Origin of the sequence: Mesorhizobium sp. B2-3-5 (assembly GCF_006442395.1) — a bacterium.
GTDB lineage: Bacteria > Pseudomonadota > Alphaproteobacteria > Rhizobiales > Rhizobiaceae > Mesorhizobium.
Genome location: NZ_VFVX01000001.1, coordinates 1 through 222,335 on the forward strand (window position 1 = coordinate 1; position 222,335 = coordinate 222,335).

Below are 222,335 nucleotides of genomic sequence, written 5' to 3' on the forward strand. Positions count from 1 at the left end.
CGGCGTGCCCTTCGCCAGCCCCAATGGCCTCTACAACCTGTCCAGGCTCTCCGTCTGGTGGCTGCGGCTGGGGATCGCGATCGAGCGCATCAAGCCGGGCCACCCGCAGCAGAACGGCCGCCACGAGCGCATGCACCGCACCTTGAAGCAGGAGACCACGCGGCCGCCGGGCATGAATGCTCTCCAGCAGCAGGCCCGCTTCGATGCTTTCATCAGCGAATTCAACGAGGAACGGCCCCACGAAGCCATCGACATGAAGGTGCCGGCCGAGCTCTATGGCCCCTCGTCACGGCCCTATGATGGCCTGCCGGAGCTGACCTACCCCTTCCATGACAAGGACACCATGGTCACCGCCTGCGGCCGCATCTGCATGATGAGGAAGAAGATCAACGTCTCGACCGTGCTCGCCGGTCAGAGGCTCGGCATCAAGGAAGTCGACGACGGCATTTGGCTCTTGAGCTTCATGCATTATGATCTGGGATATATCGACCTGGAGCAGAGAACCTTGCAGACCATCGACAATCCGTTCGGCACGAGATTGTCACCCATGTCTTAGGTACGCTCTGTCACCCATGTCTCCGGGCCGTACACGAAGCAGGATGGCGGAGAGGATGGGATTCGAACCCACGAGAAGCTTTTGACCTCTACTCCCTTAGCAGGGGAGCGCCTTCGACCACTCGGCCACCTCTCCGTTGCGCCGCTGGATAAAGAAAAGCGCCGGCACAATCAACAAGCCCGCGCCATTATATGGAAAAATAACAACGCGCCGGACCGCGATTCTCCGCGATGCGGCGGTTCTGCGGCAAATCCCTGGCTGGCGACTCGGGATGCTGCCATGATTCCGTCGGCCGATCGCCGGATTCGGCGGGAAATCGCCGGTTGCGGCGGACTAGATGGTTAACGAGAGCTTTCCGAGTGAGGCCAAATCGTGTCATTTGTGCAACAACGCCAGGGGATAGCAGCCGAACAGCCCTTTCGCCGGTACGATCGTTGTTGAACGCCGCCGCCTCATGGGTAATGTCGAATTCGAAGGAGCGGCGCGGTGCGCATCTTTTTCGGTAGTGGGGATGGGGCAGGGAACGCTGTCCTTCAGCAAAGAATACCCAGACCCGTTTTTTAACTTTTGACTGGAGGTCAGAAAATGAACATCAAGAGCCTTCTTCTCGGCTCCGCTGCGGCCCTGATCGCAGTTTCCGGTGCGCGCGCCGCCGACGCCGTCGTCGTCGCCGAGCCGGAACCCGCTGAATACGTCAAGATCTGCGACGTCTACGGCGCTGGCTACTTCTACATCCCCGGCACCGAAACCTGCCTGCGCATCGGCGGCTACGTCCGTTACGACATCGGCCTTGGCGACGTCGGCTCGTTCGACGGCGCGAGGTCAGTCGACCACCAGGATGGCAACATCCACAACACCTGGTTCAAGAACGCCCGCTTCACGCTGAAGACCTGGACCGGCCAGGAAACCGAGCTCGGCACGTTGAAGACCTATACCGAGACCCGCTTCAACTTCGGCAATCACAACCGCGGCGCCTCCTACACTCCGGCTAGTGGTACCGGGGCTACTTTTACTCCCGCCGTGATTAACGACAATCCGGCCGGCTTCAAGGGCGTGTCCTTGAATTTCGCCTGGATCCAGCTCGGTGGTCTCCGTGTCGGTAAGGACGAATCGGCCTTCGATACGTTCACTGGGTATGCCGGCAACGTTATCAACGACACGATCGTTCCCTATGGTGGATTCGACACCAATGTCATCCAGTACTACTTCGATGCCGGCAACGGGTTCTCGGCCGTGGTGTCGTTGGAACAGGGCTCCGACCAATCATCGGATAGCATCGATGTTCCTGACGCTACGATCGACAGCTATGTACCTAATGTCGTCGGCGGCGTTAAGTACACGCAGGGCTGGGGTTCGATCAGCGGCGTCGTCGCCTACGACAGCAACTACGAAGAGTGGGCCGGCAAGGTTCGCCTGGACGTGAACGCCACCAAGGAATTGTCGCTGTTCGTCATGGCCGGCTACGGCACGGACGACAACCTCACCGATACGACTTGGACGACCTACGGCAATGGCCGCAGCTTCTATAAGCTTTGGGGCGGCAACTGGGCAGTCTGGGGTGGCGGCACCTACCAGTTCAACGAGAAGACCTCATTCAACGCCCAGCTTTCCTATGATGAGGACAAGAACTTCGGCGTGGCGGCGAACGTCACCTACAACATTGTTCCCGGCCTCACGGTCCAGGCCGAAGTCGACTACATCAAGGAAGGCGACTCCAACTGGACGAATATTCCTGTCGGTAAGGACAGCGCCATCGGTGGTGTCGTCCGCTTCCAGCGCTCGTTCTAAGGGCGGGTTCTCCACAGGTGAAATCCAGCCCGGGCGCACAAACGCCCGGGCTGTTTTGTTTTCGTGACAGGGCGTGGGCAAATAGAAGGAAAAGGGGGTTCGGTAGCTGGATCAAGTCTTTCGAGCGATTTCGTGGAATCCGCCGTCCGCGGATGAAATCGTTTTGTCAGACTTAAACTCTTGAAAGGGCGCTTCCAAGCGGATAGGGCTGATCTATCCACTCGGGGGTGTGGACAATAATGACCAACGAAGCGATTCAAGAGGGTGTGCCCTCTGACTATTTTACGGCGTTCTCTTCTTCGAAGATCAAATACACCTACAACAAGATCAGAGAAGTAAAGTCGTATCGGGTTGGAGAGCTTTTTTCGGCGTATCGAGACATATTGTGGGATGACGGGCGGCATAAATATAATGTCAGCTCTTTCATCGGCGAAATAGACGAGATTCTCCTCGGGGAGCGTTTCAGCGCCTTCGACCAGAGTACCCTGGACAATCTTATCGGCACCTTGCGCCAGCGCGGCAACAGCAACGCAACCATCAATCGAAAGATGGCTGCCCTCAGCAAACTGCTGCGCAAGGCCTACAAGATGGGAGATATCCACAGCCTGCCCGAGTTCCGCCGCCAGAAGGAGCGGGCGGGACGGATTCGTTTCCTCGAGCGGGACGAAGAGGCCAGGCTGTTTGCCGCCATCAGGAACCGCAGCGAGGATGCTTACCGGCTTTCCGTCTTCCTGGTCGACAGCGGATGCCGTCTTGGCGAAGCGCTTGGACTGATCTGGAACGACATCCAGGAGCATCGCGTCAGTTTCTGGATCACCAAGTCCGGCCGTAGCCGCACCATTCCGATGACCGAGCGGGTCAAGGAAGTCATCAAGCTGCCCCCGACCGAAGGGCGCCGGCCCAAAGGCCCATTCACCAAATTGAGCCAGGCCCAGTACCGCGCCATCTGGAACGAGGCGAAAGCCGAAGTCGGCCTTGGTGCCGACGATCAGGTCGTGCCGCATATCTTGCGCCACACTTGCGCTTCGCGCCTTGTGCAGGGCGGCATCGACATCAGGCGCGTCCAGATGTGGCTCGGCCACCAGACGCTGTCGATGACCATGCGCTACGCGCACCTTGCCACCAATGATCTCGACGGTTGCGTCACTGTGCTGGAAACGCCTCGGAGCATCGGTGCCGATAGCGATTTGGTGGTCGCGGCGGCTCCCGCCAAGACATCTGACAAGGCACCCAAGCAGAACAAAAAGAGCGAACCGGGGGAAGAGAAATCTACTCCCAAGGCGGCACAAAGAAGTTCGAAATCCCGGTAAACCGGCCGAATGGACAGAAAGCCTGGGACCAGGATTGATCCCGGGCTTTTTGCATCAGGCCCCCTGTTTTTCCGCGCGATCGAGAAATGTCGCTATAGTGTCGGGCAGGCTGCCGGTTTCAAGGAAAGGGGCGTGCCCCTGGCCCTCGACCGTAATCGTTTCCATCGCCGGATGGCGCTCTTGCATCTGTTGCAGCGCGTCCTCGGACAGCAACCTCGAATTGGCACCGCGTATGGCGAGCAAGGGAATGGCCGCCAACGCGTCGAATTGCGGCCACAGGGCCGGCAGTGGCTGCGACAGGTCGAGACCGGCAACCGTGTCGACGAGCTTCGGGTCGAAATCCGGCAACAGGCCTTGATCCGTCTCCCGGTAGAGCGCCCCCACCATCCGCGCCCAATCGGCGTTGATGAGCATGGGGAAATCCTTGCCGTGAAAGCTGCGCTGGGTTTCCATGGCCTCCGTGAAAGTTTTCGGGCTCGGCGCGCGCTCGAGGTAGGACTGGATGTGGGCCAGGCCGGCGGGTTCGATCACCGGTCCGATGTCGTTCAGCACGATCGCTTTCAGCACGCCCGGCCGCAATGCGCCGAGCACATGGATGATCAGCCCGCCGCGCGAAGTGCCGATGAAGGCCGCCGCCTCGATGCCGAGTGCCGCCAGCCCGGCAAGAATGTCGCCGGCCTCGACGCCGACGTTGTAGTGACTGACGTCGGGATCGTAGGCTGACTGCCCGCGTCCGCGATAGTCGAAGGCGACCACCCTGCGCGGAATGGATCCCACCGAAAGGCGCAGCGCCAGCTCATGAAAATCCCGGGCGTTGCGGGTCAGGCCAGGCAGGCAGACGACCGGCCAGTGTCCGGAATTCGCTTCGCCATAGACGCGGGCATGAAGTCTCAGCCCATCAGTCGCGGCGTAGAAGAAGTCGGAGAAGCCTTCGAGATTCGACATCTGGGCACGCACTTTCCCGCAGCAAGATTAGTTCCGATTGCTACAGGGGAGGGTGGATGCGGTCAAACAGAAGAGCTGGCTACCGGTCATCAGGGAAGATCGTCAGCAAAGTTCTGATCTTGGTATCTTGAGATCCATCGTAGGAAAGGGAGCGAAGGATCGCCGCCTTTGGCTCGGTCTGCCGCGCTCCGGTCAGCTTCGTCCGTTCACGAGGTCGCCGACGATGTCGTATTTGCCGGAAATACGCATCTTGTAGACTTCGTAGTTCTCCATCACGCGCTGGACGTAACTTCTTGTTTCCGTGTAGGGAATCCGCTCGATCCAGTCCACCACCGCATCGATGTCCCTGCCGTGCGGGTCACCATATTTCGCAACCCATTGGGCCGCGCGGTTGGGACCTGCATTGTAGCCGGCGAAAGTCAGCACATAGGAACCGTTGAAACGATCGAGCTGCTCGCCCAGGAAGGCCGAGCCAAGCGTCGCATTGTAGCCGGCGTCGGTCGTCAGCCGCGCCTGTGAAAACTGCAATCCGGCCTTCTTCGCCAGCTGTTTGGCGGTTCCCGGCATCAGCTGCAACAGCCCGCGCGCGCCCGCACTTGATACGGCGCCGACATTGAATTCGCTCTCCTGCCGGGCAATCGCATAGGCAAGCGCCTTGCCCGAGCCGGAAATATTGGCCGAATCAGGGATGACGCCGAGAGGGTGCGACAGCGCGCCGACATCGATTCCGCGCGCGCCGGCGATCTTGCCGACCTTCAGCGCCATGAAATGGTTGCCCTGCTTCTCCGCAAGGACGGCGAGCAGCGCCAGTTCGCCGGGGCTCGTCAGCTGCCCGGCGAGGTCGCGATAGAGCGTTTCGGCATAGCGGTCATAGCCCGCCTCCTGCAGCCGCTTGATGGCGCTGACGTCCTCGCGGCCGGCAAAGTTCTGCCGGTCGGCGGCGCTTGGCTGGGGATAGACTATGTTGAGCGCCTGCCGGCCAACCCGTTCGGCGGCCAGCTGGCCGTAGAAACTGGTGCCATACGCAGCCGCATGCCCGAAATAGTCCGTGGCATTACCGGGACCGCCCACTTCCGCCGCGCGACCGAGCCAGTAATAGGCGCGCGACAAGGTCATCGGCCCCTGCGCAAGATCGGCGATGCGCGCGAAGTGCGTTGCGGCAAGCTTGGGATCGTTCAGGCCGCGCAACGCGTACCAGCCGGCATGGAATTCGGCTTCCGCGGCATTGGCGGCACTTTCGGCGGCATGCGTGGCGACGATCCGGTAAGCCGTCTTCATGTCGCCCTGGTCGACCAGTTCGCGCGACAGCACCCGGCGCTCGACCCACCAGGCATCAGGGTCGACCAGAGCCTCGCGGTCCGTGGGGGCCTTCATCACAATGGCGGCTGCGCCGGCAAAGTCCTCCTGCTTGCGCAAATATTCTGCCTGCGCGAAGAGATGGCCGGCCGAGTGCTGAGATCCCGGCACTGCCATCAGCAGTTTCAACGCATTCTTGTCGCCTTTGTCGGCCGCAGCCCAGGCGTCGGCCAGTTGCTGGGCACCGGCAAGGCCGGCAACGCGCAGCGCGGAGGTCACGCGGTCGGCATAGAACATCCGTTCCATGCGAAAACGGTGGTCGGCGGCAGGAATCAAACCGCCGAATTCCTTAATCAGCGCCGTCTCGTCCTTGGCTTCCAGGATCGCGGTGCGCCAGAAGGGCGAAAGGACCGAACGCGCCGCCTTGACGTTGCCCGAGGCCACATAGGCGCGGGCGAGAACCATCACGCCTTCGAATGTCTGCGGCTGGCTGCCATCGAACGCCGCAATGACGACGTTGGGAGCGGGGTTCTCGCGATAGAGCGCGCGCTCGCTATTCTTGCGCAAGGCGACGGTGCCAGGCCAGTTAGGCAGCATTTTCGCGGCCGCGGCGATATCGCCGCTCGGAACCTTGTCGCCGCCGTAAAGGGCGATCGCCCAGGCCAGTATGTGCTGGTCGAGCGATTGCGTGGGAAGCGCGTCACGTACACCGCGAGCGCCGGAAATATCGCCTGCCGCCAGTGCGTCCAGCCCGCTCTTCAACATGGCGACGCTGGGGGAGGAATCCTGTTGCGTCTTGTCCTGCGGGCTTGGCATGGGGATCGCCGAAGTGGCCCGCACATCGACGCTGCCGCTGATCGCCACGCCGGGCACCAGCACGGCGACGGCGCCGAGCAGCGCGAAGAGGTGGGGCCGATTGGCCGGCATGGTCTTACGTCTTTCCTGGTCCTGGCATTCTACCAGCACGCCGAGATGTCTCGAAGCCTAAACTTAGGTCGTGAAGAGCCCGTAAACAAAAGGTTATCGAGGCCGTCCGAATTGCGCTTGCTGGGATCATGGCAATGCTTGCCGCGCAACCATGTCGAGACTATGGTGCGCGGCTTCGCTTTCGGTTAGAAGGCGCGCACGACAAAACACCGACGCATGTCGCCCGAAAGTGGATACCGGTTTTGGGGCAACGACATGCATAAACAACGATGCATGTCGCCCAAAAGTGGGTACCGGTTTTGGGGCAACGACATGCATAAACAATAGTCCCAAGGAGTTGGACGACATGCTGAGAGGCTCGCTTACCGCGCTCGTGACACCGTTCGAAAAGAGCGGGCGTTTCGACGAGAAAGCCTTTCGTGCGTTCATTGCCTGGCAGCTCGATGAGGGCACCAGGGGCCTGGTTCCCGTTGGCACCACCGGCGAGTCGCCGACGCTATCGCATGATGAGCATCGCCACGTCGTCAAGGTCTGCATCGAGGCGGCCAAGGGCCGCGCCCCGGTCGTTGCCGGTGCTGGCTCCAACAACACCGAGGAAGCCGTTGGGCTCGTCCAATATGCCGAAAAGGCCGGCGCCGATGCCGCCCTGGTCGTCACGCCCTACTACAACAAGCCGACGCAGCGCGGCCTCTACGAGCATTTCGCCGCCGTCGCCAGGGCAACCAAGCTGCCGATCATCATCTACAACATCCCGCCGCGCTCGGTGATCGACATGTCGCCGGAGACGATGGGCCGGCTGGTGCACGACTTCAAGAACATCGTCGGCGTCAAGGATGCGACCGGCAAGGTCGAGCGGGTATCCGAGCAGCGTTTGACCTGCGGCAAGGATTTCATCCAGCTTTCCGGCGAGGATGCCTCGGCCCTAGGCTTCAACGCGCATGGCGGTGTCGGCTGCATCTCGGTGACCTCGAATGTCGCGCCGCGGCTCTGCGCCGAGTTCCAGGAAGCGACGCTGTCCGGCGACAGTGCGAAGGCGCTGGAGTTGCAGGATCGCCTCTTGCCGCTGCACAAGGCGATCTTCATCGAACCCGGCGTTTCCGGCGCCAAATACGCGCTGTCGAAGCTGGGCAAGGTCGAGAATGTGCTGCGTTCGCCGCTGGTGACGGTCGAGCCGTCGACGGCCGAAAAGATCGATGCGGCCATGAAGCACGCCGGCTTGATTAATTAGGAATGAGGCGCCACCTCTCCGCATTATGAATCAAGTCAAAAAAGCCGACCCCAACAACAAGACTGTTGCTGAAAACCGCAAGGCGCGGTTTTCCTATGAGGTGCTCGACACGATCGAGGCCGGCCTGGTGCTGACCGGCACCGAGGTCAAGTCGCTGCGCCAGGGCCAGGCCAACATCCAGGAAAGTTACGCCTCGGTGGAGGGCGGCGAGGTCTGGCTGATCAATTCCTATCTGCCGGAATATCTGCAGGCCAACCGCTTCAACCACGAGCCGCGCCGCCGCCGCAAGCTGCTGCTCAACAAGCGTGAGATGGCGAAACTCTCGCAGAGCGTCGACCGCGAAGGCATGACCCTGGTACCGCTGAAGATCTATTTCAACGACCAGGGCCGCGCCAAGCTCTTGCTGGCCGTCGGCCGCGGCAAGAAACTGCACGACAAACGCGAGACCGAAAAGCAGCGCGACTGGTCGCGTGAGAAGGGCAGGCTGTTGAAGGAACGAGGTTAGGCTGGGGCTATTCGCTTGAAGAGCCGGATTGTGCTGCTGAGTTTGGCCAGCCTGGTTCTGGTGGGCCTGGTCGCCGCGAGCGGCTATATCTATTTCAGGGCCTTTTCCCCGGACCGCGGCAAATATCCGGTCAGAGGCATCGACGTTTCCCATCATCAGGGCCAGATCGACTGGCGGCGCGTTGCCGCCGACGATGTCGCCTTCGCCATCATCAAGGCGACCGAGGGCGGCGATCATGTCGACAAAGCCTTTGCCGCCAACCTGCGTGAGGCCCGCGCCGCCGGCCTTGCCGTGGGTGCCTATCATTTCTTTACCTTCTGCCGGCCCGGCGCCGACCAGGCGAAGAATTTCATCTCGGTCGTGCCGCACGATCAGCCCATGCTGCCGCCGGTCGTCGACATCGAGTTCGGCGGCAACTGTCCGCAGCGTCCGTCGGCCGGACAGTTGAATGTCGAACTCCAGGCCTTCCTCGAACCTGTCGAGGCGGCGTTCGGCAAGCCGGCGATCGTCTATCTGACGGATGAGGCCGAGGCCGCCTATGCCGGGCAGATCGCCGCTCGCCCGCTCTGGCTTCGCTCATTGCTGGTCGAGCCGGATCGGGACGACTGGGTCTATTGGCAGTATCACAACAGGGGGCGGGTGGATGGTATTGAGGGTGACGTCGACCTGAACGTTCTTCAAGGCGGACAGGAGAAGTTGGCGGCACTGCTTGCGCCGGTGCATTGAGCCATGCCGGGGCCGGGCAAGACGGATCGATCCGGATCGGTCGAACCGGGCTCCTTCAGGAAGCCAGTTATATCGCTGGGGTCAAGAAATCCATGCCTAGGCCTTGGTCGGTGGCGTAAGCCGGGCGTACTTTTGCCGATGTGAACAGATCGCGGCTTCAGCTCTTCAAGAATTCCGCGATCTGGCTGAAAACATTCACGAACATATCCTCGGTCAGGACGCCCGTATTGGTGTTGTAGCGCGAGCAGTGATAGCTCGAAAACAGCGCGACGCCGCCGGCCTCCAACTGCCCGCCATGCTTGAAAGGATAGGCGGCGACACGCCCGCCCAGCGCGCGCACCGTCGACTGGTGCGCGATCGATCCCAGCGCCAGCACGGCGCGAAGGTTTGGGAAGCGGGCGATCGTCGGCACCAGGAACGTCCGGCAGGTGGCGATCTCGGCGCCGACCGGCTTGTTCTCCGGTGGCACGCAGCGTACCGCATTGGTGATCGCCGTGCCGACGAGCGCCAGCCCGTCATCGGCCCGCGCCTTGAACTCGCCGCGAGCGAAACCGTGCGCGATCAACGTCGAATAGAGCAGGTCGCCCGCATAGTCGCCGGTGAAGGGGCGTCCAGTGCGGTTGGCGCCGCGCAGGCCTGGCGCCAGCCCGACGATCAGAAGCTGAACGGTATCCTCGCCTTCCGGCGGCAGGAAGGTCGGCACCGGCGCGTTGAACCAGGACGGTTCGCGCTGCCGCCATTCCGCAATGAAGTCATGCAGCCGCGGGCACAGCGGGCAGTCACGGCTCGGTTCGGAAGTGGAAAGGGCGGTCAAGGCGACCGGCCTCAGTAGTCGTCCTCGTCGACTTCAGCCGGTTCGGGCCGCCGCGCAGGCCGTTCGGAGGGATCGCGGCCAACTTCGTTCTTCAGCGTCGTCAGGTCGATGAAATGATCGGCCTGGCGGCGCAGATCATCAGAGATCATCGGCGGTTGCGAGGCCATGGTCGAGACGATCGACACCTTGCGGCCACGCCGCTGCAGCGCCTCGACCAGCGTGCGGAAGTCGCCGTCGCCGGAGAAGATGACATAGTGGTCGACGACGTCGGCAAGTTCCAGCGCATCGACGGTGAGCTCGATGTCCATATTGCCCTTGATCTTGCGACGGCCGGTGGAGTCGGTGAATTCCTTGGCCGGCTTGGTCACCACCTTGAAGCCGTTGTAATCGAGCCAGTCGATCAGGGGGCGGATCGATGAGTATTCCTGATCCTCGACCAGCGCGGTGTAATAATAGGCGCGCAGCAGGTAGCCGCGCTTCTGGAAACTCGACAGCAGCTTGCGATAGTCGATGTCGAAGCCGAGCGCCCGCGATGTGGCATAGAGGTTGGCGCCGTCGATGAACAGGGCGATCTTTTCACGGGGGTCGAACATGGAAAATATCCCTTTTCGAAAATGCGGCCGTCTAAACGAAATGCGGTAGCGACTGTCGGTCAGGCTCATAATAAACCGGCTGACCTTGGCCATCCGAGATAACGCCAGTTTGGCGGCAATCCAAGGGCGTGTCGCCGCACTGCAAGCAATTGTGATCGCGAAGCCGGACATGGAAGCGGCCCGGTTTCGCCAAATTCGGTGTCTGAACACAGGATTGAGCGCCCAATCCTCCGCCAATGCCATGATGCTTGTATTTTGGCGGCGTTCAGGTTATGGACCGCGTCTGTTTTCCATCAAATCCAGGCATGAAAGGGGCAATCCATGGCCCGCGTAACCGTTGAAGACTGCATCGACAAGGTCGACAACCGCTTCGAGCTGGTGCTCCTTGCCGGCCACCGCGCTCGTCAGATCAGCCAGGGCGCGCAGATCACCGTTCCTCGCGACAACGACAAGAACCCGGTCATCGCCTTGCGCGAGATCGCCGACGAGACGCTGTCGCCCGACGATCTCAAGGAAGACCTGATCCATTCGCTGCAGAAGCATGTCGAGGTCGACGAACCCGAAGCCGATGGCGAGGCAATCGCCGATCAGACCGGCGGCGCTGTTGCGGCCGCCGAGACCGACGACGCCGAGGACAACGTCACCTTCGATCGCATGACCGAGGAAGACCTGCTGGCCGGCATCGAAGGTCTGGTACCGCCGGAAAAGAGCGACGACTACTAAGAGAGTTCTCCAGAAGCGGCTGGAACAATCGTCCGGCACTTCCGTCTCGTCAGTTTCGTGGCTATCTATGACATGCGTCGTACATCAGTGCGGCGCATGATTCATTTCATCGCCGAGAGATTGTGCCCATGATGCGTCAGTATGAGCTTGTCGAGCGCGTGCAGCGCTACAAGCCTGACGTCAACGAGGCATTGCTCAACAAGGCCTATGTCTACGCCATGCAAAAGCATGGCCATCAGAAGCGTGCTTCGGGCGACCCCTATTTTTCGCATCCGCTAGAAGTCGCCGCCATCCTCACTGAAATGCACATGGACGAGGCCACGATCGCGGTCGCCCTGCTGCACGACACCATCGAGGACACCACGGCGACGCGGGCCGAGATCGACGAGCTGTTCGGCCCCGAAATGGGCAAGCTGGTCGAGGGCCTGACCAAGCTGAAGAAGCTCGACCTCGTGTCGAAGAAGGCGGAGCAAGCGGAAAACCTGCGCAAGCTTCTGCTGGCGATTTCGGAAGATGTCCGCGTGCTTCTGGTCAAGCTCGCCGACCGCCTGCACAACATGCGCACGCTCGACCATATGCCGGAGGCCAAGCGCCTGCGCATTGCCGAGGAGACGATGGACATCTATGCGCCGCTGGCCGGCCGCATGGGCATGCAAGGCATGCGTGAAGAGCTGGAGGAGATCGCATTCCGCTATATAAATCCGGAAGCCCATCGTGCCGTCACCGCCCGGCTGGCCGAAATATTCGAGCGCAACAAGGATGTGCTGTCCGAAATCGAGAAGGCGCTTTCGGGCCTGTTCGAAAAGCACGCGATCAAGGCAGGCGTCAAAAGCCGCCAGAAGAAGCCTTGGTCGGTATTCCGCAAGATGGAGGCCAAGGCGCTGTCCTTCGAGCAGCTGTCCGACATTTTCGGCTTCCGCGTCGTCGTCGATACGGTCGAGGACTGCTATCGCGCTCTCGGCGCCATCCACACCACATGGTCAATGGTGCCTGGCCGCTTCAAGGACTACATCTCGACGCCGAAGCAGAACGACTACCGTTCGATCCACACCACCATCGTCGGCCCCTCGCGCCAGCGCGTGGAGCTGCAGATCCGCACGCGCGAGATGAACAAGATCGCCGAATACGGCGTCGCCGCCCATTCGATCTACAAGGACACCGGCGGCAAGGCGAACGGGGCCGGCCATGCGATCTCGAAAGAAACGAACGCCTACGCTTGGCTGCGCCGCACAATCGAGCAGCTCGCCGAAGGCGACAATCCCGAGGATTTCCTCGAAAACACCAAGCTCGAGCTGTTCCAGGACCAGGTATTCTGCTTCACGCCGAAAGGCATGCTGATCGCGCTGCCGCGTGGCGCCACACCCATCGACTTCGCCTATGCGGTGCATACCGACGTCGGCGACACCTGCGTCGGCGCCAAGGTCAATGGCCGCATCATGCCGCTGATGACGGAACTGAAGAATGGCGACGAGGTCGAGATCATCCGCTCCAAGGCGCAGGTGCCGCCGGCCGCGTGGGAATCCGTCGTCGTCACCGGCAAGGCGCGCGCCGCCATCCGCCGCGCTACCAAGAACGCCATCCGCAAACAGTATTCGGGCCTCGGCGCGCGCATTCTGGAGCGCGCCTTCGAACGGGCCGGCAAGACCTTCACCAAGGAAAGCCTGAAGCCGGTGCTGCACCGACTGGCGCGCAAGGATATCGAGGACGTGCTGGCCTCCGTGGGGCGTGGCGAATTGGCCTCCACCGACGTCATGAAGGCGGTCTTCCCCGACTACAAGGACGAGCGCGTCACGCCGGCGGCGCCCAAGCAGCGCGAGGAAGGCTGGTCGAAGATCCGCAACGCCGCCGGCATGCTGTTCCAGATTCCCGGCCGCGCCGCGCGCAAGGACAAGGACCAGCCGCGCGATGGCGCCGTGCCGATCCGCGGCGTGCGCGGCGACCTGCCGGTTCGGTTCGCGCCGGAGGGCGCGGTGCCTGGCGACCGCATCGTCGGCATCGTCCAGCCGGGCACCGGCATCACCATCTATCCGATCCAGTCGCCGGCGTTGCAGGCCTTCGACGACCAGCCGGAGCGCTGGATCGACGTGCGCTGGGACATCGACGAACGCACCAAGGAACGCTTTCCCGCGCGTGTCTCGGTCACAGCCATCAATGCGCCAGGGTCTCTTGCCGACATCGCCCAGGTCGTTGCCTCCAACGACGCCAACATCCATACGCTGTCGATGGTGCGCACGGCGCCCGATTTCACCGAAATGCTGATCGATCTCGAAGTCTGGGATCTGAAGCATCTCAACCGGCTGCTGTCGCAGCTCAAGGACAATTCGAGCGTCAGCGATGCACGGCGTGTGAATGGCTGACGCGGCTGATCTATGAGGGATAGGCACAGATGAATACCGATGAAGTGCTGGGCATTTTCCGCGAGGCAGGCGCTGTTCTGGAGGGGCATTTCATCCTGACGTCTGGCCTGCGCAGTCCGATCTTCCTGCAGAAAGCACGCGTGTTCATGCACGCCGACAAGACCGAGCGCTTGTGCAAGGCGCTGGCCGAGAAGATCCGCGCCGCGGTGCCAGGCAAGATCGACTATGTCGTGGGTCCGGCGATCGGCGGCCTGATACCGGCTTACGAGACCTCACGCCATCTCGGCGTGCCGGCGATCTGGGTCGAGCGAGAAGGGGGCGAGTTCCGCTTGCGGCGCTTCGAGATCGCTAGCGGTGCGCGTGTCGTCATAGTCGAGGACATCGTCACCACCGGCCTGTCGATCCGCGAAACCATCGATTGCCTGCGCGAACTTGGCACCGAGGTGGTAGCCGCCGCCTGCATCATCGACCGTTCGGCCGGCAAGACCCATGTCGGGGTGCCGCTGATCGCGCTTGCCGAGTATGAAGTTCCGGCCTATCCGCCGGACCGACTGCCGCCGGAGCTTGCCGCCATACCGGCAATCAAGCCCGGCAGCCGCAACATCTGACGGGGAGGTCGAATGATCGTCGGCATCGATCATTTCGTGCTGACGGTGGCGTCTCTCGAAGCGACGTGCGCCTTCTACCAGCGCGTGCTGGGCTTTGAGCGCGTTGACACGCCGGGCCGGCCGACGGCGCTGGCTTTTGGCTGTCAGAAGATCAATGTCCACGAGGCCGGCCGCACCTTCGAGCCCAAGGCGAAGCTGCCGACGCCTGGATCCGGCGATTTCTGCCTGGTCACCGATCGGCCGCTCAGCGAATTCCTCGCCAGCCTCGAGGCTAGAGGTGTGGTGGTGGAGCTTGGGCCGGTCGAACGGATCGGAGCGCGGGGCCCGATGATGTCCGTCTATTTCCGCGATCCGGATGACAACCTTGTCGAAGTCAGCCAGTACCTTCGGTAGTTTCGCAAGCACTCGGCCGCGACAACAAGCCGACGCTTCTTCTCAAATTCGCCGTGATTGTCCGGTGTTGGAGAGATGAACCTTACCAAAAATTATGGCGGTGCTGCGGCTGTGCAGGTGGCCTTCGGTTGTTGTCGGGGTTGCGGATGGCTATATCAAAGTCGCGATTGCCTTTCGGCGACCGCAAGGCGCAAGATGTGGCGATCGCAGCCCGGCTGGCAGCAGCCGGCACATGGGTTGCTGGTTATTGGGAATAGGAAAGAGTGCTTTTTCGTCGCCGCAAGCCTGATGGCCTTCTCGAGCGGGTGCGCACCTATCTATGGCCGCGCCGTTCGTTTTCGCGTTCGCTGCAGTATTTCTCCAAGCGCATCCTGAGGCTGAAGGCCACGCCGCACGCGGTGGCGGCCGGGGTCGCGGCCGGTGTCTTCGCTTCGTTCTTTCCCGTGGGGTTCCATTTCATCATTGCCGCCGTTCTGTGCTGGGTGATCGCCGGCAATCTGGTGGCGGCGGCGCTCGGCGCCGTTTTCTTCGGCAATCCGCTGACCTTTCCGCTGCTCTGGGGCGCGTCCTGGGAAACCGGCAAACTCATCCTGCATGATCGCCTGCCGACACATGGTCCGCCGGCGCATCTGGGCGAGATGCTGCACACGCTTTCCTTCGCGAAACTATGGCATCCGGTGCTCGAGCCGATGCTGATCGGCGCGGTGCCGCTCGGGCTGGTGTTCGGTCTGGTATTCTACGGTATCACCCGCTGGGGCATGAAGGTCTTTCGTGCGCAAAGGCGCAAGCGGCTGGCCGAGCGCGCAAGCCGCCGTGAGCAGTCGTCCCATTCTACGGGAAGCATCGGCTCCGCCGCGCGATGATCATTGGCATCGGCAGTGACCTGATCGACATCACGCGCATTGAGAAGTCGCTGGAGCGTCACGGCCAGCGTTTCATCCAGAGAATCTACACCGAGGTCGAGCAGGCGCGTTCGGAGAATCGGCGTGCTCGCGCCGCCTCCTACGCCAAGCGCTTCGCCGCCAAGGAGGCTTGCGCCAAGGCACTGGGTACTGGTCTGGCGCAAGGTGTCTTTTGGCGCGACATGGGCGTCGTCAATCTGCCCAGCGGTGCGCCGACGATGGCGCTGACCGGCGGAGCCTTGGCACGACTGGAAAAAATCCTGCCCCGAGGGCATCGGGCGGCGATCCACCTCACGATCACGGACGATTTCCCGCTTGCTCAAGCCTTTGTGATCATCGAGGCGTTGCCCGTCGAACAAGCGCCACATTGATTGCATTTGACGACCGGCATTGACGTTGCCCAGCGCGCGCCGAGACTCTATACATCCAACGCACAATCGAGGACGACATGAGCGTGGCTGAAAAATCCCAGAAGAAATCCGGCGGGCTTGGCGAAACCGTCAGCGTCATCGTCCAGGCGCTCTTGCTCGCGCTGGTTATCCGCACGCTCTTGTTTCAGCCCTTTTCGATCCCGTCGGGATCGATGCGGCCGACGCTTCTGGAAGGCGACTATCTGTTCGTCACCAAATGGTCCTACGGCTATTCGCGCTATTCGCTGCCTTTCGGGCCCGACATCTTTTCGGGCCGTATCTGGGGCTCCGAGCCCAAGCGTGGCGACGTGGTGGTGTTCAAGTTCCCGCCGGACCCGTCCGTTGACTACATCAAGCGCGTGGTCGGCTTGCCTGGTGACAAGATCCAGATGAAGGATGGGCAGCTGTTCATCAACGGCGCCGGCGTGCCGCGCGTGAAGACCGGCCAGATCGACAATCCCGACATCACGGAAAAGGATTATCCGATCGACGTCTACCGCGAGACATTGCCTAACGGCGTCAGCTACGACACGCTCGATCTGTCGCCGAACTCGATCGGCGACAACACCCGCGAATTCGACGTGCCGCCCGGCCACTATTTCATGATGGGCGACAACAGGGATAATTCCGCCGACAGCCGGTTCACCGTCGGCTACGTTCCCGCCGAGAATCTGGTTGGCCGCGCCAACCTTGTCTTCTTCTCGATCGCCGGCAAGGCAAGCCCGCTCGAAATCTGGAAATGGCCGTCGCTGATGCGCGTTTCGCGCCTGTTCCATTTCGTCAACTAGGGTCATGGCGGTAACGAAGCGGTTGACCGCCGATGCGCTCGCCGAAGCGCTTGTGGAACGCACGGGCCATGCCTTTGCAGACCGCCAGCGTCTGCAGCGCGCGCTCACCCATGCCAGTGCACGCGGCGCCAATGCCGGCACCGACTATGAGCGTTTCGAATTTCTCGGTGACCGGGTTCTCGGCCTGATCGTTGCCGACATGTTGCTGGCCGCGTTTCCCGACGCGGCGGAAGGCGAACTGTCACTGCGCCTCAATGCGCTGGTCAATGCCGAGGCGCTTTCCGAGATCGCGGAGGACATAGGGCTGCCGGACCTGATCCGTGCCGGATCGGATGTGCGCGGGCTCGAAGGGCGCAAGCGCGTCAATCTGCGGGCCGACGCCCTGGAATCGCTGATCGCCGTGCTCTACCTTGACGGTGGGCTGGAGGCGGCGCGTTCTTTCATCCACAAATACTGGCAGCCCCGTTCGCAGGCCTCGGGTGCGGCACGCCGCGACGCCAAGACCGAATTGCAGGAATGGGCGCACCAGGCGGCGAGCGCGGTTCCTGCCTATCAGATCGACAGCCGCGAGGGGCCGGACCATGATCCGCTGTTCACCATCAGCGTCAGGGTTGGCGCATTTCTGCCTGCAACCGGCACCGGCCGATCCAAGCGCGAGGCCGAGCAGGCCGCTGCCGCGGCTCTTCTGGTTCGTGAGGGTGTCTGGGTCAATGAAGGGAGCGCGGCATGACCGCCGAAGACAACGCAGTTGCTCCCGCCACGCGCTCCGGCTTCGTCGCGCTGATCGGCGCACCGAATGCGGGCAAGTCGACGCTGGTCAACCAACTGGTCGGCGCCAAGGTGTCGATCGTCACCCATAAGGTGCAGACGACACGCGCCATCGTGCGCGGCATCGCCACGCATGACAATGCACAGATCGTCTTCGTCGATACGCCTGGCATATTCAAGCCCAGGCGGCGCCTCGATACGGCGATGGTGACGACTGCCTGGGGCGGTGCCAAGGATGCCGATATCGTGCTTTTGCTGATCGATGCCGAGCGTGGCATCCGGGGCGATGCCGAAGCCATCCTCGAACGGCTGAAGGACGTGCGCCAGCCGATGGCGCTGATCCTCAACAAGGTCGATCGGGTCAAGCCAGAGGCGCTTCTGGCCCTGTCCGCGGCAGCCAACGAGAAGGTGCCGTTCCAGCGCACCTTCATGGTCTCGGCGCTGACCGGCTCCGGCTGCAAGGATCTGCTCGATTATCTGGCACAGGCGCTGCCGGCCGGCCCCTGGTACTATCCGGAAGACCAGATTTCGGACCTGCCGATGCGCCAGCTGGCGGCCGAAATCACCCGTGAAAAACTCTATCTCCGGCTGCATCAAGAGTTGCCCTATTCCTCGCATATCGAGACCGAGAAATGGGAAGAGAAAAAGGATGGCTCTGTGCGCATCGAGCAGGTCATCTATGTCGAGCGGGACAGCCAGAAAAAGATCGTGCTCGGCCACAAGGGCGAGACCATCCGCGCCATCGGCCAGGCGGCGCGCATGGAGATTTCGGGCATCCTCGAGCAGAAGGTGCACCTGTTCCTGTTCGTGAAAGTGCGCGAGAACTGGGGCGACGATCCCGAGCGCTACCGCGAGATGGGGCTGGAGTTTCCGCATTAGGGCGTGGAAAGGCGCGTCGGCCGAGACTGGCGCGCCGCCTTTGCAGCTGCCCATTTCTGTGTCACCGCCGATAGGTGTGCCGGGGGAAGGGGCATGCCTCGCATTGGTCCGTCCATGGTTGGATCGAAGGCGAGACGTCACGGCACGGGCATATCGCTAGCCTCCCGCGACTCGCGGGGCACTTGGCCGCGTTCCTGATTGCCTTGGAGCGCGTCGACGCGGTCAGTGGCGTCCGGGGCGGCACGATTTCTTCCGTTGCGGCAGACGGAATTTGACTCCCGTTCTCACCAATCAAGGGCGGGAAGCAAATACTTCCTAATGTACTTAGGTGGCGTATAATCACCAATTGAAACATATAAGATAAACATCAATAAAATAAAGTTAGACGCGAAAGAAATCGGGATTATTACATAAATGTGACGATGTGCCATTTGTGCTGCTTTTAAAATGAAGGCGCATGAATTAGTGTTATTTGTGCAACACGGATTTAATCTGTGGCAGGAATCCGGCGTATTTATGGAATTGTCATTGAAGGCTGAGGATCGGTGAGTATGTTCGCGATCGAAAAGGGGTCGCGGTGCGAGCCGTTTTCGCTGTGGGGGTGAGGCGAAATTGATCCGTCTTCCACAAATCCGAAGCTAATTTTTTTAACTTGACTGGAGAGGTCAGAAAATGAACATCAAGAGCCTCCTTCTCGGCTCAGCCGCGGCACTGATCGCGGTCTCCGGCGCACGCGCCGCGGACGCCGTCGTCGTCGCCGAACCGGAACCGGCCGAATACGTCAAGATCTGCGACGTCTACGGCGCTGGTTACTTCTACATCCCGGGCACCGAGACCTGCCTGCGCATCGGCGGCTATGTGCGTTATGACATCGGCGTCGGCGATACCGGCTCGCTCGATGGTGTCAACCACGTCCCGGATCATCAGGACGCCGGCACCACTCATTCGACCTATTACAAGAACACCCGCTTCACGCTGAAGACCTGGACCGGCCAGGAGACCGAACTCGGTACCCTGAAGACCTACACCGAGACCCGGTTCAACTACGGCAACAGCAGCGGCGACTATACCAACCAACTTCCAACCAATACGAGCAGGGACGACTGGCAGGGCCGTAACAAGTCTCTCTCGCTGCGTTTCGCCTATATCCAGCTCGGCGGCCTGCGCGTCGGTAAGGACGATACGGCTTTCGATACGTTCATCGGCTACGCCGGCAACGTCATCCAGGATACGCTGGTTCCGTATGGCGGCCAGGAGAGCAACGTCGTTCAGTACTACTTCGACGCGGGCAACGGCATCTCGGCCATGGTCTCGCTCGAAGAAGGCGCCGGCTCGGTGGGCACCATCGACAGCTACGTTCCGCATGTCGTCGGCGGCTTGAAGTACAAGGCCGACTGGGGTGCGATCACCGGTGTTGTCGCCTATGACAGCAATTACGAGGAAGTGGCCGGCAAGGTTCGTTTGGACGTCAACGTCACCAAGGAACTGTCGCTGTTCGTCATGGGCGGTTACGGTTCGGACAATAACCTCAACGACGATGCCGGTAACGTCATCGACGCTCACGGCCGTGGCTTCTACAAGCAGTGGGGCGGCAACTGGGCAGTCTGGGGCGGCGGCACCTACAAGTTCAACGCCAAGACGTCGTTCAATGCCCAGGTCTCTTATGACGACTGGAAGAACCTCGGCATCGCCGCTAACGTAGCCTATACCGTTGTGCCCGGCTTTGTGGTCACGGCTGAAGTCGATTACCTGAACGCTGGGAAGTTCGGCGACGTCGACTTCAACAATTGGACCAAGGCCAACAAGAAGAGCAGCCTCGGCGGTATCCTCCGCTTCCAGCGCTCGTTCTAAAGCACCAACTGATCTATAAGATCGCCCGCAGCATATCGCTGCGGGCGGTTTTTTATCTGTAGGTCGAGCGCTGATTCGCCAGTCACCTGGGCCGCATCTTGATTTCGCCATCCGATCGGTGAAAGCTCAGGCATGGAATGGCGCGACGAGGGAATCATTCTCGGCACCCGCAGGCATGGCGAAACCAGCGCCATTCTCGAGGTGATGACCAGAGCGCATGGCCGCCATCTCGGTCTCGTGCGTGGCGGCCGCTCGCGTAAGCAGCAACCCGTTCTCCAGCCCGGAAATCGCGTCGATCTCTGGTGGCGGGCTCGGCTCGACGAGCATCTCGGCACGTTCCAGGCCGAAGCGATCGAGATGAACGCCGCCCGGCTGATGGACAGCGCCGTTGCAGTCTACGGGCTGCAGACCATGGCCGCGCATCTGCGCCTGCTGCCGGAGCGCGACGCCCATGGCGGCCTTTACGAAGCGCTCGCCGTGATGATCGTTCATCTTGACGATGCCGATGCGGCTGGCGAACTGGTGGCACGCTTCGAACTTCTGATCCTCGATGAACTCGGCTTTGGCCTCGACCTCAGCCAATGCGCCGCCACCGGCACGCGGCAGGATCTTGCCTATGTCTCACCGAAGTCGGGCCGCGCGGTTTCGCGCGAAGCCGGCGCTCCATGGCGCGACAAGATGCTGGCGCTGCCGGCGTTCCTGCAGCGCGGCTCCGGCCTGCGTGGGGATCCGGTGGCGATCGAGGATGCCTTCCGGCTGACCGGCTTCTTCTTCACCCGCCACGTCTATGAGCCGCGCGGTATCGACGAGCCCGACGCCCGCAGCGGTTTTCTTGCCGCACTGCGCAAGCACCATGCCACACGCAAGACCATCGCCGGAGACAATGCTGCATGAGCGAAGTCGAGCTCTATCCGGGCCGAGTCTCGCCGCTCGGCCTCGGCACAATCCCGCACGCCGACATAACGAAATATACCGGCCTCGAACTTCTGCAGCGCATTATCGACGGCAAATATCCGGCACCCCCGATCTCCTATCAACTCAGCTTCGCGTTAACTGAAGTAGAGAAAGGCCGCGCCGTGTTCCGTGGCGTGCCAAGTGAGCGCCACCTCAACGTGCAGACGCTGCTCGAAAAGGGCGAGGCCTAACACGACCGCGGAATTCAAGGTGAACCTCACGCGGCCGATCACGCCCAGGACCGGCGAGGTGGTCTGCGAAGGCAAAGTGGTCCACAAGGGCCGCACGCTTGCGGTTTCGGAAGCGACGCTGAAGCATGCCAGCGGCAAGCTTCTGGCTTTCGGCACCGAGACATGTTCGGTATTTCCGGCCGCCAATCTGGCGGCACGTTGAGTTTTCCAGCCGCCTGGCCGCCGCATTTGAATGTCAGTGAGACGAAACGTCAGTGAAAACTGGCCTGGTTTGAGGGAACCGCCATGTTTGAGAACCTGATCGGCCTTGTCGCCATCATCGCCCTGTTTGTCATCATGTCGCGCCAGCAGAACCGCATCGGCCTGATCGAGCGCGAACTTGGCGCCCTGCGTAGCCTTGTGCTCTCAGGCGCTGCGCCGCCCATGGCCAAGCCGACCGAACAGACTCCGGCCGATGGCAAGTTGGACGAGGCGCCGGTGGCAGTGGCGGCCGCCGATATCGCCTCGCCGGCGGCGGGCGAGCCGATCACCGCGCAGGGGCCGGCCACGGAAGTGGAAACTCTGACCGGCGAGGTCCTGGCTGGCCCGTGGAACCCAGGCGAGGCGACACAGAAGGCAACGGAACCTGCCGCGCCGGCAGCCGCTGCGAAAGCCGCTCGCCGGTCCGACGTCGAAACGGCGCTTGGCACCCGCTGGGCCGTCTGGGTCGGTGGCATCGCGCTGGCACTGGGCGGGCTGTTCCTGATTCGCTACACCATCGAGGCCGGCATTTTCGGCCCCGGCGTGCGGCTCACCATGGCGGCGGTGCTTGGGGTGGTGCTGGTTGCCGCTGGCGAGTTCATTCGCCGCACCGGCTTCAAGGTGCCGGTGCAAGGTGCGGCCGGCGCCTACATTCCGGCGGTCCTGACGGCGGCCGGCGCCTTCATCCTGTTCGGCGCTGTCTATGCCGCTCACGGCATCTACGGCTTCATCGGGCCGGCACTTGCCTTCACGTTGCTCGGTGCCATCGGCATCGCCACCATTGCCGCCGCTCTCGTCCACGGCCAAGCGCTGGCCGGCATCGGCCTCGTCGGCGCCATTGTAACCCCAATGCTGGTTGCCTCGCAGGCGCCCAATCCCTGGGCGCTGTTCGGCTATCTCGCCATCGTGCTGGCCGCCACAGGCGTTATCGCTCGCATGCGCGACTGGAAATTGCTGATGGCGGCCGCTTTTGCCGGCACGGGCATCTGGACCGTCCTTTACATGATGGATGCGCCAGGCGCGAACCTCTCCGCCATCCTGTTCATCGACGCCGTCACGCTCGCCGTACTCGCCTTTGCCTGGCTCGGCCGCCGTGGCGGCGAAACCGAACCGGCCAAGGCATTCGACTGGCCATCCATCGTGCCTGGCTTGTTCATCGCATTCTCTGCGCTGGGCCTGTCGGTCGACCCGGTCTTTGGCGCTGCCGGCTATGCCTTGCCGGGCGCGGGGTTGCTTGCCGCGATGGTGGCCGTCGCGCTCTACCGCCCGCTGGCGCTGCCGCTGCTCTATGCCGCCGGGCTGGCGACGGTGCTGATCTATCTCGGCATCATCCCGCCGACCTCGATCACTTCCGACTTTTCGGGTGGCGTCTTGGGTGTTGATGGCTCGCCTTTGGCCATCGCCAATACGCTGACATTGCGCATTGGCCTCGCGCTGGGCCTCGTCTTCATTGTCGCCGGGCTCTGGGCGGCGCGAAGATTTGCCGCCGCAACACAGATCCGCGCCGCCTCATGGGCGGCATGGGGCGTTATCGTGCCGCTGGTCATCCTGCTGGCGCTGTGGTTCACCTTTGGCAATCTCGACCGCGACTTTGCCTATGCCGCCGTCGCAGCTCTTCTGGTTGTGGTTTTCGCCACTGGCGGCGAGTGGATCGCGCGGGCCGAGGAGGCGCCGCTCAAGGGCGGCATGGCGGTGTCGTTTGCCTTGGGTGGCGCGGCGGTCGCCGGCCTGCTGATGCTGCACATGGCTTTCGTTTCCGGCTGGACCACTGTCCTGCTGGGTGCCGCGGCCATTGTGCCCGCATTGGCGACCCGCTGGCGCTCTTATCCCGTGCTCGGCTGGATTGCGGTCGGCGCGGTGATTGCTGTGCTTGGCCGCGTCGCCTTCGATCCGACCATCGTCGGCGCGGAATTCCTTTCCAGGAAGCCGGTGTTCAACTGGCTGCTGCTTGGCTACGGCATACCCGCGCTCGCTTTCGGCTTCACCGCCTGGCAGCTCGCCCGCACCACCAATGGCCGCCCGCGCCTCGCCATGGAAGCGGCAGCGGCGCTGTTTGCGCTGCTCACCATTGCCATGTTGGTGCGTCATGCGATGCATGGCGGCATCATCAACAGCGATGCGCCAACGCTTGCCGAGCAGGCGATCTATACGCTGATCGCCATCGGCGCCGGCGCCATCCTGGTCGCCATAGACCGGCGCTCGCCAAGCTCGGTGCTGCGTTACGGCTCGATGGCCGCCGGCGTGGTTTCAGCCGCTTTCGTCATCGTCCAGCACTTCCTGGTGCTCGATCCGCTGTTAACGGACGAATCAACTGGCCGGATTCCGGTCTTCAACCTGTTGTTCCTGGCCTATCTCTTGCCGGCCGTCGCCGCCGGCGGGTTGGCGCTCTATGCCCGAGGCAAGCGGCCGAAATGGTATTCGGCGATGCTGGCGCTGGTCGCGGCTCTTCTTGCCTTCGCCTATGCCACGCTGTCGGTAAGACGCCTGTTCAAGGGCGAGTTCATCGGCCTGTGGAGCGGACTCGGTCAGCTGGAGACCTACACTTATTCGGCGTTGTGGCTGGTCATCGGCGTAGCATTGCTCACCGCCGGCGTCTTGCTGAGGTCGCAAGTGCTGCGCGTTGCCTCCGCCGTGCTGATCGCGGTCGCTGTGCTGAAGGTCTTCCTGTTCGACATGTCGGAACTGGAAGGCGTGCTCAGGGCGCTGTCCTTCATCGGCCTGGGCGCCGTGCTGATCGGCATTGGCCTGTTCTACCAGCGGCTTCTGACGCGGGCGGCGAGGGAGACGGTATCTGTAGACGAGCAATGACGGGGGAAATTCAATCCAGCCGGGAATAAACCGGCACCCGCCAGCGTTATCTCATTGCTTGGGTGACCGGGGCGGCGGACCGCTTCGCGCTGGCCGCTTGCGCCACGCCGGCAAGGCGCGTTCAATCGAGATCAACAAGGGCGACCTCAGAACCAGCGGTCATGGACGAAAAGAAAGCAGCAATCCTTGGCGAAATACCGCGCCTGCGCCGCTACGCACGCTCGCTTTTGCGCGACCGCGATGCTGCCGACGACCTCGTTCAGGACTGCCTCGAGCGCGCACTGCTGCGGCTCGACAACTGGCAGACAGGAGAAAGCCCCAGGAGGTGGCTGTTTACGATCATGCATCATTTGTTCATCGACCAGATGCGCAAGGTGAACCGCCGCGGCGAAGCGGCGATGCTGCCGCTGGAGGCGGGCGAGACGGTAGCCCAGCCTGCCGAGCAATTGGACGGCATCGCCTCACGCGAGATCATCGACGCATTGCAGGCGATCAGCCCCGATCGCCGCGCGGCCCTTGTCATGGTTGCCATTGAAGGCTTCTCCTACGCCGAAGCCGCCAACATTCTGGGCGTGCCCGCCGGTACGCTGATGTCGCGCATTGCGCGCGGGCGTGAGGAACTGCGTGGGTTGCTGGACGACACGGCACGCCGCCGCACGATAAGGATCGTCGAGAAATGATCCGCCGCGATTTTTCCGAACGTGACATCCACATGGCGCTCGACGGCGAACTGCCGCCCGATGAGCGTGTCACCTATGAAGCCTGGCTCGAGGCCAATCCTGAGATGAAGGCCAGGAGCGTCCGCTTCACCGCCGACCGGGAGGCATTGCGCGCCGCCCTTGCCGGCGTGCTGGATGAGGCCGTACCAGTGCGATTGCGCAAGGTCGTGCTCGGCGAAACGCCGGTCAAGGCAGAGGCGCCACGTTCACGCTGGTGGCTTGGCGCGGCCGCGGCCGTGCTTCTGGCTGCGGGTGGATTTGGCGGCTACGTTGCCGGCATTGACGGCATCGGACAGGAGGATCAGGCGGAAGACCGGCTGGCCGAACAGGCGATTGCCGCCCATGTCATCTACGCGGCCGAGAAGCGGCACGCGGTGGAAGTGCCCGCCAGCGACAAGGATCATTTGCAGACCTGGCTGTCCAACCGGGTCGGCCTGAAGCTGGTGGCGCCGGACCTGACCGCGAACGGTTTTCAACTGATCGGCGGCCGGCTGCTGCCGGCCGGCGAAAGCAAGGCCGCGATGCTGCTCTACGAGGACGACAAGGGAGAGCGCATATCCCTCTTCGTGACGGCGGAATCGGCGGAAAATGCCACGGGCACCTATGCTTCGGCGCAGGCGGGTCCGCAGGCCATCTACTGGCTGGACAAGGGCTATGGCTGCGCCGTCGTTGGCTCGCTGCCGCGTGAGCAATTGGCAGTGGTGGCAAAGAGCGCTTATGGCCAGCTTTTGGCAGGTCTCGCAAGCTGAGTTGGCGGCTATTTTCGCAGCCGGCGGAGCCTCAAGACAGCGATCCTATTCAAAGCAGGCCGCTTCCATGCCGTCGAGGAAACTGTCACAATTCGGCCCTAATCAAGGAGCGATAGCGCTTCATGAATACCGGCGCTTCGGCCGGTGTTTGCGACGCTTTTGACCGGGGCCGTTTCCGCAACCCAATCGAGGTTTTCTCAAGTCGCATGCCTGCCGATATCCGCACGGCCCGCGCGTCTGACGTCGATGATCTCGCCGCCATCGAGAAAGCCGTTTTCTCGAGCGATCGCATTTCGCGACGCTCTTTTCGTCTGTTCATCGAGCGTGAGACCGCCGAGACGCTGGTCGCCGAAGTCGACGGCCGCGTCGCCGGCTATGCGATCGTGCTGTTTCGCAAGGGCAGTGGCGTCGCACGGCTCTATTCCATAGCTGTCGGCCCGTTTTTCGGCGCGCTCGGCATCGGGCGCCAGCTGTTGTCGTCGGCGGAGGAGGCGGCCTTCGAGCACGATCGTATGATGCTGCGTCTCGAAGTGCGCGAAGACAACGGCCGTGCCATCCGCATCTACGAGCTTGCTGGCTACCGCAAGATTGGCCGGGAGCCTGGCTACTACGAGGACGGCGCGACCGCGCTTCGTTATGAAAAGACCTTGCGCGGCGACCTTGCGGTCGCCACCCGGGTGCCATTCTATCAACAGACCTGCGAATTCACCTGCGGCCCCTGTTGCCTGATGATGGCCATGGCCAATTTCGACCGCGGTTTCGTGCCCGATCCGGTGATGGAAATCCGCCTCTGGCGCGAGGCGACGACTGTCTTCATGATGTCTGGACCGGGCGGCTGCGAACCGTTCGGCCTGGCTGTCTCGGGGTACGAAAGCGGGCTCGCCGCGGAAATCTTTGTTTCCTTCTACGGCGCGCTGTTCCTGCAGTCGGTGCGCAGCGAGGAAAAGCGCCGGGTAATGGAACTGGCCCAGGTCGACTTTCGCCGCCGCACGGAACTTTACGGCATCCCGGTGAATTACCGCTCGTTCACCATCGATGACATCAGAACCGCGATCGCCGCGGGAAAGCTGGTGCTGGTGCTGATCAGCGGCTTCCTGATGTTCGGCAAGAAGGTGCCGCACTGGGTGCTGGCCATCGGCGATGACGGCGATCATATTCTGATCCACGATCCCTGGGTCGAGGACGAAAGGCAGGAAACCATCCTTGATGCCGCCAACATTCCCGTGCCCTACGGCATCTTCATGAACATGGCGCAGTTCGGCCGCGACGGACTGCGCGCCGCCATCACTCTGGGGAAGCGCGACACACAATGACCTGGGTCATCCTTACCGGCAGGCAGAGCGATCTCGACCAGGTGGCGACACCGCACAAGATCATCACCAATCGCGACTATCTTGCACATCCGGCGCTGTTCCGGGGCCAGCGGCCGAAGGTCATCAATCTGTCGAACAACTACGGCTACCAGAGCCGCGGCTACTATGCCTCGCTGCTGGCGAGCTCGCGCGGTCACAAGGTCATCCCGACCGTCGAGACGATGATCGACCTGTCGGAGCGCAAGCTCTATGAGCATGCGCTGCCGGAACTGGAGCTGGCGCTCAACAAATGCCGCAAGGATCTCGGCGGCGCCTTTCCGGCGAAGGTGTGCATCTTCTTCGGCATCGGGCCCTCCAAGGTGTGGGACCGTTTCGCCAAGCTGTTGTTCGACTGGTTCAGGGCGCCGGCGCTCGAGGTCCATATCAAGGACAGCGCCGAATGGGCCTCGATCCGTAAGATCGGCTTCCATCCGCTGGCGCGGATGACCGAGGAAGAAGAGGCGCACTTCATCCAGTGCCTGGAGACCTACACCAACCGCGAGTGGCGCGACACCAAGGGCCGCACGCCGGCGCGCTACACCTTCGCCACGCTCGTCGATCCGCATGAGGAATTGCCCCCGTCGGAAATCTCGTCGCTGCGCTACTGGGCCAAGATCGCCGAAAAGATGGGGGTCGAAATCGAGCCCATCACCAGGAAGGATCTCGCCAAGCTCGCGAATTACGACGCGCTGTTCATCCGCGAGACCACCTCGATCTCCAATCACACCTATCGTTTCGCCCGCCGCGCCCAGCAGGAAGGCATGCCGGTCATCGATGATCCGCTGTCGATGATCCGCTGTACCAACAAGGTCTATCTCAACGAGTTGATGTCCTACAACAAGGTGCCGGTGCCGCCGACGGTGATGATCGCCGGCGCTTCGGATCTCGAGCTTGCGGCGCAGACGCTGGGGTTCCCGCTGGTGCTGAAGATCCCGGATTCGTCCTTCTCGCGTGGCGTCAAGAAATGCGCCAGCTTCGAGGAGCTGAGGACGCTTGCAACCGAATGGCTGGAGGATTCCGACCTCCTCATCGCGCAGAAATTCATCCCGACCGAATATGACTGGCGCGTTGGCGTGCTCGGCGGTCAGCCATTGTTTGCCGTGCACTATCTGATGGCCAAGAAGCACTGGCAGATCGTCAACCACAAGGCCAATGGCAAGCCAGACCAGGGCGGCATCAAGACCTTCACGCTGAAGGAGACGCCGGCCCACGTCGTCGAGACGGCGGTGAAGGCAGCGCGCTGCATCGGCGACGGCCTCTACGGCGTCGACCTCAAGGAGACCAAGGACGGCGTCTTCGTCATCGAGGTCAACGACAATCCCAACCTCGACCATGGCTGGGAGGATTCGGGCGAGAAGGACGAGGTCTGGGTCCGGCTGACGCAATGGTTCCTTGAGCGGCTCGAGCGGCCGGGGCGATAATTCACCGAGGGGAACATGCAGTTCATCGTGATCGAGGATTTCACCGGCCGCGACCGTAAGGACATCTACCGTCGCTTCCGCGACCGGGGCCGCCTGAAGCCGGAGGAGCTTGTGGTGCACCACAGCTGGATCGCGGCGGATATGAGCCGCTGCTTCCTGCTGGTGGAGGCCGACGACGTCACGCTCCTGCAGCGTTGGGTCATCGAATGGGCGGATCTGGTCGAGTTCGAGATCGTCCCGGTGGCCACCAGCAAGGACATGGTGGCGGCGCTGAGCGGGCAACTTTGACCATCGCCCATATGTCGGGTCAACAGAGCGCCGGCGAGCCCACTGCGCGCCGGCATTCATTGATCAGCCAATCGCGAAACGCCACCACGACATCGCGCCTAGCGCTCCGCTCCGGGATCGTCAGGCAATAGGACTGGCGCAATGCAATCGCCCTTGCGGCGGGCCGCACCAACCTGCCGTCCTCCACCGCCTCGGCGCAGTAGACCCCTTGTGCCAGTGCCACGCCCAGCCCCGAAATGGCGAGGTCGAGGGCCGCGCGCGACGAGTTGGCCGACAGGCCGCGCTGCGCCGCCCGGCCTGGTTCGACGCCGGCCGCCTCGAACCAGTTGCGCCAGGACGGAAATGACGCGCCCGTCGGTCCCCAGTCGGTGTGGATCAGCGGCAGCCCGGCGAGCGCATCGCCATCCGCCTTGATCATGCCGGAAAGCTGTGGCGCGCAGACGGGATAGACGGCGTCCCGGACGATCTCTTCGGTCGGGTGCTCGCGATAATGCGGACCGTAGGAGAGCCGGATGTCGATCAACTCACGGTCGAACGGCACCGGGTCGTCATCGCCGCGAAGCGATATATCGGCGGCGCCATGGCTTGCGACGAAGCCCGCGAGACGCCGCGAAAGCCAGCCCATCGCCATGGACGGCGGCACCGAGACCACCAGACGCGGGCGGAAGGCATCGCCGCTCAGTTCGCGCGAGACACTGCCGATTTCCTGGAAGGCCATGGTCAGCCGTGGCAGCATTTCGACTCCTGCCTCGCTTAGGACAACTCTACGGTTGACCCGATGAAACAGCTTGCGGCCCATCTGCTCCTCGACGGTGCGGATAAGCTGGCTGATGGCGGCGGCCGAGACGGAAAGCTCTTCCGCCGCCGCGGCGAAGCTGCCGGTACGCGCCGCAGCCTCGAAAGCCTGAAGTCCTTTTAGGGATGGAAGTGCGACCATGATCGGCAGATAGATAAGTTAAGCTTATCAAAATTGCAGAAATCGTTGTTTTTGGAAAGGTTTTTTAGCGACTAGAGTGGGCCTTATCAAATCTCCAGCCTGGATCGAGGCCAATGGACCACCGTGACATAATTGCATCCTTGGCCCCGGAAGAGCGCAATCGCCTGACGGCCAAGTCGGATGTCGCCGGTCTCGTCCAGCTCGGCGCTCACTGGGGCGCGATTGTGGTCATTGGGTTGCTGATTGCGGCCAAGGCACCATTCTGGCCACTGCTGATGCTGCCGCAAGGCATCCTCATCGTGTTCCTGTTCACGCTGCTGCACGAGACGGTTCATCGCACGGCCTTCGAGACTCAGTGGCTGAACGATGCCGTGGCCCGGCTGTGCAGCCTGGCGCTCGCGCTGCCAGCCGACTGGTTCCGCTACTTCCACTTCGCCCATCACCGCTTCACCCAGGATCCGGAAAATGATCCGGAACTGGCCTTTCCCAAACCCGAAACGCTGCGGCAGTACCTCGTGCATGTTTCCGGAATCCCGGTGTGGTGGGGCCATCTCAAGACCCTCTATGCCAATGCGATGGGTAAATGCCGGGATAGCTACGTGCCACCGAAAGGCCGGCCCAAGGTGCGGGCCGAGGCGCGCGCCATGATTGCCTTCTACGCCGTGGTCCTTCTGCTCGCCGCGTATTTCCGGCTCACCGTGCTGCTCTATGTCTGGATCATCCCCGCTCTGCTCGGACAGCCATTCTTGCGCCTCTATCTCTTGGCCGAGCACGGCCGCTGTCCGTTCGTTGCCAACATGCTGGAAAACACCAGGACGACGCTGACCAATTGGGCGGTGCGCAAGCTGGCCTGGAACATGCCCTTTCACGCCGAGCATCATGCCTATCCCGGTGTGCCGTTTCATCAACTGCCGCGGTTCCATGCTCTGATCGAGCGGCACCTCAACGTCGTCGAGCCCGGCTATGTCAGCTTCCACGAGAAATACCTGGAAACACTGAGTTGACCTTGCACGGATGCGATCAGCCGGTTTGGCTGTGTAGCGCACGCGATTTCAGCAGACGACGGATGGCCGCCGCTTTTGCCGGCACCCCAATCAAATACCCCTGCGCCTCGACACAGCCATTCTCGCGCAGCATGTCGAGTTGCACCTCGGTCTCGACGCCCTCTGCCGTGACAACAATGCCAAGCTCGGTGCCGAGCCCGATGATGGTGCGAACGATCGCCGCCGTATCGCGGTTGCCGATGTCGCGAATGAAGGAGCGGTCGATCTTGATCTTGTCGACCGGGAAACGCCTGAGGTAGCCAAGCGAGGAATAGCCGGTGCCGAAATCATCGAGCGCGATGCGGATGCCGAGTTCGCGCAACTGCCGTAGCGTCTTCAGCATGGCTTTGCTCTCATCCATCAGCACGGTTTCGGTGATTTCCAGTTCCAACTGGCCGGCCGGCACCTCGGAAAAGGCCAGAGCCGAGATCACGCCGCGGGCAAACCCGCCGCTTTTGAGCTGCACGGCCGAGACATTGACGGCAATGCGCAAGCCGGGAGGCCAGCTTGCCGCCGCCGCACAGGCCGTCCTCAATGCCCAGTCGCCAAGCGGCACGATCAGTCCGGTTTCTTCGGCGACCGGGATGAATTGATCCGGAGCGACAGTGCCGCGCGCCGGCGAACGCCAGCGCATCAAGGCCTCCGCGCCGATGATCTCGCCGGAGGCGATGTTCATGATAGGCTGAAAGTCGAGATCGAATTCCTGGCGTGGCAGCGCGGTCTCGAGGTCGACTTCAAGCGCCCGGCGGGCTTGCACCATGGCGTCCATTCCGGGTTCGAAGAAGCGATAAAGGTTGCGCCCCTCGCTCTTCGCCCGATAGAGCGCCGTATCGGCGTTTTTCAGCAGCGTATCGGCGTCCTTGCCGTCGTTGGGGAAAACGGCGATGCCCAGGCTGATCCCGACATGCATGTCCCGGCCCTTGTCGCGAAACGGTTTTGCGATTGCCTCGACGATGCGCTTCGCCAGTTTTTCAGCATTGGCGATGTCCTTGAAGTGGAACTGCATGACGACGAATTCGTCGCCGCCGAAGCGGGCGACGATGTCTGTTTCACTGCGCAGGCAACGCTGCAGCCTCTCGGCGACGCTTTTCAGCAGCCAGTCGCCGGCAGGGTGTCCCCAGGTGTCGTTGACCGCCTTGAAGCGATCGAGATCGAGCGAGAAGATCGCCAGCGGCGTTGCCGCCACGTCTTCGAGCGCCAGGTCGAGCCGTTCGCGAAACATCGAGCGGTTGGGTAGTCCGGTCAGCGTGTCGTGATGCGCAAGATGGGTCATGCGCTCTTCGGTACGGCGGCGTTCGGTAACGTCGTCGAAGGTCGCCACCCAGCCGCCGCCGCTCATCGGCTGGCGTGTGACCAGAATCGTCCTGCCGTCGGTAAGATGCCGATAGGCCGAATGCATTTTCCCCGCCCGCCGGCAGGCTTCGGTCTTGGCGACCTCGCTGTCGACGTCGATCTTCGTGTAGATGCCGAGTTCCAGCAATCGTTCGAGCGCATCGCGATGCGTCGTTCCGAGTGGGAAATCCGCCGCGGTAACGTTGTAGAGTTCCAGGAAACGCCCGTTACGTACGATCAGCTTGCCGTCGGCATCGTACATCATCAGGCCTTGCGACATGTTGGCAAGCGCGGCGTCGAAACGGCGATGCTGCTCCTTGAGATCCTGCTCGGCGCGCCGCTGTTCGGTGATGTCCTCGTAGATCGAGACCCAGCCGCCCGGGGCCAGCGGGCGGTGCGAGATGCTGATGATGCGGCCATCCGACAGCGTCTCTTCGTAGGTCGAGGGTTTTGCCTGATCGATATAGGGCTTACGGATGGCGTAGAGTTCATCGGCACTTTGCGAGGCGACGCCGATGTCGACACTGTGCCGCAGGATGTCGATGAAACGGATGCCTGGCCGCATCACCTTGGCGTCGAGACGGAAGATGTTGATGTAGTTGCCGTTGCAGATGATCATGCGCTCATCGGCATCGAACATGCACAGGCCATGCGACATGTTCTCGACCGCGGCTGAAAAACGTTCGTTCTGTTCGCGCAGTTCGTCTTCCATGCGGCGCGAGCGCTCCACGCCTTCGGCTGCCCGCTCCGGGACGACCGAACCATCCTTGACATCCACGACGGGCATGTGGCGCGCCTGCGGTGCGTGATCGAACACCGCACTGTTATCCGTTCCGGTTAATTTAGCGTTTTCTACCCTACCGCTGATGTCGGAACCTGGTGCCGCGATCTATCGAGCGCCGAAAACCGCTTCAGGAAGGCATTCTGCGCCGAGGTCACCGAGCGGGGCGTCAAATCGAAACGCTCGGCGGAAAAACCGCGCGGGCGACCGAAGAATTCGGCTGCTTCGGCGGACGAGAAACCAGCGAGCAGTGTCGCCTCGAAATAGGCGGCGATCTGATCCGCGCGCTTGATCTCCTTGCGCAGCGCCGCTGCCGGTTCAGGAGGCAGCGAGAAGCGCAGATGGATGGCGCGCTGCAGACGCAATTCGCAGTCCTTGTAGCTGCCGCCCATCACCGATTTGAACGGTGAGATCATGTCACCGATGACGTATTCAGGCGCATCGTGCAGCAGCGCCGCCAGCCGGTCGGCGGCGGAAGCCTGGGGTATCAGTTCGGTGAACAGGGCCTCGACCAGCAGCGAATGCTGGGCGACCGAAAAGGCATGCTCCCCGCTGGTCTGGCCATTCCAGCGGGCGACACGGGCAAGCCCGTGGGCAATGTCGGAGATCTCGATATCGAGCGGCGAGGGATCGAGCAGGTCGAGCCGGCGGCCGGACAGCATGCGCTGCCAGGCGCGTGGCGGCGCGCCGGTGCGATCTGCCGCCATCAGGCTTCCTCCGCGCTGACGGCTTCCTGAGGGAAGGTGAAGTTGACCCAGCCGGGGATGGTCAGCGTCACTGGGACATCACCCGCCAGGATCGGCTGGCCGGCGTCCATCGCTGCCTTGACCCTGTCGATACGGGCGATGGCAAGCCCTGTTGTGCCGGCACTCGAGCCTAGCGCGCCGACGGGCCGTCCCTCGACGATCAGTTCGGTGCCCGCGGCCGGCAGCGGAAGCCCGGCCTGGACAACCAGCACACGCCGCCTGGCCGTGCCGCGATGTTGCATGCGCGAGACGACTTCCTGGCCTATATAGCAGCCCTTCTTGAAGCCGACGCCGCCCAGTTCGTCCAGCAGCACGTCATGCGGGAAGGCGTCGCCCAAGGCATAATCAGCGCCGCTTTCGGCAATGCCCTGGGCGGTGCGAAAGGCCTGCCATGCGGCGATGTCGCCGTTTTCCACAGTGCTGGTATAGGAACGCGTCACGCTTTCATCGCGAAAGCGCCTGTCGGCAACTGCTGTTGAATCACTTTGTGAAACGATTGACTCTTTTCCCCACGCAAGGGTGACAAACGCCTGTTCCAGCTTGGCAATTTCGACCTTGGCGCGGAGCTTGTAGAGCGTCAGGCGGCGAACGAAATCATCTGAAATGTCGGCACGGCATTCGAGCCGGAAGGCGTTTTCGCCGGCGCGCGAGATCAGGAAGTCGAACAGGATCTTGCCTTGCGGCGCCAGAAGCGCGCCGGGCTTAGCTTCGCCGTCGCCAAGCGTGTCGAGATCGGTGGTCAGGATATTTTGCAGAAAGTGTTCGGCATCCGGGCCGGAGACGGAGATGAGCGCGCGGTCTTTCAGCTGGGCAAAGGGCATGGGGCGGATAAAAGCCTGATCTTGCAAAACGGTTGGCCATTACGTAAGCCGCTGGCACTCCCCCCGCAAGAGATCGATCAGCATGGCCAACACCTACGACCTCATCCTGACAGGCGGCATCGTGGTCAACCATGACGGCGAGGGACCACGTGACATCGGCGTGAAGAATGGGCGCATCGCCGCCATCGGCGATCTCCGCCAGGCTTCGGCCGGCGAGACGATCGACTGCCGAGGCCTGCACATCCTGCCGGGTGTCGTCGACAGCCAGGTGCATTTTCGCGAGCCCGGATTGGAGCACAAGGAAGACCTGGAAACGGGCTCACGGGCGGCGGTGCTCGGCGGTGTCACCGCCGTGTTCGAAATGCCTAACACCAACCCGTTGACCACCAGCGATACAACGCTTGCCGACAAGGTCCGGCGCGGCGGTGGCCGCATGCATTGCGATTTTGCGTTTTGGGTCGGCGGCACCCGCGACAACGCCAGGGATGTCGGCGAGCTTGAGCGGCTACCGGGTGCGGCCGGAATAAAGGTCTTCATGGGGTCGTCCACCGGCGATCTGCTGGTCGAGGACGACGAAGGCGTCGCCTCGATCCTGAGGAATACCCGCCGCCGGGCCGCCTTTCATTCGGAGGACGAGTTCCGGCTGCGCGAGCGGCTGGGCTTACGCATCGAGGGCGACCCGTCTTCGCATCCGGTCTGGCGTGACGAGATCGCCGCCTTGCGCTGCACCGAACGGCTGGTGCGCATCGCGCGCAACGTTCGCGCCCGCATCCACGTCCTGCATATCTCGACCGCGGAGGAAATATTGTTCCTTGAGCAGCACAAGGACGTCGCGACCTGCGAGGCGACGCCGCACCACCTGACGCTGAGCGCCGACGACTATGCCCGGCTCGGCACTCTGATCCAGATGAACCCGCCGGTACGTGCCGCGCGCCACCGCGACGGTGTCTGGCACGGTATCGCACAAGGCATTGTCGATGTGCTCGGCTCCGACCACGCCCCGCATACGCTGGCCGAGAAGGCAAAACCCTATCCGGCCTCGCCCTCGGGAATGACCGGCGTGCAGACCCTGGTGCCGATCATGCTCGACCACGTCAATGCCGGGCGCCTGACCCTGCAGCGCTTCGTCGACGTCTCGAGCCATGGTCCGCAGCGTATCTTTGGCATGGCCAGAAAGGGACGCATCGCCGCCGGCTACGATGCCGACTTCACCATCGTGGACATGAAGCGGCGCGAGACCATCACCAATGCGCAGGCCGGTTCGAAGGCCGGCTGGACGCCTTATGACTGCAAAGAGGTCACCGGCTGGCCGGTCGGCACCATCATTCGCGGCCACCGTGTCATGTGGGAAGGCGAAATCATCACCCCAAGCCAGGGCAGAGCGGTGGAGTTTTCCGAGGCGCTGCCGGTTTAGATCAACCATCGGCAATGCGTCACGTCTTTGATTTTCAAGCGTTCCGTACTATGTTCAGTACACTGTGAATGCACATATCGCGCCTATGATTGACCCGGCCGAGTTCCCAGAGCTGCAAGCGCTGTTGTGGAGCCGTGATGCTGCACGCCCAATCCCGGCCGAGGAAGCATTTGCGTTGTATGAGCGCAATTGGCGCTTTGTCGACCAGACGCGACTTACAGCGCGTGAAGAGCTGATTATCCAGGATCTTGCCGACAAATTCGGTCATGGCATCCTTTTAACTGCCGGCTAGGATTCCGTCATCACCGAAAGAACCTGCAGGCCCGCTCAAACAATAGCGCCCACGACCTGTATGAGCGAACTGGCTCCTGAGCTTCGCACCAGTCTTCCCACAAACAAACAGGCTCAAACTCAGTCGCCGGCGACGAAGAAGGACCATTGTCCGGCGGGCGTGATGCCGACGCGGTAGAAGATATAGGCGCCGAACTGCTTCATGTCGTCGAAATCACCGGCGGTGACGATCTTGAACAGCTCGACCCGTTGCTTGGCGTCGAGCTTGTCCAGCGGCAGCGCGAAGAAGTAGGGCCAGACATAGAGTTCCTGCGGTGTCCGGGCGTCGACATGGACATAACCGGCACTGAGCACTTCCTCCAGTATGGCCAGGATCTCCTGGCCATCCGGGTCGCCCGAGAGCCCTTTCAGGAAGGCGACGGCATCGCCATCGATGTCGGTCAGCGACAGCTGCGTCATGCTGTCGCCCGTGCCGATCAGGGGCCTGAGCTTCTCGATGTCGCCGCTCTTGCAGGCTTCGATCATCAGGTTATGCATGCGCCGCACCGGCTCGGGCAGCTTGCCGAGGTCGTAGACGACCTCCGGCAGGGGCGCCTCGGGATCGACACGCGGCCTGTTAGAGCCGCTGTCGGCAGGGCGGTCGGGCTCTGCCGCGTCGGGTTCGGCCGGCTGGCTGGTCGAAGGCGTTCCCACCGGGTCGGGCATCGGAATGGCACTGCCGGGCGGTGAGACATCGTCGTCCGCCGTTCGTGTGACCGGCGAGGGGAGTTCCTCGCGCTGGATTTCGCTTAATGCAAGTGCAGGGCTGCTTGCGAGGCACATCAAAAGCGGGATCGCGGCACGGCAAGCAGCAAAGCGGATGTGGAGAACCAAGCCCTTCGGCCTGGCTGACACCGGAAAATTCACTGCCCGTATCCCCCTGCTCACGGGCATGATGCCCGAACGGAACTCCATCGTCAAAGAACCGGACGTCGGTTCAGTGCCGCAGCCGCTCGGGTTCGAAGGCGCCAGCAATCACCTTTTCACGCATGCGGTCGAGCAGGGCAAGCGCTGATGTCTCGCCGTTGGCGCGCAACATTTCACCGAATGCGGTCTCGAGCGCCGCCTCGGCAATGATCTCGGGCTCGATGCCGGCCGAAAGGCCCTCCGCCCAGGCTTCGCTGTGGCTCTCAACCGCCGTCAGGCGCTTTTCTTCCCTGACCAGCGCGTCGATATCGTTGGCAGCATGTTCCATAAGCGATGTCCACCCTTTCAAGCGGCAACCCATCAGTGTGGATCAGGCTTGATCTGTTCTGTTCATACGCGGCTCCAGTAAGTCTCTGTAAATACGACATTTTTTTGATCGTCTTTTACAGGGGCCAACTGTGTCTGGCGAAGCTGCGTTTCAACCCATATCAAACTTAGCCGATTAGGCCGGCCTGCGGGGCGAAAACCTTCAGTTTGAGTTAATTCCGCACGCAAGCGGTAACGTTTGATTAACACTGTTGCACAAGTGCAACATCAGGATTGCACCAAGACCTTGATTGGCACAAGACGGATATGCCTGTGGTCGCCGGCAGCAGCGAGAATATCTGTTGATGGACGTCCAGACTGCCTATCCACTCAAGCAGCAGCCGCAGAACCGATATCTTTGCTTCACACAGTTCCCAGATAGAATGCGTTCCAGGTCTTCCTGCCGGTGTCACTAGTTGCCATAGCGCGAGGCGATGTCGCGCGACAGCGTCTCGCCTTCCTTCATGTAGCGGCTGATGGCTTCCGTGGCTGACGTTGTACACCGTGTATAAGTGCCCCCGAAGGAGCGATAGCCGCGGTTGAAGCTGGCGATGAAGCGGGCGCGCCGCTCGGCATCCGGGTTCTCCGAATCGATCAGCTTCTGCATCTCGACACGCCATTGGTCGCCCTTCTCGCCGCACAAATTGCGCAGGAAATGCAGCGATCCCAGGATTTCGGCCAGCCGCATCAATCCGGGCTCGAACGGCGCCTCGGCACTCGACGCAGGCCGCGCCGCCAGTGTCATGCCGACGGCGAGGCACAAAGCGACGAGAAATGGAGAGCGGCTCATAAATCTATGTGACCAAACAATTTGTCGCCTGCAAGGCGTTTCCAGAACAACTCTTGAGGTTTTCAGCGACTTTCAGAGGAGCTGTCGGAACGGCCGAGCAACTCCTGCGCGACCATAAGCACCGAACCGGCGAGCGGCAGCGCCGCCATCTCGCGGAGGGTGTAGAACGCGGCTGTCTCGGCATCGTCACTAGCCACTGCCTCGCCGCCGGCATAAGCGGCGCCGAAGACCGTGAGGCGGTAATCGACCGGATGAAGGTCGTCCCTGCCGTCGATATGGATTTCCCGAAGCGGGCGAAAACCAGCGGCATGCAAACCAGTCTCCTCCATGAGTTCGCGGCGAGCCGCATCCTCCAGTGTCTCGCCGGGCTCGACCTTGCCGCCCGGAAAGGCATACAGCCCTTGGGAAGGCTGCCTTGCCCGCTTCACCAGCAGCACGGTGTCGTTGCGCACCACGGCGACCGAGACTGCCGGCAGCGTTGTTCGTATATCGTTCATGCCTGACTTTCGATTGCCCGCAGCCCGCTGTGGACGGCCGCCATGAGACAGTTTTAGCGGTTGCAGTGCGGCTGTTCCATCGCCACTTTCTGGCTGACCCGTTCGAAGGCAGGAGCTATCGATCATGTGCGGACGTTTTGCCTTGACCGCGACGCCGGACCAGACCGCTGCCTTTCTGGGGCTGGCCGAGCTGGAGGATTTCCCGGCGCGCTACAACATCGCGCCGACTCAGCCGGTCCTGATGGCGACCGCCGGCGCGCCGAGGGCGCCGGGCTCCAACCTGCCGGACCGCCACCCGATGCTGGTGCGCTGGGGGCTCATTCCCGCCTGGGTGAAGGACACCAGGGAATTTCCGCTGCTGTTCAACGCGCGTTCGGAAGGGGCAATCGAAAAGGCCTCGTTCAAGGCCGCCATGCGCCATCGCCGCGCCTTGGTGCCCGCGTCCGGCTTTTATGAATGGCGCCAAACCGGCGGCAAGAAGGGGCAGCCTTACTGGATACGGCCCCGGCATGGCGGGTTGGTCGCCTTTGCCGGTTTGATCGAAACCTATGCCGAGCCCGGTGGTTCGGAAATGGACACCGGCGCCATCCTGACCGTCAACGCCAACGCCGACATCGCCCATATTCATGACCGGATGCCGGTGGTGATCGACATCTCCGAGTTTGCCCGCTGGCTGGATTGCCGCACGCAGGAGCCGCGCGATGTCGCCGACCTGTTGCGGCCGGCGCTAACGGGCTTCTTCGAGGCGATTCCCGTGTCCGACTGCGTCAACAAGGTCGCCAACACCGGACCGGAGATTCAGGTGAGGGGCGAGATCGGGCCGGTGCCCGAGAAAGCCGGGCGCCAGAAGCCCGGCGCGGATGACAGTCAGATGACGCTGTTTTAGCGAAAGCCTGTCGAGGCTTTGTTCCAGGGCGCCTGTTCGCGCCCTCGTCGCCGGCGATTGCGCCGGCCGCACCGCTTCAGGCAGCGCGAGGCGATACGATCTTCGGAGCGGGCTTCTTCTTCTTCGCCGTGTGAAGAAGGGCGGCGACGATCGCGGCCGGGCCGATCGCGCGATAGTGGCTGGCCAGCGCCGGTTGCTTGGCGCGATTGGCGTCTTGCTTGCTTCGAGGCATGTTTCTCTTCCCAGGTAACGTTTTCGTGTTTTGCGTTTGACCGTTGAAATCCGACCAAATCGTGACGCTTGGTGATCTAGCCGGGGAATGTTTCATGACTGTGCCGACATGTTTAATAAAATGTTTCACTGCCTGATTCCGCGTGATCGAGCGACGCGATAGTCAGTCTTGGCGACGTTTTTCCTGGCATCAGCGGCTTGACGGCAACACTGGTCAAGGCGATAAAGCCGCCCATGAAAACGTCTTTCGCCATTTGTGGCATTTGCATTATTGGCTAGCCTCGCGCTGGTCCGGACGTTTTCGCCTCATCTTTCCCTAGATTGGACAAACGCCCCGGCCAGCAGGCTGGAGCCTGATTTGCGCCTTGGCGCGGGGCTGGCTCCATCCAGACAAGAAGTTTTGAACCGGGAAAGCATGGAATGTCGGACGCATTTAAGGGCCTGCGCCTCTATAACACGCTGACGCGCACGAAGACGGACTTCGTTCCGATCGATGCGCTGAACGTGCGCATGTATGTCTGCGGCCCGACCGTCTACGATTTCGCCCATATCGGCAATGCTAGGCCAGTCATCGTCTTCGACGTGCTGTTCCGTCTGCTGCGCCATGTCTACGGGCAGACACATGTCACCTATGTGCGCAACATCACCGACGTCGACGACAAGATCAACGCGCGTGCGCTGCGCGATTTCGGCGGCGAGATTGCAGCTGGAAAATTGTCGCTCAACGAAGCCATCCGGCGGGTGACTGAAAAGACCGCCGACCAGTTCCACAGGGATGTCGCCACGCTCGGCTGCCTGGAGCCGACGGTCGAACCGCGCGCCACCGAATTCGTCGAGCCCCGCGCCGACGGCAAGGCAGACATGATCACCCTGATTCAAAGCCTGATCAAACGCGGCCATGCCTATGTTGCGGCAGGCGAAGTGCTGTTCGACACGGCGTCGATGCCGGACTATGGGCAATTGTCGAAGCGCAATCTCGACGAGCAGCAGGCCGGAGCCCGCATCGCCGTCGACGCGCACAAGAAGAACCCCGGCGATTTTGTGCTGTGGAAACTGTCGAGCCCGGAAGAGCCGGGCTGGGAAAGCCCGTGGGGCAGGGGGCGACCGGGCTGGCATATCGAATGCTCGGCGATGTCGGCTGCCTATCTCGGCGAGGTCTTCGACATCCATGGCGGTGGCCTCGACCTGATCTTCCCCCATCATGAGAACGAGATCGCTCAGTCGCGCTGCGCCCACGGCACCGATGTGATGGCCAACATCTGGATGCACAATGGCTTCCTGCAGGTGGAGGGGCAGAAGATGTCGAAGAGCCTCGGCAATTTCTACTCGATCCATGAATTGCTGGAGACCGAGACCTTTGGCGGCCGCTCATGGCCGGGCGAGGTTCTGCGGCTGGCGATGCTGATGACGCATTACCGCGAGCCGATCGATTTCTCCGTGCGCAAGCTGGAAGAGGCGGAGAACACATTGCGCAAGTGGAAACGTGCCGCGGACCTGGCGCCGGCGACCGGGCAACTGCCGGCAAAGGTGTTGGAAGCACTCTCCGACGATCTGGCCACCTATGCCGCCTTCCAGCAATTGACCCAGCTAGCCGGAGAGGCCACCGAATTCGACGGCCCCGGTGAGAACGCCGCCGCCGCGTCGCTGAAGGCGGCACTTCTCTTCCTCGGCTTCGACATCGGTTCAGCCAAGGTCGACGAGGCTGATGTCGCCAGGGCAATCGCCAGGCGTCTGGAATTGATCGCCGCCAAGAACTGGGCCGAAGCCGACCGCATCCGCGACGACCTTTTGGCACAAGGTGTACAGTTGAAGGACGGCAAGGATCCGGCCACGGGCGAACGCGTAACGACATGGGAGGTCAAGCGGTGAGGGTGGCGATGCCCAGGCAGTTGGCGAAAGCGCCGATGCCAGCCAATCTCCCCCCTTGCGGGGGAGATGTCCGGCAGGACAGAGGGGGGTGGGAAGGATCGCCTGCCTCTCAATTCTTCTTCAACGATCAATCACGCATCATATCGCCACGATCAACTGAGAGGCTGGCGGGACAGCACCCCCCTCTGCCCTGCTGGGCATCTCCCCCGCAAGGGGGGAGATCGGCCGTGTTGCCCGCTTTCGCCAATCACCAAGGTAGGTGTGATTGATGGGACACGACCTTGTTCCGTCACGTCAGCGCAAGAACGCAAAATCCATGCGTCACGTCATGACCGACGCCGAGCTGAAGCTTTGGAACGAGTTGCGCGCTCATCGGCTGATGGGATTGAGCTTTCGTCGGCAGGTGCCCATGGGGCCTTACATTGTTGATTTCGCTTGTTCAGCAAAGTGCTTGATCGTCGAGGTCGATGGCAGCCAGCATGCAAATGTCGACCAGGCGGAACGCGATGAGGCGCGGTCCGCCTATCTGAAGCGCAGCGGCTGGACCATCCTGCGGTTCTGGAACGACGATGGCATTCGCGATATCGACAACGTCTGCCAGCACATTGTGATCGAAGCCGGTTTGGCCGGTGCCGAAGCGCCGGCATACGAACCGTCAAGGGAGGCATTTCCATGATCGACCATCTCGGCATCACCGTTGCCGATTTCGACGTTTCGAAGGCTTTCTACGACAAGGCAATGGCGCCGCTTGGCGCCACTCTGCTCTATATGGTGCCGTTGGAGTACACGGGTGGCGCCAGGGTCGGCGGATATGGCCGCGACCGGCCGGTGTTCTGGCTGAGCTCGGCCAGGGACAAGCCCCGGGATCGCCAGCACGTCGCCTTCACCGCGCGCAACCGTGCCGAGGTCGACGCCTTCCATGCCGCGGCGCTTGCCGCCGGCGGCAAGGATAATGGCGGGCCGGGTCTGCGTCCCCACTATCATCCGAACTACTACGGCGCCTTCGTCTTCGACCCTGACGGCAACAATGTCGAGGCGGTCTGCCATGATCCGGAGTGAGATGCGATGAGCCTCGACAACCGGCCGGTCTATACGGGCGGCTGCCAGTGCGGTGCGGTGCGCTTCCGCGTCGAGGGCGCGCTCGGCGACGCCTCGATCTGCCACTGCCGCATGTGCCAGAAGGCGAGCGGCAATTTCTACCTGCCGCTGGTCTCGGTGCGCGGCGCCAAGGTCGATTGGACGCGCGGTGAGCCCAAGCGTTTCCGCTCCTCCAACGCCGTCTGGCGCGGCTTCTGTGGCGAATGCGGCACGCCGCTGACCTTCGAGGCGCCCGACGGCATGGCGCTCGCCATCGCCACCTTCGACGATCCGGCTGATGTCGCGCCGATCATCCAATGGGGCACGGAGGCAAAGTTGCCCTATGTGGATTCCATTCCGCAATTGCCGGGCGAGGACACGATGGCTGACGTGGGGTCGGCCCCCTATCTCGCCGAGCTCGTCTCCTATCAGCATCCCGATCACGACACCGACCGATGGCCGCCGGAGGAAAGACCATGACCGAGACTGTTCGAACTGGTGGTTGCCAATGCGGCGCCGTGCGCTTCCGCATCCACGGCAAGCTCGGACGCCCGTCCATTTGCCATTGCCGCATGTGCCAGAAACAGTTCGGCAATTTCTTCGGCGCGCTGGTGACCGTGCCGAAGGACAGCGTCGAATGGACCCATGAGGAGCCGCATTACTTTCAATCCTCGGTCAATATCGACCGAGGATTCTGCGCCCGCTGCGGCACGCCGCTGACCTACCGCCAGCCCGACGGCCTGGAGATCGCCATCGGCGCCTTCGACGACCGTTCGGACCTCGCACCACAGATCCAGGTCAACTACGCCTTCAGGCTGCCCTGGGTGGAGAAGATTTTCGAGGCTCCGATCCACGACGATCCCGACTACTACGCGCGGCAGGAGCAGATCATCTCCTTCCAGCATCCCGACCACGAAACGGCCAACTGGCCGCAGCAAGGCTTGAAACTATGACAATTGCCACCGGTTCTCTGCGCACCCTCTATCCGGAAATCGAACCGTTCGATGGCGGCATGCTCGATGTCGGCGACGGCCATATGGTCTATTGGGAGCGTTCCGGCACCAAGGGTGCCAAGCCGGCCGTGTTCCTGCATGGCGGGCCAGGCGGTACCATTTCGCCAAAACATCGACGGCTGTTCGATCCAAAGCTCTACGACGTCATCCTGTTCGACCAGCGCGGCTGCGGAAAATCGACGCCGAACGCCTCGCTTGAAGCCAATACCAGCTGGCATCTCGTCGCCGACATCGAACGTCTGCGCGAAATGTCCGGCTTCGATAGATGGCTGGTGTTCGGCGGCTCCTGGGGCTCGACGCTGGCGCTCGCCTATGCCGAGACGCACCCCGATCGGGTCAGTGAACTGGTGGTGCGCGGCATCTACACGCTGACCCGGGCAGAACTCGAATGGTACTATCAGTTCGGCGTCTCCGAGATGTTTCCCGACAAGTGGGAGCGGTTCCTGGCGCCGATCCCCGAGGCCGAGCGCGGCGACATGATGGCGGCCTACCGCAAAAGGCTGGTCGGTACGGACCGCAAGGCGCGGATAGAAGCGGCTCGCGCCTGGAGCCTGTGGGAAGGCGAGACGATCACGCTGCTGCCGGAGCCCGAAACCAGCGGTCCGTTTGGGCAGGACGACTATGCCGTCGCCTTCGCCCGCATCGAAAACCACTATTTCGTCCATGCCGGCTGGCTGGAAGAGGGGCAGCTGCTGCGCGACGCGTACAAGCTCAAGGACATCCCCGGTACAATTGTCCACGGCCGCTACGACATGCCATGCCCGGCTCGCTACGCCTGGGCGCTGCACAAGGCCTGGCCCAAGGCGGATTTCCACCTCGTCGAGGGCGCCGGCCACGCCTATTCGGAGCCAGGGATACTCGATCAGTTGATCCGGGCTACGGATCGGTTTGCGGGGAAAAATTAGTCGATGTACGGCGCTCCGTCACACCCCCCTCTGCCCTGCCGGGCATCTCCCCCGCAAGGGGGGAGATTGGATGTCGCCGTCGCTTTCGCCAACCTCCGACGCTGCAGGACGAGCGCCGTCGGTAAAGCTGCCGATCTCCCCCCTTGCGGGGGAGATGTCCGGCAGGACAAAGGGGGGTGCTCAAGCGCCTTGCCATGATGAAAAAGCAAAGATTGTTCCTCTTCGACACCACACTGCGCGACGGCCAGCAGACGCCTGGCATCGACTTTTCGGTCGAGGACAAGATCGCGATCGCAAAACTGCTTGACGAATTCGGCATGGACTATGTCGAGGGCGGTTATCCCGGCGCCAATCCGACCGACACTGCATTCTTTCAGCAGAAGCGCACGGCGACGGCCAAATTCGTCGCCTTCGGCATGACCAAGCGGGCAGGGGTGTCGGCGTCCAACGACCCGGGCCTTGCCGCGCTTGTCCAGTCGAAATCGGACGCCATCTGCTTCGTTGCCAAGAGTTGGGATTATCACGTTCGCGTCGCGCTTGGCTGTACGAACCAGGAGAATCTCGACGCCATCAAGGCTTCGGTCGAGGCCGCTGTCGCTTCAGGCAAGGAAGCGATGGTCGACTGCGAGCATTTCTTCGACGGCTTCAAGGCCAATCCGGACTATGCGCTGGCCTGCGCAAGGACGGCGTATGACGCCGGCGCACGCTGGGTGGTATTGTGCGACACCAATGGCGGCACGCAGCCCTCGGAAGTGCGCGGCATCGTCGACAAGGTCATCGCGGCAGGCATACCGGGCGACCGTCTCGGCATCCATGCCCATGACGACACCGGCCAGGCCGTGGCGAATTCGCTTGCCGCCGTCGAGGCCGGCGTGCGGCAGATCCAGGGCACGCTGAACGGCATCGGCGAGCGCTGCGGTAACGCCAACCTGATCTCCATCATCCCGACGCTGGCGCTGAAGCCGGCATTCGCGGATCGCTTCGAGACGGGTATTTCGGCGGAAGCCCTGACCGGCATTTCACGTCTGTCGCGCGCCTTCGACGAATTGCTGAACCGCGCGCCGGAAGCGCAGGCGCCCTATGTCGGCGCCTCGGCCTTCGCTACCAAGGCCGGCATCCACGCTTCCGCCCTGGCCAAGGAGCCAGCGACCTATGAGCATGTAGAGCCGGAAGCCGTCGGCAACCGTCGCCGCGTCATGGTCTCCGACCAGGGCGGCAAGGCCAATTTCCTCGCCGAGCTGAAGCGGCGCGGCATCGATGTGCCGAAGGACGATCACCGGCTCGACGCGCTGATCGCCGTCGTCAAGGAGCGCGAGGCCGAAGGCTATGCTTATGAAGGTGCCGACGCCTCATTCGAGCTCCTGGCGCGCAAGATGCTGCACGGCCTGCCCGAATTCTTCAACGTCACCTCGTTTCGCTGCATGGTCGAGCGTCGCTTCGACGCCAATGGCCAGTTGAAGACGGTGTCCGAGGCGATCGTGAAAGTGCTGGTCGACGGTGAGGAGAAAATGTCGGTGGCCGAGGGCCATGGCCCGGTCAACGCGCTCGACATCGCGCTGCGCAAGGATCTCGGCAAGTACCAGAACGAGATCGTCGATCTCGAACTTGCCGACTTCAAGGTGCGTATCCTCAATGGCGGCACCGAGGCCATCACCCGTGTCCTGATCGAATCGCATGATTCCTCTGGGGCCCGCTGGTGGACGGTCGGTGTGTCGGAAAATATCATCGATGCGTCCTTCCAGGCGCTGATGGATTCGATCGTCTACAAGCTGATGAAGAATCGCGAGATGGCGGGACTTGTTGCGGCCGAGTAAGTTTGAACCATCAGCGAAAGTCCATTGATCCATCAGAACTTTGCGATGGTCTTGCCAGGGTTGCTAGGCCATAGCGTTGGCCCATGGCCACTGAAGCAATTACCCTTGACGCAGATTCAAAAGCCCGCCGCGGCTTCCTGCTGGCGCTGGGTGCCTATCTCCTGTGGGGATTGCTGCCTTTCTACATGAAGGCGGTGGCGCATCTGCCGCTTGCCGAGGTGATCGCCCATCGCGTCGTCTGGTCCGTGCCGATCGCCGCGGCGGTTCTGGTCTGGGCCGGCCGCACGGCGGACTTCAAGGCGGCAATTCGTTCGCCCCGCACCATCGCCATGGCGGCGCTGACGGCGGCACTGATCTCGATCAACTGGGGCATTTATGTCTGGGCGATCGCCGTCGACCGCACCGTCGAGACCGCGCTCGGCTACTACATCAATCCGCTGGTCAGCGTCGTCGTCGGCGCGCTGCTGCTGGGCGAGCGGCTCGACCGTTTGCAGGTCGGTGCGGTGGTGCTTGCGGCGGTTGCGGTCGCGGTGCTGACTATCGAAGGCGGCAAGTTGCCCTGGGTGTCGCTGGCATTGGCGTTTTCCTTCGCCGCCTACGGCTTCTTACGCAAGACGCTGCCGATCGGGCCAAGCCAGGGCTTTCTGCTCGAGGTGCTTCTGCTGTCCGTGCCGGCTCTCGGCTATATCGTCTACTTGATTGCGACCGGACAGGATCACATCGTATCCAGCACTGGCACCGATACGGCGTTGCTGATCGGCTGCGGTCCGATCACATCGGTGCCGCTGCTTTTGTTTGCGTTCGGCGCCAAGCTTTTGCGGCTCTCCACCATCGGCATCATGCAGTACATCGCGCCGACCATGGTGTTCCTGATCGCGGTGCTGATCTTCAACGAGCCGTTCGGCACCACGCAGGCCGTCGCCTTTGTCCTGATCTGGGCGGCACTCGCGATCTATTCCTGGTCGATGTTGACCAGCGCGCGCAGGGCGGCTCGATAGAAAGTTTCAATGCGGAGGACCTTCGCCCTTCGGCGCCAGAAGTTGCCAAGCTGCCGCTACAGCCCCCGGCCAAGGCGCCTGACAAAAAGATAGGTGGCCGCCGCGATGGCCAACGACACTGCCGTCACAATCCAGAAGCCCATTGGCGTGTCCACCAGCGGCAGCCCGCCGACATTCATGCCGAAGAGGCCTGAGATGATGGTCATCGGCAGCAGCACCGCCGTCAGCACCGAAAGAATGTAGAGCAGCTGGTTCGACTGCATCGTCAGTTTCGCCATCAGTTCGTCCTGCAATAGCCTCGTGCGCGCTTGCAACTGCTCGCCGTCGTGATAGAGGGTCTGCGCTCGGTGCGAGAGCCTGGCGGCCATGTCGTTTATGGGGTCGGGCAGCTCGTCGCGATGTGCATGGTCGAGATGCCTGAACAGATTGGTGAGCGTCGCCATCTGCCGGTGGATGACCACCAGTTGCCGGCGCGCCTCGACCAGCGCTTGCCGCTCATTGTGCCATGCATCGCGCACGACGCGGTCCTCGATACCGTCCAGCGTATCGCCGAGCTTGCCGAGTTCGCTCGCCATGCCGTCGAGCGACTGGCCCATGACGGCCTCGATCAGGTCCGACGGCGAGCGGAATTTGCGTGATCCATTTTCCACCGCCTTGCGAACGGCGTCGACAGACTCCAGCGGCTGCTTGCGGGCGCCTATCAACATTGTGTCGTTGAAGGCGAAGCGGAAATGGACGAGCCCGCGTGCCTCCGAAAAGTCGTGCTTGAGGTCCGGCAAATCGCCATAGAGCCAGCCATCCTCATAGTCGATGTGACAGCCATGGCTTGGCGCCAGGAAAGCATCGCGCGCCGGGGCCGGCAGAACCTTCTCCGCGCCGATCTCCTGGCGTGCATGCAGATCGGTGATCTGGTAGCTGCGCCAAGTCCAGTGCGCGGTGGCGGCATCCTTGCTCCGCACGCCTTCCGCGGTGAAATGATAGATGAAGAACAGCCCGTGCTCGTCGGGCAGGTAGGGCGACAGGTCGGCGCCTTCCGGGGCGAGGGCGGTATCCATGGGCATAGTGCCAGATGCAAGTTTCGGACGTGGCGCCGCGTGGCGGCTACCTCACCGCGATTTCTAGCACGCGCGGACCCGTTTCCGTGTGACGGTTTCTTGACAGTCGATCACAGTGTGTCGACGAGCAGCAATGCGGTGGCGATAGGGCAGTAGGGCAGTAGGGCAGTAGGGCAGTAGGGCAGTAGGGCAGTAGGGCAGTAGGGCAGTAGGGCAGTAGGGACTGTCTTTCCCTACTGCCTTACTGCCTATTCCCTATTCCCCTAACCTTACATTTTGTCGATCACCGATTGTACGCCCTCGGTTGGTGCGTCGACGGAGGAGCCGGCCACCATGATGGCGGCGACGATGGCCTCGGGGTCGTTGACGACTAGCGGCTTGACCCGTTGCGCGGTGTGGATGAAACCCTCTGCGGTCATGTGATCAAGCAGTGTCAGCATCGGATCCCAGAATCCGCCGACATTGCCGAACACGATCGGTTTGCGGTGGTGGCCGAGTTGCGCCCAGGTCATGATCTCGACGATCTCCTCGACCGTGCCGATGCCGCCTGGCAACGCCACAAAGGCGTCGGATTTCTCGAACATTCTATGTTTGCGCTCGTGCATGTTGTCGGTGATCAACAGCTCGTCGAGCCGGTCGAGCGCGGTTTCGGTTGCTTCCCTGTTGATCAGGAAGCGGGGAATGATGCCCGTCACCTTGCCGCCGGCCTTGAGCGCGCCTTCGGCGACGGCGCCCATGATACCCTTGGTGCCGCCGCCATAGATCAGCCTGAGGCCGGAGCGCGCGAGCGAGCGCCCGAGCAGGTGGCCGGCCTTGGCGTAAGTTTCATCGCGGCCCGGAGACGAGCCGCAATAGACGCAGACGGATCGAATCGTGTTCATACCGATGATTGGTGATTGGGTCTGAAAGCGCGGTCAAGCCCCAAGGGCCAAGAAGGGCGGGCTTTTTCTTGTCGGTCGTGGCAAAACACGCTAGACCGGCATTAGGTGGCTAAGGGGTAGCGAAATACATGGCAATCAATCCATTAAAGGCGTTCTTGTTCGCGGCGGGTGGGACCGTCGCGGCCGTGGGAACAGCCTATGTGTCGGGCGCGCTCGACCCTTATCTTCATCGTAAACCGCCGGCGGAAGTCGCGGCATTGACACCGCCAGCGGCACAGAAACCTGCGGATGCGGGCACGGAAGCACGCCTGCCGGCGCAGGCAACGACCGCTCCAGCCGCCCCCGCAACCGGTGCGGCAGCGCCCGCAACGGCCGGTCCGGTCACGCCGACTTTCGATGTCGTGCGTGTCGAGGCCAATGGCTCGATCGTCGTCGCCGGCAATGCGGCGCCCAGCTCGAAGGTCGAGATCCTCAACGGCACGCCGGTGCTCGGTTCGGCGGTGGCGGGTCCCGATGGCGCTTTTGTCATCGTGCTCGACGATCCGTTGAAGCCCGGCGACTATACAATTGCACTGCGTTCGACGACCGGCAGTATCGTGACGACCTCGGCGCAAACCGCTGTCGTCTCGGTTCCCGCGACTGCCTCCGGCCAGGTTCTGGCCATGGTCGAGGAGCCGGGCAAGCCGGCCGAACTGCTCACAGTTCCCGCGCCCGAAAAGAAACCGGAAGCACAGACAGCCGGCAACCAGGCTGTCGCAGGAGCGGCCGCCCCAGCCACCGAATCGCCGGCTGCAACCGCGCCGGCACCGGCAGCTCAGGCCGCCGTATCCGTGGGTGAACCCAAGATCGTCGTCGAGGCGGTCGAGATCGACGGCAACAAGATCTTTGTCGCCGGCCTTGCCGATCCGGGCCGCAAGGTCCGCGCCTATGCCAACGACATCCTGCTCGGTGATGCACAGACATCGCCCGACGGGCATTTCCTTGTCGAAGCGACACGGGACGTTCCGGTCGGCAGCTATACCATCCATGTCGACGGCCTCGATGCCGACGGGGTGAAGGTCGTGGCCCGTGCCGCCGTGCCGTTCGAGCGAGAGCCGGGCGAGGCGGTCGCCGCCGTGGCCCCGGATACCAAGTCCGCGGAGGCAAAACCGGCCGAAGCAAAGCCGGCCGCACCTGCCGCTGAAGCTCCGGCCGTTGTCGCTGCCGCAACGCCGCCAAGCGACGTGCCCGAGACCGTGGCGCCCAAACTCGAATATGCCGGCGGCGCCGTCATTATTCGCCGCCATGACACATTGTGGCGGATTTCGCGGCGCGTCTACGGCTATGGCATGCGCTACTCCACCATCTACCTCGCCAACCAGGATCAGATCAGGAATCCTGACCGCATCTGGCCCGGTCAGGTGTTCAAGGTGCCGGGAAAGTCCAAGGAAGGCGAAGCCGCCGACCTCAAGGCGATAGGTGAGCAGGCGACGACGGCGCCGGCGAAGACGCAGTAGGAAAAGGTCGGCAATTCAGGCGATCTACCCATCGGTCTAGCTTGCCCTGTCATCGTTCATCGTCTATCGCCGATGAACGATGACAGAATCCGTCCTTGAACCAGACCGCGCCAACGCTCTGCCCAGCTGCATCCCCGATAGCCGGGCCGTCGCGGCGCGGTTCGCTGCACTGTCGCATCCGGCGCGTATCGAGATACTGAAGCACCTCTCGGCCAGCAATTCCTGCTGCTGCCGCGAGGTCGTCGACCGTTTCGATCTGGCGCAGTCGACCGTGTCCCAGCATCTCAAAATACTGGTCGAGGCCGGCCTGGTCCGGTTCGAGCCGGATCGTCAGCGCTCCCGCTATAAGGTCGACCAAGCAGCGCTTGCCGATGTTTCGGCATCGCTGAGCGCACTCATCAATTCCTGCTGCTCCGGCCGCTGATCCTCTCACCCAAGGGCAAGAAAAGTGGCCGAAAAAACCGTCTCCGCCGACACCTCAACTCTCACGACGCTACGCAACCTCTGGCCCTATATGTGGCCGGCCGACCGTGCCGATCTCAGGGCACGGGTGACTTGGGCGACGCTGCTGCTTGTCGTTGCCAAGGTGACATTGGTCGCCGGCCCCTATTTCTTCAAATGGGCAACCGATGCGCTGGCGGGCGGCTTCAAAACGCCGCCGCCGCTGCCGTCGTTCCTGCTCGCCCCGGTGATGCTGGTCATCGCCTACAACGTGCTGAGGCTCGTTCAACTCGGCTTCAACCAGTTGCGCGATGCGCTGTTTGCCCGGGTCGGCCAGCATGCGGTGCGTCAGCTTGCCTTTCGCACCTTCGTCCACATGCATCAGCTGTCGCTGCGCTTCCACTTGGAGCGCCGCACTGGCGGCCTGTCGCGCATCATCGAGCGCGGAACCAAGGGCATCGAAACGATCGTGCGTTTCATCATGCTCAACACCGCCCCGACCATCCTCGAATTCGCGCTGACCGCCGGTATATTCGGTTTCACCTACGGCTGGAAATATGTGGCCGTGGTGGCGGTGACCGTCTGGGTCTATGTCTGGTTCACGGTGAAGGCGAGCGACTGGCGCATCTCGATCCGCCGCGACATGAACGACAGCGACACCGACGCCAACACCAAGGCGATCGATTCGCTGCTCAATTTCGAGACGGTGAAGTACTTCACCAACGAGCGAATGGAGGCCGAGCGCTTCGATCGCTCCATGGCGCGCTACGAGATCGCCGCCACCAAGACCTGGACCTCGCTCGGCTGGCTGAACTTCGGCCAGGGCTTCATCTTCGGCCTCGGCACGGTGGTCGTCATGTGCATGTCGGCGCTGGAGGTGCAGGCCCACACCCAGACCGTGGGTGATTTCGTCTTCATCAACGCCATGCTGGTGCAGCTTTCGGTGCCGCTCAACTTCATCGGCTTCATCTACCGCGAGATTCGCCAGGGCCTTACCGATATCGAGCACATGTTCGACCTGCTCGACGTGCCGCAGGAGATTGTCGACAAGCCCGATGCCAAGCCGCTGGCCGTCGGTGCCGGCAAGGTCGAGTTCCGTGACGTGCATTTCTCCTACGATCCGAACCGCAAGATCCTGAAGGGCGTCAGCTTCGAGGTTCCGGCGGGCAAGACGGTCGCCATTGTCGGACCGTCGGGCGCCGGCAAATCGACCATCTCGCGGCTGCTGTTCCGATTCTACGACGTGCAGGGTGGCCAGGTGCTGATCGACGGCCAGGACATCCGGGATGTGACGCAGGACAGCCTGCGCGCGGTGCTCGGCATGGTGCCGCAGGACACGGTGCTGTTTAACGACACCATCGCCTACAACATCCGCTATGGCCGCGTTGGTGCAAGCGAGGAGGAAGTGCGCAAGGCCGCCGAACTCGCCCAGATCGGGCCGTTTATCGAGAAGCTGCCGGACGGCTACAAGTCGATGGTCGGCGAGCGCGGGCTAAAGCTCTCCGGTGGCGAGAAGCAGCGCGTCGCGATTGCCCGCACCATCCTGAAGGCGCCGCCGATCCTGATGCTCGACGAAGCGACCTCGGCACTTGACAGCCACACCGAGCAGGAGATCCAGGCCGCGCTCGACCTCGTCAGCAAGGGGCGCACCACCATCGTGATCGCCCACCGGCTTTCGACGGTGATTTCCGCCGACGAGATCATCGTGCTGAAGGACGGCCAGATCGCCGAGCGCGGCACCCATGTCGAATTGATGCGCAAGCACGGCCTCTACGCCTCCATGTGGGATCGCCAGCGCGAGGCAACCGAAGCCGAAGAGCGGCTGCGCCGCGCCCGCGAAGGCGACGAGTTCGGCGTCATCGTTCGCCGGCGGACATCGGAGGTAAATTGATTTTTTGCGCTTGACCTCAACTTAAGTTGAGATTGTACGCCGTTCTTGGAGCCCAAAACGACATGGTTCAAGAACGGAAGAATTGAAATGAACGACATAAATCAAAATGTAAACGGCGGCAGCGTGTTCCGAGTCGACAAGTTCGTCGTGCCGGCGCGAGCGCGCGAGGAGATACTCGTCAAGGTCAGGACAACCCACGAATTGCTGCGCCAGCAGCAGGGTTTCGTGCAGGATTTCGTGCTCGAGCAATTTTCGGGGCCGGGCGAATTCAACCTGGTGACGGTCGTCGAATGGGAAAGCCAGGCGGCCGTCGACAATGTCGTGCCGATCGTCAAGGCCGCGCATGAGCGCATCGCCTTCAATCCGCAGGAGACGATCGCCAGGCTCGGAGTGCGAGCCGACATCGCCAATTATCAGCGCGTGCCGGAGGTGTAAGGGGTTATCTTAGAGCCGCGGCGCCTGGTCGATGCGGGCGTTGCTCCTCCTATTCAATAGATCAGGCAAAGGCTTTTATCTCCGACTGCTGGTGATATTGTCCTGATAGAATAATCGCCAATTTACTTCGGAGAATTTCGATGTTTGGGTTTTTCTCGCGTAAATCCAAAGAAGCCTCCGAGAAGAAAGCGCTAGCTTCGGAAGGTAAGGGAGGTAGCCTTCTGGTGCCCCTGATCGTCGTGCCTCGTTCGAAGATCGAAAAGGCTGACGAAAAGCCTTTTCAGCTTGTCATTGCCGTCATGCAATTCGCCGTGACGATGATTTCCAAAGGGCTTTATCGGTATCCAGAGATCAACCCCAAGGCGATGCAGGTATTTCACTCTGACGAGTATTCCTCGGAGGTAAAGAACGGCGGCCACAGTCAATTCATCCATAATGCAGGCGAAGAGATCGACCCAATGATTGCCAACGCCAGAGCTGCGCTCATCGCTTGCGGTGCAAAGGGCCAGTTGGCGACTTTGGAAAAAATGTCGGCATGGGTCGCCAAACATCCCGACAAAGCGGCCGAACAAACGGGCTTCGAGGGTGGCCGCGATGATTTCCTGGATACGCTCGATGACGCATTCTACGAAGCGGACGAAGCCGTGGCGATGGAGGATTTGCTTGCGCGGTGGATCACGTCCTGGCCCGATCTGCAAATTGTCGATGATGACGATTACGACGATGCCATCGACCAACTGGTGCTGGCAAACCCCCAGCGCGAAGGCAGGCTTCTTCACGAGTCGGTTAGCAGACTGGTGCGCCAGATGTTGAGCCAGCGCGAGGTCGGCGCCGGCCTCGCCTGCGCAAAAATATCACCACCGGAGATCAAGCTGGCATTCGGGATGGCAAGAATATTGGACGTCGAAGGCGAAAAGCAGCTGGTTTTCCAGCTTCGAACCAGTTCGAAAGAGCTCCGGCTGTGCGCCGAAACAAAGGCAAGCGTTGCCGTTTACGAACATATCGCGCCCGAAGATCCACCGATCGTACGCCCGAGTGAGAACTCGTTGGGAGCGAACCCACCACGAATCGGCGTGCGGCTTGGTCATGCTGAAGGATCGGAGATCAACGCGGTTATCGAATTGGCCGAGCAATTCCATGCTCCGGTCGCAGTCGACCTTTTGTTGCGCAAAGCCGGGTTCGATCCTGTGGGTGCAGTTGTTTCAGCGAACTCGATGGTGCAAACGGCGGAAGGACCAGTCGTGAATTGGGTGGTAACGGCGTCGGACCGGGCCTTCCTTTTCTTGTCCTCGCCGAACGGCGGTCTGCTCTTGCGGGGCAAGGACGACGAAAAGCTCGCAGAGGCTACCATGTCCGAACTCGACGAGCACTTTGATCGCTCCGCTGCCGCCGGATAGGCATCTGCTCGCGTTTCGGGGGATCCGCCTCCAGTGACCCGCCATCCTCCCCCCATTGTTGCGTTGCGGGCAGGGGGGCTTTCCGCTATTGAGGCCGGACCTGAAACAGGGACAGCCCCACCCCATGAGCCTTGTCGACACGGTCAAGAACGCGTTCGTACCGATCCATCGCGAAGGCTATCCCTTCATCGCGGCCTTCGGCGCGGCGACCCTTTTCCTCGGCTATTTCTCGTCGATCCTGTTTTGGATCGGCCTGATCCTGACCGCCTGGTGTGTCTACTTCTTCCGTGATCCCGAGCGCGTCACACCGGTTGACGATCGCCTGGTGGTGAGCCCCGCCGATGGCATCGTCTCGGCGGTTGGCCCGGCCGTGCCGCCGCGCGAACTTGGCCTCGGCAATGTCGAGATGACCCGCATCTCGGTTTTCATGAACGTCTTTTCCTGTCATGTGAACCGTGCCCCCGTGCGCGGCCGCATTGCCAAGATCGAACATCGGCCCGGAAAATTCCTAAACGCCGAACTGGATAAGGCCAGCACCGAGAACGAGCGCAACGGTCTCGTCATCGAGAGCCCCAACGGCACGGTGGCCGCTGTCCAGATCGCGGGCCTTGTGGCGCGGCGCATCATCTGCTGGGTCGAGGCCGGTGGCTCGATCGCCATCGGCGAGCGTTTCGGCCTGATCCGCTTCGGCTCGCGCGTCGATGTGTTCCTGCCCTTGACCGCCACGCCGCGCGTTGCCGTTGGCCAGACGGCGGTCGGCGGCGAAACCGTGCTGGCCGAATTCGGCGGTGCCACCGGCACGCCTTTGGTCAGGATTTCGTAAGCGGTGGGCGCGCCGTTCAAGAAATTCGAGGCCCATGCCAGCGGCGGTCCGCGCATCCGCGAGATCCCGATGCGCATGGTGCTGCCCAATCTGGTCACCGTGCTTGCTATCTGCGCGGGCTTGTCCGGCATCCGTTTCGCCTTCGAAGACCGCTTTGAAACCGCGGTGGTCATGGTGCTGCTGGCCGCCTTCCTCGACGGCATCGACGGGCGCCTGGCGCGCATGCTGAAGGCGACGTCCAAGTTCGGCGCGCAGATGGATTCGCTGGCCGACATCGTCAATTTCGGTGTTGCGCCGGCCCTGGTGCTTTATGCCTTCCTGCTCGACCGCGCCGGCTCGCCGGGCTGGATCGCGGCGCTTCTGTTCGCCATCGCCTGCGGGCTCAGGCTTGCTCGCTTCAATGTGCTCGACGACGAGAAGGCCGAGCGTCCCCTATGGCAGTCTGAGTATTTCGTCGGCGTGCCGGCGCCGGCGGGCGCCGTGTTGGTGATGCTGCCGCTCTATCTCTATTTCCTGCGGCTCGGGCTGGAGCCCAGCCGCCCGGCCGCCTTCACCGCCACAGCGTTCACCGTTCTGGTCGCCTTTCTTCTGGTCAGCCGTTTGCCCGTCTATTCCGGTAAAAGCGTCAAGATTCCCGGTGACCGCGTGCTGCCGGTGATCCTGGCCGTCGTGCTCTATATTCTCTTGCTGATGACCTATCCCTGGTACACGCTGACAGCCTCGGTGGCCGGCTATCTGATCTTCCTGCCGTTTTCCGTGCGCGCCTATTCCAAGCGCGCCAAGCTGGAGGGTGAGAAGGTGCCGCCTTCGGATATTGGCTAAGGGCTAAAGCGCGTCGCGCCGAAACGGAGTCACGCGACGCGCTTTAGGTCTCTGTTTTCACGCATGTCGTTCTCCCAAGACCGAGGTCACTTTGGGCGACATGCGTTAAGCCGCGATGCCGAGCCCCAGCCTGTCGATCGCCAGCTTCCTGGTCGAGACATAGTCGGTCTTGCCGGAACCGAGCACCGGGATTTCTCCCACCTTGATGATGTCGTTCGGCACCATCAATTCGGCTGCCCCGGCCTTCTTGCCGAACTGCCGCAGCTCTTCCGGATTGGCATCGTCGGCGGTGGTGACCAGCACGATGCGCTCGCCGCGCCTCTTGTCCGGCACCGCCACCGCCGCATGGCGCTCTTCCGGCCACAGCGATTGCACCAGCATCTCGACAGCGCCCAGCGACACCATCTCTCCGGCGATCTTGGCGAAGCGCTTGGCACGGCCTCGAATGGTGATGAACCCTTCACGGTCGACGGCGACGATGTCGCCAGTGTCGTGCCAGCCAGTCAGCTGCTGCAACTCGCCGGGGCGGTCCGCGGTCATGTAGCCCATCATCAGATTGGGTCCGTCGAGCCACAACTGGCCGGCGTCCGAGATGCCCTCGACCGGCTCCAGCTTCATGCGCATGGCCGGCAAGAGCCTCCCGACGGTGCCATCCCGGCCATGGATCGCGGTGTTGACGGCAACCACCGGTGCGGCTTCGGTCAGCCCGAAGCCCTCGATGATCTCGGCCTGGAACCGCTCGCGATAGACACGGCGGGTTTCCGGCTTGACCGCCTCGGCGCCGGCGACGACGAAGCGCAGGCTGGAGAAATCACCGTCCTTGGCCGTGCGCGCATAGTTGGCCAGGAACGTGTCGGTGCCGAACATGATCGTCGGCTTCACCTTGCGCGCGATCTCGGGGATGATCTTGTAGTGCAGAGGCGAGGGGTAGAGGAACAGCTTTACGCCGGTGACCACCGGCAGGATGGTGCCGCCCGTCAGGCCGAAGGAATGGAACACCGGCAGCACGTTGAGCAGGATGTCCGCCGGCGAGATGGTGACGCGCGCCTCGGCCTGCATGGCATTGGCGAGCAGGTTCTTTTGCGACAGAACAACCGCTTTTGGCGTTCCTTCCGAACCCGAGGTGAACAGGATCACCCCTGGCTTGGCCGCATCCTGCCGCTGCAGCGGTAAGCGCCACAACAAGGCAGCGGCAAGCTTGTCCAGAGTGGTAACGCTTTCGCGCAGATCTTCCAGCCACAGCAGCCTGGCGCCGCCCTTTTCGACCGCAGCGACAATATCGGCAAGATCCGCCTTCTCGACGAAGGCGCGTGAAGAGACAACGGTACGGATGACGGCTGTGCGCACGGCAGCCGTGACGCTCGCCGGCCCGGCGGTGTAGTTGATCATTGCCGCCACCCTGCCGGCCGAGAGAACACCGACCAACGACAGCACGACGCCATTGGCGTTGGGCAGCATCAGCCCGACCGCTTCGCTTGGCGCCGTCACCGCCTCGAAGCGCCTGCCCAGCACGCGTGCGCCCATGAACATCTTGCGGTAGCTCAGTGCGCCGGAGATGACGTCCTCGATGATCGGATGCGAGGCGCCGACGCGGGTCGCGGCATCGCGCATGGCCAGGAACAGGCCACGATCGAGATCCGTGCCGAAAAGCCGCGCCTCGGCGACGCGGTCGAACAGCGCATTGGTGTTCGAAGCCTGGTCCGGGTTGCGCGCCACCAGCTCGGCGATAGTCATCGGCTCCAGCGCGCTGATCGACAATTGTGGAAACCAATGCCGTGGCGCCTTGTCGGCCGGTGTCAGCGAAACAGGCAGGCTGCGCATGCCGGAGACAAAGATTGGCACGATGCGCGCGTCGGCCTGCATAGCGATACGGGTGACGGCACGAAAAAGCCGAAACGTCTTGACGTCAGGCTCGACCGCATCCGGCAGGTAGACGGCGAGGCGCCCCTTACCCTTCAGTACGCGCACCAGGCGGCGACTGACGAAGACATGCTCGGCATTGAAGGCGATGGTGCGGCCAAGTTCGCGCCAAGGCTCAAGCCAGGGCGAGCGCGCCGAGACCTCGTCGAGTATGTGCAGCGTGTCATCGGGCAACAGCGACAGCATCAGCGCGGGCTCGAAGCGCGATTGGTGCGAGATCACATAGATGACCGGAACCTGCGCCTTGCGGGCGATCCTGATGCGGTTGTCGGCGATCCGGTAGGCGAGCTTGAACGGGACATAAAGCAGCGCCTGGCTGAAGCGCAGGCCGAGGCGGAATTTCTCTACCACGCCGATCAGCAACCAGGCCAGAACAAGGCCGGCAAACAGCGCCAGTGTCAGGATCATAGAGCTTCTCTCCCAACGATCTTTATTATAGCGGCTCTTTTGCGGCTGCGTCGAGGCAGAACCTAGACGATGTGGGAGGAAGGTCAATGCGGGAAGAAGAAGCTATGCTGCCTTCAAGCGCCCGCTGTCCGGGCTCCGTGCCGACCAGGCTTGAATCTCTTCGCCACCTCTTTGCAAAGAAAAGCCGACCTTGCGGTCGGCTTGGGAGTAGGACGGGTCGAGGGGTTTGGGGGGACTTGGGGGGGTGACCCGTCGCACCATTAATGTCCGAGTCCGGTAATGGTTCCGTGACCGTGTCACTTTTTTAAGAAACATTTGACGCGACCTGCTGGGAGCGGGCCGCCAGCCAGTCGCGGCCAGCATGGGCGAACACCGCGCAGAGCACGATGGCGCCGCCGATCATGCTGGCCATCGGTGGGATCTCGGCCAGGAACAGGAAGGCAAACAGGATCGCGAACGGCACTTCCGCCGAGCCGAGCAGGCCGGATTCAGGCGCTGGGATAAGCCGCGCGCCCTCCGTCCACAGGATGGAAGCCAATGCGAAGGAAGCACCGAACGTGACAAGCAGAACGGCGTCCCTTGCAGATACGGCCAGGGGATCGCTGACAAACCAGCCGAGTATGAACAACAGGAAGGCCGAAACCGCCCCGGCCCACACCACGGGCGTGTCGCGGAAGGCGCGCACCATGATCATGTAGAGCGCGCTGCCAATCGTCATCAGCAGCGCCAACCCGTCGCCGAACAGCTTTCCAGTGCCGAACCCCGACCAGACCATCATAGCCACGCCGCATAACGAGACGGCGGCCGCGACCATCGTCTGCAGGCGGAAAGGTTCGCGCATCAGCACCCAGGCCAGCACGGCGGCAATGAAAGGCGACGTCGCATAGATGACCGCGACATTGGCGACGAAAGTGAACTTGAAGGCGGAAATGAAGGCAATGCTGGCCAGCGCGCCTTCCACCGCCAGCAGCCAGCCGCGCCAGCCAAGCCGCAGTGTTTCACGGGTGCCCGAGCGGTGACGGCGCCACAGCACATAGAGGCTGATCAGGATCGAGCCGACAAAGCCGCGCCAGCAGGTGATCGTCAGCGGATCGGCATGGATCGACTTGGTCAGCACACCGGTCAGGCCGAACACGGCAGCCGATGACGACACCAATATGATGCCAAGCGTGCGCTCGGTGGTCTCGGTCGTAGCCGCCATGTCAGTCATGCCGCCAGCCTATCCCGTCATGTCCTGCCATCATCATGTCAGCAGTGGAGGCCATCCACATCACAACCGCTTGCGGAAATGCTCGCCGCCCACGATCAGCAGGCCGGCGGCGACGATAAGGGCGGCGCCCAGGAAAACCTCGCGGCGCGGCACGTCGCCCCAGATCGCGAAGCCGAGCGCGAACGCCCACAACAGCGAGCTGTATTCGAGTGGGGCGAGGATCGATGCCGGCGTACGTTTCATGCCTTCGAAGAGAAGATATTGCGCCAGGCCGCCGAGCGCGCCGACGCTGGCGAGAAGCAGCATCTGGGGCAGGTCCGGCGCATGCCACCACAACAGCGCCGGCGCCGCCGAAAACACCAGGAAATAGAAATTGTTGAGAAGGAGCTGGACCATCGAGCGCTCGGCAAGCGCGGTCTTGCGCAGGAGTACGATGGCGATGGCCCATAGGAGAGCCGCCGCCAGCACCAGCAGCACCGGAACGGACAGACCGAGATGGGTGGGGTCGCAAGCGACGAAGACGCCGGCAAAGCCGATCAATACCGCCAGCCAGCGCAGCAACGGCACCGTTTCGCCGAGCAAGAACACCGAAAGCACGGTGACGATGATCGGGGCCGCGTAATAGACGGTGGTCAGTTCGGCGAGCTGCAGGCTGCGCGCGGCATTATAATAACAGAGCCAGGCGGCGAGCGTGAAGGCACTGCGCACCAGCATCGGCCGTACGATCGGCGAGCGCACCGTGTCGGCAAACAGCGCCCGCCCGCCGATCACCGCGCAGGCGCTGAGAACGGTGATGCTGCGGAAGAACATGATCTGCCAGACCGTCAGGCCGGTAACCAACAGCTTGATCGAGGCGTCCTGCGTCGAAAACAGCAAGTAGGCGGCGCCGGTCAAAAGGATTCCGGCGAGAACCCTTTCGCGTGTTTCGAGAATAGCGATATCGGCCATGCGGCGTCGGACTGCTTGCGTGAGGCGGTTCCTGCCCCTGTCGGCTCCGCTGTCATCAGCTATACGGGGGAAAGCCTGCGCGGCGCTATTCCAGCGCCAGGCTTGCGTTGGGGCAGGGCCAACGCGCTCACTGCGTGGCTTGATAGAGTTCCGAGGCCGCATCCTTCAGCGCCCTCCGGCCGTCCGGGCGCAAGTACATCATGTGCCCACCTTCCACAACATCGAGGCGAATGGGCTTGCTGTCGGCAAGTGAGGGCAGCTGGCTTACCAGATAGCGTGAGGCCAGATAGGGTGTGACCAGGTCGGTATAGCCGTTGACGATCACGACGCCCAGCGATGGGTTGAGCGCCCGCGCCCGCTGCAGATCGTTCATCACACCGGCATAGCCCTGCCGCGAGGTGCCGTAATCCCAATTGCGGGTGATCTCCCCGTTGAGCAGCCGATAGCTGACATCGGTGTGGAAATTCAGCTCGTCGCGGACATAGCCGACGAAAGCCGAGGTCAGCGCCGGCACGCTGCGGTCGAGCACCGGATCTGGGCCTGCAATGCGAGCACTCTCCGGCGCGATATCGGCCGTGCCGATCATGGCGTCATAGGGACTGAGCACTTTACCTCTGGCGCGGGCAAACTCCCTTGCGAACAGCTCGGTCGGGATGCGCGCAAAATTCCGCTGCACGAGATCGAGCGGCAGCCCGGTCATTTCCGCCACACGCTCGCTCGCAACTCGCCCGCCTTCCTCCAGTCCGCTTGCAATCGCGGTGAGATAGTCGCCCAATGCATATCGCTCGACCTCGGCGAGCTTGGCCCGCAGCGCCTCGCCCGTAACGCCGTCGGCATTCAGCCGTGCCGCCGCCAGCGAAGGCAGTTCGAGCGCCCAGTGCAGCGGCTCGAACTGGTCGGGCAGCACCAGCATGAATTCCAGCGCCGGCGAGATCAGCACGACGCCGCTCGGGCCGACACCGATGTCTTCCTGCAGGGTCCGTGCCATCAGCGCCGCCCGGAACCCGCCATAACTTTCCCCGGCAAGGAAGAGCGGCGATCCCGTGCGGCCGTTCTGCGCGAGATACAGCCGGATGAAAGCGCCCATCGAACTGGCATCTTGATTGACACCCCAGAAATCATGCGTGTCCTGGCCCGGTGCCTCACGGCTGTAGCCGGTTCCGACCGGATCGACGAAGACGAGGTCGGTCATGTCGAGCCAACTGTCCGGATTGTCGATCAGCTTTTGCGGCGGGGGCAGGAATTCGCCATCGGCGCCGGTTGCGATTACGCGCGGGCCGAGCGCGCCGATATGCAGATAAGCGGAAGCTGCTCCCGGGCCGCCATTGAACACGAAGGTGATGGGGCGTCTTGGCTCCTTCACCGGGCTCGCCGGCGGCTGCAGCACATAGGCGACATAGAACATCTCCGCCGTGACGTCGCCCTTGCCGGAAAGCAGCGACAGCGTGCCGGCCTTTGCCTGATAGTCGAGCTTGCGTCCGGCCAGCGTGATCGAATGATTGGTAATCTGCGGCGACGGCAGCAGCGACAGCACTCCGCCTGTTGGCACCGGCCGCTCCGCTGTTTCGGCAAGCACAGGCTGCGCAATCGCGGCAACCATCAAAGCGATGAGGGGGATCAGTTTCAGCTTGAGCGGCATGGTGCCTCCGCGAGAACGACTGCCGCATAGGTATGGCTGGGGTGGTCGAAGTCAAAGGAAACGTCGAACGCAGTGGTTCGGCATAACTACCGCCGCGTTCCTTCGCTAGGATGTCTCAGGATTTTGCGCATGCCTCGCAAGACAATGCTATCAAGGCGAAAAGACCGTCGAAAGGAATGGAAAATGGACGCCACCGCGCTCAAGGCCATGCAGGCACCGCTCAAGGAGGTCTACCGCGACGATGCTTCGCGTGCGCTGATCACGCTGAAGGCCCGGGGCAGCCTCGACGACCAGTCGATTGCTTGCAAGGTGGAAACGGGCAGGGCGCTGGCGATCGCCGGCCTGCATCCGGCAACGGGCGGCTCAGGGCTTGAGCTGTGCTCCGGCGACATGCTGCTCGAAGCCCTGGTGGCCTGCGCCGGGGTAACGCTGAAGGCGGTGGCGACGGCGCTCGAGTTCAAGCTCGGCACCGCCTGGGTGGAAGCCGAAGGCGATCTTGATTTTCGCGGCACGCTCGGTGTCGCCAAGGACGCACCGGTCGGTTTTCGTGCCATCCGGCTCAATTTCAATCTCGACACGGATGAAACGCAGGAGCGTATTGACTCACTGCTGAAACTGACCGAGCGCTATTGCGTGGTATTCCAGACCATCAATCAGAAGCCGGAACTGACGGTGACGGCCCGGCGCTGATGATCTCCCCATCGAGGAGGGAGACATCGCCAAGGGCGACAGAGGAGGCCGGTACGTCCTGACGCGACTTCCTCCTGAACAAAGGAGGCCGGCGCTTCGTGCGCGGCGAGCCTCCTCTGCCTGCCGGCCGTCTCCACCTCAAGGCGGAGATTAAGCCTTACTGGGCTGACGGCTGTTCGGCATCGCCCTCGTCGGTGAAGGGCGAGGCGCTCGGCACGCATTGAATGGACCAGCCGGTCGGTGTCGGCTGCTTCTGATACTCGGTGATGGCGGCGGTGCACTGTTCACGCTTGTCGAAGGTGCTGGGCAGCACGACCATGCCACCCTGCGGGCCGGCGATTACCAGATACCAGACCAACGCTGCGGTCGAAGCCATGGGAATTTCCTTGTTCTGCCCAGCTCGGGCGCTTGTGGTGGGAGTCGCTACGATCCTACCAACTCCGCGGAAATGACGAAAGCATGACCGCGGCGCGGCCTTTCCACCTTAAATCACAGCCGCGTGATGATCTGGCGGATTTCCGAACCGGCGTCTTGCGGCCCTAGCTTATTCCGGTTGCTTGTAAGCGACGAAGCGGTTGTGCTTGGCTTGGAAGATCAGTCCGGTCTCCTTCAACTCGGGGCTGGCCAGCGGTACGATGCGCTTGGCGATCTCTGAAGGGTGCGGCAGCGTCTCGGGATCCTCGCCGGGGACGGCCTGGGCCCGCATCGCGGTGCGGGTGGCGCCTGGATCGGCGGCGTTGACGCGCAGCGGCAGGCTTTGCGTCTCATGGGCCCAGGAGCGCATCATGGTTTCGACCGCGGCCTTGGACGCCGCGTAGGGCGCCCAGAAGGCGCGCGCCGAATGCGCGGCATTGGAAGACAGAATGATGGCCCTGCCGGCATCCGAGAGCCGCAGCAGAGGGTCGACCGAGCGGATCAGCCGCCAGGTCGAGGTCACGTTGATGGTCATCACCTTTTCGAAGGTCTTGGCCTCGACATGGCCGATCGGCGAGATAACGCCGAGCACGCCGGCATTGGCGACGAGGATGTCGAGCTTGCCCCAGCGCTCGTGGATGGCGCCGCCCAGTCGGTCGATGCCGGCCATGTCGGCGAGGTCGAGCGGCACCAGCGTTGCCTGGCCACCGCCTGCCTTGATCTGATCGTCGAGCTCTTCCAGTCCGCCAACGGTGCGCGCAACCGCAATCACGTGGGCACCGGCGGCCGCCAGTTCCCTGGCGATGAAATAGCCTATGCCGCGCGAGGCGCCGGTGACGACCGCGACGCGGCCGGTAAGGTCGAGGGTCATGCGATGGATTCCGGAAGTCTGGCTGGGCTGATGATGGTCCGGCAATCCTACCCGCTCGTCGCCAGCAGCGACAGGGTGCGCACATTGTCGTGGCCTTCGAAGTCGAGCAGGCGGGTCGGATACTGGCCGGTGAAGCAGGCGTCGCAGAATTGCGGCTGCTCATTGTCGCGGCCGGCCTCGCCGACGGCGCGGTAGAGGCCGTCGATCGACAGGAAGCCGAGCGAATCGACGCGGATGAATTCAGCCATTTCCTGCACGGACATGCGCGAAGCCAGAAGCTTCGACTTCTCCGGCGTGTCGACGCCGTAGAAGCAGGAGGCGCTGGTCGGCGGCGAGGCGATGCGCATATGCACCTCCTTGGCGCCGGCGTCACGAACCATCTGCACGATCTTTTGGCTGGTGGTGCCGCGCACGATCGAATCGTCGACCAGAACCACGCGCTTGCCCTCGATCATGCGGCGGTTGGCATTATGCTTCAGCTTGACGCCCATGTGGCGGATCGAATCGCCGGGCTGGATGAAGGTGCGGCCGACATAATGGTTGCGGATGATGCCGAGTTCGAAGGGTATGCCCGCCGCCTGGCTGAAGCCGATTGCCGCCGGTGTGCCGGAATCCGGCACCGGCACGACAATGTCGGCCTCGACAGGGTTTTCCTGCGCCAGTTCGGCGCCGATGCGCTTGCGCACCTCGTAAACGTTGCGGCCTTCGACCGAAGAGTCCGGCCGGGCGAAATAGACATATTCGAAGATGCAGAAGCGGGTCTTCTGCGGCTCGAACGGAAACAGGCTTTCAATGCCCTTGGAGGTGATGACGACCATCTCGCCGGGTTTCAGGTCGCGCACGAAGCGCGCGCCGATAATGTCGAGAGCGCAGGTTTCGGAGGCAAGAATCCAGGCGCCGTCGAGATCGCCCAGCACCAACGGGCGGATACCGAGTGGATCGCGGCAGCCGATCATCTTCTTGGCTGTCATCGCCACCAGCGAAAAAGCGCCCTCGACCTGCCGTACCGCATCGATGAAGCGCGAGTTGAGATCCCGTTCCTTGCTGGTCGCCACCAGATGCAGGAGCGTCTCGGTGTCGGAAGTGGAAGAGAAGATCGCGCCTTGCTTCTGCAGCGCGCGCTGCACCGTCATGGCATTGGTCAAATTGCCGTTATGGGCAACGGCAAAGCCGCCATCGGCGAGTTCGGCGAAGAAGGGCTGGATGTTGCGCATGCCGGCGCCGCCGGTCGTGGCGTAGCGTGTATGGCCAATGGCCCGGTTGCCTTGCAGGCTGTCGATAACGCGTTGCTTGGTGAATGTGTCGCCGATCAGGCCGACATGGCGTTCGACATGGAACTGTGTGCCGTCATAGGAAACGATACCGGCCGCCTCCTGGCCGCGATGCTGCAGCGCATGCAGGCCTAGCGTGACGATGGCCGCCGCGTCTTGCCGGCCGAAAATGCCGAACACGCCGCATTCGTCATGGAAATGGTCGTCGGCCTCGGCGGAAAGCACGTCGTCTGCGTCTGCCATCTTAAGCTCCGCTAAAATCGCCATATAAGGCGCTCGCGCGTCGAAAGCAACGCACTGCCTGCAGTCCTTCACATGGTCGCGCGTTCTGGCGCCCCGTCCGGGGTGTCAGTTCGCCGGCGCTGCCGGCGCCGGCTTGGCCGTGTTGTCCGCCGGGCCGGCGTCACTGTCGTCAGGAGCCGGCGCATTGGCGTCGTCACCTGTTGTCGGCGCATCCGCCGCTGGCGCATCCGCCGCCGGTGCATCGGGGGCAGCCGGGGTCTCGGCGCCTGTTTTCGGGCTGAACTTCTTGAGGATTGCGTTTTCGGTGTCGGCTGGCAGCAGGTTCTCGATCTTGGCGCCTATCGATTCCAGCAAGGGCCGCGATTTGGCATCCGTGACCCAGGCTGGAGCCTTGGCGCCGGCCAGCCAGTTGAAGAACAAAAGTGCCACCGCCACCACCAGGATGCCGCGCGCGGCGCCATAGAGGAAGCCAAGCGTCCGGTCGAGCGCGCCGATCCGGGAATCGATGATCCAGTCGGCGAGCTTCATGGTGATGACCGAGACGACGATCAGCGCGATGATGAAGACGACGCCGGCGGAGGCCGCCATGGCGATCTTCTCGTTTTCGATGTAGGGCTTCAGGTAGGGCAGAACCGGTTTGTAGAAGAAGAAAGCCGCCGCCGCTGCCGCCGCCCACGAGACGACCGAAAGGACCTCGCGCGAGAAGCCGCGAACCATGGCGAGCATCGCCGAGACCAGGGTGAAGCCGACGAGAATTCCGTCAAGCAGCGTAATCGGCATGTCTTTCGCCCCACTCCGATCTCTTTTTCACGGCTCCACGAGCCGTGTCACTCTTCATCGTCGGCGCGGCCGCGCCGTGAGCCGGCTATGCGCGCCACGAGGTCGGCAAGCTCGGTAGGCTGGAAAGCGCCGGCCCCGATTCCCCCAGCAAGTTCCTCGCTGCCCAAGGGCAGAACCGCGCTACCAAAACCCAGCTTTTCGGCTTCCTTGAGGCGCTGCTGCGCATGCGCAACCGGCCTCACTGCGCCCGAAAGGCTGATTTCGCCGAAATAGACGCAATCGGCGGGAAGGGCAAGACCGGTGAGCGAGGAAACCAGTGCGGCGGCGACCGCGAGATCGGCCGCCGGCTCGCTGATGCGGTAGCCGCCGGCGACATTGAGATAGACGTCGTGCTGGCCGAAGCGAACGCCGCAATGCGCCTCCAGCACCGCCAGCACCATCGACAGCCGCGCCCCGTCCCAGCCGACGACCGCCCGGCGCGGCGTGCCGAGCGAGGACGGCGCGACTAGCGCCTGGATCTCGACGAGAACGGGCCTTGTACCCTCCATGCCGGCGAAAACGGCCGCACCGGGCGATTTCGCATGCCGCTCGCCCAGGAACAGCTCCGAAGGGTTGGAGACTTCGCGCAAGCCCTTGTCCGACATTTCGAAGACGCCGATCTCGTCGGTCGGCCCGAAGCGGTTCTTCACCGTGCGCAGGATGCGGTAGTGGTGGCCGCCTTCGCCCTCGAAATAGAGCACGCCGTCGACCATGTGCTCGACCACGCGCGGGCCCGCGATCTGGCCTTCCTTGGTGACATGGCCGACGAGCACGATCGCCGCACCTGTGGATTTGGCGTAACGGATCATCGCCTGGGCGGCGGCGCGCACCTGGGTAACGGTGCCTGGCGCCGAATCGGCAAGATCGGTCCAAAGCGTCTGGATCGAATCGAGAATGACTAGGTCCGGGCGCTTGCCGTCGGCGATGGTGGCTAGGATATCCTCGACATTGGTTTCGGCCGCCAGCTCGACCGGGGTGGACGCGACGCCGAGGCGCTGCGCGCGTAGCCTGATCTGCGCGACGGCTTCTTCGCCCGAGACATAGACGATGCGGTGGCCTCTCGAGGCAAGAGCGGCGGCGGCCTGGGTGAGCAGCGTCGACTTGCCGATGCCGGGATCACCGCCGACCAGCAGCGCCGAGCCGCGCACGAAACCGCCGCCGGTGGCGCGGTCGAGTTCGCCGATGCCCGAGACGATGCGCGGCGCATCCTCGATATCGCCGGAAAGCGTCGTCAGCACCACCGCGCGGCCCTTGCGGGCATTGCGTGTGTTGGCCGGCCCCGAGCCGATACCGCCGGACGTGCCTTCCTCGACCAGCGTGTTCCACTCGCCGCAGGCATCGCATTTGCCGGCCCAGCGCTGATGCACCGATCCGCAATTCTGGCAGATGAACTGGACGCGGGATTTGGCCATCAGCGTTGCGCCACGGGCCAATCGCCGGCTGACGGCGTTCCTGCGCACCCCCCTTGCGGGGGAGATGTCCGGCAGGACAGAGGGGGGTGTGACGGAGCGCGGACGTAAGCCAAGAAGCTACTCGAACCTCTCCGCAATATGATGCTCCTCGGCGAGGTCCGAGAAGCGGGTGAATTCACCGTGGAAGGCCAGCGTGACCGTGCCCGTCGGTCCGTGACGCTGCTTGGCGACGATGACCTCGGCCTTGCCGCGCATCTCGTTCATCTCGTTTTCCCACTTGACGTATTCCTCGGTGCCAAGCTTCGGCTCGCGGTTCTTGAGATAGTATTCTTCGCGGTACACGAAGATCACGACGTCGGCGTCCTGCTCGATCGAACCGGATTCGCGCAAGTCCGAGAGCTGCGGGCGCTTGTCGTCGCGGCTTTCGACCTGACGCGACAGCTGTGAGAGCGCGATGATCGGCACGGTCAGCTCTTTTGCCAACGCCTTCAGGCCCGTGGTGATCTCGGTGATTTCCTGGACGCGGTTCTGCGATGCCTTGGCGCTGGATCCTTGCATCAGCTGGATGTAGTCGATGACGATGAGGTCGAGGCCGCGCTGGCGCTTCAGGCGGCGCGCGCGGGCAGACAATTGCGCGATCGAGATGCCGCCGGTCTGGTCGATGAAAAGGGGAATCTTCTGCATGGTCTGCGAACAGGCGACCAGCTTTTCGAAGTCCATTTCGCTGATTTCGCCGCGGCGGATCTTCGAGGAAGAGATTTCCGTCTGCTCGGAAATGATACGGGTTGCGAGCTGTTCGGACGACATTTCGAGCGAGAAGAACCCGACGACGCCGCCATTGGCCGCCTTGAAGGAGCCGTCGGCCTGTTGTGCAGGCACATAGGCCTCGGCGACGTTGAAGGCGATGTTGGTTGCGAGCGATGTCTTGCCCATGCCCGGACGGCCGGCAAGGACGATCAGGTCGGACGGTTGCAGGCCGCCCATGCGGCGGTCGAGATCGCGCATGCCGGTGGCGAGGCCCGACAGACCCCCGTCGCGCATATAGGCGGCGTTCGCCATATCGACGGCGGTCTTGACCGCGTCGGTGAAACTCTCGAAGCCGCCATCATAGCGTCCGGTTTCGGCCAGTTCGAACAGCCGGCGTTCGGCGTCCTCGATCTGCTCGGAAGGCGACATGTCGACCGGCGCGTCATAAGCGATGTTGACCATGTCCTCGCCGACGGTGATCAACGCGCGGCGCGTCGCCAGATCATAGATGGCGCGGCCATAGTCGGTGGCGTTGACGACGGTGACGGCTTCCACCGCCAGCCGCACGACATATTGCGCCACCGTCATGTCGCCGACCTTCTCGTCGGCCGGCAGAAAGGTCTTCAAGGTAATCGGCGTCGCCACCTTGCCCATGCGGATGAGCTCGGCCGCGATCTCGAAGATCCTGCGATGCAGGGGCTCGTAGAAGTGGCCTGGTTTCAGGAAGTCGGAGACACGGTAGAAGGCATCGTTGTTGACAAGAATCGCGCCAAGCAGCGCCTGCTCGGCCTCGATGTTGTTCGGCGCCTCGCGATAAAGCGGTTGCTCCGCCACACCGAATTTTCGCGCTGCCTCTGCCATGATGCCCCCGATTTCGATCCCGGCCTTTCGATATCAGAACGAGGCGAAACCGTGCTGACCTTTCTGCATCACCGCACGACCAAACAGCTTTGATGCCCGTTGTTCACAGAGACGGCAAACCGTCCACAGGACAGTGTTCCTGTGTCCCGATTCTGGTTGACTCGGCAAGCCGCGATTCTTATGCAGAACCATGGAACAAAGCAAGAACAATCAGCCGCTTATCTGCTGCCGCGTTCGAGTGCGTCGCCCCAGTCCAGTCGCCTGGCCAGCCTGAACTCTTCACCATCGCGTTTGGTGAAGAGTTTCTCACATGCGCTTCCGTCCGGTTCGCAAAGTTTCAACGACACCTTGCCGGAGCCGGATTTCGGCGGCGCGATGACCCGCGCGGCGTGCGTGGCGGCCGCCTGGCGCGAGGCGGCGACAAAGATGAACTTCTCGTCTTCCCACGGCACCTCGGCGTCCTTGGCCAGCCGGTGCAGGCGCGAGCGGGCGACGCGGCGGGAAAAGTGGCACCAGTCGGGCGGGCTGAGCGGGCAGGGTGCCTGGTGCGGACAAGGCGCCAGCAGATGTGCGCCGGCCGCGATCAATTGCGTGCGCACCTTCAGAATCCGCTGCCAGCCCGCCGGCGTGCCCGGTTCGACGATCAGCAATGTGTCTTTCGTGAGCTGCCATAGCCGGTCGACCATTTTGGGCAGGGATGCCGGCACGATCTCGTCCAGAACATAGGCGCATGTGACGAGGTCTGCCGACTCAACGTCTGCAAGGTCGATCGTGACGTCACCGGCCTGCCAGACGGTTCGGGCGGCAATCGCATCGGCGGCGAGCATCTCGCCGGCCTTGCGCACCGCGGCACTTGCTTCCAGCAGCACGGCTTGTTCGAGATCAGGCCAGAGTTCGTTTGTGGCCCAAAGCACCGTACCAGGGCCAGCGCCAACATCGAGCAAGGTTTTCGGCATGAAATCCGGCCGGGCCTCATTCAAAGCGTCAAGACTGGCGCGAACCGCGGCGTAGGTCGCCGGAAGCCGCGTCGCCAGATAGGCGTTGACCGCCATAACTTGCGCCACGTGCAGACGGCCATCGCGCAGTTCGGCCCTGTAGCGGTCCGACAGCGTTTTCGCCGCCTGCTTCAATTCCGGCAGCGGAACCCTTTCCAGGATACGATCGACACCTTGTCGAAGAGCAACTGGCAGTTCCATCCTATGCCTCTCGCGGTGCGAGCAGGATGATGGAAGCGCCGGCGATGCAGAGCGCGGCACCGGCAAAATCCCAGCGGTCGGGCCGTACGTCTTCCACCAGCCATAGCCAGGCCAACGAGGCAACGATGTAGATCCCGCCATAAGCGGCATAGGCGCGGCCCGCGGCATTGGTGTCGACCATCGCCAGAAGCCAGGCGAACAGAAGCAGCGACACGAAGCCTGGCGCCAGCCACAGCGGCGACCGTTCCAGCCGCCACCAGGCCCATACCGAAAAGCAGCCGGCGATCTCGGCCAGTGCTGCGGCGGCATAGATGAGATAGGTCATGAAAAAGGCCTCGCGACGATTCACGAGGCCTTTTTCAGGGCAGGGGCCGGGAATGGCAAGCGCCGATAGCGAACGGCGTGCCGATGGTGTGTCTACTCCGCCACCTTGCGGCGGCGGGCTGGCTTGGCGGGCTTCTCGACGGGAGCCGCTTCGCGGTGGCCCATGTCGCGCATTTCCAGCGCCTTTTCGCATTTGGCCATGTAGTCACGGGTCATCGGCAGCGTGTCGTTCTTCTTGGCGATCTGGAACTGGAATATAACCAGGTCTTGCCAGCGGAACGCGGCTTCCGAAGCGGCGAGATAAAATTCCCACATACGGCAGAAGCGTTCGTCATAGATCGCCCTGGCCTTGTCGCGGTTGGCGGCGAAGCGCTGGCCCCAGTGCTTCAGCGTATCGGCATAGTGGAGCCGCAGGATCTCGACGTCCGTGACCACGAGGCCGGACTTCTCGATCGCTGGGAGCACTTCCGACATTGCCGGTATGTAGCCGCCCGGGAAAATATACTTGCGGATGAAGGCGCTGGTCGCCCACGGCACGCCGGAGCGGCCGATCGTGTGCAGAAGCATCACGCCGTCGGGCTTCAGCAACGTTGCCGCCTTGTCGAAAAATGTCCGGAAGTGGTTGACGCCGACATGCTCGAACATGCCGACCGAAACGATGCGGTCGAAGCGTTCATTGATCTCGCGGTAGTCCTTCAGCTCGAAATGGACGTGGTTCTCCAGCCCTTGCGCGTGCGCCCGGTCGGTGGCGACGCCGTGCTGCTCGGTCGACAGCGTCACGCCCTGCACGTCGACGTCGAATGCCTTGGCGAGATAGAGGCCGAGCCCGCCCCAGCCGGAGCCGATGTCGAGCACGGTCTGGCCGGCCTTCAGCCTGAGTTTGGCGGCGATATGCCGTTTCTTGGCCGCCTGGGCCTCGTCCAGCGTCATGTCCGGCTGCTCGAAATAGGCGCAGGAATACTGCATGTCCTCGTCAAGGAAGAGCCGGTAGAGCTCGCCCGAAAGATCGTAGTGGCGCTGCACGTTGCGGCGCGAGCGCGAGGTGGTGTTGATTTGCTGCAGCCGGCGGAAGGCGTGGCGCAGGCCCTCGATGGCCTTCGACCAGGTCGCGTCGATGCCGCCGCTGCCCATGTTCTGGAAGGCAATGCGCATCAATCCAAGTACACCGCCCTCTAGAATGTCGAGCTCGCCGTCCATGTAGGATTCAGGCACCGCCAGCATCGGATCGAAAGTGATGGCGCGTTCGGCGTGCCTGGTCTTGATGTGCATGTGCACCGGCTCGCCGCTGCCGTCGCCGAAGATCACCGTCGAGCCTTTGGGCCCGGTTACCTTGAGATTGCCCGAGCGCACCAGGCGGTCGAGAATGCGCTTCAACAGAATATTCATGATCCGATGTCCCCTCACGGTCAGACAGGCTGTCCTATTCTGCATCAATATGTAGGGTTTCGAAAAGTTCCTTTTGGCACAAAAATGCCCGGGCGAGAGGCCCGGGCATTAGTCCAGAATTGACTGGAAAGCGTCAGGGTGGTCTGAGCGCCGGTCCGGCGCCCAGACTGTCCGTCAAGCGTTGTCTTCGCCGCCGTCGAACTCGGCGTTCGGATCGAAGAAGTTTTCCGGCCGCGCATTGTCGTTGATGTCGTCGCCATAGATGGCTTCGGCGGTGGTCAGCGTCTCGCCCTTGGCCTGGCGCTCGGCCTCGTCGGCCGTGCGGGCGATGTTGAGCGTGATCGTGACTTCGACTTCCGGATGCAGCGCGATCGCCACATTGGTGAGACCGATTGTCTTGATCGGCTGGTTGAGCTGGATCTGGTTGCGGTTGACCGTGAAGCCCTCCGCCGTCAGCAGATCGGCGATGTCGCGCGTCGACACCGAACCGTAGAGCTGACCGGTCTCGCCAGCCGAACGGACCGCGATGAAGCTCTTGCCGTCGAGCTTTTCAGCAACCTGGCTGGCCTCCGACTTGCGCTCGAGATTGCGGGCTTCGAGCTGGGCGCGCTGGCCTTCGAACTTCTTCTTGTTGGCTTCGTTGGCGCGCAGCGCCTTGCCCTGCGGCAACAGGAAATTACGGGCAAAACCGTCCTTGACCTTGACGGTATCGCCCATCTGGCCGAGGCGGGAAACGCGTTCGAGAAGAATGACTTCCATGGTTTTGTTCCTTTGGTTGGACGCCAATCGCCGGGATCGACGCCGAATGTCTGTGGAACAGGTCAGGAAGCTCTGGGCACGACATGGCGCCGGTGTCGCTGTCCTGCCTGTTCAGGCAGTTAGGATCTCTTTCGAAATCCAACTCGGGATTTTTGGTTCGGAACCGGTCGCGCCCGTCGCGATCGGCAGGAAAAGCGGGCGGTAAAACCGCCCGCCTGGGTAGTGGTTAACGGACCACGTAGGGCAGCAGGCCGAGGAAGCGGGCGCGCTTGATCGCCTTGGCGAGCTCACGCTGCTTCTTCTGGCTGACGGCGGTGATGCGCGACGGCACGATCTTGCCGCGCTCGGAAATGTAGCGCTGCAGGAGACGCACGTCCTTGTAGTCGATCTTGGGCGCGTTGGCGCCGGAGAACGGGCAGGTCTTGCGGCGACGATGGAACGGGCGCCGGGTCGGGATCTGGTTGATGTCGACCATTATTCTGCACCCCCTTCAAAGCCTTCGCGCGGACGGCGCGGACCACGATCGCCACCGCCATCGCGGTCACCACCGAAGCTGCGCGGCGGACGATCGCCACGATCGCGGTCGCCGAAGGAACGTGGGCCACGATCGCCACGGTCGCGGTCGCCGAAGCTGCCGCGCTCGGAGCGCTCTTCGCGCTTCTGCATCATGGCCGAAGGACCTTCCTCATGCGCCTCGACCTTGATGGTCAGGAAACGCAGGACGTCCTCGGACAGACCCATCTGGCGCTCCATCTCGTTGAGCGCGGCCGGCGGGCAGTTCAGATCCATGAGCGTGTAGTATGCCTTCCGGTTCTTGTTGACCCGGTAGGTGAGGGACTTCAGTCCCCAGTTCTCGACCCGGCCGACGGACCCGCCATTCGCTGCGATGACGCCCTTGTACTGTTCGACAAGCGCATCGACCTGCTGCTGCGAGAGGTCTTGCCGGGCAAGAAACACATGTTCGTAAAGAGCCATTATGTTTTCGTGCCTTTCTTCGTTTCTCTCCCGGTTCCCGGCGGCAAAAGCCTCTGCAACTTCTCTGACCCGTGAACCCAAGAAGGAACGGGGAAGAAAGGAGCATGACGAGACGGTCGAGAGCGGAGACACGGGAGGCGGAAGCGCTTCTGGCTTCACACGAAGGCTTTTTAAACCTCCGGCCCTCCGTTCAGCCCCCAGCTGGGACCGGCAGATTGGCGGCGTCTATACAGCAATCCCGCGATAAGGCAAGGGCAAGCGGCGTCGCCGATGTCGCAGGGTACAGGAAAATCAAGCGGCGGCGCCGGTACGGCTTGGCGATTTTTACGACAACCAGCTCTTAACCACAATGTCAGGTTGTGCGGAGTTGAGTCTCGCCATCAACGGTGGGTTCATCATGGGAGGCGCAAGAAGCCCGAACAACCCGCGCATAACAAGCGGCAAGCATTTCCGGGGGTAAGGATGCTTCTCAACAGATTCTGGCGCTCGAGGAGCGGCAATTTCACGCTATTGCTCGGGCTGGGCCTGCCGGCCATCTTGTCAGCCGTGGCCTTCGCGGTCGACGTGTCCACCATCATGCGTGCAAAAAGCAACCTGCAGAATGCGCTCGACGCGGCAAATCTTGCCTCCTCGCATCTGGGCGATCTGGACCTTACCCGCACCGACGCCTTCGACCGTTATTTCCAGGCCAACATTGCCGGACATGGCGAACTCACCAACGCGCAGGCGACGCTGACCGTCGACAGGGGCGTCAATTTCATCAAGACAAAGGCTGTCGCCTCGGCGGACGTCAATCTGAACTTCGCCTTCCTGTTTGGCCGGAACAAGCACATCGTGGTCGAAGCATCGGCCGTCGAATCGAACAACCAGCTCGAGGTCGTTCTGGTGCTGGACAATACCGGCTCGATGGCCGGCGCCAAAATTGCTGCCCTGAAGACAGCGACGGACAATCTGCTCAGATATCTGGAAACGGCACAATCGCCGACGCGCAAGGTCCGCGCGGCGCTGGTTCCGTTCGTCACGGCCGTCAATGTCAATGGCGATGGCTTCGACCCGTCCTGGATCGACATGGACGGCAAGTCATCCACCAATGGGATCAATTTTCCCGTCATCAATGGCAAGCGTCCCAATCATATGGCGCTGTTCAGACAGCTGCTGAAGGATCCGGCCTCGGCCGCCAGGTTGACAGGATGGAAGGACGACAAAGGAATCGACACGGGTTGGAAAGGCTGCGTCGAGGCGCGGCCCGGCCCCCTTAACATCTCCGATACGTCGCCCGACCCGTCTTACGCCGACACTCTGTTCGTGCCGTACTTCGCGCCGGACAGTCCAGGGAACGGCACAAAGCCTTCCGGCAGCTATTCAAACGACGCCAATTACTACAACAACTCTTTTGTCGACGACGTCCCCGACCAGACCAAGCTTGCTCAGAATGGGGGATTGAACATTCTTGGAATAGATCTGAGCGGCTTGCTTGGAAGCGACGTCAGCCCTTCGAAGAAGGATCTCGAAACAATCGCCAAGTATGTCGCACCGCAGAACATTGCCATCGCCACCGCTGGCACAAACGATCCGAATGCCCTGCAATTGACGGTGGGGCCAAACCGGTCCTGTCCCTCGCCGATCGTTCCGTTGACGGAAGATTTTACGAAGCTCCGCAAGGAGCCCGCCAAAATGCTTGCCTGGGCCGGGTCGGGCACCAATGTTGCCGAGGGCCTCGCTTGGGGCCAGCGGGTGTTGTCGCCGTCGGCCCCATACACTGAGGGAACGCCGTGGAAGACGCCTGGGGTAAGCAAAATCGTGATGCTGCTCACCGACGGTGAGAACGTGGTCTATGGCGCCAGCAAAGAGATGACCAAGTCTGACTATACCTCCTATGGTTATCTCGCGGGTTCAGGCTATGGCGCTGCCGGTCGGCTTGGATCGGACAATCAGACGACCGCCGCGCGCAATGTGGACGGATGGACCAGGAGCGTCTGCACGCAGTTGAAAAATCAGGGCGCTGAGATCTACACCATGGTGCTGCAGTCCGACACCGCGGCCAACCGCACGCTTTACAGCGCCTGCGCCTCGGATCCTAGCGACTACTACGCAGTCAACGATCCGAACAAACTGCCAAACGTATTCGAGCAGATCGCTAACAAGTTTTCGAAGCTGCAACTGACCAATTGAACGCTCGGTCCAACTGCTGAACGGATGGCGCCGGCTCAACTCGTATGGGCGACAACCTTATCGACCGTCTCGGGGAAGAAGTCCGGCGCCGCATGGCGCTTGCCGAACATCATATCATACTGGATCAGCTGGAAATCGCGGATCGCGGGGTCGATCTCCTTCTGACGCGACCAATCGGGCGTGGCTTGGCCGGCCGGTGTCAGCAGCAGGTTGCGGTCGACGACGCGGTAGCGCTCCCGCATCTCGCCCAGGAAGCCGGTGTAGTAGGGATGGGTGACGCCCGCTGCCGTCAGGATATGATAGGGCAGGAATGCCGGGCTCACCGTGCCGAGGTCCTTGATTGGACCGGAGCGGTTCGACCAGACGACCAGCGGTGTCTCGTGATGTTCAAGGGCTGCTTCCGGCGTCGGCTCCTTGCGTGGCGCGACGTTGTCCTTGAGGAACCCGGTCTCGACATAGACCAGCCCCAACGGCGGCAGATGGTCGCCGAAAAAGGCCAGGATCGTTGGCCGCTCGCGCTTCTTGGCCCATTCGATCAGCCGGTCAAGGCCGCGGTCAGCATCGGCCGAACCCTCCGCATAGCTCAGCAGCGAATCGCGCGCCCACTGGCTGATCGGGGCCTGTACCGAGTGAGTCGGGTTATTATAGCGGTTCGGCTCATAGGGGCCGTGGTTCTGCAGGCTGACGGCGAAGAAGAACACCGGATCGTCGCTGGCGTCGGCTTCGCGGATGATCTCGTCCGTCATTGCCGCATCCGATGCCAGCGGTCCGCGCTTTTCCATGGGCGGCAGCGTCTCTTCCGACTTGAAATCGTTGAAACCGAAATCGGCATACACCGCGCCACGGTTCCAGAACCAGTTGGTGCCTGGATGGATGGCACGCGCCCTGTAGCCTTCACTCTTCAGGAAGGTCGCCATCGAAGGCGTCGGCGTGCGCACATATTGCTGGTAGGGGATGCTGCCGGCCGGCAGGAAAGCGTTGGAAAAGCCGGTCAGTGCCTCGAATTCGATGTTGGCGGTCATGCCGCCGAATTCAGGTGAGAACATGGAGCCCGAACGCAATGCCCGCACTGTGGGGATCGGATCCGGCGTGATAGCGACGCCAGGCAGCTTGGTTGGATCCCAGAAGGATTCGCTCATGACGACGATGATGTCGGGCTTGTCGTCGGGCACCGATGCTGTCGTCCGCGGCCGATCGATCGCCGCAATCGCCTTGTCGGAATAGCCGGAGGGTGCCGAGACATGGGCCATCGGCACGTTGAGCGCGAAGGCGAGCGCAAAGCCGTTGGAGGCGTAGTTTTCCTTTTGGTCCCACATGATCGGGATGATCTGCAGCCGATCCCGGGTCCACGAGAAGGTGGCGTAATCCATGATCGAGACGAAGAAGGCGAGCAGAGGCACCGCCAGCGTCAGCCGGGCAAGGCGGCCTTTGCGGCTGAGGGCCGGAACCTTACGGTGCCACAGCCGCCAGCCGTGGACGAGCAGCGACAGCCCGACGACGATGCCCACGACCATGGCCAGCGCGGTCATCGGCCGTTCGCGCACCAGGAGCGGCAGCAGGGCGAAAATCTGGCGAGCGTAGAGGAAATCCGTCGGATAAAGCGGATCGCCAAGATAGTGCGATTTCTGATGGCCGACAAAGGCCAGCCCCAGGGTCAACGGCGCGACAATCATCAGGCTCTGGTGACTGCGGCCGAGCAAGGCGTCGAGACCGATCAGGATCAGGGCGAACACGACGATGGTCGTCCAGCCCGGCTTGAGTGGCTGAAGAAAGAAGGAAACAGTGCCGGCAACATCGCCACGCACGATCAGCTCGATGGCGAACACGAGGACGGCGGAGATCAGCACGCTGACCAATCCGTAACGGACGACCGGCCATCTCCGGCCCGGCAAATAACCAGTGGACGGATCGTCTTCCAGGAACTGCGGCGCGGCCTCGCCGGCGCGTTTCGATTTCTTGGCCACCTTAACTTCCCCACCCAGCGACAAACGCGTCACTCGATTGTCATAAAACTGTCACGCCAAGCTAGCGCCTGTATCGGAAATAAGAAGAGCCAGCAAACGAATCGTGAGCAGTTTTCATCAGGAGTGATCGCCAAAAGCCCTTTTAGAACAGGCACTCGGCAGAAGGTTCTGATCTGAGGCCTGTTTGAAGCGGGCTTGACTTGACCGGCCGCCTTGCGCCACAGGCAAGGAAAATTCGTGTTATCAGTCAAGCAGAACAAGTCTTCGGGAGCCCTCGCATGGCCGTTGCATTCACCTTTCCGGGACAAGGCAGCCAGGCTGTCGGCATGGGCAAGGATATCGCTGATGCCTTTCCCGAGGCGCGCAGGACCTTCCAGGAGGTCGATGACGCGCTTGGCGAAAACCTGTCGAAGCTGATCTGGGAAGGTCCGGAAGAGACCTTGACGCTGACCGCCAACGCGCAGCCGGCTTTGATGGCGGTATCGCTGGCTGCGATCAGGGCGCTGGAATCACGCGGTTTCTCGTTGAAGGACAAGGTCGCCAATGTCGCCGGCCATTCGCTGGGCGAATATTCGGCGCTTGCCGCCGCCGGCTTCGTTTCCGTCGCCGATGCCGCCCGGCTGCTGCGTATCCGCGGCAATGCCATGCAGGCGGCAGTGCCAGCCGGCGAGGGCGCCATGGCGGCGATCATTGGGCTGGAGCAGGCCGATGTCGAAGCCGCCTGCACCGAGGCCGCGCAAGGGTCCGGCAAGGTTTGCCAGATCGCCAATGACAATGGCGGTGGCCAGTTGGTGATTTCCGGTGCCAAGGCGGCGGTCGAACTGGCGGCGAAACTTTGCACCGAAAAGGGCGCCAAGCGGGCGCTGATGCTGCAGGTCTCGGCTCCCTTCCATTCGGCGCTGATGGCGCCGGCGGCAGAGATCATGCGAGAAGCGCTGGCCGGCGTGACGAAGAATGCACCTTTGGTTCCTGTCGTTTCCAATGTGTCGGTGACACCGTCGAGCGATCCGGACGAGATCGCGCGGCGCCTCGTCGAGCAGGTGACCGGGCGCGTTCGCTGGCGTGAGACGGTGGAGTGGTTTGGCGCCAACGGCGTCGCCACGCTCTACGAGATTGGTGCCGGCAGGGTGCTTTCGGGCCTGGCGCGGCGTATCAACCGCGACATCGCCACCGCATCGGTCGGTTCCGCGGCTGAAGTCGAGGCAGCATTGGCCGCGCTTGCATAAAGCGCCATTTGATCCCATCCCTATAGGGGCTGTGCTCTTCTCAACCTGGAGACAAAAATGTTCGAATTGACTGGCCGCAAGGCGCTCGTCACCGGTGCTTCGGGGGGGATCGGCGAGGCGATCGCCAGGGTGCTTCACGCACAAGGCGCCATCGTCGGCCTGCATGGCACGCGCGTCGAGAAGCTGGAGGCGTTGGCCGCCGAACTCGGTGACCGGGTCAAGCTGTTTCCGGCCAACCTGTCGAACCGCGACGAGGTCAAGGCGCTTGGCCAGAAAGCGGAAGCCGACCTCGAAGGCGTCGATATCCTGGTCAACAATGCCGGCATCACCAAGGATGGGCTGTTCGTGCGCATGTCGGACGCCGACTGGGACACGGTGCTCGAAGTCAACCTGACGGCCGTGTTCAGGCTTACCCGCGAACTCACCCACCCGATGATGCGTCGCCGCCACGGCCGCATCATCAACATCACTTCTGTCGTCGGCGTCACCGGCAATCCCGGTCAGACCAATTACTGTGCCTCCAAGGCCGGCATGATCGGCTTTTCCAAATCACTGGCGCAGGAGATCGCCACCCGCAACATCACCGTCAACTGCGTCGCTCCGGGCTTCATCGAATCAGCGATGACCGACAAGCTCAACGACAAGCAGAAGGAAGCGATCATGGCGGCGATCCCGACCCGCCGTATGGGCACCAGCGCCGAAGTGGCCTCCGCTGTCGCCTATCTCGCTTCCAATGAAGCCGCTTACGTCACCGGCCAGACCATTCACGTGAATGGCGGCATGGCGATGATCTGACGAATGCGCCCAGAATCGCGCAGCGGTTTTGGGCAATGACATCCCAGGCCAGCACGCTGTGAAAACAGACCATTTCGGCTTGGACCTTGGCCATTTTTCGTGTAATGCGGCCCGCAACCCGGCGGTTCGGGCAAAAACCGGTCCGTAGCCGTTGCGTTTCCGGCAGGACCATCTTTCAACTTGATTAGCGGCATTCTGCCCGCTAACGAAGACAGACAAACAAAAGACGAGGATGCCCAAATGAGTGACACCGCAGAGCGCGTCAAGAAGATCGTCATCGAGCACCTTGGCGTCGATGCCGACAAAGTGACGGAGCAGGCGAGCTTCATCGATGATCTGGGCGCGGACAGCCTCGACACGGTTGAACTCGTCATGGCGTTCGAAGAAGAATTCGGCGTCGAGATTCCCGACGACGCGGCCGAGACCATTCTGACCGTTGGCGACGCGGTCAAGTATATCGACAAGGCTTCGGCCTGACGCATTCCGCAGTCATCACCGGGGAGGACCTGCGATGAGGCGTGTCGTCGTCACGGGCCTTGGATTGTTGTCGCCTTTCGGCATGGGCTTCGAGCACAGCTGGAAGGAACTTCTGACCGGCCGCAGCGCCGCCAGGCGCATTACCGAGTTCGAGGTGGAAGATCTTGCCTGCAAGATCGCTCACGTCATTCCGCGTGGTGACGGCAGCAATGCCACGTTCAATCCCGAGGCCGTGCTCGAGCCGAAGGAACTGCGCAAGATCGGCGACTTCATCCTGTACGGGATTGCCGCCGCCGACGAGGCGCTGAAGGATTCCGGCTGGCAACCGAAAACCCATGCCGAACAGTGTGCCACCGGCGTCCTGATCGGCTCGGGCATCGGCGGCATCGAGGGTATCGCCGAGAATGCGATAATCCTCAAGGAGCGCGGTCCGCGCCGCATCAGCCCGTTCTTCATCCCGGGTCAGATCATCAATCTCGTCTCCGGCCAGGTTTCGATCCGGCACGGGCTGAAAGGCCCGAACCATTCCGTCGTCACGGCCTGTTCGACCGGCGCGCACGCCATTGGCGATGCGGCTCGGCTGATCATGTGGGGCGATGCCGACATCATGGTCGCGGGCGGCGCCGAAGCGCCGGTGACGCGGCTGTCGATCGCCGGCTTCGCCGCGTGCCGGGCACTGTCGACCGAGCGCAATGATGCCCCGCAGACGGCGTCGCGCCCGTACGACCGCGACCGAGACGGCTTCGTCATGGGCGAGGGCGCCGGTGTTGTCGTGCTGGAAGAGCTCGAGCACGCCAAGGCCCGCGGCGCCAAGATCTACGCTGAGGTGACCGGCTACGGTCTCACCGGCGATGCCTATCATATCACCGCGCCGGCCGAGGACGGCGATGGCGCTTTCCGGTGCATGACCGCGGCGTTGAACAGGGCCAAGCTTACGCCCGCCGATGTCGATTACATCAACGCCCATGGCACTTCGACCATGGCCGATACGATCGAACTCGGCGCTGTCGAGCGGCTGGCCGGCAATGCCGCCTCAAAGATTTCGATGTCGTCGACCAAGTCCTCGATCGGCCATCTCCTGGGGGCGGCGGGTGCCGCTGAAGCGATCTTTTCGATCCTCGCCATCAGGGACAATATCGCGCCGCCGACCATCAACCTCGACAACCCCGAGCGCGAAACGGCGATCGACCTGGTGCCCAACAAGCCTCGCTCCCGCCAGATCGACGTAGCACTGTCCAACTCCTTCGGCTTCGGCGGCACCAACGCTTCGCTTGTGTTCCAGCGCTACAATGGCTGACCGTCCGGCTGCCGGACGCCGCCTTGGCGTGCCGTCAATTTTGCCATATTCGCCTCTACTCTGCCGCAGGGGATTCGTTGAGAGATCAAACGGTAGGGCGAAATGAACACAAATCCGGCGGGCAACGGGGAATTGGGGCAGCGGCCCGCTAACACCGGGCCGATCGTACCGAAGACGGCCAGCGAGGCCTTGCGGCCGGAAGCTGGAACGCCGCCGCCGAGGCGCTCGCGCGCTTCGCGCAGCCAGGTCGTCGTGTTCATGAACTTCGTCATCTCTTTGGTGATGTTGATAGTTCTGGCGGCAGGCGCGGCGCTCTACTTCGGCAAGCAGGAATTCACCGAACCCGGCCCCTCGGCCAATGGCGACACCTTCCTCGTCAAGCCGAACACTGGCGTCCAGGACATCGCCGACCAGCTTGAGCGCCGCGGCCTGATCACTGACGCCCGCGTATTCCGTCTTGGGGTGCGCGCCTTTGGCAATGATTCCGCACTCAAGGCCGGCGAATATGCGATTAAGCCCCGGGCATCGATGCGCGACATCATGGAACTGCTGAAGAGCGGCAAGTCGGTGATGTATTCGCTGACCATTCCGGAGGGGCTGACGGTCGAGCAGGCACTGGAGCGCATCGCCGACGAACCCGCCTTGAGCGGCGTCATGCCCGCGGCCATGCCGCCGGAGGGCAGCCTTGCCACCGACACGCTGCGCTTCACGCGTGGCGCGACGCGCCAGCAGATGATCGACAAGCTGCTGGCCGATCAGAAGAAACTGGTCGATGAGGTATGGCAGCGGCGTGCGCCGGACCTGCCGCTGGCCAATGTCCAGGAATTCGTCACGCTGGCTTCGATCGTGGAGAAGGAAACCGGCAGGGGTGACGAGCGTTCGCGCGTTGCCGCCGTCTTCCTGAACCGGCTGGCCAAGGGCATGCGCCTGCAATCCGATCCGACCATCATCTATGGCCTGTTTGGCGGCAAGGGAAAGCCCGCCGACCGCCCGATCTATCAGTCCGACATCCAGAAGCTGACGCCCTACAACACTTATGCGATCAGCGGCCTGCCGCCGACACCGATCGCCAATCCGGGCCGTGCGGCACTTGAGGCTGTGGCCAATCCATCGAAGACCGACGATCTCTATTTCGTCGCCGACGGCACAGGCGGTCACGTTTTTGCCGCGACGCTTGATGAGCACAATGAGAACGTTGCCCGCTATCGCGCGTTGCAGAAGAAGCAGGCCGATGAGGCGGCCAAGGCCGCCTCGGCCGCTGGTACCAGCGGCAACAACGCGGACAAGCCTGCTGGCAGCAGCGGCAAGCCTGCCGACGGCAACGGAAGCGACACCAGCGGTGGCGACAATGGCGATGCCGGCGGCGATGCGGGCGCTGCCCAGTAAGAGTAAGAAAGGCGTTGCCCCCAAGGCGACGGCCTGACATTTGAAGGAACGCCAAGCGTCCGATTTCAAGGCACCCGGGGCGTGATCGTTTTTACGCAGCACTTGCCCTTGTCCGGAAAACCGGTTTCGGGGTGATGCGCCAAGGATATGCAGGCGACATGAATTTGCAGAGCATGACCGGATTTGCCCGCGCCGTCGCCGAGCATGACGGCACCTCCATCGCCTGGGAGGTCAAGTCCGTCAACGGCAAGAGCGTCGAGGTGCGGCTGCGACTGCCGCAAGGTTTCGAACGGCTGGAGCCGGCGGTCAGGCAAACGCTGCAGAAGCGTTTCGCCCGCGGCAATTTCCAGGCGACGCTGACCATCGGCCGTGCTGCCGGCGCGCAGGCACAACCCGTCGTCAACGAAGCGTTTCTGAAAGACCTTGCCGGTCTTGCCAAGCGACTGCAGGAGCAGTTCGGTGTTGCCCCCGCGACCGCTGACGGGTTGCTGTCGCTCCGTGGCGTGCTCGACATTCCCGAAACCGTCGAGACTGAAGAGGCGCGCACCGCCCTTGACACCGTCATCATGGCTGCGCTCGACGTGGCGCTGAAGGGCCTGGAACAGGCACGGCACGGTGAGGGCGCTGCACTGGCTCTGTTGCTGTCCGGCCATATCGACCTCATCGAGGTATTGACGCTGCGCGCGGAAGCGGACCCGTCGCGCGATCCGGCGGCGATCCGCGAACGCATCGGCGAACAGGTGAGGCTGTTGATGGACGCATCCGCCAATCTGGACGCCAGCCGGCTGCACATGGAGGCGGCGTTCCTCGCCACCAAGGCCGATATTCGCGAGGAGATCGACCGGTTGAAAACGCATGTCGCGTCTGGCCGGGCGCTGCTCAAGGGAGGCGGCGCGGTCGGTCGCAAGCTCGATTTTCTGGCACAGGAATTTAACCGCGAATCGAATACGCTGTGCTCGAAGTCGAACGCCGCCGCCGTCACCGCGATCGGGCTGGAACTGAAGGCCGTGGTCGACCAGTTTCGTGAACAGGTCCAGAATCTGGAGTAGCCGATGGTTGCCAAGGAACCGATGGTTCCCAGGGATTTGGGGTCCCGCATTCGCCGCCGGGGGCTGATGCTCGTCTTGTCGTCGCCGTCAGGTGCCGGCAAGTCGACAATCGCGCGCAATCTTCTGGAAAGCGATTCCAGCCTCGAACTGTCCGTCTCGGTCACCACCAGGCCGCGCCGCGGCAGCGAGATCGAGGGCGTTCATTACCATTTCCGGACGATGCGCGAGTTCGAGCGGCTGCGCGATTCCGACGCGCTGCTCGAATGGGCCGAAGTGCACGGCAATTGCTATGCGACGCCGCGCGAGCCGGCCGAACTGGCGCTGGCGCAGGGACGTGACATGCTGTTCGACATCGACTGGCAAGGCGCCCAGCAACTCAAGGAAAAGATGCGCGCCGATATCGTCTCGATCTTCATCCTGCCGCCATCGATGAAGGAGTTGAAGTCGCGGCTGAAACGCCGCGCCGAAGACCAGGAAGCAGTGATCGAGACACGTCTGAAGAACGCTCGTACCGAGATCGAGCACTGGAAGGAATACGATTTCGTAATCGTCAATGACGATCTCGACCGCGCCTTCGCCGAAGTGCGCGGTATCGTTGTCGCCGAGCGGCTGCGGCGGGACCGCCGGCCCGGTCTGTTCGATTTCGTCTCCGGCCTGCTGGACGAGAAGACGGCGTGAACGCCTCTTCCTTCTCCCCGTAAGCGGGCAGAAGCAAGCTACGCAGCATTGGTCAGGCGCACGAATTCCTCCACACTGAGTGTTTCGGCGCGTCGGGTCGGATCGATGCTGGCGCGTTCCAGCAAGGCCTCGCCGCCGAGGCTTTTCACGCTCTGCCGCAGCATCTTGCGGCGTTGGCCGAAGGCGGCTTCGGTGACGCGGCCGAGTTTTTTCACATCGGCGGGCAGCGGTGTCGCGCGTGGCTCCAGATGCACCACCGAAGAGGTGACCTTGGGCGGCGGCGTGAATGCCTGGGGCGGCACATCGAAAGCGATCCTGGCCTGCGTGCGCCAGCCCGCCAGCACGCCAAGCCTGCCATAGGCATCGCTGCCAGGCGCGGCGACGATGCGCTGGGCCACCTCGCGCTGGAACATCAGCGTCATCGAGGCGTAGAAGGGCGGCCAGTCCGGGACCGTCAACCATCGGATCAGCAGTTCCGTGCCAATATTATAAGGAAGGTTGGCCACGATCCGCACCGGGCCGCCGTTCCCGGCAGCCGCGGAAGCCAGCGCGGCGAAGTCAGTCTTCAAAGCGTCGCCGGAGATCACCTCCAGCCGGCCGGGATAATGCGCGGAGACTTCCGCAAGGGCGGCCAGGCAGCGTTCGTCGCGCTCGATGGCGACGACCCGGTGGGCGCCGTTGGAAAGCAGCGCTCTTGTCAGTCCTCCAGGTCCCGGGCCAACCTCGATCACCGTGGCATTTGTCAGATCGCCGGCGCTGCGCGCGATCTTGCCGGTCAAGTTGAGGTCGAGCAGGAAGTTCTGGCCGAGCGCCTTTTTCGCCTGCAGCCCGTGGCGCTCGATGACGTCGCGCAGCGGCGGCAGCCCGTCGATGCTCATGCCCGAAGATCCGAAGCTGGAGCGCTCATGCGGCCGCAGCCTCTTTGTCGGTGTCGGCGAGCCTTCTGGCAAGCTTCAGCGCCGCAATCAGGCTGTCGGGCCGTGCAATGCCCTTGCCGGCGATGTCGAAGGCGGTGCCGTGGTCGGGCGATGTGCGGATGAAGGGCAGGCCGAGCGTCACGTTGACCGCTTCGTCGAAGGCCAGTGCCTTGGCAGGGATCAATGCCTGGTCGTGATACATGCACAGCGCCGCGTCGTAGCCTGCTCGTGCCCGGATATGGAACAGCGTGTCCGCCGGCAGGGGGCCGAAAGCATCGATGCCTTCGGCGCGTAGGATATCGACCGCCGGGCGCACTATACGCTCATCCTCCAGGCCCATCGAGCCGCCTTCGCCGGCATGCGGGTTGAGGCCGGCAATGGCGAGCCTCGGCCTGGCGATGCCGAAGCGGCTGGCGAGGTCAGCGGCGGTGATGCGCGCGGTCGCGACGATCAACTCGCTGGTCAAAGCTTTCGGTACCTCGGCCAGAGCGATGTGTATGGTGACAGGAACCGTGCGCAGATCGGGGCCGGCCAGCATCATCACTGGCATCACCTCGACGCCGCTATGCCGGGCCGCCAGATAGGCCAGATATTCGGTGTGGCCGGGGAAGCGGAACCCGGCATCGTAGAGCGGCTTCTTGGCGATGGGGCAGGTGACCACAGCCGCGGCCTCGCCGCCAAGGCAGGCAGCGACAGCGCGGTCGATGGCCTCGATGGTGCCGGCTGCGTTGGCCGGATCCGGCAGGCCGGGGGTGTCGATAAAGTGGGCCGCCAGTGGAACGATCGGCAAACCATGGGCGAAGACCTGCGCCGCTTGCGCGGGAGTTGTCTCGACGATCGGCACCGACACGCCGAGATGACTTGCGCGCGAGGCGATCAGCGCCGGATCGGCCAGCAGATAAAAGGCCGGCAAGGCAACAGCCTCGCGCGCCAGGAAGGCCGCGACGGCGATTTCAGGGCCGATGCCGGATGGATCACCGACGCTCAACGCCAGCGCGGTCATCGCGCTGCTCACGTCAGCGCTTGACGATGCGGGCTTTCGCCTTCAGCTCGTCAACATACTTCTTGCTGAGATCCTCGGCGGCCTTGTCGTTGGAGCCTTCGCTCTGGAACACCATCTGGGCAGCCTTGTCGTCGGACACTTCGCGCGAGGAGCAAATGCCAATGAACTCGACGCCGCGTTCGGTCTCTCGCGTGACGGTGGCGCCGCCGACCTTCGTCGCCTTGATCTGCTCGGCCCAGTCGGCCGGCAGCTGCGGTGCCAGTACCCGGCCCAGGTCGCGAACGGTGACGTCGATCAGGCCCTTGGCAAACTCGCGCGTCGTGTTGCAGCCATTGAAACGGGCACGCATGGCGTCGGCCTCGCGCTTGCGCTTGGCCAGCGTTGCGCTGCGTTCGGCGGCCGGCACGACGAAGATGACCTGCTGCAGCATGTACTCGGTGGCGCTTGGCTTGGCCCCACCCTTGTCGAGCATGCGCCTGACGGCATCTTGCTCGGTCACGCTGCCGCCTTCGCCGGAACGGTAACGCGCGCTCAAGGCCTGGCTCCAGGCCATCTGGGCGCGGATGAATTCCTTGAAATGGTCCTTGCCGACGCCGGACTTTTCCATGACGCCGTCAAGCTGGCTGATCTGCATCTTGTTGCTGGCGGCGAAGCGCTGATAGGCAGCCTGCACCTGGGCGTCGCCGATGCGGATACCAAGCCGCCTGGCCTCGGCCAAGCGCAGCGTCTGGTCGATCATTTCCTGGGCGGCGTCGCCCTTCTTGTGCTGCAGCTTCAGGAAGGCGGCACGATGCGCGATATCGCCGCTGGTGACGGGTATGTCGTTGACGACGTATTTGATCTCGCTGGCGAAAGCCGGCGGCGTCATGATGGTCATTGACACGGATGTCGCCGCCACAAGCAGCGCGAACCCTGCTGAAAAGAGGTATTTCCTCATCCTTGGCATCCCAATTCTATTCCGGTTCCGCCCAATTTCGTCCTCTTCCGGGTGCGCGAATCCGTGCCAGCCCTATGCGGCGAAACGATGTCGCCGACTACTGGATGGCGTCGACTGCGTTGGTCGACGAGCCGAAGTCGCCGAGGGTGCGGAACGACAGGTTGAAGCCGATGCTCTGCGTCACCTCTCTGGTGTGAAGGTCGCGCGACTGCGCGTACGTCATCAGGTAGGTGAAGCAGGAATCGTTGTAGGCGAAGCCGACCCCGTCCTTGACCAGCAGGCCTTCCTGCAGGTCGTAGGTTCCTGTCCCGAACACGCGCCAGCTCTGTGCAAGATGCGTGGACGCACCGAGCGTGACCTCGTGACGGTCGGTCGTGAAACCATAGAGCGGCTGAGCCTGGATGAACGCATATTTGGCGCTCAATGACACCGGCAGGCCCGAATAGGCAGCCTTGACCTCGGCGCGGCGAATTTCGAAGGACTGTTCGTCGAAGCGGCCGCTGACCGAGGCCGCGAACCCGTTCGGGCTGTTGATGCCAAAGAGGCCGACATAGTCGGACTTGGTATTCTGAAGGCCCGAATAGGCGCCGACATTGACCAGATCGGGAGCGGCGAAGGAGTTCTCGCCGCCAAGCTGATAGGATTGGCCGAAAATGGCGTTGGTGCCCCAGCCATTGATATAGGAGCCGGAATAGCGCACGCCGACATTGGCGCGCGAACCGCCTTCCACACGGTCGTAACCAGAGAACTTGTCGCGTTCGAACAAGGTGCTCGCATCGAACACCATGCTCTGGGCGTCTTCGTTCGGGACGGAGAGGCCGCCGACATATTGTTCGTTCGGCCGCATGAACACCTGCGCCATCGGCTCGAAGACATGGCTGGATCCGCTGGCCATTGAAAACAGCACCGGCCAACGCATCTCGAGGCCGGCGGTCGCCATGTAGCGGGCAAAGGACGAGCGCATGTCATCCTGCTCGCCCAGATTCGTCGCCATCTGGTTGACCGCGGTGAGCGAGGCCGATGACGCCCTGACATAGTCGACGTCGCCTTGCAGCGCCAGCAACGGCGTCAGCACCAGCCCATCATCGGTGACAAAGGTCCTTTTCCACTCGGTCGCGGCGGTAAGACGGCTGGACTCGCCCTCGATGCCGCGCACATTCTCGATGGAAAGCGGATTTGCCGCGTCTGCTAGACCCGTTTCTATCCTATTACGCCGCAGGACCCGCGCATTCACGTTAAGCGACAGTTGACCGCCGGCCACAGATACGTCGGGAATGTATGCATAATCGAGCGAAGGAAATACCCAAGGCTGTTCGCCCGCTCGCGCTGTCGGATCGCTGCTAAGCGTTTTTTCCTGGACCTCGAAATGCATGGCGCGCACGTCGAAATAGTTGCGGCCGTTGAGACCGGTCAGGTAGACTGACGACTGGTGGACATATGCGTTGTACTTGTCGATGTTGTAGGTGTTCGAGAAGTTCTTGTCGGTCTGCAACAGCACGTCCCAGCCGAAATTCCAGCGTTCGTTGATCGCGAACTGCCCCTGCGTGCCCATCATGCCGCGGAACTTGTTCGGATCGCCCGCCGCGCCCGAATCGACGTTGCGGCCGGCGCGGTCGATGAAGGCGTCCGGATTCTGCTGCTGGATGCCGGCCATCTTCAAGGTGTATTGGCCGTTGTTGAAGCGCTGGCGCCATTCGGCTTCGCCGAGGAAGCCCTGCTTGGTGTATCCGCTTCCGGTCACCGTCAGATCATATGTCGGCGAAAGCGCGAAATAGTAGGGAATCTTGACGCTGTACCCCAGATGGCTGTTGTAGCCGATGCTGGGGATCAGGAAGCCGCTCTTGCGCTTCACAGTCGGGTCGGCGATCTCGAACGCCGGCAGGTAGGCCAGCGGAAAGCCGAAGAATTCGAAATTCGCGTTCTCGAAGCGAACCGTTTTCTTCTCACCGTTCCAGATGATCTTCCTGGCCTTGACGCGCCACGTCGGCGCCTTGTCGGGCTTGTCCTCGCACGGCTCGCAGGCGGTGTAGACACCATTGTGGAAGGTGGTCAGCACACCGCCCATGCGTTCGGCGCTTTCGGCGGCGAAATAGGCCTTGTCGACGGTTTCAACGCGCAGCGCGTTGACGAAACCATCGGCGAAATCGTCAGTGATGTCGATATGCTGTGAATTGATCTTGGTGCCGTCGCTGTTGACGATTTCGACATTACCGCTGGCAACCATCCGCTTGGTGTTGCGGTTGTAGACGACCTTCTGGGCGACAAGGCGGTTGCCGCCATAGTCGATCTGCACGCCGCCGATAGCGGTCACGGTCTGGTTGTCGTTGTTGTACTCCAGCGTGTCGGCCGCCAGCAGCATCTGCGAGCCGGACGGCACCTTGGCCGCCATGTTGCCGACATCCTGCGCGAACGAAGGCAACGGCACGCCGCAGGCAAGCAGGCACGCCAAGGCGCTCGCCGCATAGAGGCGCGCCAAATTGGCCTGCCTGTTGCTGGGCAAAAACGCCTCCCTCACTAGCCGTCTTCCTTGTATAGCAGGAAAGTCACCCCGAAGAACATAGCTACTACAACCGGCACCCAGGCGGCTATCGCCGTCGGCACGAACCCCGCCACGCCGAATGCCTTCACCAGCACCGAAACGACATAAAGCAGAAACCCGGCAACGACGCCACCCAGAATCATCGTCGCCGATTGCCCCATCCTCGCAAATCGCATTGAAACTGTTGCCGCAATCAGCGTCATGGCGACGAGGAGGAACGGCAACGCCACCAGCGAATCAAACTGCATGGCAAAGGCATTTGCCTTGAGGCCGAAGGAACGGGCAACCTCGATTTTTCCGGGCAGGTCGTAGAAGGGAATGGTTTCCGGGCGCGCCAGTCGCTCCTGCACGAATTCCGGCTTAAGATTGGTCGGTACACGATCGCTCGCCGCAAGCTGGATCGTGCCGTTCCTGAAGGTCTTTACATCCCGCAAATCCCAATAGCCGTCGCGCAGGTAAGCACGCGCGGCGTCCTTGCGCTCGACGATGTTGCCTTGCGGGTCGAGGATGAAAAAGACGGCGTCGGCCATCTCCAAGCCTTGGTTGAGGATGGCCCGCGCACCGATGATGGTGTCGCCGGAACTGGTCTTCTGGCGGATCCAGGGGGCGGCATCTGCTGAAACCGTATTTGATTTGCCGGAGCGCAGCTGGGTCTCGATCTGCTCGGACCAGGAGAAGGCATGCGCGGCAAGCGGGTTGATGAGCCCGACCGACACGATGCCGAACAGCAGCGCTCCGATGCAGCACGGCAAAAGGAATTGCCAGGCGGAAACGCCGGCGGACCGCGCGATGACCAGCTCGTAGCGCCGGTTGAGCGAAACCAGCGTCGCCATGGCCGAGAACAGGCCGACAAACGGTACCGTCTGCAGCATGATCATCGGCATCCGAAGGCCCGAAATGGCCATCGCCGTCCCATAGGTGAAGCCGGGCAGGCCGGTGGTGCGGCCGGACAGCTCGGTGAAATCGATCAGGAACACCAGCGCCAGCAGGCCGATGAAGAACCAGATCGTGATCGTCACGTAGCGGAAGAAGAAATAACGGCCAAGTGTCCAGCCCATCAGCCGACCCCTTGACCTGAAGTGTCGCGCCTGGACAAACGCAGTTTGAGGGCGTTCCACCCATCACCGATACGGCTGGCCAGGTTCGTCATCCAATCGGCCCAGGCCACCGGCAGTTCCATGGTCCGATTGGACACGATGAACCAGATCGCCACGGCGGAAGCCACAATGGGCACGCCATAGACCATATAGGCGTATTGCGGAATTTCGTCTGCCTTGCTGGCGGCAAAAAAGCCAAGCCAGCGCACGAACAAGGATATCGCGATGGCCGTGATCAAGGGATTGACGCGGGCCTCGCGATGCGAGCGCGCGTCCCCGGCGACCGCAAGCGCGATCAGGGCAAAGACCATGGAATAGGTCCATTCCGAAAACCGCTGGTCGATTTCGGCCCGGTATTCCTGCGGGTTTTGCTGAAAATTCTTGTCGTTGGGGCTTGGATTGAGCAGATATTGGGTGGTCTGGTCCTTCGGCAGGAGCGTCACCTGGCTGGCCGCCGACATGAACGCCGACATGTCGAAGGCATAGGACGTGAACCGGATGACCGACAGGTCGCCGGTCAGCGTTTTGCGGTGGATGACGCCGTCATTCATCATCAGCACCTTTTCGCCGCCGCGTTCGACGATGCTGCCGGTCTTGGCGTAGTAGACGAGATTGACGCCTTCCTCACGCGAATCGGCGACGAAGATTCCGCCCAGACGATTGTCGGGAAGCCGCTCGCCAATCTGCAGGAACAGCCCGTCCTCGATCTTTCGGAACGTGCCCTCCTGGATGATCAGTGACAACAGATCCGCGCGTGACTCCGCCACCAGGGCGCGATTTTTCTGCCGCGCATAGGGGTCTATGCCATTGTCGACCGCAAAGGAAAAAACGCTGGCCGCAAGGGCGAGAAGCATGATTGGCCGCACGATCGTCCAGCGTGAGGCACCCGAGGCGTTGACAACGGCGAGCTCGGAATCCGAATTCATGACGCTAAGTGTCTGGGCGACCGCCACCACCAGCGCGAAAGGCACGACGATCGGGATGATCGAGGGAAGGATGAGGGCCGCGACCTCGAAGAAGGTCAGCGACGACTGGCCGCTGTCGGTGACCAGATCGATCTTGGCCAGCACCTGCGTCGTCCACACAATGGCCAGCGTCCAGACCAGCGCCGCCAAGAAGACCACGAAAGCGCGGCGCATGATGTAGCGTTCAATGACCTTCATGAAGGCTTTACTCGATTTTCTCGAACGGCATCATGCCACCACATTAAGGGTAGCTGTCCGGCGACGCCCGCACAACTGGCTCCGTTGGGCTGCATCAGGCAGGCGATCCGGTTCCCGTCCCACGTCGCGTGCCGCAGTGGACCGGAGTGTCGGCGGGAATGGATAAGAAAGGGCGAACATCGATGGTTAACAACAAGTTGCGGCTAAAAGCGGGGCCGTGCCGCGACGAATCGCCATCGATTCCGTGTGTCATATGGGTAGCCATTTTGGCAAAGTCTTGCCAAATGCCGGAAAACGACCAAATGTCGCGGATCGCTTCAAACCGCTTCGCGCAATCTCACGCAATCCCCGAAAGCAGGACATGATGAACCCGAGACCGTCGATCGCCTTTGCAAAATTCGCCGCGCCTCAGGCGGCGGCGAACAGGAAGGGCACGGTCTTCGTGCTGTCGGCGGATGACGGTGGCCTGAGTGATGCAGCCAAGGCCTACGATCCCGGCAAGACGCTGGAACGCGCTTTCCCGGTCGCCGAGTTTAACGGGAAGTTCGCCGGCGTCGTCGAAATGCTGGCGCCGGAAGGAACATCGCTCGACAGGCTGGTCGCGATCGGCGCCGGCAAGACGTCGGGGCTTGACGAATATGCATGGTTGAAGCTCGGTGGCACCATTGCGGCGTCCCTGCGCAAGGCAACCGATGTGGCGGTGGTGCTGGACCTGATCGGGGCCTCGCCCAATGGCAAGGATGCCGCCGCCCTGGCGGCGGGTATTCTCCTGCGCAGCTATTCCTTCGACAAGTACAAGACCAGAAAGGACAAGGACGACGCAAAGTCCGATCCGAAGAAGCCGATCAAGGTCACCATCCACACCGCCGACCCGGCGGGCGCCAAGAAGGCGTTCACGGATGCCGAGGCCGTGATCGATGGCGTGCTTCTGGCGCGCGACCTTGTCAACGAACCGGCCAACGTGCTGGGGCCCGTCGAGTTCGCCGCCCGCGCCAAGGAACTCGAGGCGATCGGCGTCAAGGTCGAGATCCTGACCGAGAAGGAGATGAAGAAGCTCGGCATGGGCTCGCTGCTCGGTGTCGCGCAGGGCTCCCCCCGCGGCGCCCGAATGGCCGTCATGCAGTGGAACGGCGGCAAGCCCAAGGACAACCCCGTCGCCTTCGTCGGCAAGGGCGTCACCTTCGACACCGGCGGCAATTCGATGAAACCGGCATCGGGCATGGAGGACATGAAGGGCGACATGGGTGGTGCCGCGGCCGTAACAGGGCTGATGCATGCCTTGGCCGCGCGCAAGGCAAAGGCCAATGTCGTCGGCATTATCGGGCTGGTGGAAAATGCCGTCGACGGCCATGCCCAGCGCCCCGGCGACATCGTCACCTCGATGTCTGGACAGACCATCGAGGTGCTCAATACCGACGCGGAGGGACGGCTGGTTCTGGCCGATGCGCTCTGGTACTGCAACGACCGCTTCGAGCCGAAGGTCATGGTCAATCTGGCGACGCTGACGGGTGCCATCATGGTCGCGCTCGGTCAGAATTATGCCGGCCTGTTCTCCAACAATGACGAACTGTCGGAGAGGCTGGTGGCAGCGGGACAGTCGACGCAGGAGCGCCTGTGGCGCATGCCGCTGGGCGCCGAATACGACAAGCTGATCGATTCCAAGAACGCCGACATGAAGAACATCGGCGGCCGCTATGGCGGTGCCATCATCGCCGCGCAGTTCCTGCAGCGCTTCGTCAAGGACACGGCCTGGGCGCATCTCGACATCGCCGGCACGGCGATGGGTTCGCCGTCGAACGAAATCAACCAGTCCTGGGGGTCAGGCTTCGGCGTGCGGCTGCTCGATCGGCTGGTGCGTGACCATTACGAGATCTGACCTCGATCCATGGCCGAGGTGCTGTTTTATCATCTGACCGAATCGACGCTGGAGGATGCGCTGCCTGGTCTGCTGGAGCGCAGCGTCGGTCGTGGCTGGCGCGCCGTGGTGCAGACCGGCACCGAAGAACGGCGCGACGCGCTCGACCAGCATCTGTGGACATTTCGCGACGATTCCTTCCTCGCCCATGCCACCGACCGCGAAGCCTATCCCGCCGAGCAGCCGATCCTGTTGACCACCGGTGAAGCCAATCCGAACGCGGCGCAGATACGCTTCCTGGTCGACGGTGCCACGCCGCCGGATCTCGATGGCTACGAGCGCGCCGTGTTCCTGTTCGACGGCCATGATGCCGCCCAGGTCGAGGCAGCGCGGGGGCACTGGAAAGTGATGAAGGGCTCCGGCCACGCCGTGACTTATTGGCAGCAGACGCCCGACCGCCGCTGGGAGCGCAAGGCGTAGGCCTTGGCGCGTCATCGGGTTCATGCAGAGGCAGGCCGATGGCCCGCTTCTGCATGTCGCCGGGTGGACTTACTGCCCAGCCATTTCCTTCTTGAATGTGTCGAAATCGATCTGCATGCCATTGAAGATGGTGCTCCAGTGGCGGGTCAGCGCCGCCATCGCCACGGCTTCCTGGATTTCCTCATCGGTGGCGCCGGCGCGCTTGGCATCCTGCGTGTCCGACCAGATGCAATAGTTACACGGAATCTGCGCCGCCACCGCCAGCGAAATCAGCGACTTGACCTTTGGCGGCAGTGCCGTCTTGTCGCTAAGTTCGATGGCCTTGACCTCGGCCCAAGCACCGGGCAGACCGGCTTTTGGAAACTGTTTCACAAAGCTTGGCACACCGCCCATGGTCGATTGGATGTCCTTGATGGTTGCATCATATTCATCGGCATGGGCCGGCGCTGCTCCGAGCGACAGAACGCAGGCTGCGGCGGTGAAAAGGAACGCACGGCGGATGGAAGATTGCACGGATTCGGCGATGCGACGGTTCGACATGGTTTTCTCCTCTGGTCTTTGCTAGCCTTACGATGTAAGGTGCGCGGAAGATGAACCTTACAGTGTAAGCTGTCAAGCGACGCCATGGACTCAGAGATCAAAAAAAAGCGAACCCGCGGTCGGCTGTCCCGCGAGATGATCGAGGACGCCGCCTTCGAGGTGATCGAGCGGGAGGGTTTCGCTGGCTTTTCGACGCGCAAACTGGCGGCGGCGCTCGGCTGCGAGGCGATGAGCATCTACCACCACTTTCCGTCCATGACGCATCTGTTCGAGGCGATGGTCGATAGGCTGGTCGGCCCGCTGGAGATGCCGGATCCCGGCTTGCCGTGGCGTCAACGGATGCGCATGGCCATATTGGATTATCGCCGGATCGGTCGCGAGCATCCGGCCTTCGCGACGTATTTCCTGACCTACCGCATGAATTCGCCCATTTGCCTTGCCTATCTGGACGGCGTCATCGGGCTGTTCAAGGACGGCGGCTTCGACCAGGAGGCGACTGCGAGACTGTTCCGCGCGGTTGGCTATTATCTGACCGGCGCGGTGCTCGACGAAACAGCCGGGTACGCCAAGGGCCCATCGGCCGCCACCCCCGTCAGCAACGAGGAGCTTGGACGTAATTTTCCCAATGTCGCCGCCGCCGGCCGTTACTTTGGCAAGGCAGAGTTCGACAAGACGTTCGAGCTTGGGCTCGATATGCTGCTGGATGAAATGGAACGCTTGCGTGACGGCGCCAAGGCAAGCCGGTTGTCCGGCGAGATCTGACCAGGTGACTGTCTCCATGCGCTTTCTGTTTGTCCTGATCTTGATGGCCAGTATCGGCATCGGCCTCATCTATCCCTGGGCGATGGCCAATTTTTCCGGCCGCGAGATCGGCGCCTGGCGGGTCTCCTTACGTTTCGGTGGCGGCCGGCCGGAAAATCCGAACTCGCAACCGCCGCCGCCACGCTGGGGCAGGGGAACCGCATGAATTACCGCCACGCCTATCATGCCGGCAATTTCGCTGACGTCATCAAGCATGTCGTGCTGACGCGTCTGCTCGAATATCTAAAGCAGAAGGACAAGGCGTTTCGCGTCATCGACACCCATGCCGGCATCGGCCGCTACGACCTGTCGTCATCCGAAGCGCAAAAGACAGGCGAGTGGCAGGGCGGCATCGGCCGGCTGATCGACGCCTCGTTCGATGCCAAGGTGGCGGCGCTGTTGGCGCCTTATCTCGGCATGGTGCGGTCGCTCAATCCCGAGGGCGGTGTGAAGAAGTATCCGGGTTCGCCGCTGCTCGCACGCAATCTCCTGCGCAAGCAGGATCGATTGTCGGCGATCGAGCTGCACCCGAAAGACGCGGTGAAGCTCAAGGCGGAATTCGCCGACGATTTCCAGACCCGGGTGATGGAACTCGATGGCTGGCTGGCGCTGGGCGCGCATCTGCCGCCGAAGGAGAAACGCGGGCTGGTGCTCGTCGATCCGCCCTTCGAGGAAGAGGGCGAGTTCGGCCGCCTCGTCGACGGGCTGGTCAAGGCGCACAGGCGCTGGCCTGGCGGCATCTATGCGCTGTGGTATCCGATCAAGGACCGCAAGGCGATCATCGCCTTCAGGAAAGCGCTGAAGCAATCCGGCATTCCGAAAATCCTCGACGTAGAATTCGAGATCAGGCCAGCCTCGTCGCAACCCAGCCTCGACGGCAGCGGCATGGTGGTGGTCAATCCGCCCTTCACGCTGGAAGGCGAATTGCGAACCGTGCTGCCGGCACTGCACAGATTGCTCGCCGTCGAAAAGCCGGCGCACTGGTCGCTGGAATGGCTGATTGGCGAGCAGGCTTGATGAAACCGGGGCGGGCTTCGCAACGGTCGGCGCGTTGACCTATCGGTGCTTGTAACGGCCGTTTTGCGCTCTAGCTCTTTGGTGAATTTGCCGTTGTTGACGGAATTAGAGGCGCCGATTCTGGAAACCATTGTTTCGGCAACCGCTTGACCGCCGCCAAGCGAATCCGCACAGTGTAAGCAATTGACCTTGAGAGGCTGCCATGACTCGCTTCGCCAAATCCGTTGTTGCCGCTCTGCTTGCCCTTTGCACCCCGCTGTCGGCGCCTCTCGGCGTAACGCAGGCAGTTCACGCTGCCGATCTTATAGGCGTCTATTCCGAAGACGACGGCAGTGTCTGTGGTGAATCCTGGGTGCTGAGCAAGATCACTGACCGGTTCTCCTATCAGGTGCATCACGTGCCGCATCTGCCCGACGTCGCGATCACCGATTTTCACAACATTCACCAGCACCGATATCAGCTGGCGAGCGAGCAATGGCCGATCGGCCGTCACTATTGCCGGGCAACCGTCAGTCTGTCGGACGGCCGTGACCGGTCGATCTTCTATCTGATCGAGGAAGGCCAGGGCTTTGCCTCGATCGGCGACAACGTCGAATTCTGCGTCTCGGGCTTTGACCGCTGGATGGTCTACAACGGCCGCTGCCGCGTCCTGCGCTGAACGCGTCTCTTCCTCCGATGCTTTTCGCGCCTGCGACCTCAAGGTTGCAGGCGTTTTTGCATTCTGCGTTGATATAAGGTGCGATCGCAGGCGCCGGGTTAATCGCACGGCAGGTCATAATCGGCGCCCGCGTTGCATGGTCGCCGCACGCTGGGAGTGTCGCTCGATCGCAGTGCTACTTCCTGCGTTGCGTCGCCTGGGCCTGATCGATGATCTTGCGAAGAAAGGCTATGTGACCGCGAAAGGCCCGCCGCCCAACCGTCGTTGCCTTGACCCGGGTCTGCGGCCGCCGCCCGACGAAGAGCTTTTCAATCTCGACATAGCCTGCCTTCGCCAGCGTATCGAGGTGCGCGCCGAGATTTCCGTCGGTGGTTTCGATCATCGCCTTCAGCCGCGTGAATTCCAGCGCCTCGCGCCTTTCCAGCCTATTCAGGACAGCCATGATCCTGAGCCGTGTACTCTGGTGGATGATGTCGTCGGCGCTCATCTGTGGGCTCCAGTGAAGCAGGCCTTGAGCTTCCCATATAGCTCCGCGATCTCGGGCGGCAGCGGTTGCGGGACCGACATCGAACACGCTTACTTCTGCAGAATACTCTGCCATGCAGAGCTATCTGTCAATTTGTCGACTGGCGATGGAACGACACTTGACAAGGTGATCGCCAGATCGGTCGTCGCATTGCGTTCGTGAGCTGCATCGATCGTCCATCTGCAAAAGAAGAAAGCTCCGAGGAGGTTGCAGCTCATGATATTCGCGGCGAAGATCAATGCGCGAAACTGCTTGCTAGTCTTCGGAGCTTCACGGCGGGCTCGGTCCCGCAGCGCATCGAGAATGTCGGCGTCAAATTGCTGGCGATATCCGAAGATCACGCCGCAATTTTGCGATGATGAGTGCGATCGTGTGTCGATCGCAACCAAAATTTAAGCTGAGAGAATCATACCATTGCTTCGCTGGCTAGCGAGCCGCGAGTCAGATATGCATTGCGCGCCGGGGTCATTCACGGCCATCGGCATAACGTGAAGGGGCATGACATGGCTAAGCAGTCATCTAAAGCGCCGGCATCCAAGACACCGGCAAGGAAAGCACCCGCAAAAGCAGTCGCGGCGAAGGCCGCAACGGCAGTGAAGAAAGCAGCGCCTGCCGCCAAGCCGAAGGCAGCCGCGGCCAAGGCTCCGGCAAAGAAACCCGCAGCCGCGGCGAAGGCTGCTGTGAAGCCGGCGGCGAAGAAAGCAGCGCCTGCGAAGGCAGCGGCAAAGCCTGCAACGAAGGCGGCGGCAAAGCCGGCAGCGAAGGCCGCGGCAAAGCCGGCGGCGAAAGCAGCGCCAGCGAAGAAACCGGCAGTGGCGAAGGCGACGGCAAAGCCCGCGGCCAAGAAGGTGGCACCCGCCAAGGCGGCGGCAAAGCCGGCAGCAAAGGCTGCGGCAAAGCCGGCCGCGAAAGCAGCCGCCGCCGCGACCAAGCCGGCTGTGAAGAAAGCCGCCGCGCCGAAGGCCAAGGCAGCGCCTGCCAAGGCGAAAGCTCCGGCCAAGAAGTAGACCGAGCCGTTGGGGCGTCGCGTGTCCTTCGGACACGGATCGAAGCATATTCGGCAGTTGGTTCAGCCCTTGGGCTGAACGTCGGGAAGGGACCGAGGGCAAGCAAAGCGAGGCGCCGTTTGGCTGCCTCGCTCGCCCGATTCAATTGTCTTGTCGCAGCGGTCGGCGGAGGCTCCCGGGGCCAATACCTGGATCCGTGAGGCGTGAAATGCGGTTTTGAAATCCTGTCAGCCTGCTCGTCGTCGCTTGCTCGCGTTTCCAGCGTACCGGTCTGCAGGCTTGTCGTGATGTCTGGTCGGAAGCCGCAACCGGTTTCTGGCAGCTGTTTTTTGCGCTCTGGCGGTTGATCACGAGTGCCCGTCCAGTCAACACTGGACGCCTGCAAACAGGAAACCGATCATGCCGAAGCTGCTCTACGCCTCCTCCTCTCCTTATAGCTCCAAGGTAAGGATGGCCGCGGCCTATGCCGGAATCGCCATCGAGCATGTGCCGGTCAAGACCGAGGACAGGCCAGCCGAATTGATCGGTGCCAATCCACTCGGCAAGATCCCGGTGCTGGTGCTCGACGACGGCCGTTCGATTCATGACAGTCGTGCCATCACCCAGCACCTCAACCGGATTTCGAAGAACGCGCTGTTTCCGCGCAATCCCGACAAGCGGCTGGAGGCGGAAGTGCTGGAGGCGCTGGCCGACGGCATCTGCGATTGCGCGCTGTCGATGGTCTATGAGCGCCGCACCCGGCCTGAAGAAATGGTCTATCAGCCCTGGCTCGACCGCCAATGGGCGAAGATCAGCACCGCACTCGATCTGCTCAACGCCAATCCGCCTAAACTGCCGAAGAAGATCACCGCCGGCCAGATCGCGTTGCGCGCCTGCCTTGGCTATCTCGCGCTGCGCTTCGCCGGCAAATGGGAAAAGGGCCGCAGCCGGCTGACGCGTTGGGCGGCGCGTTTCGACGAGAAGTTTCCGGAACTGAAGCCCCTCATTCCGGCGTGAGGCCGCCGCCATAAAAAAAGCCGGGCGCGAGGCCCGGCTTTTTCGTGTCGTGGCTTGAACGACTTAGAACTTCATACCGACGCCGAAGGTGACGCGGTTGTCGGTCGCCTTGACCTTGCCGATACCACCACCGAAGTCCTTGCTGCCGAAATCGGTGTAGCGATACTCGACGCGGCCGAACACATTGTCGGTCAACTTGATGTCGGTGCCGAGACCGGCGGTCCAGCCGATCATGGTGGCGGTGTCGCTGGTGGTGAGAACGGAGTCTTCCACCTTCAGGCTTCTGCCGGCGAGACCGCCGGTGCCGTAGAGCAGGATTTCCGGGGTCACCGCGTAGCCGAGACGGGCACGCAGCGAGCCTTCGAAGCCGCCCTTCGAGTGGATGCCGTTGTCGTCGCCCTTGACGCCGTTGTAACCGAGCTCGGCTTCACCGCCGTAGACGAAGTTCTCCTGCTGCCACTGATAGCCGCCGAAGACGCTACCGACGAAACCCTTGGTATCGGTCGAAACGCCGAAATCCTTCTCCTTGGTACGGCCGCTGAAGCCATAGCCAACATTGATACCGGCATAGGGGCCGGCCCACGAAGCGACAGGAAGTTCGGCAACCGGAGCGGGTGCCGGCGGCTCTTCCCGGACGACGTCCGCGGCATAGGCGGTACCACCGAGGGCAAAGAGCCCGAGCGCAACAGCCAGCGGCCGTGCGAATTTAAGATTGGCTTGCATTCTTCTTTACTCCTTAAGCCACAGGACACAGGCTTGTTTCTCACGATCGCCATCGACCCGCCCGGGGGGTGAAACGGATCTGGCGTTCGTCGGTTCCAAATGTCGTGTCAAAATGCGGCTGAACCGAACCTGAACTTGGGTCATTACCCGGCACGAATGAGGCAGAAACTTGACGTTGCATCTTCGCAACAGCGAAATGTCAGCAATCGGAGGGTGTTACGCTGCACACGGCTTGGTACAAGGAGTCCAGCGTCCTATATTCGGCTCTGGCTGGCTTTCGTCGAGAAGCATTCGAGAGCCCATCCAGCCGTTTCGCCACAATGCTGCCCCAGGTGCGAACGCCATTTAACAGATGACAGGCCATATTTTGCCGGCACCGTCTTTTCGTGCCGAAACCGAGGATTGACAGACGATGAGCAATGCCACCGCGGCACTGGTGACCGGCGGGGCGAAGCGGATCGGCAAGGCGATCGTTGAAGATCTCGCTGGCCATGGCTTTGCGGTCGCCATCCATTCCAATCGCTCGCATGATGAGGCGGATGCATTGGCGGCGCGGATTAACCAGGCAGGCGGCAGGGCCGTGGCGGTCGGCGCCGATCTGACCGACATGGCCGATGTGGCCGGCCTGATCGGCCAGGCTCAGGCAGCGCTCGGGCCGATCTCGCTTCTGGTCAACAATGCTTCCCTCTTCGTCGATGATTCGGTCGAGGATTTTGACTGGCAGGCCTGGGACCGCCACTTCGCCATACATGTGAAAACCCCGGCGCTGTTGGCGCGGAACTTCGTCCGGTCCTTGCCGGATGGACAGGAAGGGCTGATCGTCAACATCATCGACCAGCGCGTCTGGCGGCCGACACCGCGCTATTTCTCCTATGCGCTGTCGAAATCAGCGTTATGGACGCAGACTGAGATGCTGGCCCAGGCGCTCGGCCCGCGCATCCGTGTCAATGCGATAGGTCCGGGGCCGACGCTGAAGAATCAGCGTCAGAATGATTCCGATTTTGACGCACAGGTCGCTGGCCTGATTCTGAAGCGCGGCCCGGAATTGCCGGAATTTGGCGCCACCATTCGCTATCTCTGGGAGGCGCGCTCAGTTACCGGCCAGATGATCGCGCTCGATGGCGGACAGCATCTTGCATGGCAGACGCCCGATGTGACAGGCATGACGGAATGAGTCCTCTGGATCATAAGAACAAGGCGCGCGGTGGCGCCGATGACCTTCCTCCCGAAATCGACATCGAGGGCGAGGCGCTCGAGGAGATCGTCGAACCGGCCGGCCCGGATGTTGCCTTCACGGCCATCGACTGGACACCGCATGCCGGCGATACCGAGGGCCGGGTCGGCGCCGAGGTCATCCAGACCCTGGTCAAGCGGCTGCCCAATGCGCCCGGTGTCTATCGCATGATGAATGCCGCTGGCGACGTGCTCTATGTCGGCAAGGCGCGCAGCTTGAAGAAACGCGTCACCAACTACGCGCAAGGGCGCTTCCACACCGCCCGAATCGGCCGCATGGTACGCGAGACCGCGACGATGGAGTTCGTCGTCACCCGCACCGAGATCGAAGCGCTGCTGCTTGAAGCCAATCTTATCAAGCGATTGCGGCCGCGTTTCAATGTGCTGATGCGGGACGACAAGTCGTTCCCCTATATTCTTCTGACCGGTGATCATGTGTCGCCCGGAATCTACAAGCATCGCGGGGCGCGGTCGCGAAAAGGCGACTATTTCGGTCCGTTTGCTTCGGCCGGTGCCGTCGGCCGCACCATCAATTCGCTGCAGCGCGCCTTCCTGCTGCGCAGCTGCACCAACTCCTTCTACGAGAACCGCACGCGACCTTGCCTGCTCTACCAGATCAAGCGTTGCGCCGGCCCGTGCACGGGCGAAATCTCGCATGAGGGCTATGCCGAGTTGGTCGCCGAGGCAAAGGACTTTCTCTCGGGCCGCAGCCAGAAGGTGAAGACCGAGATTTCGACCGCGATGCAGCAGGCATCGCAAGACCTCGATTTCGAGCGCGCCGCCATCTATCGCGACCGGCTGGCCGCACTGTCACATGTGCAGAGCCATCAGGGCATCAACCCGGCGACCGTCGACGAGGCCGATGTCTTCGCCATTCATCAGGAAGGGGGGCAGACCTGCATCCAGGTGTTCTTCTTCCGCACCGGACAGAACTGGGGCAACCGCGCCTATTTCCCCAAGGCCGATCCCGCGCTGGAGGGATCAGAAGTGCTGGGCTCGTTCCTGGCGCAGTTTTATGATGACAAGCCGACGCCGCGCGCCATTCTGCTGTCGCACGGTGTCGAGGACCAGGAACTGCTGGCGGAGGCGCTCTCCACCCGCGCCGGCCGCAAGGTGGCCATCTCGGTGCCGCAGCGCGGCGAGAAAAAGGACCTGACCGACAACGCCTTGCAGAATGCGCGTGAGGCGCTTGGCCGCCGGCTGGCCGAAACCTCGACGCAAGGCCGGCTGCTTGCCGGTTTCGCCGAGACGTTCGGCCTGGCCAAGCCGCCCGTGCGCATCGAAGTCTATGACAATTCGCACATCATGGGCACCAACGCCGTTGGCGCCATGGTCGTCGCCGGGCCGGAAGGTTTTGTGAAAAACCAGTACCGGAAATTCAACATCCGCTCGACCGAGATCACGCCGGGCGACGATTTCGGCATGATGCGCGAGGTGATGGAGCGGCGCTTTTCGCGGCTGCTCAAGGAACATGGTGATGCCGTGGCCGACAATGCGGCTGCCGACGAAGCGGACGGCGACGTCGTCGAGGAGGATATCTCCGGCAGCTTCCCGGCCTGGCCCGACGTCATCCTGATCGACGGCGGCCAGGGCCAGATGACTGCAGTGCGCAAGATCCTCTCGGATCTAGGCATAGAAGACCGCGTCATGGCCATCGGCATCGCCAAGGGACAGGACCGCGACGCCGGCCGCGAGCGCTTCTTCGTCAAGGGCAGGGATTCGTTCTCGCTGCCGGTTCGCGACCCCGTGCTTTATTTCGTCCAGCGGCTGCGCGACGAGGTCCACCGCTTCGCCATCGGCTCGCACCGGGCCCGCCGCAAAAAGGAAATGGTCAAGAGCCCGCTCGACGAGATCTCTGGCATCGGCCCCAGCCGCAAGCGCGCCCTTCTGCTGCATTTCGGCACCGCAAAGGCGGTCAGCCGCGCGGCAATCGAGGATCTGAGGAAGGTCGACGGCATTTCCGAGCAGGTGGCGAAACTGGTCTATAATCACTTCCATGAGAGCTGATGCATGTCACCCGAATGTGCATGGTTGTTTTGGCACAGCGACATGTATGAAGGGGAAGAACGCACGTCTTTCCGAAATGGAGTGTGGTTTTAGGACAGCGTGTGAGGTTTCCCGTTATTTTCGGCTGGCCAATCGATTTTGGCCTGTTGACCCCCCACATTCGCATCTGATTTGAGTACGCAGGCAGAAAGAGTCCTTGAAGACATGGCCCAGCGCGCGTTCAACCTGCCTAACATACTGACCTACGCCCGCATTATCGCGGTGCCGCTGGTCGTGCTGTGCTTTTTTCTCGAAGGCCATCTGAAATCCAGCGACTTCGCCCGCTGGTCGGCACTGATCATTTTCCTGCTGGCATCGGTCACAGATTATTTCGACGGCTATTTTGCGCGCGCCTGGCAGCAGACCTCCAACATCGGCAAGATGCTCGATCCAATCGCCGACAAACTGCTGGTCGCCACGTGCCTTTTGCTGCTGGCGGCGGATACCGATCGTCATGCCGGCATCGCCGGCTGGTCGTTGTGGGCGGCAATCATCATCCTGTGTCGCGAGATCCTGGTTTCCGGCCTGCGCGAATATCTGGCGGCGCTCAAGGTCTCGGTGCCGGTGACGCAGCTTGCCAAATGGAAGACCACCATCCAGATGGTCGCGATCGCCTTCCTGCTGGCCGGGCCGGCAGGCGATAAGATCTTCCCGCTGACCACGCAGACCGGCCTTGTGCTGCTGTGGATCGCGGCACTCGTTACGCTCTACACCGGCTACGACTATTTCCGCGCCGGCCTCAAGCACATCATGGACGAATGAGATGACGACCCGCCTCATCTATTTTGCCTGGGTTCGCGAGCGGATCGGCACATCGGAGGAAGATGTCGAATTGCCCGTCGGCATTGAGACGGTCGCCGACCTCTTGCGCTGGCTGCAATCGCGCGGCGAGGGCTATGAGCATGCGCTGCAATATCCCGACGTGATCCGTGTTGCCATCAACCAGGAACATGTCGACCACCACGAGAAGATATCCGGCGCGCGCGAGATCGCCCTGTTCCCGCCAATGACGGGAGGCTGACGCTCATGTCGGCCGTTCTGGCGCCGACCGTGCGCATCCAGCGCCAGGATTTCGACGTCGCCGCCGAGATCGCCGGGCTCACGCAAGGCCGCGCCGACATTGGTGCCGTGGTCACCTTTTCCGGCCTCTGCCGGGACGAGCAGGGCGCGCTCGCGGCGCTTGAACTGGAGCACTATCCCGGCATGGCGGAGGCCGAGATCGGCCGCATCGCCACCGAGGCGGTTCAGCGCTGGCCGCTGCAGGGCCTCACGGTCATCCACCGCCATGGCAAGATCGCGCCGGGTGAGAATATCGTGCTCGTGGTGGCCGCCTCGGCGCACCGCCAGGCCGCGTTCGAAGCGGCGAACTTCCTGATGGACTATCTGAAATCGCGTGCTCCCTTCTGGAAGAAGGAGCGTCGTGTTGACGGTTCGGAGGGTGGCTGGGTCGAGGCCAAGGAAACCGACGTCAAGGCGGCGCAGCGCTGGAAATCACCAGAATAAAATCCCGCCGCAGCCATGCATTGACCGCAATCCTTTGGCCAATTCAACGACCGTTGGTCGGCCCGGGCATCGGCAGCCCGGAGCATTGGCAGCCCGTGGCAAGGGAGATGGTCATGCTGGACAGGCTCGCGGAGTTCTTCGTCTTCGGCTTTGTGCCGCTGGTCGTCGGCATCCTGGCGGTGCCTGAACTCTCCTTGGCCGCCGAAAAGGCGGTGAGGGGCGAGGTGATCTATCGCGAGCGCATCGCCTTGCCGCCCAGTGCCGTGCTCTCCGTCCAGCTTGCCGATGTCTCGCTGGCCGACGCGCCGGCCAGGATCATCGGCGAACAGAAGATCAAGCCTGCCGGTCAGGTGCCGATCAGCTTCGAGATCAAATTCGACCCTTCCGTCATCCGGTCACAGATGACCTACGTCCTGCAGGCCCGCATCACCGTCGACGGCAGGCTGATGTTCATTTCCGATGTGCGCCACCAGCTCGATCCGCTGACCGACGCGCCCCAGACCATCATGCTCAAGATGGTCGCGCCGAGTGGCGAGCCGGCGGCTTCCGTCTTTGATCAGCTCTGGGTGGTGGACTATATCGACGGCGTCGGCGCCATCACCGCGCCGCAGGTGACGTTCAAGGTCAGCGAGGCCGGCAAGGCCGGCGGCAGCGGCCCGTGCAACAACTATTTCGCCACGGCGAAGGTCGATGGCCAGGCAATCGCGATCAGCGGCATCGGGTCGACCTACAAGGCCTGCGCGCCCGAGGTGATGGCCGAGGAAAAGGCGTTGTTCGATGCCTTGGCCAAGGCGGCGTCATACAGGGTCGATGCCGGAAAACTCGCCATTGCCGACAAGGACGGTCGCGAAATTCTGCGCTTCAGCGCTGCAAGCTGAATTCCCACCTTGCTCCAGTACGAACTCATATAAGGCGCGCCGGGGAGCTTGGGACGACATCCTTATACGATAAAGGGCCGGCATTTCGCCGGCCTTTTATCATGATTTGCGATATGGGCTGTCGGCTCAGCCGACGATTTCAGTGTCCGAGAACCAGTACCTGATCTCCTGCGCGGCGGTTTCCGGCGCGTCGGAGCCGTGCACCGAATTCTCGCCGATCGACAGCGCATGCACCTTGCGGATGGTGCCTTCGGCGGCGTTGGCCGGATTGGTGGCGCCCATCACTTCGCGGTTCTTGGCAATGGCATTCTCGCCCTCCAGAACCTGGACGATCGTCGGCGCCGACGACATGAACTCCACCAGTTCGCCGAAGAACGGACGGTCCTTGTGGACGGCATAAAAACCTTCCGCCTCACGGCGGCTCATCCACACCCGGCGCGACGCGATGACGCGCAGGCCGGCGTCCTCGAGCATCTTGGTGATGGCGCCGGTGAGGTTGCGCCGCGTTGCGTCCGGCTTGATCATCGAGAAGGTGCGTTCGAGCGCCATGGGTCGTCCTTGTCTGGAGAATGGAATGGAGAGTGGCGGGCTCTATACAAGCCGCCCGGCCCATTGCCAAGGGGTGAGGCCAAAGGGAAGAGGCATGGTCCGCCAAACGGACGGAAAGCCGATTGCCTGGCTTTCCGAATGACGAATGGTATTTGAAAGGTCCGGTGGACCTTTCAAAGGACTTGAGCGCCCGAGGGGCAGGGAGCGACAGCGAAGGGCAGCCATGCGGCGGGTTGAATGTCGGATCGATGCCGACGAGCTGCGCGGCAAGTTGAGACCAAATGGCTGTAATATCAGGCTTTGCTTGCTATAGTCGCATCTCGGCGCCGCGCTGAAGTCGGCCCGAATGGAGACACTATGACCATGGCAGACGATCGTCAGGAGCGCATTCGCAACCGAGCCCATGAGATCTGGCAGGAAGAGGGGCAGCCGGCCGGCCAGCACGAACGCCACTGGCATCAGGCGGCAGCCGACATCGACCGGGAAGATGCCATGGGAACGTCGTCGGCAGCCAAAAAGCCCGCCAAGAAGGCAACTGGCGCTGTCAAGGCAAAAGCCGCGTCCAAGGAGGCGAAGGCCGCCAAGAAGACCAGCAAGCCAAAAAAGACAGCCAAGTAGGCCTGGCTGTCTCCGCTGCCGGCTCTTTGACGGCACAGTGACCGCGCTTGCCTTGCGGCAGGTCGGGCGTCAGGCCGCTGCGGCGACCTTTCGCCCGAGCCCGCCATGCAGGTCGAGGCAGCGGTCGAACCATTGTGCCGCCACGTCGCCGTCGTCGAGCAGCTGATAGGGCGTCGCGATACGCGCCCATTGCAGCGCGCCGAAGACGATATAGTCGGCAAACAGCGGCGAGGCACCGCCGATGAATGGCTGGTGGCTCAGCACCGAGCGTAACGGCTCCAGCGAAGCCCTGAAAGTGCCGAGCCCGGCTTCGCGCGCAGCCTTCACCTCTTCCAGTTTCTTGCCCAGGCGCTGTTCCCGGCTTTGCCGGAAATACGCGCCATTCGTCTCGTCCTGCATGGCATGCAGATCCACGATCGCCGCGGTGGTCACATAGGGGTGGATGGTCGATTGCGACCAGCGTTCGATGAACCGCGCCATCGCCTTGCCGCCATCGCCGCCAAAAAGCGTGGGACGATCCGGATAGGCCTCATCGAGATAGAGTGCGATAGCGAAGGAATCGATGACGACCTTGTCGCCGTCGCGGATCACCGGAAGGGTTTTCGAAACGCCGCCTTCGATGGTGGGCACCTCGAGAAAACGCGTCGGCGCGGTCGCGATATCGAGCCCCTTATGGGCCAGCGCCATCGTAGCCTTCCAGCAATGCGGACTGAACGGACGGTTCTCGTCGCGCCCGACGAGATCATAAAGCAGAATGGTCATTGGCGTCGGCTCCTTTGCGGTCTAGGTATCGCCCCGATGCCCGAAACGCGGCGGCGGGAGAAGAGATGAAACAGCACTTCATGATGTTTGCGGCGTACAATCAATGGGCCAATGGCCGCATCTATGATGCCGCCGCCGATCTCGATGAAGAGGAATTCAATCGCCATGTCGGCGCCTTCTTTGGCTCGCTGATGGGCACGCTCAACCATCTGCTCGCCGCCGATCGGATCTGGATGAAGCGCTTCACCGGCGAAGGCGATGCGCCGACGGCGCTGGATGCAATACTGCACCGGGGCTTGCCCAAGCTGCGGTCGGCGCGCGAGGCAGAGGACCGGCGGATCATCGACTGGCTCGGCGGCTTGGGCGACAAGGCGCTCTCGGGCCGCTTCACCTACATGACCGTATCGGACATGCGCACCGTCTCGCAACGCCTGGCGCCAGCGTTGGCTCATGTCTTCAACCACCAGACCCATCATCGCGGCCAGGCGCATATGATCCTGACGGTTCTCGGCCGCCCTTCCGTGCCGCTCGACCTGGCGCATTTCCAGCGGACTGAAGAGGGAAGGGCCTTTGCCTGATCCAATGCATGTCGCCCAAAAGTGATCTCGGTTTTGGGAGAACGACATGCTTAAAAACAAAGACCTCAAGCGCGTTGCATGAATCCGCTTCGACGCGACGCGCTTTGGATCGTTTTCGTTTACGTCAGAAGGTGAATGGCCCGCGCCGACTATCGCCGCATCTTTTGCCGCAGCATGGCCTTCACATCAGGCCATTCGGAATCGATGATGCTGAACCGGACGGAATTGCGCTTTCGCCCATCCGGCATGATCCGCTCATTGCGAACGATTCCTTCCTGTTTTGCCCCTATTCTCAAAATAGCGGCTCTCGACGCTTCGTTGAGTTCGTCGGTGGTGAATTGCACGCGAACACATCCCATCACCTCAAATGCATGAGCCAAGAGAAGGTATTTGGCCTCGGTATTCACGCCCGATCGCTGAACCGAACGGCTGAGCCAGGTGTGCCCAATCTCTAACTTCCTATTCGTCCGGTCGATCTTCCAGAACCGTGTGCTCCCGCAGATCGCTCCTGTGCCGCGCAGGATGATTGTATAGGGCATGACAGTCCCGGCCTGTCGTCCAGTCAGAGCGCTGGCAACATAGCCATCGATCGTGGCTGGCCCGGGGACCACGGTGGCTTTCAGGTTCCACAGCTCACCGTCGGCGGCTGCACAGACAAGTCCCTGCGAATGCGCCGGCTGCAGGGGTTTCAGTTCAACAATTTCACCGACCAGGGCGAGTTGCCTGGAGTGGATATCCATTTCCAATGGTCCTCGATTCTCTGGCCGGCGGTCATCGGGAGACAAATCGAGGGCGGATTCCAATTTCAGGCAGTCTCCAAAGCCAGCTCGCTGATGTCACTGTCTAATTGGGATTGCGTCAGAGCCGCCTCCGCCATGACCCATTGTTTGAAGAGCAGCACCTTGCGTGCGGCAAGGCTCTTGTGGGGGGAAACAAAATACCAACCGGCCGTGTTCGGATGATGGACGGCGAAGGGAGCCACCAATCTCTCGGCGTGGATGTCGCTGGCCATGTAGGCGCGGTTGGCGACGGCAAAACCCATTCCGGCGTTGGCCGCCTCGTAGGACATCATGCACGAGTCGAAATAGATGCTTTTGGTCTCGCTGAGCACGAAGCTGGCGCCGGCGAAACCAAGCCAGGATTGCCAGTTCTGGGTGCAGGTGTCGGAGTGCAGCAGCGTGAAGTGCTTGAGATCGTCCGGTGTCACCTTTGACAGCGGCCTGTCGCCGAGAACCTCACGGAACAGCTTGCGGCTGCACACCGGTGTCAGGTCTTCCCGAAACAGCAGATCGGACGGCAGCCCGTTGAAATGGCCGTCGCCATAGCGGATTTCGAGATCGAAATCCGAGGTCGTGAACTCATGCGTCGCGTATGAGGTCGAGACCCGCATCACGATATCGGGATATTGCCGCTGGAAAAGCGGCAGGCGCGGAAACAGCCAGCGCGCGGCAAAGGTCGGTAGCACGGATATCTTCAGCACATGTTCCTGCGATTGCCCGGTTGCTTCCATGCTGGCAGCGACGATCCGCTCCAGCGCCTCGCGAACGCGCGAGACATAGGTTTCGCCCTCCGGCGTCAACGACACGGCATTGCCACCGCGTTGGAATATCTTGAATCGCAGCTGGTCCTCCAGGCTCTTGACACGCTGGCTGACCGCCGAAGCGGTGATGAACTGCTCCTCGCCAGCACGCGTGAAATTCCCGTGCCGTGCAGCACTTTCCACGATTTTCAGCGAATTGAGGTTGACCTGACTGAGCAGACGCACGGTTTTCGACCTTAAGCTGGGCTTACACTAGCACCAGCATTCCTAATTTTACAGGGGGTGCTAATTTAATCGACTGTTTACCAAGTGTTTGCCCCCCACTTGGAGAAGTACAATGAACGCACATACCATCCCCGAGCTGCGCTATGCGATGAGCCGCGAGGCCATCATCGGCCACGAAACCGCCTGGAAAGTGTCGAGTTTCGGCGTCGCGCAGTATCGGCATGGCTATGACCCGGCGCTGCTTGCGGCAATCGAGGAGGCTGCGCTGAAGCTCAAGGCCAGCCACGCCGTGCACAAGCACCTCGATCTGACTTTCATCACCGGCGCCGACCGTTTCATCCCCGAAATCAGGGAGTTGCTGCACGATAAGCTCCGCCTGGAACGCCTGTCCGACATGATGGGCACGAAGCTGGAGCCCTATCCGCTGTCGATCGTCGGCTCGACCGTCACCTTCATGAATCCCAGGGACGGCGCCGTCGAATGGCATTGCGACGGCGTTCCGGTCACCGAACTCATTCCGCTGTCGATCAGCGATCCGCTGGTCGGCGGGCATCTCGAAATTTATTGCGACGACTCCGAAACCGGTCGCGCCATCCTTGAATCCGGCCGCGAGATCCCGCGCAACCGCATCATGCGCATCGACCACAAGATGCACTACGCGACACTCGGGCAGTTCCTTGGCGTCCTGCATCGCACTGCGCCGATCCAGTTCGGCGAGCGTGTCACCCTGGTGCTCAATCAACGCTCGGTCGCCAAGCCCTATGTCGACGACAACAGAATGTTCTACCTTGCCGCAGACAACGATCACGACCGCGAGTGGGTCAACGAGCTGGCCGAAGACGTCTGGACCAACCAGTTGCCCGCCTATCGCCGCTTCGAGGCAGAGCGCCCCATGCCGGTGCCGCCCGAGGCGCCGTTCCCCGGCGGTGCAAGGGAATCGTGGTGACCAGCCATCATGGCTCCGTCCGGCCGCAGCCGCCCCTTGCCTCGATGAGCCGGGGGTCGGCCGTGGCTGACAGACAGGAAGGGCGCCTGTCTCGGCCTGCGCGGAACCGGCCTGGCTCCAGGCTGGCCCTGGCCTTCGCCGCTGGCGCGGTCGCACTTTGGGCGACCAACGCATTGGTCGGCAAGACGCTGTTGGCAAGTCATCCGGTGTCGCTGGTGCAATGCCTGCAGTTCTGCGGCGCGACCATGGTCTTCGCCCTGATCCGCCTGATCGGCGCCGCGCGGGAACCCGCCATGCCGCGCCATGCGGGTCTCGTCGCGGCACTGGCGCCATTCGTGGTCGGCTTCGTCGGTCTCGTCGGCACGATGATCCTGCAATATGTGGCCTTCGCCTCGATGTCGGTGATCGAGGCGAACCTCGTCGCCTACACCTGGCCCCTGATGGTCGCGGCGGCGGTGATCGCGTTCGAGAACCCGCAACGACCCACGGTGCTGGGCCTTGCCGCGGCCCTTGGGTTTGCCGGCGTCGTGCTTGTCATCTCGGGCGGGCGCGGCCATTCCTGGTTTCAGGGCAACCTTGTCGGCTATCTCGCCGCCTTCGGATCGGCGCTGTGCATGGCCTTCTATTCGATCCTGGTGGGGCGGCTCGCCGTCTCAGCGGACCGTCTTTTGCTGCCGTCCTCATTGATCGGCGTGGCCGTGACATTGCTGTGGTGCATCCATGACGGCGCAACCTTGCCCGCTGCTGCCGACCTTGCGCTTGGGCTCTATCTTGGTGCTGGCCCGATGGGCCTGGGTTATTATTTCTGGTCGCGGGCCTTGAAGCTCGAGGATCGCGGCAAGGTCGCGGTTATCGCCTATCTCACCCCGATCGCTTCGACACTGCTTCTGGTCCTGTCCGGCGAACGGCTCACGATGACGGCCATCGCCGGCGCGATCCTTGTCATTGGCAGTTGTATTGCCGTCGGTGTGGAGCGTTCGGAGGCCGAAAATCATGTTTGACGACAACGAACGTCTGGCCCGCAGGGAAGCGCACTGGCTGATCAAGGAATTTGGCGCCGAGGCGCCACTTTACGCGGCGATGAAGGCTGAAAAGGCGATCGAGCAGAAGGATTTCGCGCGTTGTGCCCGTTGGAGGCGTATTCTTGAGATATTGGCTGACGGCCGCACAACCAAGTCTGCTGCCTTGAAGTATTAGATTTTCTAATTTGCCCGATGTCGATTTCCCATAAAAATAGTTGACGTCAAGTCTTGATTCGTTTTGGGACTGGGCGGTCCGTTGGGGGACGCGGTTCAGGCGATACATCGACAAAAGTCTTCTATGGGGTGGATGACTTTGTCGCAAATAGGGTGAAAGAATTGTCAAATATCGAGGATAAGACCGTTATCGAGCTTACGGCCGATATTGTCTCGGCCTATGTCGGCAACAATCCGCTTCCGGTCTCCGGCCTGCCTGACCTGATCGCCAGTGTCAGCGCCTCGGTTCGAAAACTGGCTGGTGCGGCTGTCGCGGAAAGCCCAAGCCTGGTTCCGGCTGTAAACCCGAAAAAGTCGGTGTTTCCCGACTACATTATCTGCCTGGAGGACGGGAAGAAGTTCAAGTCGCTCAAGCGACACCTCAGGACAGACTATGGCCTGAGCCCGGATGACTATCGGGCCAAATGGGGTCTGCCGCCGGACTATCCGATGGTCGCACCGAACTATTCGGCCACCAGGTCCGCGCTCGCGAAGTCGACGGGACTTGGCCGCAAGCCGGCCGCGGCGCCGGCCACCGTGGCCAAGGCGACGAAGCGTGGCAAGGCGACCGCCTGAGGGTCTGCTGGCCAGTATGGCAAGCCACTGAGCGGCTGCCCTGACGGCGCAATCGCGCGCGCCGTTTTTGGGCCTTGTGCGTTCAACTGGCCCGCAAGGCCTTGCGAAGCGTTGATGTCCGGTGCAAAAGCGCCGCCATGCTGATCATCAACGACCTTTCACTCCGCATGGCGGGGCGCCTGCTTCTCGACCACGCCTCGCTGACTTTGCCGGCCGGCACCAAAGCCGGCCTTGTCGGCCGCAACGGCACCGGCAAGACGACCCTGTTCAAGGCGATCACCGGCGATTTTCCCTCCGAGACCGGCTCGATCAGCCTGCCGAAGAGCACGCGCATCGGCCAGGTGGCGCAGGAGGCACCCGGCACCGAGGAGCCGCTGATCGAAATCGTGCTCAAGGCCGATGTCGAGCGCACGGCTCTGCTCGAAGAGGAAAAGACGGCGACCGATCCGCACCGGATCGCCGATATCCATATGCGGCTGGCCGACATCGACGCCCATTCCGCGGAGTCCCGCGCGGCCACCATCCTGGCTGGGCTCGGCTTCGATGATGCGGCACAGCGCCGCCCGGCTTCGTCCTTCTCCGGCGGCTGGCGCATGCGCGTGGCGCTGGCCGCCGTGCTGTTTTCCGAGCCCGATCTTCTGCTGCTCGACGAGCCGACCAACTATCTCGACCTCGAAGGCACGCTATGGCTGGAAAATTACGTGTCGAAGTATCCGCACACCGTGCTTTTGATTTCGCACGACCGCGACCTGCTCAACCGCGCCGTCAACTCGATCGTACACCTCGACCAGAAAAAGCTGACCTTCTGGCGCGGCGGCTATGACCAGTTCGAGCGCCAATACACTGAACAGAAGGAATTGCAGGAGAAGGGCCGCGTCAAGCAGGAGGCCGCCCGCAAGCACATGGAGTCCTTCGTCGAACGCTTCCGCGCCAAGGCTTCCAAGGCCAGGCAGGCGCAGTCGCGCATCAAGGCGCTGGAAAAGATGAAGCCGATCGCGGCGATCGTGAACGATACGGTGCGGCCGTTCTCCTTCCCGGAACCGGTCAAGACGGTGGCCTCGCCGATCGTTGCGCTGAACAACGTCAATGTCGGCTATACCGAGGGCCAGCCGATCCTCAAGAAGATGACGCTGCGCATCGATGCCGACGACCGCATCGCGCTGCTTGGCGCCAACGGCAACGGCAAGTCGACCTTCGCCAAGCTGCTGTCCGGCCGGCTCAAGCAGGAGACCGGCACCATGACGGTGGCGCCCGGGCTGAAAGTGGCGATCTTTGCCCAGCATCAGCTCGACGACCTTCGTCCGGAGGAAAATGCCTATGAGCATGTCCGACGGCTGATGCCGGAGGCGCCGGAATCGAAGGTGCGCGGCCGTGTCGCCCAGTTCGGTCTGTCGACCGAGAAGATGAACACACCCGCCAAGGATCTCTCGGGCGGCGAGAAGGCGCGGCTTCTGATGGGGCTGTCGGCCTTCGAGGGCCCGAACCTGTTCATCCTCGACGAGCCGACCAACCATCTCGACATCGACAGCCGCGAATCGCTGATCCACGCGCTCAATGAATTTCCCGGCGCCGTGATCCTGATCTCGCACGACCGCCATTTGCTGGAAGCGACCGCCGACCGGCTCTGGCTGGTCAAGGACGGCGCGGTCAACCCGTATGATGGCGACCTGGAAGATTACAAGACTTTGGTCACCGGCGTGTCCGGCGACCGCCGCGAGCGGCGCGAGGCCGACAAGGCGTCAAAGGCCGACCGCCGCCGCGAGGCGGCCCAGCGCCGCGCCGCCTTCGAGCCCCTGGCCAAGGAAATCCGCGCCACCGAAGCGTTGATGGATCGCATCCGCAAGCGCATCGACGGCATCGAGGACGAACTGGCCAACCCGGCGATCTACGAAAAGGATCCGTCGACCGCGACACGGCTGGCCAAGGAGCGTTCGCAACTGGCCCACACGCTCGCCGGCCACGAGGAGAAGTGGCTCACCATGTCGGCCGAGTACGAGGAAGGCACGGCGGAGTAGGGGAGCCTCTTCCTTCTCCCACAAACAAGGGGAGAAGGGAACGCGCCATCTGGCTCTACACGCCGTGCCCGAAACCCGCTAGACAAACGCCATGAACCAGCACGCCAAGCTCAGGATCGGCTATTCGGCCTGTCCGCATGATTGCCCGTCGACCTGCGCGCTCGAGGTCGAACTGCTCGATGGCTACCGCATCGGCCGCGTCCATGGCGCGAAGGCCAACACCTACACATCAGGCGTCGTCTGCGCCAAGGTCGCGCGTTATGCCGACCGCGTCCATCACCCCGAACGGCTGCTGAAGCCTCTGGTGCGGGCCGGCGCCAAGGGCGACGGCGTCTGGAAGGAAGCGAGTTGGGAGGCCGCCCTCGATCTGGTCGCCGAAAAGTTCGTTACTGCCGAGGAGAAATACGGCTCGGAGACGGTCTGGCCCTATTATTACGCCGGCACGATGGGGCTGGTGCAGCGCGACGGCATCGACCGGCTGCGGCATGCGAAGAAATACTCCGGCTTCTTCGGCTCGATCTGCACCAATCTGGCCTGGACCGGCTGGATGATGGGAGCGGGTGCGCTGCGCGGTCCCGACCCCCGCGAAATGGCGAAATCCGACTGCGTGGTGATCTGGGGCACCAATGCCGTGGTCACACAGGTCAATGTGATGACTCACGCCATAAGGGCGCGCAAGGAACGCGGCGCCAAAATCGTCGTCATCGACGTCTATGAAAACGCGACCATGAAGCAGGCCGACATGGGCCTGATCCTAAAGCCCGGCACCGATGGCGCGCTGGCGTGCGCGGTCATGCACGTTCTGTTCAGGGAAGGTCTGGCGGACCGTGCCTATCTCGAAAAATACACCGACGACCCCGCAGGGCTGGAAGCACATCTCAAGCCCAGGACACCGGAGTGGGCGGCAGGCATCACCGGTCTTTCCGTGGCCGAGATCGAGGCCTTCGCCCGTCTCGTCGGCACGACGAAAAAGACCTATTTCCGCCTTGGCTACGGCTTTGCCCGCCAGCGCAATGGCGCGGTCAACATGCATGCCGCGTCTTGCATCGCCGCTGTCATCGGCAGCTGGCAATATGAGGGCGGCGGCGCCTTTCATTCCAATTCCGGCATCTTCAAGCTCAACCAGGAGGTGCTGGAGGGCACGCGCATGCGCGATCCCTCCATCCGCTATCTCGATCATTCGCGCATCGGTCCGGTGCTGACCGGCGCCACCGATGCGCTCTATGGCGGCCCGCCGGTAACGGCGATGCTGATCCAGAACACCAATCCGGCGAATGTCGCGCCCGAGCAGCGGCTGGTGAAACAGGGCTTCCTGCGCGACGACCTGTTCTCTTGCGCGCATGAGCAATTCATGACCGATACGGCCAAGCTTGCCGATGTCGTGCTGCCGGCGACGATGTTCCTCGAGCACGACGATCTCTACAAGGGCGGCGGCAACCAGCACATCACGCTCGGCCCCAAACTGATCGAGCCGCCGGAAGGGCCGCGAACCAATCATTTTGTCATCGAGCAGCTGGCCGAGCGCCTGGGCGTCGCCGACCGCCCGGGCTTTGGTCTTACCGAGCAGCAGCACATAGACATCATTCTCGGCAAGCGCGGGCTGGGCAGCTTCGACAGCTTGAAGGAACAGAAGTGGGTCGATCTGCAGCCGGACTTCGAGACCGCCCATTACATCAGGGGCTTTGGCCATCCCGACGGAAAATTCCGCTTCCGCGCCGATTGGACCGGCCAGCCGGCCCCCAACCGGCCGCCGAGGAGCATGGGACTGTTTGGCCCCGTGGAACGCTTGCCTGAATTTCCCGACCATGTCGACCTGATCGAGGTGGCGGACGAGGCGCATCCGTTCCGGCTGACGACCTCACCGGCGCGCAATTTCCTCAACTCGACATTCTCGGAAACGCCGATATCGAAAGCCAAGGAAGGCCGTCCGGAACTGCTTCTCCACCCCGACGATGCCGCCGCTCACGGGCTGACGGAGGGCGACCGTGTCGAGATCGGCAACCAGCGTGGTGAGGTGGTGCTGCACGCCAGATTGTTCGACGGCATCAAACGCGGCGTGGTGATCGCCGAAGGCATCTGGCCAAACAGCGCGCATGAGCGCGGCGAGGGCATCAACGTGCTGACCGGCGCCGACGCGCCGGCGCCCTATGGTGGTGCGGCCTTCCACGACAACAAGGTCTGGCTGCGCAAGGCGCAAGAACTCGGCGCCGGCTGAAACCGTCAAATGCTTTTGCTGTCGAGGATCCTCGGCATGATGCTGAAGACAGGGCGCCTCGTGGATTGAGAAGGCAAAGCGCGGCCGTAATGCGCCAAATCACACCGGCAAGATTTCGGCGGCCTTTTTCCTGTTCAGCCGGAGCCGGACGTCGTCGGCGATCGCCTGCGCTTCGATCCCGATTTCGCGCAGCAATCCGGTGACTGCGTTGTGGAAACCAACAAGGTAAAGGCCGAGATCCGAAGCTTGCGCGGTAACGCCGCTGCGGTCTGGCTGGATGCCGGGCTCCAGGAATTTGGCATAGCCCGGCCGGAAACCGGTGGCGAAGATGATCGTGTCGAATTCGCTGTGCTTGCCGTCGGCAAAACGGGCGCCGCGTTGCGAGATCTCTGCGATATCGGGCGCAACCTTGATCGCGCCTTCCCGGATCTTGCCGATGGTGCCCACGTCGATCACCGGTATGCGCGATGCGATCGCAATCTGTTCCAGCAGTCCCTGTCTCGGCCGTTTGAGCCCATATGTCTCCAGCCTGCCCATCACCAGGTCGAGGATGATGGGCAAAAGAACATCGTTGAGGCGTCGCGGCCCCAGGCGCGTCGCCATGCCGACCATTTGGATAGGCACGCCGAACAGTTCGCGTGGCACGATATGAACGCCGCCACGCACGGAAATCGTCGGTCGTGCGCCGCTTTCCGCCAGATCGAGCGCAATCTCGGCGCCCGTGTTGCCCATGCCGATGACCAGCACCGACCGGCCGGCGAAAGGCTCGGCATTGCGGTAGTCGGCGCTGTGCAGTGTCCGGCCCTTGAATGTGTCGATGCCAGCAAATCCGGGCCGCAAGGGTTCGGCATTGTAGCCTGAGGCGATCACCACATGCCTGGCGCCCAGCGAGCCGGATGTCGTGTCCACACGCCAGCCGCGACCCTCCCGGGTGATCGCCTTCACCGTTTCTCCGAAGCGGGGCTTGAGGTCGAACCGCTTCGCATAGGCATCGAGATACTCGACGAAAAGATCGCGCGGTACATAACGTGGATAGTGCTTGGGGAAGGGCACGAAGGGCAGCGACGAATAGCGCTTGGTTGTATGCAGATGGACGCGCTCGTAATGGCGCCGCCAGGCGGGCGCGGCCTGCTGCTCTTTTTCGAGAAGGATGAAGTCAACCCCAGCCTGCCGCAGGCATGCGCCAACAGCCAGGCCCGCCGGCCCGGCACCGATGATCGCAACTGGGGTGGTGTCGTCCAAGCGCGCCTCCACTGCACAATTCGCGTCCGGAGCATGTCAAAAGCATGGCAGAGCCTCGCTTCAGCTGCGTCCGGCAAGGTTCAATCCGGCAACGGCACCGTCAGCCCCACCTTGACGCGATCCATGGCCACGAAGGTGCGGAACTTGCGGACATTGTTGCCGCCGAAGAACAGCTTTCGCGTCAGCGCCTCATAGGCGCCCATGTCGGCCACGGTGATGACGAGGATGAAGTCGGCCTCACCAGTCACATAGTAGCATTGCTGCACTTCAGCCGCCGCCGAGAACTGCCGCTTGGCCGCGTCGATCAGCTCGGAGCGTTCGCTCTCGAGCTCCACTTCGACGAAGATGGTGATCGGCTGGCCGACCGCCGCCGGATCGACCACCGCGACATTGCTTGCAATGACGCCGGTCTGCTCCATACGCTTGATGCGGCGCTGCACCGCCGGTGCCGACAGGTTGACCGCTCCGCCGATCAGTCGCTGCGGCGTGGTGTTGTCCCGCTGCAGGATGGCAAGGATGGCGAGATCGAAGCTGTCGAGTGAGAGGGGCGATGGAGGCAATGGACATCCTGGCGAAACAAACTTGCGTTCTGGAGGGTCAATTACAGCGCTTTTTGCGCCGATCCTGCAATATATTCTCGGCAACCGCCAAAGGAGAGCGCCAGTGTTCCTGCTCAATCGCAATGCCATGCACCGCCAGCCACTCATCGCCGCCGATGCCGAAACGCTTGGGGTCGCTGGGGCGGACATCGTCGAGCACTTTCTTGCTCATCGCGACAATCACCTGACAACGCCGCTGCACGCGCTGCCGGCGCTGGCTGCCGAACTCGGTCTCGGTGCCTTGCATGTCAAGGATGAGGGCTTTCGTCTCGGCCTCGGCAGCTTCAAGGCGCTGGGTGGCGCCTATGCCGTATTCCGCCTTGTGCTGGAGGAGGCGGAGAAGCGGCTTGGCGGCCCTGTCGATGTCGGTGATCTCGATCGACCCGATGTACGGGCTGTCGCCGCGACGATGACGGTTGCCTGTGCCACAGACGGCAATCACGGCCGTTCCGTCGCGCAAGGCGCTGAGCTTGCCGGTGCCAAGGCCGTGATCTTTGTCCATTCCGGTGTCAGCCAGGAGCGGATTGCGGCAATAGCCCGCTACGGTGCGGAGATGGTGCGTGTCGATGGAAACTATGACGATTCGGTCAGGCAAGCCGCGAAGGTCGCGGCCGACAAAGGCTGGACCGTGGTGTCGGATACGTCGTGGCCGGGCTATGAGCGCATCCCTGGCCTGGTGATGCAAGGCTATACCGCGATCGTGCGCGAAGCGCTGCGCCAGCTCCGGGAACCGCCAACCCACGTTTTCGTCCAGGCGGGTGTCGGCGGCATTGCCGCCGCGGTGGCCGGCCATCTGGCCATCGTGCTCGGCGACGCCAGGCCGATTTTCACCGTGGTTGAGCCGTCGCGCGCCGCTTGCGTTCTCGCGGCTGCCCAGGCAGGGCGCGTGGTCAAGGTGGCGCACGACCGGCCGACGGTGATGGCCATGCTTGAATGCTATGAAGCCTCGCAAGTCGCCTGGCGCGTGCTGGCACGCACCGCCGACGCCTTCATGACCGTGGACGAGGATGACGCCATCGCGGTGATGCGCCGGCTGGCACGGCCGGCCGGCAGCGATCCGGCGATCGTCGCCGGTGAAAGCGGTGGCGTCGGCCTCGCCGGACTGATGCGGGCGGTGGCCGAAAACAAGATGGTTCTCGGGCTCGACGGCAACTCCCGCGTCCTGGTGATCAACACCGAGGGCGCCACCGACCCGCAACGTTATGCCGAACTGGTCGGCACGAACCCGGCCGACGTACTGGCCGGCAAGCTGGCTGCCGAGGCAACACCATGATCGCGATCGATGCACCGCGCCTGCTTGGCCGCATCCGTGAATTGGGCGCTGTTGGTCGCGACGGCGAGGGCAGGCTGATCCGGTTGGCCGCCTCCGACACGGACAGGCTGGGCCGTGACCTCTTCGTCGGCTGGCTGCGCCAGGCCGGGCTTGATGTCGCCATCGACCGCATCGGCAACATCTTCGGCATCTGGCAAAGTGCCGACAATGCAGGCAAGGCACCACTGCTCATCGGCTCGCACATCGACACCGTCATCGACGCCGGCATCTATGATGGGTGCTACGGCGTGCTCGCCGGGCTGGAGGTGATCGAGACGCTGAAGGCGTCCGGCCTTTCGCCGTCGCGCCCGCTCGCCGTCGCGGCCTTCACCAATGAGGAGGGCGTGCGCTTCTCTCCCGATATGATGGGCTCGCTGGTCTATGCTGGCGGCATCGACGTCGAAGCGGCACTCGCCGCTGTCGGGACCGACGGCAGCACGCTTGGGCAGGAACTGGCCCGCATCGGCTATGCCGGCGATCGCGAACCGGGCTTTCTCAAGCCGCATATTTATCTCGAACTGCATATCGAACAGGGGCCGATCCTGGAGCGCGAAGGCGTTCCGATCGGCGCGGTGGAAAGCCTGCAGGGAATCTCCTGGCAGCGCATCACCATCAATGGTGTCGCCAACCACGCCGGCACCACGCCGATGTCGATGCGCCGCGATGCCGGATACGCCGCGGCACGCGTGGTCACCTTCCTGCATGACCGGGCCGCGGTCTCCAACTCGCCAACGGTTGCCACGGTCGGCACGATGCGCTTCGAGCCGAACGCCATCAATGTCATTCCATCACGCGCTGTCTTCACCGTCGATTTGCGCGATCCCGACGAGCAGCGCCTGCAGGCGGAGGAGGCGGCGCTGGCGGTCTTTCTGGAACAGCTCGCCGCCGACGGCATCGCCGTGACGGTCGAAAAGCTGGCGCGCTTCGAGCCCGTTGTCTTCGACAGGCAAGTCGTCGAACTGATCGAGGCCGCGGCGAGGAAGCGCGGGCTTGTCTCGAGGCGCATGACCTCGGGCGCGGGCCATGACGCCCAGATGATCGCGCGCATTGCGCCGGCGGCGATGATCTTCGTGCCGAGCGCCGGAGGCATCAGCCACAATCCGCGCGAGCACACCGAAGATGCCGAGCTTGTTGCCGGCGCCAATATCCTGCTTGATGTGGTCACCGAACTTGCCGAGTTCGAGGGGTGAGGAAATGGCTGGGCTCGATCCCGAAACACTGAAGCGCGAGATGACGGGATGGCGGCATGACCTGCATGCGCATCCCGAATTCGGTTTCGAGGAGAAGCGCACGGCAGCCTTCGTCGCGGCCAAGCTGCGCGAATTCGGCCTGGACGATGTCGTCGAGGGGATCGGCGGCACCGGTGTCGTCGGCACGTTGAAACGCGGCAGCGGCAACCGCGCCATCGCGCTGAGGGCCGACATGGACGCGCTGCGCATCGCCGAGCAATCCACCGCGCCATATCGCTCCGGCAATCCCGGAATCATGCACGCCTGCGGCCATGATGGCCACACAACGATGCTTCTTGGCGCGGCGAAGCTGCTGGCCGAGGCGGGCGGTTTCGACGGCACCGTACGCTTCATCTTCCAGCCGGCCGAGGAGTGGGGCAGGGGCGCGCTGGCCATGCTCGACGATGGCCTGATGGAGCGCTTTCCCTTCGACGAGATCTTCGGCTTGCACAATATGCCCGGCCTGCCCGTCGGGCATTTCGAGACCCGTGCCGGCCCGGTCCTGTCGGCCGAAGACAATTTCGAGATCGTGCTCAGGGGGTTGGGCGGCCACGCCGCGCGGCCGCATTCGGGCCAGGAAACGCTGGTCGCCGCCTGTGCGCTGGTCGTCAATCTGCAGACCATCGTCGCGCGTCGCCTGAGCCCTGCCGACATATCCGTGGTTTCGGTGACCGAACTGGTTACCGACGGCACCCGCAATGCACTGCCAGGTCTTGCCCGCATCCTCGGCGACGCGCGCAGTTTCCGCCCCGAGGTCAGCGCCGAGATCGAACGCCAGATGCGCGTCATCGCCGAAGGCACCGCTGCCGCCTACAATGTCACCGCCGTGGTCAACTATACCAGAGAGTTCGTTGCGCTGCGCAACGATGCCGAACTGGTCGACGCGGCCTTCGCCGCCGCCAAGAACGTCTTCGAAGCGGGCAGTATCGCGGTCGCCCGCGAGCCAATGACGGCGTCGGAGGATTTCGCCCGCTTCCTCGATCACGTGCCCGGCTGCTTCGTCTTCCTCGGCAATGGCGAGGCCTCGGCACCTTTGCACAATCCGACCTATGACTTCAACGATGAGGGGCTGTTGTTCGGTGCCAATTTCCATGTCGCCATCGCCAGGCAACGGCTTGGGATTGTACGGTAATGGATAGATTCGGCGCGTTTTTGCCGGGGGAAAACGCCCGGGAAAGCCGGAAATCCGCGATGTCGCATGACGCAGGGGCAAGACTCAGCTAGCCTCTGTCTCGCGGCGGACCTGATATCCGCCTGGCCGGCGCTATCAGATTACCTCCCAAGCGGCGCCGGCCTTCTTCCTCGCGCCTCTTGTCTTGCTAAATTAGCAATCCTTAAATTTAGAATGTTCGCCATTGCAGGAAGTTAGGGTCTTGCTGGCATAGAAGCGACAAACTTTCGGGGATGCTTGCAGGAAACAGATGCGCGGGCGGAGCTGGATAAAGGCGTTGCGTCAGGAGGAGGCCCTCCGGGTTCGTGCGCGCATCGCCGAGCTCGAAAAAGACCTGACGGCGGCGTCCCCAGCCCAAGGCCGTCAGCAACGGCATGAAGCAGGGCATGAATTGCGCAATGCGAAGTTCCGCCTTGAGCGGCTCGAGGAGTGCATCGCGGCGATGCCTTGATGCTCCGGCCCAAATCCTGTTGTACGGAACACCATCTCAATTGCCGACACTGCCTGCTTTCGTAACGGAATTGCCGGCGACGTAAGGGCTCTGTCCGGCATCCGGGGCCTTCGTCGGCGGCAGTTTGTTGTCGCAAGCCGAGACAGTCGCCGAAACGATCAAAGCCACCAGAACGAGGCCCAATCTTAGCTTTTTCATCGCTATCGCCTCCAGCCTCACAACGATGCGGTGCCGGTTTGGTTGCGAATTTCGCGTCGGGAACAAAACGTCATATCTGCGGTTGATCTCCATCAAAGGAGAACCGCCGCATGTTTCGTTTGCTTCTGGCAGGCACCTTTGCCTTTCTCGCTTACCGCCTCGCTCGCAAGATAATCGATGAGGTGCCCGGTAACGTCGATCCGCTGTTGTTGCCGGCGCCAAGAAGTGATCGAGAAGCACTGCGCCGCCAATCGGCGGCGATGGGTGTCGACCCCAGGCGGTAGTGTCACGGCGCTTCTGTGTTGCGAACAAAGCGGAAACGATGCTTGATGGGCGATGAACCTTGCCGCCCATGATTCGACCTTCCTGGAATCGACCGCCCAGCCCGCCTATCTCGCCCGACTGAACGACGCCCAGCGCCAGGCCGTCGAGCATGGTGACGGCAAGATCGCCGGGCCGCTTTTGGTCATTGCCGGCGCCGGCTCCGGCAAGACCAACACGCTGGCGCATCGTGTCGCTCACCTGATCTTCAAGGGCGCCGATCCGCGCCGCATCCTGCTGATGACCTTTTCGCGGCGCGCCGCAGCGGAAATGGCAAGGCGCGTCGAGCGCATCGCCGGCGAGGTGCTTGGCCGCGACGCCGCGGTGATCACGGATGCGCTGACCTGGGCCGGCACCTTTCACGGCATCGGTGCGCGGCTGTTGCGCGACTATGCGCTGGAGATCGGCCTCGATCCGGCCTTCACCATCCACGATCGTGAAGATTCCGCCGATCTGATGAACCTCGTGCGCCATGAACTCGGCTTCTCGAAGACCGAGGCGCGCTTTCCCACCAAGGGCACCTGCCTTGCCATCTACTCGCGCGCCGTCAACGCGCAGACGCCGCTCGGCGAGGTGCTGGGGTCCGCCTTTCCCTGGTGCGCCGGTTGGGCGGAGCAGCTGAAGCAGCTGTTCGCTGGTTATGTCGAGGCCAAGCAGGCGCAGAACGTGCTCGATTACGATGACCTGCTGCTCTACTGGGCGCAGATGGCGGCAGAGCCGGAAATAGCGACGCATCTCGGGAGCCGCTACGACCATGTGCTTGTCGATGAGTACCAGGACACCAACCGGCTGCAGGCTTCGATTCTTATGGCGCTGAAGCCCGACGGGGCCGGGCTGACGGTGGTCGGCGACGACGCGCAGTCGATCTATTCGTTCCGTGCCGCCGAGGTGCGCAACATTCTCGATTTCCCCCGGCAGTTCGCGCAGGCGGCCGATGTGGTGCTGCTGGAGCGCAACTACCGCTCGACAGAGACGATTCTCGCAGCCGCCAATGCGGTGATCGGCGAGGCCCCGGAACGCTTCACCAAGAACCTGTGGTCGGAGCGTAAATCCGCCGACAAGCCGAGACTGGTGAGCGTGCGCGACGAGGTCGAGCAGGCCAATTTCGTTTGTGACACCATCCTGGCCGAGCGCGAGGCCGGCACGGCGCTGAAATCGCAGGCGGTGCTGTTTCGCGCCTCGCACCACAGTGGGCCGCTCGAAATCGAGTTGACGCGGCGCAACATCCCTTTCGTGAAGTTCGGAGGCCTGAAGTTCCTCGATGCCGCGCACGTCAAGGATGTGCTGGCGGTGCTGCGCTTCGCCGAAAATCCGCGCGACCGCGTCGCCGGCTTTCGGGTGCTGCAGCTCATGCCCGGCATTGGCCCTTCGGCCGCCGGGCAGATCGTCGAGACCATGACAACGGCACTGGACGAGGCGATGGGTCTGGCCGGATGGCGTCCTCCGCAACGCGCGGCGGATGGCTGGCCGGGCTTCGTCGAGCTCTATTCCGGCCTGCGGGCCGGCGCCAAATGGCCGGCTGATCTCGAACAGGTCAGGCTCTGGTACGAGCCGCATCTGGAGCGTATCCACGAGGATGCGATCACGCGGCGGGCCGACCTGTTGCAGCTCGAGCAGATCGGGTCGGGCTATGCCTCGCGCGAGCGTTTCCTGACCGAGCTGACACTCGATCCGCCCGACGCTACCAGCGACCAGGCCGGACCGCCGCATCGCGACGAGGACTATCTGATCCTGTCGACCATCCATTCCGCCAAGGGCCAGGAGTGGAAGAACGTCTTTGTGCTCAACACGGTCGACGGCTGTATCCCGGCCGATCTCGGTGTCGGCACCAAGGAGGACATCGAGGAGGAGCGCCGGCTGCTCTACGTGGCGATGACAAGAGCCAAGGACAACCTGAACCTGGTCATGCCGCAGCGCTTCTTCCCGCACGGCCAGGCGGCGCGGGGAGACCGTCATCTCTACGCCTCGCGCACCCGCTTCATCCCGGCTTCGATCCTGGGTGCGTTCCAGCAAATGTCGTGGCCAGGCGCGCAAGCGGCGCAGGGCAGGGCACCCCGGCCGGAGGTGCGCGTGGACATCGGCGCGCGCATGCGCGGCATGTGGAAATAGGCGAAGGCCATGGCGCAACCGCGGGTCAGGATTGCCATCGCCGGCGCGCTGGGTCGCATGGGCCGCCAGATGGCGGAAGCCCCGTGCAGGCCGATCCGCGGCTGGCGCTCGCAGCGCGCTTCCGCCGCCCGGGCAGTGTCGGCGAAGGGATGGTGAGCCGCGACCAAGCGCTAGCAATGGCCGATGTGGCGATCGATTTCACCACGCCGGCCGCGTCCGCTGATCTGGCAAGCTTGTGTGCGGAGCGCGGCGGACCGGCCCTGGTGATCGGCTCGACCGGTTTCGGTACCGCCGAACTGGCCACTATCGCCAACGCTGCAAAAACGATCGCTATCGTCCGCTCGGGCAGCTTTTCGCTCGGGCTCAACATGCTGGTCGCCTTGGTCGAGAAAGCAGCCCGTGCGCTCGGCCCCGATGATTGGGACGCCGAGATATTCGAGGCACACCACCGCCACAAGATCGACGCCCCGTCAGGCACCGCCCTGATGCTGGGTCAGGCTGTTGCAGGCGGGCGCGGCATCGAACTGGACACGGTCGCAAGGCGCGTCCGCGATGGCGTCACCGGCGCGTGTCCCGCCGGCGAGATCAGTTTTGCGGTGACACGTGGCGGCAGCATTGTCGGCGAACACAGCGTCGGTTTCTGTGCCGAAGGCGAGCTTGTTACCTTGTCGCATACGGCCGGCGACCGCGTCATGTTCGCCCGTGGCGCCATCGCCGCGGCGCTCTGGGTGGCGGGGCGGCCGCCTGGCCAATACGATATGCGCGACGTGCTGGGGCTGGACAATTGAGGCGGGCACGTTGCGGATGTAGCCACGTGCCGTGGAAATTGGCTGGTCATGGCTTACCAATCTGCAAGATTTCCCATCGTTTTCGGCTTGAAAGCTGGATGAAAGGTTGATGCCATTACCATTGTCGGCGCGTCCCCATATTGTCGCAGAAGCGATGGGAGAGAGAGGGACGCGGAAACGAACAAAGGGAAGAGGCCATGTCGCTCGCGCGAATACTGCTTGATTCAGCCGCCACAACCGCACTCGTCGCCACCATGGCCTTGTCCGCGCCGTCCGCGCGCGCCGCCGACAAGGTTTCGATCATGGTCGGGGGCTACGAGAAACAGATTTATCTGCCCGCCAAGCTGACCGAGGCGCTCGGTTATTTCAAGGACGAGGGTCTCGACGTCGAATTGCTGAATGAGCCTGCCGGCGTCGATGCCGAGAACGAGATGCTTGCCGGCGCAGTGCAGGGGGTCGTCGGCTTCTACGACCACTGCATCGATCTGCAGGCAAAGGGCAAGTTCGTCGAATCGATCGTCCAGTTCAGCCAAGCGCCGGGCGAAGTCGAACTCGTTTCGACCAAGCATCCCGAGATCAAGTCCCCAGCCGATTTCAAAGGCATGAGCCTTGGCGTGACCGGCCTCGGCTCCTCGACGAATTTCCTGACGCAATATCTTGCCGTCAAGAGCGGTCTGAAGCTCGGTGACTTCACTTCCGTTCCGGTCGGCGCCGGCAACACTTTCATCGCCGCCATGCAGCAAGACAAGATCCAGGCAGGCATGACCACCGAACCGACAATCACGCGGCTCTTGAAGACCGGCGAAGCCTCCGTTCTGATCGACATGCGCACGATAGAAGGCACCAAGGCCGCTCTCGGCGGCACCTATCCGGCTGCTTCCCTCTATATGCAGACCGATTGGGTCGAGGCGCACAAAGACATTGTGCAGAAACTGGCCAACGCCTTCGTCAAGACGCAGAAATTCATCAACACGCACAGCGGCGCCGAGATCGCCGAAAAGATGCCGAAGGACTACTATGTCGGCGACAAGGAAGGCTACGTGAAGGCACTTGATGCCGGCAAGGCGATGTTTACGCCCGACGGGATCATGCCGGAAGGTGGGCCCGAGACGGTGCTGGCGGTGCTTTCGGCCTTCTCGAAGGACTTGCAGGGCAAGCAGATCGATCTTGCCAAGACCTACACCTCGGAATTCGTCAAGAACGCCAAGTAGCAGGCCGTGCCGGCGCTATGAAAGCATCGCGCCGGCAATCGTCAGTTTCCAGCGTCCGGCGGCTCTGGCCGACGGCTGGCGTTCGCTCGAACCCGGAGTTCCACCATGATCCAGGAAAAGACCACACCAGCGATCGAGCTGATCAATGTCAGCCGTCGCTTCCTTTCGCCCACCGGCAAATCGCTGACGGCGTTGCGCGATTTCACCATGACGGTGGAGCGCGGCGAGTTCGTCGCCGTTGTCGGTCCAACCGGCTGCGGAAAATCCACGACGCTCAACCTGGTCACGGGGCTGGCCAGCCCAAGTGCCGGCGAGGTTCGGGTCATGGGTGCCCCTGTAAAGGGCATAGATCCGCGCATCGGATTTGTGTTCCAGAGCGACGCCTTATTTCCCTGGCGGACCGTGATCGAGAACGTGATGGCCGGTCCACTGTTTCGCGGCAAGGCGAAGCCGGAGGCCACGGCCGCTGCAAAGGACTGGCTGGCGCGTGTCGGGCTGTCGCGGTTCGAGCACCATTATCCGCACCAGCTTTCGGGCGGCATGCGCAAGCGGGTGGCGCTGGCGCAGACGTTCATAAACGGACCCGAGATCCTTCTCATGGACGAGCCGTTTTCCGCTCTCGACGTCCAGACGCGTGTCCTGATGCACGAGGAACTGTTGCGCCTATGGTCGCAAACGAAGGCTTCCGTGGTATTCGTCACACATGATCTGGAAGAGGCGATTGCCCTCGCCGACAAGGTCTATGTCCTGACCGCCGGACCCGCGACTGTGAAATCGGTCTACAGCATAGATTTGCCACGTCCTCGCGTCGTTGCTGACATCCGCTACGAGCAGAGCTTCATTGATTACTCGCGCACCATCTGGGCCGACCTCAAGGAAGAGGTCGAGACCAGCTATGCACGCGCCGCGGCCTAAGGAGGAAGCCATGACCGATGCTGCCATCGACATCAGAGCGGGAGCTTTCAAGCCGGGCACCTCCGATGCGGAAATCGAAGCGGCCGCCGCCAAGGCGGCCCTGCATCGCCGCCGTACCGTGATGTTCTGGCGGGTCTCTATTCTCGTCGCCTTTCTCGTGCTGTGGGAAGTCGCCGCGCGGATGACCTGGATCGATCCGTTCTTCTATGCGATGCCGAGCGCGATCGCGCAGCGGCTCTATGAGTGGACGACGGAAGGAACTTCCGAAGGGCCTCTCTGGTACCACCTCTACGTCACCATGGAGGAATCGGTCATCGGCTTCGTCACCGGCTCGGTCGCCGGCATCATCATTGGTGTCGCGCTCGGCCGCAACCGGATGGCCGCCGATATCTTCTCCATCTACATCAAGGTCATCAATTCCATCCCGCGCGTGGTTCTGGCGCCGATCTTCATCATGATCCTCGGGCTCGGACTCGCCTCCAAGGTGGCACTCGCCTTCGTGATGGTTTTCTTCGTCGTTTTCCACAACGCTTTCCAGGGAGTCCGGGAAGCTGACAGGGCGATGATCGCCAATGCCCGCATCCTCGGCGCCTCCAACTGGCAGCTCACGCGCTCGGTGATCGTCCCCTCGGCGATGAGCTGGATCTTCGCCAGCCTGCATGTCAGCTTCGGCTTTGCCATCATCGGCGCGATCGTCGGTGAATTCGTCGGCTCGCGCTACGGCATCGGCCTGCTGATCAACATCGCCAAGGGATCCTTCGATGCCGCCGGCATGTATGCCGCGATCGTCATCGTCATGGTGGTGGCGCTTGGCGCCGAATACCTGATGACAATGGTCGAGGACCGCCTGGCAAAATGGCGTCCCCAGCCGTTGCACGAGACGCAGTAAGCTTTGGAGGTTAGCTGGCTGCGAGCGGCAGCCGCACCTCGACCACCAGACCACCGGCCGCGCCATCCCCAAGGGTGACGCGACCGCCGGCATTTTCAACGACCTCGCGCACGATAGCCAGCCCGAGCCCGCTGCCTTCCTCCGCTGAACCCGCGATGCGGTAGAAGCGCTCGAACACGTGGTCCCGTTCGTCCTCGGGAATGCCGGGTCCGTCGTCGGCGACCGTCAGAACGGCTTCGCCTTCGATGATCGCCAGTCTGACCGTGACGCAGCCGCCTGATGGTGAGTAGCGCAGCGCATTGTCGACGAGATTGACGATCATCTCGCGCAGCATGGTGCCGTCGCCGATGACCGGCACGGGGCCGGCCTCCTCGAGGCCGAGATCGATCTTGCGGGCGATCGCGTTCGGAGCATGCGTTTCCAGCACCTGCCGGGCGGCCTCGGTGAGGTCGATGCGATCGGCGCGTGGTCGCCGGCTGCCCGGCTCGGCCCGCGACAGGGTGAGCAGCTGTTCGGCGAGCCGCGCCAGCTTGCCGAAACTCGCCTGCAGCGCCACCAATGCTTCCTGGCGCTGATCGGCCGAAGTTTCGCGCAGCGCATAGCTTGCCTGTGTCGACAGCAGCGCCAGCGGTGTGCGCAACTGGTGTGCGGCGTTGGCGATAAAGCGGCGTTGCGCCGCCATCTGCGCCCGCACGCGCTCCATATAAGCGTTCAGCGCGTCGATCAGCGGGCGGATCTCGCTTTGCGCACCGGGTACTTCGACCCGATCAAGTTCATTTCGGCCTGGCGAGCGCACCACGTCCCGGAGCCTGATCAGCGGCGCCAGGCCACGATGCAGGCCAAGCAGAACGAACACACCGGCGATTGCCACCAGCGCCAGTTGCTGGGCAAAGGCGCTGAGCCACAGGCGTTTGACCATCGCGTCGTGACCGGCAAGCGTTACACCCACAGTGACCGTTATGGGTGAATCGGCGCCGGCTCCGACCACGGCGTGGCTAAAGGTGAGGAGCCTCAGCCGATGGCCGCGATAGCTTGCCTCGGCGTCGGGCGGCTTCGACGCCTCCGGCAGGTCGGGATAACCGGTCAGCAACCGCCCCCCGGCAGCCTTGACATGGTAATAGACGCTGTCGCGATCGCCGGTATCGAACATCTCGATCGCCGCTGGCGGTATCGCGGCATCGAGCACGCCGTCGGTTACGGCCACGTGCTCGGCAATGGTCCGCGCCGAACCCAGCAGCATGCGGTCGGTGACCAGATCTGCGGTCGCCAGCGCATTGCCATGGCTGGTCCACAGGTTGATGGTGGCAAGCCCGGCGAGCGGCAGCACCACCCAGGCCAGCAACTGCAGGCGAAGACTGTTAATCCTCATGGCGCAAAAGATAGCCGAGGCCGCGCAAGGTGGCGATCTGGACCCGCGACCCTTCGAGCTTCTTGCGCACACGGTGCACATAGATCTCGATGGCGCTGGGGTCGGCGTCGGTCTCGAAATCGTAGATCGCCGCCGACAGGGCGGCCTTGCTCACGGTTCGTCCGGCCTTGACCATCAATTGTTCAAGCACCGCGTGTTCGCGCGGCGTCAGTGACAGTGTCTCGCCAGCGAGCGAAAACAGCCTCGTGTTGGTGTCGAAGACGAGATCGCCACAGGCAACGACAGGCGCGGTCCGGTCGTTGGCGCGCCGCAACTGCACGCGGATGCGCGCTTCGAGTTCCTCGATCTGGAAGGGTTTGGCCAGATAGTCGTCGGCGCCTTCGTTGAGACCCTTGACCCGTCCGTCGAGGCTGGCGTTGGCGGTCAGCACGATCACCGGCACCCGGTTGCCGCGCGCCCGCAGCATGCGCAGCACCTCCAGCCCGCTCATGCGCGGCAGCGCAAGGTCGAGGATGACCAGCGCATGGTCGCCGGCCGCCAGCGCATGCTCGACATCCTCGCCGTCATGGACGATGTCGACCACATAGTTTGCCTGACGCAAGGTCTTGCCCAGCCAATCAGCCAGTTCACGATTGTCCTCGACAAGCAGCAGCCGCATTTCTCTAACTCTGTCCCGGGCAGCACTTCATGCTGAATTCCGTCCGCTTCTTTGACCGGCACAGCCGGGTCGCGTTCCATTGGTGAGCGTCTGCAAGCGATAATATCGATCCCGTCGCAAGGCAAATGCCGGAGATCCAGTGCCCGCGCGGCAATCTCGATCGTAAAGCCAATCCGTTCGGTTCGATTTCCATCTATTGAGGACCGTGTGGTGGGCTTGGCCCGCCGCTCTTGTTTCTGCGCAAGAGGGCAGGCCCAGCCGGTATCGTCTTGAGCGCCGGTCTTCGCGCTCGGCACCAAAAAGCTTCCACTTCGAGGAATAAAACCGGACGGCCTCGGGTCTTGTCCTCAGCGGAACCGTCCTCCCAAGACGCCGCCTAACGGATGAAACAGGAGATTGAAATGAACAAGATCGCTCTGGCTATCGTCGCCATCCTTGTTGCTGCCGGCGCCGCCTTTGCCGGCAGTGACCATTATGGTTCGGACAATGCCAATCAGCCGGTTGCTGCGGTAGCCGGCGTCGATCATGCCGTCACCGGCGCGGTCAAGACTGCGGAAATGGCCGTGCACAAGGCAGCAGCCGACACCAAGATGAAGGCCACCACCGACTGGCCGGAACCGGGCCAGGGCATCTGGGGGAACTGACGTCTTGAGACGGTGTGCAGCAGGCTTGACGGAGCCTAGCTCAGATCCTTTGGACGCAGGCAATGTGTCAACCGCGCCGACGATAGGTCAGACCAGTGGCCTTCGAAGACGAAGCGCGCAAGGGCCGCTGTCGGGAACTTTTCCTCCAGCCTCTTGCGCGCCTTGATCTCCGACGTTGGCGCGGCAAGCTGTCTCGCCAGGTTCTCCAGGCCTGGATTGTGGCCAACCACCACCAGGCAACCGCTCGACGGGTCGGCTTTATGAACCTGTCCCAGAATATCGGCTGCTGAAGCTTCATAGAGCGCTTCGGCGAACGCCACCCGCGGATGCACGGGCAACTCCGCCGCCACCAGCCGCCAGGTGTCGCGGGTGCGCAGCGCCGGCGATACCAGCGCCAATTCCGGCAGCCAGTCGCGCGCCGCAAGCTCGCGGCCCATCAATCGGGCAGCCTTCAACCCGCGATCGGCCACGGGCCGGTCGAAATCATCGAGATCAGGGTCGTCCCAGCTCGATTTGGCATGGCGAAGCAAGAGAAGTTGTTTCATCGGCATTTGTCAGGACCAGGGAATCGAGGCATTGAAATCCTTGCCATGTCCGCCACCGTACTTCGCGCCTGTGGCAGCATCAAAGGCGGCTGTCAGGACGCCGAAGACAAACAGGCCCACACGTTGCTCGTCCCGATCCCACCTGATGGCGACATCTGCCTTGGTGATCGCCCACGCGCCTGAGCGAATATGAATCACGCCAATGATCGATCCAACCGGCTGGCCCTCGATTTCGCTCAGATAAAAATAGGCCGTAGCGTTTTGTGGTCCATCGGCCTCATCGTACTCGAAGACACCGGCGAGGTCGCCTTTTCTTCGCATTGAACTGTCGAAGATGTCCAAGACTTCGATCCTAAAACAGCGTCGACACATCACGCGCGCCATGCACGATGCGCACGATCTCGATCCGTCTTCCGGCCAGGCGATAGAGAATTAGATAGTTGCCAATGGTCAGCGCTCTGGCGTCAGCGGCGATGTCGGGTCTGCGCGGTCCGGATTCGGGAAAGTCAGCAAGGTGCAGGATGCGCTCGGCGATGGCATCCAGAAAATGGTCGGCGGCACGTGGGCTGTCCCCGGCGATGGCAAGCCAGATATCGACAAGATCATTTTCCGCCGCCGGGCTGCTGCGAATGATCTGTATGCTTCCCATGGCCTATTTCTTGGAAGCCCGGCTGCGGGCTTTTCGCTTGATGTCCTCGATGTCGAAATCAGCAAACGGGCCGCTCTCCAGCCCCTCCGCCCAAGCCTTGCGCAATCGCTCCACTTCGGCTTCGCGGAGCGGCTGACGCAAGCGCCACTCGCGCAGTGCCTCGCGGATCACTTCGCTTACCGATCCATAGCGTCCGCTGCCGACGGCGTCCTTGACCATCTCCAGGAGTTCCGGGGAAAGCGCCACGCTGACCTTTTCGACTGTCGTCATCGAACTGTCTCCTTGGTCAGAAGGTAGCAATATTTGCTACCAACCTCAAGGTCAGGGCGTAATCCGTGCCAGATGCTCAAGGTCGGCTTCCTCGCGCAGCGGGTCGGGCGCCATCACCACCGAAGTGCCGTTGTCGGCATCGTCGGCAAAATAGGCAAGCACGGTCCGGCCGGCCTCCATGCGCGCCTTTCCCTCGGCAACCAGCCCCAGGGCCAGAGGATAAAGCCTGTGCTCGGCCTTCAGCACCCGGGCGGCCAGCATATCCGCATTGTCACCGACCATCACCGGCACGGCTGCCTGGGCGATGATCGGGCCGTCATCCATTTCGGGCGTGACGAAATGGACGGTGCAGCCGTGGATGCGAAGGCCGGCCGCGAGCGCCCTGGCATGGGTGTCGAGGCCCTTGAACGCGGGCAGCAGGGCGGGGTGGATGTTGATCATGCGGCCCTGCCATTTCTCGACAAGGCTGGTGGTGAGGATACGCATATAGCCGGCTAGCGCCACGATCTCGGCATTGAACGCCTTGAGTGCCGCGTCGATCGCGGCATCATGCGCCTGCTTGCTGCCATGGTCGGCACGGGAAATGACCTGCGTGGCGATGCCGCGGGCCTTGGCGACGCCGAGCCCAGCGGCATCCGCCTTGTCGGCAATGACGCCGACGATCTCGGCCGGAAAGGCCGGATCGCTCGCCGCCGCGATCAGTGCCGTCATGTTGGAGCCACGTCCCGATATCAGAACGACGGTGCGTTTCCTCCGCGTGCTCATAGGCCGATCGAGCCCCGATAGATCACTCCGGCGTCGCGGCGCGGTACGATGCGGCCGATCGGCGTCACCGTCTCGCCGGCCTCCTGCAGCACCGCGGCGACCTGCGCCGCCTGGCCGGACGCCACTGCCAGGATCATGCCGATGCCGCAATTGAAGGTACGCATCATCTCCTCCGGCGCCACGCCGCCGGTCTTGGCCAGCCAGGAGAACACGGCCGGCACCTCGATGGCGTCGAGGTCGAGTTCGGCGGAAAAGTCCTTCGGCAGCACGCGCGGAATGTTTTCGGGGAAGCCGCCGCCGGTAATGTGCGCCAGCGCCTTTATGCCATGCGTGTTGCGGATCGCTTTCAGGATCGACTTGACGTAGATGCGCGTCGGTTCGAGCAGGGCCTCGGCCAGTGTGGCCTCGTCGTTGAACGGAGCCGGATCGCCCCAGGCAAGGCCGCTGGCGGCGACGATGCGGCGAACCAGGGAAAAGCCGTTGGAGTGGAGGCCGGAGGAGGCGAGGCCCAAAAGCACGTCGCCTTCGACAATATCGTCGGTCGGCAAAAGCTGGCCGCGTTCGGCCGCACCCACGGCAAAGCCGGCAAGGTCGTAATCCTTGCCGTGATACATGCCGGGCATTTCCGCCGTCTCGCCGCCGATCAGCGCGCAGCCGGCCTGCCGGCATCCTTGGGCGATGCCGCCGACGATCGCGGCGCCCTGGTCGGGATCGAGCTTGCCGGTGGCGAAATAATCGAGGAAGAACAGCGGCTCCGCGCCCTGCACGACGATGTCGTTGACGCACATGGCGACGAGATCGATACCGATCGTGTCGTGCTTGCCGGCCTCGATGGCGATCTTGAGCTTGGTGCCTACGCCGTCATTGGCGGCCACCAGAACCGGATCGGTGAAGCCGGCGGCCTTGAGGTCGAACAGGCCACCGAAACCGCCGATCTCGCCGTCCGCGCCCGGCCGGCGCGTGGCGCGCACCAGCGGCTTGATCTTCTCGACCATCAGATTGCCGGCATCGATGTCGACGCCGGCCTCGGCATAGGTGAGCCCGTTCCTGCGCTTGCCCGTTTTTTGCTGGCCCGTTTTGTGCTGGCCAGTTTCGCGCTTGCTCATCACAATTTTCCTGCTCGTTTGCGGGCTCTTCGCATGAACGGTTTCTGTCCGCAAGGATAACGGCGGAAGCGGGCGCCATTTGGCCCGACAAAAGCGTGGATAGCCGGGGGATCGCACGCGGCGTTTGCGGCTAGCCAACCTGCTTCTTCCTTGCCTCGGCTCTCCATCTCCCTCATCTATCTCAAGGCAAAAATACGGCGGGACAATGCGTTGACCATCCCCAACATGATCACCCTCCTGCGCCTTGTCCTAGTGCCCGCCGTGGTGCTGGCGATGCTGCAGGCGCGCTGGGACTGGGCCTTTGCGGGGTTCGTCGTTGCCGGCGTCTCGGACGGCGTCGACGGCTTCATCGCCCGCCGTTTCAACCAACAGTCCAGGCTCGGCGCCTATCTCGATCCGATGGCCGACAAGCTGCTGCTGGTATCGGCATTCGTCGTCATGGGCTTCGCAGGCGAACTGCCGCTGTGGCTTGTCGTGACCATGGTGTCGCGCGACGCGCTGATCGTTTGCGCCGTATTGCTGTCTACCGTCATGGCCCATCCGGTCGAGATGAAGCCGCTTCTGGTGTCGAAGGCCAATACCGCCATCCAGATCGTACTGGCGGCGACTGTGCTGGGAGAGCTCGCCTTTGCCACGCACCTCGACCCTCTGCGGCCCGCCCTCATATTGCTATCCGGGGTCTTGACCGTGGCTTCGGCCACGGCCTATCTCGTGGCTTGGCTGAGGCATATGAGCGGCTATGGCGAAAGCTCCACTCCGGACATCTGAGAAAGAAGCGGCAGTGATCGAAGCTGCGGCTGTCGATCTTGCCGCGTCCTACGCGTTCCGCCGGCAAATCTTCTTCTGGCTCGCCGGCGCGGCGATCGTGGCGCTTTTCCTCTATGTTTTCAGCGCTATCCTGTTGCCTTTCGTCGCCGGTATGGTGCTTGCCTATTTCCTCGATCCCGTCGCCGACCGGCTGCAGCGGCTCGGCCTGTCGCGCTTCATGGCGACGGTGGTCATCCTCATCACCTTCCTCATCGTACTGGTGCTGGCCTTTGTCATCCTCATTCCGGTTCTGGCCACCCAGATGGCCGATTTCGCCGGCAAACTGCCGGAGTATCTGACCCGGCTGCAGAGCCTGATCACATCCTTTGATCCGAAATGGCTCGAACAGAAATTCGGCGTCAACGCCAATGGTTTGCGCGACGGGCTGAACTCCTTGCTGACCTCGGGCTTCGGCCTGCTGACCACGGTCTTCACCTCGATCTGGAGCTCCGGCGTGGCGCTGGTCTCGGTGATCAGCCTGTTCGTGGTGACGCCGGTCGTTGCCTTCTACATGCTGCTCGACTGGGACCGCATGGTGGCGGTCATCGATAGCTGGGTGCCGCGCGACAATGTCGCGACCGTGCGCGCCATCGCGCGCGACGTCAACACCGCGACCGCCGGCTTCGTGCGCGGGCAGGGCACGCTCTGTCTTGTCCTGGGCGCCATGTATGCCACCGGCCTGACGCTGACCGGATTGAATTTCGGCATTCTCATCGGCCTGTTCGCCGGACTGATCTCTTTCATCCCCTATGTCGGCTCTCTGACCGGACTGGTGCTGGCCGTTGGCGTCGCTTTCGTGCAGTTCTGGCCGGATTGGACCATGATCGTCGCGGTGGCGGTGGTCTTCTTCATCGGCCAGTTCATCGAAGGCAACATTTTGCAGCCCAGGCTGGTCGGCAAAAGTGTCGGCCTGCATCCGGTGTGGCTGATGTTCGCGCTGTTTGCCTTCGGTGCGCTGTTCGGCTTCGTGGGCCTGCTGATTGCCGTGCCGGCATCCGCCGCCGTCGCCGTGCTGGTGCGCTTTGCCATAGCCCGCTATCTCGAATCGCCGCTCTACAAGGGCCATTCGACACAGCCCTTGCCGCCGCTGCCGGCAGATCGCGGCGGGGGTCACCGCACGCAGTCGCGTGGCTGAAGTGACCGCCCAGCGAACCGATCCGCCCCGCCAACTGCCGCTCGATCTCGGCCATGGTACCGGCTATTCGCGGGACGAACTCGTCGTCTCCGGCACCAACCATCAGGCGGCGGCGTTGGTCGATCGTTGGCCGGACTGGCCCTCGCCGGTGGTGGTGCTGGCCGGTCCCGCCGGTTCCGGCAAGACGCATCTCTCCTCAATCTGGCGTGCGCATGCCAACGCGCTGGCTGTGGATGCCAGGCGCATTGGTGACAGCATCGCCAATCTCGGCGCTCGCCCTGCGCTGATCGACGATGTCGATGCGGGGCCAATCGACGAACAAGGCCTGTTCCATCTGATCAATGCGGTGCGCGGCGCCGGCTCGACGCTGTTGTTGACGGCGCGCCGCTTTCCCCTGGCCTGGGGTGTTTCGCTGCCGGATCTTGCCTCACGGCTGAAGGCGGCGGCGACGGTCGAGATCCATGAGCCTGACGATCTCCTGCTCGCCGGCGTCATCACCAAGTTGTTCGCCGACCGCCAGGTCGAGGTCGAACCGCATGTGGTGCAGTATCTGGTGCGGCGCATCGAACGCTCGCTGGCGACAGCAATGCGCGTGGTGGAGCGGCTCGACCGCACCGCGCTCGAGCGCAAGATGCCGATCACCAGGGCGTTGGCGGCCGAAACGGTCAGCGCCATGGATGAGGGGCAGGGCGAGTTCGAGATCTGAGCAGTTCCAGGAAAGGGCGTGAAACGGTTTTCTGTCCGGAATTGCGTCAAAACAAGAGTTAGGCCGGCCTCGATATTCATCCGGCCTGCAAATGGCGGTTCGTTGTCCCCAACTGCCGTCCCATTTCGGGAAACGGCAGCTGGCACCCGTCTTGCAACGCAAGCTTGCCGGCTGATCCCGGTCCTGATTGCGCTCCAAATCAGGTTGCGGGCTCGCCGGGCACGAGGCGGTTGGGGTTCTCGCCCGGCGAGCTTGCCTTCAAATGCGTTGGGCGATTGCCGATGCTCAACCGCGGCGGTAGCCGGCGAGTTGGGCGTCGTCGACGTCAGGCAAATTGATCACGATGTTCTCAGGGGTTCGGCAGGCCAGCCACCACAGTTCTTCCGTCGTGCTCATATTGGCCTCGAGATGCGGCAGGAACGGCGGCACGAACATGAAATCGCCCGCCGATAACTCGACGAACTCCTGATAGTCCTCGCCGAAATAGATACGGGCATTGCCCGACAGCAGGTATGCGCCGGTTTCAGCTTCGCCATGGTGGTGTGGCAGCGAACGAAAGCCGGGCGCGTTGCTCGCTTTGCCAAACCACAGTCTTGTCGCCGAGGTGTGTTGCGGCCCGACACCGGTGACCAGCGCCAAGCCCCCGGACTGGCTGGTCTTGTTGCTCTCCTGGCCTTTCCTGGTGATCACCGGCCTGTCGTTTGTTGCCATTTCGAAGCGCCCCCGTTGCCGCCTTTGGACTTTCGCCAGAAAACAGACTTGCACCAGAAAACTGTCGCGGCAAGGCCCACGACCGGAAGCGGCGCGAGGTGGCCATAGGGTCACGCCAATGGCGGTCGATACTGTGTTTTCGAGAGGGATGGTCGGAGTGGAGAGATTCGAACTCCCGACCCTCTGGTCCCAAACCAGATGCGCTACCAGCCTGCGCTACACTCCGAACGGTCTGTTGCCTATTCATTTCGGTGCTGCATGGCAAGTGCAAAAACCTTGCCGCGGTCCTCATTGCGCAGTAATGACGGGCGAAAGGGTGGCGATGCTGCCTTGCACAGTAACGAGGTGGCCATGTCCGCGCGCATTTTCAGCCCAGCCAAAACCGCGATGCAGTCCGGCAAGGCCAAGACCGGCCACTGGGTGCTGGAATTCGACCCCGAGATGCGCAAGAAGATCGATCCTCTGATGGGCTACACCACGTCGGGGGACATGAAAAGCCAGATCAGGCTCACCTTCGACACGCGGGAAGAGGCGGTGGCCTACGCCGAAAAGGAAGGGCTTGCCTTCCGCGTCGAGGAGCCGAAAGAGCCCAAGCGCCGCCAGATTTCCTATGCGGAGAATTTCCGCTATGACCGCAGGACGCCCTGGACGCATTGATCGCAGGCCCAAATGGGCGCCAGAGCGAACACTACCGGCCCCAAGCCGGCCAGCGGTCCCGTAGCTCAGCTGGATAGAGCACCGGCCTTCTAAGCCGATGGTCACAGGTTCGAATCCTGTCGGGATCGCCAATAATTTCAACGGTTTATGCCGTTTGATCTTGCCGAAGCCGCCGAATCTTCCCGTCGATCGCTGCCAAGGCTGCAGCGCTGTGTAACGGAAGCTGGGCGGGAATTTCAGGCCCGTCCGCGCGGCGACGGTGGAATTATTTCGTGATCTGCCAAGGCTGGAACCTTAGCGCGCACTGCGCGTTCGGGGCCTTGTATTCGCGGAGCCTCATAAAAGGCAATATGCGGGCTGGCGAATGGGCGAGGCAAAGCAAGCACGGGTTGGGGGAGGAGAAGCCAAGCCATGTCGAAACGTGAAATTGGAACGTCCCCTGCCTTGGGGCGGCGTATCGCCGAACTCAGGGCCAGAATGCGGGATGCCGAAATTTCCGATTATGAGATGAAGACCTTTCACAAGGTCGCCGCCATCATGGGGGCAGGCGACGGCTCCCTACAACTGGATGCCGACGACCTGATCGCGGCATCCTTCGTTGTCGAGGCGGGCGAATCGATGCCCAACCGTTGACGTTCAGGATTTCCCTGCATCCGCATGGGATTCGGTGAATGAGCTTTGCTTTCATCGCCGGAGCACGGTCGTCCATGGCGAGCGTGCCCGGCTCCGGGGCATCTGATCTCGAATTGAAAGGAAAGTCTTATCATTTTGTTTGCGTTGGCACGTCATGGTTGAGACGGCTAACGGAGTGGAACAGGATGAGGCTCGACCTGTCGCCGACCAGCTGGGGCAGGGTGATCGCTGTGACGGCCGCCGGCACGGCATTCTTCATTGCCGTGGCGTTTTTCGTCGATTCGTTCAATTTTCCCTATCTATCGTCCGAAGCTGTTCGGCGCGCGGAAATGACCGACCTGCTGCTTCCTCTGATCCTGGGCGGTTCGTTTCTGTTTTTTCTTATGTGGAAGATCCGCCAACTGGCCATAGCCCAGCGCGATCTCAGCATCATTGCCGCGACCGACAGTCTGACGGCGGTTCTGAACCGCGGCGCCTTCTCGATGCTGGTCGAAGCCTATCTCGAGCAGACCCGCAAGCAAGAGCAGACCCGCTCCGGCGCGTTGCTGATCATCGATGCCGACCACTTCAAGGCGATCAACGACCGCCTCGGTCATGACTGTGGCGACCAGGCCCTCAAGCTGATCGCGCAGGCGATCAAGGAACAGTTGCGCGGCAGCGACATCGTCGGCCGCATTGGCGGCGAGGAATTCGGCGTGTTTCTTCCCGGTGTCGATCCCTCCCAATCCTGGCTGGTTGCCGAAAGCATCTGCCGGCGGATTCGCGAGATGGACTTTTCGCCCGGCGGCCGCTCCTGTCCGCTTTCCGTCAGCATCGGCGGCACCAGCTTCAACGGGCCGACCACCTACGAGGCAATATTCTCCGCCGCCGACAGGCGCCTTTATGCGGCCAAATCGAATGGACGCGATCAGGTCAGCTTCGATCCGGCGGAAGCCTCGCTGATGCCTCCGCCCAGCCCCGCCACCGTGCATTGACCAGAGCCACCGGCGATGGGGACGGACAGAGACCGCTTCCTTGACGCTTTCATGTCTGTGTGCTTCCTCCGGTAAGTGATGTATGGGGCACCGCCGGGAACGTTCCAGCCCTTCTTGAGCTCCTCGACCGTCCGGCCGACGGTACGGTCAGGGCCTTTTCGGTGCCGGCGAATGAATGGCGAGACAGCCCCGGCAAGGCCAGATAAGCACAGCGATCATGATCCATTTGTTCAACGGCTTTCAAAACCCGTTTGGCGGCAGCGAACGCGAAACCCTGGAGCTGTATCGGCTGTTGAGCGCCGACTCGGCGGTACGTCTTTGGGCAACCTCCTCGCGCGTGTCCGTCGAGTTGATGCGGCAGTTTCCGATTCGCCGTGTCTCGCCGGCAACGCGCAACGTGCCTGATGGCGGCATCTATGTTTTCGTCGGCGCGCATTGGCGCAACAAGCTGTGGCCCTACCTGATCCGGCGGCCACGCCGGCTGATCTATGTCTTCAACACCTTTCATCCGAAGATCATAGCGCTGACGACACGCATGCCGCGCCTGCTGGGCTGGCCGGAGGCTGAATTGGTGCTGATCTCCGACTTTCAAAAGCGCATGCTGCATGTCGAAGGCGTCGTGCATCCGTCGCCGATCGATATCGACCGTTTCTCACCACGAGTGGCAAGGCTGGATGGTCCGTTCACTGTGGGGCGGCTGAGCCGGGATACGGCGGACAAGCATCATGGCGACGATGTGGCGCTCTACGAGGCCTTGCTGGCCGATGGCGCCGCGGTAAGGATTCAGGGCGGGATGCCGCTCAGGGACAAGCTCACGCCGCACCCCCAACTCGAACTCCTGCCTCAGGGCCAATTGGCCGCCGAACAGTTTCTACCGACGCTCGACGTGTTCTATTATCGCACCGGTTCGCATGTCGAGACATTCGGCCGCGTGGTGTTCGAGGCGATGGCCTGCGGTTTGCCCGTGGTCTGCCATTCGCATGGCGGCTACGCCGACCATATCAGGCACGGCGAAAACGGTTACCTGTTCGAAACGACGCAACAGGCGGCAGCGATTCTGGCCGAACTCAAAGCCGACCCGGCGCTGCGGGCGAAAGTGGGCCGCAAGGCGCGGCAGACCGTCGAGCAGCTGTTTTCGCCGCAGGCATTGCGGCAGCGGCTGGACTTTTATCGCAGTTAGCGATGCCACGCGGTCTGGTCTTCCAGACACTCTCGGCCAACAATCCAACCAGCCCGTTTGGCATCGATCCCCACATCGCGCTAAGGCTTTCGTCGGGTGAATCGCGGGGCGGCCGGCATCGGTGCGCAAACAGATCGAGCAGGGCTTCTACCGATGACACTGATGGGCGCCGCGGCACTGCTGATCCTGGTCCTCACCTATGCCGGCGTCGCCATCGGCCGCATACCAGGTCTGCGCCTTGATCGGGCGGGCATTGCGCTGCTTGGAGGCGCGGCGATGATCACCATCGGCGCGGTCAGCATGGAGGACGCCTACCGCGCCATCAATTTCGACACCATCACGCTTCTCCTCGGCATGATGATCGTGGTGGCGCATCTGAAGGTGTCGGGCGCCTTCCGCGGCCTTGGCGCCATCGCCATCGAGCATGCGCATGCGCCCTTCATGCTCCTGGTGATGGTGACGCTGCTGACCGGCGTGCTCTCGGCCTTCCTGGTCAACGACGCCATCTGTCTGGTCATGGCGCCGATCGTCGTCCACGTCACCCGGGTCATCAACCGCAACCCGGTTCCCTATCTGATCGCCACCGCCACGGCATCGAACTGCGGCAGTGTCGCCACCATTACCGGCAATCCGCAGAACATGGTCATCGGGGCGCTGTCGGGCATTTCCTATCCGGCCTTTTCGGCGGCGCTGGCGCCGGTCGCCTTGTTCGGCCTTGTCGCGGTCATCGTCATCGTGCGCATCGTCTACCGGGCCGAATTCACCCGCACCGCCCAATTGACGCCCCATGTCTCGCGCGGCCGCATGCATCGCGGGCAAGTGCTGAAGGCCGTGATTGTCTGCATCGGGTTGGCCATTGCCTTCTTCGCCGGCGTTCCCGTTGCCAAGGCAGCCTTGATCGGTGGCGCCATTCTCCTGCTCACCCGCGCCATCAAGCCGGAACGCATCTATCGTGAGATCGATGGGCCGCTGCTGTTCATGTTCGCCGGCCTGTTCGTGGTGGTTGCCGGCGCCGAAAGGACGCTGCTGACGCCCGACATCATCGCCTCGGCCAGGAATCTCGGCCTGGACGATGTCTGGCGGCTATCCGGCTTCACAGCGGTACTCTCGAATATCATGAGTAATGTTCCGGCAGTGCTGGCACTGCGGCCGTTCATACCCGGCCTGGAGAACCCGGAGCGTGCCTGGCTGGTGGTCGCCATGAGCTCGACGCTGGCCGGCAATTTCACCCTGCTCGGCTCGGTCGCGAATCTTATTGTCGCCGAGCAGGCCAAGGCGGCGGGCACGCCGCTTTCCTTCGGCGCTTTCTCCAAGGTCGGCCTGCCGTTGACACTGACAACGCTCGTCGTCGGCACGGCATGGCTGGCGTTCGGACTCTAGAGCCGGCTGCCTGGAATCCGCGCCCTGACCAGCAGTGCCGCAGCCCGCCCGGCGGCTTCGATGGAGTCGGGATTGCGATGGATCAGCATGATCGAAAAGCTACTGTCGATCAGCAGCACGATTCCCGACGCACCCGCATGGCCGGACCAAGGATCTTCGCCAGGATCGAGCGGCGCAGGCCGAGCCATGATGACTCATGGACGCATGCCGCCCGGCGCGACGAGGCCAGGCGTGCTTCGCTGTAAATCGAGCGCCCGCGGGTCAGGGCGAGACGCCGACATGGCCTTTCATCTTGGGTTGGAGGCGGCAGAAACATCGACCGCTCCCGCCGTGGCGGCATCGCTATTTTTACGCCGCCGCCAATCCCTTGTCCGCAGTTTGCACGCGCGCGGCCGCCGCCAGAAGGTCGGTCTGGGTGATGAGGCCGAGAATCCGCCGCTCGCCGTCGACGATGACCACGGCGTGACTGCGCCCATCGGTCAGCACCGGCAGCAGGCTCATCGCCGGCGCCTCGGGCGACGCGGTGCCGGCTTTCTGCATAACGCTCTTCACGGTGTCGGTGGCTCTTGTCAGTTCGCGCAGGCCGACGGCACCCAACAGCCTTGCTTCGGCGTCGACCACCGGCAAGGTGCGGATATTGTGATCGAGCAGTTGCTGGCGCGCCTCGTCGATCGTGGCCTGCTCGGGCGCTGAAACGACGTCGCGGGACATAATGTCCTTGCACAGCAGCGTCCGGTGCGAGCGCACCATGGCCTGCAACTCGACTTGTCTCAGCAGCCGTTCGAGGTCGCCGCGGTCGATGTCGAACGTCTCGTCGAGGGTGGTCAGCGCCGCGTCGATATCCTCGGGCCGGAAGCCGACGCGCTGCTGCGCCGGCGGATCGGCGGTGCCGTGGCTGTTGGCGGCGGGGGCGGCGACATGCGGATAGTTGCGCCGCGCGAGTTTGTGGAAGAGGAAACCGAGCGTGACCAGGATGATCGAATTCAAGGCCACCGGCACGAAAGGAAACAGGAAGCCCGCGCTGATAACGGCCGGCCCACCGAGCACCCCCGTCAGCGCCGCCGCGCCGCCCGGCGGATGCAGGCAGCGCGTGAACGACATCGCCGCGATGGCGAGCGCTACAGCCAGGCCCGACGCAATGACCGGATCATGGATGAAATGCGCCACGGTAACCCCCACCAGCGCCGATATCGAATTGCCGCCGATGATCGACCAGGGCTGCGCCAGCGGGCTCGCCGGCACGGCGAAGAGAAGCACGGCGGATGCGCCCATCGGCGCCACCAGCAGGGCCACATGCGGGCCGCCACCCATGGCCAGCCCGCTGATCACGCCGGTCAGCGCGATGCCGAGCGTGGCGCCGATACACGCCAGGATGCGTTCACGTAGCGTCGCGCCGGCGAGGATGGGGACAAAAAGACGAAAGGCCATGGGCAAGCTTGTGACGAGTGGGTTGAGCGCGGATGCCGGTGCGCCACGCAATGCAGCCGAACCCGCGGATTTGAAAGTCAAACAAATCCGGAAAGTCGCGACCCGGGAGAATAATATTGCGCGCCGTACCTCGCCGGACTGCTGCGAGCGGCTCGCGCTTTGTCATCAGCGTCAAGATTTTGCGGCCGTTTTCGCCGGCTCCGTCCGGCCGTCGGCGTATGCGACGGTCAGACGGCGGCTGCGGCCAGGCCTCGCATGATATCGGTTTTCAGGTCGTCGACATCCTCAAGGCCGATCTGCAGGCGGATCAATGGACCTTCATAAGGGGCCGTTGCAACAACGCGGTCGCTGAGCCAGACCGGCACCGCAAGGCTCTCATACCCACCCCAGGAATAGCCGAGCCCGAATATCCGCAACGCGTCGAGGAAGGCGTGCTGTTCTTTCTGGCCGCCTCCGGCAAGCACGATGGAAAAGATGCCGCTCGAACCGGTGAAGTCGCGCTTCCATAGGCCGTGGTCCGGGTGGCTGGGAAGGGCGGGGTGAAGCACGCGCGCCACGCCCTTCTGGCCTTCGAGCCACGACGCGATGGCGAGTGCGCTGCGCTGGTGATGCTCCAGGCGCACGCCCATGGTCCGCAGGCCGCGCAGCACCTGGTAGACATCGTCGGGGCCCGCACAGCAACCAAGCGTGCAAAAGCTCTCATAAAGTTGCTCCCAGCAGCTCTCAGTGGCCGAGACCGTGCCAAGCAGCACGTCGGAATGGCCGGCCGGATATTTGGTTGCCGCATGGATGGAGATGTCGACGCCATGGTCGAGCGGCCGGAAATAGAGCGGTGTCGCCCAGGTATTGTCCATCATCACGATGGCGCCGGCCGCACGCGCCGCCTTGGCGATCGCCGGGATGTCCTGCACCTCAAACGTGTTGGAAGCCGGCGATTCCGTGAACACGACCCTGGTGTTGGGCTTGATCAAGGCGGTGATGCCTGAACCGATATGGGGATCATAATACTCCACCTCGACGCCGAGCCGCTTCAGCATCGTGTCGGCGAAATTGCGGGTCGGATGGTAGACGGAATCGACGATCAGGAGATGATCGCCGGCCGATAGGAAGGCGAGTAGCGGAACGGTCACCGCTGCCAGGCCAGACGGCACCACGATGGTGCCGGCGGATCCCTCCAGCGCGTCGATGGCGTGGGCAAGGGCATCCGTCGTTGGCGTGCCGCGCGTGCCGTAAGTGTATTTCTGGCTGCGTCCCACCATTGCTTCGGCATTGCGGAACAGCACGGTGGAGGCATGCACAACCGGCGGATTGACGAAGCCGAAATAGTCATTCGGGTTGTTGCCCGAATGGGCAAGCCGCGTGTTGATGCCCACCTTGCCGTAACCCTGCTCGCTGCCGTCTTTCGCCATTCTTCTTCGCCTTGTTTGATAGGGCGCTAGCCATAGTGCGGCGTCATGGGCCGTGCAACAGCCCAGCACCCGCCAGGAATGGACTTCGAATGTGCCAATTCTCCAGCGGACTGGCATCGCGGCCAGACGCCGAGCTGGCCGGCCAGCCGCGTGGTGCTGATGGCTCTGCTGTTCGTCATCGGCGCCATGAATATGCTGTGGATCGCCGGTGCAGCCATCCTCGTCTCCCCCGGGGAAAGACAGCCGCGACCCAGTTGATCCCGCCCATTTCCGGCGCGTTGATGGCGGCGGCCGGGACGAGGCTCCTGTCTCGCGCTTTCTAAGGGCGCAGCCCTGGTGACAGTCTTCGGAAGGGCCAATTCATTGCGCGTCCAGATCAGTAGCGCCAAAGCTATTGCCAAGATGGATTTCGTTACCGCGGCCCCGCATTGTGTTGAATGCGCTTTGCCGACTTTATTTGCTCTCTGATCAAATTGCGGGTGCGTTTGTCTGCAATTCAGGCAAACAGGGCAATCGATTTTCAAACACGTTCGGATTCGGTCATTTCCCTTGACCTCACGGGAATTATCGCCTTCGATGCCGTCCGTGAATGGGAGGCAGCGCGTCGGTTGCGATGCGGGGTTCCGGGAATGGGCCGGGATGGGAGCTGCGTTCACACGGGAAAAAAGATCAGGGTTTGCCTGAAAAACAGAGAAAAGGGTCTGTGGGTCATGAAACATATTGCTTTCGGCATTCTTGGCGCCGCCACGCTGGGGTTTATGGCGTCGGCCGCATCGGCTAGCACGCTCGACACCGTCAAGGCGAAGGGCTTCATCCAGTGTGGCGTCTCGACCGGTTTGGCCGGCTTCTCGGCGCCGGACGACAAGGGTGACTGGCAAGGCATCGACGCGGATTTCTGCCGCGCCGTTGCAGCCGCTGTCTTCGGTGACGGCACCAAGGTCAAGTTCACGCCGCTCAGCGCCAAGGAGCGCTTCACCGCCCTGCAGTCCGGCGAGGTCGACGTCCTGTCGCGCAACACCACCTGGACCATCAACCGCGACACGGCACTTGGCCTGAATTTCGTCGGCACCACCTACTATGACGGCCAAGGTTTCATGATCAACGCCAAGAAACTGCCCGGCGTCAATTCAGCGCTCCAGCTTTCGGGCGCCGCCGTCTGCGTGCAGAGCGGCACCACCACCGAGCTCAATCTCGCCGACTATTTCAAGGCGAACAAGATGGAGTACAATCCGGTCGTCTTCGAGAAGCTCGAAGAGGTCAATGCCGCCTATGATGCCGGCCGCTGCGATGTCTACACCACCGACCAGTCGGGTCTCTACGGCATCCGCCTGACGCTGGGCTCGCCGGCCGATCACGTCGTGCTGCCCGAGATCATCTCCAAGGAGCCCCTCGGACCGGCGGTGCGCCAGGGCGATGACCAGTGGTACCACATCGTCAAGTGGACCTATTTCGCGCTGCTCGATGCCGAGGAACTCGGCATCACCAAGGCCAATGTCGATGAGATGAAGAACTCCGCGAGCCCCGAGATCAAGCGCGTGCTCGGCCAGGAAGCCGACACCAAGATCGGCACCGATCTCGGTGTCTCCAATGACTGGGTCGTCAACATCGTCAAGGCTGTCGGCAATTATGGCGAAATGTTCGACAAGAATGTCGGCTCGGGCAGCCCGCTCAAGATCGCCCGTGGCATCAATGCGCTGTGGACCAAGGGCGGCCTGCAATACGCTCCGCCGATCCGCTGATTGAAATGTGATCCGGGAGGCATATCATCTGCCTCCCGGTTTCTCTTTCCAGGGGACGGTCGAATGGCATCGCAGGAAGTTCTTCGCGAGGAGTCCAATCGGGCTTCCTTCGTCAATGATCCGAAAGTCCGTAGTCTCTTCTTCCAGACGCTTGTCGTCATCGTTCTGTTCGGCTCTGTGTGGTGGATCGTGCAGAATGTCATCGACAATCTGCAGCGCCTGCACATCGCCTCCGGTTTCGGCTTCCTCAAGGGGCGTGCCGGGTTCGATATCTCGGACACGCCGATCGCCTACACGTCTGACGATACTTATGGCCGCGCCATCGTCGTCGGCCTGATCAACACGATCATCGTCGCCGTCGCCGGCGTCATCACCGCCACCATCATCGGCTTCGTCATCGGTATCGGCCGCCTGTCGCAGAACTGGCTGATCCAGAAGATCTGCACGGTCTATGTTGAGGTCTTCCGCAACATCCCGCCGCTGCTGGTCATCTTCTTCTGGTATTCCGGCGTGCTTGCCGTGCTGCCGGCGCCACGTGACAGTATCCATCTGCCGTTTGGTTCCTTCCTCAACCAGCGCGGCTTCTATTTTCCGCGCACCATCTGGGGCGAAGGTTCCTGGCTGATCCTGGTGGCGTTCCTCGTGGCTGTTGCCATGGCATGGTTCGTCGCCCGCAGGGCGCGCCAGCGCCAGATGGCGACGGGCCAGCAATTCCCGGTGTTCTGGACATCCGTCGCGCTGATCGTTGGCTTGCCGCTGCTCGCTTTCCTGCTCAGCGGAATGCCGCTCACCTTTGATCTGCCGAAACAGTCGACCTTCAACCTGACCGGCGGCTTCCAGGTCAAGCCGGAGTTCCTGTCGCTCTATCTGGCTCTGTCCTGCTACACGGCGGCCTTTATCGCCGAGATCGTGCGTGCCGGCATCAGGGGGGTCAGCAAAGGCCAGACCGAGGCGGCCGGCGCCCTGGGCTTACGCTCGGGGCCGATTTTGCGGCTGGTCGTGGTGCCGCAGGCCATGCGCATCGTGATCCCGCCGCTGACCAGCCAGTATCTCAACCTGACCAAGAACTCGTCGCTGGCGATCGCCATCGGCTATCCGGACCTGACGGCGACCGCTGGCACCGTGCTCAACCAGACCGGACAGGCGGTCGAAGGCGTGCTGATCATGATGGTCGCCTACCTCATACTCAGCCTTGTCACCTCGGCCGTCATGAACGTCGTCAACGCCAGGATGGCGCTGGTGGAAAGGTAGAACCATGCAGGAACACGACATGTCCTGGGTGCGTACCGAAATGACGCTGGCGCAGCCTGCGCCAGCAAGCGTGCGCGGCCCGACGGCCTGGGTGCGCAAGAACCTGGTCGGTTCGGTCGGTGACACGATCCTGACCATAATCGGCATCGCGCTGGTCGTCATGATCCTGCCGCAGATCATCAACTGGGCGTTCATCAATGCCCAGTGGACAGGGCCGAATCGCACCGTCTGCGCCACCGTTGCGCAAGGCGGCATTCAGCCGGACGGCTGGAGCGGCGCGTGCTGGGCCTTCGTCAATGCCAAGTTCGGCCAGTTCATGTTCGGCACCTATCCGATCGAGGAGCGCTGGCGCCCGATTCTGGTCGCCATTCTGTTCGTCGCGCTGCTGGTGCCGATGCTGATCCCGCGCGTGCCGCGCAAGGGGCTGAACGCGATCCTGCTCTTCCTGGTGTTGCCGATCGTTTCGTTCGTTCTGCTGATCGGCGGCATGTTCGGCCTGCCGAATGTCGAGACCTCGCGGTGGGGTGGCCTGCTGGTAACGCTCAGCCTGTCCTTCGTCGGCATTGCCGTGTCGCTACCGCTGGGCACCGTGCTGGCGCTCGGCCGGCGTTCGAAGATGCCGATCGTCAAGACGCTTTGTGTGGTCTTCATCGAGACGGTGCGCGGCATCCCGCTGATCACCGTTCTGTTCTTCGTCAGCGTCATGCTGCCGCTGTTCCTGCCGGCCGGGGTCACCTTCGACAAGTTCCTCAGGGCATTGATCGGCGTGTCGCTGTTTGCGGCGGCCTATATGGCCGAAGTCGTGCGCGGCGGCCTGCAGGCGATCCCGAAGGGCCAGTATGAAGGCGCCGATTCGCTTGGCCTCGGCTACTGGCAGAAGATGGGGCTGATCGTGCTGCCGCAGGCACTGAGGCTGGTCATCCCCGGCATCGTCAACACCTTCATCGGCATGTTCAAGGACACCAGCCTGGTTCTCATCATCTCGATGTTCGACCTGCTCGGCGTCGTCAAACAGAATTTCTCGGACGCCAATTGGGCGACGCCACAGACCGCGAAATCCGGTCTGGTCTTCGCCGCCTTCGTGTTCTGGCTGTTCTGCTTCGGCATGTCGCGCTATTCGATGTATACCGAACACCGACTCGACACCGGCTACAAACGCTAAACAAAAGAATAAGGGGATCCTGCCATGGCCACCGAAAACGCCGTCAGCGCGGAAGAGCTCAAAGTCAATGCCGCCAAGATGCACATCTCGACCACCGATGTCGCCATTGACATCATCGCCATGCACAAATGGTACGGCGAGTTCCATGTGCTGAAGGATATCAACCTCAAGGTGATGCGCGGCGAGCGCATCGTCATCTGCGGCCCGTCCGGCTCCGGCAAGTCGACGATGATCCGCTGCATCAACCGGCTGGAGGAGCACCAGAAGGGCAAGATCATCGTCGACGGCAAGGAACTGACCAACGATCTGAAGAAGATCGACGAGGTGCGCCGCGAGGTCGGCATGGTGTTCCAGCACTTCAATCTGTTCCCGCACCTGACCATCCTGGAGAACTGCACGTTGGCACCGATCTGGGTGCGCAAGACGCCGAAGAAGCAGGCTGAGGAAATCGCCATGCATTTCCTCAAGCGCGTCAAGATCCCGGAGCAGGCCAACAAGTATCCGGGCCAGCTCTCCGGCGGCCAGCAGCAGCGCGTGGCGATCGCCCGTTCGCTGTGCATGAACCCGCGCATCATGCTGTTCGACGAGCCGACCTCGGCGCTCGACCCGGAAATGATCAAGGAAGTGCTGGAGACCATGGTCGGCCTTGCCGAGGAAGGCATGACCATGCTGTGCGTCACGCACGAAATGGGTTTTGCCCGCAAGGTCGCCAACCGGGTGATCTTCATGGATCAGGGCCAGATCGTCGAGCAGAACACACCGGCCGAATTCTTCGACCATCCGCGCCACGAGCGTACGAAACTGTTCCTGTCGCAGATATTGCACTGAGCGCTCCGGCGCCGGTTCAAAAAAGCCCGGCGGCACCACGGTCGGGCTTTTTTGCATATGGCGATCGGCCATTGGTCGCTGCTGTCGAGGCGAGGGAGCCCCCAAACCGCACGCCGATGAAAAAGCTCCTGCGTTTACTGGCCGCGTTGGCAACCATGTTCATGCTTGCCGCCGCTCTCGGCACGCTGGTGCCACGCCCGCTCTGGCCGGCGGCCGCCGCGGGCGAGGGCACGCGGCGCATATTGGTGCTGAGGAACCCGATCCACACCGACATCGCCATCCCGGTGGACGACGCGGTTCGCAGGCGTTTTCATTTCCTGACCGAGGCCGGCCTTCCGGCCGACGCGCCCGAGGTGCGCTACATCGTCTTCGGCTGGGGTGGTCGCGCCTTCTATCTTGAAACGCCAACATGGTCGCAACTAAAGGCGGTGCCGGTGGTCAAGGCGCTGACGCTCGATGCCTCTGTGATGCATGTCGATGTCGCCGACGCGATCGCCGAGCCGCATCCTGACATCGCTGCCTTCGACATCGGCGAGGATAGGTTCACGGCGTTGCTCGATTATATCGCGGCGAGCTTCCAGCAGGGGCAGAACGGTCCGGTCGTAATCGAGAATGCGCGCTATTCCAGCTTCGACCGCTTCTACGAGGCGAATGGCCGTTTCAACGCGCTGATCGGTTGCAACACCTGGACGGCGGCGGCGCTGCGCACGGCCGGCCTGCGCACAGGCTGGTGGAATCCGCTGCCGGCTTCGCTTGGGCTGTCGCTGCGGCTTTACAATTAGCGCGGCCTCCGAGCGTCTCTACGTCGCATGACAGGCGGTTTAGCGCCGGACGATCCTTTGTTGCTGCCAGCCGTAAAGCCAGTCGAGATCGGCAGCAAGCTGGTCAGCCGAGCGCACCTTGAGGTAAAGGTTACGAGCCATCGCCACCGGCCCGGCGGCGTGCCAGGCGAGCCGATTGAGGCCGCCGCGTCGGGCGACGCTGGCGACGCGCCGCCGCCGCAAATCTTCCCAGATGACGAGAGCCCGTGAAGGGTCGGTTGGACAGGCGGCCAGCCAAGCGGCAAGCGTGGCGGCGTCCTCGATGGCCATTGCCGCGCCTTGTGCCGCGAACGGGGTCATCGCATGCGCGGCGTCACCGATCAGAGCGATGCCGGCTGGCGTCGTCCAGGGCTGCTTTTGTTCGACCGTGTGGAGCGGCCAGGTCAGCCAAGGGCCAGCCATTTCCGCCAGTCTTGCAAGGCCCGCGGCCGTGCCGCGCATGGCGCCGGCGAGGATGCCGGGATCGGCGTGCCCGGACCAGCCCTCGGCAATGCGCTCGCCTCTGGTGAAGGCGACAAAGTTGAAGGCGTCACCCTTGCTGACGGGGTAGGCGACCATGTGGAACCCCGGATGCAGGAAGGTCGTGACGCTGTCGGTAGCGCCGATCGCGGCAAATGCTTGTCCGGCGGCGCTGCCGGCGGCGACGGTGGTGCGCCAGGCCAGTTCGCCGGAAAAACGGCTTCTTGGCGATGCCGCTCCCCGGGCCCGATCGACAACCGCGCGCACCGACGACCATACGCCATCGGCCCCGACCAAAAGGAAGCCCCGGGACTGGACGGTCTTGCCGTCCCTCTCGAGTGTGGCCGTCACACCATGGCCACCTGTGACAACATCGCTCAAGCGCGCGCCTGTGAGGAGCGCAATATTCGGGTTTTCGGCGGCGCGTTCGGTCAGTGCGCTCTGCAGATCGGCCCGGTGAGCGACGAGATAAGGCGCCCCCCAACGTTTTTCGGCGGCTTGCCCCAGCGGCACGCGCGCCAGTTCGCGCAACGTCGCGGCGTCCTTCAGCACCACGGCTTCCGGACGCACCGCTGCCGCCAGCAGCCGGTCGAGCACGCCGAGCTGGCGTAGGATACGTGTCGCGTTTGGAGAAAGCTGGATGCCGGCGCCCACCACGTCCAGCCGCTGCGCCTGTTCGAACAGCTGTACGGGGTAGCCATGTTCGCCGAAAGCAACCGCCGCGGTCAGCCCGGCGACGCCAGCTCCGGCGATCACGATCTGCCGGGGCTGTGCATCGGGCATGGTTTCAGCCGCTGGAAATCAGGCGGCCTGGTCGATGTAGAGACAGCCGGCCGGAACCGTTTCCGTCGCCTTCAGCTTCGGCGAATAGCGGTAGAGCGTCGAGCAATAGGGGCAGACCTTCTCATTGTCGTCTCCCATATCGAGAAATACATGCGGGTGGTCGAAAGGCGGATTGGCGCCCGTGCACATGAATTCCTTGACCCCGATGTCGATCGCCGGGTAGCCCGCATCGTTCTGGAAATGGGGAATGGAACCGCCTGCCATCGTCGTCTCCTTAACGCAGTCTCGTCTGCATCTGGAACATAACAGGTCTCTTTGCAAGATCGATGAAATGAAACTGTCGCAAAAGCCTGTCAGAGGATAAGTTAAGCCGGTTAACCGGCTGAGCTGGTGGGAAGAGCAGGAATCATGAACGAACTGAAGCCGGTGCAGAGCGAATTCATCAATGTCGAGGCGGCGAGCCCGCAGGGCGGCAATCCGGACCGTTTCGTCAATCGGGAGTTTTCCTGGCTGCAGTTCAATCGCCGCGTTCTCGAAGAATCGCTGAACGAGCACCATCCGCTCCTCGAACGCGTGCGCTTCCTGTCGATCTCGGCCGCCAACCTCGACGAGTTCTTCATGGTGCGCGTCGCCGGCCTCGCCGGGCAGGTCCGCGAGGGCATCGTGCTGAAGAGCCCTGACGGCCGCACGCCCGAACAGCAGCTCGAACAGCTGCTGCGCGAGGTCGAGCGGCTGCAGGAAGATCAGCAGAAGAGCCTTTCGGCGCTGACGATACTGCTCAACAAGGAAGGCATCGAGAGCATCACCCGCGACGCCCTGACCAAGGACGAGAAGGTCTGGCTGGAAGAGCATTTCCAGGACCAGGTGTTTCCGGTGCTTACCCCACTGTCGATCGACCCGGCGCATCCGTTCCCGTTCATCCCCAATCTCGGCTTCTCGATGGCGCTGCAGCTTCGCCATCGCAAGAATGGCGAGGAGATGAGCGCGCTGCTGCGCCTGCCGGTGGCGCTGAAGCGCTTCATCCGCCTGCCGGACCGCAAGAACCACGTCCGCTTCATCCCGCTGGAGGAGGCGGTCGGCCTCTATATCGGCAAGCTGTTCCCGGGATATGAGGTCAAGGGCTCCGGCACCTTCCGCATCATCCGCGACAGCGATATCGAGGTCGAGGAGGAATCGGAAGATCTCGTGCGCCTGTTCGAGACGGCGCTGAAACGCCGCCGCCGAGGTTCGGTGATCCGCATCGAGTTCGACAGGCTGATGCCTGCGGAACTGCGAGACTTCGTCGCCGGCGAGCTTGGCGTCTCGTCGAGCCGTATAAGCGTGCTCACCGGCCCGCTGGCGCTCAGCCAGATCTCAGAAATCGTCTCCGTTCCCCGCGACGACCTGAAGTTCACGCCTTATAATCCACGCTTCCCCGAACGCATCCGCGAGCATGGCGGCGACTGTTTCGCCGCCATCCGCGAGAAGGACATCGTCGTCCACCACCCCTACGAATCCTTCGACGTGGTGGTGCAGTTCCTGCGCCAGGCGATGGCCGACCCCGAGGTGGTGGCGATCAAGCAGACGCTCTACCGCACCTCGAACGACAGCCCTATCGTGCGTGCGCTGGTCGACGCGGCCGAGGCCGGCAAATCGGTGACGGCGCTGGTCGAGCTCAAGGCCCGTTTCGACGAGGAAGCCAACATCCGCTGGGCCCGCGATCTCGAGCGCGCCGGCGTGCAGGTTGTGTTCGGTTTCCTCGAACTCAAGACCCACGCCAAGATGTCGCTGGTGGTGCGGCGCGAGGACGGCAAGCTGCGCAACTACGTGCATCTCGGCACCGGCAACTACCACCCGGTCACAGCGCGCATCTACACCGACCTGTCCTTTTTCACCACCGATGCGACGATCGCGCGCGATGTCGCCCAGCTGTTCAACTTCATCACCGGCTATGCCGAGCCGACCGCCGAGATGCGTATCGCGATCTCGCCGTTCACGCTCAGAAACCGCATTCTCCAGCACATATCCGACGAAGTCGCCCACGCGCTGGAAGGCAGGCCGGCGCGCATCTGGATGAAGATGAACTCGCTTGTCGACCCGATCATCATCGATGCGCTCTATGATGCCAGCCGTGCCGGGGTGGAAATCGACCTCGTCGTGCGCGGCATATGCTGCCTCAGGCCGCAGGTGCCGGGCCTGTCGGAGAACATAAGGGTCAAGTCGATCGTCGGCCGCTTCCTCGAACACAGCCGCATCTACTGCTTCGGCAATGGCCACGGCCTGCCGGCGGACGAGGCGATCGTCTACATCTCCTCCGCCGACCTCATGCCGCGCAATCTCGACCGCCGCGTCGAGACCATGGTGCCGATCACCAATCCAACTGTGCATGAACAGGTTCTCGGCCAGATCATGCTGGGCAACATCATGGACAATCAGCAAAGTTTCGACGTATTGGCTGATGGAACCTCCCGGCGTGTCGTGCTGGAGGAGGGCGAAGAACCGTTCAACGCGCAGGAATATTTCATGACCAATCCGAGCCTGTCGGGACGGGGTGACGCGCTGAAGTCGCATGCGCCCCAGCGGATCGCCCAGTTCAAGCGCCGCAAGAAGAACGCCGCAGCGTCCATCTGATGTTGTCCATTTCCCAGGGCCGGCTGCAGGATCGCCGACCGCTGTCCATCATCGACATCGGCTCGAATTCGATCCGCCTTGTCGTCTATGAGGGGCTGGCGCGCTCGCCGACCGTGCTGTTCAACGAAAAAATGCTGGCCGGCCTCGGCCGCGGCATCGTGTCGACGGGAAAGCTCGACCCCGAAGGGGTGACGCGCTCGATGGAAGAATTTCGCCGTTTCCGCGCGCTCTCCGACCAGGCCGGCGCCGAACAGATGTATGTGCTGGCCACCGCCGCCGCCCGCGAGGCAATCAACGGTCCCGATTTCATCCATCGCGCCGAAGATGTGCTCAAGACCGAGATCCGGGTGCTCTCCGGCCGCCAGGAAGCGCATTACTCCGCGCTCGGCGTCATCTCCGGATTCCACCCCGCCAACGGTATCGCCGGCGACCTTGGCGGCGGCAGCCTCGAGCTCATCGACATCGATGGCGAGGCGATCGGCGACGGCATCACGCTGCCGCTCGGCGGCTTGCGTCTGCAGGACATGGCGAAGAATTCGCTCGTTCAGGCGCAGAAAATCGCGCGCCAGGAATTGGCAAGGGCCAAGCTGCTGAAAAGCGGGCAGGGCAGGACCTTTTATGCCGTCGGCGGCACCTGGCGAAACCTCGCCCGGCTGCACATGGAGATGAACAACTACCCGCTCGGCGTCATGCACAATTACGAGATATCGGCCGACAGCGCGCAAAACTTCCTCAAGCAGGTGGCGAGAGGCGAGGTCGAAAAAGTGCGCGGTATCGAGGGTGTCTCCAAGAACCGCCGCTCGCTGCTGCCCTACGGCGCCCTGGTACTGCAGGAGATCATGGCCGCGATGCAGCCCTCCAGGATCATTGTTTCGGCGCAAGGTGTGCGTGAAGGCTTCCTCTATTCGTTGCTCGACGAGGCGGAACAGAAGACTGATCCGCTGATCTCGGCCGCGGAGGAGCTTGCCCTTTTGCGCTCGCGTTCGGTCCATCACGCGCATGACCTCGTCGAATGGACCGGCAAGGCCTTCAAGGCCTTCGGGATCGACGAAACGGAGGACGAGGCGCGCTATCGGCACGCCGCCTGTCTGCTTGCCGATATCGGCTGGCGCGCGCATCCCGAATATCGCGGTCGGCAGTCGCTCAACATCATTGCGCATGCCTCCTTCATTGGCGTCGACCATCCCGGCCGCGCCTATCTGGCGCTGACCAATGCCTATCGCCACGACGGTGTCTTCAACGAGGCGATTGCGCCCGAGATCAAGGCGCTGGCGCCACCGCGCCTGTTGGAGCGCGCCCGCGTACTGGCGGCGATGATGCGGGTCATTTATCTGTTGACGGCCGCAATGCCCGGCATCATGCTGCGGCTGAAATGGGAAAGCCGCCCAAACGGCGCGCTGGCGCTGGTGCTGCCGGCTTCGCTCTCCGACCTCTATGGCGAGCGCCCAGCCGGCCGGTTGGCGCAACTGGCTCGAATCACCGGACGCCGCCTGGTGCTTGCGGTCGAGGGCGGGCCGAGCGTGTCGGTGAAGTAGGCACGGCCTTACGGCAATTCAGGAAATGCGCAGCGGTTTTCCGTCCGAAATCGCGTAATGCCAAAGACTGAGAGCGGGCCTACGATTCCATCAGACACGGAACCGCTCTAAACTGAACCGCGTCCATCGGCCGACCATGCTCCCGCACCGGCCATGGCCAGCGCCAGGAAGCCGCCCGCAATAGCAATGTCCTTCATCAGCATCTGCTGGTGCAGGAAGGCGAGCGTCGCATCGCCAGCGCCTTGGCCGTAATGGCCAATGAACCCGGCCGCGACGCAGAAGGCCGCCAGCAGCAGTGCCACGATCCGGGTCTGGAACCCGATGAGGATCAGCAATCCGGCGATCAACTCGAACAGGCCCGTGCCCCAGGCGGCGAGCGTTGGCAGCGGCAGGCCGAGGCCGACGAAATAATTGATTGTGGCGGCGATGCTGCTGAGTGCCTGGAAGCCGGACGGCACGAACAGCACGGCAAACAGCAGCCGCGAAACCAGGAGCAATGCATTGCGGTTCATGGCTACTCCCTTGCCGGCGCCCCGGTCAGGCCCACGCCGGCTATCGTCCACCTTACGCCTGCGGGACTGCGGCCGAAACCACCGAGGCGCTCGTTTTGGACAACGAAAAAGCGGCGCGGAAAATTCCGCGCCGCTTGAATTCAGGTCGTTGGGAGGATGGAATTTCAGCCGCGCTTGGCGTCGATCGAGTAGGCGCCGGCGCCCAGCGCCGCAAGCAGAATAAAGCCGCCGGTGAGGCCGAGATTCTTCTCCAGCATCAGCAGCTGGATCTGGTCCGAGAAGTTGAGATGCGCGATGGCGGTGGCGGCGAGCGTGAAGATGGCGAGCACGATCGCCACAATGCGGGTCTGGAAGCCGACCAGAATGGCGAGGCCGCCGAAGAATTCCAGCAGGCCCGAACCGATCGCGGCGACCGTCGGCAGCGGCAGGCCGATACCGCCGAACCATTGCGCTGTGGCGGAAATCGCCGTGAGCTTGGCGAAGCCCGAAAGGATGAACAGGATTGAGAGAAGGACGCGGCCGGCGAGGATCGCGCCCGAGGCGTTGGATACGGTGCCGGTGCCGGCGACAGAAGTGTTGGTGGACATGGTGGCTCTCCGAATGGGTTGAATGCCAATCAAATAGACCATGCCGACTGTTCACCAAAGGCGCCTGTGTGGCGACACATTGTTCACAGGTTGTACGTTCTCGGGGCCCGGCAAGACGCGCAAAATTCGTGCCGGGCTGTGCGACGGTGGAGGAAAATTCTCCCGCCGAAATATGCCTTACCCCGGATGCGTCATGTCCTCCGGCCGCACCAGCCGGTCATAATCGGCTTCGCTGACCAGGCCGGTGGCCAGCGCTTCCTCTCGCAGCGTGGTGCCGTTCTTGTGCGCGGTCTTGGCGATCTTGGCGGCGTTGTCGTAGCCGATGGTGGGCGCCAGCGCCGTCACCAGCATCAGCGAGCGATCGAGCGCCGCCTTGATGTTGTCTTCCCGCGCCTCGATGCCGACCACGCAATTGTCGGTGAAGGAAACCGAAGCGTCGGCGAGCAACTGCACCGACTGCAGGAAGTTGTAGGCCATCAGCGGGTTGTAGACATTGAGCTCGAAATGGCCCTGGCTGCCGGCGAAGGTCAGCGCTGCATTGTTGCCGAACACCTGCACGCAGACCTGCGTCATCGCCTCGCACTGCGTCGGATTGACCTTGCCCGGCATGATGGAGGAGCCGGGCTCGTTCTCCGGCAGCGACAATTCGCCAAGGCCCGAGCGCGGGCCCGAACCGAGGAAGCGGATGTCGTTGGCGATCTTGAAGAGTGCCGCGGCAGCCGCATTGATGGCGCCGTGCGAGAACACCATGGAATCGTGGGCCGCCAACGCCTCGAACTTGTTCGGCGCGGTGACGAAGGCGATGCCGGTGATCGCGGCGATCCGGTCCGCTACCTTTTCGGCGAAGCCGACCGGCGCGTTGAGGCCGGTGCCGACGGCGGTGCCGCCCTGCGCCAGTTCCTGCAGGCCGGGCAACGTCATCTCGATGCGCTTGATCGAGGAGGCGACTTGCGCCGCATAGCCGGAAAACTCCTGGCCGAGGGTGAGCGGGGTGGCATCCTGCGTGTGCGTGCGGCCGATCTTGATGATATGATTGAAGTCCCGGCTCTTGGCGGCGAGCGCCTTGTGCAGGTGGTGCAACGCGGGGATCAGGTGATGCACGATCTGCTCGGCGCAGGCAATGTGCATGGCCGTCGGATAGGTGTCGTTGGACGACTGGCTCATATTGACGTGGTCGTTGGGATGCACCGGCTTCTTCGAGCCCATGACGCCGCCCAGCATTTCGATCGCCCGATTGGAGATCACTTCATTGGCGTTCATGTTGGACTGCGTGCCTGAGCCGGTCTGCCAGACCACCAGCGGGAAATGGTCATTGAGCTTGCCGTCGATGACCTCTTGCGCGGCCTCGACGATCACCTTGCCGATCGCGGGATCGAGCCGCTGCAGGTCCATGTTGGCTTCCGCCGCGGCCCGCTTGACGATGCCGAGCGCGCGCACGATCGAAGCCGGCTGCTTTTCCCAGCCGATCTTGAAATTGCCTAGGGAACGCTGCGCCTGCGCGCCCCAATAACGGTCGGTGGCGACCTCGATAGGCCCGAACGTATCGGTTTCGGTTCTGGTCTTTGGCGTGCTCACAAGGTTTCTCCTTCTCGAAGTCGGCAACGGCGTATCGCGTTGCACAAATGGCTTCAAGCAGAGATTGTGCGCGGTAAGGATGCAAATCGGTTGAAGAAGGTGCTCCGGTAATACGCTTCGCAGGCAGCCGAAGCGTGGTTAGGCGCTAGGCTATCCCACGGTATGAACTTCGCCAGTTGCCAGCCTCTTGCATCCCCCTCGTCAACGGGATAGCCGCCTTGATGAACGAGCCGCGCACGGTCAGATTGTATCAGTCGGCTTTCGGATCTAGATGGGTCGCGGCAAAAGCGTCGTCAAAAATGGCACCACTCAAGACGGGACTGAACGCGCTTCCCATGGCTGTCGATGTCGCCGAGGTCGGCAGGCGCTTTCTGCCTGGGCTCAATCGCGGCGAGATCCACTGCCGTTTCGAGGGCGGCAAGCTCAGGGTGCGCTCCCGCGCGGCCTGGCTTGAGAGGCACGTGCAGGTCCTAACCCTCATTGCCGACGCGTTGGCGTCCCTTGGCGTCCGCAGCCTGCCACCATTCTATATGCTTCTCGGCGATACGCCGTCGCGCAGAAGGCATCGCTATTTTCGCACGCGTTTCGCCTTCTCCCAGGCCGACGGCTATGGCGAGGTGGCCGCACCCGATTTCGTTTTCGATGGCTGGCCGGACGCGAAGTTCGACGACTATGATCAGAAGACGCGGGCGATGGCGGCTGCATCGGAAGAGCCGCCGCGCGATAACAGGTTGTTTTGGGCGGGGCGCTGCATGAACGGTGTCCGCAGAAGGATTGTCGAGATCGCGTCGGTCCGCCCGGACCTCATCGAGGCGTACGACACCGAGCAGAATTACGATGTCGCCATCAATCGGTACTCCACCAGGTTCAGGACGATGGAAGATCAGGTCGCCACGTACAGGTACATGATCGATGTCGAAGGCGCTGGCTACAGCGGCCGCTTCAAGATGCTGCTCCACACCAAACGCGTCGTGCTGCTGCAGGACCGGCCCTGGCGAGAATGGTTCTTCGACGATATCGAGCCGTTTCGCCACTATGTTCCGGTGGAGCGCGACCTGTCGGATCTGGCCGAACGCATCGAGTGGCTGCGCGCCAATCCGAAGATGGAAACCGAAATCGCCGCGGAAGCGCGGCATTTCGCGCAGACCCGCTTGACGCGCGCGGCAGCCGTGGCGGCATGGGCGAAGCTCCTTCAGGATCATGCGGCGGCTGGCGGCAATCTGAAGTCCGGTCTTCAGCGGCGCAAGCGCGCGACCGGCTGGCCTGACTGATGGCGCGCGGTGCAGGGCCGGCGAGCGGTGCCAAGCCCTTGGATCGGCGTGGTGATACCGCGCGATGTCGCCCGGCTTTCCTATGCGAGGCAAGTCCAGCAGGCGGACAATAGGTTTGAGCCAGGTAAGGGCGGATTGATCCAACGCAAGGACAAGGACCTCTGGCGGCGCAACCTATGCACCACCGTTTGGGCCATTCATTGGTTCCAATAGGCCTGCAAACGGGCGATTGGCGGCCGGACCGCACCGGCCTGCCAGGAAGGAGCGTCACCGTGAAGAAAGTGGTGAGAAATGCAGTGCTTTCGTTTGCCATAATGATCATGACAGTTGGCGCCGCGCATGCCGCCAGCGTCGTCCAGGTTCTGTTGTGGGACAAGGGAGCGAATATGGCGATGCCTACAGATTTGGCCTATGGGCCGCCAAATCTCGACATGTCGAAGGCCACCATGGGTATTAAGGCCACACCTGCCACGGTGAAGGCCGGCAAGGTCTCGTTCAGGGTCAAGAATAGCTCCAAGGATACCGTCCATGAGATGATAGTGATGAATCCAGCTGATCCCGGCAAACCGTTGCCTTACGTCACCGTCGAGAACCGGGTCGATGAGGACAGGGCCGGTGACAAGGGAGAGGTTTCAGAACTCGATCCGGGTGCTTCGGGCGTTCTTACGGTGGACTTGAAGGCTGGCAGATACGTGCTCGTCTGCAATATCCCCGGTCACTTCGCAGCGGGGATGTGGACCGAGTTCATCGTCAAGCCGTAGCAAGAGAAATGTCGATGGCCAGGCCAATTTGCCCGTCGCCGACGGCTGTTCGCGATGGTCTGCTTGCCAAGGCTCACCTGCCAAGCAGCGATCTCGATGTCGGCGAGAGCCGCAAGATTTCCGTCGGCTTGTTCAAATCCGGCTCGGCCTTGCCGAGGAACGCTTCCCATGCCGGTGAGGTCGCAAGCACGGTCTCGTGGCGAGCTTGCGCTTCCGCGGTTTGGCCGATGAAACCGGCCTCGGCCCGGTCGCAAATGATGAATCCAGATGACAACAAGGCCGGCCAGGCGCTTGTTTCGGGGGGGTTTTTCGCCAAAGGACGAGCCGTTCCGCTCCGCGCCCGAGAGGTCAAGGCCGGCGCCCGCCCAAGCCGGCTTCAGCAGCAGCACGTCGTCGGAATCGATCATTGTCGCATTGGCTGCGTCACGGTGCGCCGCCCAGATTGGTCCGCCGTAGAACGCGGTCAGCGCATCCTTGCGTGCGTCCATGCTGTCGAACCCGCGCAGCCAGACGAACATGTCCGGGCGGTCGAGATCACGGAACTGGCCGATGACGGTCATCCCGCTTGCCTCCTGGCTCTCGACGAACTCCCGGTCGAAAAGGGCAATCAGCGTTTCACGCTGCCGGGTTTCAATGTGTACTGCCGCAACTCGACGACAGGCGAGACGAGCGCCGTCTCCGGCGTGATGTTCAGAGGCAGGTTCATCGGGCAGCGGCAGCTTCGGCGCGCGACGGCGTGCGGGCTGTGTTCGAGGCCGTGGCGGCGGAACTGGAGCGGCAGGGTTTCGTGCGCGGCTGTCCGCTCAACAATCTCGCGCATGAACTGTCGCTCGCCGATCCCGATTTCCGTGCTGCCCTTGCCGGCATTTTTGCGGCGTGGCGTCAGGCGCTCGCCGACAAGATCAGGGCCGACCAGCAGGAGGGCAGGGAGCAAGGCACCGACCCTCAGTGTTTTGCGGCACTTGCCATGGCCACCTATTCCGGCGCCATGTCGATGGCCAAGGCGATGCAGGACGCCGCCGTGCTGCGCGACTGTCTGACGGCCCTGGACAAAGCCTAGAACCTGGCTTGAAGCCCGCGATGACCATGGCGAGGTCGCCTTCACCAGTGCTTTCAGCAAGGGCTGGAGCACATGAAAAAGGCGACTTTGGCAGCCGCCTTTCCTGATGAACAGAACCAGGTTGGCTGGGGTCATAGGGCCTTCCTAACCTTGTCCTTCAAGTCACCATAGGTCTTCTGCACCTTGCCCGCGGCCTTTTCCGCCATGCCTTCGGCCTGGGTCCGCTTGTTGCCGGCCGCCTGTTTGACCGAGCCCTTGACCTGCTTGGCCATGCCCGCGACCTGATCCTTGTTCACCATTTTCCGCGTCTCCTGGGAGTTCGAATTCGGAGGAACTCGTCCGCGCGGAACAAACGGGCCACTGTCTGTTAAGTTCCAGGCATTGTCCCGCAAGCAAATGAATGCGAGCAGCCGCTTCCGGCGGCAAAGCTGACCGGGTAGGTTGCCGAGACGCACGCGTCAAAGATTTCCAGGACGGTCGTGCGCATGGGGAGAGAAATGGCGGACTTCACGCTCTACATCGGTAACAAGTGCTTGTCCTCATGGTCGCTGCGGCCATGGCTGGCGATGAGGCATCTGGAGATCCCGTTCGAGGAAGGTTTAGTCCGGCTGCGCACGCCCGAAACTGCCGCCAACCTCGCCAAAGTGTCGCCGACCGGCCAGGTGCCGGTCCTGAATCACAAGGGCAGGGTCGTCTGGGAAACCCTTGCCATCCTTGAATATCTCGCGGACCTGTTTCCGGACAAGAAACTCTGGCCTGCCGATATCGGCGCTCGCGCGCTGGCGCGCGCGGCGGCGACCGAGATGCATTCCGGTTTCCGCGACGTCCGCTATGGCTGGCCGATGAATTTGCGGCGGCCGAAAGCGCACAAGCCGCTTGACGCCGAAGGCGAGGCGCAGCGAGCGCGCATTGAAGCCCTATGGCGCGAGTGCCGCGAGAAATACGGCAAGGGTGGCCCTTTCCTGTTCGGCCATTTCACCGCGGCCGACGCCATGTACGCGCCCGTTGTCACACGCTTCGACACTTATGGCGGCATGCTGGCGCCTGATACCAGGGCCTATGTCGATGCCGTGCTCGCGACGCCGGCGATGCGGCAATGGTACGCGGAGGCGGCGAGGGAACCTTGGCCCGAGCCCGGACCTGACGAATAGCGTCTGTCTGGAAGCGGCCTTTCAGAAGGATCGGGCCAGCCTATCTAGGAGCGTTGGGCAGGGGCTTTTTGGAGATGTTGCAATGACCGTTTCTTCCACGCTTGCCGACAAGGTCGCTCTCGTCACCGGCGCCTCATCAGGTATTGGTGAGGCAACAGCCACGGCGCTGGCCGCCGCTGGGGCAAAGGTGGCGGTCGCCGCCCGCCGTGCCGATCGGCTCGAAGCGCTGGCCGCGCGCATCGAAAAGGCCGGCGGAGCGGCGTTGCGCGTCGAGGCTGATGTGACCCGCAACGATGACATCACTGCTGTGGTCGAAAAGGTGATGGCCGAATGGGGCCGGCTGGATATCCTCGTCAACAATGCCGGAGTGATGCTGCTGTCGCCGGCCGCGGAGGCGACGCTCGAGGACTGGCGCCAGATGGTGGAACTCAACCTGCTGGCCCTGATGGGCATGACCAAGGCAGCCCTACCGCATCTCCGGGCTGCCAAGGGTCATATCGTCAATGTCTCGTCCGTCGCCGGCCGCGTCGCCAATCCCGGCGCCAGCGGCTATGCGGCGACCAAATTCGGCGTCGTCGGTTTTTCGGAATCGCTGCGGCGTGAGGTCTATGCCGACAAGGTCCGCGTTACCGTCATCGAGCCCGGCTTGGTGCGCACCGAACTCGGCGACCACATCACCAACGCCGCCTCGAAGGCGGGACTGGACCAGCGCCTCGCCACGATGGAGGCGCTGACCGCCGAGGATGTCGCCGCCGCCATCCTCTATGCGGTCACTCAACCGGCACGCGTCAACGTCAACGAGATCGTCATCAGGCCGACCGACCAGGAGCGCTGAGCAGTCTTTTGGAGCAAGGTTGACGGAGGTCTGTAATCGGCATAATACGTAACCAAATGGATACGCATTATGCCGCAGACTGATCCTGACCGTTCCGTCTTTCGGGCCATTGCCGACCCGACCCGCCGTGCCATTCTCGACCGGTTGCGGCATGGGCCGGCGCCGGTCAACGAACTCGCCGCGGCCTTTTCGCAGAGCCGGCCGGCGATTTCCAAGCATCTGCGGGTTCTGCGCGAGCTGCGCGTCGTCTCCGAGCAGAAGCACGGCCGCGAGCGGCTCTACCGGCTGGAGCCGGCTGAACTGAAGGACGTGGCCGACTGGATCTTGCCCTATCGCGATTTCTGGCAGGCAAGCCTCGGCAATCTGAAGTCTTACCTGGAGAACGAATGATGGCCAGCCACGACAGACCTCGCGCCATTGCCGACGTGTCGACGGGCACGATTCTCGCCACCGTGACGATCGCGTCACCACCCGAGCGGGTGTTTCGCGCCTTGACGGCGGATGATCAGATACCGCTCTGGTGGGGGTCGGACGAGCTCTACCGGACAACGAGACACACGGCAGACGTGCGGCCGGGCGGCACGTGGCGATCGGAAGGCAGGGGCGCCGATGGCCAGGAATTTCATGTCCAGGGCGAATATATCGAGGTCGAGCCGCCGCACCGTCTGGTCATGACATGGAAGGCCCCGTGGGACGGCGACAACGTCACCACCGTGACCTACATGCTCGAAGCGATCGACACCGGAACGCGGCTGATTTTGCGTCATGAGGGGTTCGGCACTCGCGAGGATGCTTGCCGCGATCACGGCCTCGGCTGGGAACGCGTGCTGGGTTGGCTGGCCGCCTTCCTCACGGATGGGGCCGGCGGCAAACCGCAGGGCGTGTTTCACTGCCGGCTGATTCCGCCACGGCCCGACTTTGCCTTCACCCTGACCGATGCGGAAAGGGCGCTGATGAAACAGCATTCGGATTATCTGCGCGGCAAGCTGGGCGAGGGCGGTGTCATCCTGTTCGGACCGGTCGCCGATCCTGTCGGCCCCTGGGGACTCGGCATCGTGCGCGCCGACGATGAGGCCGCTGTGCGGGAATTGACCGAGGCGGACCCGGCGATTCGTTCCGGGTTGGGCTTTCGCTATGAAATCCTGCCGATGATGACCGCCGTGATGTGAAGGCCAGGCGCGCCATACAAGAACGCCCCTCGTGCGTTTTATTGCGCGGGAGGCGTCCTTTTGCCGTCAACCTTCTTCGATTGCTCTCATGAATTGTTGACGGCATATCCAAACGGCCGATCGGGACATCGGTTCCCTACGAACAAAAGTTTTTTCTTCGCACGCGACTGTGGCAAGTGGCCACGGCGTTGCGGCGCAACAGGGCGGGCATTGTCTTTCTCGTGCAGGACCATCGAATTCCGGGCCGCTGGCCGTCAGGCTGTGCTATGCATATTTGTGGGCCAGCCATAGCGGCGAGGCAGCACCCGACAAAATTGAAGCAGACGCCGTATTGCTTTGTACGCAGCCATGGCCGAAAGACCGGCCTCGCCATTTTCGGCGCGCTCCGAACAGGAGAATATTTTGACCGCCACTTCGAATGAACCGCGCAAGCCAGCCTTGCCGAAACACACGGACGCACGCTGATGGCCACCAAACGCGTGCCGCCAACGCCGATCGCTGCCGATGCGACCATCGCCGATATGGTCGAAGCGCTGGACAAGCCGGTCGAATATGTCCGGCGTGTGCTGGAAAAGCTCGAGCGCTGCAAGCGGGCCCACGGCGATGCGCAGGTGCGGATTGGCGTGCGTGGCCGTGCCGAGTGCCCGAACTATCTGATCGAATATATCCGCGAAGATCCCAAGACACGGCAGCTGGTCACCTATCAGGACGCCGCTTACAGCGGCAGCACACATCGCGAACTTGGGCCGCATCACATCGAGGCAACGGCGATCTGGTCGCCGGAGGAAATGAACATCACCGCGGTTTCGGCGCTGATCGGCCGCTTGCGCAATCCGCGAGCGCCATCGCGCTCCGGCAACGAGGACTGACATGGCCATAAAATTCTCCGCCAAGGACCAGCCGGCAGCGTCGGCCGTTGCAAAGCCGGTGAAGCCGGCCGCGGCGCCGAAGGCCGCGCCCGTTGAGGCAGCGACCGACCTGTTCAAGTCACCGGTCGAGACGCCACCGCGCAAGGCGGGTAGGAAAAAATAGCGCCTTGCCGCAGGACGCCGATCGCAGCCTTGTCGTGCTTGCGCCGCGCGGCCTTGCGGCGCCCGCCTTCGACTGCCAGAGCTGTGGCGCTTGCTGTTCCTACTCGGCCGAATGGCCGCGCTTTTCCACCGAGGATGACGCGCAGCTCGACCGTATCCCGGCAAGATATGTCGCGACCAACGAATCCGGCATGCGTTGCGAGGGCGTGCGCTGCTCGGCCCTGACCGGCGAGGTCGGCAAGGCGACGGCTTGCGGCATTTACGACGTCCGCCCGGATGTCTGTCGCGCCTGCATGCCCGGCGACGACGACTGCCTGATGGCGCGCCGGGCGTACGGATTGCCGACGACGTCATAGCCGCGTTTCCGGCGGCTTGTGCTGTTCTACCTTGCTGGCTAGGCTGCATCGGTGCAGGGCTGCGGAGGATCAATCGTGAGCATCGAATTCCTGTTGACGTCGCTGATCGTCGTGGCTTCGCCCGGTACCGGCGTTCTCTACACACTGAGTGCCGGGCTTTCGCGCGGTGCGCGGGCCTCGATCATTGCCGCCTTCGGCTGCACGCTCGGCATCATCCCGCACATGGCCGCCGCCATCACCGGCCTTGCAGCGCTGCTGCACACCAGCGCGATCGCCTTCGAGACGCTGAAATATCTCGGCGTCGCCTATCTGCTCTACATGGCCTGGAACACGCTGAAGGAGAAGGGTGGCCTCAGCGTCGATGAGAATGTCGCGCCGCGCTCGGCCGGCAAGGTGATTGCCACCGGTATCCTCGTCAACGTGCTCAACCCGAAACTGTCGATCTTCTTCTTCGCCTTCCTGCCGCAATTCGTCAGCACCACCGAGCCCAATGCGCTGTCGAGGATGCTGGAACTCAGCTTTGTCTTCATGCTTCTGACCTTCGTGGTTTTCGTCGGCTACGGCATCTTTGCCGCTTCGATCCGCAGCCAAGTCGTGTCGCGGCCGATGGTGCTGACCTGGATGCGTCGCACCTTCGCCGGCGCCTTTGTGATGCTCGGCGCCAAGCTGGCGCTGGCGGACCGCTAGCGCCACAGGGGAAGGCGGTTCAGCTTCGTAGATACCCTCCCTGCACTGGCTCCTGCGCAACTCCGGACGGAAAACCGCCATGGACTTTTCCGGGAATTGCGCGAGGCGCTATCCCTTCACGTAGCCCATCGCCTCGACGATCCGCCCGTTTGCGACACGCATCAGGTTGACGCCGCGCAGCGAGTTGCCGTCGACCATCCAGTAGCGCCAGCGGATCGTCGCGCGGTCGCCGGCCACGAACGTCTCTTCAATGTCGAAGCGTGTGCCGGGTCCGGTGGCGATCGTCGACCACAGTTCGACGCAGGCTGCTTTGCCGGCGTGGCGAGCGCCGTCCGGTGCTGGCGTGGTGTTCTCGATCACACAGCCTTCGTCGACCAGTTCGCTCAGCGCCGATGGGTCGTGACGCTGGAAGACGTCGTTGAAGCGCCGCATGATTTCCGCCGTTGCATCGGAGCGCGAGGCAGCGGCAGTGTCGATGATGTTTTCAGTGGTCATTTGATTTGCTCCTTCCATTCAGTCGTTGGGGTTAGGCAGCCCTGAGCGTGATGGTGGCGACGCCGGCCAGCGCCCGCGGGACGAGCAGGCAATCTTGGCCTTTTGCATCAGCCGCTCGAAATCTTCCGCATCAATACCTCTAAAAATATGTAGACCGATTTACATATTATGTAGACCGATTGTCATATTTGAGGCAAGGCCTATAATGCGCTCTCCTGACAGAGGTTGACATGGCGACTGACACACGCACCCGGATGATCCAGGCGACGGCCCTGCTTTTGCGGCGGCGTGGCTATCACGGGACCTCGCTGAACGACATCTTGAGTGCCAGTGCCGCGCCTCGCGGCTCGCTCTACTTCCATTTCCCGGGCGGGAAGGATCAACTGGTTATCGAGGTGACGCGGGCCAGCGTGGCCGAGGTGACCGAGCGGCTGGGGGCGGCCTTGGCAGCGGAAAAAGATCCGGCGGTGGCCGTCCATCACATCTACCAGTCTGTGGCCCGCATGCTGGAGGAGAATGAGTTTTCGCTCGGCTGTCCGATCGCGCCGGTCGTGCTCGACGCGCCCAACGACGTGCCGGACTTGGCGGAAATCTGCCGCTCCGCCTTCGAGCAGTGGATAGGGCTGCTGCGGGAGGCGTTCGTGCGGGCAGGGGTGGCCGAGCGCCGCGCGCAGGCGCTGGCGCTGCTGGTCGAGTCGTCGCTGGAAGGCCTGATGGTGATTGCCCGCGCCACGCGCGACCGCGCGCCGCTGGCTATTGTGGCAGACGAGGTCGCCGCTTTGGTCGAATCGGCGGTGCTTGCGGGCAAGGTCGCGCAACGCGCTGATGCTGTTGTCTAACGGTCGGTCCGCCAATCGGCGCACCGAAAAAGCTATCGCGAGTTCCTAATGAAAAGGGCGGCCTCTCGGCCGCCCTTCCATATTAAGCGAGATGGCTGGATTAGAAATCCATGCCGCCCATGCCGCCCATGCCGCCGCCCATGCCGCCAGGCATGCCGCCGCCGCCAGCCGAGTCCTTCTTCGGAGCTTCGGCGATCATGGCTTCGGTGGTGACGAGCAGGCCGGCAACCGAGGCTGCGTCCTGCAGAGCCGTGCGTACGACCTTGACCGGGTCGACGATGCCCATGGCGATCATGTCGCCATACTCGCCCGTCTGGGCATTGTAGCCGAAGGTCGCGCCCTTGTTCTCAAGGATCTTGCCGGCAACGATCGATGCTTCCGCACCGGCGTTCGCAGCGATCTGGCGGGCCGGAGCCTGCAGTGCGCGGCGCACGATGTTGATGCCAGCGGCCTGGTCGGCATTGGCGCCGGCAGCCTTGATGTTGGCCGAAGCGCGCAGCAGGGCAACGCCACCGCCGGCAACGATGCCTTCTTCCACGGCCGCGCGGGTCGCGTTCAGGGCGTCGTCAACGCGGTCCTTCTTTTCCTTGACTTCCACTTCCGTCGCACCGCCGACGCGGATCACGGCAACGCCGCCGGCGAGCTTCGCCAGACGTTCCTGCAGCTTTTCCTTGTCGTAGTCCGAGGTGGTCTCCTCGATCTGCTGCTTGATCTGGGCGACGCGGCCCTGGATCTCGGCCTTCTTGCCGGCGCCGTCGACGATGGTGGTGTTCTCCTTGGAGATCGACACCTTCTTGGCGCGGCCGAGCATGTTGAGGCCGACGTTCTCGAGCTTGATGCCGAGGTCTTCCGAGATGACCTGGCCACCGGTGAGGATGGCGATGTCTTCCAGCATGGCCTTGCGGCGATCACCGAAGCCCGGCGCCTTGACGGCGGCGATCTTCAGGCCACCACGCAGCTTGTTGACGACCAGCGTGGCCAGGGCCTCGCCTTCGACATCTTCCGAGATGATGAGCAGCGGCTTCGAGGTCTGCACGACGGCTTCGAGAACCGGCAGCATGGCCTGGAGGTTGGAAAGCTTCTTCTCGTGGAGGAGGATGTAGGCGTCCTCGAGATCGGCAACCATCTTGTCGGCGTTGGTGACGAAATAGGGCGAGAGGTAGCCGCGGTCGAACTGCATGCCTTCGACGACTTCCAACTCGGTCTCGGCGGTCTTGGCTTCCTCAACCGTGATGACGCCTTCGTTGCCGACCTTCTGCATCGCTTCCGCGATCATCTTGCCGACCGACTCGTCGCCATTGGCCGAGATCGTGCCGACCTGCGCAACTTCCTCGGAGGTCTTGATCTTCTTGGCGGCCTTGCCGAGCGCCGTGACGACTTCGGTGACCGCGAGGTCGATGCCGCGCTTCAGGTCCATCGGGTTCATGCCGGCGGCAACCGCCTTGTGGCCTTCCTGGACGATCGACTGAGCCAGAACGGTCGCGGTCGTGGTGCCGTCGCCGGCGATGTCGTTGGTCTTCGAAGCAACTTCGCGGACCATCTGCGCGCCCATGTTCTCGAACTTGTCCTCAAGCTCGATTTCCTTGGCGACGGTGACGCCGTCCTTGGTGATGCGCGGGGCGCCGAACGACTTGTCGATGACGACGTTGCGGCCCTTGGGGCCGAGCGTGACCTTCACCGCGTCGGCGAGGATGTTGACACCGCGCAGCATGCGCTCGCGGGCATCACGGGAGAATTTTACGTCTTTGGCAGCCATGTTTAACTCCTGGCAGGGGCTCGGATCGAGCCCGAAGATTCAAGATTCAGTTGACGGGAAGGCCGATAATCAGCCGATGATGCCCATAATGTCGGATTCCTTCATGATCAGAAGGTCTTCGCCATTGAGCTTGACTTCCGTGCCCGACCACTTGCCGAACAGGATGCGGTCGCCAGCCTTGACGTCCAGCGGAACGAGCTTGCCGCTTTCGTCGCGGGCGCCGGAGCCGACGGCGATGATCTCGCCTTCCTGCGGCTTTTCCTTCGCCGTATCAGGGATGATGATCCCGCCGGCGGTCTTGGATTCGGATTCGACCCGGCGAACGACCACGCGGTCATGAAGCGGGCGGAACTTCGACTTTGCCATTTTTTCTTCCTCGATGAGAACGGTGAGAAACAGTTCCTCCATCCGGCGAAGCCGGACAACAACAAAGTCCGGCGGCGCCGGACCTGTAGTTAGCACTCACCAAGGGCGAGTGCTAACGTGGCGCTGAGATAGGCCGCTGGTTGGCGAGAGTCAAGGCGCGCGGAGTGCCTCTTTCCATCATGATGGTGAACTTACCGAAGCTTGGCCGAACCGAAGACCAGAAGCGGGCAACGTTCCGCCAGCGGATAGCTGCCGCTCGGCACGATACGCACCTCGTAGAACCAGCCACTCGCTTCATCCACCAACGTGGCCAGCGTCGCGAAACTGTACCTCGTTTCGGAGCCCGCATAGACGTCGATCGTGTTGATGGACGCCATGCTCCATCCCGTCTGGGCAGCAAGAGCCTCGCGATCCGGAAACAACCGGTCGAACGCCGTGCGGATTGCCTGGACATCGACGGTATTGTCGCAGTCGTGCGTCGTGCACGCCATCGCAATCCGCCATTTGAGTGCGTGGAAATTCTCGACCCCGCCGGCCAACACCAGGGCGTGGACGCCGCGCAGGTCATCCGCCGTTTCCGGCCGCGCAAAAACGCGGATCGCCGCACGCCTGCCAGGCTTCAGCACTCTTGCGATCTCACCGAACAGCAGACCGCGTGCCGCCTTGGAATCGACCGCCGACAGGCATCCGTCACCGATAACCGCGTCGAAACTTGCCCGTTCCGCGGGGAGGTCGAGCCAGTTGCCGGCCATCGCCTTTCGCGAGGCGTTGTCGCCGGCCCATACGCCCGAAATCATGCTTGCCGATTGATCGATCGCGACCATCGATCTGCCCAGGACTGCCAGTTCAGGGGTCACACCGAGGAGGAGGACATCGGCATCCTTTAGATCAAGTTCGCGATCGAATATGCCGACGGTTTCCGGGGTCGGCCGCAGCGGGGCATCCAGGAGCTTCCAATGCCGATGATAATTGTCCCAATGATTGGTCATTCAAACCTCTTGGAGCCCAAGAAAGTCTGGCGTCGATTGATTAGAGCCGCTTAATAGAAGCGGGCGTGTAAGCCAAGGGTATGGCCATGGCGCGTGTCACCGTCATAACGCATGAACATGACCGGTTCCTGGGCAAGCGCAACCTCATGTTGCGCAGGGGCAGCCCCTATTTGCTTTTCGATGTCCTGGAGCAACTAAAAAGCCGCGGCCATTCAGTCCGGATTCAGCAGGGACCGTCAAAGACACACGGTGCCGACATCGCGGTTCTGCATGTCGATGCGACGACAACGTCCGCCGATTACGTCGACTATGCGCGGGGTTTTCCATTTTGCCTCAACGTCGGCGCGGCCGATATATCCAAACGGCTAATCAGCGGCGCCTTGATAACCGAAGGGGACGCCTGGCAGGGCCCGGTCATTGTCAAAAGCAACCTCAACAATCAGGGCATTCCGGAGATACTCCTCAACCGGCGATCGAAGCGCGCGGGCAAACCGCCGCCTTTTCCGCATCTGCAGGCTGCGCGGCCTTATGAGGTCTATGGTTCTCTTGGCGAGGTTCCGGACGACATCTTCGAATGCGATGACCTGGTGGTGGAAAAGTTCATTCCGGAAACAGAACCCGACGGCTTCGCGGTGCGCTTCTGGGTGTTTTGCGGAGAGCGGGAGCGCTGCACCCGCTATGTCTCGCCAAACAGCCTGGTCAAGGCATCGCAAACGTTTCGACGTGAACCCGTCCCTGTTCCCGACGAAATGCGCGAGCGGCGACGTGAGCTGGGCTTTGACTACGGGAAATTCGATTTCGTCCTGCACGAGGGCAGGGCCATCCTACTCGACGCCAACAAGACTCCCGGCCGTCCCCAAAACCTCGTGAAGATGTTCGCGGCCGGCGCCTCCGATCTGGCCGACGGCTTCGAGGGCCTCATTCGTCGGGCGAGATAGACCAGCAACCGGCCAGGATCGCCGCTCCCGCCTGTTGCCATCGGTTGCAGCAGTTCATGGGCCTGCCTGCCGATACGGTCATCAGGCCAGGCGACTACGCGTTCTTGCGGCCGACGCAGAGCGAAGCAGTGCTGCAGCAGTTCGGGCCGATCGCGGTGCTATCCGGCGGCAGGATTGTGGATCGTTGGCCGGTGTTGCCGACGATGTGAACATGTCGGAGATACTTGACTAAGTCAAGTAAATGATTGATCCTGTGAAGACAGGGGATGTCCATGACGGTTCACCATCAGTCCGGCAATGATGCGCCCAACAAGGAGCGAATCGACGCGGTGCGGGCTTTCAACCGCTTCTACACCCGCCAGATCGGGCTGCTCGACGAAGGGTTGCTGAAAAGCGCCTTCTCCCTGACCGAGGCGCGTGTGCTCTACGAATTGGCGCATCGCGACGGCCTGACCGCGACCGACCTCGGACGCGATCTCGGTCTCGACGCCGGCTATGTCAGCCGTTTGCTGAAAAAGTTCGAGCGCCTTCACCTCATCTCCAGGTCGACGCTGGTTTCGGACGCCCGGCAATCGTCGATTGCGCTGACGCAGGCGGGCAGGAAAGCCTTCGCACCGCTGAACAAGGATTCGCACGATCAGGTCCGGGCCCTGCTTGATCGACTGCCCGCGTCGGAGCAGGACCGGCTGGTCAAATCCATGCAGACGGTGCAGCGTCTGCTCGGCGAAAATGCCGAGCCGAGGATCCCCTATCTGTTGAGGCCGCTGCAGATCGGCGACATCGGCTGGGTCACTCGCCGGCAAGGACTGCTCTATGCCCAGGACTATGGCTGGGACGAAACCTACGAGGCGCTGGTCGCCGAAATCCTCGCGGCGTTCGTGAAATCCTACGATCCGAAATGGGAGCGCAGCTGGATCGCCGAGCGGGAAGGCGAGGTCGTCGGCTCGGTCTTCGTCGTACGCAAGTCGGATCAGGTGGCGAAGCTGCGTCTGCTCTATGTCGAACATTCGGCGCGTGGCCTCGGCATCGGCAAGCGACTGGTGGAGGAATGCATCGGCTTTGCCCGCGCCAGGGGATACAAGACGCTGACCTTGTGGACAAACGACATTCTCGCCGCTGCCCGGCATATCTACCAGGCCGCCGGCTTCAAACTGATCGAGGAAGAACCTCACCATTCCTTCGGCAAGGATCTGGTTGGTCAGAACTGGAATCTTGATTTGTTATCTTCCGCCAGAGCGTGATGCCGAAAAGTGTGAAGCGGTTTTCAGACGACGTCATGCTCTATCTCTTTGATTAGAGGCGGATTCAGATTTCAGGTCGAGTCGACCTGAAATCATCTGGCTTTCCGCTCTCGGCCAATTTGATCGAAATTGCGCACTCCGCGCAATCCGCTCGACAATGGCTGACAGCCATCGCTTGACAGCGCTGGGCCTCATGCACTAGTACGTTATGTTATTACATAAAGGGGTGTGTGGTCGCACGCGGCTTCGGCTCCGATCGTGGCGACCGAGAAATCCGTTGCGAAGCAATCTGGGGAAAACTAGGGTGGAATGGTGATGGTCCCCGAGTCGAAAGGCGAGGGGTGAAAAGGGAACACGGTGAGATCCGCCTCGGATCGAGGCCGTGGCTGCCCCCGCAACTGTAAGCGGTGAGCGAGATCCAAAATGCCACTGGCCGGCAAGGCTGGGAAGGCAGGATTGCGCCGAGACCCGCGAGCCAGGAGACCTGCCATTACAGAGTTGACCGGACGGGGTGTGCCGGGAGGAGACGTGGACGTCGGTCTGTCGACCGACCGCCAACATCCTTCCGTCGCCAATCGAGAAAGACGGAAAGTTGGGCGCCGCCATCGATCGTATTCACCGTATCGTCGTATGCACGCTTTGCCGCGACATCCCGACAGGGACCAGGTCGGGCGAAGCTTTGTGCGCCGATTTGCGCTCCCGGCTCTCGGCCCACATCGAGCCAGTTGTAGCGCAGGGTTTCATGGTCGAGGGCGTGGCTTGCATGGCGGGCTGTGCACGGCCGCTCGCGGTGGCCTTCCAGGCGCCCGGCAAGGCAGCCTATCTCTTCGGGTCCATCGATGCGGAAGCCGATGCCGGCGATCTCGTGCGATTTGCCAGACTCTACGCCTCGCTCGCCGATGGCTGGTGCAATGCCGGACAACGTCCGCCGCGGCTGGCCGGCAAGACGCTGGCCCGCATCCCCGGACCGGGCAAGCCTTCGGAGGACAGCCGATGACAGTGCCGCTTCTCGAAGCGCGCGATCTGGGCGCGGTGGCGAATGGCCGGGCTCTGGTCCATGCGGTCAGCCTGTCCATGGCTGTCGGCGATCGCCTCGCCATCATCGGTCCCAACGGTGCCGGCAAGACCACACTGCTGCGCATGTTGTCGGGCATGCTCAGGCCAAGTTCCGGAGAGGTAAAGCTTGGCGGCCGCCGCCTCGACAGGATATCGGCCGCCGAGCGGGCCCTGCACATCGCCGTCGTCGGCCAGACCGACCAGCCGGATCCGCGGCTGGCGGTGATCGACTATGTCGAGCTTGGCCGCGTTCCGCATGCCGGCCTGAGGCACAGGAGCGAGGAACGCGACATTGTCGTGGACGCGCTGCGACGGACCGGCCTGCTGCCGCTGCTTGGACGCACCATTGGCTCGCTGTCGGGCGGCGAGCGCCAACGCGCTCAGCTCGCACGCGCCATCGCCCAGGAACCGAAAGTGTTGTTTCTCGACGAGCCGACCAACCATCTGGACCCACGCGCCCGCGCGGAACTGCTCGAACTCGTTGCTGGCTTCGGCATGACGGTGATCGCGGTGCTGCACGATCTGGCCCTGGTGGCGCCCTTCGCCACCAGGGTCGCGGTGATGAACGAGGCCCGGCTGCATGCGCTGGCGGCGCCCCGCGAAGCGCTGACGCAACAACTGATCCGCGAGATTTTCGGCGTCGACGTGTTTCGCCTGCGCCATCCCACCGAGGATCGCGAACTGACCGTGTTCGATGTTCCGAACCGTGCCGCGCCTTCCTGACCGAAACCGACTTTCATCCGACACAGTTCAACCAAGGAGCAAAAATCGTGAAACGCCTCGCCTTGTCGCTCGTCTTCTCGCTGCTGGCCTCGGCAGCTTTCGCCTTCCCGGTCACCGTCGACAGTTGCGGCAAACCGCTGACCTTCGATGCGCCGCCCAAACGCGCCGTCATTCACGATCTCAACATGGCGGAGATGGCCTTCGCGCTGAAGCTGCAGCCGTCGATCGTCGGCCTGACCGGCATCACCGGATGGTATAAGGTGGGCCCCGAATTCAAGGCCGAGCAGGGTTCAATTCCGGAACTGGCGCCAAAATACCCGACGCTCGAAAATCTCGTAGCGGTCGAGCCTGATTTCTTCTTCGCCGGCTGGTACTATGGCATGAAGCCGGGCGGCGATGTGACGCCCGACACGCTCGCGCCACACGGCATCAAGACGCTGGTGCTGACGGAAAGCTGCGTCCATCTCGACAAGAACCGGCCCGCCGCCTCGATGGACCTTCTCTACGGCGATGTCGAAAAACTGGGCAAGATCTTCGGCAAGGAGGCCGAGGCGGAGAAGCTCGTTGCCGGCTGGAAGAGCCAACTCGCTGACATCACCGCCAAGGTCGGCGATCGCAAGGGAACACGGGTATTCCTCTACGATTCCGGCGAGGACAAGCCATTCACCGCCGGAAAATTCGCCATCCCCAGCGCCATGATCACGGCAGCCGGCGGCGACAACATCATGGCCGACATGGACACAAGCTGGGGCAACACCGACTGGGAAACGGTGGCGTCGCGCAATCCGCAATTCCTCATCCTGCTCGACTACCAGGACGGTGGCGGCTACAAGAAGCTCCTCGACTTCCTCAAGGCCCATCCGGCGATGAAAGAGACGGATGCGGTCAAGAACGAGCGTTTCGTGGCCCTGCGCTATGCCGAACTCACGCCCGGACCGGCAAACATCGAAGCGATCGGCAAGATCTCCAGGGCGATGCATCCGGAAGCGTTCTGATGCATCTCGCCCTGAAGCACAAATCCGGCGCGCTCTCAGGGCACAAGGCATTCCCGCTGGCCATGGCGGCGGGCGCGGTGGCGACCGTCGCTCTCGTGCTGCTGTCGATCGCCTATGGTTCGACGCTGATACCGCTGACCGACGTCATTGCCGCACTTGGCCATGCCGTTGGGTTAAATGAACATCAGGTGTCGGGCCCGGTTGGCAAGATCGTCGTCGATCTGCGGCTGCCGCGCACGATCCTGGCAGTCTGTGTCGGCGCGGGCCTCGGCATGGTCGGCGCGTTGCTGCAGACGGTGACGCGTAACGATCTCGCCGATCCCTTCCTGTTCGGCCTGTCTTCGGGGGCCGCCGCGGGCGCGGTTTCCGTCATCACCGTCTTTGGTGACAGTTTCGGCATCTGGACCTTGCCGATCGCGGCCTTCACCGGCGGCATACTGGCAGCGGGCATCGTGCTGCTGCTGGTCGCGCGGGTAAGGGGGCAGGGCCCGGAACGCTTGATCCTCGCCGGGCTTGCCGTCTCCTTCATGTTCACGGCGTTGACCAACTACCTGGTCTTTGCCGGAGACCAGCGCGCGGCCCATTCGGTGCTGTTCTGGACGATGGGCGGGCTTGGGCTGGCGCGCTGGGACAATGTGTGGCTGGGCGCGTTGGGGGCCGGCACGATTGCGATTTACGGGCTGTGGAACCATCGCAGGCTGGACGCCTTCCTGGCTGGTGAAAGTGCCGCCGAAAGCCTTGGTGTGCCCGTGGCAAGGATGCGCAGGGCGACATTCCTCGTCGCCGCCTTCTCGACGGCAATCCTGGTCTCGGTCGCCGGCGTCATCGGCTTTGTCGGATTGATGATCCCGCATTTGTCGCGGCCGCTGGCCGGCCCCTTGCATTTGCGTCTGATCGCAAGCTGCGCGCTGTTTGGGGCGGTGCTTTTGCTGGCAAGCGATCTTCTGGCCCGCACGCTTCTGCCGCCACAGGAATTGCCGATCGGCATCATCACCAGTTCGCTCGGCGCGTTCTTCGTCGTCACGATGGTCGTTCGAAATCGCCTGTGAGGACGTTCGGTTCTGCTTTTTCAGGTTCCTTCTAAAAAGCTCACGACGCTTACTTCTTGCTAACCATGACCGTGTCGCATGGCTGTCCTGCACATTTTGCCGGCTTCCGTTGCGATTTGGCACCTTGAATAGTAAGCACGCTTATTATAAGTATCGCTCATGGTTTCTGATGGCATCGATAGATTGGGATTTTTAATCCACGACGTACAGCGTCTGCTGCGCAAGCGCTTCGAGATGCGCGCCAGCGGGCTTGGCCTGTCGTCGGCGCAGTGGCGCCTTATGGTGCGTGTCGCCAAGGAGGCGGGGGTCTCCCAGGCCCGGCTCGCGGAATTGCTCGAAATCGAGCCCATCAGCGTCTCGCGCCTTGTCGACCGGATGGAGGAGGGCGGCTGGATCGAACGCCGCGCCGCCGCCGCCGACCGCCGAGTGCGGATGATTTTCCCGACCGCCAAGGCGAGCGCGGCCTATGCCGAGGTCAAGAGCCTCGCCGGCGAGGTCTATGAGGAATCGCTTGTCGGCGTTTCGCCGGAGGACCGTCGCGTCCTGATCAGGTCGCTCGATGTGATGGCGCAAAATCTCGCGGATGGCGATTCATCGTCGGACGAAAAGGTCAAGAATACAGAAGGCGCAGCAGCATGAACGCGGTAGCCAAGATAGACGAGAGCGCCCCCAAGGTGGAGATGGAAGCACCGGCCCAGCCGGCTGCTGCTCCTGTTGCCGTCGCTCCTCCCGTGCAGCCAGTGCCAGCGCCGAAGAAGCGCCGCATGGGCCGTTTTTTTCTGATGTTCGCCTTGCCGGCGGCCCTGGTCATCGGCGGCGGCTATGTCTGGGTGACCGGCGGACGCTATCAGGAGACGGAGAACGCCAATCTGCAGCAGGCCAAGGTATCGATTGCTTCAGATACGGCGGGACGTATCGTCCAGGTCGCCATATCGGACAATCAGATGGTGAAGCAGGGCGATCTGCTGTTCGCCATCGACCCCGAGCCTTACCGCATCGCGCTTGCCCAGGCTGACGCGGCTGTTGCTGCCGCGCGCCTCAATGTCGAGCAGTTGCGCGCCGCTTACAGCCAGGCAATGGCGCAGGAGAAGTCCGCCAGCAGCGAGGTCGACTACGCCCAGTCGCAGTATGGCCGTGCCGCCGATCTTGCCCAGAAAGGCATCAACGCCAAGTCTTCACTCGACCAGGCCAGGAACGATCTCGACAAGGCAAAGCAGCAGCTTGCCGTTGCCCAGCAGGGCATCATCAGCGCCAAGGCCGCCCTCGGCGGCAACCCGGACATCGAAACCGACAAGCATCCGACGGTGATGTCGGCGCTCGCCGCCCGCGACAAAGCCGCCTACGACCTGGCGCAGACTACGGTGAAAGCGCCCGCCGATGGCGTCATCTCCCAGGCCTCGTCCTTCAAGGTCGGCCAGTTTGTCGGCTCCGGCACGCCGCTGTTTTCGCTGGTCGAGACCGGCGACACCTGGATCGATGCCAATTTCAAGGAAACCCAGCTCACCAACATGAAGCCGGGTCAGAAGGCCGAGATCGTCGTCGACACCTATCCGGGCAGGACCTTCGAGGCGACCGTCAAGGCGATCGGTGCTGGAACCGGTGCGGAATTCTCGCTGCTGCCCGCGCAAAATGCCACCGGCAACTGGGTCAAGGTTACCCAGCGCATCCCCGTGCGCCTGGAACTGACCGACCCCGACGCCAAGATGGCACTGCGTACCGGCATGAGCGCCTCCGTCACCGTCGATACGGGCGTTGCGCGCGGTTTTCCGGCCATGTTCGGTCACGCAACGGCTGGCGAGCCCGCGCAATAAGTCGGCGGAAGCCCGCGGGGACCAGGCGGGTGGAAGCGAATAGCAGGATTGGTCCGATGGGCGGCGCGGGAAGGATCAGTGCCTGGTTCGAGCCGCGTCGTGGTTCGGCCGACATCTGAAATCTTCGACTCGGCCCCGTCGGTTCTCATGTTTCCGGGCGGCAGGCATCCGCTCACTCGAGACTTTCGGTCGATGTAACCCCCACATCGATAATCGCGTCCCACCGTGATGAAGGTCTCTCAACGGAAGGCCTTGCCGCCCGGAAACCCTGTGTACACGTTTTTGTTACCTGCTGGAAGTTCCGCGCATGAGCACGTCCGAACCCTTCAAAGAAGTGCCGCACCGCGGCCTGATCACGGTAGCGCTCATGCTGGCGACGATCATGCAGGCGCTCGACACGACCATCGCCAATGTCGCGCTGCCGACGATGACCGGCGATCTCGGCGCCTCCCCGGACAACATAAACTGGGTGCTGACCTCCTACATCGTGGCCGCCGCCATCATGACGCCGGTCACCGGCTGGCTTGCCGATCGCTTCGGCCGCAAGGAATTGTTCCTGACGGCGGTGGTCGGCTTCACCATCTTCTCCATGCTGTGCGGCCTGGCGTGGAGTCTGGAAACCATGGTGCTTTTCCGGCTGATGCAAGGGGTGTTCGGCGCCGCGATCGTGCCGCTGTCGCAGACCTTCCTGCTCGACATCAATCCCAAGGAACGTCACGGCCAGGCAATGGCCATCTGGGGCGCCGGCATCATGCTGGGGCCGATCCTTGGCCCGACGCTGGGCGGCTGGCTGACCGAGAACTTCAACTGGCGCTGGGTGTTCTTCATCAACCTGCCGGTCGGCATCGTCGCCTTCCTTGGCATGGCCGCCTATTTGCCGGTCGTTGCCCGGCGCGTGCGCAGCTTCGATTTCTTCGGCTTTGCCATGATATCGCTCGGCGTCGGCGCGCTGCAGCTGCTGCTCGACCGCGGTGGCGAGGTCGACTGGTTTTCCTCGGTCGAGATCTGGATCGAGCTGGGGCTTTCGATCACCGGCTTCTGGGTGTTCATCATTCACACGGTCACATCGGAACATCCCTTCATCGATCCGAAGATTTTCCTCGACCGCAATTTCGTGACCGGGCTGGCGTTCATCTTCGTCATGGGTGTGCTGATTTTGGCTTCCATGTCACTGCTGCCGCCGATGCTGTCCACCATCTTCGGCTATCCGACCGTCACCATCGGCATCGTCATGGGCCCCCGTGGCGTCGGCACGATGGTTTCGATGCTCGTCGTCGGACGCATCATGAGCAAGATCGACGCCAGGATTCTCGTCGTCATCGGCTTTCTGCTGACGGCGCAGTCGCTCTACACCATGGCCAGCTTCACGCCGCAGATGGACAACTGGCTGATCATCAGCTCCGGCGTGATCCAGGGCCTGGGCATGGGAATGGTGTTCGTGCCGCTGTCGACGGTTGCCTTCGCCACGCTCGACGCACGCTACCGCACCGATGCAACCTCATTGTTCAGCCTGGTGCGCAATCTTGGCTCGTCGATCGGCGTCTCTGTCGTGACCGTGCTGCTGGTGCGCAACACGCAGGTCAATCACGCCGAACTTTCCGCCTTCATCAGCCCGTTCAACCCCAATCTCTGGGCAGTCTCGCCGGCTGCGGCGGGTGGCGATCCAATGGCGCTGTCGGAGGTGGACCGCATGGTCAATCTCCAGGCCATGATGATCTCCTACGTCAACGACTTCAAAATACTGATGGTGATGACGCTGCTCGCCATCCCCTTTGTCTTCCTGCTGCGCAAGCCGACGGCCGGTCCGGCCGGCGGCGCGCCTGCAGCGCATATGGACTAGACCCGGCGGCAGGCGGTCTGCCTGCTGCCAATATGGACTAGGATGGACCAGGATCGCCGGGTCGATTGGTCCCAGCCCGCTGTCCAGGCGGACTGCATGTTCCATCATTGATCAGCTGGATGACGTTCTTCCACCATCCGAACTGGGACGTCGAGATCAAGGTGCTGGACGCCTGTCTTGCCGATGGCGAAGCGCCGAATACGAGGCGGTGCGCTCCGGTCCCTATCTGATGGGGAAATTCAAGGCGACGCCCAAATTGGAGCGCTACCTGCCGAGAACCAGCGCCCAATAGCGCAGATTAGGATCACGTCCGTCGCGGACATAGGCGAGCCCGAAGCGGCTGAAATCCGGGTCGAGGATGTTGCGCCGGTGGCCCTGCGAATGCATCCAGATGTCGAACAGTTTTTGCTGGTCGAAGCGGCCCTCGGCGATGTTCTCGGCCGCGGCACCCCGCACTCCGTTGTCCTTCATGCGCGAGGCGAAATCATTGCCCCAACCTGTGGTATGGCTCATGCGCTCCCGCGACGCCATGTAGCCGGCCTGCTGGAGTGCTGCTTGTTCCAGCTGTGCATCGGGAACCAGCGGCCCCAGTCCCGCGGTGGCTCGCAGGCTGGCCAGCGTGCCGGTGGCGGAGGAGGAGACCCCCGCACCTTGACCGGTCGGCACAGAAACGGTGCCGCAGGCGGCCAGCCCGGCCAACGCCGCGAGGCCGGCTGCCTTGAGCCACATGCGCCTGTTCAGGCCTGCTTGACGGATTTCGATTTTTTCAGCGGTCATGCTTGCCTGACATAGTCGCGATCATGGCTTTTGCCGGGCCGGGCAATGAAAATCGCGTGAGGAGAGTCGAAATGCCGTCCATGCGGCGACAATCCCGGGAAGATCGGCTATGATGCCGGCGTTCTTGAAGTGGCAGCTACGGGCGGCCATCCCAGGCGGTGACCGCCCCCCGAGAAAAACGGAGGAAGGTTATGGCCGGCTTTCATGTCATGGCGGACGCGCGCGGAATGCATGTGCAGCCCACGGTGCGCCACATCAGGACGTCCGACCTCTGGGATGCGCTGCGGCTCGGCGCAGAAGATTTCTGGGCAAAACCATCCCACTACGTGTTCCTGTGCCTGATTTACCCGATCGTCGGCCTGATCCTCGCCCGGTGGTCGTCGGGCTCCAATGCCATCCAGCTCGTCTATCCCTTGATGTCGGGCTTTGCGCTGGTCGGCCCGTTCGCCGCCATCGGGCTCTACGAGATCAGCCGCCGCCGCGAGCTCGGCATGAACACCAGCTGGTGGCATGCCCTCGATGTCCGTCGCTCCCCGGCGCTGCCCTCGATCGCCGCCATCGGCATCATGCTGTTCGCCCTGTTCCTTTTGTGGCTATTCACGGCACAGTCGATCTACACCAGCCAGTTTGGTGACCAGCCACCAGCTTCCGTCGGCGCCTTCCTGCGTGACGTTCTGACGACCAGCAAGGGCTGGACGCTGATCCTCGCCGGCAATGCCGTGGGGTTTGTCTTCGCCGTGGTCGTGCTGGCCACCACCGTGATCGCCTTCCCGCTGTTGCTCGACCGTGATGTCGGCGCCGTCTCGGCAATCGAGACATCGGCCCGCGCGGTGATGGCGAACCCGCTGCAGATGGCGCTGTGGGGTCTGACGGTCGCCGTGCTGCTGGTGATCGGTTCTATCCCGCTGTTTGCCGGGCTGGCCGTCGTGATGCCGATCCTGGGCCATGCTACCTGGCATCTGTACCGCAAGGTGGTCGAGCCGGCGCAGATCCCGCCGATCCGTCGGCCAATGTAGGACGCCTTCAGCGCTGCGCGTCGGTCGCCATCTTCAGCGCCAGCGCCGTCAGCACGGTTCCCATCGTCCAGCGCCGTCAATCGAAGGCGCCGATCGGGCGGACAGGCGGCGGTTCGCGTCGATCTCCAGCGACAGGCAGGCGAAAGCTGGTGACAGCATGGGCCGGTTCGGATAATTCGGACCGGCTGCGGCGAACCGTCGGCCGTGGCACTTGCAACAATCACATTGAAGGAAACGGCATGGCGGATTCGCCTGAAATCGTCGGCTCGCTCGAAGACGCGTCGAAAGCCTATTCGGCGATTCTTTGCGATGTCTGGGGCGTCGTCCACAACGGCGAATGGCATTTTCCGGCAGCCGCCGCGGCGCTGGCGAGGGCAAGGGCAGACGGCGTTCCGGTTGTGCTTATTACCAATTCACCCCGCCGCAGCGCCGATGTCGTGGCACAGATGAGCGTGATCGGCGTTCCCCCGTCGGCCTACGACCGTGTCGTGACCTCGGGCGACGTGACCCGCGACCTGATCGCGGAGGGCCCGCGCAAAGTCTTCCACATCGGCGCCGACCGCGATTTGACCCTCTATGATGGCCTGGATGTCGAGCTGGTCGAGGAATTCGAGGCCGCCGGCATCGTGTGCACCGGGCTGTTCGACGACGAAGTCGAAAAGCCTGAGGACTATACGGAGCTGTTGCGGCGATTGCGCGCCAGGAACCTGCCGTTCATCTGCGCCAACCCCGATATCATGGTGGAGCGCGGCGAACGGATCATCTGGTGCGCCGGCGCCCTGGCGCGCGACTATGCCCAGCTCGGCGGTCGCACGCTGATCGCCGGAAAGCCCTACGCGCCGATCTATGACGTCGCGATGAAGGAGGTGGCCGAGGTTCTCGGACGGCCGGTCGAGCGTTCGCAGGTGTTGGCCATCGGCGATGGCATCATGACCGACGTCAAGGGCGCGGCCGACAATGGCTTCGACGTTCTCTATGTCTCTGGCGGCATTCACGCCCGCGACTATGGCGACGCCTTGCGGCCGGATCCGGCAAAGCTCGGGCTCTTCCTGGAACGGCACGGCTATCGTCCGGTGTCCGTCATAGCCAGACTACAGTAGGTGGCAATGGTGGCTTTCCAGCATCTTTCAGCAACGGCGCCGCTGCCCGCCGATCTGCGTGGTGGTGTCGTCGCGATCGGCAATTTCGACGGCGTCCATCGTGGCCATCAGGCGGTGCTCGAACGGGCGTTGGCCGAGGCCACGCGGCGCGGCGTGCCGGCCTTGGTGCTGACCTTCGAGCCGCATCCCCGAAAGGTTTTCAGGCCGAACATGCCGCTGTTCGTGCTGACGCCGCCGCCGATGAAGGCGCGCCTCCTGTCGTTGCTGGGCTTTGCCGCGCTCGTCGAGCAGCCCTTCACGCGGGATTTCGCCTCGCTGTCGGCGGAAGCTTTCATCACCGACGTCTTGGAGAGGACGCTCGGCATCACTCACGCCGTGACCGGTTTCGATTTTCATTTCGGCAAGGACCGGCAGGGCGGGCCGGCCTATCTCATGGCGGCTGGCGAGCGCCATGGTTTCGGCGTCACGCTCGTCGACGCCTTTCGAGACGAGGGTGCCGAGGTGGTTTCGTCAAGCCGAATCCGGGGCTTGCTGTGCGATGGCGAGGTAGCCGAAGCCGCTAGTCTGCTTGGCTATCGCTTCACGGTGGAAAGCGAGGTCGTGGGCGGCCAACAGCTCGGGCGAACGCTCGGCTTTCCGACCGCGAATATGAGGCTTGCCGCGGAGGCCGCTCTCAAGGAAGGTATCTATGCCGTCCGCTTTCGCCGCGCCGACGGCACGCTGCACGATGGCATCGCGAGCTTCGGCCGCCGCCCGACCGTCGACGACAATGGCGCACCGCTCCTGGAAACCTTTGTCTTCGATTTTTCCGGCGATCTCTATGGCGAGACCTGCCAGGTGTCGTTCTTCGGCTTCCTGCGCAGCGAGATCAAATTCGACGGGCTGGATGCACTGGTCGTACAGATGAGGCGGGACGAAGCCGAGGCTCGCGCGCTGCTTGCCGGCGTCAAGCCGCTGTCCAGCCTGGACGCGGCAGTGGCGTTTTAAGGCATGGTCCCGAAAACCGGTGCCGGCTTCCGGCCGGGATCACCGTCTTTCGGCATCGGGCTTCGCTTGAAGGGACTGCTCAAACGAGACCTTACTTTTTCAGTGCAAGGCCGACCGCGATGAAGGTCCAGCCCTGGAAGACTAGGTCGATTGCCAGGAACATGCCGAGTACCCACAGGCTGTTGACCGGCCAGCCCATGGCGATGATCAGGCCCGCAAGCACGCTAATGACGCCGGCCGCGACGATCCAGCCCCAGCCGCTTTCCGGGCGGTGGCTGTAGCCGACCCAGGCGCGCAGCGCGCCGGAAGCGACAAGCGCAACGGCCAGCAGGAAGGTCAGCACCGCGGAGGCCAGCAACGGATTGTCGAAAGCGAAAAATCCGGCCACCGCATAAAGCAGTCCGCTGAGCAGCCAATAGAAGAAGCGGCCCCAGGTCTTCACACCGAAGGCATGCATGATCTCGATGATGCCGGCCACCAGCATCAGCCATCCCACGACATAGACAGAAGCCACCGTGGCGATGAACAGATTCCCGAAGGCGATGCCGCCGAGGATCAGCAGCACCACGCCCAGACCGACAAACCATCCCCACTTGTCTCGCGTCTGGCCGATCGCGTTCTTCAGTGTATTGCCGTGCAAAGTCATGTCGCCACCTCCGTTGAGGTCTGCCAGTATGCGACGAAGTTAGCTTCGGTGCCAGTCCACCGCCAACCGGTGGCGGGCCGATGGTGCAGGCAATGCGGACCGGACGTCTCGCCCTTAAATCAAATTTTACCAAAGCCTCGTCAAAGCTGTCGCCGCAGGGCAGTTGTATCGTGTTAGTGGAGTGTCCATGAGTCCGGTCGGGAAGATTTCGGTAGCTTTGGCCACCATCATGCTGGCGACGTCAGGCGCGGCCAGGGCCGGCGACGGCGCTTTCGGCTGGTTGTCCGGCGACTGGTATCTGACGGTCGGCGCCACCGGCTTGGTCGCGCCGAATTTCGAGGGCGGCAAGAAATACATGCTCAGCGCCCAGCCCATCATCTCTTTGGGCAAGGCGGGTCCCGCGGCACGCTTCACGTCGCGTAACGACAATATTTCGCTGGCGCTTATCGATGATGGCGGCGTTCGCGCCGGCCTGACCGGCAAGTTCCTGTTCTCGCGCGATGATAGCGATGCCGACGAGCTCAAAGGCCTCGATCCGGTCCGCTGGGGCGGCGAAGTCGGCGGCTTCTTCGAATTCTATCCAACGGACTGGATGCGCGCGCGCGCCGAATTGCGGCATGGCATCCGCGCCCATAACGGCTTTGTCGCCGATATCTCCGCCGATGCTTTCTATGATGTGACGCCAACCGTGAGAATTTCAGGTGGGCCGCGCGTGTCCTTTGCCTCGGCGAACTATTTCGACGCCTATTATGGCGTCAATGCGCAGGAAGCCGCGGCCTCGGGCCTGAGCCAATATAATCCTGGCGGCGGCCTTAAATCCGTTGGCCTCGGTGGCGCGGTGACCTGGAAGGTGACCGATCCGATGACGGCCAGCCTGTTCGGCGAATATTCGCGCTTGAAAGGTCCGGCGGCCGATTCCAGCCTGGTCAGGGAGCGCGGCGACCGCAACCAGTTCATGGTCGGCGTGTCGACGACCTATCGCTTCGACTTCAAGATGTAAGCGAATCGAACGAGACGCTTTATTCCTGCGCCTATCTCCGCTAAAAGCCCAGCAATGACGAGCTTTTCGCGCCTTCACGCGCCGACGATACGAATTACCAGCCCGGTGTTCCTGGCGGCCTGAAGGCTGTCGGAGCCGCCGGGAATTTTGCGCGCGACCCCTCGCGCTTTTCCAGATCATCAAGGCATCTCGCCCAAAAGTGGCCCCGTTTTGGGAAAACGACAGGCGCAGAAGTAAAATCAACGCCGCAGGCCGCATGGCCCGGCACGCACATGGCAGACCAATGACTGACGAAACACTGGACACCCCGGCGATCGACTATTCCAAAACGCTTTACCTGCCGCGGACGGATTTCCCGATGCGCGCCGGCTTGCCCGAAAAGGAGCCGGTGCTGGTCAAGCGCTGGCAGGATATGGACCTCTACCGCAAGCTGCGCGACAGCTCTGCCGGCCGCGAGAAGTACGTGCTGCATGACGGCCCCCCCTACGCCAACGGCAACATCCATATCGGCCACGCGCTGAACAAGATCCTCAAGGACGTCGTCACCCGCTCGTTCCAGATGCGCGGCTACGACTCGAACTACGTGCCGGGCTGGGACTGCCACGGCCTGCCGATCGAATGGAAGATCGAGGAGCAGTATCGCGCCAAGGGCAAGAACAAGGACGAGGTGCCGGTCAACGAGTTCCGCAAGGAATGCCGGGATTTCGCCGCGCACTGGATCAATGTTCAGGGTGCGGAATTCCAGCGGCTCGGCGTCGTCGGTGATTTCAAGAACCCCTATACGACCATGGCTTTCCACGCCGAGGCGCGCATCGCCGGCGAGCTGCTGAAATTCGCCATGTCGGGCCAGCTCTATCGCGGCTCCAAGCCGGTGATGTGGAGCGTTGTCGAGCGCACGGCACTTGCCGAGGCGGAGATCGAATACCAGGACTATGAGTCCGACACGATCTGGGTGAAATTTCCGGTGGCCAATCTTGTCGTCGCCAGCGTCGTCGACGGCCAGCCGGCCGAATTCGATCCCGACCTGAGCGGGCGGTCGCTGGACCTGCTGGATGCCCATGTCGTCATCTGGACGACGACGCCATGGACCATCCCGGGCAATCGTGCCGTCAACTATTCGCCGCGCGTCGCCTACGGCCTCTACGAAGTCACGGCCGCCGAAAACGCGTTTGGGCCGCAGCCGGGGGAGAAGCTGATCTTTGCCGATGCGCTGGCCGAGGAAAGCCAGGCCAAGGCCAAGATCACCCTGAATCGCCTTCACGGCGTTTCGGCCGAACAGCTTGGAAGTCTTGTGCTTTCGCATCCCTTCAAGGGTCTCGGCGGCGGCTACGAATTCCAGGTGCCGCTGGTTGCCGGCGACCATGTCACCGACGATGCCGGCACCGGCTTCGTGCACACGGCGCCCGGCCACGGGCGTGAGGATTTTGACGCCTGGATGGATGCGGCGCCGGACCTTCGCCAGCGCGGTATCGACACGGTCATCCCCTTCACTGTCGATGATGCCGGCTTCTTCACCAAGGATGCGCCGGGCTTCGGCCCCGACCGCGAGGGCGGACCCGCGCGCGTCATCGACGACGATGGCAAAAAGGGCAACGCCAACCAGGCGGTCATCGACGAGCTGATCAAGCGCAACGCGCTGTTTGCGCGCGGCCGCCTGAAGCACAGCTATCCGCATTCCTGGCGCTCGAAAAAGCCGGTGATCTTCCGCAACACGCCGCAATGGTTCGTCTACATGGACAAGGATCTCGGCGACGGCACGACGCTGCGCAGCCGCGCGCTGAAGGCCATCGACGACACCCGCTTCGTGCCGCCCGCCGGCCAGAACCGCATCCGCGCCATGGTCGAGGAACGCCCGGACTGGGTGCTCTCGCGCCAGCGTGCCTGGGGCGTTCCGATCGCCGTCTTCGCCGACGCGGACGGCAATGTGCTCAGGGATGACGCCGTCAACCAGCGCATCATGGACGCCTTCGAGAACGAGGGCGCCGACGCCTGGTTCGCCGCCGGCGCCAAGGAGCGTTTCCTTGGCAATCACGACGCCTCCAAATGGAAGCAGGTGATGGACATCCTCGACGTCTGGTTCGATTCGGGCTCGACTCACGTCTTCACGCTGGAGGACCGTCCTGATCTCAAATGGCCGGCCGACGTCTATCTCGAAGGCTCCGACCAGCATCGCGGCTGGTTCCACTCCTCGCTGCTCGAAAGCTGCGGCACAAGGGGCAGGGCGCCTTACGACACTGTCGTCACCCATGGCTTCACCATGGACGAGGACGGCCGCAAGATGTCGAAATCGCTCGGCAACACCGTCGTTCCGCAGGATGTCATCAAACAGTCCGGCGCCGACATCCTGCGGCTCTGGGTGGTGACGACGGACTATTGGGAAGACCAGCGGCTCGGCAAGAACGTGCTGCAGACCAACATCGACGCCTACCGCAAGCTGCGCAATACTATTCGCTGGATGCTGGGTACGCTCGCCCATGACGATGGCGAGACCGTGCCGCTGGAAGAGATGCCGGAGCTGGAACGGCTGATGCTGCATCGGCTGGCCGAGCTCGACGAGGTGGTGCGTCAGGGCTACGACGCCTTCGAGTTCAAGCGTATCACCCGCGCGCTGCTCGATTTTATGGTGGTAGAGCTGTCGGCCTTCTATTTCGACATCCGCAAGGACGCGCTCTACTGCGAGGCGCCGTCGAGCGTGAAGCGCCAGGCCTCGGTGCAGGTGGTGCGTCATCTCTTCGATTGCCTGGTGAAATGGCTGGCGCCGATGCTGCCCTTCACCATGGAAGAGGCTTGGCTCGACCGTCATCCCGATGCGGTGTCGGTGCATCTCGACCAGTTCCCGGAAGTTCCGACGGAGTGGAAGAATGAGGCGCTGGCGGAGAAATGGCGCAAGGTGCGGCAGGTGCGCCGCGTCGTCACCGGAGCGCTCGAGATCGCGCGTGCCCAGAAGGTGATCGGCTCCTCGCTTGAGGCCGTCCCTGTCGTGACGATCAATGACGCTGCGCTCGAGGCGGCGATATCGGACGTCGATATGGCCGAGATGGCGATCACCAGTGATCTCGTGATTGCCCATGGCCAGGCGTCGGAAGGCGCTTTCACGCTCGATGACGTCAAGGGCGTCGCCGTGGTCGTCGAGAAGGCGCAGGACCGCGGCCTTGTCAAATGCGCGCGTTCCTGGCGCTACACGGCCGACGTCGGGCAGGATCCTGCCTTTCCCGGCGTCTCGGCGCGCGACGCCGCAGTGCTGCATGAGCTGAAAGCGCTCGGTAGGCTCTGATGCATGTCGCCCAAGAGTGTGTAGCGGTTTGGGACAACGACATGCATGCAGTCAAAAAGGTGCACAAATGCCACGCCGGGCGATGCAAATCCGCCCGCGCGTTGCCCTTAACGAGTGGTTGAGGTAAACACGCGAGACTCCGGAAGACAAATTGTCGCCGGATTTCCGTCGCAAGTGCGTAGACGATGGGGACCGGACATGGGCCGGTGACGATCGAGAGGCTGTCTAGAGTGGGACTTTTTGGCATGACCGAGAGATATAAGGCGCGCCTTGCGCTGCTGGCGCCGCTTTTCGCATCCGGGCTTGCTCTGGCCGGCTGCGTCGGCTCTCCGACCTACGGCACCGACAAGACCGCCGGCGAACAATTGGCCGGCGATCTATCGAGCGCCTTTTCCATTGCGCCGAAGCACAAGGACCAGATCGATTACAAGCCGCGTCCCACACTGGTGAAGCCGGCGCCTGGCCAGAAGGGCGCGCTGCCGGCTCCGCAGGACAGTATCGAAACGGCAAGTGCTCAATGGCCCGAATCGCCCGAGCAGCGCCGTGCACGTCTGCGTGCCGACGCCACCGCTCATCAGGATGATCCGTCTTACCAGTCGCAGATCGTTGATGACGTGCAGACGGACCCCGCATCTGTGAAAAAGGCGATGGAAGAGTCTGGCTCGAGCCATCCGCCGCGCTGGACGCCCGCTGATTCCGACAAGGGCCGCGCCGCCGAGATCCAGCGCCGCCTTGCCGAGAGCAAGCAGGGCGATCCGAACACCCGCAAATATCTCAGCGAGCCGCCGGTGGCTTATCGCGTCGCGGCCGACACCGCCCCGCAGGGTGAGCTCGGCGAGGACGAGTACAAGAAGGAACGCCGCCTGAAGAAAGAGGCGGAAGGCAAGAAGAGCGGCTGGTTCGACTGGTTGCCCTCGCTGTAACTGCTGGCCGCGCTGACCAGAGGTGGGCAGAGCGCCTGCGTCAGTCGCGGCGTTCCCTGAAGAAATCCTTTAGCAGCAGGCCCGCTTCGGTTTCGCCCATGCCAGGATAGATATCGGGCGTATGGTGACAGGTCGGCGAGGCGAAGAAGCGTACGCCATTGACCACCGCGCCACCCTTTTCGTCGGCGGCGCCAAAATAAAGCCGGCGCAATCTGGCGAAGGAAATGGCACCGGCGCACATGGCGCAGGGTTCGAGTGTCACATAAAGATCGTGGCCGGTGAGGCGCTCGCTCGAGAGTTTGCCGCAGGCTTCTCGTATGACCAGCATCTCGGCGTGCGCCGTTGGATCGGCAAGCTCGCGGGTACGGTTGCCGGCACTGGCCACAATCGTGCTGCCATTCGCAATGACGGCGCCGACCGGCACTTCGCCGCGCAGGGCTGCCGCTTCGGCCTCCTGCAGCGCCACGGCCATGAAATCCGGCCGCTTCACGCGGTTTCCATTCCCATTATCTCCTCGCCTCCCGGCGGTGATCCTGTTATTGAGCGCATCAACCTGAAAATCGGACTCGATTTTCAGAAATGATCATGCGCCAAATCAAAGTGCTACAGCGTTCGTTGCGCGCCCGAAAGGATGCGCCACGCTGTAGCAGCGCAAACGGACAAAGGCCACATGGACGACAACGACAAGAAATCTCCGCGCCAAAAAGGCCCGGGCAAGAAACCCGCGGCTCCGCGCCGCGACAGGGGCGGCAAGCCATCGTTCGGTGCCAAGAAGCCCTATGCGCCGCGTGGCGATCGGCCGATGGCCGCTGAGGGCGAGCGCCCGAAGCGCGACTTCAAGGGCGGCGACAAGCCATTCAGTAAGGGGCCACGCCCCGCGGGCAAGCCTTATGAGAAGCGCGAAGGCCCGCGCAAGCCCTATGCGCCTCGCGGCGACCGTCCGATGGCGCCCGAAGGCGAGCGCAAGCCGTATGAGAAGCGCGAGGGGCCGCGTAAGCCCTACGCCCCACGCGGCAACCGCCCAATGGCGGCCGAAGGCGAGCGCAAGCCATATGAAAAGCGCGAGGGGCCGCGTAAGCCCTACGCCCCGCGCGGTGATCGTCCGGTTGCTGCTTCGGCGGAGGGCGGCGAAAAGCGCTTCGACCGTCCCAAGCGTGACTTCGCAGATCGTCCGAAGCGTGACTTCGGTGACCGTCCCAAGCGCGACTTCGGGAGCGACAGACCCAAGCGTGATTTCAGTGATCGGTCCCAAGGTGCATCGGGCGGCGGTTTCAAGCCGCGTCCGCGGCCGGCGGAAGCAACGGAAGAAGCCGGCGAGCGCATCGCCAAGCGGCTGGCGCGTGCCGGTCTCGCCTCGCGCCGCGATGCCGAGGACCTGATCGCTGCCGGCCGCGTCAAGGTCAATGGCCGGGTGCTGGCTTCGCCGGCTTTCAATGTCATGCCCGACGACATCATTCATCTCGACGGCATGGAAATTCCGCCGATCGAACGCACGCGTCTGTTCCTGTTTCACAAGCCGGCCGGCGTCGTCACCACCAACCGCGATCCCGAAGGCCGCAAGACCGTCTTCGACGTGCTGCCGGCCGAATTGCCGCGGCTGATGACCATCGGCCGGCTCGACATCAACACTGAGGGCTTGCTGCTGCTCACCAACGATGGCGGTCTGTCGCGCGTGCTCGAACTGCCGGCCACCGGCTGGCTGCGCCGCTACCGCGTGCGCGTCCACGGCAAGGTCGAGGAAAGCGCGCTGGCCGGCCTGCGCGAAGGCATTGCCGTCGACGGTGTCTTCTATGGCGCTATCGAGGCCAGTCTCGACCGCGAGCAGGGCTCCAACGCCTGGCTGACGATCGGCTTGCGCGAGGGCAAGAACCGTGAGGTCAAGAACATTCTCGGCGCGCTCGGCCTCGATGTGACGCGGCTGATCCGCATTTCCTACGGGCCCTTCCAGCTCGAGGATCTTCCGGAGGGCCATGTGCTGGAGATCAAGGGCCGGGTGCTGCGCGACCAGCTTGGCGAGCGGTTGGTGGAGGAATCCGGCGCGAACTTCGACGCCGAGATAGCAAAACCGTTTTCCAACAAGCCGGTGCGGCGCACCGAGACCCGTGAAGCAGAGCCCGAGCGGCCGAAATTCACGCGTGACGGCGAGCGCCGGCCGATCGGCGAGGGCGGGTTGATCAAGAACCGCAAGCGCCGGGAAGGCAGCCGCGACGAGGCGCTCGGCAAACTGTCGACAAGTCCCGACAGAAGTTCATCGGAAAAGAGCTTTGGCGAACGCGGTCCGAGGCCCGAACGCGGCGGCTTCGGCGATAAGCCGCGCGGTGGCTTCGGGGACAAGCCTCGTGGCGGCGGCAAGAAATCCGAGCGCGAGCAGCGGCCGATCGAGCCGCCCGGCCAGCGCAAGGCCAATGTCTGGATGGCGCCGGGTGCCCGGCCGATCGGCAAGGGCAGGGCGGAGGCCGAAGCGGCCAAGGCCGCCGACGCCAAGGCGCGCAAGGCCTCGTTCAAGCCGGCCTATGGCAAGCCCGGCGGCAAACCGGTCGGTGCAAAGCCGTTCGGCAAGCCGCGTGGCGAGCGTCCAGGCGGCGCGGGTGGCGGTGAGCGTCCGCGCGGCGGTCCCAAGGGCCCCAGGACAAGATGAGGATCGTTGGCGGGGAGTTTCGCGGGCGTCCGCTGGCGACGCCCCGCAGCAGCGCCATCCGTCCGACGACCGACCGCACCCGCGAGGCCGTCTTCAACGTGCTGGCGCATCGCTTCGCCGGTCAACTGGACGGAGCACGCGTGCTCGATCTGTTTGCCGGGACCGGCGCGCTTGGTCTGGAAGCACTGTCGCGCGGCGCGTCCTACGGAGTCTTCATCGAGGAGTCGGCCGAAGGCCGTGGCTTGATCCGCGACAATGTCGAGGCCTTCGGCCTGACCGGCCGCACCAAGATCTTCCGCCGCGACGCAGCCGCCCTTGGCGAGGCAGGCACGCTGGCGCCGTTCGGCCTCGTCTTCGCCGATCCGCCCTATGGCAAGGGCCTCGGCGAGCGCGCCCTGCAGTCGGCCAGTGCCGGCGGCTGGCTGCGCCCCGGTGCACTGTGCGTGGTTGAGGAGACGGCGGCGGTTCCATTTGAACCCGGCCCCGGCTTTTCGGTGCTTGATGAGCGCAACTACGGCGAGACCGTCATCCGCTTCATCGAGGCTGCGTGACACGCCTGCGCCCAGCGGCGGCCTCTTTGCCGCCGCCTTTGCCGGCAACATAGCCAACAATTCACTTTGCTTGTCACAAGCACCTTGCCTATCGTCTTGCCGAGGAAACCGGAGCCATTGATGACACAAAGGGCTGAATGGCTGCGGATGGCGCTGCTGGCGACATCGCTGGCCTTTACCATGGCCGGCCCGGTGCTGGCCGACGGCCCGGTATTGCCCAATACGGTGCCGGCCGAGTTCAAGGTGACGGATTTCCTGCTCGACAACGGCATGGAGGTGGTCGTCATTCCCGACCACCGCGCGCCGATCGTCACCCATATGGTGTGGTACAAGATCGGCAGTGCCGACGAGCCGCCGGGCAAATCCGGCATCGCCCATTTCTTCGAGCATCTGATGTTCAAGGCGACGACCAATCACGCGGCCGGCGAGTTTGACCGCGCCGTCTCCGACATTGGCGGCTCCAACAACGCTTTCACCTCCTACGATTACACCGCTTTCCACGAGACGGTGGCGCCATCGGCGCTCGAGTTGATGATGAGCTTCGAGGCGGACCGCATGCGCAACCTCGTCCTGACCGATGATGTCATCAAGACCGAGCGCGATGTCATTCTCGAGGAGCGCCGCTCGCGCATCGACAACAATCCGCAGGCGGTGCTCGACGAGGAAGTCGATGCCACGCTGTGGCAGAACCAGCCCTATCGCATTCCGGTCATCGGCTGGATGCAGGAGATGGAGCAGTTGAACCGCACCGACGCGGTGGCCTTCTATAACGAATACTACCGGCCCAACAACGCCGTGCTGATCGTGGCCGGTGATGTCGAACCCGACACGGTGAGGGCCCTCGCCGAGAAGACCTATGGCAAGGTGGCCCGCGGGCCGGACCTGCCGCCGCGCGTACGCCCGGTGGAGCCGGAACAGAACACCAAGCGCACCGTCACACTCTCCGATGCCCGCGTCAGCGTACCGAGTTTTTCGACGCAATGGGTGGTGCCGTCCTACCACACCGCCAAGCCGGGCGAGGGCGAAGCGCTCGACCTGCTGGCCGAGATCCTCGGCGGCGGCAACCGCAGCCGGCTCTACCAGGCGCTGGTGGTCCAGCAAGGCATCGCTTCCAGCGCTGGTGCCTATTTCCAGGGCACCATGCTCGACGACACCAATTTCACCGTCTACGGCGTGCCGCGCGGCGACGCCAAGCTGGCCGATGTCGAGGCCGCGGTCGATGCCGAGGTGGCGCGCATCGCGAGCGACGGCGTCACATCGGATGAGCTCGAAAAGGCCAAGAACCGCTATGTCAGGTCGATGATCTTTGCCCGCGACAAGCAGGATTCCATGGCCAACATCTATGGCTCGACCCTGGCTACCGGCGGCAACGTGCAGGATGTCCAGCACTGGCCGGACCGCATCCGCAGGGTCACGGCGGACGAAGTCAAGGCCGTCGCCGCGCGCTATCTGGTGCTGGCTCGCTCGACGACCGGCTATCTCGTGCCGCAGCAACAGGCGGGGAATTGATGATGAGCCAGCACCACCATCCCACAAGGGGAGAAGGTAAGGCGCGTGCCGCACTGGCAACCCTCTTCCTCTCCATCTTCTTCCTGATCTTGCCGGCGCTTGCCGCCCGCGCCATGGAGATCCAGTCGGTGACCTCTTCGAAGGGTGTCACTGCCTGGCTGGTGGAGGACTATTCCGTGCCGGTCGTCGCCATCCGCTTCGTCTTCGGCGGCGGCTCGACGCAGGATCCGCCAGGGAAAGAAGGCCTGGCCAACCTGATGACCGGCCTGTTCGACGAAGGCGCCGGCTCTCTCGACTCGGAAGCCTTCCAGATCAGGCTCGACGATGCCGGCGCCGAGATGAGTTTCGAAGAGACCCGCGACGGTGTCTATGGTTCGATGCGCATGCTGGCTGAACAGCGAGACGAGGTGTTCGATCTGTTGCGGCTGGCGGTCAACGAGCCGCGCTTCGATCAGGCACCGATCGACCGCATCCGCGCCCAAATCCTGTCCGGCATCATCGCCAACGAGAATGACCCCGACACGGTGGCGCAGAACCGCTGGACACGCGCCATCTATGGCGACCATCCCTATTCGCGCTCCGACCAGGGCACAAGACAGAGCATTGCCGCCATCACGCAGGACGATCTCAAGGCCCTGCACAAGGCGGTGTTCGCGCGCGGCGGCCTGCATGTCGCCGTGGTCGGCGCCATCGATGCCGAAACGCTGAAGAAGAAGCTGGACACGGTGTTCGGCGATCTGCCGCAGAACCAGGCGCTTGCCCCTGTCGCGGATATTGAGCCCAAGCTGGCGCAGCGTGTGGAGGTCAATTACGACCTGCCGCAGACCTCGCTCCAGCTCGCCTGGCCCGGCGTGAAGCGCAAGGCGGCGGATTTCTTCCCCACCGTGCTGATGAACGAAATCCTCGGCGGCGGCACCTTCACCTCGCGCCTGTTCCAGGAGGTGCGTGAAAAGCGTGGGCTGGCCTACAGCGTCAATTCTTCGTTGGTCAACCAGGACCACGCCAATGCGCTGATCGTCAGCACCGGAACGCGCTCCGACCGTGCGGCCGAGACGCTCGGCATCGTGCGCGACGTCGTCAAGCGACTGGCGGAGGAGGGCCCGACCGAGGCCGAACTTGCGGCGACCAAGAAATATCTGATTGGCGCCTATGCCATCAACAATCTGGACTCCTCCAGCTCCATCGCCGCGACGCTGGTCGAGCTGCAACTGGACGATCTCGGCATCGACTACATGCAGCGTCGCGCCGGCTACATCAATGCGGTGACGCTGGATCAGGTCAAGGCGGCGGCGCGGAAGCTGCTCTCGGCCGAGCCGACCATCATGGTGGTCGGGCCTCCGCTGGCCGCGGCCGGTAAGGGATGAGCCCGACTTTCGGCATAGCGTTCGGCGGCGGCGGTGCGCGCGGTCTGGCGCATATCCATGTCATCGAGGCGCTGGACGAACTCGGCATCAGGCCGGTGGCGATCGCGGGTTCGTCGATCGGTGCCATCATGGGCGCCGGCATGGCATCGGGTATGACCGGCAAGGACATCCACGACTATGCCCGCTCGATCCTCGGCCGGCGTGCGGAAGTGGCGAGCCGCATGTGGCGCGCGCGGCCGGGCACGATCGCGGAAGCTATGCAAGGCGGCATCCGGGTCAGCCAGTTCAATGTCGAGCGCATCCTGAAGGCCTTCCTGCCCGAGGCCATTCCCGAAACCTTCGCCGAGCTGAAGATCCCGCTGAAGGTGACGGCGACGGACTATTTCGGCCACAAGCTCGCCGTGTTCGACGATGGTGACCTGCACTCCGCGCTTGCCGCCTCTGCCGCCATTCCCGCCGTCTTTCGGCCGGTGACCCGCGACGGCAGGCTGCTGATCGACGGCGGCATATACAATCCCGTGCCGTTCGACCTGATCGAGGACGACGCCGACATCATCATTGGCGTCGACGTGGTCGGCGCGCCGGAAGAAGCCGACCGCAAACAGCCGACCTCCGTCGACTTGATGTTCGGCGCCACGCAACTCATGATGCAGTCGATCATCGCCAACAAGCTGAAACAGTGCCGCCCCGACATATTGGTCCGCCCGGCAGTGTCAAAATACCGCGTCCTCGATTTCCTGAAGATCGACGCCCTGATGAACGAAACGGCCGACATCAAGGATCGATTGAAGCGGGAGGTGGAGAGGGTTGTGGACGCGCGGGCTGGCAAGAGCGAGCGCGGGAATCGGGTGGCTGGGTAATCGTCAGGTTTTCGGGCCGATCCTTATCGGGCGAGGCGACGCTTGATGCGATCCACGACCATGCGAATTGGGGCAGATGTGCGCCAGGTCGTGCTGGACATTATGGCGGCGAGGTGGGTCTGCGCGTCCAGGCTCGCCTTTCGCATGCATTCAACCTCATCAGACAGCTTTGAGTTGTCGGACTGCAACTGCTCTATTTCGGCGTGGATTTTTGGATAATGCACCTTGGCTACGTGTGACCATAGCTGCCGCCGTGATCGCTCGAGATAAGTCTCCCGATCCAAGGCGTGAGGTTGAAGCTGGTCCCGGACCGCTGATGCCAGCCCGCCCAGGCCCATAACGGCCACGGTGTCTGGAAGGAACACCGTTTCGTATGTGATGCCGATATGATCGAGGAAACGTTCCGCGTTGACGATCGCGTCCGCGATCAGGTTGGCGTCATGGAAGGAAACAATGCAGTCCGGTTTCATAAGTGAATAAACGCCGACAAAGTCCGAGAAACAGGCCCTGTTCGTATGCTCGCCGTCGATCAGCGCAACTGTGGCTTTGAAGGCGACCGCATCGGGACGCACATCGGAGACGTCGCTGTCGATCGTGGTCAGTTTGGCCATTGCAGCAGGGGGAAGCCAATCCGACAGCCCGGCGATCATGCGGGCAGCTGAGTTTTCTGGATAATGAAAGACTTGGGAGCGCTCGTCAGGCTGCGCCGGAGGGCGGGGATCGACGGATATCGCTGCCTCGCAGGCCGGATCAATCAAGTGCGGGAACAAGCTGCCGCCGAGATGTGAGCCAACCTCCAGATACACATAATGGCCCAGCACTGACCGGGCGAAATTCTGCACGCGCAGGAAACTCTTGCGGTCACTGAGGGTGCTCTCGGTCTTGACCTGGAAAGCGGCAATATCGAGCCTCTCGATCATGCCCATGGCTTCATCTAGGGTTGGCATTGGACGGTTTCCTAGGCAACTGATTGCGACTTGCTTTCACGGCGCTTTGGATCGACGTCGCGAATTGATGGTCGTTCCGTTGCACTTCGGCTGGATATCCGCAACAGCATATTTCGATATGGAAACGTGATGCACTGAAAGGTCGATTGTGAACCGCCTCTATACAGATCTCCTGATCAAGATCATTGCCAATACAATCTACGGCTCCGGCTCGCAGGTGATTGATCCGGCGAAAGTCGGGGAAACGACGCCCTTCAATCGCGAGGATCGCCTCCTGGGCCGCGATTGGCCGGCGATTGCTCATTCCATGGCGGGTGTGAGACGTTTGACGAACGTGCGTGACCTCGTCCAGCAAGCCATTGATGAGAACGTGCCTGGGGATTTCATCGAGACCGGTGTTTGGCGCGGTGGCTGCTGCATTCTCATGCGCGGCGTGCTGGCCGCCAACGCAATCACGGACAGGAAGGTCTATGTCGCCGACTCATTCGACGGTCTGCCGCCGCCGGACGCCGAAAATTTTCCAGCCGACCAGGGAGACAGGCTGTACGAATATCGCCAGTTAGCGATTGACCAGGCTCAGGTTCAATCCAACTTTGCTGCCTATGACCTTTTGGACGATCAGGTGGTCTTCGTCAAAGGCTTGTTCGGGGACACCTTGCCGGACTTGAAAGCCGGCCCATTCGCCCTCATCCGACTGGACGGCGATATGTATGAGTCGACGACGGATAGCCTTGAAGCGCTTTATCCAAGGCTGTCACCCGGCGGCTTTGCGATCATCGACGACCTTGCGCATCTGCCATGCCGAAAGGCAGTTGAGGATTATCGCGCACGCAACCACATCACTGCGCCGATGCATGAGATAGACTGGACAGGCGGTTGGTGGCAAAAGCCGATTGTCGACAACTGAGCCACGGAAGCGCGATGAAGCAGAACCTCGTGTCGGTCGTTGTTGTCGCGTACAACATCGCCCGAGAACTGCCCCGAACGCTGCTTTCGCTTGCATTGCCCTATCAGCAAGGTGTGACGACGGACGACTACGAGGTGATCGTCGTAGATAACGGATCGTCACCTGCGGTCAGCGAGAGCCTTATCGCGGAATATGGATCAAACTTTCGCCTGCTGCGCATCGATGACGCGTCACCCTCGCCTGCGGCTGCCGTCAATCGCGGGATCATGGCTGCAAGGGGCGACAAGATCGGCGTGATGATCGACGGTGCGCGAATCGTGACGCCCGGTTTGGTGCATTTCGCGCGCATCGGCCTGGACATGGCATCGACGGCAGTCGTAGCCGCGCCTGGCTGGTATCTTGGAAGCGATATCCAAGCCAATGCGCCTGCGAATGGTTACACAAGGGCGATCGAGGATTCGCTTTTGCAATCGATCCAATGGCCGGAAGATGGCTATCGGTTGTTCGAGATCGGGACGATGGATGAATCGTCGGTCGATCCGTGGTTCTCACCGATACACGAAGCGAATGTCCTCTTCATGAGCCGGGAGGGCTGGCAGGCGATCGATGGCATGGATGAGCGCTTCAGCTGTCCGGGGGGCGGCCTCGTCAACCTCGACACGCTCGAACGCGCGATGAAGTTGCCGCAAGCACAGCTCATCCTCACTCTGGGAGAGGGCACATTTCACCAACTGCATGGCGGCGTGTCCACCAATGCAAGCCTCGAGCAGCAGCGCAAGAACTGGATTGTCTGGAAGGCAGAAAGGGATGCACTGAGGGGGGCAGGCGAGTTTACCTTTCACACCCCCTCGGCATTCGTAGGTTCGCTGCCTCCATCGCTTCTGCCGCATCTTGCCCGAGCGACAATTGCAAACCCATTCAGGGTCGCGCCAGCCACCGCCGCTGGCTTCAGGGCGCATCTGAAGCCGCCAGAAGAGCGCGAGCCGACGAACCGGACTGCCGCGGCGCTGGTCGAGTTGGCCAAGGGGCGATTTCAGTCAGGGCATTACCAAGCGGCGGCAGACATCCTTCGGATGGCAAGCACGCATGCACCCGCCGAGCTTGCGGCGTCGCGCCTTCTTGCGTCCGCCGCTATTCTTGCCCGGCACGATCCGGTTCGAGATGCCGCCTATTTTGCGGCGATCGGCGATGCGTATCTTGCCATCGGCGAGAGCGAAAAAGCTGCGGTCCAGTACCGCAAGGCGCTGGAACTCGCCCCCGAGATCGCGACGAACCTTGGGGAGGCGCTTTGTCTTGTCGCGAACGTATCGGAGCCAGCGATTGCGCGGCTCAAGGCCAATTTAGCCGGAAAAGGAGGGCAATCTACGCGGCCAGCACCGGTACAAACCGAGATTGAGGAGACTTTGATGGGCGGCGGGTTCCTGCACCAGTATTTTTTGAACAACAGCGGCAAGGAAATGTACAAATGGCTGCATTATTTCGACGTTTATGAACGTCATTTCGAGAGGTTCAGGAACCGGAGCCCCGTGATCGTTGAAGTGGGCGTCTACAAAGGAGGATCGCTTGAGATGTGGCGAGCCTATTTCGGTGAGGGTGCTCGGATTGTAGGCCTTGATATCGATCCTGCATGCAAGGCACATGAGTCAGAAGGCATTGAAGTTTTCATCGGCAGTCAGGATGACACCGAACTCCTCGACAAGGTCGTCAGCAAGTACGGTCCCATAGACGTCGTCATCGACGACGGCAGTCACATGATGGATCACGTGCTTGCGACATTTGAGCATCTCTACCAGCACGTGCAGCCGTACGGGGTTTACCTCGTCGAGGACACGCATACGAGCTATTGGGGCGACTATGGTGGCGGGCTCCGTAAGCCTGGGTCTTTCATGGAATTCGCCAAGAGAAAGCTCGACGAGATCAACGCGCATCATACGCGTGGCGCATTGCCGGCGAACGCATTCACCAATTCGACGGATTCAATTTGTGTCTATGACAGCGTTGTCGTCTTTGAAAAACGACCGCAAGGCAAACGTCAATCGATCGTGACTGGCAAGGGCTAGAGCCCACCCAGCGCCGCTGCATCCGAAATCCGGGCAATGCCATCCGATAGCAGCGAGCCGCCGATGGTGGCCACGCGGGTCTGGAGTGCCGGCTGAACCAATCAAGCCGGCCTCAGTCCTTCGCCCGCTCCACATACGAGCCGTCCGCCGTCATCACCACGACGCGGGTGCCGGGGGCGATGTGCGGGGGCACGGTGGTACGCACACCATTGGAGAGCAAGGCAGGCTTGTAGGAGGACGATGCCGTCTGGCCCTTGGTCGTCGGCTCGGTTTCGACGACTTCAAAGGTGGCGCGCTGCGGCAGCACCAGCGCGATCGCGATGCCGTTGAACTGCGAAACTTGCACCGGCATGCCTTCCTGCAGGTAGGGTGCCGCGTCGCCAACCACGGCTTCCGATACCGCCACCTGGTCGTAGGTTTCCGGGTTCATGAAATGATAGCCTTCGCCGTCGGCGTAGAGGAACGTGTGCTCGCGTTCCTCGACATAGGCGCGCTCGACCTGTTCGGTGGTGCGGTAGCGCTCGGAAACCTTCACCCCGTCGCCGATACGGCGCATGTCGAGCTGCGTGACCGGGGTGCCCTTGCCTGGGTGGATGTTTTCGGCAAAGAGGATCACATAAAGCTTGCCGTCCTTGTCGACGACATTGCCTTTGCGGAGCGAACTGGCGATGACTTTCACCACGGTTTTAAATCCTGCGAGAGTTGACTGGCGTTTGCCGGCTTGTGCGGCGCTGGATGGGGCCCTAGCGCATCTTGGCGCGAACCGCCAGCCCCCCAGGCGAATCGGCATGCGTTCAATCCGCCCATGACCGCCGCTTCGCCCTGGTGGACGCCGCATGTCCATGCTGACCGCCGCCCCCGCCTGATGCTGCGAAGCGGCCTCACGGCCGCCCTGCGCGACTGGTTCACCCGCAACGATTTCGTCGAAGTGGAAACGGCGGCCCTGCAGGTCTCGCCCGGCAACGAGGCGCATCTGGCCGCTTTCGCCACGGAAGCGATCGGGCCGGATGGCGCGCGCTCGCCGCTTTATCTCCATACCTCGCCGGAATTCGCCTGCAAGAAGCTGCTCGCCGCCGGTGAGGCCAGGATTTTCAGCCTGGGTCCGGTCTACCGCAACCGCGAACGCGGCCCTTTGCACCATCCCGAATTCACCATGCTCGAATGGTACCGGGTGGGCGAGCCCTATGAGAGCCTGATGCGCGATTGCGCTGAGCTGCTGGCGCTGGCCGCGACCAGGGCAGGGGCTACGCTCTTTTCCTTCCGTGGCCGCGATTGCGATCCGTTTGCCGATCCGGAACGGCTGACGGTGGCGGATGCCTTCATGCGCCATGCCGGCATCGATCTGCTGGCCACGGTCGCCGCCGATGGCGGCACCGACCGCGACGCGCTGTACGCCGCCCTGACCAAGGCCGGCATGCGCACGGCGCCCGACGACAGCTGGGCCGACCTGTTCAGCCGTGTGATGGTGGAAAAAATCGAGATCAATCTCGGCATCGGCCAGGCGACCATCCTGTGCGAATATCCGCTGGCCGAGGCGGCCCTTGCCCGGCCAAGCCCCAGGGATGCGCGCGTCGCCGAGCGCTTCGAGCTCTATTGCTGCGGTGTCGAACTCGCCAACGGTTTTGGCGAGCTTACCGACGCGGCCGAGCAGCGACGTCGCTTCATCATCGAGATGGATGAGAAAGAGCGCATCTATGGCGAGCGCTATCCGCTGGACGAGGATTTTCTCGCTGCCCTTGCCATCATGCCGCAGGCCAGCGGCATCGCGCTCGGCTTCGACCGGCTGGTGATGCTGGCAACGGGCGCGCAAAAGATCGAGGATGTGATCTGGACGCCGGTCGCGGCGTCCTGAACGACAGCGCCCGCTGCGAGCCTTCGCGTCCTCAGTGCGCGAAAACCTGCTCCAGTGAGCGAAAGCCCTTGAATTCCAGGGCGTTGCCAGAAGGGTCGCGGATGAACAGCGTCGCCTGTTCGCCCGGCTCGCCCTTGAAGCGGACCATCGGCCGTTCCAGCCAGTCGATGTCGTCGCGCGCTTCCAGCCGCGTCGCCAGGCGCTGCCAGTCGTCCATCAACAGCACGGCACCGAAATGCGGGATCGGCACGGTGATGCCGTCTACCTTGCCGTCGCTGGCGGCTTGCGCGGGCCGCAGATGCGCCGACATCTGGTGGCCGTAAAGGTCGAAATCGACCCAGGTCGCCGACGAACGGCCGATCGCGCAGCCCAGCACCTCGCCATAGAAAGTGCGGGTTTCATCGAGATCACGGACCGGAAAGGCGAGATGGAAAGGCGTCATCGAAGATGCTCCGTGCGGGCTGGCGGCTGATTTTGCGTCACTCGGGCCGCGATGGGTACCGCGAACCTGCATTTTGATTGAAGCCTATGCCATTGCACAAGCCGGACCGGAACAATAGATGGGTGGGCAGCGGCCAGGCTCTGGCCCCGACAGCAGGATCACAGTCATGGCCGATACATCAGACGCAGCAAAATTGACCGACCGCGTCGCGGCGCTCGTCGAGGCCGCCAAGAAGGCCGGCGCTGATGCCGCCGACGCGGTGGCCGTGCGCGGCCGCTCCACCGGCGTGTCGGTTCGGCTCGGCAAGGTCGAGGCCACCGAATCATCGGAGGCCGAGGACGTCTCGCTGCGCGTCTTCGTCGGCCAGAGAGTGGCCAGCGTCTCGGCCACCGCCGCATCCGACCCGGTTTCACTCGCGGAGCGGGCCGTGGCGATGGCGAAAGTGTCGCCGCAGGATCCCTATCAGGGCCTTGCCGATCCGGCGTTGCTTGCGAAGCAAATGCGCGATCTAGACCTGTTCGACGCCACCGAAGTCTCCGCCGATCAGTTGAAGGAGGCCGCCCTTGCCGCGGAAGCGGCGGCGCTTGCGGTCAGGGGCGTGACCAATTCGTCAGGCAGCAATGCCAGCGCCGGGCTGGGCGGGCTGGTGCTGGCCACGTCGCACGGCTTTCTCGGCCACTATGTCGCCTCGCGGTTTTCGCGTTCTGCCAGCGTCATCGCCGGCGAAGGCACCGGCATGGAGCGCGACTATGAATTCTCCTCGCGCCAGCATTTTGCCGATCTCGATGCGCCTGAAGAGATCGGCCGCAAGGCCGGCGAACGCGCCGTGCGCCGCATCGGCGCGCGAAAGGCGGCGACCGGCCCGGTCGATGTGGTGTTCGACCCGCGCGTCGCGCGCGGCATTGCCGGCCACCTTGCCGGCGCCATCAATGGCGCCTCCGTCGCGCGCAAGACCTCGTTTCTGCGCGACATGATGGGCAAGCAAGTGGCCGCGTCCGCGATCACGGTCACCGACGAGCCGCTCAGGCCGCGTGGCCAGGCCTCGCGCCCGTTCGATGGCGAAGGCGTCGAGGGCGAGAAGCTTCTGATGGTCGAAAAGGGCGTGCTCAACCACTGGTTCCTGTCGACCTCGGCGGCGCGAGAGCTTGGCCTCGTCACCAATGGGCGGGGATCGCGCAGCGGCTCTTCCGTATCGCCATCCTCCACCAATCTCGCCATCGAGCCGGGGGAGCGCTCACCGGAGGATCTGATCAAGTCGCTCAAGACCGGTTTCTACGTCACCGAAGTGTTCGGGCAGGGCGTCGACATGGTCACCGGCGAATACAGCCGCGGCGCCTCCGGTTTCTGGATCGAGAACGGCGCGCTGGCCTATCCGGTCGCCGAAGTCACCATCGCCTCCAACCTGAAGACCATGTTCCTGAACATGGTGCCGGCGAACGACCTCGACCGCAATTTCGGCACGGCCGCCCCAACGCTCCTGATCGAAGGCATGACCCTTGCCGGAGCATGAACTGACCACTGCCGGTGCCCCCTCTGGCGCTATCGGGGATCTGCCGCTGCTGCGCGATGCCGCCCGCGAGGCGGGCCTCATCGCCATGCGTTATTTCGGCAACAGTCCGCAAGTCTGGATGAAGGGCGGCACTTCGCCGGTCAGCGAAGCCGATCATGCGGCGGATGCCTATCTGCGCCGCACGCTGCTGGCGGCGCGGCCGGACTATGGCTGGCTTTCGGAAGAGACGGTCGACGATCCGGTGCGGCTTTCGGCGCGCCGCACCTTCGTCGTCGACCCGATCGACGGCACGCGTGGCTTCCTGGAAGGTCAGCGCACCTGGTGCGTCAGCGTTGCCGTCGTCGAAAACGGACGCACGCTGGCCGGCGTGCTCGAATGCCCGGCGATGAACGAGATCTATTGGGCGTTGCCCGGCCAGGGCGCATTCCGCAACGGCAAGCGCATTGCGGTGCGCACGCTTGGGGATAAGGCCGAGATATCCGGGTTGAAGCAGTTGATCGACCTGGTGCCCTCCGGCTGGCAGAAGCGGTTGACACGGGCGCCCTACAGCCCTTCGCTTGCCTACCGCCTGGCGATGATCGCCAACGGCACGCTCGACGCCACCTTCGTCAAGCCGAACGCGCATGACTGGGATATCGCCGCCGCCGATCTTATCCTGCGCGAGGCGGGCGGCCAGTTGCTCGACCCGCATGGCCGCGCCCCGCTCTACGCCGGCGAGGTGACCCGCCACGGCGCGCTCGCCGCCGGCAGCGGTGATTTGCTGGCGGTGCTCGTCGATGTCATCGCCGGGCTGGATGCGTGAAAGCATTTTCGAAGGTTCCAAAGTCATCGGCTTTGGTCTAGACCTGTCGCAAACTCACAATATGTGAAGGACCGACATGGCCGCGGAAGACGGAAAGAAACAGCTTTTGCATCTGGTGTTCGGCGGCGAACTGAAGAAGCTTGGCGGCACGGAGTTCCGCGATCTCGAGGCGCTCGACATCGTCGGCATCTATCCGGACTATCAATCCGCGCACACAGCGTGGAAAGCCAAGGCGCAAGCCAGCGTGGACAATGCCCATATGCGTTATTTCGTCGTTCATCTGCACCGTCTGCTGGACCCCGACAACAAGGTCGTCGGTTGATTTCGATGGAGCATGATCTGGCGAAAGAGCCAGCCGGCGAGGCCGCGCCCGCAGGCAGGGGCGGCAGCCGCACGACCAAGGCCTTCTGGCGCAAGATACGCGAACCGCTCGCGCAGTCGCGATTCGTCAAGAATGCCATTGCCAGCCTGCTCGCGCAGTTCGTGCGGCTGGTTCGCCTGACCAGTCCCTTGGTCGCCGGGTCGGCGCGCTTTTCGGGAGGCGCCTACGCCGAGTTCGAACCAGGCATCATCGCCTTGTGGCACGGCCAGCATCTTTTGACGCCCGCCTACTATCCCAAGCGCAAGCCGCTGGTCGCCATGGTGTCGCGCAGCGCCGATGCCGAGCTCAACGCGCTGATGCTGGAGAAATTCGGCATCGAGGCGGTGCGCGGTTCGGGCGGGCGTGACAACGCCAGGCATCTCGACAAGGGTGGGGCCAAGGCACTGATCGCCCTCAAAAAGTCGCTCACCGCCGGCAAGAACGTCGCCATGATCGCGGACATTCCCCACGGTACACCGCGCGACGCGGGGCTTGGTATCGTTCTCCTGGCTCGCCTCTCAGGCCGGCCGCTCCTGCCGGTCGCCATCGCCACCAGCCGCCGCAAGGTACTGAAGAAGAGCTGGGACAAGACCACCATAAACCTGCCATTCGGCCGTTCCGCGGTAACCATCGGGGCGCCGATCTTTGTGGCCGCGGACGCCGACGACGCCGAAATGGAGCGCAAGCGCCAGGAAATCACCACCGCACTCAATGCCGCGACGGCCGAGGCCTACCGCCTCGTGGACGGTCCACGATGAGCGGCCGCTGGGCGCGTGCGATGCTGACGGCATACCGTTTCGCGGGTGCCGCCGCCTATCCGCTGATCGGACCCTATGTCGCCTGGCGCACCTCGCGCGGCAAGGAGGACCGCAACCGCCGCCGCGAGCGCTATGGCGTCGCCGGCCGCCCGCGCCCCGAAGGGCCTGTTATCTGGATACATGCCGCCAGCGTCGGCGAGACCATAGCCGTCGTGCCGCTGGTCGAAAGCATTCTCGACTATGGCGTCAACATCGTGCTGACGACCGGCACCGTGACATCGGCCCAGGTTGCCGACGAGCGGCTCGGCGACCGCATCATCCATCAATATGTGCCGCTCGATCTGAAGCCGGCGGTCAGCCGGTTCCTCGATCACTGGCGGCCGGATCTGGCGATCATCGCCGAATCCGAGATCTGGCCGATGACCATCCTCGAGCTTGGCGCGCGCCACGTTCCGCAGGTGCTGGTCAATGGCAGGCTTTCCGACCGCTCGTTCATCTCGTGGAAGAAGCGGGCCAATATCGCCGAGGCGCTGTTCGAGAATCTCGCCCATGTCGTTGCCCAATCCGATGTCGACGGCGAGCGTTTTCGCGCGCTTGGCGCCCGGCCGGTCACGGTGTCGGGCAACCTTAAGGTCGATACCAATCCCCCGCCGGCCGACGGACGGGCGCTGGCCTCGTTGCAGCGGCAGATCGGCGGCCGCCCGACCTGGGCGGCGATCTCGACCCATGACGGCGAGGAAGTGGTCGCGGCGGAAGTCCACGCGATGCTGCACAAGCGCCACCAAGGTCTGCTGACGATCGTCGTCCCGCGCCATCCCGATCGCGCCGACGCGCTTGCCGCGCAGATTTCAGGCATGGGCCTGAAGGTCGCGCGGCGCAGCAAGGGCGACCGTATCGGGCCCGACATCGATATCCTTCTCGGCGATACGATTGGCGAGATGGGGCTTTATCTCCGATTGACCGAGATCGCCTTCGTCGGCCGCTCGCTGACCTCCGAGGGCGGCCAGAATCCGCTCGAGCCGGCCATGCTCGACACTGCGGTTCTCGCCGGGCGCAATGTGCAGAATTTTCGCGAAGCCTACCAGCGCCTCATCGACAGCGGTGGCGCCAAGCTGGTGCGCGATCGCGACATGCTGGCTGGTGCCGTCAACTTCCTTTTGACCAATGAAGTCGCACGCCACGAGATGATGGCCGCTGGAGTGGCGACCGTCGATGAGATGCGCGGCGCGCTGGCGCGCACGCTGAAATCGCTTGAACCCTATATCCAGCCGCTGGTTGTCAAGTCGCGCCTGAAGGGCGCGAACGGGCGTTAACGTGGCCTCCGAAGCACCGCCATTCTGGTGGGAAAAGCCGGACTGGAAAGTCCTGGCACTGTCGCCGCTGTCGGCCGTCTATGCGCTGGTTGCCGGCCGCGGCATGCGGCGGGCCCGGCGCGAGAAGATCGACGCGCCGGTTCTGTGTATCGGCAATTTCACCGTCGGCGGCACCGGCAAGACGCCGGTCGCCATCGCGCTCGCCGAACAGGCCAAGCGCATGCATCTGAAGCCTGGTTTCCTATCGCGCGGCCATGGCGGCTCCTTTGCCGAGCCGCATGTCGTCGATGCCAGTCACGACAGCGCCAAGCATGTCGGTGACGAGCCGTTGCTCCTGGCCGAACACGCCCCCGTCGCGGTAACGCCGAACCGCGCGGCCGGCGCCCGGTTGCTGCTGGAAAGGCACGGCTGCGATTTCCTGATCATGGATGATGGTTTTCAGAGCGCGCGCATCCACATCGACTATGCGCTAGTAGTGGTCGATGCCCGCTATGGGATCGGCAATGGCCGCGTCATTCCAGGCGGACCGCTTCGGGCCAACATCGTCGACCAGTTGGTCTTCACCAGTGGGCTGTTGAAGATGGGGGAGGGCACCGCGGCCGACAGGGTGGTGCGCCAGGCGGCCCGCGCTGGCCGCCCGATCTTCGAGGCTCACACGGAGCCAAGCAGCAAGGCTGGCCTTGGCGGTAAGCGGTTCCTCGCCTTCGCCGGTATCGGCCATCCCGACAAATTCTTCGACACGGTGCGTGAGGCAGGCGGCGAGGTGGTCCTCTCCAGGCCCTTTCCGGATCATCATTTTTACGCCGAGGACGAACTTGCCGAACTGGCGACGACGGCGCACGCCGAAGGTCTCGGCCTCATCACCACGGCCAAGGACGCCGCCCGGCTGCGCCACGGCGCTTCGCAGGACTTTCTCGGGCGTCTCGACGTGTTGGCAATCGAAACGGTGTTCGACCTCGACCATGTGCCCGAGCGCATCATCGAGGAAACGCTCGATGCCTGGCGGCAGCGCAAGCTTAGAGCCTAGCCGCGCTTGCGCATCTCGGGATGCACCTCGATTTCGCGTCGCAGCGAGGCGGCGGCGTTGACGTAAGGCTCCTGCCTTGCGACGCTCCAGTATTTCAGTTCGTCCAAGGGGATATTTTCCCCGGTCACCGCGCAGCGCACAAACGAGCCGGGACTGGTGACCTGGAAATCGCCATCGAGGTAGCGAATGCGGGCTTCCTTGCCGCCCGGGCCTTCGAAACGGTTCATCATGCGGTGGTGCCGAGGTTCATGGAGATTTCATCGCCACAAATCGCCGTCCAGGTCAAGCTTGCGACAAGCCTCGGGCAATGCCGATCCGCTACCAGATGCTGGAAAAGCGCTTTTGTTGGGGGCACGATGGATATTTCTACCGCCCGCCTGGCTTCCCTGCTCAAGGAGGCGATGACGCCGCAACCCGTGCCTTTGGCGAAGGCCGATCCGGTCAGGACGGCATTGGTCCGGGAATTGGTCCAGCCCCCGGTGCCCTCCCTGTTCGCGCAGCGGACGGCACCGGCGCTGTTGGCGATGCCCGCGGCGCCGGCGGCCGCCAAGTCGCAGCAGATTGCTTCGGCTGGCATCGTCGAAGCCTATATGGCGCAACTCGACGCGAGGGACGAAGCGGCGCTGACAACGGTCGTGGCAAGGAAAGCGGCGCCTGAAGCCGAGTCGCAGCCGCGAGGCTTCTTGCCGCCTTCGGCAACGGCCAACGACAACACTCCGGCCCGAGCTGTAAGCTTGTCACTGCTGTCGCTTATCCCGCCGCAGGGACCTGTCCCGCGCAACGCCGCCCTGGATGCGCCGGCAGGCCGGCGACAGCCTGCCAATCAATCCCATGGAGCGGCGCCGAACCCTGACCGGCTGCTGGTGAAAATTGGCTTTGTTTCGATAATGGCCGCTTTGCTGGGAACCGTGATCGTCGGGTTCATCCTGCTGCTTCGCTGAACTCCCGAATCGGCTGGCGCTCAGGAAAAGCTGGCCAAGCCTATCGCTCCGCTTCGATGAACGCTTCGATCTTTTCCGGCGCCAATCCGGCCTGCCGCGCGATACGGCGGGCGAGGTCGGCCGCTGCGGTGCGTGGCCGTCCCAACGGCCGGTCGAGCCAGTAGGACACCGGATTGAGTGCGGTGCGATCGTCGACCGCGGTGATGCGGCCCGACGCCAGCTGATGCCCGGTCAGCGGCGGACGCGCCAGCGCGATGCCGAGCCCATAGGCGGCGGCGTCGAGCACCAGATTGTAATCCTCGAAACGCCGGTCCTGCGGGCGCGGCCGGTAGTCCATGCCTTGCGCGGCGAACCAGGCACGCCAGCCGGAGGCGTCCGAATCGTTGATCAGTGGAAATTTGAGCAGCCGGGCCGGGTCGCCGTGACCGATCTCACGTGCCAGTTCCGGCGAGGCGACGGGGAAGACATGCTCCTCGAAAAGTTTCACCGAGACGCGGCCTGGAATGCCGCCACGGCCGCAGCGGATCGACAGGTCGATGCCTTCATCGGCAAGGTCGGTCTGGCGGATGTCGACATCGAGCACGATGCGCAGCTTGGTGGGATTGTTCTCCAGTGCCGCCATGCGCGGCATCAGCCACAGCCCGCTGACCGAGGGGATCGAGGTCAACCGCACCACCGCCGTTCCCCGCGGCTCGACCCAGCGGTCCGAATGGCTCAATATCAGGGCGAAGGCTTCCGATGTGCGCAGATGCAACCGGTTGCCTTCGATTGTCAGCGTCACGCCGCGCGCGCCGCGATCGAAAACTTTCAGCCCCAGCCAGCCCTCGAGCTTGGCGATCTGCCGGCTGACGGCGCCATGGGTGACGTTGAGCCTTTCGGCGGCTGCCGAAAAACTGCCGGTCCGCGCCGCCGCATCGAAGGCACGCAGGGTTTCGAGCGGCACCATCGCCTCTGAGCTGTGATCCATACTCACAGGTGATCCTCGATTTGGTCGTTTGTCAACGGACGGGAAAAGGCGTTTTGTGGCTTCCAAGATGGAAGAGCATGAGGCTATGAGATGAGTGCGACGACGGGCGCGTTGAATTCGACACAGCGGATGGACACCACTGCCGCCATCGCCGTGGCGCTGACGGTGGTCGGCTGGGCATCCGCCTTTCCGGCTATCCGTGCCGGCCTTGCCGCCTTCCAGCCGCTGGAGCTTGGCGCGCTGCGCTTTGCCATCGCCGCGGTGCCGGCGGCGATCTTCCTTGCCGTCAAGCGCCCGGCGCTGCCCCGAATCGGCGAGTTGTGGCGCTTCGCCTTCGGCGGCGCCGTCTTCGTCGCGCTCTATACGGCGATGCTCAATTTCGGCGAACTCACCGTCTCCGCGGGTGCGGCCGGCTTCATCATCAATGTCAGCCCGATCTTCACCGCCATCATGGCGATGGCGCTCCTGGGCGAGCGTTTCTCCGGCATGGCCTGGGTCGGCACGGCCATTTCCTTCGCCGGCATCGGCATCATCGCCGTGGCTGACGGCCATGGCCTGCACTTCAACGCCGGCGCGCTGCTGGTGCTAGGCTCCGCGCTCTGCTCGTCCGTCAACACCATCGTCCAGAAGCCGCTTTTTGCGCACCATCATCCGCTGACCATCTCGGCCTCCAACATGGTGCTCGGCGCACTCTGCCTGTCGCCTTTCCTGCCCGCTGCTCTTTCGCAGGCGACGGTCGCCAACACGGCCGGGCTGGGCGCCGTCATCTTCCTTGGCATCGTGCCAAGCCTGATTGCCTACGCGGCCTGGGCGACGGCTCTGTCGCGTCTGCCGGCGGCGCGTGCTTCGAACTTTCTCTATCTCGTCTCGCCGATGTCCGCCCTGATCGGCTTCTTCTGGCTGAGCGAAGTGCCGACGCTGCTCGGCATTCTCGGGGGCGCGCTGGCGCTCGGAGGCGTCATCGTGGTGAATTTGAAGAGGTAAGACAAAGAGTTGGAGCCATTTGCGGACTCAAGATCGCAAGCCGCCACGATCACTGGTTGATGCAGACACCCGCCAGCCGGATGGCTATGCTGAGCCGCCTTCATGGAGCGCGGCGGGGTCAAGGTGGGCAGACTATTCATATCCGCGATTCTTTGCGTGCTGCTCATGAGCGGCAAAGCCACCGCGGGTTGGTATCACGTCGAAAATTACGAAGGCACCATCGGCTCCCAGCCGGTTCATGTCTCGCTGCAGACATATCACGGGTTTGGCAGCGGCATAACTGTCGAGGGAAGCTACTTCTATGACGCCAGGCAAAGTCCCATCGCGGTTTACGGCAAGCTCAACGGCACCAAGCTCGCGCTCTGCGAAATCTCGGGCAAGGAGGAATTCGACCGGATATTGGTGATGGGATCAAAAACTCCCATCGACACGGCCGGATGCCCGTTTTCCCTCGACATCGCTGAAAGCGGCGCCGCTGGCACGTGGAGCAAAGGGGATAGCTATCCCGTCACTCTCAAGAAAGTATCCAGTATGGACGATACCGGCGACACAAAGCTCGACGGGACAATCGAGATTCCCTTCTGGGCCGAGACAGCCGCCGACAGGTTTGCCGGTGTTTACACGAACACCGACTCAGGCACTTGCATGGCGAAGATGCAGGTCATCAAGAAGAGCAGCGGCAGGGTCGTCCAGGAGATCGCGTTCGATGACGACGGCTGCAATGCCGGCATGCTGATGACACCCATCTATGACAACGTCCAGAAGTGGGTGGAGCATGGCAAGGACGTCATTTCCGTGAATTTTCGCGGCGGCGGCGCCGGCGATACCGAGGACTACGTCTTCAATCGCGCGACCGGGAAATATCAACAGAAGAAATGATGCAGGGCATCAGGCCGCCGTCGGCCGCCACCGGCCAAACTCACCGCCGCCCGAACAGCCTCTCGATATCGGCCAGCTTGAGCTCGATATAGGTCGGGCGGCCGTGGTTGCAGGTGCCGGAACCCGGCGTCGCCTCCATCTGGCGCAGCAGCGCGTTCATTTCCTCGGCCTTAAGCAGCCGGCCGGAGCGCACCGAACCGTGACAGGCCATGGTCGCGGCTATTCTGTCGAGGCGTTCCTTGAGCGTGTCGACCGTGTCGTTGTCGGCAATCTCGTCGGCAAGGTCGCGCACCAGTTGCTGAACATTGGTTTCGCCCAGCATCGACGGCGTTTCGCGTACGGCAACGGCGCCCGGGCCAAAACGCTCGATGCCGAGGCCGAAGCGGGCGAGCGTTTCGGAGTGCATGGCCAGCCTTTCGGCGTCCTCCTCCGGCAGATCGATGATCTCCGGCAGAAGCAGGATCTGCGAGGGCACCGGCCGCGAATGCAGGGCATGCTTCAGCGCTTCATAGACCAGCCGCTCGTGGGCGGCGTGCTGGTCGACGATGACGAGTGAATCCCTGGTCTGGGCAACGATGTAGTTTTCATGCACCTGGGCTCGTGCCGCACCGAGCACCGTGCCAAGCAGCGTCTCTGTCGCTTCGCTCTGCCCTGCGCGTGTATCGGCGCTTGCAGGTGTGCCGGTATCGAACGCCGCCTGGTCGGGTTCACCAAAGCCGCCGTGCCTTGCGCTGGCGCGTTCAAAGCCCGAGCCTTCGAATTGCATGTCGAGCGGCCGCTGCGGCGAGCGCGAGGGGTCGAAGCCGGCCGGACCGGAGGCTCGGTAAGCCGCTTCGTAGCTGCGATGGCCGTTGGCCGGGCCGCCGTGATCATAGGATGCGGCACCTGGCCGGAACGCCGCCATCATGCCCGCGGCGCCGGTGGTGGCTGAGCGGATACCGGCCTCGGCCAGCGCCTGCCGAATGGCGCCGACGATCAGGCCGCGCACCAGGCCCGGATCCCGGAAGCGCACATCGGCCTTGGCCGGGTGCACATTGACGTCGACAATGGCCGGATCGAGCGACAGAAACAGCACCGTCACCGCGTGGCGGTCGCGCGGCAGGACATCGGCGAAAGCGCCGCGGATGGCGCCGGCAATCAGCTTGTCGCGCACCGGCCTGCCGTTGACATAGGCATATTGCTGCAGCGCGTTGGCGCGGGTGAAGGACGGGATCGAGACATGGCCGGTCAGATGCACGCCTTCGCGCATCGCGTCGATGGCAATGGAATTGTCGGGAAAGTCGGCGCCCATCACCTGGGCGACGCGGCGCAGGCTGCCTTCCGGACTGTCGTCGGCCGCCGGCAATTCCAGCGTCGAGCGGTCGGAACCGGCCAGCGTGAACCGAACGGCGGGGAAGGCGATGGCGATGCGCTTGATCACGTCGCTGGTTGCCGAACTTTCGGCACGCTCGCCCTTCATGAACTTGAGCCTTGCCGGCGTCGCGAAAAACAGGTCGCGCACCTCGACCGTCGTGCCGCGATTGGCGGCCGCCGGCCTGACGGGCAGGACGCGGCCGCCCTCGATGCCGATTTCCGCGGCGCTGTCCCCGAAAGCCGTGCGCGACCGGATCGACAGCCGCGACACCGAGCCGATCGATGGCAGCGCTTCGCCGCGAAAGCCGAGCGAGCGGATGTCATGAATGTCCTCGGCGAGCTTGGAGGTGCAGTGACGCGCGATTGCCAATGAAAGCTCTTGTTCGGGGATACCGGAGCCGTCATCGGTGACGCGGATGAGGTTCAGCCCGCCGCCGGCGGTAACGACCTCGACGCGTGATGCGCCGGCATCGAGCGCATTCTCGACCAGCTCTTTGACCACGCTCGCCGGACGCTCGATGACTTCGCCGGCGGCGATCTGATTGATCATCGTTTCGGAAAGCTGGCGGATGGGCATGGCGCCACTATAGGCGGATTCGGCACTCATGCGAGAGGGCAGAATCTTGCGGACGGTGGATCAGTTCGCGGCGCGGATTTCGCGCACGCCCTTGTGCAGCCGTCGCCGTAGCAGATTGCGCAGCGTTACCCCGTCGCCGTAGCCGACCTTGGCAGCAATATGGTCGACGCTGTCGGACGTCGTCTTCAAGAGATGCACCGCTTGCTCGACACGGAGATCCTGGAAATAGGACAGCGGTGTCTTGCCGAGCACGTCGTTGACGCGCCGCGACAGCGTACGCTTGCTGGCGCCAAGGGCTGCGGCTGCCTCATCGAGATTGAAGCCAACCGCAAGATGCTCGCGCGCCCAGCGCTCGAAGCGCTCGACCAGCGGGTTCGAATGGGCGAGGTGGTCTGAGATGGCATAGGCTGATTGCAACGGCCGGCTGTCGACGATCAGGTATTTCGCCGTCAGCGCCGCCAGTTCCGGGCTCGTCTGCCGGACCACCATCAGAGCGAGGTCGATATGGCCGAGTGCCGCCCCGGCGGTGACGAACTGCCCGTCATTGACCAGCATGCGCGCCGCGTCGAGCCGCACTTGCGGGTAGCGCTGTCTGAACATCGGTGCCAGCCACCATGTCGTGGTTGATGGCCGCCGGTCGAGCAGGCCAGTCTCCGCCAGCACAAAGGTGCCGATACAGGCCGCACCAATGCGAGCGCCGGTTTCGGCGGCACCGCGCAAGGCTGCTACCGCGTCCGCGATATCCGGCCTGAGCAGCGCTTGCCCTAGCGGCTCAGGCATCTTCTGGCCGAGTGCTGGAATGAGCAGCCAGTCCGGCGCCGGCTCATTGCCGAACCTAGTCACCGGCACTTGCAAGCCTTGCCCGGTAAGCACCGTGTCCCTCACACCGACAATGGTCGTGCTGAAGCGGGCGGGCGGCGCTGGCAGGAGGCCAGCCAATTCGTTGGCGGTGCCGAAAACGTCGAGCACCGTGGCGAGACCAGTATCAAAGGCACCATCGAGAACAAGCACGGAAATGTTCATGGCAAGAATGGTATCAAAGAAGTCATTTTTGCCAATACGTTTTTCGCGGCATTCCTGCGACGCTGCTGTCGACGGCCAGCTCGGCCGCACGAAACACCAACTGGAGAAGTCAGATGATCAAGCTCGCTTTGTTCGCACGTTTTGAGGCCAAGCCCGGCAAGGAGAAGGACGTCGCCGCATTCCTGAGCGTGGGATTGCAGATGGCCAACCAGGAAGCCAAGACACCGATCTGGTTTGCCTTGCAGCTCTCGCCAAGCGTTTTTGGCGTCTTCGATGCCTTCCATGACGAGACTGGGCGACAGGCGCATCTCACCGGCGAGATTGCCAAGGCGCTGATGGCCAATGCCGAAGCGCTGTTCGTCGGCCCGCCGACCATTGACAGGATCGACGTCCTTGGCCTGAAGAATGACGGTTCTGTCTGAACTGCTAAGGGGCAACGACATGCATCAAAACAAAGAGTTTAAGCACCGCAATCCGGCTGCCGGGTTGCGGTGTTCGGCATCCTCACGCCTGCGCCAATAGCCAATCCCTTACTTTGCGCGCATTGTCGCTGAGCTCGCGGTTCTTCGGCCAGATGACGTAGAACGCCGTGCCCGTCTTCATCACGTGGTCCGTCACCGGCACCAGAAGCCCGGTCGACAGCAGCCGCTCGACAAGGTGGCGCCAGCCGAGCGCGATGCCTTGTCCTTCCATCACGGCCTGGATCACGATCGCATAATCGTTGATGCGCAAGCCACGCTCGGCATTGCGCAGGCTGGCTCCGGCCGACTGGAACCATTCGTCCCAGTTCGGGGCCTCGCGATAGGGCTCCTCCAGGTGGATAAGGCGATGTGTCGCCAACTGCTCCACGGTCTCAGGCCGGCCGAATTTGGCGAGGTAGCTGGGGCCCGCGACCGGAAAAATCTCTTCGTCGGAGAGCGATAGCGAATGGTAGTCTGGCCAGTCGCGTGGCACGCCTCCACGCACGGCGAGCGGAATGCCTTCGGCGATGATGTCGAGGTCGCGGTCGCCCGTCTGGATGCGAAGGTCAATGCCCGGCAATTCGTCGCGAAACCGCTGCAGGCGCGGCATCATCCAGAACGAACCGAAGGCCGTCGAGGCGGCAAGCGTCACATGGCCGCCAGTCGCCTGCAGGCGCAGGTCCTCCGCCGACTTGCGGATGTGCGAAAGGCCGAGCGAGACGTCGGCATGAAAACGCTCGCCGGCCTCGGTCAGGCTGACCTGGCGGTGGCGGCGCTGGAAGAGCTGGGCGCCAAGCTGTTCCTCCAGGCCGCGCACCGCATAGGAAACGGCAGCCTGGGTCATGCCGAGCTCGCGCCCGGCGGCGGTGAAACTCGACAACCGGCCCGCAGCCTCGAAGACGATCAGGCTGCCGGCGGAGGGCAAGAGGTGGCGCAGGCTTCGCATAAGCGCAGCTTATACAAGAGATCAGGATTTTCCAGCGTCACAGCAATATTTCACCTCGCTAAGTTGACCGGGATCGAAGGGATGGAGACCTCATGAACGCACCGGCCGCTGAATTGACCGAACCGACACACCGCCGTGGCGGCGGCCGTCTCGGGCGCAAGGCGCTCCGCAGCGCGCCGATTGCCTCTTTTCCGACCCTGGTGCGGCAGATTCCCGTCTATCAGATGGTCCCGGACGAGGCGGTGGAGCTGATCCACGAAGCGTCGCTCTCCATCCTCGAAGAGATAGGATGCGAATTCCGCGACGATGAGGCGATCGCCATGTGGAAGGCGGCCGGAGCGGAGGTTTCCGAGACGCGCGTCCGCATCGACCGCGCCCTCCTGATGGAACTCGTCTCGAAGGTCCCGTCGGAGTTCACGCTCAATGCGCGCAATCCGGAGCGCACGGTGCGCGTCGGCGGCAACAACTCGATCTTC

At 62.7% G+C, this 222,335-nt stretch carries 229 protein-coding genes, 3 tRNA genes, 4 pseudogenes and 1 riboswitch (1 of these 237 running past the window's edge); of the genes and pseudogenes, 150 read left to right on the forward strand and 86 right to left on the reverse strand.

Translation table 11 applies throughout. The features are described 5' to 3' along the window. Window positions 1-556 (forward strand): integrase core domain-containing protein (locus FJ958_RS00005; RefSeq protein ID WP_140737782.1); only part of this gene is annotated, 556 nt, incomplete at its 5' end. Window positions 557-600: 44 nt separating this feature from the next. Here the strand turns inward: FJ958_RS00005 and FJ958_RS00010 are convergent. Then, window positions 601-691: transfer RNA gene (locus FJ958_RS00010), tRNA-Ser, on the reverse strand. A 450-nt stretch (window positions 692-1,141) separates the two neighbouring features. Here FJ958_RS00010 and FJ958_RS00015 point away from each other — a divergent pair. Both FJ958_RS00015 and FJ958_RS00020 read left to right on the forward strand, forming a co-directional pair. Further along, window positions 1,142-2,344: a porin gene (locus tag FJ958_RS00015; protein ID WP_140737784.1), complete on the forward strand. Its 1,203-nt coding sequence runs from the start codon at window positions 1,142-1,144 to the stop codon at window positions 2,342-2,344. 239 nt (window positions 2,345-2,583) lie between these two features. Next, a complete protein-coding gene (locus FJ958_RS00020; protein WP_181176232.1) occupies window positions 2,584-3,654 on the forward strand; it encodes a site-specific integrase in 1,071 nt (356 codons plus the stop codon). Between the two features lie 54 nt (window positions 3,655-3,708). Here the strand turns inward: FJ958_RS00020 and FJ958_RS00025 are convergent, their stop codons facing one another. Beyond that, entirely contained in the window at window positions 3,709-4,599 is an 891-nt protein-coding gene (locus tag FJ958_RS00025; RefSeq protein ID WP_140737786.1) for an alpha/beta hydrolase, read from the reverse strand. A gap of 192 nt (window positions 4,600-4,791) precedes the next feature. Further along, window positions 4,792-6,822, reverse strand: coding sequence for a lytic transglycosylase domain-containing protein (locus tag FJ958_RS00030; protein ID WP_140737788.1), 2,031 nt, complete (start codon window positions 6,820-6,822; stop codon window positions 4,792-4,794). 346 nt (window positions 6,823-7,168) lie between these two features. Between FJ958_RS00030 and dapA the strand changes: the two genes are divergently transcribed. From dapA to FJ958_RS00045, 3 genes are read left to right on the forward strand one after another with little or no spacing between them, the layout of a single operon-like run. Beyond that, entirely contained in the window at window positions 7,169-8,050 is an 882-nt protein-coding gene (gene dapA, locus FJ958_RS00035; protein WP_140737790.1) for a 4-hydroxy-tetrahydrodipicolinate synthase, read from the forward strand. Between the two features lie 25 nt (window positions 8,051-8,075). Beyond that, window positions 8,076-8,555 (forward strand): SsrA-binding protein SmpB, encoded by a 480-nt coding sequence (gene smpB, locus FJ958_RS00040; protein WP_140737792.1) that lies wholly within the window; start codon window positions 8,076-8,078, stop codon window positions 8,553-8,555. A gap of 15 nt (window positions 8,556-8,570) precedes the next feature. After that, window positions 8,571-9,281, forward strand: a complete 711-nt coding sequence (locus FJ958_RS00045) for a GH25 family lysozyme (RefSeq protein ID WP_140737794.1) — start codon at window positions 8,571-8,573, stop codon at window positions 9,279-9,281. Between the two features lie 157 nt (window positions 9,282-9,438). Here FJ958_RS00045 and FJ958_RS00050 read toward each other — a convergent pair whose 3' ends face one another. Then, window positions 9,439-10,095, reverse strand: a complete 657-nt coding sequence (locus tag FJ958_RS00050; protein WP_140737796.1) for a uracil-DNA glycosylase — start codon at window positions 10,093-10,095, stop codon at window positions 9,439-9,441. An 11-nt stretch (window positions 10,096-10,106) separates the two neighbouring features. Next, window positions 10,107-10,688, reverse strand: coding sequence for an NYN domain-containing protein (locus tag FJ958_RS00055; protein ID WP_109662677.1), 582 nt, complete (start codon window positions 10,686-10,688; stop codon window positions 10,107-10,109). 321 nt (window positions 10,689-11,009) lie between these two features. On the opposite strand from FJ958_RS00055, the gene rpoZ reads away from it, so the two are divergent. The 19 genes from rpoZ (at window position 11,010) to FJ958_RS00145 (ending at window position 29,089) form a co-directional block, all read left to right on the forward strand. Beyond that, a complete protein-coding gene (gene rpoZ / locus FJ958_RS00060; RefSeq protein ID WP_140612799.1) occupies window positions 11,010-11,411 on the forward strand; it encodes a DNA-directed RNA polymerase subunit omega in 402 nt (133 codons plus the stop codon). A 128-nt stretch (window positions 11,412-11,539) separates the two neighbouring features. Further along, window positions 11,540-13,768 (forward strand): bifunctional (p)ppGpp synthetase/guanosine-3',5'-bis(diphosphate) 3'-pyrophosphohydrolase, encoded by a 2,229-nt coding sequence (locus FJ958_RS00065; RefSeq protein WP_140737799.1) that lies wholly within the window; start codon window positions 11,540-11,542, stop codon window positions 13,766-13,768. Between the two features lie 29 nt (window positions 13,769-13,797). Next, the gene (pyrE, locus tag FJ958_RS00070; RefSeq protein WP_140737802.1) at window positions 13,798-14,376 is read left to right on the forward strand and encodes an orotate phosphoribosyltransferase; all 579 of its coding nucleotides are present in this window, start codon (window positions 13,798-13,800) and stop codon (window positions 14,374-14,376) included. Between the two features lie 12 nt (window positions 14,377-14,388). Beyond that, window positions 14,389-14,769: a VOC family protein gene (locus tag FJ958_RS00075; RefSeq protein WP_140737805.1), complete on the forward strand. Its 381-nt coding sequence runs from the start codon at window positions 14,389-14,391 to the stop codon at window positions 14,767-14,769. A gap of 263 nt (window positions 14,770-15,032) precedes the next feature. Then, window positions 15,033-15,632 (forward strand): DUF2062 domain-containing protein, encoded by a 600-nt coding sequence (locus tag FJ958_RS00080; RefSeq protein WP_140737808.1) that lies wholly within the window; start codon window positions 15,033-15,035, stop codon window positions 15,630-15,632. Next, a complete protein-coding gene (acpS, locus tag FJ958_RS00085; protein WP_140737811.1) occupies window positions 15,629-16,042 on the forward strand; it encodes a holo-ACP synthase in 414 nt (137 codons plus the stop codon). Before FJ958_RS00080 ends, acpS begins: the two co-directional genes overlap by 4 nt. 77 nt (window positions 16,043-16,119) lie before the next feature. Continuing rightward, window positions 16,120-16,869, forward strand: a complete 750-nt coding sequence (gene lepB / locus FJ958_RS00090) for a signal peptidase I (protein WP_140737814.1) — start codon at window positions 16,120-16,122, stop codon at window positions 16,867-16,869. A 4-nt stretch (window positions 16,870-16,873) separates the two neighbouring features. Further along, entirely contained in the window at window positions 16,874-17,599 is a 726-nt protein-coding gene (gene rnc, locus FJ958_RS00095) for a ribonuclease III (RefSeq protein ID WP_140737817.1), read from the forward strand. Next, window positions 17,596-18,516 (forward strand): GTPase Era, encoded by a 921-nt coding sequence (gene era, locus FJ958_RS00100; protein WP_140737820.1) that lies wholly within the window; start codon window positions 17,596-17,598, stop codon window positions 18,514-18,516. The genes rnc and era overlap by 4 nt, the downstream gene beginning before the upstream one ends. Window positions 18,517-19,188: 672 nt before the next feature. Further along, window positions 19,189-20,367, forward strand: a complete 1,179-nt coding sequence (locus FJ958_RS00105; protein ID WP_140737823.1) for a porin — start codon at window positions 19,189-19,191, stop codon at window positions 20,365-20,367. A 132-nt stretch (window positions 20,368-20,499) separates the two neighbouring features. Beyond that, window positions 20,500-21,261: a DNA repair protein RecO gene (gene recO, locus FJ958_RS00110; protein ID WP_140737826.1), complete on the forward strand. Its 762-nt coding sequence runs from the start codon at window positions 20,500-20,502 to the stop codon at window positions 21,259-21,261. After that, complete coding sequence (locus FJ958_RS31865; protein WP_246679445.1) at window positions 21,258-21,512, forward strand: hypothetical protein; 255 nt, start codon at window positions 21,258-21,260, stop codon at window positions 21,510-21,512. The genes recO and FJ958_RS31865 overlap by 4 nt, the downstream gene beginning before the upstream one ends. Next, on the forward strand, window positions 21,463-21,714 hold the full coding sequence (locus FJ958_RS31870; protein WP_246679446.1) for a PaaI family thioesterase: 252 nt from the start codon (window positions 21,463-21,465) through the stop codon (window positions 21,712-21,714). Before FJ958_RS31865 ends, FJ958_RS31870 begins: the two co-directional genes overlap by 50 nt. An 83-nt stretch (window positions 21,715-21,797) precedes the next feature. After that, a complete protein-coding gene (locus FJ958_RS00120) occupies window positions 21,798-24,560 on the forward strand; it encodes a DUF2339 domain-containing protein (protein WP_140737829.1) in 2,763 nt (920 codons plus the stop codon). 161 nt (window positions 24,561-24,721) lie between these two features. Beyond that, window positions 24,722-25,240: an RNA polymerase sigma factor gene (locus tag FJ958_RS00125; protein ID WP_140737832.1), complete on the forward strand. Its 519-nt coding sequence runs from the start codon at window positions 24,722-24,724 to the stop codon at window positions 25,238-25,240. After that, on the forward strand, window positions 25,237-26,028 hold the full coding sequence (locus FJ958_RS00130) for an anti-sigma factor (RefSeq protein WP_140737835.1): 792 nt from the start codon (window positions 25,237-25,239) through the stop codon (window positions 26,026-26,028). The genes FJ958_RS00125 and FJ958_RS00130 overlap by 4 nt, the downstream gene beginning before the upstream one ends. Before the next feature lie 206 nt (window positions 26,029-26,234). Next, a complete protein-coding gene (locus FJ958_RS00135; RefSeq protein ID WP_140737837.1) occupies window positions 26,235-27,341 on the forward strand; it encodes a peptidase C39 family protein in 1,107 nt (368 codons plus the stop codon). Beyond that, window positions 27,338-28,801: a RimK family protein gene (locus FJ958_RS00140; protein ID WP_140737840.1), complete on the forward strand. Its 1,464-nt coding sequence runs from the start codon at window positions 27,338-27,340 to the stop codon at window positions 28,799-28,801. Before FJ958_RS00135 ends, FJ958_RS00140 begins: the two co-directional genes overlap by 4 nt. Window positions 28,802-28,816: 15 nt before the next feature. Next, entirely contained in the window at window positions 28,817-29,089 is a 273-nt protein-coding gene (locus tag FJ958_RS00145; RefSeq protein WP_140737842.1) for a DUF3303 family protein, read from the forward strand. 19 nt (window positions 29,090-29,108) lie between these two features. Here the strand turns inward: FJ958_RS00145 and FJ958_RS00150 are convergent, their stop codons facing one another. Next, window positions 29,109-30,026, reverse strand: coding sequence for a LysR substrate-binding domain-containing protein (locus FJ958_RS00150; protein WP_140737845.1), 918 nt, complete (start codon window positions 30,024-30,026; stop codon window positions 29,109-29,111). 113 nt (window positions 30,027-30,139) lie between these two features. On the opposite strand from FJ958_RS00150, the gene FJ958_RS00155 reads away from it, so the two are divergent. After that, complete coding sequence (locus FJ958_RS00155) at window positions 30,140-31,030, forward strand: fatty acid desaturase family protein (protein WP_140737848.1); 891 nt, start codon at window positions 30,140-30,142, stop codon at window positions 31,028-31,030. A gap of 16 nt (window positions 31,031-31,046) precedes the next feature. On the opposite strand, the gene FJ958_RS00160 is transcribed toward FJ958_RS00155, so the two are convergent. The 3 genes from FJ958_RS00160 to FJ958_RS00170 all read right to left on the reverse strand — a co-directional run bounded on the left by FJ958_RS00160 (window position 31,047) and on the right by FJ958_RS00170 (window position 34,749). Continuing rightward, entirely contained in the window at window positions 31,047-33,188 is a 2,142-nt protein-coding gene (locus tag FJ958_RS00160) for an EAL domain-containing protein (protein WP_140737851.1), read from the reverse strand. A gap of 65 nt (window positions 33,189-33,253) precedes the next feature. After that, complete coding sequence (locus FJ958_RS00165) at window positions 33,254-33,889, reverse strand: HD family hydrolase (protein WP_140737854.1); 636 nt, start codon at window positions 33,887-33,889, stop codon at window positions 33,254-33,256. Continuing rightward, window positions 33,889-34,749, reverse strand: coding sequence for a folate-binding protein YgfZ (locus tag FJ958_RS00170; RefSeq protein WP_140737857.1), 861 nt, complete (start codon window positions 34,747-34,749; stop codon window positions 33,889-33,891). The genes FJ958_RS00165 and FJ958_RS00170 overlap by 1 nt, the downstream gene beginning before the upstream one ends. An 82-nt stretch (window positions 34,750-34,831) precedes the next feature. Between FJ958_RS00170 and FJ958_RS00175 the strand changes: the two genes are divergently transcribed. Beyond that, a complete protein-coding gene (locus tag FJ958_RS00175; RefSeq protein ID WP_140737860.1) occupies window positions 34,832-36,163 on the forward strand; it encodes a dihydroorotase in 1,332 nt (443 codons plus the stop codon). 85 nt (window positions 36,164-36,248) lie between these two features. Beyond that, window positions 36,249-36,455: a hypothetical protein gene (locus FJ958_RS00180; RefSeq protein WP_181176233.1), complete on the forward strand. Its 207-nt coding sequence runs from the start codon at window positions 36,249-36,251 to the stop codon at window positions 36,453-36,455. A gap of 119 nt (window positions 36,456-36,574) precedes the next feature. On the opposite strand, the gene FJ958_RS00185 is transcribed toward FJ958_RS00180, so the two are convergent. The 4 genes from FJ958_RS00185 to FJ958_RS00200 all read right to left on the reverse strand — a co-directional run bounded on the left by FJ958_RS00185 (window position 36,575) and on the right by FJ958_RS00200 (window position 39,013). Further along, the gene (locus FJ958_RS00185) at window positions 36,575-37,360 is read right to left on the reverse strand and encodes a hypothetical protein (protein ID WP_181176234.1); all 786 of its coding nucleotides are present in this window, start codon (window positions 37,358-37,360) and stop codon (window positions 36,575-36,577) included. A 70-nt stretch (window positions 37,361-37,430) separates the two neighbouring features. Next, window positions 37,431-37,688, reverse strand: a complete 258-nt coding sequence (locus FJ958_RS00190; RefSeq protein WP_015318556.1) for a hypothetical protein — start codon at window positions 37,686-37,688, stop codon at window positions 37,431-37,433. 450 nt (window positions 37,689-38,138) lie between these two features. Then, a complete protein-coding gene (locus FJ958_RS00195) occupies window positions 38,139-38,516 on the reverse strand; it encodes a TIGR02301 family protein (protein ID WP_140612822.1) in 378 nt (125 codons plus the stop codon). A 62-nt stretch (window positions 38,517-38,578) separates the two neighbouring features. After that, window positions 38,579-39,013: an NUDIX hydrolase gene (locus FJ958_RS00200; RefSeq protein ID WP_140737866.1), complete on the reverse strand. Its 435-nt coding sequence runs from the start codon at window positions 39,011-39,013 to the stop codon at window positions 38,579-38,581. Between the two features lie 124 nt (window positions 39,014-39,137). Here FJ958_RS00200 and FJ958_RS00205 point away from each other — a divergent pair, with 124 nt between their 5' ends. Beyond that, window positions 39,138-39,899 (forward strand): SOS response-associated peptidase, encoded by a 762-nt coding sequence (locus FJ958_RS00205; RefSeq protein ID WP_140737869.1) that lies wholly within the window; start codon window positions 39,138-39,140, stop codon window positions 39,897-39,899. Window positions 39,900-39,975: 76 nt separating this feature from the next. Here FJ958_RS00205 and FJ958_RS00210 read toward each other — a convergent pair whose 3' ends face one another. Both FJ958_RS00210 and FJ958_RS31435 read right to left on the reverse strand, forming a co-directional pair. Then, a complete protein-coding gene (locus FJ958_RS00210) occupies window positions 39,976-40,131 on the reverse strand; it encodes a hypothetical protein (protein WP_140737872.1) in 156 nt (51 codons plus the stop codon). Between the two features lie 112 nt (window positions 40,132-40,243). Beyond that, entirely contained in the window at window positions 40,244-40,384 is a 141-nt protein-coding gene (locus FJ958_RS31435) for a hypothetical protein (protein ID WP_181165741.1), read from the reverse strand. A gap of 166 nt (window positions 40,385-40,550) precedes the next feature. Here FJ958_RS31435 and cysS point away from each other — a divergent pair, with 166 nt between their 5' ends. From cysS to rarD, 8 genes are all read left to right on the forward strand, one after another. After that, window positions 40,551-41,999 carry a cysteine--tRNA ligase gene (cysS, locus tag FJ958_RS00215; RefSeq protein WP_140737875.1) on the forward strand — a complete coding sequence of 483 codons (1,449 nt, stop codon included), beginning with the start codon at window positions 40,551-40,553 and terminating at the stop codon, window positions 41,997-41,999. Between the two features lie 268 nt (window positions 42,000-42,267). Further along, complete coding sequence (locus FJ958_RS00225; protein ID WP_140737881.1) at window positions 42,268-42,675, forward strand: endonuclease domain-containing protein; 408 nt, start codon at window positions 42,268-42,270, stop codon at window positions 42,673-42,675. Then, entirely contained in the window at window positions 42,672-43,058 is a 387-nt protein-coding gene (locus FJ958_RS00230) for a VOC family protein (protein ID WP_140737884.1), read from the forward strand. Before FJ958_RS00225 ends, FJ958_RS00230 begins: the two co-directional genes overlap by 4 nt. 6 nt (window positions 43,059-43,064) lie before the next feature. Then, window positions 43,065-43,556, forward strand: coding sequence for a GFA family protein (locus tag FJ958_RS00235; protein ID WP_140737887.1), 492 nt, complete (start codon window positions 43,065-43,067; stop codon window positions 43,554-43,556). Further along, the gene (locus FJ958_RS00240; RefSeq protein WP_140737890.1) at window positions 43,553-44,029 is read left to right on the forward strand and encodes a GFA family protein; all 477 of its coding nucleotides are present in this window, start codon (window positions 43,553-43,555) and stop codon (window positions 44,027-44,029) included. The genes FJ958_RS00235 and FJ958_RS00240 overlap by 4 nt, the downstream gene beginning before the upstream one ends. Beyond that, entirely contained in the window at window positions 44,026-44,994 is a 969-nt protein-coding gene (pip, locus tag FJ958_RS00245; RefSeq protein ID WP_140737893.1) for a prolyl aminopeptidase, read from the forward strand. The genes FJ958_RS00240 and pip overlap by 4 nt, the downstream gene beginning before the upstream one ends. Before the next feature lie 197 nt (window positions 44,995-45,191). Further along, window positions 45,192-46,808, forward strand: a complete 1,617-nt coding sequence (gene cimA, locus FJ958_RS00255) for a citramalate synthase (RefSeq protein ID WP_140739086.1) — start codon at window positions 45,192-45,194, stop codon at window positions 46,806-46,808. A gap of 83 nt (window positions 46,809-46,891) precedes the next feature. Continuing rightward, complete coding sequence (gene rarD, locus FJ958_RS00260) at window positions 46,892-47,806, forward strand: EamA family transporter RarD (RefSeq protein ID WP_140737896.1); 915 nt, start codon at window positions 46,892-46,894, stop codon at window positions 47,804-47,806. Window positions 47,807-47,862: 56 nt separating this feature from the next. Here the strand turns inward: rarD and FJ958_RS00265 are convergent, their stop codons facing one another. Then, window positions 47,863-48,861: a transporter gene (locus tag FJ958_RS00265; RefSeq protein ID WP_181176236.1), complete on the reverse strand. Its 999-nt coding sequence runs from the start codon at window positions 48,859-48,861 to the stop codon at window positions 47,863-47,865. Between the two features lie 269 nt (window positions 48,862-49,130). Beyond that, the gene (locus tag FJ958_RS00270; RefSeq protein ID WP_140613400.1) at window positions 49,131-49,742 is read right to left on the reverse strand and encodes a TIGR00730 family Rossman fold protein; all 612 of its coding nucleotides are present in this window, start codon (window positions 49,740-49,742) and stop codon (window positions 49,131-49,133) included. Between the two features lie 128 nt (window positions 49,743-49,870). On the opposite strand from FJ958_RS00270, the gene FJ958_RS00275 reads away from it, so the two are divergent. The 7 genes from FJ958_RS00275 to pssA all read left to right on the forward strand — a co-directional run bounded on the left by FJ958_RS00275 (window position 49,871) and on the right by pssA (window position 57,047). Next, the gene (locus FJ958_RS00275) at window positions 49,871-51,238 is read left to right on the forward strand and encodes a LysM peptidoglycan-binding domain-containing protein (protein WP_140737902.1); all 1,368 of its coding nucleotides are present in this window, start codon (window positions 49,871-49,873) and stop codon (window positions 51,236-51,238) included. A 79-nt stretch (window positions 51,239-51,317) separates the two neighbouring features. Further along, window positions 51,318-51,662, forward strand: coding sequence for a metalloregulator ArsR/SmtB family transcription factor (locus FJ958_RS00280; RefSeq protein WP_140737905.1), 345 nt, complete (start codon window positions 51,318-51,320; stop codon window positions 51,660-51,662). Between the two features lie 24 nt (window positions 51,663-51,686). After that, entirely contained in the window at window positions 51,687-53,570 is a 1,884-nt protein-coding gene (locus FJ958_RS00285; RefSeq protein ID WP_140613397.1) for an ABC transporter ATP-binding protein/permease, read from the forward strand. 87 nt (window positions 53,571-53,657) lie between these two features. After that, window positions 53,658-54,005: an antibiotic biosynthesis monooxygenase gene (locus tag FJ958_RS00290; RefSeq protein WP_140737908.1), complete on the forward strand. Its 348-nt coding sequence runs from the start codon at window positions 53,658-53,660 to the stop codon at window positions 54,003-54,005. A gap of 140 nt (window positions 54,006-54,145) precedes the next feature. After that, on the forward strand, window positions 54,146-55,402 hold the full coding sequence (locus FJ958_RS00295) for a DUF4375 domain-containing protein (protein ID WP_140737911.1): 1,257 nt from the start codon (window positions 54,146-54,148) through the stop codon (window positions 55,400-55,402). A gap of 124 nt (window positions 55,403-55,526) precedes the next feature. Beyond that, the gene (locus FJ958_RS00300; RefSeq protein WP_140737914.1) at window positions 55,527-56,225 is read left to right on the forward strand and encodes a phosphatidylserine decarboxylase; all 699 of its coding nucleotides are present in this window, start codon (window positions 55,527-55,529) and stop codon (window positions 56,223-56,225) included. 75 nt (window positions 56,226-56,300) lie between these two features. After that, window positions 56,301-57,047, forward strand: a complete 747-nt coding sequence (gene pssA / locus FJ958_RS00305) for a CDP-diacylglycerol--serine O-phosphatidyltransferase (protein WP_246679467.1) — start codon at window positions 56,301-56,303, stop codon at window positions 57,045-57,047. Window positions 57,048-57,152: 105 nt separating this feature from the next. Here pssA and FJ958_RS00310 read toward each other — a convergent pair whose 3' ends face one another. The 4 genes from FJ958_RS00310 to FJ958_RS00325 form a co-directional block, all read right to left on the reverse strand. Beyond that, complete coding sequence (locus FJ958_RS00310; protein WP_140737920.1) at window positions 57,153-59,375, reverse strand: AMP-binding protein; 2,223 nt, start codon at window positions 59,373-59,375, stop codon at window positions 57,153-57,155. Between the two features lie 304 nt (window positions 59,376-59,679). Beyond that, entirely contained in the window at window positions 59,680-60,585 is a 906-nt protein-coding gene (locus FJ958_RS00315; protein WP_140737923.1) for a DMT family transporter, read from the reverse strand. A 60-nt stretch (window positions 60,586-60,645) separates the two neighbouring features. Next, the gene (locus tag FJ958_RS00320; RefSeq protein ID WP_140737926.1) at window positions 60,646-61,533 is read right to left on the reverse strand and encodes a DMT family transporter; all 888 of its coding nucleotides are present in this window, start codon (window positions 61,531-61,533) and stop codon (window positions 60,646-60,648) included. A gap of 127 nt (window positions 61,534-61,660) precedes the next feature. After that, complete coding sequence (locus FJ958_RS00325) at window positions 61,661-63,172, reverse strand: peptidase S10 (protein ID WP_140737928.1); 1,512 nt, start codon at window positions 63,170-63,172, stop codon at window positions 61,661-61,663. 183 nt (window positions 63,173-63,355) lie between these two features. On the opposite strand from FJ958_RS00325, the gene FJ958_RS00330 reads away from it, so the two are divergent. After that, a complete protein-coding gene (locus FJ958_RS00330; protein WP_140737931.1) occupies window positions 63,356-63,862 on the forward strand; it encodes an OsmC family protein in 507 nt (168 codons plus the stop codon). Window positions 63,863-64,019: 157 nt separating this feature from the next. Here the strand turns inward: FJ958_RS00330 and FJ958_RS00335 are convergent, their stop codons facing one another. The 12 genes from FJ958_RS00335 to rpsF form a co-directional block, all read right to left on the reverse strand. Further along, window positions 64,020-64,238, reverse strand: a complete 219-nt coding sequence (locus FJ958_RS00335; protein WP_140610848.1) for a hypothetical protein — start codon at window positions 64,236-64,238, stop codon at window positions 64,020-64,022. 168 nt (window positions 64,239-64,406) lie between these two features. Next, complete coding sequence (locus FJ958_RS00340; protein ID WP_140737934.1) at window positions 64,407-65,147, reverse strand: SDR family NAD(P)-dependent oxidoreductase; 741 nt, start codon at window positions 65,145-65,147, stop codon at window positions 64,407-64,409. Between the two features lie 47 nt (window positions 65,148-65,194). Beyond that, window positions 65,195-66,661 (reverse strand): amidophosphoribosyltransferase, encoded by a 1,467-nt coding sequence (gene purF, locus FJ958_RS00345; protein WP_140737937.1) that lies wholly within the window; start codon window positions 66,659-66,661, stop codon window positions 65,195-65,197. A gap of 105 nt (window positions 66,662-66,766) precedes the next feature. After that, window positions 66,767-67,441 carry a CvpA family protein gene (locus tag FJ958_RS00350; protein WP_140737939.1) on the reverse strand — a complete coding sequence of 225 codons (675 nt, stop codon included), beginning with the start codon at window positions 67,439-67,441 and terminating at the stop codon, window positions 66,767-66,769. Between the two features lie 47 nt (window positions 67,442-67,488). Next, on the reverse strand, window positions 67,489-68,892 hold the full coding sequence (radA, locus tag FJ958_RS00355) for a DNA repair protein RadA (RefSeq protein ID WP_140737942.1): 1,404 nt from the start codon (window positions 68,890-68,892) through the stop codon (window positions 67,489-67,491). A 117-nt stretch (window positions 68,893-69,009) separates the two neighbouring features. Further along, window positions 69,010-70,500, reverse strand: a complete 1,491-nt coding sequence (locus FJ958_RS00360) for a replicative DNA helicase (RefSeq protein ID WP_140737945.1) — start codon at window positions 70,498-70,500, stop codon at window positions 69,010-69,012. Window positions 70,501-70,718: 218 nt separating this feature from the next. Further along, window positions 70,719-71,696 (reverse strand): small ribosomal subunit Rsm22 family protein, encoded by a 978-nt coding sequence (locus FJ958_RS00365; protein WP_140737948.1) that lies wholly within the window; start codon window positions 71,694-71,696, stop codon window positions 70,719-70,721. A 1-nt stretch (window position 71,697) separates the two neighbouring features. Beyond that, window positions 71,698-72,021, reverse strand: a complete 324-nt coding sequence (locus FJ958_RS00370; protein ID WP_140737951.1) for a YnfA family protein — start codon at window positions 72,019-72,021, stop codon at window positions 71,698-71,700. A gap of 92 nt (window positions 72,022-72,113) precedes the next feature. Beyond that, window positions 72,114-73,406, reverse strand: a complete 1,293-nt coding sequence (locus FJ958_RS00375) for a cyclopropane-fatty-acyl-phospholipid synthase family protein (RefSeq protein ID WP_140737954.1) — start codon at window positions 73,404-73,406, stop codon at window positions 72,114-72,116. Window positions 73,407-73,580: 174 nt separating this feature from the next. Next, complete coding sequence (gene rplI, locus FJ958_RS00380) at window positions 73,581-74,165, reverse strand: 50S ribosomal protein L9 (RefSeq protein WP_056563263.1); 585 nt, start codon at window positions 74,163-74,165, stop codon at window positions 73,581-73,583. A gap of 226 nt (window positions 74,166-74,391) precedes the next feature. Continuing rightward, window positions 74,392-74,640, reverse strand: coding sequence for a 30S ribosomal protein S18 (rpsR, locus tag FJ958_RS00385; protein ID WP_006203718.1), 249 nt, complete (start codon window positions 74,638-74,640; stop codon window positions 74,392-74,394). Further along, window positions 74,640-75,140: a 30S ribosomal protein S6 gene (gene rpsF, locus FJ958_RS00390; protein WP_140737957.1), complete on the reverse strand. Its 501-nt coding sequence runs from the start codon at window positions 75,138-75,140 to the stop codon at window positions 74,640-74,642. The genes rpsR and rpsF overlap by 1 nt, the downstream gene beginning before the upstream one ends. Before the next feature lie 270 nt (window positions 75,141-75,410). Between rpsF and FJ958_RS00395 the strand changes: the two genes are divergently transcribed. Beyond that, entirely contained in the window at window positions 75,411-77,312 is a 1,902-nt protein-coding gene (locus FJ958_RS00395; RefSeq protein WP_246679447.1) for a pilus assembly protein, read from the forward strand. A 35-nt stretch (window positions 77,313-77,347) separates the two neighbouring features. Here FJ958_RS00395 and FJ958_RS00400 read toward each other — a convergent pair whose 3' ends face one another. Beyond that, the gene (locus tag FJ958_RS00400; RefSeq protein ID WP_246679448.1) at window positions 77,348-79,276 is read right to left on the reverse strand and encodes an LTA synthase family protein; all 1,929 of its coding nucleotides are present in this window, start codon (window positions 79,274-79,276) and stop codon (window positions 77,348-77,350) included. 278 nt (window positions 79,277-79,554) lie between these two features. Between FJ958_RS00400 and fabD the strand changes: the two genes are divergently transcribed. The 7 genes from fabD to gmk all read left to right on the forward strand — a co-directional run bounded on the left by fabD (window position 79,555) and on the right by gmk (window position 86,184). Beyond that, window positions 79,555-80,502, forward strand: coding sequence for an ACP S-malonyltransferase (fabD, locus tag FJ958_RS00405; RefSeq protein WP_140737960.1), 948 nt, complete (start codon window positions 79,555-79,557; stop codon window positions 80,500-80,502). A 57-nt stretch (window positions 80,503-80,559) separates the two neighbouring features. Beyond that, window positions 80,560-81,297, forward strand: coding sequence for a 3-oxoacyl-[acyl-carrier-protein] reductase (gene fabG, locus FJ958_RS00410; protein ID WP_136622739.1), 738 nt, complete (start codon window positions 80,560-80,562; stop codon window positions 81,295-81,297). Window positions 81,298-81,537: 240 nt separating this feature from the next. After that, complete coding sequence (locus FJ958_RS00415; protein ID WP_006203723.1) at window positions 81,538-81,774, forward strand: acyl carrier protein; 237 nt, start codon at window positions 81,538-81,540, stop codon at window positions 81,772-81,774. A 34-nt stretch (window positions 81,775-81,808) separates the two neighbouring features. Continuing rightward, the gene (gene fabF, locus FJ958_RS00420) at window positions 81,809-83,071 is read left to right on the forward strand and encodes a beta-ketoacyl-ACP synthase II (protein ID WP_140737963.1); all 1,263 of its coding nucleotides are present in this window, start codon (window positions 81,809-81,811) and stop codon (window positions 83,069-83,071) included. 102 nt (window positions 83,072-83,173) lie between these two features. Beyond that, window positions 83,174-84,457 (forward strand): endolytic transglycosylase MltG, encoded by a 1,284-nt coding sequence (mltG, locus tag FJ958_RS00425; protein ID WP_140737965.1) that lies wholly within the window; start codon window positions 83,174-83,176, stop codon window positions 84,455-84,457. Between the two features lie 158 nt (window positions 84,458-84,615). Next, entirely contained in the window at window positions 84,616-85,506 is an 891-nt protein-coding gene (locus FJ958_RS00430; protein ID WP_140737968.1) for a YicC/YloC family endoribonuclease, read from the forward strand. Window positions 85,507-85,527: 21 nt separating this feature from the next. After that, complete coding sequence (gene gmk / locus FJ958_RS00435) at window positions 85,528-86,184, forward strand: guanylate kinase (protein ID WP_140696411.1); 657 nt, start codon at window positions 85,528-85,530, stop codon at window positions 86,182-86,184. A 38-nt stretch (window positions 86,185-86,222) separates the two neighbouring features. On the opposite strand, the gene rsmA is transcribed toward gmk, so the two are convergent. The 6 genes from rsmA to lptF all read right to left on the reverse strand — a co-directional run bounded on the left by rsmA (window position 86,223) and on the right by lptF (window position 93,840). Continuing rightward, on the reverse strand, window positions 86,223-87,062 hold the full coding sequence (gene rsmA, locus FJ958_RS00440; protein WP_140737971.1) for a 16S rRNA (adenine(1518)-N(6)/adenine(1519)-N(6))-dimethyltransferase RsmA: 840 nt from the start codon (window positions 87,060-87,062) through the stop codon (window positions 86,223-86,225). Window positions 87,063-87,087: 25 nt separating this feature from the next. Beyond that, a complete protein-coding gene (gene pdxA / locus FJ958_RS00445) occupies window positions 87,088-88,104 on the reverse strand; it encodes a 4-hydroxythreonine-4-phosphate dehydrogenase PdxA (RefSeq protein WP_181176238.1) in 1,017 nt (338 codons plus the stop codon). 13 nt (window positions 88,105-88,117) lie between these two features. Beyond that, complete coding sequence (locus tag FJ958_RS00450; RefSeq protein WP_181176239.1) at window positions 88,118-89,050, reverse strand: peptidylprolyl isomerase; 933 nt, start codon at window positions 89,048-89,050, stop codon at window positions 88,118-88,120. 88 nt (window positions 89,051-89,138) lie between these two features. After that, a complete protein-coding gene (locus tag FJ958_RS00455) occupies window positions 89,139-91,556 on the reverse strand; it encodes an LPS-assembly protein LptD (RefSeq protein ID WP_181176240.1) in 2,418 nt (805 codons plus the stop codon). Further along, window positions 91,556-92,641 carry an LPS export ABC transporter permease LptG gene (gene lptG / locus FJ958_RS00460; protein ID WP_181176258.1) on the reverse strand — a complete coding sequence of 362 codons (1,086 nt, stop codon included), beginning with the start codon at window positions 92,639-92,641 and terminating at the stop codon, window positions 91,556-91,558. Before lptG ends, FJ958_RS00455 begins: the two co-directional genes overlap by 1 nt. Further along, the gene (gene lptF / locus FJ958_RS00465; RefSeq protein ID WP_140737985.1) at window positions 92,638-93,840 is read right to left on the reverse strand and encodes an LPS export ABC transporter permease LptF; all 1,203 of its coding nucleotides are present in this window, start codon (window positions 93,838-93,840) and stop codon (window positions 92,638-92,640) included. The genes lptG and lptF overlap by 4 nt, the downstream gene beginning before the upstream one ends. Window positions 93,841-94,204: 364 nt before the next feature. On the opposite strand from lptF, the gene FJ958_RS00470 reads away from it, so the two are divergent. Together FJ958_RS00470 and FJ958_RS00475 are read left to right on the forward strand one after the other, a co-directional pair. Beyond that, window positions 94,205-95,716, forward strand: a complete 1,512-nt coding sequence (locus FJ958_RS00470) for a leucyl aminopeptidase (protein ID WP_140737988.1) — start codon at window positions 94,205-94,207, stop codon at window positions 95,714-95,716. A 9-nt stretch (window positions 95,717-95,725) separates the two neighbouring features. Next, window positions 95,726-96,175 (forward strand): DNA polymerase III subunit chi, encoded by a 450-nt coding sequence (locus FJ958_RS00475; RefSeq protein ID WP_140737991.1) that lies wholly within the window; start codon window positions 95,726-95,728, stop codon window positions 96,173-96,175. A 69-nt stretch (window positions 96,176-96,244) separates the two neighbouring features. On the opposite strand, the gene FJ958_RS00480 is transcribed toward FJ958_RS00475, so the two are convergent. Beyond that, on the reverse strand, window positions 96,245-96,715 hold the full coding sequence (locus FJ958_RS00480) for a carboxymuconolactone decarboxylase family protein (protein ID WP_140737994.1): 471 nt from the start codon (window positions 96,713-96,715) through the stop codon (window positions 96,245-96,247). A 135-nt stretch (window positions 96,716-96,850) separates the two neighbouring features. Between FJ958_RS00480 and FJ958_RS00485 the strand changes: the two genes are divergently transcribed. From FJ958_RS00485 to FJ958_RS00500, 4 genes are all read left to right on the forward strand, one after another. Further along, window positions 96,851-97,477 (forward strand): TetR/AcrR family transcriptional regulator, encoded by a 627-nt coding sequence (locus FJ958_RS00485; protein WP_246679449.1) that lies wholly within the window; start codon window positions 96,851-96,853, stop codon window positions 97,475-97,477. A 16-nt stretch (window positions 97,478-97,493) separates the two neighbouring features. Then, a complete protein-coding gene (locus FJ958_RS00490) occupies window positions 97,494-97,682 on the forward strand; it encodes a hypothetical protein (RefSeq protein WP_140738000.1) in 189 nt (62 codons plus the stop codon). Next, window positions 97,679-98,533, forward strand: a complete 855-nt coding sequence (locus FJ958_RS00495; RefSeq protein WP_140738003.1) for a 23S rRNA (adenine(2030)-N(6))-methyltransferase RlmJ — start codon at window positions 97,679-97,681, stop codon at window positions 98,531-98,533. Before FJ958_RS00490 ends, FJ958_RS00495 begins: the two co-directional genes overlap by 4 nt. A gap of 202 nt (window positions 98,534-98,735) precedes the next feature. Beyond that, on the forward strand, window positions 98,736-99,191 hold the full coding sequence (locus FJ958_RS00500; RefSeq protein WP_140738006.1) for a hypothetical protein: 456 nt from the start codon (window positions 98,736-98,738) through the stop codon (window positions 99,189-99,191). 175 nt (window positions 99,192-99,366) lie between these two features. On the opposite strand, the gene FJ958_RS00505 is transcribed toward FJ958_RS00500, so the two are convergent. After that, window positions 99,367-99,678 carry a transcriptional regulator gene (locus FJ958_RS00505; RefSeq protein ID WP_140738009.1) on the reverse strand — a complete coding sequence of 104 codons (312 nt, stop codon included), beginning with the start codon at window positions 99,676-99,678 and terminating at the stop codon, window positions 99,367-99,369. Window positions 99,679-99,767: 89 nt separating this feature from the next. Next, window positions 99,768-100,058, reverse strand: coding sequence for a hypothetical protein (locus FJ958_RS00510; protein WP_140738012.1), 291 nt, complete (start codon window positions 100,056-100,058; stop codon window positions 99,768-99,770). 162 nt (window positions 100,059-100,220) lie between these two features. Between FJ958_RS00510 and FJ958_RS00515 the strand changes: the two genes are divergently transcribed. Together FJ958_RS00515 and FJ958_RS00520 are read left to right on the forward strand one after the other, a co-directional pair. Beyond that, window positions 100,221-100,724 (forward strand): histone, encoded by a 504-nt coding sequence (locus FJ958_RS00515; protein ID WP_140738015.1) that lies wholly within the window; start codon window positions 100,221-100,223, stop codon window positions 100,722-100,724. Between the two features lie 399 nt (window positions 100,725-101,123). Further along, entirely contained in the window at window positions 101,124-101,720 is a 597-nt protein-coding gene (locus tag FJ958_RS00520) for a glutathione S-transferase family protein (RefSeq protein ID WP_140738018.1), read from the forward strand. A gap of 63 nt (window positions 101,721-101,783) precedes the next feature. Here FJ958_RS00520 and FJ958_RS00525 read toward each other — a convergent pair whose 3' ends face one another. Further along, window positions 101,784-102,443, reverse strand: a complete 660-nt coding sequence (locus FJ958_RS00525; RefSeq protein ID WP_140738021.1) for an outer membrane protein — start codon at window positions 102,441-102,443, stop codon at window positions 101,784-101,786. A 412-nt stretch (window positions 102,444-102,855) separates the two neighbouring features. Between FJ958_RS00525 and FJ958_RS00530 the strand changes: the two genes are divergently transcribed. From FJ958_RS00530 to FJ958_RS00555, 6 genes are all read left to right on the forward strand, one after another. Beyond that, window positions 102,856-103,617 carry an SDR family oxidoreductase gene (locus tag FJ958_RS00530; protein WP_140738024.1) on the forward strand — a complete coding sequence of 254 codons (762 nt, stop codon included), beginning with the start codon at window positions 102,856-102,858 and terminating at the stop codon, window positions 103,615-103,617. Beyond that, complete coding sequence (gene uvrC / locus FJ958_RS00535; protein WP_140738027.1) at window positions 103,614-105,683, forward strand: excinuclease ABC subunit UvrC; 2,070 nt, start codon at window positions 103,614-103,616, stop codon at window positions 105,681-105,683. The genes FJ958_RS00530 and uvrC overlap by 4 nt, the downstream gene beginning before the upstream one ends. 204 nt (window positions 105,684-105,887) lie before the next feature. Further along, window positions 105,888-106,484 carry a CDP-diacylglycerol--glycerol-3-phosphate 3-phosphatidyltransferase gene (pgsA, locus tag FJ958_RS00540; protein ID WP_027026303.1) on the forward strand — a complete coding sequence of 199 codons (597 nt, stop codon included), beginning with the start codon at window positions 105,888-105,890 and terminating at the stop codon, window positions 106,482-106,484. A 1-nt stretch (window position 106,485) separates the two neighbouring features. Beyond that, entirely contained in the window at window positions 106,486-106,743 is a 258-nt protein-coding gene (gene moaD, locus FJ958_RS00545; protein WP_140610815.1) for a molybdopterin converting factor subunit 1, read from the forward strand. A gap of 5 nt (window positions 106,744-106,748) precedes the next feature. After that, complete coding sequence (locus tag FJ958_RS00550; protein ID WP_140738030.1) at window positions 106,749-107,225, forward strand: molybdenum cofactor biosynthesis protein MoaE; 477 nt, start codon at window positions 106,749-106,751, stop codon at window positions 107,223-107,225. Window positions 107,226-107,338: 113 nt separating this feature from the next. After that, entirely contained in the window at window positions 107,339-108,103 is a 765-nt protein-coding gene (locus tag FJ958_RS00555) for a YbaY family lipoprotein (RefSeq protein WP_140738033.1), read from the forward strand. Window positions 108,104-108,229: 126 nt separating this feature from the next. On the opposite strand, the gene ndk is transcribed toward FJ958_RS00555, so the two are convergent. Further along, complete coding sequence (gene ndk / locus FJ958_RS00560; protein ID WP_140738036.1) at window positions 108,230-108,652, reverse strand: nucleoside-diphosphate kinase; 423 nt, start codon at window positions 108,650-108,652, stop codon at window positions 108,230-108,232. 357 nt (window positions 108,653-109,009) lie between these two features. On the opposite strand from ndk, the gene FJ958_RS00565 reads away from it, so the two are divergent. Beyond that, complete coding sequence (locus tag FJ958_RS00565) at window positions 109,010-109,270, forward strand: DUF2934 domain-containing protein (RefSeq protein ID WP_140738038.1); 261 nt, start codon at window positions 109,010-109,012, stop codon at window positions 109,268-109,270. Between the two features lie 69 nt (window positions 109,271-109,339). Here the strand turns inward: FJ958_RS00565 and FJ958_RS00570 are convergent, their stop codons facing one another. Beyond that, window positions 109,340-110,032: a glutathione S-transferase family protein gene (locus FJ958_RS00570; RefSeq protein ID WP_140738041.1), complete on the reverse strand. Its 693-nt coding sequence runs from the start codon at window positions 110,030-110,032 to the stop codon at window positions 109,340-109,342. A gap of 65 nt (window positions 110,033-110,097) precedes the next feature. On the opposite strand from FJ958_RS00570, the gene FJ958_RS00575 reads away from it, so the two are divergent. Next, complete coding sequence (locus tag FJ958_RS00575) at window positions 110,098-110,610, forward strand: DinB family protein (RefSeq protein WP_140738044.1); 513 nt, start codon at window positions 110,098-110,100, stop codon at window positions 110,608-110,610. A gap of 149 nt (window positions 110,611-110,759) precedes the next feature. On the opposite strand, the gene FJ958_RS00580 is transcribed toward FJ958_RS00575, so the two are convergent. Together FJ958_RS00580 and FJ958_RS00585 are read right to left on the reverse strand one after the other, a co-directional pair. Continuing rightward, on the reverse strand, window positions 110,760-111,350 hold the full coding sequence (locus FJ958_RS00580) for a GNAT family protein (RefSeq protein ID WP_140738047.1): 591 nt from the start codon (window positions 111,348-111,350) through the stop codon (window positions 110,760-110,762). 65 nt (window positions 111,351-111,415) lie between these two features. Further along, window positions 111,416-112,375 carry a LysR substrate-binding domain-containing protein gene (locus FJ958_RS00585; protein ID WP_140738050.1) on the reverse strand — a complete coding sequence of 320 codons (960 nt, stop codon included), beginning with the start codon at window positions 112,373-112,375 and terminating at the stop codon, window positions 111,416-111,418. 112 nt (window positions 112,376-112,487) lie between these two features. Here FJ958_RS00585 and FJ958_RS31440 point away from each other — a divergent pair, with 112 nt between their 5' ends. From FJ958_RS31440 to FJ958_RS00620, 6 genes are all read left to right on the forward strand, one after another. Continuing rightward, the gene (locus FJ958_RS31440) at window positions 112,488-113,321 is read left to right on the forward strand and encodes a hypothetical protein (protein WP_181176241.1); all 834 of its coding nucleotides are present in this window, start codon (window positions 112,488-112,490) and stop codon (window positions 113,319-113,321) included. Window positions 113,322-113,383: 62 nt separating this feature from the next. Next, the gene (locus FJ958_RS00600) at window positions 113,384-114,322 is read left to right on the forward strand and encodes an EamA family transporter (RefSeq protein WP_246679450.1); all 939 of its coding nucleotides are present in this window, start codon (window positions 113,384-113,386) and stop codon (window positions 114,320-114,322) included. Continuing rightward, window positions 114,315-114,518 carry a hypothetical protein gene (locus FJ958_RS00605; protein ID WP_140738053.1) on the forward strand — a complete coding sequence of 68 codons (204 nt, stop codon included), beginning with the start codon at window positions 114,315-114,317 and terminating at the stop codon, window positions 114,516-114,518. Before FJ958_RS00600 ends, FJ958_RS00605 begins: the two co-directional genes overlap by 8 nt. Window positions 114,519-114,679: 161 nt before the next feature. Further along, window positions 114,680-115,132 carry a MucR family transcriptional regulator gene (locus tag FJ958_RS00610; RefSeq protein ID WP_140738057.1) on the forward strand — a complete coding sequence of 151 codons (453 nt, stop codon included), beginning with the start codon at window positions 114,680-114,682 and terminating at the stop codon, window positions 115,130-115,132. A 137-nt stretch (window positions 115,133-115,269) separates the two neighbouring features. Next, complete coding sequence (locus FJ958_RS00615) at window positions 115,270-117,147, forward strand: ABC-F family ATP-binding cassette domain-containing protein (RefSeq protein ID WP_140738060.1); 1,878 nt, start codon at window positions 115,270-115,272, stop codon at window positions 117,145-117,147. 91 nt (window positions 117,148-117,238) lie between these two features. Beyond that, entirely contained in the window at window positions 117,239-119,362 is a 2,124-nt protein-coding gene (locus tag FJ958_RS00620) for a molybdopterin oxidoreductase family protein (RefSeq protein ID WP_140738063.1), read from the forward strand. A 99-nt stretch (window positions 119,363-119,461) separates the two neighbouring features. Here the strand turns inward: FJ958_RS00620 and FJ958_RS00625 are convergent, their stop codons facing one another. After that, a complete protein-coding gene (locus FJ958_RS00625; RefSeq protein ID WP_140738066.1) occupies window positions 119,462-120,604 on the reverse strand; it encodes an NAD(P)/FAD-dependent oxidoreductase in 1,143 nt (380 codons plus the stop codon). A gap of 80 nt (window positions 120,605-120,684) precedes the next feature. Next, window positions 120,685-121,164 carry an Lrp/AsnC family transcriptional regulator gene (locus FJ958_RS00630; protein WP_140738069.1) on the reverse strand — a complete coding sequence of 160 codons (480 nt, stop codon included), beginning with the start codon at window positions 121,162-121,164 and terminating at the stop codon, window positions 120,685-120,687. 103 nt (window positions 121,165-121,267) lie between these two features. On the opposite strand from FJ958_RS00630, the gene FJ958_RS00635 reads away from it, so the two are divergent. The 4 genes from FJ958_RS00635 (at window position 121,268) to FJ958_RS00650 (ending at window position 125,366) form a co-directional block, all read left to right on the forward strand. Further along, a complete protein-coding gene (locus tag FJ958_RS00635) occupies window positions 121,268-122,476 on the forward strand; it encodes a diaminopropionate ammonia-lyase (RefSeq protein WP_140738072.1) in 1,209 nt (402 codons plus the stop codon). Further along, complete coding sequence (locus FJ958_RS00640; RefSeq protein WP_140738075.1) at window positions 122,473-123,705, forward strand: Zn-dependent hydrolase; 1,233 nt, start codon at window positions 122,473-122,475, stop codon at window positions 123,703-123,705. The genes FJ958_RS00635 and FJ958_RS00640 overlap by 4 nt, the downstream gene beginning before the upstream one ends. A 4-nt stretch (window positions 123,706-123,709) precedes the next feature. Beyond that, on the forward strand, window positions 123,710-124,876 hold the full coding sequence (locus FJ958_RS00645; RefSeq protein ID WP_140738078.1) for a M20 aminoacylase family protein: 1,167 nt from the start codon (window positions 123,710-123,712) through the stop codon (window positions 124,874-124,876). Between the two features lie 289 nt (window positions 124,877-125,165). After that, window positions 125,166-125,366: a hypothetical protein gene (locus FJ958_RS00650; protein WP_140738081.1), complete on the forward strand. Its 201-nt coding sequence runs from the start codon at window positions 125,166-125,168 to the stop codon at window positions 125,364-125,366. A 36-nt stretch (window positions 125,367-125,402) separates the two neighbouring features. On the opposite strand, the gene FJ958_RS31445 is transcribed toward FJ958_RS00650, so the two are convergent. After that, entirely contained in the window at window positions 125,403-125,564 is a 162-nt protein-coding gene (locus tag FJ958_RS31445; protein WP_181176242.1) for a hypothetical protein, read from the reverse strand. A 110-nt stretch (window positions 125,565-125,674) separates the two neighbouring features. Here FJ958_RS31445 and FJ958_RS31450 point away from each other — a divergent pair, with 110 nt between their 5' ends. From FJ958_RS31450 to FJ958_RS00675, 6 genes and pseudogenes are all read left to right on the forward strand, one after another. Next, a complete protein-coding gene (locus FJ958_RS31450) occupies window positions 125,675-125,848 on the forward strand; it encodes a hypothetical protein (RefSeq protein ID WP_181176243.1) in 174 nt (57 codons plus the stop codon). A gap of 52 nt (window positions 125,849-125,900) precedes the next feature. Next, window positions 125,901-127,994: an ATP-dependent helicase gene (locus tag FJ958_RS00655; protein ID WP_140738084.1), complete on the forward strand. Its 2,094-nt coding sequence runs from the start codon at window positions 125,901-125,903 to the stop codon at window positions 127,992-127,994. 9 nt (window positions 127,995-128,003) lie between these two features. Continuing rightward, window positions 128,004-128,782, forward strand: a pseudogene (gene dapB, locus FJ958_RS00660) (4-hydroxy-tetrahydrodipicolinate reductase). Window positions 128,783-128,979: 197 nt separating this feature from the next. Beyond that, window positions 128,980-129,993: an ABC transporter substrate-binding protein gene (locus FJ958_RS00665; protein WP_140738087.1), complete on the forward strand. Its 1,014-nt coding sequence runs from the start codon at window positions 128,980-128,982 to the stop codon at window positions 129,991-129,993. Between the two features lie 105 nt (window positions 129,994-130,098). Continuing rightward, window positions 130,099-130,908 (forward strand): ABC transporter ATP-binding protein, encoded by an 810-nt coding sequence (locus FJ958_RS00670; protein ID WP_140738090.1) that lies wholly within the window; start codon window positions 130,099-130,101, stop codon window positions 130,906-130,908. A gap of 10 nt (window positions 130,909-130,918) precedes the next feature. Continuing rightward, window positions 130,919-131,797, forward strand: a complete 879-nt coding sequence (locus FJ958_RS00675; protein ID WP_140738093.1) for an ABC transporter permease — start codon at window positions 130,919-130,921, stop codon at window positions 131,795-131,797. A gap of 10 nt (window positions 131,798-131,807) precedes the next feature. Here the strand turns inward: FJ958_RS00675 and FJ958_RS00680 are convergent, their stop codons facing one another. Both FJ958_RS00680 and FJ958_RS00685 read right to left on the reverse strand, forming a co-directional pair. Next, window positions 131,808-133,166 (reverse strand): sensor histidine kinase, encoded by a 1,359-nt coding sequence (locus FJ958_RS00680; protein ID WP_140738096.1) that lies wholly within the window; start codon window positions 133,164-133,166, stop codon window positions 131,808-131,810. Further along, entirely contained in the window at window positions 133,156-133,824 is a 669-nt protein-coding gene (locus FJ958_RS00685) for a response regulator (RefSeq protein ID WP_140610794.1), read from the reverse strand. Before FJ958_RS00685 ends, FJ958_RS00680 begins: the two co-directional genes overlap by 11 nt. Window positions 133,825-134,225: 401 nt before the next feature. Between FJ958_RS00685 and FJ958_RS00690 the strand changes: the two genes are divergently transcribed. Further along, the gene (locus FJ958_RS00690) at window positions 134,226-134,468 is read left to right on the forward strand and encodes a DUF680 domain-containing protein (protein WP_140738099.1); all 243 of its coding nucleotides are present in this window, start codon (window positions 134,226-134,228) and stop codon (window positions 134,466-134,468) included. Window positions 134,469-134,503: 35 nt separating this feature from the next. On the opposite strand, the gene FJ958_RS00695 is transcribed toward FJ958_RS00690, so the two are convergent. Genes FJ958_RS00695 through purM form a run of 6 tightly spaced genes read right to left on the reverse strand, consistent with a single transcriptional unit; the run spans window position 134,504 to window position 137,803 of the window. Further along, window positions 134,504-135,013 (reverse strand): histidine phosphatase family protein, encoded by a 510-nt coding sequence (locus tag FJ958_RS00695; RefSeq protein ID WP_140738102.1) that lies wholly within the window; start codon window positions 135,011-135,013, stop codon window positions 134,504-134,506. A gap of 9 nt (window positions 135,014-135,022) precedes the next feature. Beyond that, complete coding sequence (locus tag FJ958_RS00700) at window positions 135,023-135,355, reverse strand: hypothetical protein (protein ID WP_140738105.1); 333 nt, start codon at window positions 135,353-135,355, stop codon at window positions 135,023-135,025. 10 nt (window positions 135,356-135,365) lie between these two features. After that, the gene (locus tag FJ958_RS00705) at window positions 135,366-135,662 is read right to left on the reverse strand and encodes a type II toxin-antitoxin system RelE/ParE family toxin (protein ID WP_140738108.1); all 297 of its coding nucleotides are present in this window, start codon (window positions 135,660-135,662) and stop codon (window positions 135,366-135,368) included. Between the two features lie 3 nt (window positions 135,663-135,665). Next, the gene (locus FJ958_RS00710; protein ID WP_140738111.1) at window positions 135,666-135,932 is read right to left on the reverse strand and encodes a type II toxin-antitoxin system ParD family antitoxin; all 267 of its coding nucleotides are present in this window, start codon (window positions 135,930-135,932) and stop codon (window positions 135,666-135,668) included. Between the two features lie 51 nt (window positions 135,933-135,983). Next, window positions 135,984-136,697, reverse strand: coding sequence for a phosphoribosylglycinamide formyltransferase (gene purN, locus FJ958_RS00715; protein WP_140738114.1), 714 nt, complete (start codon window positions 136,695-136,697; stop codon window positions 135,984-135,986). Further along, window positions 136,694-137,803 carry a phosphoribosylformylglycinamidine cyclo-ligase gene (purM, locus tag FJ958_RS00720; RefSeq protein ID WP_140738117.1) on the reverse strand — a complete coding sequence of 370 codons (1,110 nt, stop codon included), beginning with the start codon at window positions 137,801-137,803 and terminating at the stop codon, window positions 136,694-136,696. Before purM ends, purN begins: the two co-directional genes overlap by 4 nt. 210 nt (window positions 137,804-138,013) lie before the next feature. On the opposite strand from purM, the gene FJ958_RS00725 reads away from it, so the two are divergent. The 3 genes from FJ958_RS00725 to hdaA are packed head-to-tail and all read left to right on the forward strand — an operon-like array spanning window position 138,014 to window position 140,451. Continuing rightward, window positions 138,014-138,571: a CDP-alcohol phosphatidyltransferase family protein gene (locus tag FJ958_RS00725; RefSeq protein ID WP_140738120.1), complete on the forward strand. Its 558-nt coding sequence runs from the start codon at window positions 138,014-138,016 to the stop codon at window positions 138,569-138,571. Next, window positions 138,543-139,745: an AI-2E family transporter gene (locus tag FJ958_RS00730; protein WP_140738123.1), complete on the forward strand. Its 1,203-nt coding sequence runs from the start codon at window positions 138,543-138,545 to the stop codon at window positions 139,743-139,745. The genes FJ958_RS00725 and FJ958_RS00730 overlap by 29 nt, the downstream gene beginning before the upstream one ends. Window position 139,746: 1 nt before the next feature. After that, window positions 139,747-140,451, forward strand: coding sequence for a DnaA regulatory inactivator HdaA (gene hdaA, locus FJ958_RS00735; RefSeq protein ID WP_140739101.1), 705 nt, complete (start codon window positions 139,747-139,749; stop codon window positions 140,449-140,451). Window positions 140,452-140,736: 285 nt separating this feature from the next. Here the strand turns inward: hdaA and FJ958_RS00740 are convergent, their stop codons facing one another. Then, window positions 140,737-141,162, reverse strand: a complete 426-nt coding sequence (locus FJ958_RS00740; protein WP_140738126.1) for a cupin domain-containing protein — start codon at window positions 141,160-141,162, stop codon at window positions 140,737-140,739. 149 nt (window positions 141,163-141,311) lie between these two features. Next, window positions 141,312-141,388 (reverse strand) — tRNA-Pro (locus FJ958_RS00745). Between the two features lie 125 nt (window positions 141,389-141,513). On the opposite strand from FJ958_RS00745, the gene FJ958_RS00750 reads away from it, so the two are divergent. The 6 genes from FJ958_RS00750 to FJ958_RS00775 all read left to right on the forward strand — a co-directional run bounded on the left by FJ958_RS00750 (window position 141,514) and on the right by FJ958_RS00775 (window position 145,986). Continuing rightward, on the forward strand, window positions 141,514-141,819 hold the full coding sequence (locus FJ958_RS00750) for an ETC complex I subunit (RefSeq protein WP_140738129.1): 306 nt from the start codon (window positions 141,514-141,516) through the stop codon (window positions 141,817-141,819). Between the two features lie 54 nt (window positions 141,820-141,873). After that, window positions 141,874-141,950, forward strand: a tRNA-Arg gene (locus FJ958_RS00755). Between the two features lie 280 nt (window positions 141,951-142,230). After that, on the forward strand, window positions 142,231-142,452 hold the full coding sequence (locus tag FJ958_RS00760) for a hypothetical protein (protein WP_140738132.1): 222 nt from the start codon (window positions 142,231-142,233) through the stop codon (window positions 142,450-142,452). 185 nt (window positions 142,453-142,637) lie between these two features. Next, window positions 142,638-143,426, forward strand: a complete 789-nt coding sequence (locus FJ958_RS00765) for a GGDEF domain-containing protein (protein WP_140738135.1) — start codon at window positions 142,638-142,640, stop codon at window positions 143,424-143,426. 175 nt (window positions 143,427-143,601) lie between these two features. After that, entirely contained in the window at window positions 143,602-144,606 is a 1,005-nt protein-coding gene (locus FJ958_RS00770) for a glycosyltransferase family 4 protein (protein ID WP_246679451.1), read from the forward strand. A 153-nt stretch (window positions 144,607-144,759) separates the two neighbouring features. Beyond that, window positions 144,760-145,986, forward strand: coding sequence for an anion transporter (locus FJ958_RS00775; protein WP_140738138.1), 1,227 nt, complete (start codon window positions 144,760-144,762; stop codon window positions 145,984-145,986). On the opposite strand, the pseudogene FJ958_RS00780 reads toward FJ958_RS00775, so the two are convergent. The 3 genes and pseudogenes from FJ958_RS00780 to FJ958_RS00790 form a co-directional block, all read right to left on the reverse strand. After that, window positions 145,983-146,108: pseudogene (locus tag FJ958_RS00780) on the reverse strand (TetR family transcriptional regulator); the annotation flags it as partial. The gene FJ958_RS00775 and the pseudogene FJ958_RS00780 overlap by 4 nt on opposite strands. Window positions 146,109-146,334: 226 nt before the next feature. Further along, window positions 146,335-147,414, reverse strand: coding sequence for an HPP family protein (locus tag FJ958_RS00785; protein WP_140738141.1), 1,080 nt, complete (start codon window positions 147,412-147,414; stop codon window positions 146,335-146,337). Window positions 147,415-147,641: 227 nt separating this feature from the next. Further along, complete coding sequence (locus FJ958_RS00790) at window positions 147,642-148,823, reverse strand: cystathionine beta-lyase (RefSeq protein ID WP_140738144.1); 1,182 nt, start codon at window positions 148,821-148,823, stop codon at window positions 147,642-147,644. A gap of 78 nt (window positions 148,824-148,901) precedes the next feature. Between FJ958_RS00790 and FJ958_RS00795 the strand changes: the two genes are divergently transcribed. The 6 genes from FJ958_RS00795 to FJ958_RS00820 all read left to right on the forward strand — a co-directional run bounded on the left by FJ958_RS00795 (window position 148,902) and on the right by FJ958_RS00820 (window position 154,585). Further along, complete coding sequence (locus FJ958_RS00795; RefSeq protein ID WP_140738147.1) at window positions 148,902-149,081, forward strand: DUF2182 domain-containing protein; 180 nt, start codon at window positions 148,902-148,904, stop codon at window positions 149,079-149,081. 452 nt (window positions 149,082-149,533) lie between these two features. After that, a complete protein-coding gene (locus tag FJ958_RS00800; RefSeq protein ID WP_140738150.1) occupies window positions 149,534-150,562 on the forward strand; it encodes an amino acid ABC transporter substrate-binding protein in 1,029 nt (342 codons plus the stop codon). A gap of 63 nt (window positions 150,563-150,625) precedes the next feature. Continuing rightward, a complete protein-coding gene (locus FJ958_RS00805) occupies window positions 150,626-151,813 on the forward strand; it encodes an amino acid ABC transporter permease (RefSeq protein ID WP_140738153.1) in 1,188 nt (395 codons plus the stop codon). A gap of 4 nt (window positions 151,814-151,817) precedes the next feature. Further along, window positions 151,818-152,975 carry an amino acid ABC transporter permease gene (locus FJ958_RS00810; protein WP_140738156.1) on the forward strand — a complete coding sequence of 386 codons (1,158 nt, stop codon included), beginning with the start codon at window positions 151,818-151,820 and terminating at the stop codon, window positions 152,973-152,975. Between the two features lie 24 nt (window positions 152,976-152,999). Beyond that, window positions 153,000-153,803: an amino acid ABC transporter ATP-binding protein gene (locus FJ958_RS00815; protein WP_140611345.1), complete on the forward strand. Its 804-nt coding sequence runs from the start codon at window positions 153,000-153,002 to the stop codon at window positions 153,801-153,803. Window positions 153,804-153,919: 116 nt separating this feature from the next. Further along, the gene (locus FJ958_RS00820) at window positions 153,920-154,585 is read left to right on the forward strand and encodes a TIGR02117 family protein (protein ID WP_140738159.1); all 666 of its coding nucleotides are present in this window, start codon (window positions 153,920-153,922) and stop codon (window positions 154,583-154,585) included. 39 nt (window positions 154,586-154,624) lie between these two features. On the opposite strand, the gene FJ958_RS00825 is transcribed toward FJ958_RS00820, so the two are convergent. Then, window positions 154,625-155,866 carry an FAD-dependent monooxygenase gene (locus FJ958_RS00825; protein ID WP_140738162.1) on the reverse strand — a complete coding sequence of 414 codons (1,242 nt, stop codon included), beginning with the start codon at window positions 155,864-155,866 and terminating at the stop codon, window positions 154,625-154,627. Between the two features lie 18 nt (window positions 155,867-155,884). Continuing rightward, window positions 155,885-156,130: a zinc-finger domain-containing protein gene (locus FJ958_RS00830; protein WP_140738165.1), complete on the reverse strand. Its 246-nt coding sequence runs from the start codon at window positions 156,128-156,130 to the stop codon at window positions 155,885-155,887. A gap of 144 nt (window positions 156,131-156,274) precedes the next feature. On the opposite strand from FJ958_RS00830, the gene FJ958_RS00835 reads away from it, so the two are divergent. Next, the gene (locus FJ958_RS00835) at window positions 156,275-158,476 is read left to right on the forward strand and encodes an RNA degradosome polyphosphate kinase (RefSeq protein ID WP_140738167.1); all 2,202 of its coding nucleotides are present in this window, start codon (window positions 156,275-156,277) and stop codon (window positions 158,474-158,476) included. Further along, window positions 158,476-160,011, forward strand: a complete 1,536-nt coding sequence (gene ppx, locus FJ958_RS00840; protein ID WP_140738170.1) for an exopolyphosphatase — start codon at window positions 158,476-158,478, stop codon at window positions 160,009-160,011. The genes FJ958_RS00835 and ppx overlap by 1 nt, the downstream gene beginning before the upstream one ends. Window positions 160,012-160,118: 107 nt before the next feature. Here ppx and FJ958_RS00845 read toward each other — a convergent pair whose 3' ends face one another. The 3 genes from FJ958_RS00845 to fumC form a co-directional block, all read right to left on the reverse strand. Beyond that, on the reverse strand, window positions 160,119-160,523 hold the full coding sequence (locus tag FJ958_RS00845) for a DoxX family protein (RefSeq protein WP_140738173.1): 405 nt from the start codon (window positions 160,521-160,523) through the stop codon (window positions 160,119-160,121). Window positions 160,524-160,687: 164 nt separating this feature from the next. Next, window positions 160,688-161,110 carry a DoxX family protein gene (locus FJ958_RS00850; RefSeq protein WP_140738176.1) on the reverse strand — a complete coding sequence of 141 codons (423 nt, stop codon included), beginning with the start codon at window positions 161,108-161,110 and terminating at the stop codon, window positions 160,688-160,690. Window positions 161,111-161,287: 177 nt separating this feature from the next. Continuing rightward, a complete protein-coding gene (gene fumC, locus FJ958_RS00855) occupies window positions 161,288-162,685 on the reverse strand; it encodes a class II fumarate hydratase (protein WP_140738179.1) in 1,398 nt (465 codons plus the stop codon). Between the two features lie 299 nt (window positions 162,686-162,984). Here fumC and FJ958_RS00860 point away from each other — a divergent pair, with 299 nt between their 5' ends. Then, entirely contained in the window at window positions 162,985-163,956 is a 972-nt protein-coding gene (locus FJ958_RS00860) for a glycosyl transferase family 90 (RefSeq protein ID WP_181176244.1), read from the forward strand. A gap of 272 nt (window positions 163,957-164,228) precedes the next feature. Further along, a complete protein-coding gene (locus FJ958_RS00865) occupies window positions 164,229-164,717 on the forward strand; it encodes a sulfocyanin-like copper-binding protein (protein ID WP_246679452.1) in 489 nt (162 codons plus the stop codon). On the opposite strand, the gene FJ958_RS00870 is transcribed toward FJ958_RS00865, so the two are convergent. Continuing rightward, entirely contained in the window at window positions 164,672-165,277 is a 606-nt protein-coding gene (locus FJ958_RS00870) for a hypothetical protein (RefSeq protein ID WP_348642190.1), read from the reverse strand. The genes FJ958_RS00865 and FJ958_RS00870 overlap by 46 nt on opposite strands. 152 nt (window positions 165,278-165,429) lie before the next feature. On the opposite strand from FJ958_RS00870, the pseudogene FJ958_RS00875 reads away from it, so the two are divergent. Then, window positions 165,430-165,777: pseudogene (locus FJ958_RS00875) on the forward strand (TetR family transcriptional regulator C-terminal domain-containing protein); the annotation flags it as partial. Window positions 165,778-165,908: 131 nt separating this feature from the next. Here FJ958_RS00875 and FJ958_RS00880 read toward each other — a convergent pair. Continuing rightward, the gene (locus FJ958_RS00880) at window positions 165,909-166,076 is read right to left on the reverse strand and encodes a CsbD family protein (protein WP_140738185.1); all 168 of its coding nucleotides are present in this window, start codon (window positions 166,074-166,076) and stop codon (window positions 165,909-165,911) included. Between the two features lie 198 nt (window positions 166,077-166,274). On the opposite strand from FJ958_RS00880, the gene FJ958_RS00885 reads away from it, so the two are divergent. The 8 genes from FJ958_RS00885 (at window position 166,275) to FJ958_RS00915 (ending at window position 171,006) form a co-directional block, all read left to right on the forward strand. Continuing rightward, window positions 166,275-166,928, forward strand: a complete 654-nt coding sequence (locus FJ958_RS00885) for a glutathione S-transferase family protein (RefSeq protein ID WP_181176245.1) — start codon at window positions 166,275-166,277, stop codon at window positions 166,926-166,928. Between the two features lie 82 nt (window positions 166,929-167,010). After that, window positions 167,011-167,763 (forward strand): SDR family NAD(P)-dependent oxidoreductase, encoded by a 753-nt coding sequence (locus tag FJ958_RS00890; RefSeq protein ID WP_140738191.1) that lies wholly within the window; start codon window positions 167,011-167,013, stop codon window positions 167,761-167,763. A 69-nt stretch (window positions 167,764-167,832) separates the two neighbouring features. Beyond that, window positions 167,833-168,153 (forward strand): metalloregulator ArsR/SmtB family transcription factor, encoded by a 321-nt coding sequence (locus tag FJ958_RS00895; RefSeq protein ID WP_140738193.1) that lies wholly within the window; start codon window positions 167,833-167,835, stop codon window positions 168,151-168,153. Then, entirely contained in the window at window positions 168,150-168,932 is a 783-nt protein-coding gene (locus FJ958_RS00900) for an SRPBCC domain-containing protein (protein WP_246679453.1), read from the forward strand. The genes FJ958_RS00895 and FJ958_RS00900 overlap by 4 nt, the downstream gene beginning before the upstream one ends. 464 nt (window positions 168,933-169,396) lie before the next feature. Next, the gene (locus FJ958_RS00905; protein ID WP_140738196.1) at window positions 169,397-169,801 is read left to right on the forward strand and encodes a hypothetical protein; all 405 of its coding nucleotides are present in this window, start codon (window positions 169,397-169,399) and stop codon (window positions 169,799-169,801) included. 1 nt (window position 169,802) lies between these two features. Then, complete coding sequence (locus tag FJ958_RS31455) at window positions 169,803-169,964, forward strand: hypothetical protein (RefSeq protein ID WP_181176246.1); 162 nt, start codon at window positions 169,803-169,805, stop codon at window positions 169,962-169,964. A 34-nt stretch (window positions 169,965-169,998) separates the two neighbouring features. Continuing rightward, window positions 169,999-170,319, forward strand: a complete 321-nt coding sequence (locus tag FJ958_RS00910; RefSeq protein WP_246679468.1) for a YkgJ family cysteine cluster protein — start codon at window positions 169,999-170,001, stop codon at window positions 170,317-170,319. A gap of 75 nt (window positions 170,320-170,394) precedes the next feature. Then, complete coding sequence (locus tag FJ958_RS00915; RefSeq protein ID WP_140738202.1) at window positions 170,395-171,006, forward strand: LysE family translocator; 612 nt, start codon at window positions 170,395-170,397, stop codon at window positions 171,004-171,006. A 108-nt stretch (window positions 171,007-171,114) separates the two neighbouring features. On the opposite strand, the gene FJ958_RS00920 is transcribed toward FJ958_RS00915, so the two are convergent. Further along, entirely contained in the window at window positions 171,115-171,501 is a 387-nt protein-coding gene (locus tag FJ958_RS00920) for a nuclear transport factor 2 family protein (protein WP_140738205.1), read from the reverse strand. A gap of 230 nt (window positions 171,502-171,731) precedes the next feature. Here FJ958_RS00920 and FJ958_RS00925 point away from each other — a divergent pair, with 230 nt between their 5' ends. After that, entirely contained in the window at window positions 171,732-172,340 is a 609-nt protein-coding gene (locus FJ958_RS00925; protein ID WP_140738208.1) for a TetR/AcrR family transcriptional regulator, read from the forward strand. Between the two features lie 100 nt (window positions 172,341-172,440). Here FJ958_RS00925 and groL read toward each other — a convergent pair whose 3' ends face one another. From groL to FJ958_RS00940, 3 genes are all read right to left on the reverse strand, one after another. After that, window positions 172,441-174,096, reverse strand: a complete 1,656-nt coding sequence (gene groL / locus FJ958_RS00930; protein WP_140738211.1) for a chaperonin GroEL — start codon at window positions 174,094-174,096, stop codon at window positions 172,441-172,443. A 69-nt stretch (window positions 174,097-174,165) separates the two neighbouring features. Further along, window positions 174,166-174,462, reverse strand: coding sequence for a co-chaperone GroES (groES, locus tag FJ958_RS00935; RefSeq protein WP_010915433.1), 297 nt, complete (start codon window positions 174,460-174,462; stop codon window positions 174,166-174,168). Window positions 174,463-174,653: 191 nt separating this feature from the next. Beyond that, entirely contained in the window at window positions 174,654-175,451 is a 798-nt protein-coding gene (locus FJ958_RS00940; RefSeq protein ID WP_140738213.1) for a class I SAM-dependent methyltransferase, read from the reverse strand. Window positions 175,452-175,537: 86 nt separating this feature from the next. Here FJ958_RS00940 and FJ958_RS00945 point away from each other — a divergent pair, with 86 nt between their 5' ends. From FJ958_RS00945 to FJ958_RS00990, 10 genes and pseudogenes are all read left to right on the forward strand, one after another. Beyond that, window positions 175,538-176,389: a hypothetical protein gene (locus tag FJ958_RS00945; RefSeq protein WP_140738216.1), complete on the forward strand. Its 852-nt coding sequence runs from the start codon at window positions 175,538-175,540 to the stop codon at window positions 176,387-176,389. A 47-nt stretch (window positions 176,390-176,436) separates the two neighbouring features. Further along, window positions 176,437-176,598 (forward strand): annotated as a pseudogene (locus FJ958_RS00950) (DSD1 family PLP-dependent enzyme); the annotation flags it as partial. Window positions 176,599-176,661: 63 nt separating this feature from the next. Beyond that, a complete protein-coding gene (locus FJ958_RS00955) occupies window positions 176,662-177,630 on the forward strand; it encodes a helix-turn-helix domain-containing GNAT family N-acetyltransferase (protein ID WP_140738219.1) in 969 nt (322 codons plus the stop codon). Between the two features lie 299 nt (window positions 177,631-177,929). Then, a riboswitch (cobalamin riboswitch) is annotated at window positions 177,930-178,137 on the forward strand. Between the two features lie 4 nt (window positions 178,138-178,141). Continuing rightward, window positions 178,142-178,627 carry a DUF1636 family protein gene (locus FJ958_RS00960; protein WP_246679454.1) on the forward strand — a complete coding sequence of 162 codons (486 nt, stop codon included), beginning with the start codon at window positions 178,142-178,144 and terminating at the stop codon, window positions 178,625-178,627. Continuing rightward, window positions 178,624-179,409, forward strand: a complete 786-nt coding sequence (locus tag FJ958_RS00965) for an ABC transporter ATP-binding protein (RefSeq protein ID WP_140738225.1) — start codon at window positions 178,624-178,626, stop codon at window positions 179,407-179,409. The genes FJ958_RS00960 and FJ958_RS00965 overlap by 4 nt, the downstream gene beginning before the upstream one ends. 47 nt (window positions 179,410-179,456) lie before the next feature. Beyond that, window positions 179,457-180,404, forward strand: coding sequence for an ABC transporter substrate-binding protein (locus FJ958_RS00970; protein ID WP_140738228.1), 948 nt, complete (start codon window positions 179,457-179,459; stop codon window positions 180,402-180,404). Further along, window positions 180,404-181,453, forward strand: coding sequence for an iron ABC transporter permease (locus tag FJ958_RS00975; protein WP_181176247.1), 1,050 nt, complete (start codon window positions 180,404-180,406; stop codon window positions 181,451-181,453). The genes FJ958_RS00970 and FJ958_RS00975 overlap by 1 nt, the downstream gene beginning before the upstream one ends. Before the next feature lie 159 nt (window positions 181,454-181,612). After that, window positions 181,613-182,092, forward strand: a complete 480-nt coding sequence (locus tag FJ958_RS00980) for a MarR family winged helix-turn-helix transcriptional regulator (protein WP_140738231.1) — start codon at window positions 181,613-181,615, stop codon at window positions 182,090-182,092. Continuing rightward, window positions 182,089-183,264 (forward strand): HlyD family secretion protein, encoded by a 1,176-nt coding sequence (locus FJ958_RS00985; protein ID WP_140738234.1) that lies wholly within the window; start codon window positions 182,089-182,091, stop codon window positions 183,262-183,264. The genes FJ958_RS00980 and FJ958_RS00985 overlap by 4 nt, the downstream gene beginning before the upstream one ends. Before the next feature lie 307 nt (window positions 183,265-183,571). After that, window positions 183,572-185,104 (forward strand): DHA2 family efflux MFS transporter permease subunit, encoded by a 1,533-nt coding sequence (locus FJ958_RS00990; RefSeq protein ID WP_140738237.1) that lies wholly within the window; start codon window positions 183,572-183,574, stop codon window positions 185,102-185,104. Window positions 185,105-185,368: 264 nt separating this feature from the next. On the opposite strand, the gene FJ958_RS00995 is transcribed toward FJ958_RS00990, so the two are convergent. Next, the gene (locus FJ958_RS00995; protein ID WP_140738240.1) at window positions 185,369-185,881 is read right to left on the reverse strand and encodes a CAP domain-containing protein; all 513 of its coding nucleotides are present in this window, start codon (window positions 185,879-185,881) and stop codon (window positions 185,369-185,371) included. A gap of 191 nt (window positions 185,882-186,072) precedes the next feature. On the opposite strand from FJ958_RS00995, the gene FJ958_RS01000 reads away from it, so the two are divergent. From FJ958_RS01000 to FJ958_RS01010, 3 genes are all read left to right on the forward strand, one after another. Next, complete coding sequence (locus tag FJ958_RS01000; RefSeq protein WP_140738243.1) at window positions 186,073-186,897, forward strand: DUF2189 domain-containing protein; 825 nt, start codon at window positions 186,073-186,075, stop codon at window positions 186,895-186,897. 239 nt (window positions 186,898-187,136) lie between these two features. Next, window positions 187,137-187,997, forward strand: a complete 861-nt coding sequence (locus tag FJ958_RS01005) for a TIGR01459 family HAD-type hydrolase (protein ID WP_140738246.1) — start codon at window positions 187,137-187,139, stop codon at window positions 187,995-187,997. Window positions 187,998-188,003: 6 nt separating this feature from the next. Next, the gene (locus FJ958_RS01010) at window positions 188,004-188,984 is read left to right on the forward strand and encodes a bifunctional riboflavin kinase/FAD synthetase (protein ID WP_140739117.1); all 981 of its coding nucleotides are present in this window, start codon (window positions 188,004-188,006) and stop codon (window positions 188,982-188,984) included. Window positions 188,985-189,075: 91 nt separating this feature from the next. Here FJ958_RS01010 and FJ958_RS01015 read toward each other — a convergent pair whose 3' ends face one another. Then, complete coding sequence (locus tag FJ958_RS01015; protein ID WP_140738250.1) at window positions 189,076-189,630, reverse strand: HdeD family acid-resistance protein; 555 nt, start codon at window positions 189,628-189,630, stop codon at window positions 189,076-189,078. Window positions 189,631-189,859: 229 nt separating this feature from the next. On the opposite strand from FJ958_RS01015, the gene FJ958_RS01020 reads away from it, so the two are divergent. From FJ958_RS01020 to FJ958_RS01030, 3 genes are all read left to right on the forward strand, one after another. Next, the gene (locus FJ958_RS01020; RefSeq protein ID WP_246679469.1) at window positions 189,860-190,630 is read left to right on the forward strand and encodes a MipA/OmpV family protein; all 771 of its coding nucleotides are present in this window, start codon (window positions 189,860-189,862) and stop codon (window positions 190,628-190,630) included. 283 nt (window positions 190,631-190,913) lie between these two features. Then, window positions 190,914-193,904, forward strand: a complete 2,991-nt coding sequence (gene ileS / locus FJ958_RS01025) for an isoleucine--tRNA ligase (RefSeq protein WP_140738256.1) — start codon at window positions 190,914-190,916, stop codon at window positions 193,902-193,904. 245 nt (window positions 193,905-194,149) lie between these two features. After that, window positions 194,150-194,827 carry a hypothetical protein gene (locus FJ958_RS01030; protein ID WP_140738259.1) on the forward strand — a complete coding sequence of 226 codons (678 nt, stop codon included), beginning with the start codon at window positions 194,150-194,152 and terminating at the stop codon, window positions 194,825-194,827. 40 nt (window positions 194,828-194,867) lie between these two features. On the opposite strand, the gene FJ958_RS01035 is transcribed toward FJ958_RS01030, so the two are convergent. Continuing rightward, window positions 194,868-195,317, reverse strand: coding sequence for a nucleoside deaminase (locus FJ958_RS01035; protein ID WP_140738262.1), 450 nt, complete (start codon window positions 195,315-195,317; stop codon window positions 194,868-194,870). Between the two features lie 180 nt (window positions 195,318-195,497). Between FJ958_RS01035 and FJ958_RS01040 the strand changes: the two genes are divergently transcribed. The 5 genes from FJ958_RS01040 to FJ958_RS01060 all read left to right on the forward strand — a co-directional run bounded on the left by FJ958_RS01040 (window position 195,498) and on the right by FJ958_RS01060 (window position 201,749). Continuing rightward, window positions 195,498-197,465, forward strand: coding sequence for a pseudouridine synthase (locus tag FJ958_RS01040; RefSeq protein ID WP_140738265.1), 1,968 nt, complete (start codon window positions 195,498-195,500; stop codon window positions 197,463-197,465). Next, the gene (gene rsmD, locus FJ958_RS01045; RefSeq protein ID WP_140738268.1) at window positions 197,462-198,016 is read left to right on the forward strand and encodes a 16S rRNA (guanine(966)-N(2))-methyltransferase RsmD; all 555 of its coding nucleotides are present in this window, start codon (window positions 197,462-197,464) and stop codon (window positions 198,014-198,016) included. The genes FJ958_RS01040 and rsmD overlap by 4 nt, the downstream gene beginning before the upstream one ends. 120 nt (window positions 198,017-198,136) lie before the next feature. Continuing rightward, window positions 198,137-199,525, forward strand: coding sequence for a pitrilysin family protein (locus FJ958_RS01050; protein WP_140738271.1), 1,389 nt, complete (start codon window positions 198,137-198,139; stop codon window positions 199,523-199,525). Next, the gene (locus FJ958_RS01055) at window positions 199,525-200,889 is read left to right on the forward strand and encodes a pitrilysin family protein (RefSeq protein ID WP_246679455.1); all 1,365 of its coding nucleotides are present in this window, start codon (window positions 199,525-199,527) and stop codon (window positions 200,887-200,889) included. The genes FJ958_RS01050 and FJ958_RS01055 overlap by 1 nt, the downstream gene beginning before the upstream one ends. Then, window positions 200,886-201,749 carry a patatin-like phospholipase family protein gene (locus FJ958_RS01060; RefSeq protein WP_140738277.1) on the forward strand — a complete coding sequence of 288 codons (864 nt, stop codon included), beginning with the start codon at window positions 200,886-200,888 and terminating at the stop codon, window positions 201,747-201,749. The genes FJ958_RS01055 and FJ958_RS01060 overlap by 4 nt, the downstream gene beginning before the upstream one ends. A gap of 23 nt (window positions 201,750-201,772) precedes the next feature. Here the strand turns inward: FJ958_RS01060 and FJ958_RS01065 are convergent, their stop codons facing one another. Continuing rightward, the gene (locus FJ958_RS01065) at window positions 201,773-202,696 is read right to left on the reverse strand and encodes a class I SAM-dependent methyltransferase (protein WP_140738280.1); all 924 of its coding nucleotides are present in this window, start codon (window positions 202,694-202,696) and stop codon (window positions 201,773-201,775) included. A gap of 148 nt (window positions 202,697-202,844) precedes the next feature. Here FJ958_RS01065 and FJ958_RS01070 point away from each other — a divergent pair, with 148 nt between their 5' ends. After that, window positions 202,845-203,603 carry a TylF/MycF/NovP-related O-methyltransferase gene (locus FJ958_RS01070; protein ID WP_140738283.1) on the forward strand — a complete coding sequence of 253 codons (759 nt, stop codon included), beginning with the start codon at window positions 202,845-202,847 and terminating at the stop codon, window positions 203,601-203,603. Window positions 203,604-203,617: 14 nt separating this feature from the next. Beyond that, a complete protein-coding gene (locus FJ958_RS01075) occupies window positions 203,618-205,663 on the forward strand; it encodes a glycosyltransferase (protein WP_140738286.1) in 2,046 nt (681 codons plus the stop codon). Between the two features lie 112 nt (window positions 205,664-205,775). Here the strand turns inward: FJ958_RS01075 and efp are convergent, their stop codons facing one another. Further along, window positions 205,776-206,345 (reverse strand): elongation factor P, encoded by a 570-nt coding sequence (gene efp / locus FJ958_RS01080; protein WP_140613495.1) that lies wholly within the window; start codon window positions 206,343-206,345, stop codon window positions 205,776-205,778. 123 nt (window positions 206,346-206,468) lie between these two features. Here efp and epmA point away from each other — a divergent pair, with 123 nt between their 5' ends. Then, on the forward strand, window positions 206,469-207,515 hold the full coding sequence (gene epmA / locus FJ958_RS01085; protein WP_140738289.1) for an EF-P lysine aminoacylase EpmA: 1,047 nt from the start codon (window positions 206,469-206,471) through the stop codon (window positions 207,513-207,515). A 31-nt stretch (window positions 207,516-207,546) separates the two neighbouring features. Here the strand turns inward: epmA and FJ958_RS01090 are convergent, their stop codons facing one another. Continuing rightward, window positions 207,547-207,957 carry a VOC family protein gene (locus FJ958_RS01090; protein WP_140507312.1) on the reverse strand — a complete coding sequence of 137 codons (411 nt, stop codon included), beginning with the start codon at window positions 207,955-207,957 and terminating at the stop codon, window positions 207,547-207,549. 166 nt (window positions 207,958-208,123) lie between these two features. Between FJ958_RS01090 and FJ958_RS01095 the strand changes: the two genes are divergently transcribed. From FJ958_RS01095 to lpxK, 6 genes are all read left to right on the forward strand, one after another. After that, window positions 208,124-209,467 (forward strand): TldD/PmbA family protein, encoded by a 1,344-nt coding sequence (locus FJ958_RS01095; RefSeq protein WP_140738292.1) that lies wholly within the window; start codon window positions 208,124-208,126, stop codon window positions 209,465-209,467. Next, the gene (locus FJ958_RS01100; protein WP_140738294.1) at window positions 209,454-210,269 is read left to right on the forward strand and encodes a 3'(2'),5'-bisphosphate nucleotidase CysQ; all 816 of its coding nucleotides are present in this window, start codon (window positions 209,454-209,456) and stop codon (window positions 210,267-210,269) included. Before FJ958_RS01095 ends, FJ958_RS01100 begins: the two co-directional genes overlap by 14 nt. Window positions 210,270-210,345: 76 nt before the next feature. Then, window positions 210,346-210,591, forward strand: coding sequence for a DUF4170 domain-containing protein (locus tag FJ958_RS01105; protein WP_140696113.1), 246 nt, complete (start codon window positions 210,346-210,348; stop codon window positions 210,589-210,591). Window positions 210,592-210,596: 5 nt separating this feature from the next. After that, window positions 210,597-211,388, forward strand: coding sequence for a lysophospholipid acyltransferase family protein (locus tag FJ958_RS01110; RefSeq protein WP_140738296.1), 792 nt, complete (start codon window positions 210,597-210,599; stop codon window positions 211,386-211,388). Next, window positions 211,385-212,701 carry a lipid IV(A) 3-deoxy-D-manno-octulosonic acid transferase gene (gene waaA / locus FJ958_RS01115; RefSeq protein WP_140738298.1) on the forward strand — a complete coding sequence of 439 codons (1,317 nt, stop codon included), beginning with the start codon at window positions 211,385-211,387 and terminating at the stop codon, window positions 212,699-212,701. The genes FJ958_RS01110 and waaA overlap by 4 nt, the downstream gene beginning before the upstream one ends. A 1-nt stretch (window position 212,702) precedes the next feature. Next, entirely contained in the window at window positions 212,703-213,728 is a 1,026-nt protein-coding gene (lpxK, locus tag FJ958_RS01120) for a tetraacyldisaccharide 4'-kinase (protein WP_140738301.1), read from the forward strand. Here the strand turns inward: lpxK and FJ958_RS01125 are convergent. Further along, complete coding sequence (locus tag FJ958_RS01125; RefSeq protein ID WP_140738304.1) at window positions 213,725-213,958, reverse strand: DUF2093 domain-containing protein; 234 nt, start codon at window positions 213,956-213,958, stop codon at window positions 213,725-213,727. The genes lpxK and FJ958_RS01125 overlap by 4 nt on opposite strands. A gap of 18 nt (window positions 213,959-213,976) precedes the next feature. Between FJ958_RS01125 and FJ958_RS01130 the strand changes: the two genes are divergently transcribed. After that, window positions 213,977-214,669 carry a hypothetical protein gene (locus FJ958_RS01130; protein ID WP_246679456.1) on the forward strand — a complete coding sequence of 231 codons (693 nt, stop codon included), beginning with the start codon at window positions 213,977-213,979 and terminating at the stop codon, window positions 214,667-214,669. A 40-nt stretch (window positions 214,670-214,709) separates the two neighbouring features. Here the strand turns inward: FJ958_RS01130 and FJ958_RS01135 are convergent, their stop codons facing one another. Next, window positions 214,710-215,636, reverse strand: coding sequence for a LysR substrate-binding domain-containing protein (locus tag FJ958_RS01135; protein ID WP_140738307.1), 927 nt, complete (start codon window positions 215,634-215,636; stop codon window positions 214,710-214,712). A gap of 90 nt (window positions 215,637-215,726) precedes the next feature. Between FJ958_RS01135 and FJ958_RS01140 the strand changes: the two genes are divergently transcribed. Continuing rightward, a complete protein-coding gene (locus FJ958_RS01140; protein WP_140738310.1) occupies window positions 215,727-216,620 on the forward strand; it encodes a DMT family transporter in 894 nt (297 codons plus the stop codon). Between the two features lie 102 nt (window positions 216,621-216,722). After that, the gene (locus tag FJ958_RS01145) at window positions 216,723-217,499 is read left to right on the forward strand and encodes a hypothetical protein (protein WP_140738313.1); all 777 of its coding nucleotides are present in this window, start codon (window positions 216,723-216,725) and stop codon (window positions 217,497-217,499) included. 40 nt (window positions 217,500-217,539) lie between these two features. Here FJ958_RS01145 and mutL read toward each other — a convergent pair whose 3' ends face one another. Continuing rightward, window positions 217,540-219,429, reverse strand: coding sequence for a DNA mismatch repair endonuclease MutL (gene mutL, locus FJ958_RS01150; protein WP_140739123.1), 1,890 nt, complete (start codon window positions 219,427-219,429; stop codon window positions 217,540-217,542). Window positions 219,430-219,489: 60 nt separating this feature from the next. Next, window positions 219,490-220,452 (reverse strand): helix-turn-helix domain-containing protein, encoded by a 963-nt coding sequence (locus FJ958_RS01155; protein WP_140738316.1) that lies wholly within the window; start codon window positions 220,450-220,452, stop codon window positions 219,490-219,492. Window positions 220,453-220,565: 113 nt separating this feature from the next. Here FJ958_RS01155 and FJ958_RS01160 point away from each other — a divergent pair, with 113 nt between their 5' ends. Beyond that, window positions 220,566-220,874 (forward strand): antibiotic biosynthesis monooxygenase, encoded by a 309-nt coding sequence (locus FJ958_RS01160; RefSeq protein ID WP_140738319.1) that lies wholly within the window; start codon window positions 220,566-220,568, stop codon window positions 220,872-220,874. A gap of 82 nt (window positions 220,875-220,956) precedes the next feature. Here FJ958_RS01160 and FJ958_RS01165 read toward each other — a convergent pair whose 3' ends face one another. Next, window positions 220,957-221,859 (reverse strand): LysR substrate-binding domain-containing protein, encoded by a 903-nt coding sequence (locus tag FJ958_RS01165; protein ID WP_140613242.1) that lies wholly within the window; start codon window positions 221,857-221,859, stop codon window positions 220,957-220,959. A 92-nt stretch (window positions 221,860-221,951) separates the two neighbouring features. Between FJ958_RS01165 and FJ958_RS01170 the strand changes: the two genes are divergently transcribed. Beyond that, window positions 221,952-222,335: the start of a trimethylamine methyltransferase family protein gene (locus FJ958_RS01170; RefSeq protein WP_140738322.1), read on the forward strand. It continues 1,167 nt past the right edge of the window; only the first 384 of its 1,551 coding nucleotides appear in the window; it begins with the start codon at window positions 221,952-221,954; its stop codon lies off the right edge, out of view.

Bases quoted from the DNA above. Each gene is read 5' to 3' on its own strand.
- rpsR (WP_006203718.1), bottom strand. From the start codon at position 74,640: ATGGTCGACATCAACCAGATCCCGACCCGGCGCCCGTTCCATCGTCGC.
- waaA (WP_140738298.1), top strand. From the start codon at position 211,385: ATGAGCGGCCGCTGGGCGCGTGCGATGCTGACGGCATACCGTTTCGCG.
- FJ958_RS00315 (WP_140737923.1), bottom strand. From the start codon at position 60,585: ATGACTGACATGGCGGCTACGACCGAGACCACCGAGCGCACGCTTGGC.
- FJ958_RS00980 (WP_140738231.1), top strand. From the start codon at position 181,613: ATGGTTTCTGATGGCATCGATAGATTGGGATTTTTAATCCACGACGTA.
- FJ958_RS00230 (WP_140737884.1), top strand. From the start codon at position 42,672: ATGATCGACCATCTCGGCATCACCGTTGCCGATTTCGACGTTTCGAAG.
- FJ958_RS01105 (WP_140696113.1), top strand. From the start codon at position 210,346: ATGGCCGCGGAAGACGGAAAGAAACAGCTTTTGCATCTGGTGTTCGGC.
- FJ958_RS00340 (WP_140737934.1), bottom strand. From the start codon at position 65,147: ATGACCCTCGACCTTACCGGCCGCGTCGCGGTCGTCACCGGCGCCTCG.
- FJ958_RS00015 (WP_140737784.1), top strand. From the start codon at position 1,142: ATGAACATCAAGAGCCTTCTTCTCGGCTCCGCTGCGGCCCTGATCGCA.
- ppx (WP_140738170.1), top strand. From the start codon at position 158,476: ATGTTGTCCATTTCCCAGGGCCGGCTGCAGGATCGCCGACCGCTGTCC.
- FJ958_RS00990 (WP_140738237.1), top strand. From the start codon at position 183,572: ATGAGCACGTCCGAACCCTTCAAAGAAGTGCCGCACCGCGGCCTGATC.
- FJ958_RS01125 (WP_140738304.1), bottom strand. From the start codon at position 213,958: ATGATGAACCGTTTCGAAGGCCCGGGCGGCAAGGAAGCCCGCATTCGC.
- FJ958_RS00750 (WP_140738129.1), top strand. From the start codon at position 141,514: ATGTCCGCGCGCATTTTCAGCCCAGCCAAAACCGCGATGCAGTCCGGC.
- FJ958_RS00055 (WP_109662677.1), bottom strand. From the start codon at position 10,688: ATGTTCGACCCCCGTGAAAAGATCGCCCTGTTCATCGACGGCGCCAAC.
- FJ958_RS00360 (WP_140737945.1), bottom strand. From the start codon at position 70,500: ATGGCAGAGGCAGCGCGAAAATTCGGTGTGGCGGAGCAACCGCTTTAT.
- FJ958_RS01075 (WP_140738286.1), top strand. From the start codon at position 203,618: ATGAAGCAGAACCTCGTGTCGGTCGTTGTTGTCGCGTACAACATCGCC.
- FJ958_RS00525 (WP_140738021.1), bottom strand. From the start codon at position 102,443: ATGCAAGCCAATCTTAAATTCGCACGGCCGCTGGCTGTTGCGCTCGGG.
- rpsF (WP_140737957.1), bottom strand. From the start codon at position 75,140: ATGGCTCTTTACGAACATGTGTTTCTTGCCCGGCAAGACCTCTCGCAG.
- FJ958_RS00290 (WP_140737908.1), top strand. From the start codon at position 53,658: ATGAACGACATAAATCAAAATGTAAACGGCGGCAGCGTGTTCCGAGTC.
- pgsA (WP_027026303.1), top strand. From the start codon at position 105,888: ATGGCCCAGCGCGCGTTCAACCTGCCTAACATACTGACCTACGCCCGC.
- FJ958_RS01000 (WP_140738243.1), top strand. From the start codon at position 186,073: ATGGCCGGCTTTCATGTCATGGCGGACGCGCGCGGAATGCATGTGCAG.
- FJ958_RS01130 (WP_246679456.1), top strand. From the start codon at position 213,977: ATGGAGATTTCATCGCCACAAATCGCCGTCCAGGTCAAGCTTGCGACA.
- FJ958_RS00705 (WP_140738108.1), bottom strand. From the start codon at position 135,662: ATGGGAAGCATACAGATCATTCGCAGCAGCCCGGCGGCGGAAAATGAT.
- FJ958_RS00685 (WP_140610794.1), bottom strand. From the start codon at position 133,824: ATGCGGCTGCTGCTTGTCGAGGACAATCGTGAACTGGCTGATTGGCTG.
- pip (WP_140737893.1), top strand. From the start codon at position 44,026: ATGACAATTGCCACCGGTTCTCTGCGCACCCTCTATCCGGAAATCGAA.
- FJ958_RS00335 (WP_140610848.1), bottom strand. From the start codon at position 64,238: ATGGCTTCGACCGCAGCGTTGGTCTGGTATCTGGTAATCGCCGGCCCG.
- FJ958_RS00620 (WP_140738063.1), top strand. From the start codon at position 117,239: ATGAACCAGCACGCCAAGCTCAGGATCGGCTATTCGGCCTGTCCGCAT.
- FJ958_RS00485 (WP_246679449.1), top strand. From the start codon at position 96,851: ATGATCGAGGACGCCGCCTTCGAGGTGATCGAGCGGGAGGGTTTCGCT.
- FJ958_RS00395 (WP_246679447.1), top strand. From the start codon at position 75,411: ATGTCGCAGGGTACAGGAAAATCAAGCGGCGGCGCCGGTACGGCTTGG.
- FJ958_RS01040 (WP_140738265.1), top strand. From the start codon at position 195,498: ATGGACGACAACGACAAGAAATCTCCGCGCCAAAAAGGCCCGGGCAAG.
- FJ958_RS00730 (WP_140738123.1), top strand. From the start codon at position 138,543: ATGGCGAAAGCTCCACTCCGGACATCTGAGAAAGAAGCGGCAGTGATC.
- FJ958_RS00530 (WP_140738024.1), top strand. From the start codon at position 102,856: ATGAGCAATGCCACCGCGGCACTGGTGACCGGCGGGGCGAAGCGGATC.
- FJ958_RS01015 (WP_140738250.1), bottom strand. From the start codon at position 189,630: ATGACTTTGCACGGCAATACACTGAAGAACGCGATCGGCCAGACGCGA.
- FJ958_RS00300 (WP_140737914.1), top strand. From the start codon at position 55,527: ATGAGCCTTGTCGACACGGTCAAGAACGCGTTCGTACCGATCCATCGC.
- FJ958_RS00430 (WP_140737968.1), top strand. From the start codon at position 84,616: ATGAATTTGCAGAGCATGACCGGATTTGCCCGCGCCGTCGCCGAGCAT.
- FJ958_RS00885 (WP_181176245.1), top strand. From the start codon at position 166,275: ATGGCGGACTTCACGCTCTACATCGGTAACAAGTGCTTGTCCTCATGG.
- FJ958_RS00205 (WP_140737869.1), top strand. From the start codon at position 39,138: ATGTGCGGACGTTTTGCCTTGACCGCGACGCCGGACCAGACCGCTGCC.
- FJ958_RS01050 (WP_140738271.1), top strand. From the start codon at position 198,137: ATGACACAAAGGGCTGAATGGCTGCGGATGGCGCTGCTGGCGACATCG.
- FJ958_RS00695 (WP_140738102.1), bottom strand. From the start codon at position 135,013: ATGAAACAACTTCTCTTGCTTCGCCATGCCAAATCGAGCTGGGACGAC.
- FJ958_RS00120 (WP_140737829.1), top strand. From the start codon at position 21,798: ATGTTTGAGAACCTGATCGGCCTTGTCGCCATCATCGCCCTGTTTGTC.
- FJ958_RS00145 (WP_140737842.1), top strand. From the start codon at position 28,817: ATGCAGTTCATCGTGATCGAGGATTTCACCGGCCGCGACCGTAAGGAC.
- FJ958_RS00675 (WP_140738093.1), top strand. From the start codon at position 130,919: ATGACCGATGCTGCCATCGACATCAGAGCGGGAGCTTTCAAGCCGGGC.
- FJ958_RS00225 (WP_140737881.1), top strand. From the start codon at position 42,268: ATGGGACACGACCTTGTTCCGTCACGTCAGCGCAAGAACGCAAAATCC.
- FJ958_RS00235 (WP_140737887.1), top strand. From the start codon at position 43,065: ATGAGCCTCGACAACCGGCCGGTCTATACGGGCGGCTGCCAGTGCGGT.
- FJ958_RS00550 (WP_140738030.1), top strand. From the start codon at position 106,749: ATGTCGGCCGTTCTGGCGCCGACCGTGCGCATCCAGCGCCAGGATTTC.
- FJ958_RS01160 (WP_140738319.1), top strand. From the start codon at position 220,566: ATGATCAAGCTCGCTTTGTTCGCACGTTTTGAGGCCAAGCCCGGCAAG.
- era (WP_140737820.1), top strand. From the start codon at position 17,596: ATGACCGCCGAAGACAACGCAGTTGCTCCCGCCACGCGCTCCGGCTTC.
- FJ958_RS00195 (WP_140612822.1), bottom strand. From the start codon at position 38,516: ATGAGCCGCTCTCCATTTCTCGTCGCTTTGTGCCTCGCCGTCGGCATG.
- FJ958_RS00645 (WP_140738078.1), top strand. From the start codon at position 123,710: ATGGCTGGGCTCGATCCCGAAACACTGAAGCGCGAGATGACGGGATGG.
- FJ958_RS31455 (WP_181176246.1), top strand. From the start codon at position 169,803: ATGGCCATAAAATTCTCCGCCAAGGACCAGCCGGCAGCGTCGGCCGTT.
- FJ958_RS00880 (WP_140738185.1), bottom strand. From the start codon at position 166,076: ATGGTGAACAAGGATCAGGTCGCGGGCATGGCCAAGCAGGTCAAGGGC.
- FJ958_RS00615 (WP_140738060.1), top strand. From the start codon at position 115,270: ATGCTGATCATCAACGACCTTTCACTCCGCATGGCGGGGCGCCTGCTT.
- FJ958_RS01090 (WP_140507312.1), bottom strand. From the start codon at position 207,957: ATGACGCCTTTCCATCTCGCCTTTCCGGTCCGTGATCTCGATGAAACC.
- FJ958_RS00520 (WP_140738018.1), top strand. From the start codon at position 101,124: ATGCCGAAGCTGCTCTACGCCTCCTCCTCTCCTTATAGCTCCAAGGTA.
- FJ958_RS00210 (WP_140737872.1), bottom strand. From the start codon at position 40,131: ATGCCTCGAAGCAAGCAAGACGCCAATCGCGCCAAGCAACCGGCGCTG.
- fabD (WP_140737960.1), top strand. From the start codon at position 79,555: ATGGCCGTTGCATTCACCTTTCCGGGACAAGGCAGCCAGGCTGTCGGC.
- FJ958_RS00955 (WP_140738219.1), top strand. From the start codon at position 176,662: ATGACGGTTCACCATCAGTCCGGCAATGATGCGCCCAACAAGGAGCGA.
- FJ958_RS00470 (WP_140737988.1), top strand. From the start codon at position 94,205: ATGAACCCGAGACCGTCGATCGCCTTTGCAAAATTCGCCGCGCCTCAG.
- FJ958_RS00265 (WP_181176236.1), bottom strand. From the start codon at position 48,861: ATGGATACCGCCCTCGCCCCGGAAGGCGCCGACCTGTCGCCCTACCTG.
- FJ958_RS00570 (WP_140738041.1), bottom strand. From the start codon at position 110,032: ATGACCATTCTGCTTTATGATCTCGTCGGGCGCGACGAGAACCGTCCG.
- FJ958_RS00175 (WP_140737860.1), top strand. From the start codon at position 34,832: ATGGCCAACACCTACGACCTCATCCTGACAGGCGGCATCGTGGTCAAC.
- FJ958_RS01095 (WP_140738292.1), top strand. From the start codon at position 208,124: ATGGCCGATACATCAGACGCAGCAAAATTGACCGACCGCGTCGCGGCG.
- FJ958_RS00845 (WP_140738173.1), bottom strand. From the start codon at position 160,523: ATGAACCGCAATGCATTGCTCCTGGTTTCGCGGCTGCTGTTTGCCGTG.
- FJ958_RS01145 (WP_140738313.1), top strand. From the start codon at position 216,723: ATGGAGCGCGGCGGGGTCAAGGTGGGCAGACTATTCATATCCGCGATT.
- FJ958_RS01140 (WP_140738310.1), top strand. From the start codon at position 215,727: ATGAGTGCGACGACGGGCGCGTTGAATTCGACACAGCGGATGGACACC.
- rpoZ (WP_140612799.1), top strand. From the start codon at position 11,010: ATGGCCCGCGTAACCGTTGAAGACTGCATCGACAAGGTCGACAACCGC.
- pyrE (WP_140737802.1), top strand. From the start codon at position 13,798: ATGAATACCGATGAAGTGCTGGGCATTTTCCGCGAGGCAGGCGCTGTT.
- FJ958_RS00180 (WP_181176233.1), top strand. From the start codon at position 36,249: ATGATTGACCCGGCCGAGTTCCCAGAGCTGCAAGCGCTGTTGTGGAGC.
- FJ958_RS00860 (WP_181176244.1), top strand. From the start codon at position 162,985: ATGGCACCACTCAAGACGGGACTGAACGCGCTTCCCATGGCTGTCGAT.
- FJ958_RS00320 (WP_140737926.1), bottom strand. From the start codon at position 61,533: ATGGCCGATATCGCTATTCTCGAAACACGCGAAAGGGTTCTCGCCGGA.
- FJ958_RS00925 (WP_140738208.1), top strand. From the start codon at position 171,732: ATGGCGACTGACACACGCACCCGGATGATCCAGGCGACGGCCCTGCTT.
- FJ958_RS00665 (WP_140738087.1), top strand. From the start codon at position 128,980: ATGTCGCTCGCGCGAATACTGCTTGATTCAGCCGCCACAACCGCACTC.
- FJ958_RS00850 (WP_140738176.1), bottom strand. From the start codon at position 161,110: ATGTCCACCAACACTTCTGTCGCCGGCACCGGCACCGTATCCAACGCC.
- rarD (WP_140737896.1), top strand. From the start codon at position 46,892: ATGGCCACTGAAGCAATTACCCTTGACGCAGATTCAAAAGCCCGCCGC.
- FJ958_RS00825 (WP_140738162.1), bottom strand. From the start codon at position 155,866: ATGCCCGATGCACAGCCCCGGCAGATCGTGATCGCCGGAGCTGGCGTC.
- FJ958_RS00835 (WP_140738167.1), top strand. From the start codon at position 156,275: ATGAACGAACTGAAGCCGGTGCAGAGCGAATTCATCAATGTCGAGGCG.
- moaD (WP_140610815.1), top strand. From the start codon at position 106,486: ATGACGACCCGCCTCATCTATTTTGCCTGGGTTCGCGAGCGGATCGGC.
- FJ958_RS01060 (WP_140738277.1), top strand. From the start codon at position 200,886: ATGAGCCCGACTTTCGGCATAGCGTTCGGCGGCGGCGGTGCGCGCGGT.
- FJ958_RS00130 (WP_140737835.1), top strand. From the start codon at position 25,237: ATGATCCGCCGCGATTTTTCCGAACGTGACATCCACATGGCGCTCGAC.
- FJ958_RS00155 (WP_140737848.1), top strand. From the start codon at position 30,140: ATGGACCACCGTGACATAATTGCATCCTTGGCCCCGGAAGAGCGCAAT.
- FJ958_RS00785 (WP_140738141.1), bottom strand. From the start codon at position 147,414: ATGGCCTTTCGTCTTTTTGTCCCCATCCTCGCCGGCGCGACGCTACGT.
- FJ958_RS00605 (WP_140738053.1), top strand. From the start codon at position 114,315: ATGTTTGACGACAACGAACGTCTGGCCCGCAGGGAAGCGCACTGGCTG.
- FJ958_RS31435 (WP_181165741.1), bottom strand. From the start codon at position 40,384: ATGGCGAAAGACGTTTTCATGGGCGGCTTTATCGCCTTGACCAGTGTT.
- FJ958_RS00920 (WP_140738205.1), bottom strand. From the start codon at position 171,501: ATGACCACTGAAAACATCATCGACACTGCCGCTGCCTCGCGCTCCGAT.
- FJ958_RS00480 (WP_140737994.1), bottom strand. From the start codon at position 96,715: ATGTCGAACCGTCGCATCGCCGAATCCGTGCAATCTTCCATCCGCCGT.
- FJ958_RS00170 (WP_140737857.1), bottom strand. From the start codon at position 34,749: ATGCCCTTTGCCCAGCTGAAAGACCGCGCGCTCATCTCCGTCTCCGGC.
- FJ958_RS01110 (WP_140738296.1), top strand. From the start codon at position 210,597: ATGGAGCATGATCTGGCGAAAGAGCCAGCCGGCGAGGCCGCGCCCGCA.
- FJ958_RS00575 (WP_140738044.1), top strand. From the start codon at position 110,098: ATGAAACAGCACTTCATGATGTTTGCGGCGTACAATCAATGGGCCAAT.
- FJ958_RS00135 (WP_140737837.1), top strand. From the start codon at position 26,235: ATGCCTGCCGATATCCGCACGGCCCGCGCGTCTGACGTCGATGATCTC.
- rplI (WP_056563263.1), bottom strand. From the start codon at position 74,165: ATGGAAGTCATTCTTCTCGAACGCGTTTCCCGCCTCGGCCAGATGGGC.
- FJ958_RS00775 (WP_140738138.1), top strand. From the start codon at position 144,760: ATGACACTGATGGGCGCCGCGGCACTGCTGATCCTGGTCCTCACCTAT.
- FJ958_RS00125 (WP_140737832.1), top strand. From the start codon at position 24,722: ATGGACGAAAAGAAAGCAGCAATCCTTGGCGAAATACCGCGCCTGCGC.
- FJ958_RS01030 (WP_140738259.1), top strand. From the start codon at position 194,150: ATGACCGAGAGATATAAGGCGCGCCTTGCGCTGCTGGCGCCGCTTTTC.
- FJ958_RS31440 (WP_181176241.1), top strand. From the start codon at position 112,488: ATGAACGCACATACCATCCCCGAGCTGCGCTATGCGATGAGCCGCGAG.
- FJ958_RS00710 (WP_140738111.1), bottom strand. From the start codon at position 135,932: ATGACGACAGTCGAAAAGGTCAGCGTGGCGCTTTCCCCGGAACTCCTG.
- FJ958_RS00275 (WP_140737902.1), top strand. From the start codon at position 49,871: ATGGCAATCAATCCATTAAAGGCGTTCTTGTTCGCGGCGGGTGGGACC.
- FJ958_RS01165 (WP_140613242.1), bottom strand. From the start codon at position 221,859: ATGCGAAGCCTGCGCCACCTCTTGCCCTCCGCCGGCAGCCTGATCGTC.
- FJ958_RS00765 (WP_140738135.1), top strand. From the start codon at position 142,638: ATGAGGCTCGACCTGTCGCCGACCAGCTGGGGCAGGGTGATCGCTGTG.
- FJ958_RS00515 (WP_140738015.1), top strand. From the start codon at position 100,221: ATGGCTAAGCAGTCATCTAAAGCGCCGGCATCCAAGACACCGGCAAGG.
- mutL (WP_140739123.1), bottom strand. From the start codon at position 219,429: ATGCCCATCCGCCAGCTTTCCGAAACGATGATCAATCAGATCGCCGCC.
- FJ958_RS00870 (WP_348642190.1), bottom strand. From the start codon at position 165,277: ATGACCGTCATCGGCCAGTTCCGTGATCTCGACCGCCCGGACATGTTC.
- FJ958_RS00490 (WP_140738000.1), top strand. From the start codon at position 97,494: ATGCGCTTTCTGTTTGTCCTGATCTTGATGGCCAGTATCGGCATCGGC.
- FJ958_RS01005 (WP_140738246.1), top strand. From the start codon at position 187,137: ATGGCGGATTCGCCTGAAATCGTCGGCTCGCTCGAAGACGCGTCGAAA.
- FJ958_RS00830 (WP_140738165.1), bottom strand. From the start codon at position 156,130: ATGGCAGGCGGTTCCATTCCCCATTTCCAGAACGATGCGGGCTACCCG.
- uvrC (WP_140738027.1), top strand. From the start codon at position 103,614: ATGAGTCCTCTGGATCATAAGAACAAGGCGCGCGGTGGCGCCGATGAC.
- FJ958_RS00965 (WP_140738225.1), top strand. From the start codon at position 178,624: ATGACAGTGCCGCTTCTCGAAGCGCGCGATCTGGGCGCGGTGGCGAAT.
- recO (WP_140737826.1), top strand. From the start codon at position 20,500: ATGGAATGGCGCGACGAGGGAATCATTCTCGGCACCCGCAGGCATGGC.
- FJ958_RS00025 (WP_140737786.1), bottom strand. From the start codon at position 4,599: ATGTCGAATCTCGAAGGCTTCTCCGACTTCTTCTACGCCGCGACTGAT.
- dapA (WP_140737790.1), top strand. From the start codon at position 7,169: ATGCTGAGAGGCTCGCTTACCGCGCTCGTGACACCGTTCGAAAAGAGC.
- mltG (WP_140737965.1), top strand. From the start codon at position 83,174: ATGAACACAAATCCGGCGGGCAACGGGGAATTGGGGCAGCGGCCCGCT.
- FJ958_RS00690 (WP_140738099.1), top strand. From the start codon at position 134,226: ATGAACAAGATCGCTCTGGCTATCGTCGCCATCCTTGTTGCTGCCGGC.
- FJ958_RS00190 (WP_015318556.1), bottom strand. From the start codon at position 37,688: ATGGAACATGCTGCCAACGATATCGACGCGCTGGTCAGGGAAGAAAAG.
- lptF (WP_140737985.1), bottom strand. From the start codon at position 93,840: ATGAAGGTCATTGAACGCTACATCATGCGCCGCGCTTTCGTGGTCTTC.
- rsmA (WP_140737971.1), bottom strand. From the start codon at position 87,062: ATGAGCATCGACGGGCTGCCGCCGCTGCGCGACGTCATCGAGCGCCAC.
- FJ958_RS31450 (WP_181176243.1), top strand. From the start codon at position 125,675: ATGTTTCGTTTGCTTCTGGCAGGCACCTTTGCCTTTCTCGCTTACCGC.
- FJ958_RS00475 (WP_140737991.1), top strand. From the start codon at position 95,726: ATGGCCGAGGTGCTGTTTTATCATCTGACCGAATCGACGCTGGAGGAT.
- lepB (WP_140737814.1), top strand. From the start codon at position 16,120: ATGAGCGTGGCTGAAAAATCCCAGAAGAAATCCGGCGGGCTTGGCGAA.
- FJ958_RS01020 (WP_246679469.1), top strand. From the start codon at position 189,860: ATGCTGGCGACGTCAGGCGCGGCCAGGGCCGGCGACGGCGCTTTCGGC.
- FJ958_RS00030 (WP_140737788.1), bottom strand. From the start codon at position 6,822: ATGCCGGCCAATCGGCCCCACCTCTTCGCGCTGCTCGGCGCCGTCGCC.
- groES (WP_010915433.1), bottom strand. From the start codon at position 174,462: ATGGCAAAGTCGAAGTTCCGCCCGCTTCATGACCGCGTGGTCGTTCGC.
- FJ958_RS00800 (WP_140738150.1), top strand. From the start codon at position 149,534: ATGAAACATATTGCTTTCGGCATTCTTGGCGCCGCCACGCTGGGGTTT.
- FJ958_RS00670 (WP_140738090.1), top strand. From the start codon at position 130,099: ATGATCCAGGAAAAGACCACACCAGCGATCGAGCTGATCAATGTCAGC.
- FJ958_RS00890 (WP_140738191.1), top strand. From the start codon at position 167,011: ATGACCGTTTCTTCCACGCTTGCCGACAAGGTCGCTCTCGTCACCGGC.
- FJ958_RS00945 (WP_140738216.1), top strand. From the start codon at position 175,538: ATGGCGCGTGTCACCGTCATAACGCATGAACATGACCGGTTCCTGGGC.
- FJ958_RS00065 (WP_140737799.1), top strand. From the start codon at position 11,540: ATGATGCGTCAGTATGAGCTTGTCGAGCGCGTGCAGCGCTACAAGCCT.
- smpB (WP_140737792.1), top strand. From the start codon at position 8,076: ATGAATCAAGTCAAAAAAGCCGACCCCAACAACAAGACTGTTGCTGAA.
- FJ958_RS00140 (WP_140737840.1), top strand. From the start codon at position 27,338: ATGACCTGGGTCATCCTTACCGGCAGGCAGAGCGATCTCGACCAGGTG.
- FJ958_RS00895 (WP_140738193.1), top strand. From the start codon at position 167,833: ATGCCGCAGACTGATCCTGACCGTTCCGTCTTTCGGGCCATTGCCGAC.
- FJ958_RS00075 (WP_140737805.1), top strand. From the start codon at position 14,389: ATGATCGTCGGCATCGATCATTTCGTGCTGACGGTGGCGTCTCTCGAA.
- FJ958_RS01155 (WP_140738316.1), bottom strand. From the start codon at position 220,452: ATGAACATTTCCGTGCTTGTTCTCGATGGTGCCTTTGATACTGGTCTC.
- FJ958_RS00325 (WP_140737928.1), bottom strand. From the start codon at position 63,172: ATGCCGCTCAAGCTGAAACTGATCCCCCTCATCGCTTTGATGGTTGCC.
- FJ958_RS00350 (WP_140737939.1), bottom strand. From the start codon at position 67,441: ATGCCGATTACGCTGCTTGACGGAATTCTCGTCGGCTTCACCCTGGTC.
- cysS (WP_140737875.1), top strand. From the start codon at position 40,551: ATGTCGGACGCATTTAAGGGCCTGCGCCTCTATAACACGCTGACGCGC.
- FJ958_RS00810 (WP_140738156.1), top strand. From the start codon at position 151,818: ATGCAGGAACACGACATGTCCTGGGTGCGTACCGAAATGACGCTGGCG.
- pdxA (WP_181176238.1), bottom strand. From the start codon at position 88,104: ATGACCGCGCTGGCGTTGAGCGTCGGTGATCCATCCGGCATCGGCCCT.
- FJ958_RS00105 (WP_140737823.1), top strand. From the start codon at position 19,189: ATGAACATCAAGAGCCTCCTTCTCGGCTCAGCCGCGGCACTGATCGCG.
- fabF (WP_140737963.1), top strand. From the start codon at position 81,809: ATGAGGCGTGTCGTCGTCACGGGCCTTGGATTGTTGTCGCCTTTCGGC.
- fabG (WP_136622739.1), top strand. From the start codon at position 80,560: ATGTTCGAATTGACTGGCCGCAAGGCGCTCGTCACCGGTGCTTCGGGG.
- pssA (WP_246679467.1), top strand. From the start codon at position 56,301: ATGGTGCTGCCCAATCTGGTCACCGTGCTTGCTATCTGCGCGGGCTTG.
- rnc (WP_140737817.1), top strand. From the start codon at position 16,874: ATGGCGGTAACGAAGCGGTTGACCGCCGATGCGCTCGCCGAAGCGCTT.
- FJ958_RS00995 (WP_140738240.1), bottom strand. From the start codon at position 185,881: ATGACCGCTGAAAAAATCGAAATCCGTCAAGCAGGCCTGAACAGGCGC.
- FJ958_RS00505 (WP_140738009.1), bottom strand. From the start codon at position 99,678: ATGAGCGCCGACGACATCATCCACCAGAGTACACGGCTCAGGATCATG.
- FJ958_RS00240 (WP_140737890.1), top strand. From the start codon at position 43,553: ATGACCGAGACTGTTCGAACTGGTGGTTGCCAATGCGGCGCCGTGCGC.
- FJ958_RS31865 (WP_246679445.1), top strand. From the start codon at position 21,258: ATGAGCGAAGTCGAGCTCTATCCGGGCCGAGTCTCGCCGCTCGGCCTC.
- FJ958_RS00200 (WP_140737866.1), bottom strand. From the start codon at position 39,013: ATGAACGATATACGAACAACGCTGCCGGCAGTCTCGGTCGCCGTGGTG.
- FJ958_RS00375 (WP_140737954.1), bottom strand. From the start codon at position 73,406: ATGAATATTCTGTTGAAGCGCATTCTCGACCGCCTGGTGCGCTCGGGC.
- gmk (WP_140696411.1), top strand. From the start codon at position 85,528: ATGGTTCCCAGGGATTTGGGGTCCCGCATTCGCCGCCGGGGGCTGATG.
- FJ958_RS00330 (WP_140737931.1), top strand. From the start codon at position 63,356: ATGGACGCCACCGCGCTCAAGGCCATGCAGGCACCGCTCAAGGAGGTC.
- FJ958_RS00760 (WP_140738132.1), top strand. From the start codon at position 142,231: ATGTCGAAACGTGAAATTGGAACGTCCCCTGCCTTGGGGCGGCGTATC.
- purF (WP_140737937.1), bottom strand. From the start codon at position 66,661: ATGGCAGACGCAGACGACGTGCTTTCCGCCGAGGCCGACGACCATTTC.
- FJ958_RS00815 (WP_140611345.1), top strand. From the start codon at position 153,000: ATGGCCACCGAAAACGCCGTCAGCGCGGAAGAGCTCAAAGTCAATGCC.
- FJ958_RS00370 (WP_140737951.1), bottom strand. From the start codon at position 72,021: ATGACCTATCTCATCTATGCCGCCGCAGCACTGGCCGAGATCGCCGGC.
- FJ958_RS00790 (WP_140738144.1), bottom strand. From the start codon at position 148,823: ATGGCGAAAGACGGCAGCGAGCAGGGTTACGGCAAGGTGGGCATCAAC.
- purM (WP_140738117.1), bottom strand. From the start codon at position 137,803: ATGAGCAAGCGCGAAACTGGCCAGCACAAAACGGGCCAGCAAAAAACG.
- FJ958_RS00650 (WP_140738081.1), top strand. From the start codon at position 125,166: ATGCGCGGGCGGAGCTGGATAAAGGCGTTGCGTCAGGAGGAGGCCCTC.
- FJ958_RS00805 (WP_140738153.1), top strand. From the start codon at position 150,626: ATGGCATCGCAGGAAGTTCTTCGCGAGGAGTCCAATCGGGCTTCCTTC.
- FJ958_RS00580 (WP_140738047.1), bottom strand. From the start codon at position 111,350: ATGGATATCCACTCCAGGCAACTCGCCCTGGTCGGTGAAATTGTTGAA.
- FJ958_RS00940 (WP_140738213.1), bottom strand. From the start codon at position 175,451: ATGACCAATCATTGGGACAATTATCATCGGCATTGGAAGCTCCTGGAT.
- FJ958_RS00905 (WP_140738196.1), top strand. From the start codon at position 169,397: ATGGCCACCAAACGCGTGCCGCCAACGCCGATCGCTGCCGATGCGACC.
- FJ958_RS01055 (WP_246679455.1), top strand. From the start codon at position 199,525: ATGATGAGCCAGCACCACCATCCCACAAGGGGAGAAGGTAAGGCGCGT.
- ndk (WP_140738036.1), bottom strand. From the start codon at position 108,652: ATGGCGCTCGAACGCACCTTCTCGATGATCAAGCCGGACGCAACGCGG.
- FJ958_RS00495 (WP_140738003.1), top strand. From the start codon at position 97,679: ATGAATTACCGCCACGCCTATCATGCCGGCAATTTCGCTGACGTCATC.
- FJ958_RS00740 (WP_140738126.1), bottom strand. From the start codon at position 141,162: ATGGCAACAAACGACAGGCCGGTGATCACCAGGAAAGGCCAGGAGAGC.
- FJ958_RS01135 (WP_140738307.1), bottom strand. From the start codon at position 215,636: ATGGATCACAGCTCAGAGGCGATGGTGCCGCTCGAAACCCTGCGTGCC.
- FJ958_RS00565 (WP_140738038.1), top strand. From the start codon at position 109,010: ATGACCATGGCAGACGATCGTCAGGAGCGCATTCGCAACCGAGCCCAT.
- FJ958_RS00770 (WP_246679451.1), top strand. From the start codon at position 143,602: ATGGCGAGACAGCCCCGGCAAGGCCAGATAAGCACAGCGATCATGATC.
- FJ958_RS00450 (WP_181176239.1), bottom strand. From the start codon at position 89,050: ATGCCAAGGATGAGGAAATACCTCTTTTCAGCAGGGTTCGCGCTGCTT.
- FJ958_RS00900 (WP_246679453.1), top strand. From the start codon at position 168,150: ATGATGGCCAGCCACGACAGACCTCGCGCCATTGCCGACGTGTCGACG.
- FJ958_RS00795 (WP_140738147.1), top strand. From the start codon at position 148,902: ATGGACTTCGAATGTGCCAATTCTCCAGCGGACTGGCATCGCGGCCAG.
- FJ958_RS00655 (WP_140738084.1), top strand. From the start codon at position 125,901: ATGAACCTTGCCGCCCATGATTCGACCTTCCTGGAATCGACCGCCCAG.
- rsmD (WP_140738268.1), top strand. From the start codon at position 197,462: ATGAGGATCGTTGGCGGGGAGTTTCGCGGGCGTCCGCTGGCGACGCCC.
- ileS (WP_140738256.1), top strand. From the start codon at position 190,914: ATGACTGACGAAACACTGGACACCCCGGCGATCGACTATTCCAAAACG.
- FJ958_RS00500 (WP_140738006.1), top strand. From the start codon at position 98,736: ATGACTCGCTTCGCCAAATCCGTTGTTGCCGCTCTGCTTGCCCTTTGC.
- FJ958_RS00985 (WP_140738234.1), top strand. From the start codon at position 182,089: ATGAACGCGGTAGCCAAGATAGACGAGAGCGCCCCCAAGGTGGAGATG.
- FJ958_RS00280 (WP_140737905.1), top strand. From the start codon at position 51,318: ATGACAGAATCCGTCCTTGAACCAGACCGCGCCAACGCTCTGCCCAGC.
- FJ958_RS00415 (WP_006203723.1), top strand. From the start codon at position 81,538: ATGAGTGACACCGCAGAGCGCGTCAAGAAGATCGTCATCGAGCACCTT.
- FJ958_RS00680 (WP_140738096.1), bottom strand. From the start codon at position 133,166: ATGAGGATTAACAGTCTTCGCCTGCAGTTGCTGGCCTGGGTGGTGCTG.
- FJ958_RS31445 (WP_181176242.1), bottom strand. From the start codon at position 125,564: ATGAAAAAGCTAAGATTGGGCCTCGTTCTGGTGGCTTTGATCGTTTCG.
- FJ958_RS00160 (WP_140737851.1), bottom strand. From the start codon at position 33,188: ATGCCCGTCGTGGATGTCAAGGATGGTTCGGTCGTCCCGGAGCGGGCA.
- FJ958_RS00365 (WP_140737948.1), bottom strand. From the start codon at position 71,696: ATGGAACTGCCAGTTGCTCTTCGACAAGGTGTCGATCGTATCCTGGAA.
- FJ958_RS00270 (WP_140613400.1), bottom strand. From the start codon at position 49,742: ATGAACACGATTCGATCCGTCTGCGTCTATTGCGGCTCGTCTCCGGGC.
- purN (WP_140738114.1), bottom strand. From the start codon at position 136,697: ATGAGCACGCGGAGGAAACGCACCGTCGTTCTGATATCGGGACGTGGC.
- epmA (WP_140738289.1), top strand. From the start codon at position 206,469: ATGACCGCCGCTTCGCCCTGGTGGACGCCGCATGTCCATGCTGACCGC.
- FJ958_RS00820 (WP_140738159.1), top strand. From the start codon at position 153,920: ATGAAAAAGCTCCTGCGTTTACTGGCCGCGTTGGCAACCATGTTCATG.
- FJ958_RS01065 (WP_140738280.1), bottom strand. From the start codon at position 202,696: ATGCCAACCCTAGATGAAGCCATGGGCATGATCGAGAGGCTCGATATT.
- FJ958_RS00975 (WP_181176247.1), top strand. From the start codon at position 180,404: ATGCATCTCGCCCTGAAGCACAAATCCGGCGCGCTCTCAGGGCACAAG.
- acpS (WP_140737811.1), top strand. From the start codon at position 15,629: ATGATCATTGGCATCGGCAGTGACCTGATCGACATCACGCGCATTGAG.
- FJ958_RS00165 (WP_140737854.1), bottom strand. From the start codon at position 33,889: ATGGCGGCAGATCGCACCGGCGCGCCGCCACGCGCCTGGCAGCGCATG.
- groL (WP_140738211.1), bottom strand. From the start codon at position 174,096: ATGGCTGCCAAAGACGTAAAATTCTCCCGTGATGCCCGCGAGCGCATG.
- radA (WP_140737942.1), bottom strand. From the start codon at position 68,892: ATGGCCAAATCCCGCGTCCAGTTCATCTGCCAGAATTGCGGATCGGTG.
- FJ958_RS00555 (WP_140738033.1), top strand. From the start codon at position 107,339: ATGCTGGACAGGCTCGCGGAGTTCTTCGTCTTCGGCTTTGTGCCGCTG.
- cimA (WP_140739086.1), top strand. From the start codon at position 45,192: ATGAAAAAGCAAAGATTGTTCCTCTTCGACACCACACTGCGCGACGGC.
- FJ958_RS01010 (WP_140739117.1), top strand. From the start codon at position 188,004: ATGGTGGCTTTCCAGCATCTTTCAGCAACGGCGCCGCTGCCCGCCGAT.
- FJ958_RS00020 (WP_181176232.1), top strand. From the start codon at position 2,584: ATGACCAACGAAGCGATTCAAGAGGGTGTGCCCTCTGACTATTTTACG.
- FJ958_RS00310 (WP_140737920.1), bottom strand. From the start codon at position 59,375: ATGATCCTGACACTGGCGCTGTTTGCCGGCCTTGTTCTGGCCTGGTTG.
- FJ958_RS00295 (WP_140737911.1), top strand. From the start codon at position 54,146: ATGTTTGGGTTTTTCTCGCGTAAATCCAAAGAAGCCTCCGAGAAGAAA.
- FJ958_RS00640 (WP_140738075.1), top strand. From the start codon at position 122,473: ATGATCGCGATCGATGCACCGCGCCTGCTTGGCCGCATCCGTGAATTG.
- FJ958_RS00150 (WP_140737845.1), bottom strand. From the start codon at position 30,026: ATGGTCGCACTTCCATCCCTAAAAGGACTTCAGGCTTTCGAGGCTGCG.